A 228,547-nucleotide genomic window follows, 5' to 3' on the forward strand; every position below is an offset into this window, starting at 1 on the left:
CTGAAGCGAGGCCATCAGGCCACGACTCGGTACCCGAATTTCTTGACGACCATAGAGCATTGGAACCACCTGATCCCATCCCGAACTCAGCAGTGAAACGATGCATCGCCGATGGTAGTGTGGGGTTTCCCCATGTGAGAGTAGGTCATCGTCAAGATTAAATTCCGAAACCCCTATCTGCTGATGCAGGTAGGGGTTTTGTTTTGCCTGCGGGAAAGTCCTTTTCTGTTTCTATGCAACTGTCTTGCGCATGGCTATCATGCGGGCCTCATTATCAGGGCGCAGTCCGCATGCTCACGTTGCTAAAACTTCTGAAGGATGGCCGCTTTCATTCGGGGCAGGCGCTGGGTGTTGCACTGGGTATCAGTCGCAGTGCTGTATGGAAGCAGCTGCAGCACTTGGAGGCGGATTTAGGATTGTCTGTGCATAAAGTTCGAGGTAGGGGGTATCAATTGGCGAAGCCCCTGTTGCTTTTGGATGCGGCGGAAATCCGCGCAAAAGGCCTTCCTGAGTGGCCTGTCCATATATTTGACTCTATCGACTCCACTAACGCCGAGGCGCTGCGTTGCATTGAGCGTGGTGGAGCAGCACCGTTCTTGGTTTTGGCCGAGCGACAGATAGCGGGGCGCGGTCGTCGTGGTCGTAAGTGGGTCAGTCCCTTTGCTGAAAATCTCTATCACAGCCTGGTGTTACGCATTGACGGTGGCATGCGACAAATTGAAGGTCTGAGTCTGGTTGTCGGGCTCGCTGTCATGCATGTCTTGCGCGACATGGGCATCGCGGGGGCAGGACTGAAATGGCCCAATGATGTCCTGGTGGGTGAGAAAAAGATTGCCGGCATTCTGCTTGAGTTGGTGGGAGATCCTGCGGATGTTTGCCATGTCGTCCTGGGTGTCGGGGTTAATGTGAACATGCAAGCAACTGATGAGGTCGACCAGCAGTGGACGTCCATGTGCCTTGAGGCGGGCAGGGATTTCGATCGAAATGAGCTGGTGGCGCGATTGGGTGCGAAGCTACAGCAGTATCTGGAGCGTCATCATGCATCAGGGTTTACCGCGATCCAGTCGGAATGGGAGCGGTACCATCTTTGGCAAGGCCGAGCTGTATCTCTGATTGCAGGTGTTAACAAAATTGACGGCATTGTGCTGGGCATTGATCACCAGGGTGCGCTGCGTTTGAAGGTAGATGGCGTGGAAAAGAACTTTAGCGGCGGTGAGCTCAGTTTGAGGTTGCGTGATGATTCTTGAGCTTGACTGCGGCAACAGCTTTATCAAATGGCGTGTTCTTCGTGCTGACGGGATAACGCCGGTCGAGGGGGGCGTGGTCAGCTCTGACGACGATCTGCTGACGAGCCTGAATGACGGAGGGAAGTTCCAGCTCAAAAAATGTCGTCTTGTTAGCGTCAGGACCTTGGCGGAGACGGACTCATTGGTCGCTTCGCTGGTTGACTTATTCGGGGTGTCGGTGGTTCGTGCTGTGCCCGCCCGGGAAATGGCAGGTGTGAAAAACGGCTACGAGGATTACGAGCGGCTAGGCCTCGATCGGTGGCTGGCCTTGCTCGGCGGTTTTCATCTTGCTTCGGGGGCGTGCCTGGTCCTTGATTTTGGTACTGCTGTTACTGCTGATTTCGTGGCGGCGGATGGCGAGCATCTCGGCGGATTCATTTGTCCTGGCATGCCGCTAATGCGTAATCAATTGCGTACCCACACACGAAAAATTCGCTATGACGATATAGCGGCCGAGCGAGCCCATGAAAGTCTCGCTCCAGGTCGCGCGACTGTCGAGGCGGTTGAGCGTGGTTGCATGCTGATGCTCAGGGGATTCGTCCTGACTCAGCTTGAATTGGCGCGGCAATATTGGGGAAAGGAATTCGTGGTGTTTCTTACAGGAGGGGATGCCAATCTGGTTTCCGGGGTTGTTCCAGATGCGAGGGTGGTGCCTGACCTGGTTTTTGTTGGCTTGGCGATGGCCTGCCCTTTGTCTTGAGGTCTCTATGCGGTGGCTGTTTCTGTTATTGCTGGTTTTGAATGTCTTTTATTACATCTGGCATCAGCAGGAGGCTCCGCTTCGCGCCAAGGATGTCACGCCGCTGAGTTTGTATCGCGGTTCGCAACAGGATATCCATCTTTTGAGTGAAACGGCGGATGCCCTTGTCAGGCGCGATTCAGCCAGGTCCGGTGAGGTAGCCCAAACCTGTGTCTACCTGGGTGGTTTTTCCCGTCCGGAGCTGGCCAGGCAGTTGGAGCAGCGTTTGGCGGCTTCGAGTGTCCTGGGTCGTTTCGTGGCGTCGGGCTCACAGGGCGCTCCTGAGGGTGGAGGGTTCTGGGTTCAGGTTTCCCAGGAAAGCGCGGGAAAGGTGAATGAAATGCTGCTTCAAAACCTTTCTAAAGAATTCAATGAGTTAAAACATAAAATAATGCCGTGCGAGGGGGTTGCACCCGCAGGGTAGTTTGCATAGAATGGCGCCCGCTTCGCAGCGAAGACCTTTAAAGGTAAGCGGTACGAAGCGACGTCAACGCAGCTAACCTCAGGTTTTTAATGAGAAAATGCTTGACAGAAGGCTGGCATGATATAGAATGCCGGCTCGCTTAGGAGGGGTTCCCGAGCGGCCAAAGGGATCAGACTGTAAATCTGACGTCTACGACTTCGAAGGTTCGAATCCTTCCCCCTCCACCATTTTTAGCGTGAGCTGCAAGCTCCGCGGGTATAGTTTAGTGGTAGAACCTCAGCCTTCCAAGCTGATGATGCGGGTTCGATTCCCGCTACCCGCTCCAAGTTTGCAGGTTGTGCAAAGTGTTTCGCTCTTGTAGCTCAGTTGGTAGAGCACACCCTTGGTAAGGGTGAGGTCAGCGGTTCAAATCCGCTCAAGAGCTCCATATAACAAGGCAGATATGCAAATATCTGCCTTTGTTTTAATGGCTTGTGTGACTCGCTAAATTCTTCTCCTAGGGGTGATTTCGATGGCTAAGGAAAAGTTCGAACGTAATAAGCCGCACGTCAACGTCGGTACCATTGGTCACGTTGACCACGGTAAAACCACGCTGACCGCTGCTCTGACCCGCGTCTGCTCCGAAGTTTTCGGTTCGGCCAAGGTTGACTTCGACAAGATCGACAGCGCCCCGGAAGAGAAAGCTCGCGGTATCACCATCAACACCGCTCACGTTGAATACGATTCGGCCGTGCGTCACTACGCACACGTTGACTGCCCAGGTCACGCCGACTACGTAAAAAACATGATCACCGGTGCTGCCCAGATGGATGGCGCGATCCTGGTTTGCTCGGCCGCTGATGGTCCGATGCCACAAACCCGCGAACACATCCTGCTGTCCCGTCAGGTAGGCGTTCCGTACATCGTTGTCTTCCTGAACAAGGCTGACATGGTTGACGACGCTGAGCTGCTGGAACTGGTTGAGATGGAAGTGCGCGACCTGCTGAGCACTTACGACTTCCCAGGTGATGACACTCCAATCATCATCGGTTCGGCTCTGATGGCTCTGAACGGCCAAGATGACAACGAAATGGGCACCACTGCTGTCAAGAAGCTGGTGGAAACTCTGGATAGCTACATCCCAGAGCCAGAACGTGCTATCGACAAGCCGTTCCTGATGCCAATCGAAGACGTTTTCTCGATCTCCGGTCGCGGTACTGTTGTGACTGGTCGTGTTGAGCGTGGCATCGTTCGTATCCAGGAAGAAGTTGAGATTGTCGGTCTGCGCGACACTCAGAAAACGACCTGCACTGGCGTTGAAATGTTCCGCAAGCTGCTCGACGAAGGTCGTGCTGGTGAGAACTGCGGCGTACTGCTGCGCGGCACCAAGCGTGACGACGTAGAGCGTGGCCAGGTTCTGGTCAAGCCAGGCACCGTCAAGCCGCACACCAAGTTCACTGCAGAAGTTTACGTTCTGAGCAAGGAAGAAGGCGGTCGTCATACTCCGTTCTTCAAAGGCTACCGTCCACAGTTCTACTTCCGTACAACTGACGTGACTGGTAACTGCGAGCTGCCAGAAGGCGTTGAAATGGTAATGCCAGGTGACAACATTCAGATGACTGTTACCCTGATCAAGACCATCGCGATGGAAGACGGTCTGCGTTTCGCTATCCGTGAAGGCGGTCGTACCGTCGGCGCTGGCGTCGTAGCCAAAGTCATCGAGTAAACAGTTGTAATGTCTTTTTCGGGCCGGCATAATGGTCGGCCTGATTTTGTTTTAGGTCAGTAGCTCAATTGGCAGAGCGACGGTCTCCAAAACCGTAGGTTGGGGGTTCGATTCCCTCCTGACCTGCCAGATTCACTCGGTGTGTCTGGCTTTCTTTTCACAGGATCTTCATAGATGACTCCTAAAGCTGAAGCTCAAGGCTCTCGCTTCGATCTGCTCAAGTGGCTAGTGGTAGTCGCTTTGGTGGTTATTGGCGTTGTTGGCAATCAGTATTATTCTGCTTCGCCGATCCTGTACCGCGTACTTGCATTGCTCGCCATTGCTGCTGTAGCTGCCTTTGTAGGCCTGCAGACAGCCAAGGGCAAGTCTTTCTTTGTACTCGCTAAGGAAGCTCGCACCGAGATTCGTAAAGTCGTATGGCCGACTCGCCAAGAAACCACGCAGACCACGTTGATTGTTGTGGCTGTTGTTCTGGTAATGGCGTTGCTGTTGTGGGGGCTTGATTCCCTGCTCGGCTGGCTTGTTTCCTTGATTGTTGGCTAAGGGTGTCCCGTGGCTAAGCGTTGGTACGTTGTGCATGCTTACTCGGGTTACGAGAAGCATGTCATGCGCTCGCTGGTAGAGCGCGTAAAGCTGGCTGGCATGGAAGATGGCTTCGGCGAGATTCTGGTCCCCACTGAAGAAGTGGTTGAGATGCGCAATGGCCAGAAGCGCAAAAGTGAACGTAAGTTCTTTCCGGGCTACGTGCTGGTACAGATGGACATGAACGAAGGGACTTGGCACTTGGTCAAGGATACCCCTCGGGTGATGGGCTTCATTGGCGGTACCGCCGACAAGCCTGCGCCGATCACGGATAAAGAGGCAGAAGCGATTCTGCGTCGTGTCGCTGATGGTAGCGACAAGCCGAAGCCGAAAACGCTGTTTGAGCCGGGTGAGGTTGTACGTGTCACCGACGGTCCATTCGCTGATTTCAATGGCACGGTTGAAGAAGTTAACTACGAAAAGAGCCGGATCCAAGTGGCAGTGCTCATTTTCGGTCGCTCTACTCCGGTAGAGCTAGAGTTCAGCCAGGTCGAAAAGGTCTGATTGAACAGGCATCCCAACCCCGCAGCCCAAGGCTGTGGGGTTTTGTCGTCACTGGGATAAACGCGCAAGTAACCGGGGAGCCTTTCGAGGCGTTCGAACCCGTAATTGGAGTGCCTCATGGCCAAGAAAATTACCGCTTACATCAAGCTGCAAGTGAAGGCCGCTCAGGCTAACCCAAGCCCACCTGTTGGTCCTGCCCTGGGTCAGCACGGCGTGAACATCATGGAATTCTGCAAGGCCTTCAACGCCCGTACTCAGGGTATTGAACCAGGTCTGCCAACTCCAGTGATCATCACTGTCTACAGCGACCGTAGCTTCACTTTCGAAACAAAAAGCACCCCGGCTTCGGTTCTGCTGAAGAAGGCTGCAGGTTTGACCAGCGGTTCCGCTCGTCCAAACACCGTTAAGGTTGGCACCGTTACCCGTGCTCAGCTGGAAGAAATCGCGAAAACCAAAAACGCGGATCTGACTGCAGCTGATATGGATGCAGCCGTGCGTACTATCGCCGGTTCTGCTCGTAGCATGGGCCTTAACGTGGAGGGTGTGTAATGGCTAAGCTGACCAAGCGTCAAAAGGCTATCGCCGGCAAAATCGAAGCAGGCAAGGCCTACAACTTTGTAGACGCCGCCGCTCTGCTGGCTGAGCTGTCGACTGTCAAGTTCAGCGAGTCGTTCGACGTTGCTGTAAACCTGGGCGTTGACCCACGTAAATCCGACCAGGTCGTTCGTAGCGCTACCGTGCTGCCACACGGCACTGGCAAGACCGTTCGTGTTGCCGTGTTCACCCAGGGCCCAGCAGCTGAAGCTGCTCTGGCCGCTGGCGCTGATCGCGTAGGCATGGACGACCTGGCTGCTGAAATGAAGGGCGGCGACCTGAACTATGACGTAGTGATCGCATCCCCGGATGCCATGCGTGTTGTAGGTCAGTTGGGTCAGATCCTCGGTCCACGTGGTCTGATGCCTAACCCTAAAGTCGGCACCGTAACGCCAGACGTAGCCACCGCGGTTAAAAACGCCAAGGCTGGTCAGGTTCGTTATCGCACCGACAAAAACGGCATCATCCACACTTCCGTTGGCAAGATCGGCTTCGACGCCGTCAAGCTGAAGGAAAACGTTGAAGCCCTGATCGCTGATCTGAAGCGTATCAAGCCAGCTTCTTCGAAAGGTATCTACGTCAAGCGCGTTACCCTGAGCACCACTATGGGCCCAGGTCTGGTCATCGATCAGAGCTCGCTCGACGCGTAAGACTCAGGTTGGCACGAGCAATCGCGCCAACCACAAAATTGGGGTCCCTGCCTGGCGGGGGCTGTCCAAGACCGTAGGCGACGCAAGTCTTAAACCACAAGCCTACGCAGATGGTGCTCCCGGTTCCTTACCGAATCAGACACCAAAACGACATTCGGTTTCGATCGAATGAAACGGTAACAAGCAGGAGTTAAACCCGTGGCAATTAAACTCGAAGACAAGAAGGCCATCGTCGCTGAAGTCAACGAGGCTGCCAAAGCTGCTCTGTCCGCTGTCGTGGCTGATGCCCGTGGCGTAACAGTAGGCGCTATGACCGGACTCCGTAAAGAGGCTCGTGAAGCTGGCGTTTACGTACGTGTTGTACGTAACACCCTGCTCAAGCGCGCTGTTGCTGACACTGAATACAGTGTCCTCAACGACGTGTTCACCGGCCCGACCTTGATCGCGTTCTCCACCCAACATCCTGGCGCTGCTGCCCGTTTGTTCAAGGAGTTCGCCAAAGGTCAGGACAAGTTCGAGATTAAGGCAGCTGCGTTCGAGGGCAAGTTCCTCGCAGCTAACCAGATCGACGTACTGGCAACTCTGCCGACCCGTGACGAAGCAATTTCTCAGCTGATGAGCGTGATTCAAGGCGCAACCAGCAAATTGGCTCGTACTCTGGCGGCACTGCGCGACCAGAAAGAAGCTGCCGCAGCCTAAGGCTCGACACTCCTTTTCGCGTTTTTTGTTTATTTCGATGGTCGCGTAGGCCGTCCCCCAATCCAGGAATTTAGAGTCATGTCTATCTCTCAAAACGATATCCTCGAAGCCGTTGGCAACATGTCCGTAATGGAAGTTGTTGAGCTGATCAAAGCTTTCGAAGAAAAATTCGGTGTTACCGCTGCTGCTGCTTCCGCTGGTCCAGCTGTTGCTGCTGCCGTTGCTGAAGAGCAAACCGAATTCAACGTCATGCTGACCGAAGCTGGCGAGAAGAAAGTAAACGTGATCAAGGCAGTACGTGAACTGACCGGTCTGGGCCTGAAAGAAGCCAAGGCTGTAGTTGACGGCGCTCCTGCCATGGTTCTGGAAGCTGTTGCCAAAGACGCAGCTGACAAGGCCAAAGCAGTTCTGGAAGAAGCAGGCGCTAAAGTCGAGCTGAAGTAAGCATCGACTTTGCGTCTCCAGCCCGAGCGTTAAGCGACAGGCTGATGGCTGGTGGCTCTTGCCACCGGCCTTTTTCCGTTATTGGCAGCCGACTGGGTCGGTGCTGATCGCGAGCTGTAACCACCCGATGTGGTGGCGCAAACCATGGGGTTTGCACGATTTTCTGGCTGCTCCCGTCGGGAGGGGCCAAACAAGCAGGTGACCAAGCTGGGGAACGCTGATGGCTTACTCATATACTGAGAAAAAACGTATCCGCAAGGACTTTAGCAAGTTGCCGGACGTCATGGATGTGCCGTACCTCCTGGCCATCCAGCTGGATTCGTATCGTGAATTCTTGCAAGCGGGAGCGACTAAAGATCAGTTCCGCGACGTGGGCCTGCATGCGGCCTTCAAATCCGTTTTCCCGATCATCAGCTACTCCGGCAATGCTGCGCTGGAGTACGTCGGTTATCGCCTGGGCGAACCGGCATTTGATGTCAAAGAATGCGTATTGCGCGGTGTGACTTACGCCGTACCTTTGCGGGTAAAAGTGCGCCTGATCATTTTCGACAAAGAATCGTCGAACAAAGCGATCAAGGACATCAAAGAGCAAGAAGTCTACATGGGTGAAATCCCCCTGATGACTGAAAACGGTACCTTCGTAATCAACGGTACCGAGCGTGTAATCGTTTCCCAGCTGCACCGTTCTCCGGGCGTGTTCTTCGACCACGACCGTGGCAAGACGCACAGCTCCGGCAAACTGCTTTACTCCGCGCGCATCATTCCTTACCGCGGTTCGTGGTTGGACTTCGAGTTCGACCCGAAAGACTGCGTGTTCGTGCGTATCGACCGTCGTCGCAAGCTGCCTGCATCGGTACTGCTGCGTGCGCTCGGCTATACCACTGAAGAAGTGCTGGACGCGTTCTACACCACCAACGTTTTCCACGTGCAAGGTGAAAACCTCAGCCTGGAACTGGTGCCTCAGCGCCTGCGGGGTGAAATCGCTGTCCTCGATATCCAGGATGACAAAGGCAAGGTTATTGTCGAGCAGGGTCGTCGTATCACCGCTCGCCACATCAACCAGCTGGAAAAAGCCGGGATCAAAGAGCTGCAAGTGCCTCTGGACTACGTCCTGGGTCGCACCACGGCCAAGGTCATCGTGCATCCGGCCACTGGCGAAATCCTGGCAGAGTGCAACACCGAGCTGAACACCGAGATCCTGGCAAAAATCGCCAAGGCCCAGGTCGTTCGCATCGAGACGCTGTACACCAACGACATCGACTGCGGTCCGTTCATCTCCGACACGCTGAAGATCGACTCCACCGGCAACCAACTGGAAGCCCTGGTCGAGATCTATCGCATGATGCGTCCTGGCGAGCCGCCAACCAAGGATGCCGCCGAGACCCTGTTCAACAACCTGTTCTTCAGCCCTGAGCGCTATGACCTGTCTGCGGTCGGCCGGATGAAGTTCAACCGTCGTATCGGTCGTACCGAGATCGAAGGTTCGGGTGTACTGAACAAGGATGACATCGTTGCGGTCCTCAAGACCCTGGTCGACATCCGTAACGGCAAAGGCATCGTCGATGACATCGACCACCTGGGTAACCGTCGTGTTCGCTGCGTAGGCGAAATGGCCGAAAACCAGTTCCGTGTTGGCCTGGTGCGCGTAGAGCGTGCGGTCAAGGAACGCCTGTCGATGGCTGAAAGCGAAGGCCTAATGCCGCAAGACCTGATCAACGCCAAGCCTGTTGCTGCGGCAGTGAAGGAGTTCTTCGGTTCGAGCCAGCTGTCCCAGTTCATGGACCAGAACAACCCGCTGTCCGAGATCACCCACAAGCGTCGTGTCTCCGCACTCGGCCCAGGCGGTCTGACTCGTGAGCGTGCAGGCTTCGAAGTTCGTGACGTACACCCGACGCACTACGGTCGTGTATGCCCGATCGAAACGCCGGAAGGTCCGAACATCGGTCTGATCAACTCCCTGGCTGCCTATGCGCGCACCAACCAGTACGGCTTCCTCGAAAGCCCGTACCGCGTGGTGAAAGATGCCCTGGTCACCGACGAGATCGTGTTCCTGTCCGCCATCGAAGAAGCTGATCACGTGATCGCCCAGGCTTCGGCCACGATGAACGACAAGAAAGTCCTGATCGACGAGCTGGTAGCGGTTCGTCACTTGAACGAGTTCACCGTCAAGGCGCCGGAAGACGTCACCTTGATGGACGTATCGCCGAAGCAGGTAGTGTCGGTTGCAGCGTCGCTGATCCCGTTCCTCGAGCACGACGACGCCAACCGTGCGTTGATGGGTTCGAACATGCAGCGTCAAGCTGTACCCACCCTGCGTGCCGATAAGCCGCTGGTCGGTACTGGCATGGAGCGTAACGTAGCCCGTGACTCCGGCGTTTGCGTCGTGGCTCGTCGTGGCGGCGTGATCGACTCCGTCGACGCCAGCCGTATCGTGGTTCGTGTTGCCGATGATGAAGTTGAAACTGGCGAAGCCGGTGTCGACATCTACAACCTGACCAAATACACCCGCTCCAACCAGAACACCTGCATCAACCAGCGTCCGCTGGTGAGCAAGGGTGATCGGGTTCAGCGCAGCGACATCATGGCCGACGGTCCGTCCACCGATATGGGTGAACTGGCGTTGGGCCAGAACATGCGCATCGCGTTCATGGCATGGAACGGCTTCAACTTCGAAGACTCCATCTGCCTGTCCGAGCGTGTGGTTCAGGAAGACCGCTTCACCACGATCCACATCCAGGAACTGACCTGTGTGGCCCGTGACACCAAGCTTGGCCCGGAAGAAATCACTGCGGACATCCCGAACGTGGGTGAAGCCGCACTGAACAAGCTGGACGAAGCCGGTATCGTTTATGTAGGTGCCGAAGTAGGCGCAGGCGACATCCTGGTGGGCAAGGTCACTCCGAAAGGCGAGACCCAGCTGACTCCGGAAGAAAAACTGCTGCGTGCCATCTTCGGTGAAAAAGCCAGCGACGTTAAGGACACCTCCCTGCGCGTGCCTACCGGCACCAAGGGTACCGTCATCGACGTACAAGTCTTCACCCGCGACGGCGTTGAGCGTGATGCTCGTGCACTGTCCATCGAGAAGACTCAACTCGACGAGATCCGCAAGGACCTGAACGAAGAGTTCCGTATCGTCGAAGGCGCGACTTTCGAACGTCTGCGCTCCGCCCTGGTAGGCCACAAGGCTGAAGGCGGCGCCGGCCTGAAGAAAGGTCAGGAAATCACCGATGAAGTCCTCGACGGTCTTGAGCACGGCCAGTGGTTCAAACTGCGCATGGCTGAAGACGCTCTGAACGAGCAGCTCGAGAAGGCTCAGGCCTATATCGTTGATCGCCGCCGTCTGCTGGACGACAAGTTCGAAGACAAGAAGCGCAAACTGCAGCAGGGCGATGACCTGGCTCCAGGCGTGCTGAAAATCGTCAAGGTTTACCTGGCAATCCGTCGCCGCATCCAGCCGGGCGACAAGATGGCCGGTCGTCACGGTAACAAGGGTGTGGTCTCCGTGATCATGCCGGTTGAAGACATGCCGCACGATGCCAATGGCACCCCGGTCGATGTGGTCCTCAACCCGTTGGGCGTACCTTCGCGTATGAACGTTGGTCAGATCCTTGAAACCCACCTGGGCCTTGCGGCCAAGGGCTTGGGCGAGAAGATCAACCGTATGATCGAAGAGCAGCGCAAGGTCGCGGACCTGCGTAAGTTCCTGCACGAGATCTACAACGAAATCGGCGGCCGCAACGAAGAGCTGGATACCTTCTCCGACCAGGAAATCCTGGATCTGGCGAAGAACCTGCGCGGCGGCGTTCCAATGGCTACTCCGGTGTTCGACGGTGCCAAGGAAAGCGAAATCAAGGCCATGCTGAAGCTGGCAGACCTGCCAGAAAGCGGCCAGATGCAGCTGTTCGACGGCCGTACCGGCAACAAGTTCGAGCGCCCGGTTACCGTTGGCTACATGTACATGCTGAAGCTGAACCACTTGGTAGACGACAAGATGCACGCTCGTTCTACCGGTTCTTACAGCCTGGTTACCCAGCAGCCGCTGGGTGGTAAGGCGCAGTTCGGTGGTCAGCGTTTCGGGGAGATGGAGGTCTGGGCACTGGAAGCGTACGGTGCTGCATACACTCTGCAAGAAATGCTCACAGTGAAGTCGGACGATGTGAACGGCCGGACCAAGATGTACAAAAACATCGTGGACGGCGATCACCGTATGGAGCCGGGCATGCCCGAGTCTTTCAACGTGTTGATCAAGGAAATTCGTTCCCTCGGCATCGATATCGATCTGGAAACCGAATAACACGTGACGCGAATCGAGAGCGGGGCTGTTTTGCCCGCTCTCTGCTCCGCCAGGAGGAAAGGCCTTGAAAGACCTACTGAATTTGCTGAAAAACCAGGGTCAAGTCGAAGAGTTCGACGCCATCCGTATTGGATTGGCCTCGCCTGAGATGATCCGTTCGTGGTCGTTCGGTGAAGTTAAAAAGCCGGAAACCATCAACTACCGTACGTTCAAACCTGAGCGTGACGGCCTGTTCTGCGCCAAAATCTTTGGCCCGGTCAAGGATTACGAGTGCCTGTGCGGTAAGTACAAGCGCTTGAAGCACCGCGGTGTGATCTGCGAGAAGTGCGGCGTTGAAGTCGCGCTGGCAAAAGTTCGTCGTGAGCGCATGGCGCACATCGAGCTGGCCTCGCCGGTTGCCCACATCTGGTTCCTGAAATCGCTGCCGTCCCGTATCGGCTTGCTGATGGACATGACCCTGCGTGATATCGAACGTGTTCTCTACTTCGAGAGCTATGTCGTTATCGATCCAGGCATGACCACTCTTGAAAAAGGTCAGCTGCTCAACGACGAGCAGTACTTCGAAGCGCTGGAAGAGTTCGGCGACGATTTCGATGCCCGCATGGGTGCCGAAGCTGTCCGCGAACTGCTGCACGCTATCGACCTGGAGCACGAGATTGGCCGTCTGCGCGAAGAAATTCCGCAAACCAACTCCGAAACCAAGATCAAGAAGCTGTCCAAGCGTCTGAAGTTGATGGAAGCCTTCCAGGGTTCCGGCAACCTGCCAGAGTGGATGGTGCTGACCGTTCTGCCGGTTCTGCCGCCAGACCTGCGTCCGCTGGTTCCGCTCGATGGCGGTCGTTTCGCGACTTCCGACCTCAACGATCTGTATCGTCGAGTGATCAACCGTAACAACCGCTTGAAGCGCCTGCTCGATCTGTCCGCTCCGGACATCATCGTGCGCAACGAAAAGCGTATGTTGCAGGAAGCGGTCGACGCACTGCTCGACAACGGTCGTCGTGGCCGCGCGATTACCGGTTCCAACAAGCGTCCTCTGAAATCCCTGGCTGACATGATCAAGGGTAAACAGGGTCGTTTCCGTCAGAACTTGCTCGGTAAGCGTGTTGACTACTCCGGTCGTTCGGTAATTACCGTAGGCCCGACCCTGCGTCTGCACCAGTGCGGTCTGCCTAAGAAAATGGCCCTGGAGCTGTTCAAGCCGTTCATTTTCGGCAAGCTGGAAATGCGTGGTCTGGCGACCACCATCAAAGCGGCCAAGAAAATGGTCGAGCGCGAGCTGCCAGAGGTCTGGGACGTTCTCGCTGAAGTGATTCGCGAACACCCAGTGCTGCTCAACCGTGCACCGACCCTTCACCGTCTGGGTATCCAGGCGTTTGAACCGGTACTGATCGAAGGTAAGGCTATCCAGCTGCACCCGCTGGTCTGTGCTGCGTACAACGCCGACTTCGACGGCGACCAAATGGCCGTGCACGTGCCGCTGACGCTGGAAGCCCAGCTGGAAGCGCGCGCGTTGATGATGTCGACCAACAACATCCTGTCGCCAGCCAACGGTGAGCCAATCATCGTTCCGTCGCAGGACGTTGTATTGGGTCTGTACTACATGACGCGTGAAGCGATCAACGCCAAGGGCGAAGGTCGTGTGTTCGCGGATCTGCAAGAAGTTGACCGTGTGTTCCGTGCCGGCGAAGCCGCACTGCATGCCAAGGTCAAGGTGCGGATCAACGAAACCGTGAACGATCGTGACGGCGGCAGCGTGACCAACACTCGTATCGTCGACACTACCGTCGGCCGTGCGCTGTTGTTCCAGGTTGTGCCAAAAGGCTTGTCCTTCGACGTCGTCAACCTGCCGATGAAGAAAAAGGCGATCTCCAAGCTGATCAACCAGTGCTACCGCGTGGTGGGTCTGAAAGAGACCGTGATCTTCGCTGACCAGTTGATGTACACCGGTTTTGCCTATTCGACCATTTCCGGCGTTTCCATCGGCGTTAACGACTTCGTTATCCCGGATGAAAAAGCTCGCATCATCGGTGCTGCCACCGAAGAAGTGAAAGAGATCGAAAGTCAGTACGCCTCCGGCCTGGTAACCCAGGGCGAGAAGTACAACAAGGTGATCGACCTCTGGTCCAAGGCGAACGACGAAGTTTCCAAGGCGATGATGGCCAACCTCTCGAAAGAGAAAGTCATCGACCGTCACGGCAACGAAGTCGACCAGGAATCCTTCAACTCGATGTACATGATGGCCGACTCGGGCGCACGGGGTTCTGCTGCGCAGATCCGTCAGCTCGCCGGTATGCGTGGCCTGATGGCCAAGCCGGACGGTTCCATCATCGAGACCCCGATTACCGCGAACTTCCGTGAAGGCTTGAGCGTACTCCAGTACTTCATCTCTACTCACGGTGCTCGTAAGGGTCTTGCGGATACCGCGTTGAAAACGGCGAACTCCGGTTACCTGACTCGTCGTCTGGTGGACGTTGCCCAGGATCTGGTCGTGACCGAGATCGATTGCGGCACCGAACATGGCCTGGTCATGACGCCGCACATTGAAGGCGGTGACGTAGTAGAGCCATTGGGTGAGCGCGTATTGGGTCGTGTCATCGCCCGTGACGTATTCAAGCCGGGTACCGAGGACGTCATCGTTCCTGCTGGCACCCTGGTTGACGAGAAGTGGGTCGAGTTCATCGAACTCAACAGCATCGACGAAGTGATCGTACGCTCGCCGATCAGCTGCGAAACCCGCTACGGCATCTGCGCCAAGTGCTACGGTCGCGACCTGGCTCGTGGTCACCAGGTGAACATCGGTGAAGCGGTCGGCGTTATCGCTGCCCAGTCCATCGGTGAGCCGGGTACCCAGCTGACGATGCGTACGTTCCACATCGGTGGTGCGGCAAGCCGGACCTCCGCGGCCGACAGCGTCCAGGTTAAGAATGGCGGTACCGTCCGTCTGCACAACCTCAAGCACGTAGAGCGTGTCGACGGTCACCTGGTGGCTGTGTCCCGTTCCGGTGAGCTGGCCATCGCTGATGACTTCGGTCGTGAGCGTGAGCGTTACAAGCTGCCTTACGGTGCTGTGATTTCGGTGAAGGAAGGCGACAAGGTCGACGCTGGTGCCATCGTGGCCAAGTGGGATCCGCACACTCACCCGATCGTCACCGAGATGAAAGGTACCGTGACCTACGTGGGCATGGAAGAAGGCATCACGATCAAGCGTCAGACCGACGAATTGACCGGTATGACCAACATTGAAGTACTCGACGCAAAAGATCGTCCAGCTGCCGGCAAGGACATCCGTCCTGCTGTGAAGATGGTCGACGACAACGGCAAGGATCTGTTGCTGCCAGGCACTGACGTAATCGCTCAGTACTTCCTGCCAGCCAACGCCCTGGTCGGTGTTGCGGACGGTGCGCGGATCGCGATCGGTGACGTAATCGCTCGTATCCCGCAGGAAACTTCGAAAACCCGCGACATCACCGGTGGTCTGCCGCGTGTTGCCGACTTGTTCGAAGCTCGTCGTCCGAAAGAAGCCTCGATTCTGGCTGAAGTCAGCGGCACCATCGCGTTCGGTAAAGAGACCAAGGGCAAGCGCCGTCTGGTCATTACTCCGAACGACGGTAGCGATCCGTACGAAGAGCTGATTCCGAAGTGGCGTCACCTGAACGTCTTCGAAGGCGAACAGGTAAACCGCGGCGAAGTTATCTCGGACGGCCCGAGCGATCCACACGACATCCTGCGTCTGCTGGGTGTGAGTGCGCTGGCCAAGTACATCGTGAACGAGATCCAGGACGTTTACCGTCTGCAAGGCGTGAAGATCAACGACAAGCACATCGAGACCATCCTGCGTCAGATGCTGCGTAAGGTCGAGATCGCTGAATCCGGCGACTCGAGTTTCATCAAGGGCGACCAGATGGAACTGACTCACGTACTGGTGGAAAACGAGCGCCTGGCGACCGAAGACAAGTTCGTCTCCAAGTTCACTCGCGTGCTGCTGGGTATCACCAAGGCGTCGTTGTCCACCGAATCGTTCATCTCGGCGGCTTCCTTCCAGGAAACCACCCGCGTACTGACCGAAGCGGCGGTAACCGGCAAGCGCGATTACCTGCGCGGCCTGAAAGAAAACGTGGTCGTGGGTCGTCTGATCCCGGCCGGTACCGGCTTGGCCTATCACAGCGAGCGCAAGCGTCGCCGTGATGCTGACAAACCGTTGCGCGTAAGCGCCAGTGAAGTGGAAGCTGCACTGACCGAAGCGCTGAACTCGAGTGGTAACTGAGTTCTGCGGTAATTGAGTGCCTGGCCCTGGTCGCCCAGTTCGGCGGATCGAGACAAATTGTCGAGATCCGGCGGGCGGGGAGGTCGGGGCCTTGCCTTGACTGGGGACAAGATCCTCTTTAGACTCTTGATCCCCTAAATTTGGCGGGAATTCGTTCCTGCCATTTTGCTTTTCTTGTAAGACAATAGCGTCGCAAGACAACAGTGGAGCTAGTAGATGGCAACTATCAACCAGCTGGTACGTCAGCCGCGTAAGCGTATCGTCGAGAAATCCGACGTGCCTGCGCTGCAGAACTGCCCGCAACGTCGTGGCGTATGCACCCGTGTGTATACCACCACGCCGAAAAAACCTAACTCGGCACTGCGTAAAGTATGCCGTGTGCGTCTGACCAACGGTTTCGAGGTTTCCTCGTACATCGGCGGTGAAGGCCACAACCTGCAAGAGCACAGCGTGGTCCTGATCCGCGGCGGTCGTGTAAAAGACTTGCCAGGTGTTCGTTACCACACCGTTCGCGGCTCTTTGGATACTTCCGGCGTTAAAGGTCGTAACCAAGGTCGTTCGAAGTACGGTACCAAGCGTCCGAAATAATCGGCCGTTTTGCAGTTTTTAATTTTATTGAGTCGATAAGAGTAAGGTCGGGCACGCATCTGCTGTCCCGGGCTAACCTGAAGACCGTTTGAGGGCTTATCAATGCCAAGACGTCGCGTAGCAGCCAAACGTGAGATTCTGGACGATCCGAAATACGGAAGCCAGATTCTCGCCAAGTTCATGAACCACGTAATGGAAAGCGGCAAGAAAGCCGTGGCCGAGCGTATCGTTTATGGCGCACTGGACAAAGTTAAGGAACGCAAGAACAGCGATCCCCTGGAAATCTTCGAGAAAGCTCTCGACGCCATCGCTCCGCTGGTCGAAGTGAAGTCGCGCCGTGTAGGCGGTGCTACTTACCAGGTTCCGGTCGAAGTTCGTCCGTCCCGTCGTAACGCCCTGGCAATGCGCTGGCTGGTAGACTTCGCTCGCAAGCGCGGTGAGAAGTCCATGGCCCTGCGTTTGGCTGGTGAACTGTTGGACGCTGCTGAAGGTAAAGGTGCTGCAGTTAAGAAGCGTGAAGACGTGCACCGTATGGCTGAAGCCAACAAGGCTTTCTCGCACTACCGCTTCTAATTTTAGCGTCACTCAATTTGCGAGGGCTTTATGGCTCGTACTACACCGATTAACCGCTACCGTAACATCGGTATCGTTGCTCACGTGGATGCTGGTAAAACCACCACCACCGAGCGCGTCCTTTTTTACACCGGCAAAAGTCACAAAATGGGCGAGGTGCATGATGGCGCCGCGACCACAGACTGGATGGTGCAGGAGCAGGAGCGTGGTATTACCATTACTTCTGCTGCTATCACCGCCTTCTGGAAAGGTTCTGAGAAGCAGTACCCGCACGAGCACCGCTTCAACGTTATCGATACCCCAGGCCACGTAGACTTCACCATTGAAGTTGAGCGTTCCCTGCGCGTACTCGACGGCGCTGTCGTTGTGTTCTGTGGTACTTCGGGTGTTGAGCCTCAGTCGGAAACCGTATGGCGTCAGGCCAACAAATACGGCGTTCCACGTCTTGTTTACGTAAACAAGATGGACCGTGCTGGTGCCAACTTCCTGCGCGTGATCGCTCAGATCAAGCAGCGTCTGGGTCACACTCCGGTGCCGATCCAGTTGGCTATCGGTTCCGAAGACAACTTCCAGGGTCAGATCGATCTGATCAACATGCAAGCTGTCTACTGGAACGATTCCGACAAAGGCATGGTTCCTGTTCGCAAGGACATTCCTGCTGAATTGCTGGAAGAAGCCGAGAAGTGGCGCGGCAACATGGTTGAGGCTGCGGCCGAAGCCAATGAAGAGCTGATGAACAAGTACCTTGAGGGTGAAGAGCTCACCAACGAGGAAATCAAGGCCGCTCTGCGTCAGCGTACCATCGCTGGTGAGATCGTTCTGGCTGTTTGCGGTTCTTCCTTCAAGAACAAGGGTGTTCCCCTGGTTCTCGACGCCGTTATCGACTTCCTGCCGGCTCCAACCGACATTCCTGCTATCAAGGGTTCCAACCCGGATAACGAGGAAGAGGAAATGGAGCGTCACGCAAGTGATGACGAGCCTTTCGCGGCGTTGGCGTTCAAGATCGCTACCGACCCATTCGTGGGTACCTTGACCTTTGTTCGAGTTTACTCGGGCGTGTTGGCCTCCGGCGACGGCGTGATCAACTCGGTAAAAGGCAAGAAAGAGCGCGTGGGTCGTATGGTGCAAATGCACGCAAACGCCCGTGAAGAAATCAAGGAAGTACGCGCTGGCGACATCGCGGCCTTGATCGGCATGAAGGACGTCACCACCGGTGAAACCTTGTGCAACGCTGACAAGCCAATCATCCTGGTTCGCATGGACTTCCCGGAGCCGGTTATTTCGGTTGCCGTTGAGCCTAAGACCAAGGACGACCAGGAAAAAATGGGTATCGCTCTGGGCAAGCTCGCTCAGGAAGACCCGTCTTTCCGCGTCAAGACTGATGAAGAGACTGGTCAAACGATCATCTCCGGCATGGGCGAGTTGCACTTGGACATCCTGGTTGACCGGATGCGCCGTGAGTTCAACGTCGAAGCCAACATCGGTAAGCCTCAGGTTTCCTATCGTGAGCGCATCACGAAGAACTGTGAAATCGAAGGCAAGTTCGTTCGCCAGTCCGGCGGTCGTGGCCAGTTCGGTCACTGCTGGATTCGTTTTGCACCGGCTGACGAAGGTCAGGAAGGTCTGCAATTCGTGAACGAAGTCGTAGGTGGTGTGGTTCCTAAGGAATACATCCCGGCGATCCAGAAGGGTATCGAAGAGCAGATGAAGAACGGCGTTGTTGCCGGTTATCCGCTGATCGGCCTGAAGGCAACTGTGTTTGATGGTTCTTACCACGACGTCGACTCCAACGAGATGGCGTTCAAGGTGGCTGCTTCCATGGCAACCAAGCAACTGGCCCAGAAGGGCGGTGGTGAGTTGCTCGAGCCGATCATGGCAGTAGAAGTCGTTACGCCTGAAGACTACATGGGTGATGTCATGGGCGACCTTAACCGTCGTCGTGGCATGATTCTGGGTATGGAAGATACGGTTTCCGGCAAGGTCATTCGTGCCGAGGTTCCGTTGGGTGAAATGTTCGGTTATGCGACCGACGTTCGTTCCATGTCTCAGGGTCGCGCAAGCTACTCTATGGAATTCAAAAAATACAATACAGCTCCGTCGCACATCGTCGAGACTGTTACTAAAAAGCAAGGCTGATTCAGCCCTTTAGGCAAGGAGTTAATTGTCGTGGCTAAAGAAAAATTTGATCGTTCCCTACCGCACGTCAACGTTGGCACCATTGGTCACGTTGACCACGGTAAAACCACTCTGACTGCTGCTCTGACTCGCGTCTGCTCCGAAGTTTTCGGTTCGGCCGTTGTTGCTTTCGACAAAATCGACAGCGCTCCGGAAGAGAAGGCTCGTGGTATCACCATCAACACCGCGCACGTTGAGTACAACTCTTCGATTCGTCACTACGCTCACGTTGACTGCCCAGGTCACGCTGACTACGTGAAGAACATGATCACCGGTGCTGCCCAGATGGACGGCGCGATCCTGGTTTGCTCGGCCGCTGATGGTCCGATGCCGCAAACTCGTGAGCACATCCTGCTGTCCCGTCAGGTAGGCGTTCCGTACATCGTTGTCTTCCTGAACAAGGCTGACATGGTTGACGACGCTGAGCTGCTGGAACTGGTTGAGATGGAAGTGCGCGACCTGCTGAGCACTTACGACTTCCCAGGTGATGACACTCCAATCATCATCGGTTCGGCTCTGATGGCTCTGAACGGCCAAGACGACAACGAAATGGGTACCACCGCTGTCAAGCGTCTGGTAGAAACTCTGGACAGCTACATCCCAGAGCCAGTTCGTGTTATCGACAAGCCGTTCCTGATGCCAATCGAAGACGTATTCTCGATCTCCGGTCGCGGTACTGTTGTGACTGGTCGTATCGAGCGCGGTATCGTCAAGGTTCAGGATCCACTGGAAATCGTAGGTCTGCGTGACACCACCGTCACCACCTGCACCGGTGTTGAAATGTTCCGTAAGCTGCTCGACGAAGGTCGTGCTGGCGAGAACTGCGGCGTTCTGCTGCGTGGTACCAAGCGTGACGACGTTGAGCGTGGCCAGGTTCTGGTTAAGCCGGGTTCGGTCAAGCCGCACACCAAGTTCGAAGCTGAAGTGTACGTTCTGAGCAAAGAAGAAGGCGGTCGTCACACTCCGTTCTTCAAAGGCTACCGTCCACAGTTCTACTTCCGGACCACTGACGTGACCGGTAACTGCGAACTGCCGGAAGGCGTTGAAATGGTAATGCCAGGCGACAACATCAAAATGGTTGTCACCCTGATCAAGACCATCGCAATGGAAGACGGTCTGCGTTTCGCTATCCGTGAAGGCGGTCGTACCGTCGGCGCTGGCGTCGTAGCCAAAATCATCGAGTAAGCTCTTTTTGAGTCAGCTTCGATGAGTTGAGAAAGCCCCCGCCCAGCGGGGGCTTTTTTATTGGGTTGACACCTATATGGGGCGTCTATAGAATTGCGCCTCCTTTTAACGGGCGTATTGCGCTCGGTGGGAATAGCAGCCGGAGTCTGAAATCCAATGCAAAATCAGCAAATCCGTATCAGGTTGAAGGCTTTCGACCATCGCCTGATCGACCAATCCACCCAGGAAATCGTGGAAACCGCGAAACGTACTGGTGCTCAAGTGCGTGGTCCAATTCCACTGCCTACCCGTAAAGAGCGGTTCACCGTTCTGGTCTCCCCGCACGTCAACAAAGACGCGCGTGACCAGTACGAGATCCGTACTCATAAGCGCGTTCTGGACATCGTCCAGCCAACGGATAAAACCGTTGATGCACTTATGAAGCTTGATCTTGCGGCCGGTGTGGAAGTGCAGATCAGCCTCGGCTAAGACTCGGTCTTAGTCGTGTAACGCTCTGAAATGGGCGGCCATAGCGGGTGAAAGCCCCGTACACTCATGAGGTTTACAACATGACTATTGGTGTAGTCGGTCGTAAATGCGGTATGACCCGTATTTTCACCGAAGAAGGTGTCTCCATTCCGGTCACGGTCATTGAGATCGAGCCGAATCGCGTCACCCAGTTCAAAACTGAAGAGACCGATGGCTATCGTGCAGTGCAAGTCACTGTCGGCGAGCGTCGCGCTTCGCGTGTAACAGCAGCTCAGGCTGGCCACTTCGCCAAGGCGAACGTTGCCGCTGGTCGTACCGTAATGGAATTCCGCCTTGAAGAAGGCGAGTACCAGGCCGGCGATCTGATCAACGCTGAAATCTTCGCCGCTGGTCAACTGGTTGATGTAACCGGTCAGTCCAAGGGTAAAGGCTTCCAGGGTACGATCAAGCGTTGGAATTTCCGCGGGCAAGATAACACCCACGGTAACTCCGTATCCCACCGCGTTCCAGGCTCTATCGGCCAGTGCCAGACTCCTGGTCGTGTATTCAAGGGCAAAAAAATGTCCGGTCATATGGGCGCTGAGCGCGTGACCGTGCAGTCCCTCGAAGTAGTGCGCGTGGACGCTGAACGCAATCTGTTGTTGGTCAAGGGCGCTGTTCCTGGCGCTACTGGCGGCAACTTGGTTGTACGTCCAGCAGCCAAGGCTCGCGGTTAAGGGGAAGCTGACATGCAATTAAATGTAAATGACGCTCAAGCGATCGAAGTTTCCGAACTGACATTTGGCGGCGAATTCAACGAGACGCTGGTTCACCAAGCAGTCGTGGCCTACATGGCTGGCGGCCGTCAAGGTAGCAAGCAGCAAAAGACCCGTTCCGACGTTTCTGGTGGCGGTAAGCGCCCATGGCGTCAGAAAGGTACTGGCCGTGCTCGTGCCGGTACTATCCGTAGCCCAATCTGGCGTGGCGGCGGTACCACTTTCGCAGCTCGTCCTCAGGATCACTCCCAAAAGCTGAACAAGAAGATGTATCGCGCAGCAATGCGTTCCATCCTTGCTGAGCTGGTGCGTACTGATCGTCTGGTCGTGGTTCAGGACTTCGCTGTTGAAGCACCGAAAACCAAAGATCTGCTGAACAAGCTGAACGGCATGGGCCTGACTGACGTCCTGATCGTGTCTGACGCTGTTGATCAGAACCTGTACCTGGCTGCTCGCAACCTGCCGCACGTCGATGTTCGTGACGTTCAAGGTTCCGATCCGGTCAGTCTGATCGCATACGACAAGGTGTTGATCACCGTGTCGGCCGTGAAGAAATTCGAGGAGCTGCTGGGATGAACCAGGAACGCGTATTTAAAGTTCTGCTTGGCCCGCACGTTTCCGAGAAGGCTACGGTTCTGGCAGACAAGAAAGGCCAGTTCGTTTTCAAGGTTGCGACTGACGCAACCAAGCTGGAAATCAAGAAGGCCGTCGAAAGCCTGTTCAGCGTGAAAGTAGAGCGCGTGACTACCCTGAACGTACTGGGTAAAAGCAAGCGCACTGCTCGCGGTCTGGGCAAGCGTAATGACTGGAAGAAGGCAGTTATCTCCCTTCAGCCAGGCCAAGATCTCGATTTCAGCAGCAGTGCTGAGTAAGGAAGGGGTGCATCATGGCAATCGTTAAATGCAAACCGACTTCCCCTGGCCGCCGTTTTGTGGTCAAGGTGGTCAACCAGGAGCTGCATAAAGGCGCTCCTCACGCACCGCTGCTCGAGAAAAAATCGAAGTCTGGTGGTCGTAACAACAATGGCCGTATTACCACTCGTCACATCGGTGGTGGTCATAAGCAGCATTATCGTCTGGTCGACTTCCGTCGCAACGACAAGGATGGCATCGCTGCCACCGTCGAGCGTATCGAATACGATCCAAACCGTACTGCTCACATCGCTCTGCTGCTGTACGCAGATGGCGAGCGTCGCTACATCATCGCCCCTAAAGGCGTGAGCGCTGGCGACCAGCTGATCGCAGGTGCCCTGGCACCGATCAAGCCGGGCAACGCTCTGCAACTGCGTAACATTCCAGTTGGTAGCACCGTACACGGCATCGAATTGAAGCCAGGTAAAGGCGCACAGATCGCTCGTTCCGCTGGTGCTTCGGCTCAGCTGATCGCTCGTGAAGGTGTCTACGTGACCCTGCGTCTGCGTTCTGGTGAGATGCGTAAAGTACTGGCTGAGTGCCGTGCGACCCTGGGCGAAGTCTCGAACTCCGAGCACAGCCTGCGTTCGTTGGGTAAAGCTGGTGCCAAGCGCTGGCGTGGCGTTCGCCCAACCGTTCGTGGTGTTGCCATGAACCCGGTTGACCACCCACATGGTGGTGGTGAAGGTCGTACCTCTGGTGGTCGTCATCCGGTATCGCCATGGGGCTTCCCGACTAAGGGCGCGAAGACTCGTGGTAATAAGCGTACCGACAAAATGATCGTCCGTCGTCGCAAGTAAATAGAGGGATACGACAGTGCCACGTTCTCTGAAAAAAGGTCCTTTTATTGATCTTCACCTACTGAAGAAGATCGAAGTGGCGGCGGAAAAGAACGATCGCAAACCAGTTAAGACCTGGTCGCGTCGTTCGATGATCCTGCCACAAATGGTCGGTCTGACCATCGCAGTACACAACGGTCGTCAACACGTCCCAGTTCTCGTTAACGAAGACATGGTCGGCCACAAACTGGGCGAGTTCGCCGGTACCCGCACTTATCGTGGGCACGTGGCAGACAAGAAAGCCAAGCGTTAAGGGGTTAGGAAATGGAAGTAGCCGCTAAGTTGTCGGGCGCTCGAATCTCCGCCCAGAAAGCCCGCTTGGTCGCCGACCAGATCCGCGGGAAGAAGGTGGGCGAAGCGCTCAACCTGTTGGCTTTCAGCAGTAAGAAAGCCGCCGAGATCATGAAGAAAGTGCTGGAGTCGGCCGTAGCCAACGCCGAGCATAACGAAGGCGCAGACGTTGATGACCTGAAGGTCAGCACCGTTTTCGTCAACGAAGGGCGTTCGCTGAAGCGCATCATGCCACGTGCCAAAGGCCGTGCTGATCGCATCGTCAAGCGGTCTTGCCATATCACTGTCAAGGTTGCTGACAAGTAACGGAGTCGAAGAGATGGGTCAGAAAGTACATCCCATTGGCATTCGCCTGGGAATCGTCAAGGAGCACACCTCCGTCTGGTACGCAGACGGTCGGACTTATGCGGACTACTTGTTCGCTGATCTGAAGGTGCGTGAGTATCTCCAAGACAAACTAAAAAGCGCGTCCGTAAGCCGTATCGATATCCATCGTCCGGCGCAGACTGCACGTATCACCATCCACACCGCTCGTCCAGGTATCGTTATCGGGAAGAAAGGTGAAGATGTTGAGAAACTGCGTCAGGACCTGACCAAGCAAATGGGTGTGCCTGTGCACATCAATATCGAAGAGATCCGCAAGCCGGAGCTCGACGGTATGCTGGTTGCGCAGAGCGTAGCTCAGCAGCTGGAGCGTCGCGTCATGTTCCGTCGCGCTATGAAGCGCGCTGTACAGAACGCAATGCGCATTGGTGCCAAAGGCATCAAAATCCAAGTGAGCGGTCGTCTCGGCGGTGCTGAAATCGCACGTACTGAATGGTATCGCGAAGGTCGTGTGCCACTGCACACCCTGCGTGCCGACATCGACTATGCCAACTACGAAGCTCACACCACTTACGGTGTGATCGGTGTAAAGGTTTGGATCTTCAAAGGCGAAGTAATTGGTGGTCGCCAAGAAGAACTGAAACCACAAGCACCAGCGCCTCGTAAAAAAGCTGCTAAGTAAGGGGTACGCCAAATGTTGCAACCAAAGCGTACGAAGTTCCGCAAGCAGATGACCGGTCACAACCGTGGCCTGGCATTGCGCGGTAGCAAAGTCAGCTTCGGCGAGTTCGCGCTGAAGTCTGTTGCTCGTGGTCGTCTCACCGCTCGTCAGATCGAGTCAGCGCGTCGTGCTCTGACCCGTCACGTAAAACGTGGCGGCAAGATCTGGATCCGTGTATTCCCGGACAAGCCTGTCACCAAGAAGCCACTCGAAGTTCGGATGGGTAAAGGTAAGGGTAACGTGGAGTACTGGGTTGCCCAGATTCAGCCAGGCAAAGTCCTGTATGAGATCGAGGGTGTTTCTGAAGAGCTGGCGCGTGAGGCTTTCGCCCTGGCTGCTGCAAAGCTGCCGCTCGCCACCTCCTTTGTTAAACGGACGGTGATGTGATGAAAGCGAATGAACTTCGTGAAAAATCAGCACAGCAGCTGAACGAGCAACTGCTCGGCCTGCTGCGCGACCAGTTCAATCTGCGTATGCAGAAAGCAACTGGCCAGTTGGGGCAGTCTCATCTGCTCTCGCAAGTTAAGCGTGACATCGCTCGCGTGAAAACTGTGCTCAACCAGCAGGCAGGTAAGTAATCATGGCTGAAGCCGAAAAAACTGTCCGTACGCTGACTGGCCGTGTTGTCAGCGACAAGATGGACAAAACCATCACCGTTCTGATCGAGCGTCGCGTTAAGCACCCGATCTACGGTAAATACGTTAAGCGTTCGACTAAGCTGCACGCGCACGACGAAACCAATCAGTGCCACATCGGCGACAAAGTCACTATTCGTGAAACTCGTCCTTTGGCCAAGACCAAGTCTTGGGCGCTGGTTGATGTTCTCGAACGCGCTGTGGAAGTCTAAGGACTAGGGGTCGGAGAAATTATATGATTCAGACTCAATCCATGCTCGATGTGGCCGATAACAGCGGCGCTCGCCGTGTTATGTGCATCAAGGTGCTGGGTGGCTCCCATCGTCGTTACGCTGGTATCGGTGACATCATCAAAGTTACCGTCAAGGAAGCAATTCCTCGCGGTAAGGTGAAAAAAGGCCAAGTGATGACTGCTGTTGTAGTCCGCACTCGCCATGGCGTTCGTCGTGCTGACGGCTCCATCATCCGCTTTGATGGCAACGCTGCTGTTCTGTTGAACAACAAGCAAGAGCCGATCGGCACCCGTATCTTTGGGCCAGTGACCCGTGAACTTCGTACTGAGAAGTTCATGAAGATCGTCTCGCTCGCCCCAGAAGTGCTGTAAGGAGATCCGACATGCAAAAGATTCGTCGTGACGACGAGATCATCGTGATCGCCGGCAAAGACAAAGGTAAGCGCGGTAAGGTGCTGAAGGTTCTTGCTGACAACCGTTTGGTTGTGGGTGGTCTGAACCTGGTCAAGCGTCATACCAAGCCTAACCCGATGTCGGGCGTACAGGGCGGTATCGTCGAGAAAGAAGCGCCACTGCACGCTTCCAACGTCGCCATCTTCAACGGCGAAACCAACAAGGCTGACCGCGTTGGTTTCAAAGTAGAAGACGGTAAGAAAATTCGTGTCTTCAAGTCGACCCAAAAAGCGGTTGATGCTTGAACACTGCTAGGTAGAAGACCATGGCACGACTAAAAGAGATTTACCGGAAGGAAATCGCACCGAAACTTAAGGAAGAACTTAAGCTTTCGAACGTGATGGAAGTTCCGCGCGTTACCAAAATCACCCTGAACATGGGTCTGGGCGAAGCGATCGGCGACAAAAAAGTCATCGAGCACGCTGTTGCTGACCTGGAAAAGATCACCGGTCAGAAAGTCGTCGTGACTTACGCTCGGAAATCCATCGCTGGCTTTAAAGTCCGTGAAGGTTGGCCGATCGGCGTCAAAGTGACCCTGCGCCGTGAGCGTATGTACGAGTTCCTGGATCGTCTGCTGTCGATCTCCCTGCCTCGGGTTCGCGACTTCCGCGGCCTGAATGCCAAGTCCTTCGATGGTCGTGGCAACTACAGCATGGGCGTTAAAGAGCAGATCATTTTCCCGGAAATCGATTACGACAAGATCGACGCTCTCCGCGGTCTGGACATTACCCTGACCACCACTGCTCGGACGGATGATGAAGGTCGCGCACTGCTGCGCGCTTTCAAATTCCCGTTCCGCAACTGATTGGAGTAGGAAAATGGCCAAGAAGAGCATGAAGAACCGTGAGCTGAAGCGTCAGCTCACCGTTGCCAAGTACGCCACCAAGCGTGCAGCGCTGAAAGCTATCATCGTTGATCTGAACGCAAGTCCGGAAGCGCGTTGGGAAGCTACCGTAGCCCTGCAGAAGCAGCCGCGTGACGCAAGCGCCTCGCGCATGCGTAACCGCTGCCGCCTGACTGGTCGTCCGCACGGCGTGTACCGCAAGTTCGGCCTTGGCCGTAACATGTTGCGTCAAGCTGCAATGCGTGGTGACGTTCCAGGTCTGGTTAAAGCCAGCTGGTAAGCACTGTCAAAGTCACGGCGTTCGAGGTCGCAAGATCCTGACCGCCGGTGACCTTGAACTTGAATCAAGCCCCTATTGGGGCTTGATTCATTTGTGGGGTGTGTCTAGAATACCCGGCTCGCCTGAGCCCGTGTTTTTATTGCGCGGATGCGCTCGGCGACACGTACTAGCCGAAAGGCTAATTTTTTGTGTATTAGGAGCGTCTAGCCCATGAGTATGCAGGACCCGTTAGCGGACATGCTAACTCGTATCCGTAATGCCCAGATGGCTGAAAAGTCCGTCGTAAGCATGCCATCTTCCACGTTGAAGGTAGCTGTTGCCAAAGTCCTGAAGGACGAAGGTTACATTGCGGGTTATCAGATCAGCAGCGAAATCAAGCCTCTGCTGTCCATCGAGCTGAAGTACTTCGAAGGCCGTCCGGTCATCGAGGAAGTGAAGCGCGTTAGCCGTCCAGGCCTGCGTCAGTACAAGTCCGTCGATGATCTGCCAAAAGTTCGTGGCGGTCTCGGTGTGTCTATCGTCTCCACCAACAAGGGTGTGATGACGGATCGTGCTGCGCGCGCTGCCGGTGTCGGCGGCGAAGTTCTTTGCACTGTGTTCTAAGGGGGGATAAGCATGTCACGCGTCGCTAAGAACCCCGTTAAGCTGCCAGCCGGTGTCGAAGTCAAATTCGCAGGCCAACAGCTTTCGGTGAAGGGTGCCAAGGGCACTCTGCAACTGAACATCCATTCGTCCGTCGAGATCGTTGAAGAAGCTGGTGAGCTGCGTTTCGCTGCTCGCAATGGCGATCAACAGACTCGCGCAATGGCTGGTACCACTCGTGCGTTGGTAAACAACATGGTCCAAGGCGTAAGCCAAGGCTTCGAGCGCAAGCTCCAGCTGGTCGGTGTTGGTTACAAAGCGCAAGCAAAAGGCACAGTGCTGAACCTGGCTCTTGGCTTCTCGCATCCAGTGGATTATGAACTGCCGGAAGGCATCACCGCTGAGACTCCTAGCCAGACCGATATCCTGATCAAGGGCATCGACAAGCAGCTGGTAGGTCAAGTGGCCGCCGAGATCCGCGACTTCCGTCCACCAGAGCCGTACAAAGGCAAAGGTGTGCGCTACGCGGACGAAGTCGTCCGTCGTAAAGAAGCCAAGAAGAAGTAGGGCATAGCAAATGACCGACAAAAAAGTTACTCGACTGCGTCGCGCTCGCAAAGCACGCCTGAAAATGCACGAACTCGAAGTCGTGCGTCTCTGCGTGTTCCGCTCGTCGCAGCACATCTACGCCCAGGTCATTTCGGCCGACGGCAACAAAGTCCTGGCAAGTGCCTCGACTTTGGATAAAGAACTGCGTGATGGCGCCACTGGCAACATCGACGCGGCCACTAAGGTTGGCCAGCTGGTCGCTACGCGTGCTAAAGCCGCTGGCGTCTCGCAGGTGGCTTTCGACCGCTCTGGCTTCAAGTACCACGGCCGCGTCAAGGCGCTGGCTGATGCTGCTCGTGAAGCTGGGCTGGAGTTCTAAGTTATGTCAAATAACGACCAAAAGCGCGACGAAGGCTACATCGAGAAGCTGGTTCAAGTTAACCGCGTAGCCAAAACCGTTAAAGGCGGCCGTATCTTCACTTTCACTGCGTTGACCGTAGTGGGTGATGGTAAAGGCCGTGTTGGCTTCGGCCGTGGCAAGTCGCGTGAAGTGCCTGCTGCGATCCAGAAGGCAATGGAAGCTGCTCGCCGCAACATGATCCAGGTTGATCTGAACGGCACCACTCTGCAGTACGCAATGAAGTCCGCCCATGGCGCTTCGAAGGTGTACATGCAGCCTGCTTCTGAAGGTACCGGTATCATCGCTGGCGGCGCTATGCGTGCTGTCCTCGAAGTTGCTGGCGTTCAGAACGTTCTGGCCAAGTGCTACGGCTCGACTAACCCTGTAAACGTGGTTCACGCCACTTTCAAGGGTTTGAAAGCAATGCAGTCTCCTGAATCCATTGCCGCCAAGCGTGGCAAAAGCGTCAAGGAGATCTTCTGATCATGGCTACCGTAAAAGTTACGCTGATCAAAAGCATGACCGGCCGCATCCCTAACCACAGACTGTGTGTTAAGGGTTTGGGTCTGCGTCGCATCGGTCACACTGTAGAAGTCCTGGATACTCCCGAGAATCGCGGGATGATCAACAAGGCTTACTACATGCTGCGTGTCGAGGGTTAATCGATGAAACTCAATGATCTGAGTCCAGCGCCGGGTTCCCGTCGCGAAAAGCATCGTCCGGGCCGTGGTATCGGTAGTGGTTTGGGCAAGACCGGTGGCCGTGGCCACAAAGGTCAGACCTCCCGCTCCGGTGGCACCATTGCTCCAGGCTTTGAAGGCGGTCAACAGCCGCTGCATCGTCGTCTGCCGAAGTTCGGTTTCGTTTCCCTGAAAGCCATGGACCGCGCAGAAGTGCGTCTGTCCGAGCTGGCCAAAGTGGACGGCGACATCGTCACCGTGCAGTCCCTGAAGGATGCCAACGTGATCAATCAGAACGTTCAGCGTGTGAAAATCATGCTGTCGGGCGAAGTTGCTCGTGCTGTCACCATCGGAAAGGGAATCGGCGCCACCAAAGGTGCGCGTGCGGCTATCGAAGCAGCTGGCGGCAAGTTCGAGGAATAAATGGCTAAGCAAGGTGCTCTCTCTGCGCTCGGCAAAGGCGGTATGTCTGAACTCTGGGCTCGTCTGCGTTTTCTGTTCCTGGCGATTATCGTCTACCGAATAGGCGCACACATCCCGGTTCCAGGTATCAACCCGGACCGACTCGCGGACCTGTTTCGACAGAATGAGGGGACCATTCTTAGCTTGTTCAACATGTTTTCCGGCGGCGCGCTGGAGCGGATGAGCATCTTTGCACTGGGGATCATGCCGTACATCTCGGCATCGATCATCATGCAGCTGATGTCCGCTGTCAGCCCGCAGCTGGAGCAGTTGAAGAAGGAAGGTGAAGCTGGCCGTCGCAAGATCAGCCAGTACACCCGCTACCTCACTGTCGTCCTCGCTCTCGTCCAGGCCGTTGGCATGTCCATCGGCTTGGCGGGGCAGGGCGTAGCGTTCACTGGTGACTTTGGCTTCCATTTCGTTGCGGTAACCACTTTTGTGGCGGGCGCGATGTTCATGATGTGGCTGGGTGAGCAGATTACTGAGCGTGGTGTTGGCAACGGTATCTCGATGTTGATCTTCGCAGGTATCGTCGCCGGTCTTCCGAGAGCGATTGGGCAGTCTTTCGAGTCTGCGCGTCAGGGTGATATCAACATCTTCGCCCTGGTTGCCATCGGTTTGCTGGCAGTAGCGATTATCGGTTTCGTGGTGTTCATTGAGCGTGGCCAGCGTCGTATTGCTGTTCACTACGCCAAGCGTCAGCAGGGCCGCAAGGTGTTTGCTGCGCAGACCAGCCACTTGCCGTTGAAGGTGAACATGGCCGGCGTTATCCCGGCTATTTTCGCGAGCAGCATCTTGCTGTTCCCGGCTTCGTTGGGTGCCTGGTTCGGCCAGTCTGAAGGTATGGGCTGGTTGCAGGACATCTCGCAGTCGATCGCTCCTGGTCAGCCGTTGAATATTCTGCTGTTTAGTGCAGGGATTATTTTCTTCTGCTTCTTCTATACGGCGTTGATGTTCAATCCGAAAGACGTAGCGGAAAACCTGAAGAAGTCCGGTGCCTTTATTCCGGGCATCCGTCCAGGTGAGCAGTCGGCGCGCTACATTGATGGCGTTCTGACTCGTTTGACCTTGTTCGGTGCTCTTTACATGACGGCCGTCTGCTTGCTTCCCCAGTTCCTGGTGGTTGCGGCAAACGTACCGTTCTACCTTGGCGGGACCTCGTTGCTGATCGTGGTCGTGGTTGTGATGGACTTCATGTCCCAAGTACAATCGCACCTCGTTTCGCACCAGTACGAATCCCTGATGAAGAAAGCCAACCTGAAGGGCTACGGCAGCGGCATGTTGCGCTGAGTAGCGTCCATAAGGTTCGAGGAGTTGGTGATGAAAGTTCGTGCATCGGTGAAAAAGCTGTGCCGTAACTGCAAGATTATTCGCCGCGAAGGTGTTGTTCGGGTAATTTGCAGCGCGGAACCGCGTCACAAACAGCGCCAAGGCTGAGTGTGATTGTGCTTTAAGCCCGGCAGCTAGTGCGCTGCCGGGTTGATTATTTGTTATTACAGCGATATTATCTCGCGCCCTATTTCTTGGCTTCCGGGGCGTAGGTAGCTGTCAATTGGAGTCCCACTGAATGGCCCGTATTGCAGGCGTCAACATTCCAGATAACAAGCATACTGTTATCTCGCTGACCTACATCTATGGTGTTGGTCGCACTACTGCGCAGAAAATTTGTGCAGTGGCTGGGGTCAACCCAGCGGCAAAGATCAAAGATCTGAGCGACGAGCAGATCGAACAGCTGCGTGGCGAAGTGGCGAAGTTCACCACTGAAGGTGACCTGCGTCGCGAAATCAACATGAAAATCAAGCGCTTGATGGACCTCGGTTGCTATCGCGGTCTGCGTCATCGTCGTGGTCTGCCAGTACGCGGTCAGCGTACCAAGACCAACGCGCGTACCCGTAAAGGTCCGCGTAAGCCGATCCGCAAGTAATCGCCCCAGCGAATCGACAGGAATTTAATCATGGCAAAACCTGCTGCTCGTCCTCGTAAAAAAGTTAAAAAGACAGTGGTTGATGGCATCGCCCACATCCATGCTTCTTTTAACAACACCATCGTGACCATTACCGACCGTCAAGGTAACGCTCTTTCCTGGGCTACCTCCGGTGGTTCGGGTTTCCGCGGTTCCCGCAAGTCCACCCCGTTCGCTGCTCAAGTAGCTGCTGAGCGTGCTGGTCAAGCTGCGCTGGAATACGGCCTGAAAAACCTCGACGTCAACGTCAAGGGTCCAGGTCCAGGTCGTGAATCCGCAGTCCGCGCTTTGAACGGCTGTGGCTACAAGATCGCCAGCATCACCGACGTGACGCCAATCCCGCACAACGGGTGCCGTCCGCCGAAGAAGCGCCGCGTGTAATCCAGGAGATTGTAAAGAATGGCTCGTTACATTGGTCCAAAATGCAAACTCGCTCGTCGCGAAGGCACCGATCTTTTTCTGAAGAGCGGCGTGCGCGCGATCGAATCGAAGTGCAACATTGAAGCAGCACCTGGTATCCACGGCCAACGCCGCGGTCGCCAGTCCGACTACGGCACCCAACTGCGTGAAAAGCAGAAGGTCCGTCGTATCTACGGCGTTCTCGAGCGTCAATTCAGCGGCTACTACAAAGAAGCAGCTGGCAAGAAAGGCGCAACCGGCGAAAACCTGTTGCAACTGCTCGAATGCCGTCTGGACAACGTTGTATACCGTATGGGTTTCGGTTCTACTCGTGCCGAATCCCGTCAGCTGGTATCGCACAAGTCGATCAGCGTTAACGGTCAGACCGTAAACGTTCCGTCCTACCAGGTTCGTGCTGGTGACGTGGTTGCTGTTCGCGAGAAAGCAAAGAACCAACTTCGCATTGTCCAAGCTCTCGATCTGTGTGCCCAACGTGGCCGCGTAGAATGGGTAGAAGTAGACACTGAGAAGAAGTCGGGCGTTTTCAAGAACGTTCCTGCTCGCAGTGATCTGTCCGCCGACATCAACGAAAGCCTGATTGTCGAGCTCTACTCCAAGTAAGGGCTAGAAAATAGGTGCATCCATGCAGATTTCGGTAAATGAGTTCCTGACACCCCGCCATATTGATGTGCAGGTTGTCAGTCCAACCCGCGCCAAGATCACGCTCGAGCCTCTCGAGCGTGGTTTCGGCCACACCCTGGGCAACGCGCTGCGCCGCATCCTGTTGTCCTCAATGCCCGGCTGTGCAGTAGTCGAGGCCGAGATTGACGGTGTGCTCCACGAGTACAGCGCCATCGAAGGTGTACAGGAAGACGTAATTGAAATCCTGTTGAACCTTAAAGGTCTGGCTATCAAGCTGCACGGTCGTGACGAAGTTACGCTGACCTTGTCGAAGAAGGGTTCGGGGGTGGTTACCGCTGCCGATATTCAGCTGGATCATGATGTCGAGATCGTTAACCCCGATCACGTAATCGCTAACCTGGCGTCTAACGGCGCCCTGAACATGAAGCTCACCGTAGCTCGTGGTCGTGGTTATGAACCGGCAGACTCGCGTCAGAGCGATGAAGACGAAAGCCGCAGCATCGGTCGCTTGCAGCTTGACTCTTCGTTCAGCCCGGTTCGCCGTATCGCATACGTGGTGGAAAACGCCCGTGTCGAACAGCGTACCAACCTGGACAAGCTGGTTATTGATCTGGAAACCAACGGTACCCTGGATCCTGAAGAGGCTATCCGCCGCGCTGCAACCATCCTGCAACAGCAGTTGGCTGCGTTCGTCGACCTCAAGGGTGACAGTGAGCCAGTGGTTGTCGAGCAGGAAGACGAGATCGATCCGATCCTGCTTCGCCCGGTTGACGATCTGGAACTGACTGTACGTTCGGCTAACTGCCTTAAGGCGGAAAACATCTACTACATCGGCGACCTGATTCAGCGTACCGAAGTAGAGCTGTTGAAGACTCCGAACCTTGGCAAGAAATCCTTGACTGAAATCAAGGACGTTCTGGCCTCCCGCGGTCTGTCCCTCGGCATGCGCCTCGACAACTGGCCGCCTGCAAGTCTTAAGAAGGACGACAAGGCGACTGCCTGATCGTCGTAATCACCGAACGTTGTGTTTGGTAAGGAATGAACCATGCGTCATCGTAAAAGTGGTCGTCACCTGAGCCGCACCAGCTCGCACCGCAAGGCCATGTTCCAAAACATGGCGGTGTCGCTGTTCGAGCACGAGCTGATCAAAACTACACTGCCGAAAGCCAAAGAACTGCGCCGCGTTGCTGAGCCGCTGATCACTCTGGCCAAGACAGATAGCCTGGCTAACCGCCGTCTGGCTTTCGACCGTACTCGCTCGAAAGCTATCGTTGGTAAGCTCTTCAACGACCTGGGCAAGCGTTACGCTACCCGTGAGGGTGGCTACCTGCGCATCCTCAAGTGCGGTTTCCGCGCTGGCGACAACGCGCCTATGGCGTACGTCGAGTTGGTTGATCGTGCTACCAGCGGTGAAGCTGTATCCGCTGAGTAAGTCGGCAACATACAAAAAACCGGGCCTTGTGCCCGGTTTTTTGTTGCTTGAAGAAAAGCCGGTAGGCCGTTTCGCCTGGCTTGGCTATCGGCAAGTGGTCAGTCTTAGATAATGACTATCGATGTCCATGATTTAATGAATTTGGATACTGTCACTAACATGATCGATACTCCTTTCCAGCCGATTAGCCGGCAGTTCGAAGACCGACCTAGGAAGATTGAGCATGAGCCAGATCAAAACGCTTACGACCGCCAGCGGCGCTCCAGTCGCCGATAACCAGAACTCTCGCTCCGCCGGTCCGCGCGGCCCGCTGCTGCTCGACGACTTTCATTTGATCGAGAAGCTTGCTCACTTTAACCGCGAGAACATCCCCGAGCGTCGTGTGCATGCCAAAGGGTCGGGCGCCTACGGCACCTTTACCGTCACCCAGGACATCACCCAATACACCAGCGCCAAGCTGTTCGAGTCGATCGGCAAGCAGACGCCCACCTTCCTGCGGTTTTCCACCGTGGGTGGCGAGCGTGGTTCGGCCGACACTGAACGCGATCCGCGCGGTTTCGCCTTGAAGTTCTATACCGAGGAAGGCAACTGGGACATCGTCGGCAACAACACGCCGGTATTCTTCATCCGTGATCCATTGAAGTTTCCAGATTTCATCCACACCCAGAAGCGTCTGCCGCAAAGCAACCTGAAAAGTGCCCAGGCGATGTGGGATTTCTGGTCGCATTCGCCTGAGGCGCTGCACCAGGTCACCATCCTGTTTTCCGACCGCGGCATTCCGGATGGCTACCGTCACATGCACGGCTTCGGCAGCCATACCTACAGCCTGATCAATGCACAAGGTGAGCGGCACTGGGTGAAGTGGCACTACAAGACCTTGCAAGGCATCAAGAACCTCGCGCCGGCAGAAGCGGCACGCCTGGCGGGCACCGACCCGGATTACGCCCAGCGTGACCTGTTCGAGGCCATCGAGCGCGGTGACTTCCCGAAATGGCGCGTTTGCATCCAGATCATGAGCGAGGGCCAGGCCGCGGCGCATTACGAGAACCCGTTCGACGTGACCAAGACCTGGTCGCAGAAAGAATTCCCGTTGATCGAAGTCGGCGAACTCGAACTCAACCGCAACCCGCTGAACTACTTCGCTGAAGTCGAGCAGGCGGCATTTGGCCCGAGCAACATGGTGCCAGGGGTTGGCCTCTCGCCGGATCGCATGCTGCAGGGCCGTGTCTTCGCCTACGCCGATGCCCACCGCTACCGTGTGGGCACCAATCACCAGCAATTGCCGGTGAATGCGCCACGTAGTCCGGTCAACACCTACCAGCGCGACGGCGCCATGGCGTTTGGCAGCAATGGCGGGGCGGCACCGAACTACGAGCCCAACAGCTATGTAGAGGCGCCGAAGCAGGCCCCGCGTTACGCGGAGCCGGCGCTGGCCCTCAGTGGCGCGGCGGATCGTTATGATCATCGCGAAGACACCGACTACTACAGCCATGCCGGTGCGCTGTTCCGCTTGATGAACGATGAGCAGAAAGCCCTGCTGATCAACAATATCGCTGGCGCGATGGGCGGTGTCTCGGCGGACGTAGTGGACCGTCAACTGCAGCATTTCTACAAAGCAGATACTGCTTATGGAGAAGGCATCGCGAAGGCGTTGGGCGTAGCGCTTAACTAAGTCTAAACGAGAAGCAGAACCGCCCTCATTAGGGCGGTTTTTGCGTTATTTAGCTTGGTTTTCACAGATTTTCTTCGCTTTTATTGCGTTGAGGCAGTGACCTTGCGGTCAGCTTGGTTCAAACTACAACCTTTAAAAGCTTGTGGAGATGTAGGGCGATGCAAGGTCACCCAGACGTAATCGATTACCTCAACACGTTGCTGACCGGCGAGCTGGCAGCCCGTGATCAATATTTCATCCATTCGCGGATGTACGAGGATTGGGGTTTTACCGAGCTCTACGAACGTATCAACCACGAGATGGAAGAAGAGACCCAGCACGCCGATGCACTGATGCGCCGCATCCTGATGCTCGAAGGTACACCGCGCATGCGTGCCGATGACCTGGATGTCGGGACCACCGTACCTGATATGCTCGCCGCCGACCTGCGCCTGGAATACAAAGTCCGCGCTGCGCTGTGCAAAGGCATCGAACTCTGCGAGAAGCACAACGACTATGTGACTCGCGAAATCCTGCGTGTCCAGCTCAACGACACCGAAGAAGACCACACCTACTGGCTGGAAAAGCAGTTGGGGTTGATCAAGCTGATCGGGTTGGAGAACTACCTGCAATCGCAGTTCTGATGGATTCATTGTGGAAGCAAGCTCGCTCCCACAGGAAAAAAAGCCCCTGCCATCGATGAGATGACAGGGGCTTTTTCGTGCCCGGGGTGAAATCAGTCCCGATCACGCTCCAGCAGCGGCTTGAGGTAGTAGCCCGTGTGGGACTGCTTCATCTCGGCCACTTGTTCCGGCGTCCCCACGGCGATGATCTGGCCACCTTTGGAACCGCCTTCCGGCCCCAGGTCCACCAGCCAGTCAGCGGTCTTGATAACGTCCAGGTTGTGTTCGATCACCACCACGGTGTTGCCGTGGTCGCGAAGGCGGTGCAGCACGTCGAGCAATTGCTGGATATCGGCGAAGTGCAGGCCGGTGGTCGGCTCGTCGAGGATATACAGGGTCTTGCCGGTATCGCGCTTGGACAGCTCGCGGGACAACTTGACCCGTTGGGCCTCACCGCCAGACAAGGTCGTCGCCGACTGCCCGAGCTTGATGTACGAAAGCCCTACATCCATCAGGGTCTGGAGCTTGCGCGCCAGGGCCGGTACCGCGTCGAAGAACGCCCGGGCCTCTTCGATGGTCATCTCCAAGGTTTCATGGATGTTCTTGCCCTTGTATTTGATCTCCAGGGTTTCGCGGTTGTAGCGCTTGCTCTTGCACACGTCGCACGGCACGTAGATGTCGGGGAGGAAGTGCATTTCCACCTTGATCAGGCCATCGCCCTGGCAGGCCTCGCAGCGCCCGCCCTTGACGTTGAACGAGAAGCGCCCCGGGCCGTAGCCCCGTGAACGGGACTCCGGCACGCCGGCGAACAGTTCGCGGATCGGGGTGAACAGCCCGGTATAGGTCGCCGGGTTGGAGCGCGGTGTGCGGCCAATCGGGCTTTGGTCGATGTCGACCACCTTGTCCAGGTGTTCCAGGCCCTTGATGCTGTCGTGGGCGGCCGCTTCCAGGGTGGTGGCGCCGTTCAGGGCCGTGGCGCTGAGGGGGAACAGGGTGTTGTTGATCAGTGTCGACTTGCCGGAGCCGGACACGCCGGTGACGCAGGTCAGCAGGCCGATGGGGATTTCCAGGTCGACGTTGCGCAGGTTGTTGCCGCGAGCCCCTTTGAGGGTCAGCGACAGCTTCTTGTTGCGCGGCGTGCGCTTGGCCGGGACCTTGATCTTGACCCGGCCCGACAGGTATTTGCCCGTCAGCGAATCAGGGTGCGCCATGACTTCGGCGGCGGTGCCCTGGGCGACGATGTGCCCGCCATGCACGCCTGCACCCGGGCCGATGTCCACCACGTAGTCGGCCAAACGGATGGCGTCCTCGTCGTGCTCGACCACGATCACCGTGTTGCCGATGTCCCGCAGGTGCTTCAGGGTTCCGAGCAACCGGTCGTTATCTCGCTGGTGCAAGCCGATGGACGGCTCGTCGAGGATGTACATCACCCCCACCAGGCCGGCGCCGATCTGGCTGGCGAGGCGGATACGCTGGGCTTCGCCACCGGACAGGGTGTCGGCACTGCGGTCGAGGGTCAGGTAGTCCAGGCCGACGTTCACCAGGAACTGCAGGCGCTCGCGGATTTCCTTGAGGATCTTGTCGGCGATTTCGCCGCGACGGCCGGTGAGTTTCAGTCCACCGAAATAATCGGTGGCGTCGCCAATGGGCAGGTTGGTCACCGCCGGCAGCGTCTTCTCGCCGACCCACACATGCCGCGCTTCGCGGCGTAGGCGCGTACCACGGCAATCGGGGCAGGGCTGGGTGCTGAGGAACTTGGCCAGTTCTTCGCGCACGCTGGCCGATTCGGTTTCGCGGTAGCGGCGCTCCAGGTTCGGCACGATGCCTTCGAACGGGTGGGAGCGCTTGACGATATCGCCGCGGTCGTTGAGGTATTTGAAATCGACATTCTGCGAGCCGCTGCCGTGCAGGATGAATTTCTGCTGGTCGGCGGGCAATTCGTTGAACGGCTTGTCCAGGCTGAACTTGTAATGGGCCGCCAGCGAACCGAGCATCTGGAAGTAATAGACGTTGCGCCTGTCCCAGCCGCGAATCGCCCCTTCGGCCAGGGTCAGTTCGCCATTGACCAGTCGCTTGGTGTCGAAGAACTGCTTGACCCCCAGGCCGTCGCAGGTCGGGCAGGCGCCGGCCGGGTTGTTGAAGGAGAACAGCTTGGGTTCCAGCTCGCTGATGGCATGGCCGCAGATCGGGCAGGCGAAGCGTGCGGAGAAAATGATCTCTTCGCCGGGTTCGTCGTCCATCGGTGCGACCAGGGCGATGCCGTCGGCCAGTTTCAGCGCGGTCTCGAAGGACTCGGCCAGGCGCTGTTGCAAGTCGGCGCGGACCTTGAAGCGGTCAACCACCACATCGATCGAGTGCTTCTTCTGTTTATCCAGCTTCGGCAATTCGTCCAGTTCGCACAGCTTGCCGTTGACCCGGGCCCGCACGAAGCCCTGGGCGCGCAGCTCTTCGAAAACCATCAGGTGTTCGCCCTTGCGCTCGCGAATCACCGGCGCCAGCAACATCAGCTTGCTGCCTTCCGGCTGGGCCAGCACCAGGTCGACCATCTGGCTGACGGTCTGGGCTTCCAGGGGAATATCGTGATCGGGGCAACGGGGAATACCGACCCGCGCATACAGCAGGCGCAGGTAATCGTAGATCTCGGTGATGGTGCCGACCGTCGACCGTGGGTTATGGGAGGTCGACTTCTGTTCGATGGAAATGGCCGGCGACAGGCCTTCGATGGTGTCGACGTCGGGTTTTTCCATCATCGACAGGAACTGCCGGGCGTAGGCCGACAGCGATTCGACATAGCGGCGCTGGCCTTCAGCGTACAGCGTGTCGAAGGCCAGGGATGACTTGCCGGATCCGGACAGGCCGGTGATGACGATCAGCTTGTCCCGTGGCAGGGTCAGGTCGATGTTCTTCAGGTTGTGGGTACGGGCCCCACGAATCAGGATCTTGTCCAAAGTGGCCTCGCTCGGCGGGCGTCGAAAACGTAGGAGTATACGGGCAAATACTGGATGGATGCACACTATTGAGGACGCGATTGCGGCCATACATGAAGACTGCGCGGCAAACGGTCGCCATATACCCTCTCAATCGATGGGACTGGTAGAATCGCCGCCGGTTCACATGAGGTTTTTCCATGCAAGATCCCCACAGCGAACGCATGAATCGTGGCGAGACCCGCGCAGCGAGCGGCCTGGCCCTGGTGTTCGCCTTTCGTATGCTGGGCATGTTCATGGTGTTGCCGGTGCTGGCGACCTATGGCATGGACCTGGCGGGCGCGACGCCGGCCCTCATCGGCTTGGCGATCGGCGCCTATGGCCTGACCCAGGCGATCTTCCAGATCCCGTTCGGGATCATTTCCGACCGCATCGGCCGGCGCCCGGTCATCTACCTGGGGCTGATCGTCTTCGCCCTCGGCAGCGTGCTGGCGGCCAATGCCGACTCGATCTGGGGCGTGATCGCCGGACGCATCCTACAAGGCGCCGGGGCTATTTCCGCGGCCGTCATGGCGCTGCTGTCAGACTTGACCCGCGAACAACATCGCACCAAGGCCATGGCCATGATCGGCATGACCATTGGTCTGTCGTTCGCCGTGGCCATGGTGGTCGGCCCCTTGCTGACCCGTGCCTTTGGCTTGTCGGGCCTGTTCCTGGCGACCGGCGCCATGGCCCTGGTGGGAATCCTGATCGTGGCGTTCATGGTGCCGCGCGCCACCGGACCGCTGCAGCACCGCGAGTCGGGGGTGGCGCGCCAGGCACTGATCCCGACGCTCAAGCACCCGGACCTGTTGCGCTTGGACCTGGGCATCTTCGTGCTCCACGCCATGCTGATGTCCAGCTTCGTCGCCTTGCCGCTGGCCCTGGTCGAAAAAGCCGGCCTGCCCAAGGAGCAGCACTGGTGGGTCTACCTGACGGCGCTGGTGATTTCGTTCTTCGCCATGATTCCCTTCATCATCTATGGCGAGAAACGACGCAAAATGAAACGAGTTTTGCTCGGCGCCGTCGTGACGCTGATGCTCACTGAGCTATTCTTCTGGCAGTTCGGCGATAGCTTGCGAGCCTTGGTGATCGGCACGGTGGTGTTCTTCACCGCGTTCAATCTGCTGGAAGCATCGCTGCCGTCGCTGATCAGCAAGGTTTCACCGGCGGGCGGCAAGGGCACGGCGATGGGGGTCTACTCCACCAGCCAGTTCCTGGGCTCGGCGTTGGGCGGGATCCTCGGCGGCTGGTTGTTCCAGCATGGCGGTTTGTCGGTTGTGTTCCTGGGATGCGCCGCGCTGGCTGCACTTTGGCTGGCCTTTGCTGTTACCATGCGCGAACCTCCCTATGTGACGAGCCTGCGCTTGCCCTTATCGCCCGAGGCGATTCGTGAGGCTGGCCTGACCGAGCGTCTGAAGGCCGTCGTTGGAGTAACCGATGCAGTGGTGGTCGCCGACGAGGCGGCCGTATACATCAAACTGGACACCGAATTATTGGATCGCGCGACGCTCGAGCGCCTGGTGAACAACCCGGCCCCGACTACGTGCGAAGCCTAGGAGAACGTTATGGCCCGTGGGGTTAACAAAGTCATATTGGTCGGTACTTGCGGCCAGGATCCCGAAGTTCGCTACCTGCCGAACGGCAACGCCGTGACCAACCTGAGTCTGGCGACCAGCGAACAGTGGACCGACAAGCAGACTGGCCAGAAGGTCGAGAAGACCGAATGGCACCGCGTGTCGATGTTCGGCAAGGTGGCCGAGATTGCCGGCGAATACCTGCGCAAGGGTTCGCAGGTATACATTGAAGGCAAGCTGCAGACGCGCGAATGGGAAAAAGACGGCATCAAGCGCTACACCACCGAAATCGTGGTCGACATGCAAGGCACCATGCAGTTGCTCGGTGGCCGTCCGCAGGGCGACCAGCAGCAAGGTGGCAACAACTACCAGCAGTCGGCTCCGGCCCCACGTCAGCAGGCACCTCGTCCGCAGTCGGCGCCACAGCCACAACGCGAACGCCCGGCCCCACAACAGGCCGCGCCGCAGCCGGCTCCGGATTTCGACAGCTTTGATGACGATATTCCGTTCTGATCTGCCTAGGATTCAGTGGTATTGGTCGATGAGGCTCCTCACTCGCTGATACTTCAAGTTCGAAAAAACCCTCTTCGCTGCAAAGCCTGGAGGGTTTTTTTCGTTCTGTGCAAAGCCGCGAATCAATCAGTCATAAATAATTTTCTGATAGACAGGCATTTGCTTGGCGCTGTGCTTGATGCGCCGCACTGAGCTGCCGGTGATGAGTTGCCCACCGAGAAGAAGATTGCCACAAGGCGATCGCGGTTCGAAAAGCTGCTGCCTCAAGACCCTTATCGCTTCTGCGCCCAATTCATCGCGGGGCACGTGAAGCGTGGTGAGCGGTATATCGTTGATGTCCGCCAGGTTGAAACCGTCCATGCTCATCACTGAAACATCCTGGGGAACCCTCAAGCCAGCATTCTGGAGCGCTTTAACGGCCCCGGCTGCCATGAAGTCACCCCCGGCCAGGATGGCAGTCGGTCGGTCGTCAGGTGCGCAGTTTTCCATGAAGGCCGCTACCCGCGCTTCGGATTCAGCACTGCCGAAACCCTCGGCAACCAATAGGTGTTTGGCTTCGATAAAATCGAGATTTTGCTCCTTCCATGCCTCACGAATTCCACGTATCCGCAGATCCATCGTGTACCGCCTGAGGCATTGGAGAGTCAGTACATTTCGGTGCCCCATCTGAAACAGATAATTGATCGAATAATGACCGATCAAAAAGTGGTCGGGCGATATCGAGGGCAGGCGCATGCTGCGATCGATGCAGTTGATCAGCACCGTCGGCTTGCTGAGATCGGCCGCCAGTTGGTGTATGTGGGGATCATCGATGCCAATCAGAATCGCCGCACCGGTGTCCTTCTGATTCATCTTCTCCAAAAACAACAATGCGTCGCTATCGACCTCTTCAAGCTCGCAGTAGCGGACTCGTACATCATGTTGCGCGACCGCCTGTGTAATGCCCTGGATAACTTTGTAGTAAAAAATATCCGAGCGTACGTTGAAGGCCCGCGAGGGCGCGAAGATGGTCAGCCCGTTGAGCAGGAAACGACCATTGGCGAGGCCCTCCATCACGCCCTGTTGACGAGCCGCCGCCAGCACTTTCTCTCTCGTGGCCGGGCGGGTATTTGATTTGCCAGCAAGCACCCGCGACACCGTCGCGATGGACAGGCCCGTCTGTGCCGCTATTTCAGCAATGCGTAGTTTCGCCACCGCGGCTTATCCATTGAGACAATTTATGTAAAAGCTTTCATAGCAGAAAAGGGCCATCAATCCTAGCGTGTTTGGGTTTCTGAGAAGCAGTGCAAGAGCAGAATGTAAATTTATACAGGCTTGCTTCTGTACGAGTCCTGGGCAGTTGCCATAGCGTCAAGCCTCAAATAAAAACAAAACGCCGGAAAATCCGGCGACAGGCGAAGAATTGATGACTATCGATATCGAACGCAACGCTCGACTTTCGGCCAAGCTAAAGTTCATCCCGCATCTGCGTTGGTGGATGCTCTCGCTGTTTTTACTCGGCGTCACCGTCAACTACATAACCCGCAATTCATTAGGCATCCTGGCGCCCGAACTGAAAACCACCTTCAGCATGTCGACTGAACAGTACTCATGGGTGGTCGCCTCGTTTCAACTTGCCTATACCGTTTTCCAACCCATCTGCGGGTGGCTGATCGATGCGATCGGGCTCAAGCTCGGCTTCGTGATATGCGCCATCGTATGGTCAGTGATGTGCCTTCTCCATGCAGGGGCAGCGAGTTGGGTCCATCTGGCGATTCTGCGTTTTTTCATGGGCGCTTCGGAGGCAGCGGCTACGCCTGCCAATGCCAAGGCGATAGGGGACTGGTTTCCAAAAAAGGAACGACCTATCGCCGCGGGTTGGGCGGGGGTTGGTTTTTCCCTGGGGGCGATGCTCGCCCCTCCCATCATCTATCTGGCTCATGTAAGCCTGGGCTGGCAGGGCGCATTTCTGATTTCCGGGGGGATCGGCCTGATATGGGCCGCCGTCTGGGGATGGCTCTACCACGCCCCCAATATCCACCCGCGCTTGTCGCCCAATGAGTTGGAGCACATCCAACAAGACGGCGAAAAAATCGGCCAGCAAATGCCATTTTTCAAAGCGTTGAAAAAGATTGGTCGGGACAAGCGATTTTACGGTATCGCGCTTCCCGCCTTCATGGCGGAACCGGCATGGGCGGTCATGAGTTTTTGGGTGCCGCTGTATCTGGCCAACGAAAGAGGAATGGACCTCAAGCAAATCGTACTGTTTGCCTGGGTTCCGTTTCTGGCGGCGGATCTGGGCAGTATCGCCAGCGGTTATCTCTCACGCGCTTACCATCGGTTTTTCAAGTGCACCCGGGTGAACTCGATCGTCGCCAGTTCAATCACCGGCGCGTTCCTGATGTTTTCGTTAGCCGTGATGACTCAGGTAAAAGACCCCTATGTTGCGATTGCGCTTATTTCCGTCGGCGGTTTTGGCCACCAGATTATTTCCTGCATGTTAAGCGCACTGGTTGTCGAAACGTTTGATCGGGATGAGTTGGCGACGGTGAACGGAATGCGAGGTTCATGCGCCTGGATTGCCAGCTTTATTTTCTCGCTGATCATCGGTGTCAGCGTGGACAAAATAGGATTCAACCCATTGTTCATTGCGATGGGGCTCTTTGACTTTATAGGTGCATTTTTCATGATTTTGTTTATCGCCGACAGAGTGTCCAAACCTAAAGCGGTGCGTGCCCAATGAAGTCACTTAAAGTCTGGACGTTGCAGGCCCAGGAAAAAGGCTACATCGAGCTCCTGGTCGAGGGCCGACATCTCTTCAGAATCTATATCCTCGAAGACGGTTTGGCGCGTGTCCTGCTCATGCGCGCAGGCGCCTTGGCATTGGATCGGACCTGGAGCATTGCGCCCCGGGAGGACGTCGCCTGGGAGGGCCGGCCCCGCGAGTCGGTAGCGGATTTCTCTTTGCCCACGTATCGGGTCGAAGCGTTCCAGGACCGGTTGGTACTGACGACTAAAAAACTGCGTATCACGGTAAATCGTCCGCTGTGGTTGCAGTGGGAATACCACGATGGCCAGTGCTGGAGGCCATTGGTCTCGGATCGGCCCACCGGTGCCTATGCGCTTGACGCTCATGGTGAAGGCCTGGAGCACTACCAGCTGCGCGCGCCTGAACATCGCTACTACGGGCTCGGCGAAAAAACCGGCGATTTGAATCGCGCCGGCAAACGTTTTGAAATGCGTAACCTGGATGCAATGGGGTATGACGCTGCGAGCACCGACCCGCTGTACAAGCATATTCCCTTTGTCATCACGCACCAGGAACACGCCAGCTTCGGGATGTTTTATGACAACCTGAACACCAGCCTGTTTGACCTGGGGAACGAGCTGGATAACTATCACCGACCCTATCGTCGGTACAAGGCGGATGCCGGTGACCTCGACTACTGGGTCCTTGCAGGCCCGCGCATACTGGATGTGACAAAGGCGTTCGTTCGCCTGACCGGCCGCACCTTGTTCCTGCCTAAATGGAGCCTGGGCTACAGCGGCTCGACCATGCATTACACCGATGCTGAAAACGCCCAGGAACAGTTGCTGGAGTTTCTTGACCTGTGCCGTCAGCACGATATTCCCTGTGACTCTTTCCAACTGTCATCCGGGTACACCTCCATTGGCGAAAAACGCTATGTGTTCAACTGGAACCATGAAAAAGTCCCGGACCCCAAGGCGCTTGCCCAGGCCTACCGCGATGCCGGTGTCAGGCTGATTGCCAACATTAAGCCTTGTCTGCTGCAGGACCATCCGCGCTACGCCGAGGTGGCCAGGCAAAAGATGTTCATCCGCGACTCTGAACACGACACGCCGGAGCGGTCGGTGTTCTGGGACGATGAGGGCTCGCATCTGGACTTCACCAACCCGGACGCTGTCAGTTGGTGGCAGTCAAATGTCACCTCACAGCTTCTGGAACTGGGCATCGAATGCACCTGGAACGACAACAATGAATTCGAGGTGTGGGACGGTGAGGCACGTTGCCAAGGCTTCGGGCGCGAGATAGCGATCAAACATATCCGGCCCGTCATGGCATTGCTGATGATGAGAGCGTCTCTAGAGGCACAACAGCGGTTTTCGCCATCGGAACGGCCCTACCTCATCTCACGCTCAGGGTGCGCCGGCATGCAGCGTTATGTTCAGACGTGGAGCGGTGATAACCGAACCAACTGGCAAACACTGCGCTACAACACCCGCATGGGCCTGGGCATGAGCCTGTCGGGGTTGTACAACGTGGGGCACGATGTCGGTGGGTTTTCCGGCAATAAACCGGATCCTGAGCTGTTTGTCCGTTGGGTCCAGAATGGTGTGATGCATCCGCGCTTCACCATTCACTCCTGGAACGATGATGGCACGGTCAATGAGCCCTGGATGCATCCAGCGGTCACCGATGCGGTCCGTGACGCGATCAGGCTCAGATATCGGTTGATGCCTTATTTCTACACCTTGCTGTGGCAAGCCAGTCACGCAGACGAGCCCATTTTGCGGCCTACGTTTCTTGACCACGAGCATGACCCTCAAACGTTCAAGGAAAACGACGAATTCATGCTTGGGCGAGACATCCTCGTCGCCAGCGTTGTGGCGGAAGGCGCACGCGAACGCGAGGTTTGGCTACCCCTGAATGCGACAGGATGGTGCGACTGGCATACCGGTGACTGGTACGAAGGCGGCCAACATGTTGTCCTGGATGCGCCTTTGGAACGGTTGCCCTTGTTGGTGCGAGGGGGCGCTGCGATACCGAGCGGTGAATGCCACAAGCTTAACGACCCCTCGCTTGATCGGCGTCGCGAGCTGGTGGTTTTCCCTGCACCTTCAGGCGCCTCCAGCGGTGTGTTGTTTGAAGACGACGGCATCAGTCATGACTGGAAAAATGGAAACTGCCTCGTTATCAAATGGACCCTTGAATATGGCCCGGACTTCATTGATTTGACGATCGCCAAGACGGGGGATTTTCGTCCGGCGTGGGAGCAGCTTGAGGTGTCCTTGAAGGGCGTGGATGCGAGAGCCTTGAGAATCAATGGCCGTAGCGGCTGCGATTTGAAATTGGCCGATATTCCGGAGCATCGACCACTTCATTGATTCGCTGGTAAGTCTTGCCCTCCCCAGTCCAGGAGGGCAAATCCAGGAGCTCACAAGTCCAGATCCAGGAGCTCACAAGTCCAGATCCAATAGCTCCTGCATCCTCTCGCCAATCGACTGCGTCAGCCACGTGGCATGGAACGCCATTTCCGCCACCGTGATGTCCGTCCGAAACCGAAGCGAAATCGGTTTGCCATCGGCTCCGGTGTAGCCGACATCAAAGTGATTCACGTTGGCAAAAGTGGTCAAGGTGTAGGGCTTGATGTAATGGATATCGCTGTAGGGGACGCTTTCTTCGGTGCTTTGCCGGGCAGGGCGGCGCTGGGTGAAGGTGAGGCGTTGCTGGCGTTCGTCGAAGCAGAACCCAAGGACTTCGGGCCCGGATGCCAGCCATTTGATCACGCAGACGGCCGCGAACGCACTGATGAACATGAGCGCGATAACCAGCGGTTCCATAATGACCTGCTTGTGAATCGGCGACAGGCCTTCGACCTTGAACAGCATCAGGGTAAACACTGCCAGCCAATAGACGGGCAGGGCCAGCAACATCCCCGCAGCGTAAATCATGGTCCCCATGAATCCCGGCCTGGACACGTCGCTTGAGCAATCCCACGTGGGCGGGTGCCGTGGCGCTGAGGTAGCGATCGGGAAGGGCGATTCGACCAGGCGCGGCGGGCGTCTGCGTTTCATGCGGCTGGCTCTTGGGAAAATACCCGGCCATTCTCGTCGTAACGACTCGCACACGCCTAGTCATTTTCGCTTGCTGTTTATGGCTGCGCCTACGCCTGGCTGTCGCTCAGGAATTGCTCGGTACTCACCACACTCGCATAAGCAAACCCCAGCGCCGACATAAACGCCGCGTGCACGTGGGCGGCCGGGACCACAACGCCGTTGAATTCCAGATCAAGGGTCGCGCAGGCATCATGGATCACCGTGACGCCGTAACCCAGGTCCGCCGCCGCCCGCACGATGCCATCGACGCACATGTGGCTCATGCTGCCGACCACCACCAGTTGCTCGACGCCGTGTTGTTCAAGGAGGGCTTGCAGTTCGGTTTCGCGAAACGAATTGACGAAGTGCTTGAGGACCACCGGTTCGTCGGCATGGTTGAGCACCTTGGGGTGCAACTGTGCGCCTTCGGAGCCTGGGGTGAAGAAGGGCGCGTCGTCGGAAGTGAATTCGTGGCGGATGTGCACCACGCTGTTTCCGGCCTGGCGAAAGGCTTCGATCAGCCGCGCGGCGTTATCGGCGGCGGCGTCGGCACCGACCAGTGGCCATTTTCCCTGGGGGAAGTAGTCGTTCTGGATATCGACTACGATGAGCGCTTGCTTGGACATGAGGGCTTCCTCGATCAGGTTGGGTAGGGCGCCAGTATTGGCGTTTACCACCGGGTCGAGGATTGGCCGCAACGACAATAAGCGAGGGAAAACTGACAATGACGCAGCAAAGGGCAGTTGCCGAGCTTGGGGTGCTCATCTACCCCGGCGCGCAAATGGCGGCGGTGCATGGCTTGACCGACCTGTTCGCCGTGGCCCAGCGGATCGCGGCCGAGCAGGCCAGTGCACCATTGCCACGGCTGCGGGTCAGTCACTGGCAGACCGACAATGGCGAGGCGCCGCGGCGGGTCTTCGACAGCGAAACCGGTCCGGTGGGCCCGTTGGTTGCGTTGCTGATCCCGCCATCCATCGCCGGTTTCGATGAAGGCGTGGCGACGCCGGCGCTGATGGATTGGCTGCGTGCACAACATGCGGGTGGCACCGTCCTCGGCGGTGTGTGTGTCGGCTCGATCCTGTTGGCCGAGAGCGGCTTGCTCGACGGGCGCAGCGCCACCACTCATTGGACATCGGCCAAGAATTTCGCTGCCCGTTACCCGAAGATCAAGCTCAACGCCGACAAACCCATCGTCGACGACGGCGATCTGATCACCACCGCCGGGCTGATGGCCTGGTCGGAACTGGGGCTGCGCCTGGTGGACCGCCTGCTCGGGCCCAGCATCGCTACGCGCACGGCACAGTTCCTGGTGATCGAACACAGCGACAGCGCGAGCCAGTGCGGCAGTAACTTCGCGCCCATCCTTGGCCATGGCGACGGGGCGATTCTCAAGGTCCAGCATTGGTTGCAAGGCAACGGCGCGGTGGAGGTTTCCCTCGGGGCGATGGCCGAACGGGCCGGACTGGAAGAGCGCACCTTCCTGCGCCGCTTCCGTGCCGCCACCGGGCTCAAGCCCACCGAATACTGCCAGCACCTGCGGGTTGGCAAGGCCCGGGAAATGCTGGAGTTCACCAACGGCACCATCGACCACATCGCTTGGACCGTCGGCTACCAGGACCCCAGCGCCTTTCGTGCGACGTTCAGGAAAATCACTGGATTGGCGCCGAGCGATTACCGGGCGCGGTTTGGGGTAAATCCGCCGAACGCTCCCAAGGGCTGACACTGAACCCTTTGTGGCGAGGGAGCTTGCTCCCGCTGGGGTGCGAAGCGCCCCCCCAAAGGAACTCACCGCGGTGTGTCAGTTGATATATTGGGGCTGCTGCGCAGCCCAGCGGGAGCAAGCTCCCTCGCCACAGGTTGGAGGCTGTGGCTGCAGGCTGGCATCGTGCAATTTGCGGGATGCCTGCCATGGGTCGTGCAGAATGAAACAGGCCAGGTGCTATCAATTGCGCACAATGCGCCCGCTTGGCTGACACTCATCGCTCATGTCACCGTTGGCCTGATCTCTGCACCTTCCCTTTTCTCAAGCCATCGAGCGCAGGAAAAAGGGCACCGCATGACATCAGTCAATCGCAACAAACGGGTCGTGGCCTATTCGGTCAATCCACAAGCGCCGCGTCATGAAGTCGAGACCAACCGTGCACTGGCCCAGTGGCTGGCACAGATCCTGGGATGGGAATGCGGCGACCGTCATGATTCCCAGGCCGGTCATGATCTATATCTGTTGCCCACACAAACCCTGATCGGCCCTGAAGCCTTGATGCGCCTGGGGATCAAGGGGCCGGAGGATGTGTGGGGAGGGTACGTCGAGCACGATTTTATCTGCACCAAGGCGATTACCCACGGTCTGTTGAATAAGGACGCTGTGGCGCCCAAAGGCTGGTCGCCCCTGTTTGCCAAGCTCACCCGCGGCGCGGTGCTTGATGGTGTGACCGTCTTTTCCCTCAAGGATGCGCGTCCGGCCGCCGAACATTTGCTCTACACCGGGCCGATCCGCCTCAAGCCGATCCACGCCTGTGCCGGGCGTGGCCAACGGCTGATCAAGAGCCTGGCGCAGTTCGATGAAATCGTCGCCGATCCTGACGCCCAGGCGCTGTTTCGCGAAGGGGTGGTGCTGGAACAGCACCTCAACGAGGTCAAGACCCAGAGCGTCGGCCAGAGCTTCATCAACGGCAAGGTCATGAGCTATTGCGGCGTGCAGCACCTGACCCACGACAGCCAAGGGCTGGAGGTTTATGGCGGGTCGGACCTGCTGGTGGTGCAGGGCGGCTATATAGAGTTGCTCAGGCTCGAACTGCCCGACGATGTGCGCGAGGCGGTGCGCCTGGCACAAGTGTTCGATGACGCCGCCAACCAGGCCTACCCGAGCTTTTTTGCGTCGCGGCGCAACTACGACATCGCCCAAGGCCTGGATGCCGCCGGCCAGCCCCGTGGCGGTGTGCTGGAACAATCCTGGCGCATGGGCGGGGCCAGCAGCGCCGAGCTGGCGGCCTTGCAGGTGTTCGTCGAAACGCCTGAAACCAGCGCGGTGCGGGTGTCCTCGGTGGAGACCTACCGCGACCAACCGCTGCCGACCGGTGCCAGGGAGGTGTATCGCGGCGCGGCGGAAAACGGTGATTTCCTACTCAAATACGTAACGGTTCAATCCTATGACGGCTAGAAGCGAAACGATCCAGATTGCAATTGATGACGAGCATATGAACGGGACCTTCCTCAGCCCCAAGTCGAAGGTCCCTGGCGTGTTGTTTGTACACGGTTGGGGCGGCAGCCAGGAACGGGACCTGGAACGGGCCAAAGGCATCGCCGGCCTCGGCTGCGTGTGCCTGACCTTCGACTTGCGCGGGCACACCGGCGGGGCGGGGATTCCCTTGTCCCGAGTCACCCGCGAGGACAACCTGCGGGATCTGTTGGCGGCATACGACCGCTTGCTCGCCCATCCGGGCTTGGACACGTCGGCGATTGCCGTGGTGGGTACCAGTTATGGCGGTTACCTGGCCTCGATCCTGACGTCGCTGCGCCCTGTGCGCTGGCTCGCCCTGCGGGTGCCGGCGCTGTACCGCGACGAGCAGTGGCACACCCCCAAGCGCGACCTGGACAAGACCGACCTGCTGGATTACCGCAGCACCCTGGTGCACGCCAGCACCAATCGCGCCTTGCAGGCGTGTTCGCAGTTCACCGGTGATGTGTTGCTGGTGGAATCCGAGACCGATACCTACGTGCCCCATGCCACGATCATGAGTTATCGAGCGGCGTGCCAGCAGACCCATTCATTGACGCACCGGATCATCGACGGCGCCGACCATGCCTTGAGCGACCCCGTGTCACAACAGGCTTACACCTCGATCCTGGTGGACTGGATCACGGAAATGGTGGTGGGAGAGCGGTTGAGCATTATTCAGGCGCGGTGATCGGGGGGGTGTATCGTCTGTGTGGGCCTCTTCGCGAGCAAGCCCGCTCCCACACTGGATCTACGAGAAACAAAAAATTTGTACCCAGCACAAATCCCTGTGGGAGCGGGCTTGCTCGCGAAGGGGCCCGCACAAGCAACTCATCATTCAGGCGACCCATCACTTGAGCCCAGGCTTGACCCGCAACGCCTTGGCCTTCGCTTCGATCACCAAATACATCACCACCGTAATCAGCAACGGCAGGATGAAGTAGATCGCCCGGTAGGCAATCAACCCCGCCAGCAGGCTGCCCCGCGACACCTCGTGTTGCAGCAGGGCGACGAACACCGCCTCCAACACCCCGAGCCCCGCCGGAATATGAGTGATGACCCCGGCAATGCTGCTGATCAGTAACACCCCGAGTACCACCGGGTAATCCAGTTTGCTGGGCAGCAACGTGAAGATTACCGCCGCCATCAGCGACCAGTTCAGCGCGCCCAAGGCCAGTTGCAGCACCGCCATGCGTGGCGACGGCAGGTTGATTTCCATGCCGCGCACGGTCCAGGCCCGACGCTTGGAAAACCGACAGGCCGCCAGGTACGCGGCACTTGCCAGCAATAACAGCACGCCCACGCCTTGCAGTGCAGTGCTGCTGAGTTTCCAGCCCGGCGGCATCGTCACCAGGCCGCTGCTGAACACCACCCCGGCCAGGGTCATGTAGCCGAACCAATTGGTGGCCAGGCTCAGGCCGAGGATCTTGGCGATGTTCCCGCTACTGACCCCCAGTCGCGAATACAGCCGGTAACGCATGGCGATGCCGCCGACCCAGGCGCTGAGGTTGAGGTTGAAGGCGTAGCTGATCACCCCCACCGGCAGGATCTGCCGCCAACCGAGTTTCTGGCGGATGTAGGTGCGGCCGATCAGGTCGAAGCAGGCATAGGTGATGAAACTGGTGATGGTCAGCGCGGCGGCGATGATCAAGGTGCGCACCTTGAAATCGGCCAGGGTGGCAAACACTTCGGACCAGTCGATGCGCCGGGCCAAGGCTGTGAACAGCACGATCAGCAGCAGGAAGAACGCCAGGGTCAGCGGGCGTTTCCAGCGACTCCAGCGGGATTTGGGCTTGGCCTGCTCCGGCGCATGGGCATCCCTCGGCGCGGTGTGCGCTTCAGAGTGGTTCATGGGGTTCGCTCCGGACCGCCGTTGGCGGTGAAAAAGGTTTCAGACGCGGTTTGTGAGCCGGCAACCAGCCGGCCCAGGCCGGGAAATGACGCAGAAAGTGGAACACCATGAAACCGATGGTCATGCGCCACAGCAGGCCCCGGGGTGCATGGTTTTCGGGCATGGCGGTGCAGTGTTCGCGGCTCAGGTGATCGAGGCGCTCGAACAGCTCGCGGTTGAACGCCCGGTCGCGGATCAGCACGTTGGCTTCCAGGTTCAGCGACAGGCTCAACGGGTCGAGGTTGCTCGAGCCGACGGTGCTCCAGTCCTCATCCACCAGGGCGACCTTGCCGTGCAGCGGCCGCTCGCAATATTCGTAAATTGTCACGCCAGCCTTGAGCAGATAGTCATAAAGCATCCGCGCCGCGAGCTTGGCGATCATCATGTCCGGCTGCCCTTGCAGGATCAGCCGCACCTCCACCCCGCGCCGGGAGGCATTGCGGATCTCGCGCAGCAACCGGTAGCCGGGGAAGAAATAGGCATTGGCGATCACCACCCGCCGTTTGGCGCTGCGCAGCACTTGTTGGTAGACCTCTTCGATGTCGGTCTGGTGCTCGTGGTTGTCCCGGTAGACCAGGCGCACCTGGCCGTCATGGTCGCTGAACGCCAGCTCGTTGCGCCGGCTGCGGCGGCGTTGCCACCAATACTTGGCCCGGGCGGGCCGGCCGCTCTGCAACAGCGCGAAGTGATGGATATCCACCACCGCCGGGCCTTTGACCTCCACGGAATAATCCTGCTTGGCCTCGGGGCCGAAATCCCCCAGGTGGTCGGCGGAAAAATTGATCCCGCCGATGAACGCAATCACCCCGTCCACCACCACGATCTTGCGGTGCAGGCGACGGAACCAGTTGGTGCGGATCCCCAAGTGCCGGGGCGCCGGGTCGAACATCTGCAAGCGCACCCCGGCGTCGCTCAACGACGCCAGGAACTCGGTGGTCAGCTCACCGCAGCCGAAGCCGTCGAGGTTGACGGTGATCCGCACGCCGCGTCGGGCCGCATCCACCAGCAGATCCCGCAGTTCACAGCCGACCTTGTCCTCGAAGAGAATGAAGGTCTCAAGGAGGATTTCTTCCTGGGCACGGCGAATCGCCTCGAACACCCGTGGGAAATATTCCTCGCCATTTTCCAGCAGGATGACGCGGTTGTTGCCGTGCCAGCCGTATTCGATGTCGGCCAGCGCCGGGTTGCGTTCGGTCGGCGGCACCTCGATCTTTTCCATCGTCGCCTTGTTCATCGTCGCGCTCATAATTCGATCTCCACCGACAGCGGTGCGTGGTCGGAAAGGTGCGACCAGGGGCGTACATTCAATACCTTGGCGTGATGGGCCTTGAGGTTGCGCACATAGATGCGGTCCAGGCGCAGGATCGGCAGGCGTGCCGGGAAACTGCGGGCCGGTTTGCCCCACTGTTCGGCGAATACCTCTCGCAGGCCACAGGGTTGGAGCAGGTCGTTGGCCTTGCCGCGCCAGTCGTTGAAGTCGCCGGCGACAATCACCGGCGCGTCGGACGGCAATTCGCTCAGGCGCTGGCAAAGCAGTTTCAATTGCTCGACGCGATGGCCTTCGCGCAACCCCAGGTGCACGCAAATGGCATGCACCTCCTGCCCTTCGCCGCCTGGCAGGCGCAACACGCTGTGGAGCATGCCGCGGCTTTCGTGGCCGCTGATGGACACGTCGAGATTCTCGTGGCGAATGATCTGGAATTTCGACAGCAGCGCATTACCGTGGTCGCCCGCCGGGTATACCGCATTGCGTCCGTAAGCGAACTGCGGCCAGAGGGTGTCGGCGAGGAATTCGTATTGCGGCATGCTCGGCCAGTTGCTGTAACGCTGGGGATGGTGCTCGTGGGTGCCGTGGACTTCCTGCAGGAACACCACGTCGGCGGAGACACTGCGCACCGCTTCGCGCAGCTCCGGCAGGATGAAGCGCCGGTTCAAGGCCGTGAAACCCTTGTGGGTATTGACCGTCAGCACGGTGAAACGGCTGACCGGGTCGAGATCGTGGGGCCGTTGTTGGGTCGGCTCATGGGTCGCTTCGCTGTGTTCTGGACGGTTCATGGCAGCACCCCTTCGGCCGGACGCTCGCCGGGCGCGGTGGCGAGGTCCTTGTCCAGATGGAAGCGCTCCAGCAGATGACGTGCGTCGTAGGGCGCGCGGACTTTGATGTCGTTGTCGAAATAGCAGAACACTTCCCGGCTCTTGCGTGCCCGGGGTTTCTTGTCCGGGTCGATCAGGTGCGCATCGCTCGGCTGCTTGCCGTGGCTCCAGGCCTCGATCCGGTCGCCCCAGCGCTTCAACGCCTCGTCGGTGTAGCCGCTGGCGTACAGCTCCTCGGCGCCGTGCAGGCGCAGGTAGACGAAATCGCTGGTGACGTCTTCGCGATAGGGCCATTTACCGGCGGTGTCGGCGACCACCAGGGCCACGTCGTAGCGCTTGAGCAACGTGACGAAGTGCGGGTCGATAAAGCTTTCGTGGCGGATCTCCACGGCGTGGCGCAGTGGGCGTTTCTTATCCGTCTCGGTGCTGGCGTGGCCGTCCAGGCGCGGCTCGTGCTCTCGGGCCAGGGCGGCGGCGCCTTCGGTGTCGTGGGGCAGTTGCTTGAGAAAGTCCTCGAACAGCCCAGGGTCGAATTTGAAGCTGGGCGGGAACTGCCAGAGGATCGCCCCCAGTTTTTCCTTGAGCTCCAGCACACCGGAGGCGAAGAAGTTGGCCAACGGCTTGCGAATGTCCCGCAGGCGCTTGATGTGGGTGATGAAACGCGGGGCCTTGACGCTGAACACGAAGCCGGGTGGGGTCTCGGCATACCATTGGGCATACCGTTCGGGGCGTTGCAGGGCGTAGAACGATCCATTGATTTCGATACTGTTGACCGCTCGCGAGGCGAATTGCAATTCCCGTTTCTGGGTCAGCCCCTTGGGGTAGAAGTCCCCCCGCCAAGGCGTGTAGCGCCAGCCGGAAATACCAATGTGGATCGCCGTCATGTATCCCTCCCCGTGCCAATGACCTCGTACCGCCTGTGTCTTTTGATGACCGCCGCGCGAGCTGGAAAGTTTCGATGGTCTTACCGACGGAAGAGGGGGGACGCGGATTCTGTGGCGAGGGAGCTTGCTCCCGTTGGGCTGCGCAGCAGCCCCCAAAAAAACAGGGCCGCTACGCGCCCCAGCGGGAGCAAGCTCCCTCGCCACAGTGGTTGTATTGATCTTCCGGGCGAACTTGCCGGCCCAATATTGATCAGTTCCTTACCGCCCCGTGCAAAGGAGCCTCGCGTTTTGTCTCGATTGAGCACTGTATTGCTGCTGTTATTGCTGGCGATGACCGGCACCAGCGCCTACGGGACCGTCGCTGTCCCTGGCACCGCCAAGCCCGACGAACCGCCCGCCGAGCCCGCGCCGTTGGTGCAGGGCGGGTTGTTGGGGGCCATCAGTTCGAGCATCGACGACGTCCAGGACAAACTCGACCTCAACCAGAGCCTGGTGGATGCCTGGCGCCTGCGGGCGGACCGGGCGGCGGACGAGGTGGACCGGCTGGTGGACCAGACGTCCCGGTCGTCCTGGCGCGTGGCGGGGGATTTCCTCTTGCTCTCCGGCGTGTGGCTGGGGACGTTTGCGCTGTTATGGGCTGGCGCGCGATTGCTGGTGCGGCGTCTCGGTCGGCGCCGTTGGTTGCGTACCCGTCAGCGCGTGCACGACCTGCTCGGTTATCTGCTGCCCTATACCTTGCCGGCGGTGGCGTGCCTGCCGCTGACCCTCTATATCAGCCACTTTCTGCAAGTCTCGGTCGGTCGTGCCCTGGCGCTGTGCTTCGCCTACGCCACCAGCAGCGGTATTTTCTCCACCTCGGTGTTGCTCTGCGTGATCGTCATGTTCAACGCCGGGCACAAGCGTCGCGCGGTGGCGATCATTCGGCGCTTCAGCCCGCGGCCGTTGTTTCTGATCGGCTTTCTCGCCGCCCTCAGCGATGCCCTGACCAGCCCGCAGATCGCCCGGCAACTGGGCGGTAACATCACCAGCAGCGTCGCGGTGTTCACCGGGCTGTCGGCGTCGATGATCTTTGGCTGGCTGGTGATTCACATGCGCCGGCCAGTGGCGCACTTGATTCGCAACCGCCCGCTGGCCCAGCGCTTGAAACAGCCGGCCTTGCAGGAGTCGCTGCGGATTTTCTCCGGGCTCTGGTACTGGCCGATCCTGCTGATGGTGCTGGTGTCGGCGGTGAGCCTGATCGGCGTCGGCGAGGACAACCAGAAAGCCCTGCGTTGTGCCTTGTTCACCACCATCCTGCTGATCGCCACGGTGTTTCTCAGCACCGTGTTCCAACATGTCTTCAAGTCGCCCAAGGCCGAAGCCATCCAGCGCAACAGCGCCTACAAGGGCCGTTTGCTGAGTCTGCTGCACGCCTTGCTACGCATCGTCATGGCGGTGGCATTCATTGAAATTCTCGGACGAATCTGGGGGATATCCCTGTTCGAATTCGCCTCGCGCAATGCCATAGGTCGGGCGATCAGTGATTCCTTGAGCCGCATCGGCCTGATCGTCCTGATGACTTGGCTCACCTGGGTGGTGCTCGACACGGCGATCCAGGAAGCCTTGAAGCCGCCGTTGAACAAGCGCGGCGCGCGCCAGCCCAGCACCCGGGTCAAGACCATCCTGCCGCTGTTGCGCAACGCCGCGAAAATCATCCTGGTGGTGATTTGCGCTATCACCACCATGGCCAACCTGGGCATCAACGTCGCACCATTGCTGGCCGGTGCCGGGGTGGTGGGGCTGGCGATCGGTTTCGGGTCCCAGCAACTGGTGCAGGACGTGATCACCGGGTTGTTCATCATCATCGAAGACACGCTGTCCATCGGCGACTGGGTGGTGCTCAGCTCCGGCCACGCCGGCACCGTCGAAGGCCTGACCATCCGCACCCTGCGCCTGCGCGACGGCAAGGGGTTCGTGCATTCGGTGCCGTTCGGCCAGATCAAGGCCGTGACCAACCAGTCCCGGCAATTCGCCTTTGCGTTCTTCTCCGTGCAATTCACCTACGACACCGACGTGGACGAGGCCATCGAGTTGATTCGCGAAGCCGGGCGTTCGATTGCCGAGGACCCGTTCCTCAAGTTCAACCTGCAAGGGCCGCTGGATGTGTTCGGCGTGGACAAGATGGACCTCAACGGCGTGGTACTCACGGCGCAGTTCCGCACCGTGTCGGGTGGGCAGTATGCGGTGAGCCGGGCGTTCAACCAGCGGCTGAAAAAGCTTGTGGATAACCACCCGGCGGTGCATTTTGCGCAGACTTATCCACAGCAGGTGGTGATGCCGAAGCGGTTGATGGATAGGCGGCAGGAGGGAGATGGAGCACTTGATCAACCTCAATAGCTGCTGAATGTTGTAATGGGGCTTATGGCCTCTTCGCGAGCAAGCCCGCTCCCACACTGGATCGAGAGTGAACACAGAGTCTGAGTACACAGGAGGTCCAATGTGGGAGCGGGCTTGCTCGCGAAGGGGACAGCCCAGGCACCCTCAACCTTTCTGAATGAGCTTGTTCCTCAGTTCAGCCATCCCTTGAACATCCAACTCCACCCAAAGCTGCTGCTTGCCGGCAATCAGCGCCGCCACCGGCAACCCATCCCGGTAAACCAGCCGATTACTTGCCAGCGCCGGCACTTTTGCCCCCGGCAGCAAGGTGCCGGCCAGGTTCAGCGGATCGACCCCGCACACCGCCACCAGGCTGCCGTCAGTCGGACGGCGGCGGGTTTCGCGCAGCAGCGGGATGGCTTCGGGCAGGGCGAATTGCTCGCCCGCCAGGCCGCTGACAAAACGCCCGCCGCGAATCTCGCCCCGCGCCTCCAGGCGATGAAAGGTGCGCAGCAGCTCGCGCCAGCTCGGCAGCCAGTCGGCCTCGCGCTCCAGCAGGCGCCAGAACACCACGCCGTAACGGCGCAGCAAAGTCATGGCGATGTGCTCTAACGTCTCTGGTGCGGTGGGCACGGGGCGGTTGCCCTCCACGGGGGCGGGTGGGCTGCGGCGCAACAAGGCCCAGCGTCCGGCGTCGTCCATGCCGCCGACAAACGCGCCGCGCCCGCGCCGGCTGCTACGGGCCTGGCGTTTGCTGGCCGGCGTAATCAGGGCGCGCAAGCCGGCAAAGCTGTCGGCATTCACCAACCCGGCGCCCACCAGCTCCTGCAAGGCGATTTCCAGTTCGCTGCGCAGCAGGTGGGCTTCGTGGACCAGCTCATCGAAAAACAGCGCGCCGTGTTCACTGAGGGCCTGATGGACTTTTTGCGTCTTGGGCGACAGCTCATCCAGGGGCACTTGCCCGGCCAGGCTGCTCCACAACGCCACCTGACCGCGGGGCAGCAACACCACCGGCGTGCTGCGCAGGGCCGTGGCAGACGGTTTCTGGCGCGCGCTCAGGCGCGTCCATACCCATTTGCCACTGCGGCACAGTTCATCGAGCCAACTGGGCGAATAATCCTTGATCCGCCCGGGCAACAGGTCGCTGTCCCAGGCTGACGCGGCGGCCGGGTAGCCTTCGAACTGGCTCAGGATCGACGGCAGCACGGCATTGCCCCGGCCCTGAGTGGACGAGGACAGGTGCTGCCAGTCGAACAGGAACCGCATGAAGTCCTGCAACATCACCGGCTCGATTTCCCGGCGCAGGCGCTTGACCGTGTAGCGATGGATCCGCGCCAGCAGATGCCGCTCGCACCATTCCTCCTGCCCGGTGCCCGGGGTGAACCGCCCGCGCAGCACGTAGCCTTGCTGCTCAAGCTGCGCCAGGGCTTGGGTGGCCTGTGGAGTCGACAACCCCAACGGGTAAGCGATGGCCTTCAACGGCAACGGGCCAAAGGCGCTGAGGCGGGCGCGGAGCACTTCCACCAGGGCTTCGTCGCTGTCCCAGGCCTCATCGAAACCCGCCAATGGGGCAAGCGCCGGTTGCCACCGGGCCTGTGGATAAATGGCTTGCAAGCAGGTCAGGCGTTCCAGCGGCACCCACAAACCACGCTCGGCGCTGATCTGCAGGTGGCTGGCGCGCCCACTCGCCGCCAATGCCTGCAACCAATCCAGCCACGGCACGTGGGCGTCGACTTCGCTGTCGGCGATGCAGGCCAGGCTCATCAAGGCTTCATGCATCTCATCGAGATTGGCCGGCGTCGGCCAGGCCTCATCCCGGACCGATTGGATGGCCTCGGCGTCCAGCGCGCCCAGGTCGTCGGTGGCCTGTGGATCGCTCCAGCGCCGGTTGATCACCGCCTGGGTCCGCCGTTCTTCCAGTGGCGCGTCGTCGAGAAAGGTGTAGGGGCGGGCGCTGAGGATTTCCGCCGCCAGCGGCGAAGGCGCCGGCAGGTCGCGGCTGATCAGGCGCACCTCGCCCGCTTCCATGCGCCGTAACAATGCCAGCCAGCCTTCGCTGTCCATGGCTTCGTGCAGGCAATCGTCGAGGGTCTGCTCCACCAGCGGGTGGTCGGGGATTTCCCGCTCGCCGGCGAGGTTTTCCAGGCAGGCGATCTGGTCCGGAAACACGCTGGCGATCAGGTCTTCGCTTTTCATCCGCTGGATTTGCGGGGCGACTTTGCGCCCGCCGGTGTAGCGCGGCAACGCCAGGGCTACGCCCGCGTTCCAGCGCCAGCGCACGCCGAACAGCGGCGCATCCAGCACTGCCTGGACCAGGATCTGCTCGGCGCTGTGGCTGTTGAGGTAGCGCCAGACCTCGTCCAGTTCGAAGCTGTGGCTGGTGGACAGCGAGAGCACGATGGCGTCTTCGCTGGCGGCGGCCTGCAATTCGAAGTTGAAGGTGCGGCAGAAACGCTTGCGCAAGGCCAGGCCCCAGGCGCGGTTGATGCGGCTGCCAAAGGGTGTGTGGATGATCAGTTGCGTACCGCCGGATTCGTCGAAGAACCGCTCCATCAGCAGCGTGTCCTGGGACGGCAGGGCGCCGAAGGCCAGGCGCGCCGGGGCCAGGTAATCGACCAATTGTTCGGCGCTGGCCAGGTTCAGGCGCAAGGTGCCGGTCAACCAATCGAGGGTCGGTTGCAGGTGGCCCGGCGTGGCGGCCAGCAGGTGGTCGAGCTGGGCTTGCAGGCGTGCCACGGCGAAAGACAATTCGGCGCTGCGCCCCGGGGCCTCGCCGAGCCAGAACGGGATGGTCGGCGGTTGGCCCTGGGCGTCCTCGACCCGCACGCGGCCGGTCTCGACGCGGATGATGCGGTAGGAGGTATTGCCCAGTTGGAATACGTCGCCGGCAATGCTCTCCACTGCGAAGTCTTCGTTGACGCTGCCGATGTTCAAGCCCTGGGGTTCGAGCAGCACGCTGTAGTCGGCATTGTCGGGAATGGTGCCGCCGCTGGTCACCGCCGTCAGCTTGCTGCCCCGGCGCCCGCGCAAGGTCCGGGTCACGGCGTCGCGGTGCAGGTAGGCGCTGCGCACGCCTTGGCGGCCATTGAGGCCTTCGGCGAGCATTTGCAGCAGCGCCTGGTAATGCCCTTCGTCCAACTCGGCGTAAGGCGAGGCGCGGCGGAAGGCTTCCAGCAGCGCCTGTTCCGACCATTCCTGGCAACTGACTTCGGCGACGATCTGCTGGGCCAGCACGTCCAGCGGTGCCTTGGGGATGTGCAGGATGTCCAGTTCGCCTCGGCGCACGCAGTCGAGCAGGGCGGCGCACTCAATCAAGTCGTCGCGGGTGGTGGCGAACAGGCGCCCCTTGGGCGTGCCGCCGACCTGGTGGCCGGAGCGTCCAACCCTTTGCAGGAACGCCGAGATCGAGCGGGGCGAGGCGATCTGGCAGACCAGGTCGACATCGCCGATATCAATGCCCAGCTCCAGGGACGCGGTGGCGATCAGTACCTGCAGTTCACCGCGTTTCAGGCGTTGTTCGGCGTCGAGGCGAAACTCCTTGGCCAGGCTGCCGTGGTGAGCGGCCACGGCGTCCTTGCCCAGGCGTTCGCTCAGGTGTCGGCTGAGGCGTTCGGCCAGGCGCCGGGTGTTGACGAACACCAGGGTGGTGCGATGTTCCCGGGCCAGTTCGGCGAGGCGGTTGTAGACCAGTTCCCACACGTCGTTGGCCATCACCGCCGACAGCGGCACCGGTGGCACCTCGATGTCCAAATCGCGGGGGCGGGCGTGGCCGATGTCGACGATGTCACAGGCGCGTCCTTCGCCGACGAGAAACCGTGATACCGCTTCGATGGGTTTCTGCGTGGCCGACAAACCGATGCGCATCAGCGGTTCGGCGCACAAGGCTTGCAGGCGCTCCAGGCTCAAGGCCAGGTGGCTGCCGCGCTTGCTGGCGGCGATGGCGTGGATTTCGTCGACGATGACCGTGCGGGTGCTGGCGAGCATCTGTCGGCCAGAGTCGGAGCCGAGCAGCACGTAGAGGGATTCAGGCGTGGTCACCAGGATGTGCGGCGCGGTCTTGCGCATCGCCGAGCGGTCTTTTTGCGGCGTGTCGCCGGTGCGCACGGCGGTGGTGATCGGCAAGGGCGGCAAGCCCATTTTCTGCAGTTGTTCAGTGATGCCGGCCAGGGGGTTCTGCAGGTTGATCTGGATGTCGTTGCTCAGGGCCTTGAGCGGCGAGACATAGACCACCAGGGTCTGGTCCGGCAGGCCGCCTTGTTCCAGGCCACGGTGCACCAGGTCATCGAGCACGGCGAGAAACGCCGTCAGGGTCTTGCCCGAGCCGGTGGGCGCCGCGACCAGCACCGAGCGACGCTGGCCGATCAACGGCCACGCCTGGGCCTGGGCGGCCGTGACCGCCGGGAAGGTCTGGCTGAACCAGGCGCGAACGGCGGGGTGAAAGCCTGCCGTGGCGTGGTTGGCTGCAAGGGGCAGATTCATGTGGGCAGTTTAGGCGGGTGGGGTGGGGAAGATGCAAGTACCGTCGGGTATCTCTATCGCCTGCCAGTGCCCCTTCGCGAGCAAGCCCGCTCCCACATTTGGAATGCATTCCCCTGTGGGAGCGGGCTTGCTCGCGAAGAGGCCCTTGAAGTCGGCCAAAACCCAGGATCTGCACATTGCGGATGACGGTTGCGCACTAAACCCGCAAAATGCAACGATTCCGACAACGCCTGCGGCGTTATCGACCAAATTCTTGTGCCAATAGACTGGGCCTGCTGACTTTATGCGAATGCGCCTTATGTTACTGGGCGGCGGAAATGCCCTTGGGCAGGCGCTGATTCGCCTCGGTGCAGAAGAAGACATCGGTTTTCTTGCCCCCCGCCCGCCCGAAGACGGCTGGGATGCCGCGAGCCTGACGCAACTGCTCGACGATACCCGTCCGGACGCCTTGATCAACCTGGCGTACTACTTCGACTGGTTCCAGGCCGAGGCCGTCAGCGAGCAGCGCCTGGCCAGCCAGGAGCGCGCTGTCGAGCGCCTGGCCGAGCTGTGCCAGCACCACAACATCGTCTTGTTGCAACCGTCCAGCTATCGCGTGTTCGATGGCTCCCGCGCCACGGCCTACAGCGAAAAGGACGAGCCGGTGCCCTTGGGCGTGCGTGGCCAGGCGCTCTGGCGGATCGAGCAAAGCGTGCGCGCCACCTGCCCGCAACACGTACTGCTGCGCTTCGGCTGGCTGCTGGATGACAGCGCCGACGGTATCCTCGGCCGTTTCCTGGCCCGGGCCGAACAGCCCGAAGAGCTGTTGCTGGCGGACGACCGTCGCGGCAACCCGACGCCCGTGGACGATGCGGCGCGGGTGATCATTTCGGTGCTCAAGCAGCTCGATTGCGCGGCGCCGCTGTGGGGCACCTATCATTACGCCGGGCACGAGGCGACCACGCCGCTGGCGCTGGGCCAGGCGATCCTCACCGAAGCCCGCGCCCTGCATCCGCTGGCCATCGAGTCGCCCACCCCCCAGGCTCATGCCGCACGGCCGGACGCCGCGGAAGAACCGCAGCACGCGGTGCTGGCCTGCAAGAAAATTCTGCACACTTTCGGGATCAAGCCCCGCGCCTGGCGCGCGGCACTCCCGGGCTTACTGGATAGGTTTTATCGCCATGGCTAAAGGCCCTGTTTTAATCACCGGCGGTGCGGGTTTCATTGGTTCGCACCTGACCGACGCCTTGCTCGCCAAGGGGCATGTGGTGCGGATCCTCGATGATCTGTCCACCGGCAAGCGCAGCAACCTGCCGCTGGACAACCCGGCGGTCGAACTGATCGAAGGCGACGTCGCCGATGCCGCGCTGGTGGCCCGGGCCATGGCCGGTTGCAGCGCCGTGGCGCACCTGGCGGCGGTGGCTTCGGTGCAAGCCTCGGTGGATGACCCGGTGCGCACCCACCAGAGCAATTTCATCGGCACCTTGAATGTCTGCGAAGCCATGCGCCAGAGCGGGGTGAAACGCGTGCTGTTCGCCTCCAGCGCGGCGGTCTATGGCAACAACGGCGAAGGCGAGCCCATCGACGAAGACACCCCCAAGGCCCCGCTCACACCCTATGCCTCGGACAAACTGGCCAGCGAGTTCTACTTCGACTTCTATCGCCGCCAGCATGACCTGGAGCCGGTGGTGTTCCGCTTCTTCAACATCTACGGCCCGCGCCAGGATCCGTCCTCGCCCTATTCGGGCGTCATCAGCATCTTCAGCGAACGGGCGCAGAAAGGCCTGCCCATCACCGTGTTTGGCGACGGCGAGCAGACCCGGGACTTTGTCTATGTGGAAGATCTGGTGGACTTGCTGGTGCAGGCCATCGAGAAGCCCGAGGTGGAAGTGGGCGCGGTGAACGTCGGCTGGAACCAGGCCACGACCCTCAAGCAGATGCTCCAGGCCCTGGCCGCCGTGGTGGGCGACCTGCCGCCGATCAGCTACGGCCCGGCGCGCTCCGGCGACATCCGCCATTCCCGGGCGGACAACCATCGGCTGTTGCAGCGCTTCAACTTCCCACAGCAGACACCGATGAGCGTAGGCCTGGCGCGGTTGTTGGGGCGCTGAGTTTCATGGTCACAAAAAGGCGCCTTCTGGGGCGCCTTTTTTGTGAGTCATGCATCACTGTTGTGGCAAGTGAAACCTGTGGCGAGGGAGCTTGCTCCCGCTCGAGCGCGAAGCGGTCGCACATTCTTTGGGTCTGCTTCGCAGCCCAGCGGGAGCAAGCTCCCTCGCCACAGGGTGTGTAGTCATCTCACCATTGCGTAGGGGCTTAGAACTTGTAGCCCAACCCCACCATGTAGACGAACGGATCCACATCGACGTCCACCTTGGCCCGGGTGCCGCCGGCCACGGCGTTGTTGTCCACATAGGCGGTGGTGTCGATGTCGATGTAGCGGATCTGGCCGTTGATCATGATGTTGTCGGTCAACATGTAGTCGGCACCGACTTGCCACGCCATGCCCCAGCTGTTGCTTGCGCGAAAGTTGCTGAAACCGTTGGCGCTGGCGTCGCTGCCGACGTGTTCGTCATAGATCCAGGTGTAGTTGATGCCCGCGCCGACGTAAGGCTGGAAGGCCGACTTGGCGTCGAGCGGGTAGTAGACCAGGCTCAGGGTCGGCGGCAAGTGCTTGAGAGTGCCGAGCTTGCCATTGGCCGCGCCCAGGGCGGTGCCTTTGAGCTTTACGTCGTGCTCGAACGGCGAGGCCGCCAGCAGTTCGATGCCCAGGTTGTTGGTGATCATGTAGGCGAAGTTCAGGCCCAGTTGCGTGTCGCTGCTCATGGTCGCCTTGCCACCCAGGTCGGCGCCGGCCAGGGGGCCACGGTCGACCTTGACGCTGGAGCTGTCGGCGTCCGGGTTGACGGTGATCGCACCGGCGCGAACGATGATGTCGCCGGCGGTATGGGCCTGGGCGAGCGGGGCCGCGAGGGCGAGGGCAACGAGGGACGCGCTGAGCAAGGACTTGTTCATGGGGGCTCCAAAGGGCATCGAAATTTGATGTCCCATGGTACGAAGCCGTCTGGCCCGGTCTTTTGACACAGCTCAATGAGTCAGGGGGTGTTTAATTGACTCAGCTCAATGAAATGATGATGAGTCAATTTCGAGGGCCCTTTCGCGAGCAAGCCCGCTCCCACAGTTGACCGCATTCCTTCTGAAGAAACCCGATCACCTGTGGGAGCGGGCTTGCTCGCGATAGCTATCTCATCAACAACCCATCACCACCGGATTCAATCCGGCAGCTCATACACATAAATCTTCTCAGCCTCCATCTGATACCCGGCATCGGCCAGTTCACTGGTGGACGGCTTGACCTGCATCGGCCCCTCGACCCAGTACGGTTGATACAGCTCATCAAGCTTGACCCCGACTTCGCTTTTCACATGCACGATCTGGTTCGACGGCGGTGGCGGCACGTGGATGCAGGCACCGAAATACGGCACCAGCAAAAAATCCGTGGTGCGGCCTTCCTCGCTGACTTCCAACGGCACGATGTAGCCCGGCAAGCGAATCTGTTGGCCGTCGAGGGCCTTGACCACCGGGGCGTTGGGCAGGTCCTGCTTGGCCGCGGGCGCGGCTTCGGCGGCCAACGCATCACTCATCTTCGACAAGTCATGCAGCGGCGTCATGTTCGGCACTTCCGGCGGTGCGTCCGGCGGGATCATTTCCGACCAGGCCAGGTCCCTCGGCTCGGCCGCCCACAACGGCAGGGTGACCATCATCAACAGCGCTAGCAGGGCGCGGGGCATTTTCAAGGTCCTCATAGACGGATCGACAGGCCGTCGGCCAACGATTGGCGATAGGCGCGCCAGGCCGGCACGCTGCCCATCAGCAGGGCGGCGACCAGGATGCCAGCCAGCAGCGTCCATTCATATTCGCTCGGCCAGCCCAGCGGCAGGTACAAACCGTAGGCCGACTGCACGTAACCCTGGGCGGCGGCGATGCCGATGTACAGCAGTGCCAGCCCGGCGGTGACCCCGGCCAATGCCAGGGCAAAGGCTTCGAGCACAAGCAGCGTCGCGATGTGCCACGGCCGCGCGCCCACCGAACGCAGGATCGCCATTTCCCGGCGACGTTCGTTGAGGCTGGTGAGGATTGCCGTGAGCATGCCGATCAACCCGGTCAGGACCACGAACAGCGAAATCACGAACAGGGCTTTCTCCGCCGTACCCATCAGGCTCCACAATTCCTGTAGGGCTACGCCGGGCAGGATCGCCAGCAGCGGTTCGCCACGGAACTCGTTGATCTCGCGTTGCAAGGCAAAGGTCGAAATCTTGCTGTTGAGGCCAAGCATGAACGCGGTGATCGCCTGGGGCGTGAGGTCCATGTTGCGGGCCTGGTCGGCGCTGATGCGTCCGTTGCCCTGGGCCGGCACACCGTTCTTCCAATCAACGTGGATCGCTTCCATGCCGCCGAGGCTGATGTGCAGCGTGCGGTCTACCGGGGTGCCGGTGCGCTTGAGAATCCCGACCACAGTGAAGGGCTTGTCGTCATGCTTGACCAGGCTGATCGCCGCCACGCCGTGGGCCAGCACCAGTTTGTCACCGAGCTTGTAATGCAGCGCTTCGGCGACTTCGGCGCCGAGCACCACTTCGAACGGATCGGTGGCGAACGCCCGGCCATCGGCCAGTTCCAGGTGTTGCCGGCGGCCGTACTGGTAATGCTCGAAGTAGGCCTCGGTGGTGCCCATCACCCGGTAGCCGCGATGGGAGTCGCCGAGGGACATGGGGATCGCCCACTTCACTTTCGGGTTGTTGGCGAACTGCTCGAAGCTGTCCCAGCGAATGTTGTTGGTGGCGTTGCCGATGCGAAACACCGAGTACAGCAACAGGTTCACGGAGCCGGAGCGGGCGCCGACGATCAGGTCGGTGCCGCTGATGGTGCTGGCGAAACTGGCCCGCGCCTCGGTGCGCACCCGTTCCACCGCCAGCAGCAGGCACACCGACAGGGCGATGGCGAACGCGGTGAGGATCGCGGTGAAGCGGCGGTTCGCCAGGCTGGCCATGGCTAGACGGAACAAATACATCTCAAACCTCGAGTGGCGTGGCGGCGCGATTGAGATCGGCCAGCGAGAGGTGGCGGTCGAACAGCGGTGCCAGGCTCTGGTCGTGGCTGACGAACAACAGGCTCGAGCCGGCCTCGCGGCATTCAGCGAACAACAGCCGCAGGAAGTTTTCCCGAGCGTCGTAGTCCAAGGCCGAGGTTGGTTCGTCGGCGATCACCAGTTCCGGTTGGCCAATCAGCGCCCGAGCCGCGGCGACCCGTTGTTGCTGGCCGATGGACAGCGAGTCGGCGCGGCGCTCCAACAGCTTCGCATCGGTCAAGCCCAGGTGGGCCAGCAGCGTGGCGGCGGCTTGATCGACACTGCCGTGGCGCTGGATGGCCCGTTGCGCACGCAGCTTGGAGAAATGGCAGGGCAGTTCGACGTTTTCGCGCACCGAGAGAAACGGCAGCAGGTTGAATTGCTGGAAAATGTAGCCGGTGTGGTCCACGCGAAAGCGGTCGCGGCGGCCGGCGCCCAGTTCGCTGAGTTCCTGGCCGAGCAGGCGGATGCTGCCGCGATCCGGCGTCTGCACCCCGCCCAGAAGCCCTAGCAACGTGGTCTTGCCGCTGCCGCTCGGGCCCTTGAGAAACAAGGTTTCGCCGGCTTCCAGGCGAAACGCCGGGATATCCAGCAAAGGCGGATGCCCGGGCCAACTGAAGCCCAGGTCGGACAGTTCGATGAGTGCTTGGGTCATGTTTGTCGCTTCAAAGTGGAACCTGTGGAAGACCTGTGGGAGCCGAGCTTGCTCGCGATGAGGCCATCACATTCAACTGGGTAGCTGACGGTTGGACTGCTATCGCGAGCAAGCTTTGCTCCCACCAGGCTTGCTCCCACATTTGGGTTTTGCGGTGAATCAGAATTTCAGGGCTGGCGCCTTGGCCGTCACTTCCACACCTTTCTGGCCGCTCGGGCTGATCAGTTGTACCTGAATTTTCTGGGTGGCCGGGAAGGTTTTGAACAGTGTGGCCAGGTCCAGGTTCTTCAAGGCGCCAGGGGCAGCACAGGTGAACTGATAGTGGGCATGGATCTCGCTGTGCTCGCCGTGGTGCTCGTCGCCATCGCCGTCTTCGTCATGGCCTTCGTGGTCCGGTTCATCGCCAAACAACGGGCTTTCCAGTTCCTGCTGGGCCACGGTGCACGTGGCGGCGGCCGGCAGGTTGAACAGCGCCAGTGGCTTGTCCAGCTGTGCGCGTACGGCGGCGACCTTGGCTTTGTCGGCATCGCTGGTGGCGGCGTGTTCGAAGCCCACCAGGTTCATCGCCGGGCTTTCCAGCTCCAGTTCCAGGGTCTGGCCATCCAGGGCGGCGTTCAGTCGAGCAACGCCGTGTTCATGGGCGCCGAGGCTGCCATGTTCGTGATCATGATCGTGGTCATGCTCCACCGCCGCGTGAGCGACAGCCAATGGCAGCAGGGCGAACGGCAAAGCGAGAAGCAGACGACGCATGACGAGTCTCCGAAAAGGTTATGTAATCTTATAACGAAAGTGCGCAGAGTTTGACCGGCTGCTTGGCGTCGCGCAAGGGCCATGGGAGCATGCGTACATGAAATATTCAGGAGCACGGTGATGTTGCGGATACGCGGAACCGTCGGCGAATGGCCGGTGGACTTGACGATTGAAATGGATGAAGGCGACTGGGCGCAGCTCGGCGCGCAGTTGCAAGTGGCCAAGTCCGAGAGCGTAGTGGCGCCTGCGGCCAAACCGGCGAATCAAGATGATGCCCAGTGGCAGATCGCCAAGGAGCTGCTGCGCAAGGCCGGATAACTGAGCGGCCCGGACCTGCTGGAACAGCTCGAAGGCCTGACCGGCAGCGCCTCGGCGGGCAAGCGCTTGTTGGTGCGCTTGCGCCATAGCGCCGAGGTCAAGGTGCTGAGCGGTGCGGATACACCGCTCTACAGTTGGGTCGGTCAGTAAAGCGCGGCGAACAGCTTGCGGCGATAGGTCGTCACCAGCGGATGGTCGTTGCCCAGCAGTTCGAACACTTGCAGCAAGGTCTTGTGGGGCAGGCCTTCGCTGTAGCCGCGGTTGCGCACGAACAGCTTGAGCAGCGCATCGAGGGCCGCTTCGTACTGCTGGCGCGCCAGTTGCTGGATCGCCAGTTGGTACACCGCTTCATCGTCCTGCGGGTCTTTCGCCAGGCGGGCCTTGAGGTCGGCGGCGTCCGGCAAGTGCTTGGCCAAGCCGAGGAACTGGATCTGCGCCTTGGCACCGGCGAGGGCGGCCTTGTGCTCGTCGCTTTTCACCGCGTCGAGTACCGTCTGCGCTTCGTCCAGCTCGCCGCGCTCGGTCAGGCAGCGGGCGTACAGGATCAGGGCCTTGGCGTTGGTGTTGTCTTCACCCAGCAATACCGTGAGCACGGCTTCGGCATCGGCGAAACGACCGTCGTCGAACAGCGCCTGGGCCTGTTCGAACGGATCGGCCGCGGCCGGCGGCGGCATTTGCACATGGGGTTCGAGCATCGTCCGCACCGCCGATTCCGGCTGGGCACCGGCAAAGCCGTCAACCGGCTGGCCGTCCTTGAACAACACCACGGTCGGCAGGCTGCGAATGCCGAAACGGGCGACAATGTCCTGCTCGATGTCGCAGTTGACCTTCGCCAGCAGCAGTTCGCCCTGATAGCTCTCGGCAATGCTTTGCAGCATCGGCATCAGCGCCTTGCACGGCGCGCACCACTCGGCCCAGAAGTCCACCAGCACCGGTTTGTGGAAAGAGTTGGCGATCACCGACTGATCGAAATCGGCCGTGGTGGCGTCGAAGATGTAGGGCGTTTCCTGAGTCATGGGCAATCTCGTAGAGCGCTTGAATGGGGCAACTATACGGCTTGGTGGGGGGTGGCTGAAAGCGGCGAGGACTTTCGTCTTGTGGTGTCTGGTAGGACGCCTTCGCGAGCAAGCCCGCTCCTACAATGGATCCCAAGTGTTCATGCGACCCCTGTGGGAGCGAGCCTGCTCGCGAAGCTTTTAGCCGCGCCGCGCGTGGTACAGGCTCACATGCCGAAACTCCTCCGGCTCGGCCAGGTCCGGCAGGGTCATGGCCTGGAGCATTTCGATACGCCGGTACAGCGGATGCTGGAAATCCCGCACCCGGGAATCGGCCACCAACGCCCCGCGGCCACGGCTGAGGAATTGATCGAGCAGCGGCAGGTTGGCCCGGTCGTAGAGCACGTCGGCGACCAGGATCAGGTCGAAGCGATCAGCCTCGGCGAAAAAATCCGTCGAATAACCCAGCGCCACACCGTTGAGCGCGGCATTGGCCTGGCACGCGGCAATCGCCAATGGGTCCAGGTCGCAGGCCACCACTTCCAGGGCCCCGGCCTTGACCGCCGCGATCCCCGCCACGCCGGAGCCGGCGCCAAAATCCAGCACCCGCTTGCCCTCTACCCACCGCGGCTGTTCGGCCAGGTAGCGGGCCATCGCCAGGCCGCTGGCCCAGCAGAAACTCCAATAGGGCGGCTCGTGGAGGATGCGCCGGGTTTCTTCCGGGCTGAAGGCGCGGTCCATGTTGTCGCCGTCGATCAGCCACAACTTCAAATCAGTGCCGGGTAGCGGACAAGCCACCAGGCGCGCGTCGCCCAGCAATTCACTCAACGCCCGTTGCAAGTCTTGCGGTGCACTCATGGGGCTTTGACGAATTGCAGGGTGCCCAACGCCTGGGTGGTCGGTTGACTGATGCGTTGCTCCGGCAAGTGCAGGATCAACTGGCCGGACTGGCTGGCGCGGCCACGCAGTTCCACGCGGGCGCCGACCGGGAAGGCTTGCGGGTTGAAGCGCAGGCGGAAGGGCAGGGCCTGATTGGTGCCGATCAGGCTGGAACTGGCGAGCAATTGCTGAGGACGGTCTTTCTCGTCGATCACCAGCAACGCCAATTCGACCTCGGCACCGGCCGGCACGCCTTGCAAGGTGCCGCTCAACTCACGTTGATGCGCCGGCAGCGGCCCCAGCTCGGTGGCTTGCCGGGCCTTTTCCTGGGCCTGTTTCGGCGCGGGGGCCGGAGCGGGAGCGGCGGGCTTTGGGGCATCGCTGCTGCACGCCATCAGCAGGCTGAAAAAACTGAGCAAAACGAGCGATCGTAGCGGCATGTGTGGCTCCAGCAAGGTGAATTCCATGGATCTGACGGTAAGCCCGTCTGTATACCGTAAACCCTATGGCTTGTCTTGCCAGTGGGATGCGCTACCATGGCCCTCCCTTTTTTTGTTGCCTGCCACCATGCACTGTCCCTTCTGCGGTGCCAACGACACCAAGGTCATCGACTCGCGACTGGTCGCCGAGGGCGAACAAGTCCGCCGCCGCCGCGAATGCCTGGCTTGCGGCGAACGTTTCACGACGTTCGAGACCGCTGAACTGGTGTTGCCGCGCCTGATCAAAACCGACGGCAGCCGCCAGCCGTTCGACGAAGAAAAACTGCGCGCCGGCATGCAGCGCGCCCTGGAAAAACGTCCGGTGAGCGTCGAGCGCCTGGAAGCGGCGCTGGTGCACATCAAGCACAAGCTGCGGGCCACCGGCGAACGCGAGGTCAAGTCCCTGGTGGTCGGAGAGCTGGTGATGGCCGAGCTGCAGAAGCTCGACGAAGTCGCCTACATCCGTTTCGCCTCGGTATACCGACGCTTCCAGGACCTGAACGAGTTCCGCGAAGAAATCGACCGCCTAGCCCGCGAACCGGTGAAACAATGACCGCCTCGGCGCAGCAGGCCGTCCTCGACGCCCATTACATGGCCCGTGCCCTGGAGTTGGCGCGGCGCGGTCACTACACCACCCACCCCAATCCCCGGGTCGGTTGCGTGATCGTGCGGGACGGGCAGGTGGTCGGCGAAGGCTGGCACATCCGCACCGGCGAGCCCCATGCCGAAGTCCATGCCCTGCGTGCCGCCGGCAATAATGCCAGGGGCGCCACGGTCTACGTGACCCTCGAGCCATGCAGCCATCACGGGCGTACGCCGCCGTGTGCCGATGCGTTGGTCAATGCCGGCGTGGCGCGGGTGGTGGCAGCGATGCAGGACCCCAACCCGGAAGTCGCCGGTCGCGGCCTGCAGCGCCTGGCCCAGGCCGGCATCGCCACGCAAAGCGGCGTGCTGGAAGGCGAAGCGCGCACGCTCAATGAAGGTTTCCTCAAGCGCATGGAGCAGGGCCTGCCGTTCGTGCGGGTCAAGCTGGCCATGAGCCTCGATGGCCGCACCGCCATGGAAAGTGGCGAAAGCCAGTGGATCACCGGCCCGGCCGCACGCTCGGCGGTGCAACGCCTGCGTGCCCAGGCCAGCGTGGTGCTGACCGGCGCCGACACGGTGTTGGCGGACAACGCCCGGCTGACCGTGCGCGCCGATGAACTGGGGCTCGATGCCGAGCAGACCGCGTTGGTCATGAGCCGCCCGCCGCTGCGGGTGCTGGTGGACGGGCGCCTGCGGGTGCCGCTGGATGCGGCGTTTTTCAAGGCCGGCCCGGCGCTGGTCGCTACCTGCATGGCGGTGGAAGAACAATACGCCAACGGTCCCGAATGCATGATCGTGGCCGGCGATGACGGCCAGGTCGATCTGCATCGCCTGCTGGTGGAGCTGGCGGGCCGTGGCGTCAATGAGGTGCTGGTGGAGGCCGGTCCGCGCCTGGCGGGGGCTTTCGCCCGGCAGGGGTTGGTGGATGAGTTCCAGATTTTCATCGCCGGCAAATTCCTCGGCTCTTCGGCGCGGCCACTGCTGGACTGGCCGCTGGCGCAGATGAAAGACGCCCCGGCGCTGAAAATCACCGAAATCCGCGCCGTGGGCGATGACTGGCGAGTCATCGCCATTCCCGTTCCACCGGCCAGCGTATAATTCCCGGCTTTCGCTCAAGCGGCGGCCCGTTCTCGAGGAGGACTCCATGTTTACCGGCATCATCGAATCCATCGGCAGCATCCGTGCACTCACCCCCAAGGGCGGCGATGTGCGGGTCCATGTCGAAACCGGCAAGCTCGACCTGAGCGACGTCAAGCTGGGCGACAGCATCGCGGTAAACGGCGTGTGCCTGACCGCTGTCGAATTGCCGGGCAACGGTTTCCTGGCGGACGTCAGCCGCGAAACCCTCGACTGCACGGCCATGAACGACCTCAAGAGCGGCAGCCCGGTCAACCTGGAAAAAGCCTTGACCCCCACCACTCGCCTGGGTGGGCACCTGGTCAGCGGCCACGTGGACGGCGTCGGCGAAGTGGTCTCGCGCACGGATAACGCCCGGGCCGTGGAGTTTCGCATCCGCGCCCCGAAGGAACTGGCCAAGTACATCGCCCATAAAGGCTCGATCACCGTCGACGGCACCAGCCTGACGGTCAACGCGGTGGACGGCGCCGAATTCCTGCTGACGATCATTCCCCACACCCTGAGCGAAACCATCATGGCTTCGTACCGGCCAGGTCGCCGGGTCAACCTGGAAGTCGACTTGCTGGCCCGTTACCTCGAGCGCCTGCTGCTGGGCGACAAGGCCGCAACGCCTGCAGCCGGTAACATCACTGAAAGTTTTCTGGCCGCCAACGGCTACCTCAAATCCTGACCCAAGGGGGTGCCGCGTGGCGCTCAATAGCATCGAAGAACTGGTTGAAGACATCCGCCAAGGCAAGATGGTCATCCTCATGGATGACGAAGACCGCGAGAACGAAGGCGACCTGATCATGGCCGCCGAATGCTGCAAGGCCGAACACATCAACTTCATGGCCAAGCATGCCCGTGGGCTGATCTGCATGCCGATGACCCGCGAGCGCTGCGAGCTGTTGAAGCTGCCGCTGATGGCGCCGCGAAACGGCTCGGGCTTCGGCACTAAGTTCACCGTGTCCATCGAGGCCGCCGAGGGCGTGACCACCGGGATCTCCGCCGCTGACCGCGCGCGCACCGTACAGGCCGCTGCCGCCCGGGACGCCAAGGCCGAAGACATCGTCAGCCCCGGCCATATCTTCCCGCTGATGGCCCAGGCCGGCGGCACCCTGGCCCGCGCCGGCCACACCGAAGCGGCGTGCGACCTGGCGCGCATGGCCGGTTTCGAACCCAGCGGCGTGATCTGCGAAGTGATGAACGACGACGGCACCATGTCCCGTCGCGCGGAACTGGAAACCTTCGCCGCCGAACACAACATCAAGATCGGCACCATCGCCGACCTGATCCACTACCGGATGATCCACGAACGTACCGTTCAGCGGATTGCCGAGCAGCCACTGGACAGCGAACTGGGCCAGTTCAACCTGGTGACCTACCGCGACTCGGTGGAAGGTGACGTGCACATGGCGCTGACCCTGGGCACCGTATGCGCCGAAGAACCGACCCTGGTGCGTGTGCACAACATGGACCCGCTGCGCGACCTGCTGATGGTCAAGCAACCCGGCCGCTGGAGCCTGCGGGCCGCCATGGCCGCCGTGGCCGAGGCCGGCAGCGGCGTGGTGTTGTTGCTCGGTCACCCGCTCGATGGTGACGTGCTGCTGGCGCACATCCGCGAAACCGCCGACCAGGCGGCGCCGAAAAAACCGACCACCTACAGCATCGTCGGTGCCGGTTCGCAGATCCTTCGGGACCTGGGCGTGCGTAAAATGCGCTTGATGAGCGCACCGATGAAATTTAATGCGATATCCGGTTTCGATCTGGAAGTTGTAGAATACGTGCCCTCTGAATAATGGCCCGGGGATTGCGGCATTATCGTTAAGGCTTGTTGGATTCATTGTGGCGAGGGAGCTTGCTCCCGCTTGGGTGCGCAGCGCCCACCAAAAAGGGCCGCTACGCAGCCCAGCGGGAGCAAGCTCCCTCGCCACAGAGGATGTGCAAGTGAACGAGATGGCGGGATCCACAGCCCTGTATTCGTGGCTAATATCACTGAGGAGCGTGTTATAGAACGCGCTCTGGCTCTTTAAGAGATCTGACGAATGACCCTGAAGACCATCGAAGGTACCTTCATCGCCCCCAAAGGCCGCTACGCTCTGGTAGTGGGCCGTTTCAACAGTTTCGTGGTCGAGAGCCTGGTGGGCGGTGCGGTCGATGCCCTGGTTCGCCATGGCGTGAGCGAAAGCGACATCACTATCATCCGCGCCCCTGGCGCCTTCGAAATTCCGCTGGTTGCGCAGAAAGTCGCTCAAAAGGGCGAATATGCGGCGATCATCGCCTTGGGCGCGGTCATTCGTGGCGGTACTCCGCACTTCGAATACGTGGCTGGCGAATGCACCAAGGGCCTGGCCCAGGTGTCCATGGAGTTCGGCGTGCCGGTCGCTTTCGGCGTGCTGACCGTTGATTCCATCGAGCAAGCCATCGAACGTTCCGGCACCAAGGCCGGTAACAAAGGTGCCGAAGCTGCCCTGTCCGCCCTGGAAATGGTCAGTCTGCTGGCGCAGTTGGAGGCCAAGTGATTAGCGACGAAAGCGATCGTTTCAACCCGCGCGATCCAAAGCCTGCGGATGCCGGCAAGCCGTCGAAAAGCGTCAAGCGCCGTGAAGCCCGTCAGCTCGCGACGCAAGCGCTGTACCAATGGCACATGGCCAAGCAATCGCTGAACGAGATCGAGGCGCAATTTCGAGTCGATAACGATTTCAGTGATGTCGACGGTGCTTATTTCCGCGAGATCCTGCATGGCGTGCCGGCTCACAAGACCGAGATCGACATCGCCCTGGCACCTTGCCTGGACCTGACGATCGACGAGCTGGACCCGGTTGAGTTGGCGGTGTTGCGCCTGTCCACCTGGGAACTGATGCAGCGCGTCGACGTGCCGTACCGCGTGGTGATCAACGAAGGGATCGAGCTGGCGAAAGTCTTCGGTTCCACCGATGGTCATAAGTTCGTCAACGGTGTGCTCGACAAGCTCGCCCCACGCCTGCGTGAAGCTGAAGTGAAGGCGTTCAAGCGCTGATTGGTGCTTGCAGCGGTGTCCTGTCTCGCCCATGCGTTCGTTTTTTGTCGAGTGACTGTTGGTGCCAGACAAGGCGCCGCGACGAGTCATAGCCCGCTATGGCGAGGAGCGGCAACGCAGTATGGCGCCAACGGGCGCCGATAAAAGAACAGCATGGGTGAGACAGGACACTTAATGGGTGAGTTCGAGCTGATCCGTAACTACTTCGCCGCCGCGCCTTGTGCGCAGGGCGGCGAGGGCGTTGCGCTGGGGATCGGCGACGACTGCGCCCTGCTGGCCGTTCCTCCCGGGGAACAGCTGGCGGTGTCCACCGACACGCTTGTGGCCGGCGTACACTTTCCAGACCCTTGCGATCCGTTCCTGCTCGGCCAGCGCTCGCTGGCCGTGGCGGTCAGTGACCTGGCCGCCATGGGCGCCAAGCCCTTCGCCTTTACCCTTGCCTTGACCCTGCCGACGGTGACCACCGATTGGCTGCAAGCCTATGCCCGCGGTTTGAACCTGATGGCCCAGGCCTGTGGCGTGGCGCTGGTGGGAGGCGACACCACACGCGGGCCGCTGAGCCTGACCATGACAGTGTTCGGCCATGTGCCTGGCAGCCAGGCCTTGACCCGCGGCGGCGCGCAGCCCGGCGACCTGCTGTGCGTCGGCGGCGAGTTGGGCAATGCCGCCGGCGCATTGCCGTTGGTGCTCGGCCAGCGTCACGCCGAGCCCGCCATCGCCGAGCCGCTGCTGGCTCATTATTGGTCACCGCGACCACAGATCGCCTTGGGCCTGGCGTTGCGGGGCAAGGCCAGCGCGGCGATGGATATTTCCGATGGCTTGCTGGCCGATTGCGGGCATATCGCCCTCGCATCCGGGGTGGCCTTGCAGGTGGAACGGGACCGACTGCCGCTGTCCAACGCTCTGCTAGCGTTTTTTGGCCGGGCGGATGCTGAGCAGGCCGCCCTGAGCGGCGGTGACGATTACGTGCTGTTGTTCGCCGTGCCACCGAGCCGATGGCCGGCGTTGCAGGCCGAAGGCGGGCCGATCCACGTGATCGGCAGCGTACTGGCCGGGCAGGGCGTCACGCTGGTCGACGACGTCGGACACGACATCACCCCGCAAACACGGGGCTATCAACATTTTCGGGAGACACCGTGACAGATCATCCCAACCAGGTCCCGGCAGAGTTCGTTCCGCCTTCGGTCTGGCGCAATCCCTGGCATTTCCTGGCGTTTGGCTTCGGTTCGGGCACTTTACCCAAAGCGCCGGGCACCTGGGGCTCGCTGGTTGCGCTACCCTTCATACCGTTGTGGCAGATGTTGCCGGACTGGGGCTACTGGTTGATGCTGGGCATCACCATGCTGTTTGGCTTCTGGCTGTGTGGCAAAGTGGCGGACGACCTGAGGGTGCACGACCATGAAGGGATCGTCTGGGACGAAATGGTCGGCATGTGGATCACCTTGTGGCTGGTACCGGAAGGCTGGTACTGGTTGCTGACGGGATTTCTGGTGTTCCGTTTCTTCGATATCCTCAAGCCGTGGCCGATCCGCTGGATCGACCGACATGTGCACGGAGGTGTCGGGATCATGCTCGACGATGTACTGGCCGGGGTGTTCGCCTGGCTGGCAATGCAAGGATTGGTGTGGTGTTTCACCTGAAGGAGCCAGGCATGGGCGTAAGCCGCGCACTACTGCTGTTGCTGTGTTTGGGAGCCTGTGTGGGAGCGGGGGCGGCCCAGTCGGCGCCATTGCCCGACAAGATCCGTGCGGCCAGCGAGGAATGGGCCGATTACACCCAGGCCGATGGCCAGGGCATGGGTTGGGACATCTTGCGCGCGGTGTTCGAGCCCGAAGGCGTCAAGCTGGAGATCCGCAGCGTGCCTTACACCCGCTCGATCGGGTTGGTGCAGCGCGGTGAGGTCGAGGTGCAGGTCGGCGCCTATCGGGATGAGTCCGAAGGTGTGCTGTACCCGAAGTGGCACTATGACGTCGATCACATCTATGCCCTGGGGCTCGCCTCCAAGCCGTCCCCCACGCTGGCGACGGTAGGCAATTACCGGCTGGTGTGGATGCGAGGGTACGAATACAACAACTACCTGCCCAATATCCGACGCTTCAATGAAATCCACCGCGCCGTGGGCATCTTGCCGATGCTGGTCCATGATCGTGCCGATTTTTATATCGATGCGTTGATGGAAATCCAGGATGTGCTCGCCAAGGCCGAGAACCCGAAGCAGTTCAAACTCTCGCCGTTGATCAATTTGCCGCTGTATCTGGGCTTTGCCAACAACGCCAAGGGGAAGGCACTGAGCGAACTGTTCGATCGGCGGATGGAAGTGCTGGTGAAAACCGGCCAGTTGAAACCGATTTTCGAACGCTGGAAGCAACCCTATCCTTTTGACGAGCACGGCCAGCCACCGAAGCCTTGATCAAACTTTTCGATAGTGATGGCCGATAATTCAGCCTAAGCGTCTGCCGGATCGTGCTGTTACAATGCCCGCCTCTGCGAATCTCCAGTACTAGATCAGGAGCACACCGGTGCCTGTCGTTTTTGTTGCCGCTTCCAAGCTGCCAACGCCCTTTGCGCAATTCACCATGCATGGTTTTCTCGATGAAGCCACCGGCCGCGAGCACGTTGTGTTGAGCCTGGGTGATTTCGCCGACGGTTCTCCGGTGTTGGGCCGCTTGCATTCCGAATGCCTGACGGGCGATGCATTGTTCAGCCAGCGCTGCGATTGCGGTTCGCAACTCGAGGCCGCGCTGCAGGCCATCGCCCGCGAAGGCCGTGGCGTGTTGCTGTACCTGCGCCAGGAAGGCCGTGGCATTGGCCTGTTGAACAAGATCCGCGCCTATGAGCTGCAAGACGGCGGCGCCGATACCGTGGAAGCCAACGAACGCCTGGGCTTTGCCGCCGACCTGCGTGACTACAGCATTTGCCTGCCAATGCTGGAGCACCTGGGCGTGAAGTCGCTGCGCTTGATGACCAACAACCCGCGCAAGGTCAAGGCGTTGACCGACATGGGCATCGTGGTGGCCGAGCGTGTGCCGCTGCACACCGGTCACAACCCCCACAACAAACTCTACCTGGCGACCAAGGCCAGCAAGCTCGACCACATGATGGGCAACGAGCACCAGGGCGAGGTTGATCGGGCGTGACGCGCGGTCAGGTTCGGCGGCGGCTGTCGGTCAGTTGGTGGCAATACCTGGCCCTGGCCTTGCTGCCCTTGTTTGTGATCAATGCGGTGTTCGGCCAGGGCGAAGCGATTCTGCCGGTGCTGGCGATGCCGCTGTTCATTGCCGGCGTGGCGTCGATGTTTGTCAGCCTGCGCTTCTTCGGGCCGTATAAACAGGCCTTGATCACCACCCAGAAAGCCCTCGACACGCCCGAAGAACCCCAGGCCTGGATTGATTTGGCGGCCCGTCGCCGCGCCGCTTTGCTGGTGGCCGGGTTGCCGGCCTGGGTTGGCGCTCTGGCGGTGTTCGTTGGGCTGGAAGCGGTGCCGTTGATGCTACTGGCCTTGTCGACCGCCGTGTTGTTCTACCTGTACCGCATCCCGCGTCAACTCGGCTGATGAGCCGCTGGCTGGCGGTCTTGCTGCTGGCCGTCAGCGCCTCGACGATGGCGGCCTCGCGGGTCGTCAGTCTCGCGCCGTCGCTGTCGGAAATCGTCGTTGAGCTGGATTCCGCCGACCTGTTGGTAGGCGTGCTGGATGGCGGTGAGCGTCCGCCGGTGCTCAAGGCAGTGCCCTCAGTGGGTCGTTACGGGCAACTGGAGATGGAGCGCTTGCTCAGCCTCAAGCCCGATCTTCTCCTGCTCTGGCCCGGCAGTGTCGGCCCGGCCCAGCGCGAGCAGCTTAAAACGCTGGGCATTCCCATCTATACCGCCGAGCCTCGCAGCCTCGACCAACTCATCACGCAAATCGAGACCATCGCCTTGCAACTCGGTCGGCCGGAGCGCGGCGTGCGGCGGGCGGCGCAGTTGCGCGTGCGTCTTGAGGGGTTACGCCAGCGCTATCGTCGGGACCCGCCGTTGCCGGTGTTCTACCAAGTCTGGGACCGGCCGCTATACACCGTCGGTGGCGGGCAGATCATCAGTGATGCGCTGGCGGTGTGCGGGGCGCGCAACGTCTTCGCCGACCTGAGCGTGCCGGCTCCGCAGGTGAGTGTGGAGGCGGTGCTGCAGCGCAATCCACAGGTCATCCTCGCCACCGAACAGGCGCAGCTCGATGCCTGGAAAACCTGGCCGGTGGCGCAGGGGCGATTGCTGCTGGTCAATGACAAGGGGCTGGAGCGGCCCAGTGGGCAGATGATCGAGGCGACGGCGCGGTTGTGTGAGTTGATTGCGCCGGACAGGTAGACCGCGGCGCCCCCAATCGCGAGCAGGCTCGCTCCCACAGGGGGTATGCATTTCAACTGTGGGAGCGGGCTTGCTCGCGAAGAGGTCCGCTCAAACGCTACAAATCGCGGATCAGAGAGAGGGTGTCCAAGTCACCCCAAACAACCAACTCCGACCTTCCTCCCGATACCCATATTGCCCTCCATCATGGCTATACAGCGCCCGGCTGTACCCTTTGTCCAACAGGTTATCCACCTTCATCTCCAGCTTCACCTCCCGGGTCAACGCCCAAGTGGCGCGCAACCCGAGCAGGGCATAGCCACCCAGGGCGTTGCGGTTGTCTTCGTCGTCGTAACTGCTGCTCACCGCTTGCCAAGTGGCACCCAGGCCCAACCGATCGAATTGCCGATCCAGGTCCAGGCTCAACGTCCGTCGGGCGCGGCGGGCGAGGGTGTGGCCGCTGTCGCGGTCCCGTGGGTCGATGATGGCCAGGGCCAGATTGCCCTGCCAGCCGAACAGATCCTGCAGGTAGGCCATTTCAAAACCGTTGATCCGCGCCGAGGCGACGTTTTGTGGGCGAGAGTCACGGCCAAAGATGATCGCGTCCTCCAGGTCGGTGCGGTACAGCGAGGTTTCCAGGCGGGCGCTGTCGCTCAGTTGGCTGCGCCATTGCAGTTCGTAGCTCTTGGCTGTCTCGGGTTTTAAATCCGGGTTGCTGTAGTCCGGGTAGTACAGGTCGTTGAAGGTCGGCGCGCGGAAGCTTTCGCTGTAGGTCAGCAGCACATTGTTGTCCGGGTTGACCGGCAGGGTCAGGGTGCCGCTCCAACTGTTCTGTCCACCAAATTGCTGGTTCTGGTCGCGGCGCAGGCCCAGCTCTGTCGAAAAATTTTCGGCCTGGAAGCGGTGCTGGATAAACGCTGCGCGGTTCCAACGGCTGTCTTCGTCGAACGGCGTGCTGCTGTTGACCCGGTCCTGATACCAGTCACCGCCGACGATCAGGCTGTTGCGCGCGTTCAGGGTCACATCGTTCTGCCAGGTCACGGAGTCGCGGTAGGTGTTGAAGACTTCGCGGACGTCGCTGAGCTTGTCGAAGGTTTTTTCGCGGTTTTCGCTGTGGCCCAGTTCCAGGCGCGACTTCCAGCTGTCGTTGATTCGGCCGTCCATATAGGTGCTGAAGCTGCTCACCGCAAACTCGCTATAGGGTTGCTGGGGCAGGGATTCGAAGGTGGCCGGGTCGAAGCGGCCGAACGGGTTGTCGTATTCGCTCTTGCCGCGGTTATCCAGCAGGTTCAGGCCAACTTCCAAGTCATCGCTGGCGGCATGGCTCAGGCTCAGGCTGAAGGACTGGTTGCGATTGGCATCGTTGTCGCGGTCGCTGGCGTAGGACTCGTGGGTCCGATTGCTGCCGACGCTGTCGTCGAGGCTGGCGCCGAGGTTGAAGCGGGTCTGCTCATCGCCGCCGGACAGGCCTACACTGCGCTCCCAGGTCTGCTGGCTGCCGGCACCCACATGCAGGCGCGGTTGCAGGCCTTGCTCGTTGCCGCGCCGGGTGAAAATCTGGATCACCCCACCCACCGCATCGGCACCGTAGATCACCGAGCGCGAACCGCGCAGCACTTCCACGCGCTCGATCTGGTTGATGTTCAGGCGTTGCAGGTTGCTGTCGCCGGAGGTGGCGTTGCCGATGCGCTGGCCATCCACCAATACCAGGCTCTGGGCTGATTTGGAGCCGCGAATGTAAATCCCTGGCAGGCTGCCGCGCCCACCCAGGGGCGCCACTTGCACGCCGGGCACACGGCTGAGCAGGTCGGTGACGCTGGCCGGTTGCAGGCGGTTGATGTCGTCGCGGGTGAAGATCGTATTGGCGGCACTGCTGTCATTGCGGGCCTCGACCTGGCGGTTGGCGCTGATGACGATGTCGGGCAGCTTCAGGGCCTGGTCGCGTTCGAAGGTGTCGGCGAGCAGGTTGGGGATGGGGATGGGGAGCAGGGCGAGGGCTAGGGTGAGGCGGCGTTTCATGGGTGTTCCGTGATTTCTTGGTCCACACAAAACCAGTGTGGGAGCGGGCTTGCTCGCGAATGCGGTGCATCAGTCAATATCGATGTCGACTGATACACCGCATTCGCGAGCAAGCCCGCTCCCACAAGGGTTCTGCGTTGTTTGAAAAATTACAAGCCTAACAACTGCAACCGCAGCCGCACCGCGGCTTCGATTCCAACCTCGTCCAAACCGCATTCGGCCAGCATCTGCGCCGGCTTGGCGTGTTCGACGTAGACATCGGGCAGGCCCAGGTGCAGCACCGACTTGAGGATGTTTTCCCGCGCCAGGAACTCGCTGACCGCTGCGCCGGCGCCGCCCATGATGGCGTTCTCCTCGACGGTCACCAGCAGTTCATGGCTGCCGGCCATCTCGCGCACCAGGGTTTCGTCCAGGGGTTTGACGAAACGCATGTCCACCACAGTGGCATCGAGTTTTTCGGCGACTTTCAAGGCCTCGGCCAGTTGCACGCCGAACACCAGCAGGGCGGTTTGCTTGCCCTGGCGGCGAATCACGCCCTTGCCGATCTCGATGGGCTCGAGGTCGGCCGAGATCGTCGCGTTCGGGCCGGTGCCACGCGGGTAGCGCACCGCCGCCGGGCCATTGAACAGGTGGCCGGTGGTGAGCATCTTGCGCAGCTCGTTTTCATCGCTCGGGGTCATCACCAGCATGCCGGGGATGCAGCGCAGGAACGACAGGTCGAAGCTGCCAGCGTGAGTCGGGCCGTCTTCGCCCACTAGGCCGGCGCGGTCGATGGCGAACAACACATCGAGGTTCTGCACCGCCACGTCATGGATCAATTGGTCGTAGGCCCGCTGCAGGAACGTCGAGTAGATCGCCACCACCGGCTTGGCGCCTTCACAGGCCATGCCGGCGGCGAGGGTCACGGCGTGCTGCTCGGCAATCGCCACGTCGAAATAGCGCTGCGGGTAGCGTTCGCTGAAGGCCACCAGGTCCGAGCCTTCCTTCATCGCCGGGGTGATGCCCACCAGGCGCGGGTCGGCGGCGGCCATGTCGCACAGCCATTGGCCAAAGACGCCGGAGTATTTCGGTCCGCCGGCTTTTTTTGGCGCAGCCGCCGGGGCGTCCAGGGGTTCGAGCTTGGTGATGGCGTGGTAGCCAATCGGGTCGACTTCCGCCGGGGCGAAGCCTTTGCCTTTCTTGGTGACCACGTGCAGGAACTGCGGGCCCTTGAGGTCACGCATGTTGCGCAGGGTGGCGATCAGGGTAGGCAGGTCATGGCCGTCGATGGGGCCGATGTAGTTCCAGCCCAGTTCTTCGAACAGCGTGCCGGGGACCAGCATGCCCTTGGCATATTCTTCGGTGCGGCGGGCGATTTCCCAGGCGCCGGGCAGGCGCGACAAGACCTTCTTGCTGCCTTCGCGCATGCTTGCGTAGGTGCGGCTGGAGAGGATCTTCGCCAGGTAGTTGGACAAACCGCCAACGTTGCGCGAGATCGACATGTCGTTGTCGTTGAGGATCACCAGCATGTTGGCGTCGACTTCCGGCGCGTGGTTCAGCGCTTCGAAGGCCATGCCCGCGGTCAGTGCGCCGTCGCCGATCACGGCAATCGCCTTGCGCTCGCTGTTTTGCAGGCGGGCGGCAATCGCCATGCCCAGGGCGGCGCTGATGGACGTACTGGAGTGGCCGACGCCAAAGGTGTCGTATTCGCTCTCGGAGCGACGCGGGAAGGCGGCGATGCCATCCTTCTGGCGCAGCGTGCCCATGCGCTCGCGACGATCGGTGAGGATCTTGTGCGGGTAGGCCTGGTGTCCGACGTCCCACACCAGCCGGTCGTCCGGGGTGTCGAACACGTAATGCAGCGCGATCGTCAGCTCGATGACGCCCAGGCCTGCACCGAAGTGCCCACCGGTCTGGCCGACCGTATAGAGCAATTCCAGGCGCAACTCATCGGCCAGGGTTTCCAGCTCGGCTTCACCCAGGCGACGCAGGCCGTCCGGCGTGTTGGCGCGGTCCAGCAGGGGCGTGGTCGGGCGCTTGCGGGGGATCTCTTGAAACGTCGTGGGCATCAGGCGAATCGTTATAGGTATAGAAAGAGGCGGCAGTTTACCTTATGCATCGCAAGCTGCCCACGCGTAGGCCGGAACTTGGCCGATACGCAATCTTTAGGGTTGACCTTGTATCAGCTGCGTCGTTCGACGATATAACGCGCCAAGTCGCGCAACGGCTCTGCCGCCGCGTCAAAGGGTCGCAGCGCGGCCAGGGCCTGGTCGCGCAACTCCAGGGCATAGGCCTTGGCCGCGTCGAGGCCGAGCAGGGCCGGGTAGGTCGGCTTGTCGCGCGCGATGTCTGCGCCCTGGCGTTTGCCCAGGGTCTGGGTATCGCTTTCGACGTCAAGGATGTCGTCCTGCACCTGGAACGCCAGGCCGATGGCCCGGGCGTAGGTCTGCAAGGCTTGCAGTTGTGCGGGGGTGGCCCGACCGCTGGCCAGGGCGCCGAGTTTGACGCTGGCTTCGATCAAGGCACCGGTCTTGTGCCGGTGCATGTATTCCAGCGCGCCCTGGTCCAGCTTCAGGCCCACCGAGCCCAGGTCGATGGCCTGGCCGCCGACCATTCCGGCAGGGCCTGCCGCCAACGCCAGGGCGCTGACCATGTCCAGGCGAACCTGCGCTGGGCAATCGCTCAGGGCCGGGTCCAGCAGTGCGCTAAAGGCCAGGCTCTGCAAGCCGTCGCCAGCCAGGATCGCGCAGGCTTCGTCGAATTGCTTGTGAGTGGTCGGCTGGCCGCGGCGCAGGTCGTCATCGTCCATGGCCGGCAGATCGTCGTGCACCAGCGAATAGGCATGGATCAGTTCCACCGCGCAGGCGGCGCCGTTGGCCTGTTCGGCCTGGCCGCCCAAGGCTTCGCACGCGGCATAGGCCAGCAGCGGCCGTACACGTTTGCCGCCGTTCATCACGCTGTAGCGCATGGCTTCGTACAGGCGCGCCAGTTCTGGGCTCGGGGCGCTGAACAAAGTATCCAGTGCAGCATTGACCCGGGCCTGGCTGCTGGCCTGATACGCGCCGATCATTCAGGTTGTTCCGCGTCGAAAGGCTCTTCGGTCAGTTCACCGTCGCGTTCGAGCAGCAATTGCACCTTCTGCTCGGCCTGGGCCAGCGCCGCCTGGCAGTCGCGAGTCAAGCCGATACCCTGCTCGAAGGCGGTCAGCGAGTCTTCCAGCGACAATTCGCCGTTCTCCAGGCGTTCGACCAGCGTTTGCAGGTCGGCCAGAGATTGTTCGAAATCCAGTGCAGCTTTTTTGCGGGCCATGGCGGCTATTCCGGTTGACTGTTAAACCGGCGCGACACTAGCAGACATGGGGTGTTCGGGCAAATCAGGGCGGGGTAACGCGGGCTGTGATCCAGTGCTTTTGTGGCGAGGGAGCTTGCTCCCGCTCGAGCGCGCAGCGGTCGCAAACTGGATCGACCCGGCGGGTTTGGGGCTGCTGCGCAGCCCAGCGGGAGCAAGCTCCCTCGCCACAATCGGTATTCAGTTGTCTGGATAGTTGATTCTGTACCGGGTGCTGCGTCCGCCACCGGGCATCCGCTCCAGGCAGCCTTTTTCCAGCAGTTCCGCCAGGTGTCGCGTGGCCGTCGCCTTTGAGACCTTGGCCACGGCCTGGTATTGAGCGGCACTGATCCCCTGTTCGAACCCTTTTTCACCTCCATCGAGTAGCCGGTTAAGCACTTTGGTCTGTTCAGGAGTGAGGGCTGAGGCGCGATGGGCCTGCCAGAACCGTGTCTTGCCCAGCACGCTTTCGATTTGCGCCATCGCGGTGTGCAGGCTGCGCAACAGCGTTTGCAGAAACCAGGTCAACCAAGCGGTGATATCCAGCGTGGCCTTCTGGCTGTTTTCAAGGATTCGGTAATAACCGGCGCGGTCATCCAGGATGCTTGCGGACATGGCGTAGAAGCGGATCGCCTGGGCCTCGCCCTGGGCCAATGCCAGGTCGGTCAGGGTGCGGGTCAGGCGGCCATTGCCATCGTCGAATGGGTGCAGGGTGACAAACCAGAAATGAGCGATGCCGGCTCGCAGCAACGGGTCGAGATCGACCTGATGACGGCTCGCCTCGAACCAGTCGATAAACCGCTGCAACTGCTCTTCAAGACCCTGGCGCGGGGGGGCTTCGAAGTGAACGGTAGGTCGGTCCAGCCTGCCCGAGACCACTTGCATCGGTTCATCGCCGCGTAGCGTGCCGACGCGGATCTGCCGATGAGCCAGATCGTTGGTTTGATCAGGAAACAGCCACTCTTGCCAATCCAGCAAGCGCTCGACAGTCAGCGGCTGGTTGAAATGCCGGGTTGCGTCCAGCAACAGATTCGCCAAGCCCTCGCTGCGTGGGCTGGCGGGATTATCGTCGACGGGCTCCAGGCCCAGTCGGCGAGCCAGGGACGAGCGCACCGAACCCACATTCAATTGTTCTCCTTCGATGGCCGAGGAGGTCACGATGTTTTGCAGCAAGGCATCCAGTTCGTTCTGGGCGCTGAGCGAAGCCGTGACCGCGCCCGTCATGCCAAGCAATTGACCTTGGGCCTGCACGCACTCTCGCAGCAGCGGTGCCAATGCTTCAGCTTGCCAGTGGAAGTCGGGCCAATCGGGCTGTAGCCAGAGCCAATGAGGTGCCATGAGCCTGTCCAGAGATGAATGAGCCGAATAATAGCGCTATTCGGCTCATTTCGTGAGCCGAATAAATCCCCTATTCGGCTCACGCCTCTCCCAGTACGTGATTTCCCACACAGAATCGCGTGTTCCCCGATTGTGAAAAATCCGTCAAATGGCTACTCTTCGCGCCATCTACGGCCCCTTGTAACGGCAATGCCGTTCACTTAAGAAAAATGATGACCCTGTGGCGAGGGAGCTTGCTCCCGCTCGGCTGCGAAGCAGTCGTAAACCGGCGGGTGCGGTGTGTCTGATACGCCGCAATTGGCAGGTTTTGGGGCCGCTTCGCGGCCCAGCGGGAGCAAGCTCCCTCGCCACGGGTTTATCGATTGCCTTAAGTGAACAGCATTGCCTTGTAACGGGGCCCTCAGACGAAACCCGAATAATTACAAGCAGCGCCCTGGAAGGGCGCCGGGTTGCGTCGTGCATGGCAGGAGGCATACGTGCGTTTTCTTTCTTTATTGATCGTGTTGCTCAGTGCGCCGTTGGCGTGGGCCGCGCCTTCGGCTGAAATGTCGGAGCCGGTGGGCGGCTGGCGCTACAGCGGCTTGCTCGATCGTACGGAAAACCCTCAAGTCGCGTATCCCACGCCACCCATCGACCGCGGCATCCAGCGCAACCGCACGATGATCGAGGGCCAGATCAAGGCGATGGGCACGGCGCGCCAGCCCCACAGCCTGGCGGTCAACGGCAATCCACTGAATCTCTATACCGACGACGAAGGACGGTTCGCCCGGCCGTATGCGTTCGGCGCCGGCTCCAACAGCGTCGAGGTGCGCAGCTCCGAAGGCCAGTCCCTCAAGCGCGTGCAATTCTATGAAGCCAACAACCTGCGCACCCCGGCGCAGATCCGCGTGGTGCTGGGCTGGGACGACCCCAAGGCCGAGCTCGACCTGCATATCGTCACACCCGACGGCCAACATGCCTTCTTCGGTCGCCCGGCGCTGACCAACGGCGGCGGCCTCGACCCGGATGGCGTCGATGGCCCCGGCCCGGAAATGTTCACCATGACCGCGCCGATGCACGGCACCTACCTGGTCTACGTGAACTATTGGGGCAACTACGGCAGCGGCGGCTACAACTTCGATGAGACCAGCAACCAGAACGAGGTGATCACCTCGCAGATCAACCTGGTGCTCAACGAAAACACCGTCGATGAAAAACGCGAGACCTTTGTCGTGCCCCTGCGCGCCATTGGCGATCTGTTGCTGGTCAAGACTTTCAACTACTAAATCCGCTCCACGGATGAACAGGCCCTTGTGAATATGAGCGACAACACTGCTTCCCCGACCACGCCGACACCTGTCGCCAAACCTGTGCGCCGCTGGCCGGCGATACTGATCGGGCTGTGCCTGGTCGCCGGTGTGGCCGCCGGGCTGGGCTGGTTCATCAACAAGCCCAAGGCGCCGCCCATGGCGTTGGCATTGGAAAAACTCGGCCTGAGCCGTCCCGACGGCTTGCTCGAGACCCATTCCCTGAGCCAGTTGCCCAAGGATCTGTTGGCGGTGCCGTTCCTCAAGGCCACGCTCACCGAGGATTTCGTCTTCTATTACGAAGCCCACGCCGACCGTCTCGGGCTGATCGGCAGCCTGCGCCGGATCATCTACGAGCATGACCTCAAGCTGCAGGACAGCCTGATCGAAGCGCTTTTCGACCAGCCGGCCGACGTCGCGTTGTGGCGCGGTGCGGACGGTCGCCTCAAGGATTTCCTATTGGTGATGGATCGCGGCGGCCTGGCAAAGGTGCTGGAGCCGTTGGCGAAAGTCGCCTTGGATGACACGCAACTGAGCAAGCTCAGCGACCTCAAGGTCGGCGGTGACGACGTCGCGCTTTACCAGCTCAGCTACAACGCCAGCAAATCCCTGGCCTTCGCCTCCCACGGCGACAAACTGGTCGTGCTGTCCAACCCGACCAAGCTGTACGACCCGGCCAGCGGGTCGGCGGTTGAGCCGGGCAGCGTTTCGACGACCGCCCTGGCGGCCTTGCTCAACGGCGAAAAACTGTTCCCTGAAGCCTTTGGCCTGCCGACCAAGGCGCCGGAGGTCAAGCAACGCATTTCGGTCAACGCCAGCGTGCTCGCCATGGGCTACCAGCGGTTCATCCCGAACTTCGCCGGCTTGCGCTTCGACATGGACGACAAGGGCTGGCACAGCTTCCTGGCCCTGGACGAGCAGGAAAACCAGCCGGACTTCGACTTCAAGCCAATCTGGCAAGCCATGCCCATGGGTGCCAGCGCTTGCGTGGCCTTGCCCCTGGCCGCCGAGCAGCAGAAACCATTGCTGGTGAAACTGGGCGCCGACGAAAAAGCCGCCCAGGCCATGGTCGATCATGTGACCGGTGCCGCCGGCCTGTGCTGGTACGCCGATTCGCGGCTGTACACGCCGCTGTTGGTGGCAAGCCTGAATGACGATGACGGCAAGCTCGACGCCGACCTGGGCAACCTGTTCGGTTCGATGGTCGGCGCCTATGAAAACAACGTCGCCGAACACGCTTTCCCGGTAGTGGAAAAGCAAGCAGGTTCGACTCACCAATGGCAACGCCAGGTCAGCTCCAACTTCGGGCCATATTCGGCCAAGGAAGCCGAGCAACCCGAAGCGATTACCGGCAAGGCGTTCCTGCGGGTCAGCCTGGCCCGTCATGGCTCGACCTTGCTGTTCTCCCTCGACGACAAATTGGTGGACAAGGCCCTCGGCACCCTCGACAAGCGCTTCCCGCCCATGGCCGAGGTGGTGCCCCAAGACCTGCTGATGCCGGTCTACTTCGGCCCGGATTCCATGGCGCAACTGATGCAGCGCGAAACCCTCGACAGCCTGCCCCAGGACATGGAGCCGGTGTTCTACAACGCCGCGCAAACCTACCTGATCCCGAAACTGCGCACCCTCGGCGGCTACGGCAAATACGCCCTGACCTTGCCCGCGGGCAGCGAGCCGGACGGCCATTGGCAGTGGCTGCCGCTGGAATGGAAAGCGCTGTGACCGCACTGATCCGCAACCCTGCGTTGACGCTGCTGCTGGCGCTGCTGCTCGGCGGGCCGGCGCGTGCCGTCGAGGCGCCGGCGTTGGACGTGCAGCAGTCCCAGGTCTTTCGCGCCTGGTTCGTGCGCATTGCCCAGGAACAGCTGACCAAAGGCCCGAGCCCACGCTGGTACCAGCAGGATTGCGCCGGGCTGGTGCGCTTCGCTGCCAACGAAGCCCTGAAGGTCCACGATGAAAAATGGCTGCGCAGCAATGGCCTGTCCAATCGCTACCTGCCCCCGGAACTGCCCCTCAGCGATGCGCAACGGCGCCTCGCCCAGCAGTGGCAGCAGGGCGGCGGCAAGGTCGGGCCCTATGTCAACGCCATCAAGCTGATCCAGTTCAACAGTCGCCTGGTGGGCCGCGATGTCGCCCAGGCCCGCCCCGGCGACCTGATGTTCTTCGATCAGGGCGATGACCAGCACTTGATGATCTGGATGGGCCGCTACATCGCCTATCACACCGGCACCACAACCCCTACCGACAACGGCATGCGCTCCGCAAGCCTGCAACAACTCATGAACTGGAAGGACACCCGATGGATACCCGACGCAGCCAACCCCAACTTCATCGGCGTCTATCGACTCAACTTTCTCTCCCAATGACCGGTGCCCGCATGCTGCGCTTGTGTTCAAAACTGCCCCTGCTGTTCGCCCTGTTGCTGGCACCTCTGGTTAATGCCGAAGACACGGTGGAGCCCAGCGGCTACACGCCGGTGTCCGGCGAAAGCTTTTTCCTGCTGGCCGACAGCAGTTTTGCCAGCGACGAACAGGCCATGGTTCGCCTCGAAGCGCCGGGCCGCGACTACCGTCGGTACCGCATGGAACCCTACGGCGGCGCCGACATCCGCGTCTATCGCATCGAAAAACCGCTGGAGTTCCTCAAGCGCCAGAAAAACCTGCACCGCGTGGTCAGCGACGGCCAGTTCAAGGGCGAAGGCCTGTCGAACACCCTCGCGTACCTGTGGGACAACTGGTACCGCAAGTCCCGTCGAGTGATGCAACGGGCGTTCTCCTACGAATCGCGCCAGCACGTCACCGAGCAAGTGCCGGAACTTAGGATCGGCGACGCCCTGGTCGCGCCGACCCCGTACGAGGCACCGGCGCAATTCGCCTTGATTCCGGGCTTGCCGGTGGTCAGCCAGTTCCGTTATCCGCTGTGGCAGGCCAAGCCGATCCAGCCGCCGGCGGGGGTCAACCTGGCGGGTTCGTCCAGCGAGTTCGTCAGCGTCGCTCCGGGCAACGTCTACGTGCCGCTGGGCCAGTTGAAGCCAGGCCTGTACCTGGTGGAAGCGCTGATCGGCAAATACCGCGCGACCACCATGGTCTTCGTCTCCAACACGGTGGCCGTGAGCAAGATTGCCGGCGATGAATTGCTGGTCTGGGCCGCACGCAAGCATGAAGGGCGTTCGGTGCCCAAGGTCAACGTGCTGTGGACCGACGGCCTGGGCGTGATGAGCAGCGGTGCCACCGATGAGGACGGCCTGCTGCGCCTCAAGCACGTCAGCCCGGAGCGTTCGTTCGTCATTGGTGAGGACGAGGAGGGCGGCGTATTCGTTTCGGAAAACTTCTACTACGACAGCGAAATCTACGACACCAAGCTGTATGCCTTCACCGACCGGCCGCTGTACCGGCCGGGGGATTGGGTGTCGCTGAAAATCGTCGGTCGCGAGTTCAAGAACGCCCGTGACTCGGTGCAACCGACCGCCGCCGACGTCAATGTCAGCGTCCTCGACGCCACCGGCACCGCGCTGCAAACCCTGGCCCTGAAGCTCGACTCCAAGGCCGGCACCCAAGGCCGTTTCCAATTGCCGGAAAACGCCGTGGCCGGTGGTTATGAGCTGCGCTTCAGTTACAAGGACCAGCTCTACAGCAGCGCCTTTCGCGTGGCCGAATACATCAAGCCGCACTTCGAGATCGCCCTGAACCTGGCCAAGCAGGATTACCGCACTGGCGAGCCGGTCAAGGGCAACCTCGTGCTGCTGTACCCGGACGGCAAGCCGGTGGTGAATGCCACGGTGAGCCTGAGCCTGCGGGCCCAGCAACTGTCGATGGTCGATAACGAGCTGCAATACCTGGGGCAATTCCCGGTGGAACTGACCAGCAGCGAAGTGACCACCGATGCCAAGGGCAACGCGACCCTCGACCTGCCGGCCGCCGACAAGCCGAGCCGCTACACGCTCACCGTGTTCGCCAGCGATGGCGCGGCGTATCGGGTCAAGACCACCAAGGAAATCCTCATCGACCGTGGCGCGGCGAATTTCCGCCTGAGCGCTCCCCAGCGGTTCAGCGCCGCCGGCCAGAAGGTGTCGTTCAGCTACGCCAACGAAGGCGGCACCGAACAGGCCAAGGCTGTGACACCCGGCAGCTACGCCTGGGTGCGCCTGGAAGACCAGAGCACCGGCGAAGGCAAGCTGGCGGCCAAGGACAAGGGCTTCAGCCTGACCTTCGAGCGCCCCGGCACCTACAATCTGACGCTCAAGGATGACCACGGTCGGGTCATCGGTGCGGCCGCCCATGCGGTGACCGGTGAAGGCATCAAGGCCGTGCCGGGCACTGTCGAGATTGTCTTCGACAAGCCTGAATACAAGACCGGTGACGAAGCGCTGGCGCTGATCACCTTTCCCGAGCCGGTCAGCGATGCGTTGCTGTCGCTTGAGCGGGACAAGGTCGAGGCCACGGCGCTGCTGTCCAAGGGTGGCGACTGGCTGAAGATGGAAAAGCTCAGCGACACCCAATACCGCGCGCGCATTGCCGTGAAGGATAGCTTTGCGCCCAACCTGACGTTCTCGGTGCTGTACACCAAGGGCGGCCAGTACAGCTTCCAGAACGCCGGCATCAAGGTGATCACGCCGCAGATCGATGTGGCTGTCGTCACCGACAAAGCCACCTATCGTCCGGGCGACACGGTGACCGTGGACCTGAGCACCCAGTTCGCCGGCAAGGCGATCCCGGCGCACCTGACGGTCAGCGTGGTCGATGAGATGGTCTACGCCCTGCAACCGGAAGTGGCGCCGACCATCGACCAGTTCTTCTATCACCCGCGTCGCAACAACGTGCGCACCAGTGCCAGCCTGTCGTTCATCAGCTATGACGTGGCGCTGCCAGGTAGCCCCGGCGCGCCGGGCAAGGCCAACCGTAGCGAGCGTGGGGTCAAGGTGCTGGAGCGGCCACGGCGTGAAGACGTCGACACCGCTGCCTGGCAACCGGAGCTGGTCACCGACGCCAACGGCAAGGCCCGCTTCACCTTCAAGATGCCGGACTCGCTGACCCGCTGGCGCATCACGGCCAAGGCGATCGCTGACGACGGCCAAGTCGGCCAGAAGAAGCAGTTCATTGCGTCGGAAAAACCGCTGTACCTGAAGTGGAGCGGCCCGACCCGCTTCCGCACGGGCGACAAGCCGCAACTGGGCCTGTTCGCCTTCAGCCAATCGGAAAAACCCCTGAAGGCCGAACTGCTGATCCGTTACGCCGGTGCTGAACAGCGCGTGGTGGCGGAGCTGAAAAACGGCATCAACTACGTGGCGCTGCCGGCCCTGGAATTGAGGAGCGGCGACTTGACCGTGCAGTTGCAACTGAACGGCGAAACCCAGGACGCCCTGGCCATGCACCTGAACGCCAGCGGCAACGGCTGGCAGGTGACCCAGAGCCAGCGCCTTGATGTGGCCAGTGGCGACACTCCGCTGACCTTGCCGACCGATGCCAGCGATATTCGCCTGCGCCTGGATGACAGCCCGCAAGCGTTGTTCCGTTCGGCCCTGGATGACCTGCTGAGCTACCCCTACGGTGGCGTCGAGCAGACCGCCAGTCGCCTGTTGCCGTTGAGCATCGCCTATCCGACCCTGGCGTCGAATCCGCAGATCCGCGACCGCTTGCGCTTGATCATGCAGAACAGCCGCTTGCGCCTGGTGCAGATGGCCGGGCCTTCGGCGAGCTTCACCTGGTGGGGCCAGGACGGTGAGCCAGATGCCTTCCTCACTGCCTATGCCTATTACGCCGACTGGCACGCCAGCCAGGCCCTGGACCTGAGCCTGCCGCCGGAACACTGGCAGCGGGTGCTGGAGGTCTACGCCAAGGAGGCCGCTGATACACCGCTGCTGCAACGTGCGTTGATCCTGTCGTTCGCCAAGCAGATGCAACTGCCAGTGAATACCTTGCTCAGTGGCCTGATGGACGACCTGGCGAAAGCCAGTGAAGACAGCACCGAGAGCGTGCTGGACAGCGGCGAAGACAGCCTGGTCATGTATGCGCCGGACTCCGCCCTTGGCCTGGCCAGCGCCCGAGTGCTGACCGCGTCCCTCGCCAAGCAGGCGAAGGTGCCGTTGCCCGCAGCCTTCAGCCGTCAGGCCGACGCCGCGCAACAGCAACTGGAGCTGAGCTCGCAGCCTTTCGTCGAGGCTTTGCTGCTGTCGCTGCAGAGCTTCGATCAAGCCCGCGCCACGGCACTGCTGGAGCGCGTGCTGCCGCAGCAGTCCACCCTGGAACGGGCGCTGGCCCTGACCTGGTTGCAACGCAGCATCGAACAGGCCGCGCCGGCCGTGGCCCTGGCGCCGGGCGAAGGCTGGGTTGCCAAGCAAGGCGCGACCGGTGAAACCTACTGGCAATGGCAGGGCGCGCAGCTTCCAACGATGCTGACCCTGAACGGTGCCGAGGAGCGTCCACTGCAAGCGGCATTGAGCTTCCAGAGCCAGCAAGCGCCGGTGGCACCGATGGCCGTGTCGATCACCCGGCGCCTGTCGCGCCTGGTGCCGGGCGACGAGGCCTTCACCTTCAAGCTCGAAGCCGTGGGCAACAAACCGTTGTCCAGCGACAGCCTCTACCTGGATGAAGTGATCATCAACAGCAAGGCTCCGACGCCACTGCGCTACGGCATGCTCGAAGTACCGTTGCCGCCGGGCGCCGACGTGGAACGCACCACCTGGGGCATCCAGTTGATGGGCAAGGCCGACAGCGAGCCGACATCCCTGGAAAAGGCGCGCTTCGAGCCGGGCCAGATGGCCTATGCGATACCGCTGGACGCCCTCAGTGGCGAGCTGCGCCTGCGGCACTTGGTGCGCTTCTCCCAGAAAGGCCAGTTCACCTTGCCGCCGGTGCGCTTCACCCAAGTCTATGCACCACAGAATCAGGCGCGCGAACAGAAACCGGCGCTCGGTCAGGTGACGGTCAACTGACATGCGCAGGCCTTGGGGTTGGTGGTGGTTGTGCTTGATTCCTGCGCTGGCGACAGCGCAGGACGAGCCGTTGCGCCTGGCCTTCGACGGTCAATTGCTGCGGGTGAATCAAACCCAGGTGCTGGATCGCCAGCCATTGCCCGACACGTTGCAGGCACCGTTGGGCAGCCTGTGGAAACTGTTTGTCTACGCCTGGCTGGTGGACACCAACGCTCGCGAACCGGTGTATGAGTGCCGCGGCGAGTCGAAGGAAGAAGTCTATTGCTGCAATCCCGGGCAGAGCATCGGTCGTGACCAGGCGCTGGTGAAGTCCTGCGGTTTGTATTTCGAGCCGCAGCGGCTCGGGCTATCGGCCTCGAATTGGCGCGATTACTGGCAGACCCGCCAGGCGCCGGCCTGGTTGTTGGACCTGCCAGCGCTGCAACCCCAGACGCAAGTACCGGTCGCGGGATTGCTCAAGGCCCTGGCCATGCTGCCGGCCCAGGACCAGGCCCGTCGGGTGCTGTTGGACGTGGTCCTCGGGGCGGCGGACGGGCGGCTGGTCGGTGAGTTGGGCAGCCGCCTGCGGGTCAAGACCTGGAGCTGGTTGGGCGACCAGGGGCCTTCCTCGCGGCAGGGCGGTTTTGCCGGTTGGCTGTCTGACGGCACGCCGGTGTGGGCCGGTGGCCGTGGCACCAGCCAGCAGGTCCTCAAGGTTTACGGTGAAGGTCTGGCGGCGGCGTTGCCGTCCCGCTGGCCGGCGGACACCGGGCGCTGCGTGGAAGTCGATCTGTTTGCCCGTTATCCGTTGCAACGGGTGATGGCCGGCGAGCGGCCGGCCACACCGGGTCAACTGCGCGGTGACTACCGCGTCGAATTCAGCAACGGCAACCAATTGGACATCCACAGCGATGGCGAGCTGTTCCTGCTGCCCGGCAAGCTGGTGGCGCGCCTGGACCGCGAGGAGTACGTCGCCCGGGTCTTGCAGCGCGAAGCCAAGGCAGAGCCCGCCGAAGCCGCCAAGGCCCTGGCGGTGGCGATTCGCACGTATTTGCTGCAAAACGCCCAACGCAACGGTGATTGCCTGAGCATCGACGACAGCAGCCATCGCCAGCGCGTCGCGCCACGCCCGGCGGCGCCTGGAACCCGGGCCATTGCCGCCTGGACCAGCGACCTGGTCTTGGCCGGCACCGATGTCACCTACCACTCCGACCAGGCGGGCCCGGACAAACTGTCCTGGGCGCAAGCCGTGGAGCAGGCCAACGCTGGCCAACGCTACGACGCCATCCTGCTGCACGCCTACCCGCGCGCCAGCCTCAGCCGTTGGGACAACCCGGTGGCGTCCTGCGAAGCGCTGCCCGCCGCCCAGGACTGGCTGCTGAAGCAGCGCCGGGGCTGGCGCGAGCGGCTGGAAAGTGAAGTCGGCTACAACGAAATCAGCGCTTTCGCCGTCTGCCGCGTCGCCTTCGGCCGGCCGTATGTCGACCGCGAACGCCAGCGCATCTACGTGCGCGGCGTGCTGTCGCTGCAAGATCGTCTCGACCTGACACATGAATATTTGCACCTGGCCTTCGAAGCTCACCCCAACGGCCAGGACGAAACCTATATCGAAGGGCTCGCCCGTCACCTCTTGCTGGAATAGACCATGACACTCCGTTATCCACAGGTCTTGCTGTTGCTCTGCGCCCTGACCGCGTTATCACCGGCCATGGCCGCCGACTCTATAAAGCTCGACACCCCCATTGGCGGCTGGCGCAGCGGTGCGCCGGGGGGGGAAGGCGAAAGCTTCAGCCAAACCGTCAATTACCCAGCCTCGTCGGTCAACACGCCTCCGGGCCAGGCCGACACTGCGCGCATTACCGGGCAGATCAAGGGTGCGCCCAAAGACAGCAACGCGCCGGGCCAGTTGATCGTCAACGGCGTCAGCCTGCCGCTGAAACTGGATGAAGAAGGTCGCTTCGACCGGCCGTTCTCGTTCCCCAACGGCAGCAACAGCGTTGAAGTGCGCAGCGCCGATGGCCAGCAGCGCCACCGCACGCAATTTCTCAACACCAGCGGCGGCGCCACCCCGGCCAAGCTGCGGGTGTTGCTGACGTGGGACAGCGACGGCACCGACCTGGACCTGCACCTGGTCACCCCCGATGGCGCGCACATCTGGTACGGCGACCGCGCCGTCGCCAACGGCGCGGCCCTCGACGTCGACGTCACCACCGGCTACGGCCCGGAAATCTTCGCCATGCCCGCGCCGATCAAGGGCCAGTACCTGGTGTATGTGAATTACTACGGCGGCGGTTATCGCAGTGAAGAGGACGGTGAAGAGGGCGAGTCCGTGGCGCAGGCGCAACAGGCCTTGACCACCGCCCAGGTCACCGTGATCACCGAAGAGGGCACGCCGAACGAGAAAATGGAAACCTTCGTCGTGCCGATGCGGGCGGTGGGGGAGCTGACGTTGGTCAAAAGCTTTAGCTACCCGTAAGCCGCCTATCAGCAGCCAAAGCTGAGGTAGCAGCCTGTGGAGATCTCCTAATGTGGGAGCGGGCTTGCTCGCGAAGACGGCGGCACATTCAACATCAATGCAAGCTGACCCGCCGATTTCGCGAGCAAGCCCGCTCCCACAGAGGAACTGTGGCGAACGTCTGATCTGTGACACTCGAACCCCCCTGTGGGAGCGAGCCTGCTCGCGAAGACGGTGGCACATTCAGCATCTATGCAAGCTGACCCACCGATTTCGCGAGCAGGCTCGCTCCCACAGGGTTGGATGGGCTGCAATAAAAAATCTCACGCGTGAGCTATTGTGGGGTTTGGAAAGTGCCTGTAGTGTTTCTCACGCGTGAGTTTTTCACAGTGGGGTCAGTACCATGCCAACCAGCTCTCCATCAGATCCGCCTGACGGGTCTGTGACCGATCCAGCGAGCCGCACGGGAGAGCGCGCCAAACCCTCGGCGAAAAAACCGTCGAGCTTCTACATGAAGCAGATGCGCGCGGGCTTGAGTGCCGCCGGGTATGTGAAACACGAGACTTGGGTGCTTCCCGAAAACAGAAGCCTGCTCAAGCAAATGGAGAAACAGCTACGCCAACCGATTCTGGCTGGCTCATTCATGTCGGAGGATTACATGAGCGCAGGTAATAACTGGAACATCGATCGCCTCTACAGCGCCCTTCAGGCCCTGGACGAAGTGGTCGCGAACGACATCTCCCTCTCCCTCGTCCAAGGCTCCGAGTCCAGCATCAAGCTGGAAATGAATGACTTCGGTGGCTTGCCGATCTACATCGCCGTGGTCGGCGACCAGATCATCGTCGATACCGTGCTGGTGGACGTGGAGTCGATCAGCGATGTGGCGGCCTTCAACGACGCGGTGTTGCGCAGTCGGGAAATGTTCCCGCTGTCGTCCATCGGCATCGAGACCATGCCCAACGGACAGGTGGTCTACAACATGTTCGGTGCGTTGAGCGCCGACTCCAGCCTGACCAACGTCGTCACCGAGGTCAAAACCCTCGTCGACAATGTCCAGCGCGCCAGCGAAGCCTTCGAACGCTTCTTCATCTAATTCGCCGAATAGGAACCATCCAATGACTCAGTCCATCTGGAGCAAGTTGTTCACCGCACTGCGTGGCGGTGCCAACGAAGTCGGCGAATCGATCGTCGACCAACAGGCCCTGCGCATCCTCGACCAGGAAATCCGCGATGCCGACAGCGCGCTGGCCAACGCCAAGCGTGAGCTGGTCACCATCATGGCCAAGCACAAGCTGGCGACCGATCGCGTCGGCGAATACAACGCCAAGATCAAGGACCTGGAAGCCAAGGCCCTGGCAGCGATCCAGGCCAACCGCGAAGACCTGGCGCTGGAAGTGGCCGAAGCCATTTCGACCCTGACCAACGAACTGGACGCCGAGCAAAAGCACGCGACCGAATTCGGCGGTTACGCGGACAACATGCGCAAGGACATCACCAAGGCCGAAGCCCGCATCAAGAGCCTGCGCCAGCAAGTGGACATGGCCAAGGCCCGTGAAAGCGTGCAGAAGGCCCAGGTCAGCGCCTCGATCGCCAGTGGCGGCGCCAATGGCAAGCTGGAAACCGCCGTCGGTACGCTCAACCGCCTGCAAGCCAAGCAACAGCAACGTGCCGCTGAACTGCAAGCCCAGGACGAACTGGCCGAGGCCTCGACTGGTTCCGATCTGGAACGCAAGCTGCGCGATGCCGGCATCACGCCAAACGAAGGCAGCGCCAATGCGATCCTGGAACGCCTGAAGAAAAAATCGGCTGAGTAAGTCATGCAGGTGCGCTCATCACCCTGAGCGCACTGAACCTGTGGCGAGGGAGCTTGCTCCCGCTGGACTGCGCAGCAGGCCCCTTTTGGAGCCGCTTCGCGCCTCAGCGGGAGCAAGCTCCCTCGCCACAAGGGTGTGGCACGCCACGGATTTAATTGTGCTGCAGGTACTTCTATCCAAGCCGCGCAACAGGTTTAATGCTGTCCGGCCACTACGCTCGTGCCCCCAGGCGCCAGAGCGATGATCCCGCCAGGAACCAAGCCCCACGGAGTCAGGGACGCAATGTCGATTTTCCTTTTGTTGCGCACGTACGCATCGTCCTTCTTCCATCGCTTCGGTTGGGCGGGGCTGGCCATTGTGCTGGGCGTGCACCTGTCCACGGCCTGGATCGGCCTGGTGCTGTTGGGCGAGCAACACCTCATCGCCGCCGCCACGTTTATCTACTTCTATCTCACCACCACGCTCACCGTCGGCTATGGCGATCTGTTGCCACAGACCTCCGCCGGACGGATTTTCGTGGCGACCTGGATCATGCTCGGGGGCATTGCCCTGTTGACGACGGTCATCGGCAAAACCACCAGCAGCGTCATCGATGTATGGAGAAAAGGCATGAAGGGCAAAGGCGATTTCACCGGCAAGGTCGGCCACACGGTGCTCATCGGTTGGGAGGGCGCCACCAGCGAGCGGGTCATCGAACTGCTGCTGCAGGACGAAACGTCCAATGACAACCTGATCGTCATATGCGATTGCGATCTCGAAGAAAACCCCATGCCCGGCAAGGCCACCTACATCAAGGGCGACAGCCTGTCCTCCGTCGCGCTGTTGCAGCGTGCCGGCGTGCCAGGTGCCGAACGCGTGCTGGTGCGCACCCATTCCGACGACCTGACCCTGGCCACCGTGCTGGCGGTCAATCGACTGGGGCCTGTCGGGCATGTGGTCGCCCATTTCAATGACAGCGAAGTGGCCGCCCTCGCCAGCGCCTACGCGCCGAGCCTGGAATGCACCTCCAGCATGGCCATCGAAATGCTGGTGCGTGCCTCCCAGGACCCGGGCTCATCGGTGGTCATCAATGAATTGCTCTGCGTCGGCGAAGGCGCCACGCAATACCTGATGAAGCTGCCCGAAGCGTTTGAAGCGACGTTTGGCGACCTTTATATCCGGATGAAAGAGCAGCACAACGCTACGCTGATCGGTTACCGCGCCCAGGGTGCCCGCCAGCCTTCGATCAACCCGCCCGGTGCCACCCGTGTGGTGGGCGGCGAACTCTTCTATATCGCCTCGGCGCGTCTCAAGGAAATTTCCCATGGGGTGGTTTAAACAGTTGATGGGGCTCGAGGCCCCGAATTCGAGCGCAACAGCCAGCAATAGCGCGCCTGTCGTTGGGCCGCTGGGCCTGGCCTCCGGCAAGCAGGTCATGTTCGATGCCACGCTCAAATTGCTGCTCGACGGCAACACCGCCGTGGTCATCCCAGGCAACCAACAGATCTGGAGCCTGGGCATCGTCGACCTCGGGCAGTCGAACTGGTTGTCGCGCTGCTACATGAACGACGAGGACTACTGGTTGCAAGTGCACACCAGCGGCGACGTCGCCGGGCAGGTCGAGTCGGTGATCCTGTTCAACTACCTCAGCTACGTCACGATCAACAGCGAAGCGGAATTGCGTCGCCTGGCCGGCCCGGAAAGCCTGATCGGCCTGCCGACCTACACCCACGACGGCGTCGAGTACAGCCGCGAATGGGGCACCGAGGCGGGCCAGACCGAGCTGGTGGGATTGAGCGAGCGCGTAAGCAATCCCGAAGAGTCCTACAGCGTCGAGCACCGTTCGATGCTGTATGCCCGCGACACCGGCCTGACGGATCGCCGGGAGTTCCTGTTGTTTTCCGTCGAAGAGGACGCCGAAGGCACTGTCAGCCTGAGCACTTCGCTGGGTATTTCGCTGTACACCACTGACCTGAACACTCTTTGAATAAGGAAGAAGTCCATGCTTGAAGCGCTCTCCATTTCCCTGAACAAAGCCGCCGTGCTTGGCTTTGTCATGTACATCCTCGGCGCCGCCGTGCTGTTCGCGCTGTTCCAGTTCATCTACACCCGCGTCACGCCGCACAAGGAATTCGAACTGATCCGTTCGGGCAACGTGGCTGCAGCCATCGCCCTGGGCGGCGCCGTCATCGGTTTCGCCATTCCGGCCAGCAACGTGATCGCCTACTCGATCAGCATGCTGGACTTCGTCGTCTGGGCAGTGATCGCCGCGGTCGTCCAGTTGCTGGCGTTTCTGGTCACCAGCCTGGTGCTCAAGGGCGCTTCCGCGCGCATCAAGAACGGTGAAATCGCCGCGGGTATCTACATCGCCGCCGTGGCCATCAGCGTCGGCATGTTGAACGCCGCGTGCATGACGCCTTCCACGAACTGATTGCGCCACGGAGATCCCGATGAAACGAAGCAAGTACGTCCAGCTCTCGCTGGCCGCGTCGGTCGCCCTGGCGATATCCGGTTGCGGGCCTGCGGAAAAAACCTACAAGTTGCAGAAGAAGTACAACTTCCAGTCCGTCCAGGAATGTGTCGATGAAAAGCTGCCGGTAGACATTTGCTCCACCGCCTACATGACCGCCATGGGTGAGCATCGTCGCATCGCGCCGGTATACGATAGCAAGGCCGATTGCGATGCCGACTTCGTGCCCGATTGGTGCCAGCAGGACTCGGCCGGCAAGTTCCTGCCCAAGCTGGGTGGTTTCGAGCTGAACGCCGATGGCGAAGTCACGCAGTCCGAGGTCGATGCCGCCCGGGCCCAGTTGCCGGCTTCGGAAGCGAACGTCGGCGGTTCAGGCTTTGGCAACCTGCTGACCGGGCTGCTGATCGGCAACATGTTGAGCGGCAACCGCAGCAGTTATTACTCCGAGCCGGTCTACCGCTACCGCGATGACCGCGGCAACTTTGGGTCCTCGACGCTCAGCCAGCGGGTTTCCAGCGGCTCGACCTTTACCAAGTCCAACCAGGCGCGGTATGGCAGCTACACCGACTCCGTCAAGACCAGCAAGGCGATGTCCGTTGCGTCGTCCACTTCGCGCGGTGGCTTCGGCAGCAAGTCCAGTGCCCGCAGCGGTTGGGGCGGTTCGAGCAGCTCCGGCGGCTAAGGAACGAGGGCCATGAAGAAGATCCATTGCGCAGAACGTCCTGACTGGAAACAGACCGCCGAGCAACTCGGCTTTCTGTTCCACACCATCGACGACGAACCCTATTGGGACGAAAGCGCGTACTACCAGTTCACCCTCAAGCAGATCGAGGACGATCTGGAAGACCCGACCACCGAGCTCCATGACATGTGCATGGACCTGGTGGCCCGGGTGGTCCAGAGCGAAGAATTGCTGGAACGCCTGAGCATTCCCGCGCCGTTCTTCGACCTGGTGCGCACGTCATGGCTGGAAGGCCATCCGCACCTGTATGGGCGCATGGATTTCTCCTACAACGGCACGGGCCCGGCCAAGTTGTTGGAACTCAACTACGACACCCCGACCAGCCTCTACGAGGCGGCGGCGTTCCAGTGGGGGTGGCTGGAGCAATGCATCGAACGCGGCATGCTGCCGGCCCATGCCGACCAGTTCAACAGCATCGACACCAAGCTGCACCAGGCCTTCGCCCAGTTGCAGCTCAAGGAGCCGTTCTATTTCGCCTCGATGAAAGGCTCGGTGGAAGACAAAGGCACCACGGATTACTTGCGCCTGATCGCGGAAAAAGTCGGCATTGAATCGCGGCACATCGATATCGAAGACATCGGCCTCAACAGTGACGGACGTTTCGTCGACCTGGAAGAGCGCTGGATTCCTCACCTGTTCAAGTTGCACGCGTGGGAGTTCATCTTCCACGAGCCGTTTGGTGAAGCGATCGCTCAATGCGATACGCAGTTTTTCGAGCCGGCCTGGAAGTCGATCATCTCCAACAAAGGCATCCTGCCGCTGCTGTGGGAATTCAACAAAGGCCACCCGAACCTGCTTGCCGCCCACCTGGACACCGACACTAGCAAAGCGGTGCCGAAAGGCTGGGTGCGCAAGCCGTTCTTTTCCCGGGAAGGCGCCAACGTCGAGCTGCAGACCGCTGACGGCTTGACCGTCAAGGAAGACGGCCCCTACACCGACGCGCCGTTCATCCTCCAGGAATTCGCGCCACTGCCGAAATTCGACGACAGCTACACCCTGATCGGCTCGTGGGTCATCGGCGACCAGGCCGCCGGCATTGGCGTGCGGGAAGACAACAGCCTGATCACCAAGGATTCCAGCCGGTTTTTGCCGCATTTGATTCTTGATTGATTTTCTGGACTAAGCACTGACCCCCTGTGGGAGCGGGCTTGCTCGCGAAGGCGGCGGCACAGTCACCATTGGTGTCGCTTGATGCACCGTCTTCGCGAGCAAGCCCGCTCCCACAAGGATGTATGTCTCGCCGGGCATACCCACCGCCTGTCGCCTTTGCGGAATTGCGCCTGCCCCCTTCCTGTCGACTTTAAAGAGCCCAAGAAAAACCCGAGCGCGGCACGCCATTCGTGACAGGAGGCCCCCATGCGTATCCATCACCTGAACTGCGGTTGCATGTGCCCCGTGGGTGGGAAGTTGTTCGATGGCTACAGTCGGGGGCTGACGGCGTGTCTGGTGTGTCATTGCCTGTTGATCGAAACCGACAACAATGGCCTGGTCCTGGTGGACACCGGTTTTGGCCAGCGGGATGTCCAGACGCCCGAACGGCTTAGCCGATTCTTCCGGGCGTTCAACAACATCAAGTTCGAGCATCGCCTCACCGCGTTGGAGCAAGTGCGCCGGTTGGGTTTCGACACCGGCGATGTGCGGCATATCCTGCTGACGCACCTGGATTTCGATCACGCCGGCGGGCTCCAGGACTTTCCCCAGGCTCGGGTTCACGTGATGCGCGACGAGATGGCGATGGCGCGTAGCGCCGACACCTGGATCAGTCGACGGCGATTCCAGGCGCGCCAGTGGCAGGGCGTCGACAATTGGGAGTTCTATGCCCCGGACGGTGACACGTGGTTCGGTTTTGATTCGGTGCGCGCGTTGATCGGGGCGGAAGAAGAGGACATTTTCCTGGTCCCGCTCCAAGGCCACACCGCCGGCCACGCCGGGATCGCCCTGAGGACACCGGACGGCTGGATGCTCCATGCCGGCGATGCGTATTTCTTCCACGATGAAGTCCATCAGCCCGAGCGGCGTTGCCCGCCGGGGCTGAAGTTCTATCAGTACATGATGGACACCTATCGCCCGGCACGGCTGCGCAATCAGGATCGCCTGCGGGAACTGGCGGCGGGCCAGAATGGGCATGTCGAGATTTTTTGCAGTCACGATGCCAAGGAATGGGAACGCTCTACAAGCCAGGCGCGTACCGTTCGTGTTGATCCCACGGCCATGCCGTCGACCCACCGCTAAACCACCCGCCCAAGCACACTGTGGGAGCGGGCTTGCTCGCGAAGACGGCTGCACAGTCTACATCAATGCAAGCTGGCCCACCGATTTCGCGAGCAAGCCCGCTCCCACAGGTTAGATATTCACCACAGACCCCCGCAGGTTCAGGGGTTCGCCGCAGGCTTTTTCAAGTCCACCAGTACCGCACCAGGTGGAAGAAGATCGGCGCGGCGAAGCACACCGAGTCCAGCCGGTCGAGCATGCCGCCGTGGCCTTCGATCATGTGGCCCCAGTCCTTGACGCCGCGATCGCGCTTGATCGCTGACATGACAATGCCGCCGGCAAAGCCCAGCAGGTTGATCAGCAAGGCGATGAGGAACGACTGCCAGGGATTGAACGGCGTGATCCACCACAGCGCACCACCGATCAGCGAGGCCAGGAAGATGCCGCCGACAAAACCTTCCACGGTTTTCGAGGGCGACAGGTTCGGCGCGATCTTGTGTTTGCCGAACAGCTTGCCGCAGACGTACTGCAACACATCCGAGAGCTGCACCACGATCACCAGGTAGGCGATCAGCAATAGGTTGCGCCCTTCGAAACCGGCGATGTCCAGGGTCAGCAGGGCGGGCACGAAGGAAATGCAGAACACCGCGATCATCAAGCCCCACTGGACCTTCGAAGCGCGCTCGAGGAAATGCGTGCTGTCGCCGCCCAGGGACGCCAGAATCGGCAGCAGCAGGAATACATACACCGGGATAAAGATCGAAAACAGCCCGTACCAGTCGTAGTAGATCAGCAGGTATTGCAGCGGCAGGGCCAGGTAGAACGCCGCCACCAGGGCCGGGTAGTCACTGCGCCGGGTCGGTGTCAGGGTCAGGAATTCCCGCAGGGCGTAGAACGACACCGCGTAGAACAACAGGATGACCGCCGCGTTACCGAGCCAGAACGCGATGCCGATCACCAGCACCATGATCCACCAGGCGTTGATCCGGGCGTTGAGGTTATCGATGACCGAGTTGGGCGCGCCTTTGGTCCGCAGCCTGAGAATGAAACCAATCAGCGACGCCAGCACCAGAATCGCGCCGATCCCGCCAAACAACATCAGGGTATATCGATCCATGTCAGACGTGCTCCGGGGCCAGTGCCAGCAGCGCGGCGCGGCTGCGTTCAAGGAATTGCTCTTTGCTTTCACCCTCTTCGATGCACAGCGGCGCACCGAAACTGGTGGTGCACAACAACGGCAGCGGCAGCACACGGCCCTTGGGCATGACGCGGTTGAGGTTGGCGATCCACACCGGGATCACCTCGACCTCGGGGTGGTTTTTCATCAAGTGATAGATCCCGCTCTTGAAGGGCAACAGGCCTTCCTCCGGATTGCGCGTGCCTTCCGGGAAGATGATCAGCGAGTCGCCGTTTTCCAGCGCATCGAGCATCGGTTGCAATGGGTTGTACGCAGGGTCCTTGCGCTCGCGGTCCACCAGCACGCCGTTGAACACCCGGTTGATGATGTAGCGGCGCACCGGGCTGGTTTGCCAATAGTCTGAGCCCGCCACCGGGCGGGTGAGCTTGCGCAGCGCCGGCGGCAGCGAGGCCCAGAGCAGCACGAAGTCACCGTGGCTGCTGTGGTTGGCGAAGTAGATCCGCTGCACCGGCGTCGGCGCGCAACCGAGCCACAGGCTGCGAGCGCCCGTGACCATGCGAGCGGCGGAGGTGATGAGGTTGGCGACCACGGGTTCGAACATGAGGATTCCTTGTCCTGAGAAACATAAGCATTACTGTGGCGAGGGAGCTTGCTCCCGCTGGGCTGCGCAGCAGCCCCCAAGAGGCTGAATACAACCAATCTGACACACCGCAGTGCTTGGTTTTGGGACTGCTTCGCAGTCCAGCGGGAGCAAGCTCCCTCGCCACAAAAACTCTTTAGATACCTGAAGCTAACCAGGGACTGGCCAGGATGAAGCCCAGCACCAGGACAACTTGTATCGCCAGCAACCGCGACTGCCGACGCAGCAGCAACAACGCGCCGTGCCGTCGTTCGGTCCACAGGCGCCCGGCCCGTTCGGCGGGTTGCAGGCCCAACGCGGTGAGGGCTTGATCCAATTCATAGGTGCGTTCGGCCAGGGAGTGGGTGCTGTCGGCCATGCGCTGGAACAGATCGGCGTCAAACGCCACGCGCAGCGCCCAGTATTTTTCCACCACTCCGATAACCAGCAGCACAGCACTCAACAGCAGCAACCACGGATCGATCAGGCCCACCAGCCATTGCCCCAACCCCAGCAGCGCCGCCAGCAGCGTCAGTCCCGTGGAAAGCTGGTCCAGCGAATGACCCCGGCGCAACAGGCTCGCCACGGTGTGGAGTTCCATATCACTGATCATGAGCATTCCCCCGTGTTGTGGATAACTGTTCCAGTGCCCGACGGTGCGCCGCGTGCAAGACGATGCGCGGTCGAGCGCGCTGGATCTGCACGATCGCTGCGTCAACGTTCGCTGCCCGGCCAGTGTGCAACAACCAGGCAACCACCGCCGTGGCGCTGCGCGAATAACCCAAGGCGCAGCAGACCAGCACTGGCCCATGTTGGCGCAGGCTTTCGATGGCTTCTGCCGCTTTCAGGCATTGCTCGGCGGTCGGCGCCGTGAGGTCGAGCACCGGTAACGAACGATAGGAGACATTCGAGCTGTCCATGGACAGTTCCGCGCAGAGGTCGAGCACGCCGGTAAACGTGCTGTCCTTCAATTCCATCGGCGTAGGCACTCGCCCCAGCCAGACGTTATCCGCGATCAGGTCTGGCTGCGGGTGCTTGCGCGTCCAGCAGCGGGAATTGATCCACGCCGCCGCCAGGTACGGCGCCAGCAACCAACGCACCGCCGGACTCAAGCGACCATCGGCGCGCTTCTGGAAACCATCAGCTCCGAACATCAAGTAATTCAGCGCCACCATGAGCACCGCGACCGCCGGCCAGATCAGCCAGAGCCACGCGCCGCCCAAGGCAAACGCCGGGATGAACAGCGCCGCCGCGCCCAGGCCATAACGCAAGGCCAGGCGTCGGCGGGCCGGATCGGCGGTCAGGCGCGCACTCGACAGCGGACTCGGTCGATCCAGCGGCCACAACCAGACGCACAGCCAACCGGCCAACGCGCCCGTGGGCAGGTCAATGAAGTGATGTTGATAAGTCGTCAGCACCGACACGCCGATCAACGCGAACCAACCGTGCATCACCCAGCGCCAGAAGCCCTGCAAGTGCCGCTGGTAACAGACCCAGAGCACCACCAGCAGCGCGATGTGCAGCGACGGCGCCTGGTTGAACGGCTTGTCGAAGCCGGCCAGCACGTCGAACATCCAGCCGAACAGCCCATCCATTTCCGGCCGGGGAAAGGTAAACGTCAGCGGCCAGAGCAAAAAGCAACTGACCGCAATCACCTGGGCCGTGAGCAGGCGCAAGGCATGGCGCTTGAGTTCGTCGCGGCTGTTGGGCAACAGCAGGGACAGGCCGTACAGCAGATCGATCGACCAGTACGGCACGATGGTCCAGGCCATGAACGGCATGTGGCTTTCCCAGGCGAACACCAGCGTGCCGACGTCGTCACGCTGGGCGGTGACCCAGGTGGCGAAGCCGTAGGTGGTGAAGAACAGCGGCGCCAGCAACAGCAGCCACAGCACCGCCGGTTTGAGCAGCGCGGGTTCGCGGGCCGGAGCGATGACGGCGCTCATTACTGCACTCGCTGCGCCAGCGAAACGCTGAAAATGCCCCATTCATCGACACGCAGGGTGATCTTGCGGAAGCCCGCCGCCTCGACCAATTGATCCATTTCCGCCTGGGTGCGTCGACGCATCACCCAGGCTTGCCCTGCGCGGTGGCTGGTGAGGGCGCGGGCGATCAGTTCCAGTTGCGGGTGCCACGGCTGGCCGGTGTAGACCAGGAAGCCACCAGGCTCCACGGCTTCGGCCAGGCCGGCGAGGGAACCGCCGACCATCTGGTTATCGGCGAACAGTTCGTACAGGCCCGACACCACGGCGAGGGTTGGTTTTGGCTCCAGGGCTGCCAGATCCTGGCGGTCGAAGGCATCACCTTTGACGAACTGAGCGATGTCGCCCAAGCCTTTTTCCAGGATCAGCGCGCTGCCGTCGCGCACGTTGATGTCGCTGTAGTCGCGCAGCAGGATCGACTCGGGCAACGGGCTGACGCCTTGCAGCGCTTCGAGGATGTAGCGGCCATGGCCGGCGGCGATGTCGACGATGCGCACTTCGCGGTCCTGGGCGCGCAACTCGGCCATCGCCAGGCGCAGCAGTTCTTCGACGTGCACCTTGCGCTGGCGAATGCCGCGCCAGCCGATGGAGTTGAGGTAGTTCTGGTCGATCATCTTGCCCAGCGCCGACGTGCCGGTAGGGCGGTTGCGGTAGACGTAGTCCAGGGTGCTGCCGGAGTCGAAGCCGGTGTCGAAGCCCAGCTTCACCCCGGCGGACAATTTGCTGCCAAAGCGCATGCTGGCGCGGGTCATGCGCCAGTAAAGGTCACGCAACGAGTTGTGGGGCAGCGGGGTGGCCAGGGTTTCGGCTTCGGCGCAGGTCGCGCCCAGGCGATCGGCGTCGAGCAGGGAAGGGCGCTCCAGCGGACGGGCGAAGTTTTGCAGGATGAAGCGGCGGGCGCTGGCCACGGCCGGCGCCCGGTTCTTCTCGCCGAGGGTGTCGTGGAAGAAGCCCGGCAGAATGTGTTTTTCCTTGTGCAGGCTGCCCAGGCGTTCGAAGAACTGCTCCTGGGGTTTGCGGTGCACCACAAAGTCCGAACCGGAGATCAACAACTGCGTCGGCACCTGGATCGCCTGGGCATCGGCCACCACGCGGTCGGCGGCTTCGTACAGGCCCAGCAGCACGTTCACCGAAATGGCCTTGGTGATCAACGGATCGCTGTCGTAGGACGCCACGCGCTCTGGGTCATGGCTGAGGAATTTCGCCTTGACGTAGCTATTGACGAAGAAATTGCCGCGGAACTTGCGCATCAGCGCCAGGGCCGGCCGGGCGAACGGCACGTAGAGCTTGACCTTGAACGCCGGCGAGGCCAGCACCAGCGAGCGAATGCGCGGTGCGTAGTCATGGACCCAGGTGGACACGATCACCGCGCCGACGCTTTGTGCGACCACGGCGATGTTCGCTTCGTCGATCTGATGCGTCGCGCCGATGTGATCGCAGAAGGTCTGCACGTCCCGCGCACTGGTGGCAAAACTCGGGCTGTCGCCCCGTTCGCCCGGCGACTGGCCGTGGCCGCGCGCGTCCCAGGCAAAGAAGTCGAACCCGGGCAAATCCAGCTCATCCACCAGGTGCGCAATGCGCCCGGAGTGTTCATGACCACGATGGAACAACAACACAGCCTGGCGGGGTTCGCCCGCTGCGGCATCGATAGCCGGCCAGTGTTGGTAGAACAGTTCCACGCCATCGTGGGTGGTGAATGTCCGGTTTTGGGCTTCGCGCATTGCAACTTCCTTATGCTGAGGGAGCGTTTTCCGTCACCTGGCCCAGGCCATGACGGACCCGATTGACCAAGGTATAAACCAGCAGGGCGGCAACCACCGCCATCACACCATTTATCCAGAGTGCCCCGAGCCAACCCAGGGCAATGCCGGTCGCCAACACGCCAAACACAAAAGCGCGATCGCTCTTGCCCATCGGCCCGTCATACCGCCGCGAAGCCCCCACCATCGCCCCCAGCACGCCGGCGTATTCACTGAACAACGCCAACAGCGTGACCAACAACACGAGCAGAAGACTGGTATCGGCAAACAAGGCAAAAGGCAGGATCAAGGCAACGTCGGCGATGATATCGCATAGCTCGTTGAGGTAGGCGCCCAGATGCGATTGTTGACCAAACTCCCGCGCCAGCATGCCGTCCACGGCATTCAACGCCATGCGCAGGAACATCCAGATCGGCACCAGGACGAAAATCCACGGATGGCTGGCGAACCAGGCAATGACCGCCCCCACCAACACCGAGACGATGCCCGCGAGCAGAGTGACCTGGTTGGCGGTGACACCGTTGTCGTAGAGGCGTTGGACCATGGGGCGCAGCAGGTTTTGAAAGGCGGGCTTGAGTTGGTAGATGGAGGGCATCGGGGTGAGATCTCGGCCGGTGGCGGGGCTGGGCTTATACAGGTGCGAGATTACGATAGGTTGAGGGGTTGCAGGCGGGTATTTCTTGAGAATGCGTGCGGGTAGGCATCTATTCGCGCGTTTATCTGCGCAAGCCCCCCTGGGAGAATGCAAAAAACGCTAAACCTGTGGCGAGGGAGCTTGCTCCCGCTGGGTTGCGCAGCAGCCCCAAGGCCATTCAACGCGGTGTCCGGGCAGGTTTACGACTGCTGCGCAGCCGAGCGGGAGCAAGCTCCCTCGCCACGATGATTCATGCGCCTTAAGTTAAGGGGAGCCTGTGAGAGCAACTGTTCACACATTCCCAACCTCACTGCAGTTCCCCCAGGTTTTGTGTCTGAAACGAATATGCGCTGTGCATTCGATTCTGTTCCGAGGCTGCATTGGCCGATGTTCCAGCTCTGATTTATACTGAGCAAATCATGAGCGCTGTTTGTATTAAAATTTCCTTATAAAACAATTTGTTACTGGTATTTTAAGGCTAGGTGATGTCCGGGGGGGAAGTCATGATTATCGAAGAGCGGCTTAAAAGATCAATCGCCTTGCGAAAGGACGATGTGTTTCTACGCGCCGAATTTTCCGACTTCGGCAGCCCCGCGCAGGTATCCCGAGCGCTGCGTCATCTGGTGGCTAGCGGTGTATTGGTCAAGCTCGGTGTGGGTGTCTTCGCAAAAGCCAAGGCCAGTGTGCTTACCGGCAAGCCGATACCCATTCGTCCCCTTGAAGTCTTGGCGCCTTTGGTTCTGCAAAAGCTTGGCGTGAAGATCACGGCTGGACGCGCAGCGCGTGAATACAACGCCAGCGATAGCTTGCAGCTACCTGCCGGCATCGTTTTTGACACGGGGTCACGGCGTATTAATCGAAAACTCGGCTTCGGTGGTCGTTACGTCGTTTATGAAAATCATCACGCCTGAACAGGTCGAGTTAATCGATGCGGTGTTGGCAGAGGTCGATGTCGGACTGCTGACGGCCAGCATCCTGGAAAAAGACGTCCATGTGACGGATGCTTTGCAAGCTCTGATGGGCATGCAGTTTCCCGGTGTTCGCCTGGTGTTTTGCGGTGGTACAAGCCTGTCGAAGGCTTACCAACTGATCGAGCGTATGTCTGAGGACGTCGACTTAAAAATCGTTCTGAATGATCTTGATGTGTTGAGTGCCTCGGCTCAGAAGCGGCACCTCAGCAATCTGAAGGCTCAGGTTTGTCATGTCCTCGCCGAGCTCGGTTTTGAGGAGATCGTGGAAGAGCGTGTTGCCCGGAATGAAAACCGCTACTTCGCCAGTCGTTGGCAATATGCCCCGCAATACCCTCATGACAGCAGTTTGCGCCCATACCTAAGTCTTGAGCTGACTGCGCGAACCCCACGGTTTAAAGTGACTCAGCAGCCACTGGAATACCTGGTCAATCGACTCGCCGCAAGGTCTGGGCGATTAGGCAATATTGCCTGCGTAGCGGTAGAGGAAACACTTGCGGAGAAAGTCATTTCGTTTCTTCGCCGTTATGCCCAACACCAAGCCGGAGCCATGCTCCAGCCGTGGGACGATACATTGGTGCGGCATATCTATGATGTTTACTGCATAAGCCACGGCGATCCGGCTGTCGGCGAACGAGCCGCTATCGGATTCAAAAGCCTGGTGGAGTTTGATGCGCTGGAATTTGGTCGGCAGTTTCCTCCATTTGCTGACGATCCGGGAAGTGTCATGCAGAGCGCCCTCCATCAGGCGAGTTCGGATGCGCAGATTCGTCGCCAGTATGACGCGAAGCTCATGCCGCTGATTTTTGGCGATGTCCGCCCGAGCTTTGATGAGGCTTATGTCGTGTTTCGTCAGCACGCCGAAGCGTTGATGCGGACGTTGTAAAACGCTCGGTTAAAGGCCAAGCGTTAAATTTAGCGAATCGCCCTACATCCTTCGTCCTCTTCCACTGACTTAATTCCCCTGTCATCCCCGGCAGAGTCTCGCGTCCGTCCCTGCACCGCGAGATTCCTGCATGTTTGCCCCCGACAAGCTCCTGGCCCCGAACAACACCATTGGCTTGTTGGTGGTGGCTGCCATGGACCCCGAGCGGCCAGATGTCGAAGCGGTTTTCCAGGATTTTCGAAACTGCCTGAACGACTACGACGCCTGGGCTGAAAGCTTCTGGGCCGGCTGGACGCTGGATCTTGAGCAAGTGTTCAAGGTCGGTCACGAGGTGTCCCTCGCGGCACCGAAAAACCAGGACACACCCGTCAGCGCCACGGTGGTGGCCTGTCCGGCGTCTGGGTCGCTGACGCTGGTGCACATGTTCCAGGCGGCGCGCTTCGTGCCGATTGGCGACACACCGGTGATGCTGGAACCGGTCATCGGTGGTGCGCCGGGGCAGGAAATTTTCGGCGAGCCGATCCATCACGTGATCGGCCCAAGCGGCATCCTGGAAGTGCCTGAGTGTTGGCGAGGCCAGCGTTATCGCGTCACCTTTTTCCCCCATGTCACGGCTGATCACGTCAAGGCGTTGTACGCGTCTTACCAAGGCTTGATCGACGAACTCGAGGGCTGGCTGAAAGCGGAGTGGGAGCAGTTTCAACCGCTGTGGACGGAGTTTTCCGAGGCCGGGTTTCTCGAACGCTACGACGTGTTGCAGCAAGCCGATTGGCGCGGTTTCAAGAATGCCCTGCATCAACTGTGGGACGACGTTAAGCAGGTTTTCGGGCTGCTAGCGGATCTGCAGGCCAACAGCGAAAAACTGCTGGAGTACCTGACTCAAGCCGAGCTTGAACAGCTATTGAAGGCATCCTCCGAGGCGATTGCCAAAGGGCTGATGGTGTTGAGTGACGAGCCGTTGCTCTTCGTCCACGTGGCCGCGTTCAACAGTTGGGTGCGGATGTTGCCGCCTCAGTACGCGGCCGAAGTTGTCGGAGAGCTGCGCGCCTCGGTACTGATCAATTTCCTGCTGATGCGTTTGACCGGGGGGCTGGGCCTGGGGCTGCGCATGAGCGGTAATGTATTGGGCCGGGTCCGCTCGGAGCGGGCCCGGGAATGGTTGCTGGCGTCGAGCCTGAGACTGGGCCAACTCGCCCCCGACCGGCTCAATCAGCATGCCGATGTGCTCAAGCCGTTGGTGGTCGGCCAGCGCGGGCCTTTAAAGCCGACGCCTGTCGGACCTTTGCACATCACCCCTGAACACTCTGCCCCCTTGTCCGTCAGCAATCCGGCCGCCGTGGCGCGGGAAAAATCCCGGCCATCTACCCGCCTGAGCCAACACGAACCCCACGACGACGCCCCCGCCCAATCGAAAAACCCCAACGGCGACAGCGCCGACACCGCCGCCCAGACCCAGACCAGCGGCTGCCCGGTGTCAATGGTCACCGGCGAAGAACTACTGACCCTCGACGATGGCACCCTCGACGGCCGTTTGCCGTTCGTTTTCACCCGTTTATACCGCACCAGCGCCGCCGACCTGGACGTCGGCCTCGGGCGCGGCTGGAGCCATGCCCTGGCCCATCGCCTGGAGCTCGACGGCGAGCAGGTCACCTGGGTCGACCAGGAAAACCGTCGCACGCTTTTTCCATTGCCCACCACCCAGCGCCCGGCGATCCACAACAGCCTGGCCCGCGCAGCAATCTACCTGGGGGCCGAGCCGGACGAACTGATCGTCGCACAGCCTGGGGAAAACGCCCCGTTCCTGCATTTTCGCGACGGCCACCTGATCGCCCTCAGCGACCGCTACGACAACCGCCTGACCCTCCAGCGCAACATCCACGGCGACATCTGCCGTTTGGACAACGGCGCCGGGCGTTCCCTGCGCCTGCGCTACGAACAGCGCCACCTGATCGCCGTCGACTACCAGAGCTTCCACCCGGCCATCACCCTCGACGAGGCCTGGCGGACCGAGCAGACGCTGGTGTCCTACCGCTACGACGGACGTTTCCGACTGATCGAAGCGATCAATGCCGCCGGTGAAAGCGAACGCTACGACTACGACGACCAGCACGTCATCCTCCAGCGGCAATTGGCCGGCGGGGCGAGTTTTTATTGGGAGTGGCAAGGCGTCGGGCCGGCGTCCCGTTGCGTACGGCATTGGGCCTCGTTTGCGCAGATGGACAGCCGCTACACCTGGGGCGAGGACGGCAGCGTCACGGTCCGGCACCTGGATGGCAGCCAGGAGGTGTATGTCCACGACGACCGGGCGCGGCTGGTGCGCAAGGTCGAGCCCGACGGCGGCGAACACCTCAAGGCCTATGACGAACAGGGTCGGTTGATCGCCGAACAGGACCCGCTGGGGGCGGTCCGTGAATACCGCTACGACGACGTCGGACGGCTGCTGGCGCTGATTCCTCCAGATGAAGCGCCGACGTCCTACGAATACCGCAACGGTTTCCTGCACACCCGTTCCCGTGGCAAGGCAGTGTGGACTTACCGGCGCAATGACCACGGTGATGTGATCGCCAGCATCGACCCGGACGGCCAGCGTACGGAATATGCCTACGACGCCCATGGGCAACTGCTGGCGAAGTATGACCCGGACGGCGGCGAACATCGCTTCACCTGGAGTCGCCTGGGCCAACTGACTGAAGAAATCCTGCCCGAGGGCGGTCACCGGCATTTTTCCTACGATGCCCTGGGACGTTTGCTCAGCCGCCGGGACGAACACGGCGCCCTCACGCACTACCAATGGGACGCCGTCGGCCGACTGCTGCAAGTGACCCTGCCCACCGGCGCCATCCGGGCCTGGAGCTACAACGCCTACGGCAAGGTCATTGCCGAACGCGACGAGCAGGGCCGCACCACCCGCTACGAATACGCCGATGACCTGCACCTGGTCAGCCGTCGCCTGAACCCCGACGGCAGCGAGCTGAAGTACCGCTACGACTCGGCGCGGCTGTTGCTGACCGAGATCGAGAACGAATCCGGCGAACAATATCAGCTGGACTACACGCCCAACGGCTTGATCCGACAGCAAATCGGCTTCGACGGCCAACGCACCGCCTACGCCTACGACCTCAACGGTCACCTACTGGAGAAAACCGAGCACGGCGAGGACGGTTCGCAATGGGTCACCCGCTACCAGCGCGACGCGGCCGGGCGGCTGCAACTCAAGACCTTGCCCGACGGCCAGGCCATCGAATACCGCTACGACGAACTGGGCCGGCTGGTTTACGTCGATGACGGCAGCGACCATCCGCTGGCCTTCGAATACGACGCTCAAGATCGGCTGATCACTGAGCACCAGGGCTGGGGCACCCTGCGTTATCGCTACGATGCCTGCGGACGCCTCAACCACCTGCGCCTGCCGGACGACAGCCAGCTCGACTACCACCACGCCCCGGGCGGCGCACTGACCGCCATCGACCTCAACGGCGCGCGCCTGACCGAACACCGCTTTGACGGCAGCCGCGAACGGCAACGCCAGCAAGGCCAGTTGCTCAGTGACTACAGGTACGACGAACAGGGCCGCCTCAAGGCCCAGACCGCGTGGCAGAACCCACAGCAGCAACTGCTCTGGCGCGACTATACCTACAGCCCCAAGGGCAACCTGCAAACCCTTTCCGACCACCGAAACCGCCGCAGCTACCAGTACGATTCTCTAGATCGCCTGACCCGCATCGACTTTTCCCACAGCGAACCGCCGGAACACTTCAGCCACGACCCGGCCGGCAACCTGCTGATGCAGGACCGCCCCGGCCCGACCACCCTCAAGGGCAACCGCCTGCTGAAGGAGGGCGACCGCCACTACGACTACGACGCCTTCGGCAACCTGATCCGCGAACGCCGCGGCGAGGCCCTGGTCAGCGCCTACCGCTACGACAGCCAACACCGCCTGATCGGCGTCACCACGGCGGACGGCTGCGAAACGTCCTACCGCTACGACGCCTTCGGCCGACGCATCAGCAAGACCGTGGACGGCCTGACCACGGAGTTTTTCTGGCAGGGCGACCAAGTCGTCGCCGAAAACAGCCCGCGCCATCACCGCAGCTACGTCTATGAACCCGGCACCTTCCGTCCACTGGCGATGCTCAACGGCGAAGGCCCGGAAAACGCCACGCCGTTCTACTACCACCTCGACCACCTGGGCACGCCCCAGGAACTGACCAACCCCGCCGGCCAGATCGTCTGGTCGGCGCGCTACAACGGCTACGGCAAAGTCACCGCACTCAGGCACGGCGACGGCGAGCAGCTTGAACAACCGCTGCGCTTCCAGGGCCAATACTTCGACCCGGAAAGCGGCCTGCACTACAACCGCCACCGCTACTACAATCCCGAGACTGGCCGCTATTTGACGCCTGACCCGAGCAAGTTGGCGGGTGGGCTCAATGGGTATCGGTACACCTTGAACCCGACGGGGTGGGTGGATCCGTTGGGGTTGGAAGGTTGCCCGGGCGACGGATGTAGAAAGCCCGCCGTCGGTAAGCAAGACCCGACGGCCAAGCTTGGGGTGGATGAGGGTGAGCCGGCGCTGCCGATGACGGCGGAGCAGCGGCGGGCGCGGATTGATGAGTTGGCGGAATCGAATGCCTATCGGCGTTTGGATGAGATGGAACGATCGATCCAAGGCGCGCATTTCTTAGAGAAACATGGTGCTCAGACTACGGCGGATGCTCAGCTAGAACGCGTTACGACAGGTCGAAATCCTGGAACTGGGGACATAGAAACTTATACCAAAGGCAATAAACAAGGTCAGCCGAAGATTCCATCAGCAGCGACACGCTTCATAAGTCACAGAGATCAATTAAATGCTATATATAGGGCGAAGTTGGTCTTTAAGCGCAACGGCTCCCTTGAAAAATCTCAATCAATTGACTTTGGGCGAAAGGTCGGCGAAGGATATGAAAAGAAAGATTTGAAGTATGGCGAGCAAAATCATGCAATTGTTATTTTAAACGAAAATGGCGAGCCCATAACAGCCTACACAGGATTTAAGAAATGAAATCAAAGCCAAGCATGGTTCCCCTGATTGGATTGCTTTTTGTATTTAATATCGAAAATGTCGATGACGAACAACGAGAGGAGATAATTGTTTCGAAGAACGTGAATAGCGATGTCGAGCTTTCGGAGCTATTTGAAATATTGCTAAAGCCCGAATTTATGGCTTATTGCTCTAGTGATCAAGAGGCTTATATTGAGCTGATAGAGTTCTTTTTAAAGTCTGGCGATTCTTTTGATGATCTTTTTGAATATATGGATACCTATTTTGATCAGGAGATTGAGGATCAAGGTCATTTTATGGTGATTTTATTAAGGTGCCTTAAGCGCTATTATCTAGAGTGTAATCATGCTAGCAATTCAACAAAAAAATAATGCTGAAGCACCCCTTTTATAAATGACGGGTTTATTCCTGGTTTTATGTGGATCATTGGACGGTTTGATGTGTATGGCCAGAAGCGGAACGCGGAGCGTCCCTGACGACATCCCCAGCAGGGGCGTGGGAACGATCGAATAACTTGCTTACGGGGCATGTTGAAAAAAGTGGAAAATAAATATCCAGAGCTCTTTCAGTTTTTTGGCTGTTACTTTCATCAAGACTGGATGTGCGATTCATCGGACCCTGATGACATCATCAGAGCCTTTATGGCGGACTCGGCGCCTCAAAATATCAAAATTATCAAAGAAGAAATTTCAACTTTGCTTGCAATGAATCTTGACGAAGCAAATCTTAGAGAGTTCATCATGGACAAAATGCCTTGCAACTATTGCTATTGGCTGGACTGGGAATCCGCTGAAGCTTGGTTGAATCATATTCTTGAAATTCTTAGCAGTGGTAATGCCGATCTTGACGAATGCTAGTTTCGCTTGATCGCTCTCACGCTCCCGCGTGGGAACGATCGACAACCTGTGGCGAGGGAGCTTGCTCCCGCTGGGCTGCGCAGCAGCCCCAAAGCCATTCAACGCGGTGACCGGGTAGGTTTACGACTGCTGCGCAGCCGAGCGGGAGCAAGCTCCCTCGCCACGATGATTCACACAGACTTTAAGTCCACGATCGCCTGTAGGACTGGCGCTCACGCATTCCCGAGGCCACCACAATTTCCAGTGTGGGAGCGGGCTTGCTCGCGAAAGCGATTGCACATTCACCCCTTCAGTGACTGACCCACCGCTTTCGCGAGCAAGCCCGCTCCCACAGGTTTTTGTGTTCGCAGATACTCTCAGACCTTCATCCAGCCATTAAAAAAACCACCCCTTTGGCACCGATAACATCGTTTCTCGACCGCCCGGCTTTTCCCTATATTGGCCCTCAGATCCGGTGGATGGCTCAACGTCCACCCCCTCAGTGTGAGTAGCCTCGATGAACAATAAACCTGACAGCACAGGGCTTGATAATGCCGGCGCGGGCACCCGGGCGGTTTGGGGTGGGGAGCAAGTCAGGCATCCCTACAACGCCACGCAAACTCCCATCGTGGCCAGTGCCGCGTACGGCTACGACGACATCGACGTCTGGTACGACGTCGCCCTGGGCAAGGCCCCCGGTTTTATCTACAGCCGCATGAGCAACCCGACCGTCGAGACCCTCGAAGCCAAGATTCGCGAGCTGGAAATGGCTGAGTCCGCAGTGGCCTTCAGCAGTGGCATGGCGGCGATCAGCAGCGTGCTCTACACCTTCCTGGCCCATGGCGATCGGGTGGTGTCGACCAAGGACAGTTACGGCGGCACCAACAAGATTTTCGAAGAGTTCCTGCCGCGCACCGGCGTGGCAGTGACCCTGTGCGAGACCTTCGACCACGACGACCTGGAGCGTGAAATCGCCAAGGGCTGCCAGGTGTTGTATCTGGAAACCCCCACCAACCCGACCCTGAAAATCCTCGACATCCCGCGCCTGGTGGCGGCGGCCAAGCGTGTCGGCGCCGTGGTCGTGGCGGACAACACCTTCGCCACGCCGCTGAACCAGAGCCCGCTGGCCTTGGGCGTGGACGTGGTGATTCACAGCGCGACCAAATTCCTCAGCGGCCATGGCGACGTGCTCGGTGGCCTGGTGTGTGGCAGCGAAGCCTTGATGGCCCAAGTGCGGCACTACCGGGAAATCAATGGCGCGAGCCTCGACCCGTTCTCGGCCTACCTGATCATCCGTGGCATGAAGACCCTGGCATTGCGCATGCGCCAGCAACAACACAGCGCCCGGGCCCTGGCCGAATTCCTCTGCACCGAACCACTGGTGGAAGCCGTGAATTATCCCGGCTTGCCCAGCCACCCGAACCACGCCATCGCCTGTGCACAGATGTCCGGCTTCGGCGCCATCGTCAGTTTTGTCCTGGTCGGCGGCATGGACACGGTCAAGCTGCTGCTGCCACGCCTGCGCTTCGCCCATTGCGCCGGCAACCTGGGCGCGGTGGAAACCATCTACGGCCCGGCCCGCACCACCAGCCATGTCGAGAACACCCTGGAAGAACGTCTGGCCCTGGGCATCTCCGAAGGCTTGGTGCGGGTTTCGGTGGGCATCGAAGACACCGACGATCTGCTGGACGATCTGAAACAGGCCTTCGCCTTCGTCAAAAAGACCCTCAATCCGCAACTCAATGAAGTCCACACCGAGACGGCAAGCTGAAGTTTGATTAGTTGATACCCCGCGACAAGGCTGTCAGCGGGGCGTTCATGAATAGGAATAATAATAAAAGCTCAGCGGCGCTTGTCTGACTCGCGTAGACGTCGATGCGCGCCCTGACATTTCATGAGAACAACCATGTCCATAACAGAACAACAAACGAATACGCGGACCGGCTTCAAGCAGGAAATGCAGACGCGCCATATCGTCATGCTGGCCTTGGGTGGCGTGATCGGCACCGGGCTGTTCCTGACCTCCGGCTACACCGTCAACCAGGCCGGTCCGATGGGGGCGGTGATCGCCTACATCATCGGCGCACTCATGGTGTACATGGTGATGATGTGCCTCGGTGAGCTGGCAGTGCAGATGCCGGTAACCGGTTCCTTCAGCACCTACGCCACGCGCTTCCTCGGCCCCGGCACTGGCTACACCGTGGCCTGGCTGTATTGGCTGACGTGGACGGTGGCCATCGGTTCCGAGTTCACCGCCGCCGGCATCCTCATGACCCGATGGTTTCCCGACACCCCGGTGTGGATCTGGAGCGCGCTGTTTGCCGGCGTGGTGTTCCTCACCAACGTGGTGTCGGTGCGTTTGTTCGCCGAGACCGAGTTCTGGCTGTCGTTGATCAAAGTGCTGACCGTGGTGGTGTTCCTGCTGATCGGTGGTGGTGCGATTCTCGGCCTGTTGAACATCGACCAGGCCCACAGCATCGGGTTAAGTAACTTCACTCGCGAAGGACTTTTTCCTACGGGCTTCATGCCGATTGCGATGACGCTGCTGGCGGTCTCCTTCGCATTTTCCGGCACTGAACTGATCGGCATCGCCGCTGGCGAAACCAAGGATCCGCAACGCAACGTGCCCCGCGCTATCCGCACCACGGTGCTGCGCCTGGCGGTGTTTTTTGTCGGGACCATTTTCGTCCTCGCGACGTTGTTGCCTCGCGAACAGGCCGGTCTGGTGGAGAGTCCGTTCGTCACGGTGTTCACCTACATCGGCATTCCATACTCCGCCGACATCATGAACTTCGTGATCATCACCGCCCTGTTGTCGGCGGCCAACTCCGGCTTGTACGCCGCCTCGCGCATGCTTTGGACCCTCAGCGACCAGGGCCACCTGCCCAAGCAGTTCTCGGCCCTGACCCGCATGGGCACGCCGCTCAACGCGATCATCGTCAGCATGGCCGGCGGCGCCGCGTCGTTGCTCAGCAGCGTGTTTGCCGCCGACACCATTTACCTGGCGCTGGTGTCGATTTCCGGCCTGGCCGTGGTGGTGGTGTGGATGAGCATCGCCGCGAGCCAGATCGGCTTTCGCCGTCACTACGTCGCCAACGGCGGCGATATTCGCGACCTCAAGTTCCGCGTGCGCGGTTATCCATGGGTGCCGTTGGGGGCGCTGGTGTGCTGCAGCCTGGCGTGCATCGGCATCGCCTTCGACCCTGAACAGCGAGTGGCGCTGTACTTCGGCTTGCCATTCATCGCCTGGTGTTACTTCGTGTATTACATTACCCGCAAAAGCCGCGAGCGACGCTTGTCGGTTGCCCTCGTGGCACAACCGTCCGACGCGTTTTAAACCGCATCGACGGGCGGGCAAACGTGCCCGGTGCGTGGGGGTCAGCGAGGTAAGAGCATGAAGCAAAAAACGTTGCCCCCGTTGAACTGGCTGCGGGCGTTCGAAGTGTCGGCCCGCTGCCTGAACTTCACCCACGCCGCCGACGAATTATTCTTGACCCAGGGCGCGGTAAGCCAGCAGATCCGCCAGTTGGAAAGTCACCTGGGGGTGGCGCTGTTCAAGCGCTTGCCCCGTGGCCTCGGTCTGACGGAAGAGGGCCAGGCCTACCTGCCAGTGGTGCAGGACGCGATCACGCGGCTGGCGGTGGGCACCAACGAAATCTTCGGCCAGCACAAGCGTCGGCCGATCAAGGTGCGCGGCAGCCTGGCGTTTTTCGTGCACTGGCTGGCGCCGAAGCTGGTGGATTTTCGCCAGGCGCACCCGCACGTCGACATCCGCTACATCAGCAACATCTGGGTCAAGGAGCTGGACGGCGAGGATGACATGGAGATTCGCTGGGGCCATGGCCAATGGCCCGGCCTGGTGTCGCAGCGGCTGACCTGGGATACCTTGTTCCCGGTGTGCTCGCCCGCCTTGATGGCGACGCTGAAGGTGCCGGCGGACGTGGCCAAGCATCCGTTGCTGCACGTGCTGGGTTACGAAGAAGGCTGGGGTTACTGGCTGAAAATGGTCGGTGCCGACTCGGTGGATTCCTCGACGGGGATGCAATTCGATACATTGGTTTGCACCTTGCGCATGGCCGAGTTGGGGCAGGGCATCGCCCTGGCGCGGTCGTCGATGGTCAGTGAATTGCTGGAAGACGGGCGCCTGGTCGAACCCTTCGCCCAACGCATCGAAGCCAGCGAATCGTTCTACCTGGTGCGCAGTTCCGGGGCCGAGCAACACCCGGACGCGGCACGGTTTTCCACCTGGCTGGTGGAGCAGGCGCATCGTTTCAAATGAGCTGTTTTATCTGAGTTTGCGGAGTTGACCATGCGCTACGTGAGTACCCGAAATTCCACCGTGCAGGTCGATTTCGAAAAAGTCGTGCTGTCGGCCATTGCCGAAGATGGCGGGCTGTTTGTCCCCGTGGAACTGCCGCTGTTCGAACCCCAGGACATCGCTAATTGGTCGACGTTGTCCTACGACGAACTGGCCTACCGAGTGATGCGCCCGTTCGTAGGCGAGGCGATCCCCGAGGCCGACCTCAAGCGCTTGCTCAAGGAGGCCGGCAGCCAGTTCAGCCATCGCTCCCTGGCGCCGCTGCATCAGGTGGATCGCAACGAATGGGTCCTGGAGTTGTTCCATGGCCCGACCCGTTCCTCGAAGGACTTTGCCGCGCAGCTGCAGGCGCGGCTGGTGCAGTACTTCCTGCGCAAACGCGGGCGTCGCGCTGTGGTGATGGGTGTCACCAACGGCGACACCGGCCTGGCCGCCATCGAGGCGTTCAAACACTGCGACGAGACTGACGTGGTGGTGATCTACCCCGAGGCCGGCGTACCGCAAGACCAGCTTCAAGACCTGCAAGCGACGGCGCACCCGCGGGTGCATCAAGTCGCCGTGGAGGGCAGTTTCGATGAGTGCCAGACCCTCGTCACCCAACTGTTCCGCCAGCATGCGGCGATCAGTTTCAACTCCAGCAACTGGGTCAGCGTCATGGCGCAGTTGGTGTTTTATTTTCACGCCGTGCTGCAGTTGGGCGGCGGTCAGCGGCCCATCGGTTTCAGCGTGCCGGCGGCGAGTTTTGCCGAAGTCTATGCCGGTTACATCGCCCAAAAGATGGGCTTGCCGATCACGCAAATGATCGTCGCCACCAACCAGAACGACGCGCTGCATCAGTTCTTTTTGAAGAACCACTATTCGCGGTTACGTGCGAGCAAGACCCTGTCGCCGGCCATGGACTTGTCGATCTTTTCCAACCTGGAACGGTTTCTCTGGGAGCTCTATGGGCATGATGATCAAGCCGTGAGCGCGCTGATGCACACCTTCGAAACCGACGGCGAAATGAGCATTGGCAACGAGTTCTGGCTGCAGGCGCGGATGATCATCGATTCGTACGCTGTGAGTGATGAGCAGACGCTGAACGAGATCACTTCGTTGTACCGCGACACCGGTTATGTCATCGACCCACACACCGCTACCGGCGTGCTCGCGGCGCGCTTGTACCGTCGCAGCCTGGTGGCGCCGATGGTGACCCTGGGCGAGATCTCACCGATTAAATCGGCGGTGTTGCTCGGTGAGCTGGGGATCCCCGTGGCGGCGCAACAACGTCCGATGGCCGAGCAGGGCCCGGCGCAGATCCATCGCATCCAGCCGGACGACCTCGCTGCCCTCCATCAACTGCTCGGCTCGCTATAACCGGAGGCCCCATGAAGCGAATCCTCGATCCCCTCGACGAACGCATCATCGCCGAACTGCGCCTCAACGCCCGCGCCGCCCACGCCGAGCTGGCGGCCAAGGTCAACCTCTCGCGCAACGCCGTGCGCCAACGCATCGAACGCCTCGAACGCGACGGCGTGATCCAGGGCTATACGGTGCGCACGGGGGAGGGCGCGCAAGCGTCGTCGAACATCAACGCGGTGATCTTCGTCTACCGCTACGACCGCATGCGCGGTGCCGAGGTGTTGCAAGCGTTGCAGGGGATGCCGGAAGTGCTGCAGTGCGATGTGATGAGTGGCGAATTTGATTTGATGCTCAGGGTCGGCGCGGCGAACCCGGAGCGGGTGCATAAGGTGTGGAAAGAGATCTCGGCGCTGCCGGGCGTGGAGAACACCGTGACGTCGTTTGTGTTGTCGTCGGTGGTCTAGGCACGCTAGCCGTCACAGCAGTGAACCCCGTGGCGAGGGAGCTTGCTCCCGCTGGGTTGCGAAGCAGCCCCAACCAGGTGATCCCAATCAACCTGACCGACCGCGCTGCATGTTTTGGGGCCGCTGCGCAGCCCAGCGGGAGCAAGCTCCCTCGCCACAAGAGCCGGCGGGTGCATGCTCTGCCACTAATAGACCAAACACTGAAGAAAACTGTGGGAGCGGGCTTGCTCGCGATAGCGGTACACCAGCCACCATCAATGTCGCCTGACCTGGCCCTTTCGCGAGCAAGCCCGCTCCCACAGGGGAAGGTGTTCGGTCAGGCCCCGCCTGCTCGCCGCCGCTTCACAGATAAGCCAGCCACCACAACCCCCGTGGCGAGGGAGCTTGCTCCCGCTGGGTTGCGAAGCAGCCCCAACCAGGTTATCCCCAATCAACCTGACCCACCGCGCCGGCCAATTCCAGGGGCCGCTGCGCAGCCCAGCGGGAGCAAGCTCCCTCGCCACAAGAGCCGGCGGGTGCATGCTCTGCCACTAATAGACCAAACACTGAAGAAAACTGTGGGAGCGGGCTTGCTCGCGATAGCGGTACACCAGCCACCATCAATGTCGCCTGACCTGGCCCCATCCCGAGCAAGCTCGCTCCCACAGTGGTCTGTGTTTGGTCAGTCGATTTTGTTGGCTTTCCTCCACCCACCGCTTTGCCCAACCCCTGGTCAAAACGCCCAAGAAATAGAGCAAATTGGCATATTTCACTGCCCAGCCTCCCGCCCTAACCTAGATCCCAACAACCTCATCACCCGGATCAAGGACATAACAAAAATGACTGAATACAAACTGGCTCTAGTCGGCTTCGGCGGTGTAAACCGGGCATTGGCCCAACTGATTGCCGAGCGCAACCAGCAGTGGAAAACCGAACTCGGCTTCACGCTGAAAATCGTCGGCGTGACCGACCTGTTCCTCGGTTCGGTGATGAACCGCCACGGGCTCGACGCCGCCTCGCTCGCCCGGCTGCCCGCCAGCAAAGGCGCCATGGCCCAACTCCCCGGCGGCACCGTCGACGCCCTCAATGAAGCCGTAATCAAAGACTGCGGCGCCGACATCATCGCCGAAGCCACCTTCACCAACCCGGTGGACGGCGAGCCCGCCACTTCGTTCTGTCGCTGGGCCCTGGAGCGTGGCAAACACGTGGTCACTACCAACAAAGGCCCCATCGCCCTGCACGGCGCCGAACTCAAGGCCCTGGCCCAGCGCAACAACGTCGCCTTCGAATACGAAGGTTCGGTCATGAGCGGCACCCCCGTCATTCGCCTGGCCAAACAAGCCCTGGCCGGCAGCGCCATCACAGGCTTTGAAGGCATCCTCAACGGCACCTCCAACTTCGTCCTCACCTGCATGGAAGGCGGCCTAGGGTTCGCCGAAGCCGTCAGCCAGGCCCAAGCCCTGGGCTACGCCGAAGCCGACCCAACCGCCGACGTCGCAGGCCATGACGTGCGTCTGAAAGTGGTGATCCTCGCCAACGAACTGCTGGACGCCAAACTCACCGTCAACGACGTCACCTGTAACGGCATTGCCTCCCTCACCCTCGACGACATCGAAAAAGCCCGCCGCGACAACGCACGCTGGAAACTCATCGGCGCCGCCACCCGCAACGCCGACGGCGCCATCAGCGCCAGCGTCGAACCGCGCCTGCTGAGCAACGATCATCCACTGGCCAGCATCAGCGGCGCCACCAACGCCGTGTCCTTCACCAGCGAACTGCTCGGCGCCGTCACCGTTTCCGGCCCCGGCGCCGGCCGCACCGAAACCGCCTTCGCGCTGCTGTCCGACATCATCCACATCCACCAATCGGCAACCCGCAAACAGGAGCACACCCTGTGAACGTATCGCGCCTGGCCCTGGCGGTCGTCGAACCGCACATCGAAGTCCTCAACCCGTTTGACGGCAGCATCGTCGGCACCGTCGCCGACCTCAAAGCCTCAGAAGTCCCACACCTGCTCGAAACCGCACGCAGCGGCGCAAAAACCTGCGCCGCACTGCCCCGTCATCGTCGCGCCAGCATCCTCGAACAAGCAGCACTGAACATCGAACGCGACGCCAAAGCCTTCGCCCGACTCATCGTCGATGAAGCCGGCAAGACCCTCAAACAAGCCGAAAAAGAAGTCAAACGCTGCGTCAACACCCTCAAGCTCTCCGCCGAAGAAGCCAAGCGCAACGCCGGCGAAATCGTCCCGTTCGACGCCTACGAAGGCGCCGAATCGCGCCAAGGCTGGTTCACCCGCGAACCCCTGGGCCTGATCGTCGCCATCACCCCCTACAACGACCCGCTCAACCTCGTCGCCCACAAACTCGGCCCAGCCATCGCCGGCGGCAACGCGGTGATCCTCAAGCCGTCCGAACTGGCTCCGTTGTCCGCCCTCAAACTGGTCTCGTACTTGGTCGCCGCCGGCCTCCCCGAAACCGTCGTCACCGTCGCCACCGGCGGCGCGGAACTGGGCAAAGCCCTGGTCGCCGCCCGCGACGTGCGCATGATCTCCTTCACCGGCGGCTTCGTCACCGGCGAACAAATCGCCCGCACCGCCGGCCTGAAAAAACTTGCCATGGACCTCGGCGGCAACGCCCCCGTCATCGTCATGGGCGATTGCAACCTCGACGCCGCCGTCGACAGCTGCGTCTCCGGCGCCTTCTGGGCCGCCGGGCAAAACTGCATCGGCACCCAACGCCTGCTCATCCACGCACCGATCTACGAAGCCTTCCGCAAACGCTTCGTCAACCAGGCCCAAGCCCTCGTCGTCGGCAACCCACTGCTCGCCAACACCGACATCGGCCCGATGATCACCCAGCAAGCCACGCAAAACGCCGAACAAGTGGTCAACGAAGCCCTGCAACAAGGCGCCACCTTGCTCTGCGGCCATCGCCGTCAGGGCAACTGCTACGCCGCCACCGTCCTGGAAAACGTCGATCATTCCAGCCGACTCTGGCGCAATGAAGCCTTTGCGCCTGTGGTGGTGTTGCAGCCGTTCGAGACGTTTGATGAGGCGATTACGTTGGCGAACGAACCTGAGTACGCGCTGCACGCTGGGATTTTTACCAACGACCTCAGCACCGCCATGAGCGCTGCACGACGGATCGAGGCAGGGGGCGTGATGATCAATGATTCGTCGGATTTCCGGTTCGATGCGATGCCGTTTGGCGGGTCGAAGTACGGGAGTTTGGGCAGGGAAGGGGTGCGGTTTGCATACGAGGAAATGACCCAGCCGAAGGTGGTTTGTTTGAATACGTTGGGGTGAGGGGCGAGTCAGTCCGAAGGAATCACTTCACCTTTCATGTCGCTAAAACGCCGTTTTGACGACACGTTCTCTTCTCATGTCGCCGGTAGCGACATGAGAATGGAACGTGTCGCAAAAATCAAAAAACAGCGACACGTTGTGTCGGCCCTCTGTGGAAGCAGGCCTGTTCACGAAAAGGCCAGCAAACCCAACCCCGCAACCAAGTCAAACCCCTGTGGGAGCAAGGCTTGCCCGCGATAGCGCAACACCAGCCACATCAAAACAACTGACCCACCGCCATAACAGCCATACCACGCCCAACTGTGGGAGCGAGCCTGCTCGCGATAGCGCCAAGCGCTCAGAACACCAAGCGTGCAGGCAACATCGGCGATCTCCCAAAAACAAACTTCTTCAAACGCTCAAAGCTGAAACGTATCAGCGACGAGAAAAAACCAAAATATGCACAAATGCATTTTATGCTTGACCTGCATAGGCAAGCCTCTATAAGGTGATTTCACTGTATGTGCATACAGTATTTCTAAATCACTACTTATTTAAATCCATTCATGGACGAGGCTCTAACTCATGAAAACAACCACTGAAAAATTCGGTGCAACCCCCCATCAACCCAGCCTCTGGACCCGCGCCGACGCGCTGAAAGTCCGGGCAGACGACCCCACCACCACCCAGCCGCTGGTCAGCGCGGATTTCCCGGTACTGAACAACGACGTGTTCATCTGGGACACCATGCCCCTGCGCGACCTGGACGGTAACGTGACGTCCGTCGATGGCTGGTCGGTGATCTTCACCCTGACCGCCGATCGTCATCCAAACGACCCGCAGTACCTCGACGAGGACGGCAACTACGACATCCTCCGCGATTGGAACGATCGCCACGGTCGGGCAAAGATGTACTACTGGTTTTCTCGCACCGGCAAGAACTGGGAATTCGGTGGCCGCGTGATGGCCGAAGGCGTTTCGCCGACCGCTCGCGAATGGGCCGGTACGCCGATCCTGTTGAACGACCGAGGCGAAGTGGACCTGTATTACACCGCCGTCACCCCAGGCGCGACCATCGTCAAGGTGCGCGGCCGGGTAGTGACCACTGAACACGGTGTCAGCATGGTCGGCTTCGAGAAGGTCAAGCCGCTGTTCGAGGCCGACGGCAACCTGTACCAGACCGAAGCCCAAAACGCGTTCTGGGGTTTCCGCGACCCATGGCCATTCCGCGACCCGAACGATGGCAAGCTGTACATGCTGTTCGAAGGCAACGTCGCCGGTGAACGCGGCTCCCACAAAGTAGGCGAGGCAGAAATCGGCGACGTGCCACCGGGTTATGAAGACGTCGGCAACTCGCGCTTCCAGACCGCCTGCGTCGGCATCGCCGTGGCCCGTGGCGCCGACGGCGACGACTGGGAAATGCTGCCGCCACTGCTGACCGCCGTCGGGGTAAACGACCAGACCGAGCGCCCGCACTTCGTGTTCCAGGATGGCAAGTACTACCTGTTCACGATCAGCCATACCTTCACCTACGCCGACGGTGTCACCGGCCCGGACGGCGTGTACGGCTTCGTCGCGGACTCGCTGTTCGGCCCTTACGTGCCGCTGAACGGTTCCGGCCTGGTGCTGGGCAACCCGTCCTCGCAGCCATTCCAGACCTACTCGCACTATGTAATGCCAAACGGCCTGGTGACCTCCTTCATCGACAGCGTACCGACCGACGAAACCGGCACGCAGATTCGTGTCGGTGGCACCGAGGCGCCAACGGTGGGCATGAAAATAAAAGGGCTGCAGACGTTCGTGGTGGCCGAGTACGACTACGGTTACATCCCGCCGATGCTTGACGTCACCCTCAAGTAACAGCAACGCAGGGGTTTCAGGCAGCGGGTTTGCGGTCGATGGCAAAACCGTTGTGGATAGGATCGAGATATCCCGCCTGATTCATTGCGACATTGCTCGCAAGCCCCATTGAACAACGCGTCGTAACCCGCTTCGCGACTGGCTGCAAGGATGCAGCCAGTCGCGCATGCATTCCCCTGCGACGTATGTACACAAGCGCCTCTGTGGGAGCGAGCCTGCTCGCGATAGCGGTGTGTCAGCCAGCATTCCGGCCAGCTGTTTATCGTGACCCCACGAGACCAGCCACGACCGACATCGCCTTGCGCCATTGCCTACAACTACGCCAGAATCCGCCGGCTTGTGCGTTTTGGGGCCCGTCGGTAGTTTGAGTCCTGTCACTGAGCATCAGTGATCGGGTTTCGCAGCCCGGACTCTATAGGCGCACAACGTCACCTTCGAAAGCAGATTACCCATGTCTGTGATTTCGTCAGAGGTGGCTGTGCGTGGGAGACCCCTTGGGTCTGCCGGTCCCTAGAGTCCCGGTCTGCGAACCCGCGTACAGCTGCCACCCCAACTTCGTTTCGCAGCGAATGGTGGTAGCTCCAACAGACTCTAGGAGCTTTACCATGGCTAAAATTACACCGAACCCGCCAGCTACAGATGAGCATGTTTCTCGCGCTCAGTCTGCTCGTAACAAGAAGCTCGATGAAGCTGCCGAACGGGCTTTGGATTTTTATCTGAAGCCTACGCCGAAGAAAGAAACGTCTGACAATCCCAACAGCATTTTCCGCATCGCGCCTGATGTTGATTCGGAGTGTCTGCTCGCCAGTCTCAGTGAAAACCTAGCTTCGGCGAATGCCATGATCAGTGATTTGGCGTTTGATCTGGATGGTTCGCGACGGCGTGTTGCGATGGGGATTTTGCAGGTGATTGAGGTGAGTGAACTGTTGGCGAATCGGGCTTTGGATATTGTTGAGGTGAGGTAGCAGGGGCCGCGCTTACCCCGGGTATGAAAAAAAGGTCTTGTTTGGCAAGACCTTTTTTTTCATAGTGGCTTATAGCTTAGCCATCACTGCCGTATAGATCAGCATGGCCAGTCCAACACCCGTCAGTGAAATCCAGAAGCAGTTGGCAGCAGTTATTTTGGAGTTTTGCTGACCTAGCGGATCATTTTCCAGATGGTTAATGGCTGACTGAACCCGAAGTAGGCAGAACAGGTTAAAAAGCAATGTTGCTGCTGGAATGGCTGAATGAGCTCCAGGTGCGCTCGGCCAGAATGCGGCATAATCCCTACAAACTCGGAAACTATAAGTGCAAATGCAAGTAGGCGCGGGTGCCATTTGTAGTGCGTGTGAGAAATATATAGTTGTCGATCAATTTTCATGTGTAATGAATAAGTAAATAGCACGCCCATGATGGTGCGTATCAAGGGCAGCACTCTTGCATTGGTGGCGATCCTGTATGTTTTCCAGTTTTTGTACAGCCAGTAGGTGTAATAGTAGCCAAGGGTTAATAAAAACATAACGATGAATTTGTTTTTCGAAACGATGTAGAACCGAGGGGCGGCTAGCAGGGGCGTCGCTTGGGTTGTGGGTGTCGATTCTTCGGCAGATTTCGTCATGAGTAAACTCTAAAAGGTTTGGCTGTAGTAATTCGATGGGGTGAATATTTTAATGAGCTCGGAATGCTCTGGGCGAATGGTAGCAAGGTCCTAAAACAGAAAGTTGTAGGATGGTTCCCAAGAGGGGATACGTATTGTCTGGAGTTGAAGCGGTACTTGGATGTAGGAAGTATTGCTGTAGGAATGTTCTGAGATATGCGCGGTTTAAGCGATGGGCTCAAATTGTGCAAGAGGCACTTGCACAATTTACCGAGGGTCTCGAAGCGAGGAGCGTGGAGATTGTGCAATAGCCTGCTGCACAATTACCCCGCTGAAATAGGCGTTACCCCTAACAGGTCGCCATCTCTGGTCTGAAACTACTGGAAGTAAGCCGTTTGAGCGCAATCTCAAGAGCCTGATCATCGAACAGCTTGCTTTTACGAGCCGCAGCACCCGCTCCGCCATCCCAATGCTTCAACGCCTCGCGCACGGCAGGAACAGTCGGGGAAATCCCATCCTGGCTCAGCAACCAATCAACCGTCGCCAACAATTCCATGCCGAAAGGCGACTCAAAACCATCGATCAACTCGGCGGTACGCTCCAAGGCTTGGGCGTATTCCTTGGCTTCTGTTTGAAGATAAGTCTGTAGGAACGCTTTGCGCCCTTCGTCAAACCAGATCACATCACTGATACCCGCATCACTGATACGCTTATCGCAATGCAGATAACTGTCATCCAGGTTATTGAGCAGATGCTCCAACCGGTTGGCATACGGCCCGTACTTGTGAGCAACGAACTGAAGATTCAGAGGGTTTTCGGTGTTTGGCAGCTTTTCGATGGCACGTTCGAGGAACCAGGCCAGCTTCTGAATCTCAAGCAAGCTGCATTCCATACCCAGAACCCAGTAGCGACGAACCAGTTCGGCAATCAGTGCACGAGCAGGCGTGAGCTTTTCCACGCCGTTACGCTTAGCAACGTTCAAATACTGGTTGGACGGCTCGAACACCAGCACGTCGACATCCAGATCGCTCAAGACTTCAACAATCTGCTCGCGAACCTCTGGCCATTTCAAACCGCCGTTGCCGGCGCCTAGCGGTGGAACCGCCACGGACTTCACATCGTTTTCGATCAGAAAGCGACGTAGGTCGTGCAAACCTTCGGTTATCCACGTCATCTGCGAAGGTGAGCGCCAGTGACGTTTAGTCGGGAAGTTCACAATCCAGCGTGGCCCCTCCAGTTCACTGACCGCCGTCACGTGAACCTTGCCCGTCTCCACTTCGCCAGCCTTGCAGGCAGCAGCGTACAGTCGGTAATTCTCCGTGAAGCGCTCTTTGAACATCAGCGCGATACCTTTACCCATTACGCCCACGGTATTCACCGTGTTGACGAGGGCTTCGGTTTTGGCTTCTAGGAGGTTGCCTTGGGTAAAACGGATCATTGGAAATACCATCCCGGACGCGCATAGACAGGCAGCACCAAGCCCCTGGCGGTTACGTCCTGCTCTATGCGTTCTTTCATTGCATCGGTGTAGCACATGATGCCAAGGAGTCCTGTAATGGGTAGATGATTGTGGATCAGCGCTTCGGCCTGATACCGCTCCATCTTCTGAGGGTCGTCAGGATCGCGCTTGAAGTCGCGTCGTTGAATGATAGACCAATCGATCTGGCCGAGATTTGCCAAGTCGCTGTAGTAGTCTGTCCAATCGGGGTAGGCATGGGCAGTCGTGTAGACAAACGGAAGGCCCATCTGCTCAATGCGGTACAGGCTAGAGACCAGAATCACGATCTCGTCATTGCTGCGCTGCTGAACACTGCGCCCCGAGTGGATATTTTTCATCATCACAGAGAAGGGCGTGAAATAGAAGGGCACGTAGTCGGCCAATACCCCTCCCGGTGCTATGGGAACGTGGCGGGTTCGGCGCTTGTCGATCAAGTCAGGGTTGCCGATGTTTACGTACTGTGGTGACTGAACGTTCGAATTTGCACAGTGCAGACCGTTGTCCAGAATCCAAGGCAGGTTGTCCCGATGGACGATACGCCAAATCAGAGCCTTCTCTGGATTCAGTCTGCTGTAGATCATTTGCGAAACATTCCGGGATTCACGGTGAGGCGTACATTAACACCGGCCTCCCGCATTTTTTCCGTGCAAAGCGCCTCGACATCAGTATTCGGAACAAAAAGTGTAGAAAAGTCATTCGGAGCGACGATGCCGGGAGAGAGGCATTCAGCCATGCAAATGCTCTTGCAGTCGTGGTCCTGGTAGTCTCGGGTGCTCATGACCTCCCAGTTGATGGCTTCGAAGCCCTGGTCGTACTCAAGTAGCTGAATCTCATCGTTTGCCAGCGGGTGGCGAGGAATGACTTTCCAACCATTTTTTTGGGCATGTGATCGGTAAACCGAGATCAGTACAAATGTTGTTTTCGGTCTGTTGAACTGCACACTTCCGTCAAATGGATTTGCAGCAAACCAGTGGAAGGGCACATAGCGATCAAGCTCAAGGGCTTGGCGTTTTTTCAGAATCTCGCTGTCGGCTACGTCAATAAAGTTGGTGAGAGCAGCTCGAGGTTTCAGGCCTTCCCTGAATATCCCGTCGAGGTTTTCGGCCGAGGTAAGGTGGTACAGAAGCTTTTGATCCTTGATATTTTTGACTTCTGACATGCTGGTCTCCTTGACCTATATATCTAATCTGAGCATCTGAGCAGGCTTCAACCCCCTCATTATTGTTCGATCTAGCAAATGGCGCGTTCCCCTGTAGAAATTAGTAAAGCATTTTTTGTGATTCTGTTGTGCCATTATTCGTGGGCGGCTCGGTCCCTTGTCTTGACCGGTCATCAAGGTAGCAATCACTCTTCATCGCTCGGTTACGCAAATCCTAAAGGACTCAAAACTTGCCTATCAAAACGGACGTATGGACCGTCGGTCTTGTACCGAACAAGCTTCGCCAAAGCCGATTGGCCAGCGAGCAACTGCTTGAGGAAATGATCATCAGCTCGCCCAGCATTCTCTCTGAGGAGTGGATGCTGATAGGCAGACAAGAATCCACCGGAATGGGCGGCCGCATCGACCTACTGGCCATTGCACCTGATGGAAGTCTGGTGCTGATTGAGCTCAAAAGAGATCGCACACCTCGTGAAGTCGTTGCTCAGGCCCTCGACTACGCCGTTTGGGTAGAAAGTTTGCGTGAGAATGAAATTGCGGCGATTTACCAACGGTTCCGACCTGGGAGCAGCTTGTATGCAGATTTTCTCGCGCGCTTCGGTCGTGTGCTCGACGATGATGATCTGAATAAAAGCCATCAACTGATCATCGTCGCCACGGAGTTGGATGCCAGCAGCGAGCGAATTGTTGAATACCTCAGCAAGCGAGATATTCCGATCAATGTGCTTTGCTTCCAAGTTTTCCAGGTAGGTGATCAGCAATTGCTGAGTCGGTCCTGGTTACTCGATCCTGTTCAGACTCAGGTGAACGCCGTATCGACAAGTGAAGGGCATAGCGAGCCTTGGAATGGAGAGTTTTACTGTTCGTTCGGCGATTCCGTCTCGCGCTCATGGGCTGACGCAGTAGAGTTCGGTTTCATTTCTGGTGGCGGAGGTGCGTGGTACAGCAAGACCTTGCAACTCCTCTCTCCAGGAGATCGGATCTGGGTAAATATTCCCCAGCAAGGTTACGTCGGTGTAGGGCGTGTTTTGGGAACGTCCACGCCCGCAAACGAATTCACAGTCATGCAGGATGGTGAAGAGCGGCCGGTGCTGGAGGTTGCGAAACGCGCCACCTATCACGCTGAGTTTGCCGACGATCCGGAGCGCTGCGACTACTTTGTTCCGATTCAATGGCTGCAGAACGTGCCTGTAAGTCAGGCTGTGCGGGAGGTCGGAATGTTTGGTAACCAGAATACGATTTGTCGTCCCACTACGCCCAAATGGCGGTGGACGATTGAACGACTGAAGCAACGATTTCCGCATTACGACGAAGTGGCTGTTGCCGAGGATGTGAGCAAGCAGTAGCGGCGTCTATATTCGCAGGGTGAGGGATGGGGATTGAGCTGAAAATGGGCCGCCTCGCTGTCAAAGCGTAAGCCATTGTGTAGCCTGGGGGAGTGGTGCAGCAGAGCTTTCCTGCACCGTAAATTCCCCCGTCGTTTTAGCAATTCAGTTTTCCCGATGAATAACTCATCAGGCACCGTGCCGTGGATCCTCATCGAAGCCAGCCGTCATCTTCAGCATCTTTAGAATCACCAGCGCAAATGCCCGACTTTTGGTTTCGTTGTCCAAAACTTCCAGCGACAGTTTTTCGTGGTCGGTCATGGCGTCCAGTACGGTGTTCAGCACTCGCTTCGGGAACAGGCCGTGCATCACTTGTTCGATCGAGTGGTTATTTACCTGCGCCATCACATCTTCCTGACGACTGATGCGTTGAGCGATGCCAGCGAGGAATTGCAGCTGGTCGTCGTCACTCACTTCAGCGCCAAATATCTCGTTGAGTGCCTCAATGATTTCCGATAAACGCTTTTTCTCCGGGTCGTGAGGTTTACCGCTGCCCACATCGTTGCCAGGTTTTAACTGGTACTTACCTTGTTCCTCGCTCAGGTGCAGTTGATGCTCGGCACGCTTGCTCAGTCGGTAATGGGTCAGTTGCAGCTCGCCCACGTCCACGTCATCTTGTTGTAGACGATCCAAACGCAACAGCGGGTGCAAGTGTTTGGCATACACACAAAGCTGCTCCAGTTCGTGGTCCTCGTAAGCCACAATCTGCGAGAGGAATTCGTATAGGCGCACGAAGCTCTGTAGATTTTTTCGGAACAGGTCGAGTTGATCTATTTGTTCGCCAGCCTCTTTCAGCGCGAACTCAGCTTTTTTCAGTCCGTTATTATCGCCGTTAGCTTCGGCCGTACGTTTGAAGTCTAGCGCCTGCTGGCGCGACTCCAACGACATGGCGAAACGTTTGGCAAAGCGCTCCTTGGCTGGCGTGCAGTAATAGCTGAGCTTACTGGCCGCAGCCTTGGGGTCGAAGAAGGCCATGGCGAACGCCTCGACCTCCTGCCAGTAGTAGATTCCCTCGGCATCCAGCTTCTTCTGAAGGTCATAGATGATTTGTGGGTCGGTTACATCGCTCAGCTCGGCTTTGGTGTAGTACGGCAAGAAGGCGTCGAGAATATCCTGTGGCTCGTTGAAGAAGTCGAGGATGAAAGTTTCCTTGCTGTCGCCGAAAGTGCGGTTCAGCCGCGACAGGGTCTGCACACAGTCCACGCCTTGTAGCTTCTTGTCCACGTACATGGCACACAGCTTGGGCTGATCGAATCCAGTTTGATACTTGTTGGCCGCGATCATCACATTGAAGTCTGGGGTATCGAACGCCAGTGCCAGGTCGCGGCCATTTAGGCCAGGGTTGAGTAGGCTGCTGTTTTCCGTCACCTCTTCAGGGATCGCCTCATCGGGTAACACGCTGCCAGAGAATGCCACCAGTGGGTGCACATCGTTGTAGCCCATCTGCTTTACATAAGCTCTCACCGCTAACTGGTAACGCACCGCTTCCTGGCGGCTGCTGGTCACCACCATGGCCTTGGCTTGGCCATTGAGCAAATGGCGGATATTGGCGCGGAAGTGCTCGACGATCACTTCAACCTTTTGACTGATGTTGTAAGGATGCAAGCGCACCCAGCGAGCTAACTTGATACGCGCCTTCTTGCTCTCCACCTCGTCGTCTTCGCCATCCGGGTGGGCGATCTTCCAGGCGGTGCTGTAGGTGGTGTAGTTACGCAGCACGTCGAGAATGAAACCTTCCTCGATAGCCTGGCGCATGGAGTAAAGGTGGAAGGGCTCCGGCTTATTGCTGGAACTGGCCGGCAGCGTAGGGTCAGCCGGACGACCGAACAGCTCCAGGGTCTTGGGTTTGGGCGTTGCAGTGAAGGCGTAGTAGCTGATGCGCTCGTTTGGTTGGCGCGCTTGTACGGCGGCGTCCAATAGTTCTTCGGCACTGATTTCCTCGGCGTCTAGTGCATCGCTACCGAGAATCTGCTTCAGCTTGCTAGCCGAGGAGCCGGTCTGCGAAGAGTGCGCCTCGTCAGCGATTACCGCGTAGCGCCCGCTAGCCAGCTTGGGATACTTGTCTAACGCATCGAACAGTGCGGGAAAAGTCTGGATGGTGACGATGATGATGCGCGTCTGCTCAGCCAGCGCCTCGACCAATTGTTCGGATTTGCTCTGGCTGCTGGTTTCACGATTGATCTGCTTGACCACGCCTTGGGCATGCTCGAACTGGTAGATGGTTTCCTGCAGCTGCTTATCCAACACGGTGCGGTCGGTAATCACGATCACCGAGTTGAACAACCGTTGGCCGGCATCGTCGTACAGCGAGGCCAGTTGATGCGCCGTCCAGGCGATGGAGTTGGACTTGCCCGAGCCGGCGCTGTGCTGGATCAAATAGCGCTTGCCCGGCCCTTCGGCGCGGGTGGTGTTGATCAGCGTGTCGACCACTTCCCACTGGTGGTAACGCGGGAAGATCATCGTCTCCTTGGTCACCGGCGTGCCGTCGAAGCCTTCGCTGGTTTTCTTGTCCAGGTGCAGAAAGCGCCCTAGCACCTTGAGCCAGGCATCCGGCTGCATCAGGCGTTGCCACAGGTAGCTGGTGGCGTATTGGCTGTCATCTTCCGGCAGCGGGTTGCCCGCGCCGCCTTCCGCGCTGCCGAGGTTGAACGGCAGGAAGAAGGTGTCCTTGCCCGCCAGCTTGGTGGTCATCGCCACTTCGTTCTGGCCCACGGCAAAGTGCACCAGCGCACCGCGCTTGAAGGTCAGCAGTGGCTCGGGCTTGCGTGTGAGCGGGTCTTTTACCGGACGATCCTGCCGATACTGGCGCTTAGCGTTTTCCACCGACTGCTTGAACTCGCTTTTCAGCTCCAGCGTGGCGGTGGGGATGCCGTTGACGAACAGCACCAGATCCAGCCGTGGGTTATAGGTCTGCCCACCGCTGCCAGCCTCGCGAAAATGCGGCGAGTAGGACACCTCCGGCACCACGCGCAGGCGGTTGCACTGGTAGCGTTTGAGGGTGTCCGGATTCATGCCGTGGTCGGGCTGAAAGCTGCACAGCTCAACCTTCACCGCCGGCAGCTTGAAGCCATGGCGCAGCACATCGAGCGTGCCGCTCTGCTCCAGCTCGCGTACCAGCTTTTGCACCAGCACATCATCCGGGTTGTTCGGGTTGGCCTTGGCGAACTTGTCCCAACGCTCCGGCCAGGCCTCCTTGAAGTAGCCCAGCACATCTTCGGTATACAGCGCCGTGCGCCGGTCGTAGCCGCTGGCTGTACCCACCAGCCAGCCTTGGGTGGCCAGGGCGTCGATAATGTCTTGTTGAAACTGAGCTTCCTTGCTGTCCGCCATTTATACGGCCTCTGCTTCTAATACGGGGGCTTGCGCGCGGGCCGGTGGCTGCCAGCCGCGCACGTCGATTTTGCCAGTGACGGCGGCGGAGATTAGAGCTGAGCGGCGTTCTTGGAGAATGACTATCAGCCGATCTGCTTCACTTTTCAAAGCCTCAGACTCGTTAATCAACGAATCAATGCGCTCCATGATCTGCTGCCTTTCAACCTCTGGCGGGATGACAATGACGATGTTTTTGAATTGATCCCAGTAAAGTCGCAGTCGAAAGTCTGTAATCCCGTAAGAATTTTTACGCATTTCCTCGACAGCACAGCCCGTTCTCAAAAGCTGTTCTACATATCTTGAGATATCTTCGTTTTTAGGGCGGGCCACTACATATGCAGGGCTAACAAGGCCATCTACGAGGACAGCACCAAACCCACCCTGCCACGCTCTCATCATGTTGTAGACAAGGTCCCCGGGGCGAACTCGCTTGTACTTCTCGCGATCGTCTATGCGGGTGATTTTTCTGTCCGACTCCTCCTCTGACAACTCCTTATCAGATACCCCGTGATGAATCGAAACACGTAACACAGGAAGCTCGGCCAGCCCTTTATCCGCAGCTTCCGAGTAAACGGCACCTATTCGCAAAGTCTCCCAATGTGCCGGCACCTCGCCTAGCCATTCCGCGCCGGAGTCTTTCATCGGCACCGTGGGATCGAGGCCTTTGGTGACGGCGTGGGAGATCACGGCCTGGCGCTTTTCCTTGAGCAGTTCGATCAAGCGCTGCTGCTCTTCGATCAGCGCGTCGATGCGGGCGGTTTCGTGGTCGAGGAAACGGGCAATTTGGGTTTGTTCAGCCACTGGTGGCTCGACGAACAGAAGTGTTCGGAAGTCATCTTGACCAAGATTTTGCATACTGGAACTTGTACCCGAGCAAGCATTTTTTACCTGCTCACGATACTCAGGCGCCTTGGTGAAATAGAAAACAAATGACGCTGACTGGTTCTTCTCAAAATAAACTTGCCATAGGCGATCGGGCAGAAATATGCCAGCTGGAGCTTCAGTTACTAAGCCGGTAGCACCTACCAGATCAGGAGTATTCATCCTGCTGACCACAAGCGTATCGATCTTCAGCGGGCAGCTAACTCGATTCAAATCCTCATCATCGACTGTTTTATTTTCTCTCCAATCGAACTGCCCCGTATAAACACAGCTAGTTTTAAGAACTCCGTAAGAGCCCGGTTCAGCAGGGTAGTCTGCCGCATTGACACTTGTGCCAGACTCAATCTTTGCAATGGCTCGTTTAAGTGGCTGCACCGTCCAATGCTCCGGCACTTCCCCGAGCCACTCAACACCCGAAGCCTTATACGCCGGATACTCTGGAAAACTACTCGGGCTTTCCCTGCCCTCGCCCTGCGGGCCAACGGCTGCGCCGTTGTTCAAATTTGCTCCTGCCAAATTTGTCATGCCGACAGCCCCTCAATCATCTGCTTGATGCGGTCGGTACAGGCTTTTAGGTCGCGGTCGATCTCGGCCAGCGGACGCGGTGGCTGGAATACATAGAAGTGGCGGTTAAAGGGAATCTCGAAGCCGACGATGCCGACCTCACCGTCCTGCGCATCGGTTTTGCTTTCGTCGATCCAGGCATCCGGTACATGGGGGATGACTTCGCGCGCAAAGTACTCGTGCACCGATTCGCCCAACGGCACGTTCTCGTTATCGCGCATGCCGGCGTCGGCTTCCGGCTGGCCTTTGGTCATGCAGATATCCGCCTCGGGGTCGCGCTCGCTTAGAGCGCTCATCAGGGCTTTTAGCTCCGGTGTGCTGAGGCTAACGCTGTGCACGGCGAGGGCTTTTTTCAACAGTTTGCTGAACTGCTCGCGGTTGCGGTGCAACACCCTGGCGTCCATCGTTTGCAGGGCGACCATCAGTTGTTGTTGGGCGGCGCTGTCGAGTTTCTGCAGGGCTTTTTCTTCCAGCACTTTAGCGATGCGCTCGGCGCTGGCTTGGAAGTTCAGGCGCAGCGGGCGTTCGACGGTGATGCGGCGGTAGCCGAAGGCGTCGATGGGGAAAATTTTGCTCAGCGTGGTTTGCTCGAAGCTGCCATACAGGCGCACCAGCTCGCTGATTTGATCCTCGGTGATGTACTGGCGCTTGCTGCCCAGCGACTTGCGCATTTTGGCGTGGTGCTGGCTGCCGTCGATCAACTGCACCTTGCCCTGGCGAGCAGCGGTCTTGTGGTTGCTGAGTATCCACACATAGGTGGCGATGCCGGTGTTGTAGAACATGTCCGTCGGCAACGCTAGGATGGCTTCCACCAGATCATTCTGCAGCAGGTAGCGGCGAATCTCCGACTCTCCCGAGCCCGCGCCGCCGGTAAACAGCGGCGAGCCATTGAGGATAATGCCGATGCGAGAGCCACCGTCGCGCGGGTCACGCATCTTGCTGACCAGGTGCAGGAGGAATAGCAGCGAGCCGTCGGACACTCTCGGTAGGCCGGGGCCGAAGCGGCCATCGAAGCCCTTTTCCGTGTGCTCGTTGGTGATCTGCTTCTGCACCTTCTTCCATTCCACGCCGAACGGTGGGTTGCTGAGCATGAAGTCGAAGCGTTTGTTGGCCAGTTGGTCGTTGGACAGAGTGTTGCCTAGCTTGATGCTGGCCACGTCCTGGCCTTTGATCAGCATGTCCGCTTTGCAGATGGCGTAGGACTCGGGGTTGAGCTCCTGGCCGTGCAGCGACACGCTAACCTTTTCGCTGATGGATTGGATGTACTCGTCACCCTCAGACAGAAATCCACCCGTGCCCGCCGTCGGGTCATAGATTGTGACGATGCTGTTGGGCGTAAGTTTGTGATCCTGATTGGTAATCACCAGGGAGGTAGTCAGATGCACAATATCGCGTGGGGTGAAATGCTCCCCGGCAGTTTCGTTGGAGCTTTCCGCAAATTTGCGGATCAGTTCTTCGAAGATGATGCCCATGCCAAAGTTGCTAATGCGCTCGGGGCTCAGGTCGGTAGCAGCAAACCGCTGCACCACTTGATAGAGCAGATTGGCGCTGGATAACTGCTGAACGAAGTCCTCGAAGTGGAAGTGCTCGAAGATTTCGCGGGCATCCTTGCTAAAGGCTTGTACGTAACTCATTAAGTCGGCGGCGGTGTGGGTGTCCGACAGGGTTCCTAGCGTCAACGGCGAAGCATTTAAAAATTGCTGGCCTGCGGAGCGCAGCAGGATCATTTCGCGCACAGTATCTGGACGGCCTTCCTGGGCGAAGGTTTGCCTGATCACCTCGTCTTTCGTCGGTGCCAGCACACATTCCATACGGCGTAATAAAGTGAACGGTAGGATGATGCGGCCATACTGGGATTGCTTGAAATCACCACGCAGCAGGTCGGCAATCGACCATAGAAAGGCGGCCGTCTGGGAATGATTTTCCGTGTTCACGCAGCAACTCCTTGGAGTAGGCAAAAAGCCGAGTTTAACCCGCCGGACTGCCTACATGTCATAGGCGATGCAGGATTGATAGGTTCTTGGGGATATCTGGGCGTTGATAGCTAGGAGACAGGCTGAGTCTGGGGCTGGTGCAAAGACGGGTAAAGTTCAGGCATTAAAAAGCCGGCTTATGGCCGGCTTCTCGTTGACTGATTCAGCTCGTTTTTGACAAACCTTACCAGCCTTCAAAACGTACATCCGGCTCTTGCGGCCGGCTGTGGGACTTGGTCAGAAAGTGATCTGCCTTGTCGGTGCGAGGCGTGGGCTCGCAAATGTGGGGCGGAGGATACGCGGGTTTGCTTTGGAATCCCAGTGGTAAGTGGTGTGGAATCATTGGGTTAGGGGGATTTAGGGGGAAAGCAGGGGGCTGCTGCGCAGCCCAGCGGGAGCAAGCTCCCTCGCCACAAAAGCTCTCTGCCACAAAAGCTCCTGCCACAGCTTCTACTGCAGTTCCTGCCACGGTTTCTGGTCTTGGGTGGGTTAGTCGAACACCGGCGGTCTCTGTTTGTTGAGGGTTGACCACCAGAACACCCAGCCGATCACGTGGATGTGTTGCGCGTCGATCTGCTCGGCGCTGAAGACTTCGTCGGGGTAGGCGGTGCTGTTATGGCTACGCAGGCGCAGTCGGTTGCCGGGGATTCTGTGGAGGTATTTGATGCGCAACATGCCGTCGTGTTCGAGGGCATAGATTTGGCCATCAACGATTTGCGTCAGGCCGCGGTCGATGGCGAGGGTGGAGCCGTCTTCTATACGTTCGGCCATGCTGTCGCCGACCATGGTGATGCAGATGGCGTCGCTGGGGTCGATTTCGAGGGATTCGAGGTGGCTGCGGGGTAGGCGGATGGATTGGTCGGGGATTTCGGTGATGTGGGTTTTGGTTTCGCCGGGGGCGATGGGGACTTCCTTGTAGAAGGGCAGTTCGATGTCCGTGGGTTCCGCCACGCTGTAGACGCCGTCGTTTTCGGCGGCTTCATAGGTGGTGCCGGGGCCGAGGCCCAATGGCGTTTGTGGGCCTTCGCCGCGGGCGAGCCACTCCGGGCTGACGGTCAGCAGGCTAGCGATGGAGTGGATGCGTCCGGGCGGGATGCCACGGTTGAACCAGTTGTTCACGTGTTGGGATTTCACGCCGTACAACTTCGCGAAGTCGGCGGATCGGATGTTCGCTTCTCTGAGGAGGGCTCTGAAGCGGTCGCCACTGGAAAGTATTTTCATAAACGGAAAGTTTAGAGACGACTGTGTTTTGGGCAATAAACATGTCGTGTGAATTTATAAGATGATCTTTCCGTTTGCGGGAATCGAAACTGGCAATGTAAACGTGGCTAAACGCTATTAATACGAAGTTGTATTAAGCAGGATCCAAACATAAAAAACCCCGGTACTAACCGGGGTTCTTTTTAAGTTCGGTCTCAGCCTTTGTAGGCGGCAACCGACTGGGTGATCGCTTCACGGGCGGCATCAGCACCGGCCCAGCCTTCGATCTTGACCCACTTGCCTTTTTCGAGGTCTTTGTAGTTCGCGAAGAAGTGTTCGATCTGCTGGATCAGCAGCGGTGGCAGGTCGGTGTATTCCTTCACGTCGACGTACAGTTGCGACAGTTTGTCGTGTGGCACTGCGATGACTTTGGCATCGCCGCCGCCGTCGTCGGTCATGTTCAGGATGCCGACTGGACGGGCACGGATGACCGAGCCTGGGGCCACTGGGTATGGGGTCACGACCAGCACGTCGAGGGGGTCGCCGTCGTCGGCCAGGGTGTTGGGGATGTAACCGTAGTTGGCCGGGTAGAACATCGGGGTGGCCATGAAACGGTCAACAAACAGGCAGTCGCTGTCTTTGTCGATTTCGTATTTGATCGGGGCGTGGTTGGCCGGGATTTCGATTGCGACGTAGATGTCGTTCGGCAGGTCTTTGCCAGCCGGAATCTTGCTGTAGCTCATTGGGCGGTGCCCCCGTTAGTTGACCAAATGACTGGTCGGATTGACCAAAAAGTGGCGGCGATTATAGGCATATTCGGCCGCTGTTGCCACGTTACCAGGGTCTTAGAGACCTTAGTATGACGCCTGATAGACCGGATCTTCGGCCTGAAGTTGCCGCAGCCGGGCCCACGGATCCTGGCGGTAGAACGCCTTGAGCTGTTCATACACCCGTGGATAGGCCTGGTGCAGCAGGTCTGGGGCGCTGAAGAAGTATTCGCTGGTGACGGCGAAGAACTCGGCGGGGTTTTCCGCGGCGTAGGGATCGATGGCGGTTTGTGCGTCGGGGTTCTGGTCGAGTTGGCGGTCGAGGTCGTCGAAGGCTTGCTGCATGGCCTCGGCCCAGTCGCTGACACGCATGTCGGCGTGCAGCGGTGGCAGGCCGTTGGCGTCGCCGTTGAGCATGTCGAGTTTGTGCGCCAGTTCGTGGATCACCAGGTTGTAGCCGTCCCAGCCGCCACTGGCCACGACGCCGTCCCAGGCCAGGATGATCGGGCCTTGGGGCCAGGCTTCGCCGCTGTGTTCGCCGTCCCACTCGTGTTCGATGCCGCTGGCGTCGCGGTAGCGCTGGGGGCTGAGGAAGTCGTCGGGGTAGAGGACGATTTCGTGGAAGCCTTGGTACCAGTTCAGGTCGCCGAGGTGCATCAGTGGCAATTGGGCTTGGGCGGCGAGGAGCAGGCGTTGTTCCTGGTGCAATTCGACGCCGGGCAGGGCGGTGAGGTGTTTGTCGTGGAGGAACAGCACGCAGGCTTCCCGCAGCCATTGGTCCTCGGCGGGGCTGATGCCGTCGAGGAAGCTCAATTGTTGGCGCACCCGCTGCCAGGTGTCCTCGGCCACGGGGTGTTTGGCGAGGGTGCGTCGGCGGCGCCAGTTGCTCAGGGACCACATGGCGATCAGCGCGGTTGGGCTTTCGAGGCGCGCTGGTTCAGTTTGCTGCGCACCAGGCTGATGATCATCGGCAGCAGCGACAGCAGGATGATGCCGACCACCAGCAGCGACAGGTTCTGCTTGATGAACGGTACGTTGCCGAAGAAGTAGCCGAGGGTCACCAAGCCGCCGACCCAAAGGACGGTGCCGAGGACGCTGAAGCCGAAGAAGCGCAGGTAGTTCATTTTGCCGACGCCGGCGACGAAGGGGGCGAAGGTGCGGATGATTGGCAGGAAACGCGCCAGGGTCACGGTTTTGCCGCCGTGTTTGGCGTAGAAGTCGTGGGTTTGCTGCAGGTAGTCGCGGCGGAAGATTTTCGAGTTGGGGTTGCTGAAGAGTTTTTCCCCGGCGGTGCGGCCGATGAGGTAGTTGGTGCTGTCGCCGAGGATCGCCGCGAGCATCAGCAGGCCGCCCAGCAGGACGGGGTCCATGGCGCCACCGGCGGCGACGGCGCCGGCGATGAACAGCAGGGAATCGCCGGGCAGGAACGGCATGACCACCAGGCCGGTTTCACAGAAGATCACCAGGAACAGGATGGCGTAGACCCACGTCCCGTAGTTGGTCACCAGCATGTCGAGGTAGACGTCGAGATGCAGGATGAGGTCGAGGGGGTTGAAATCCATGTATGGCACCTGTGGTGGCGGCCCGACTCGGCAGGCGGATGGGTCTGGCTTTGAGTATGGCTACAGGGTGTGTAGCTTTTTCTTACAAGCTGGGAAGAGCGGCATTATACGGTGGGGCGGGGGGAGTGCGGGGGGAGTTTGTAGCTGGGGATTTCTGAGGGATTGCCTGGATGAGGCGTGGCTCGGACCGCTTTTGTGGCGAGGGAGCTTGCTCCCGCTGGAGCGCGAAGCGGTCCTAACAGCTGCCACCGCGGTCATCCTGATGTGCCGCGTGCTCAGGGATTGGGGCTGCTGCGCAGCCCAGCGGGAGCAAGCTCCCTCGCCACAAAGGGTTACTCGGCCACGAAGTTTCATTCCGTCACAAGGACGGTGGTGCTAAGGGAGGGCTTTGGTTGTTGGGTCTGTAATGGGTGCTGGCGCAGGCTGTCTTGTGTGGCGAGGGAGCTTGCTCCCGCTGGAGCGCGAAGCGGTCCCAACAGCAGCCACCTCGATCATCCTGATGTACCGCGTGCTCAGGGATTGGGGCTGCTGCGCAGCCCAGCGGGAGCAAGCTCCCTCGCCACAAGGGTTTCACTCGGCCACAGAGGTTTGATCGCTCCCACGCGGAGCGTGGGGACGATCAGTCCGCGGTCATCAGGTCAAATCTTCGCTGATCGGCAACACGTAGTTCTTGAACTCGGTGTCTTCCTTGAACCCGATCGATTCGTAGGTTTTCTGCGCCACTTCGTTGTTGCTGCTGGTGGAGACGCGCATGCGCACGGCGTTGGTTTCCTTGGCCATTTTTTTTGCGGTGCGGATCAGGTTGTCGGCCACCAGTTGGCGGCGGGCGTCTTCGGCGACGTAGATGTCGTTGAGGATCCACACGCGCTTGAGCGACAGCGATGAGTAGCTCGGGTAGAGCTGGCAGAAGCCCAGCAGCCGGTTGTCGTCGTCATCGGGCAGGGCCAGGTAGATCACCGACTCTTTGCGGCGCAGGCGCTTTTCGAGGAAGGCTCGGGACGAATCCGGGTAGGGCAGTGAGCCGTAGAATTCCCGGTATTTGACGAACAATGGGGTCAGCAGGTCCAGGTGTTCCAGGGTTGCTTGGATAATCCGCATGGTAGGTCTCGTCTGCAAAGGTCGACAGATATTCAGACAACACTGTCGCGCTGCCGTGCTTTTGATGCTGCCTGAAAGCGGATCAAAAACGCAATCGGATAAACGGATCAGTCGCGGGGCGGCGCCAGTAGGAAATTACCTTTCATATCGGCAGCGTTTTCCGACTCTAGCGTGTTTACCTGGGCTTCGTCCTTCAGATTTACCCCCGAGAGCTGCCGGCGGCAGGCCTCGCGCATCAGGTAGATCAAGCGATGAGCCGCCATGCCGTAGCTCAGGCCTTCGAGGCGAACGTTGGAGATGCAGTTGCGATAGGCGTCGTTCAGGCCGACCTTGGGGGCGTAGGTGAAATACAGTCCCAGGCTGTCGGGAGAGCTGAGGCCGGGGCGTTCGCCGATCAGGATCACCGACATCTTGGCACCGAGCCGTTCGGCCACCTCATCGGCCACGGCGACGCGGCCTTGCTCCACCAAAACGATGGGCGACACCGACCAGCCTTCAGCAGCGATCTGTTCTTCCAGTCGCGCCAGGAACGGCAAGGTATGGCGATGCACGGCCAGCGCTGACAGGCCGTCAGCGACGACGATGGCCAGGTCCACGCCGCCAGGGTGGGCCGCCGCGTACGCGTCCAGCATTTGCGCGGATGCCTCATCGAGCCGTCGGCCCAGGTCCGGGCGTTGTAGATAACTGTTGCGGTCGCTGGCCGCGCTATGGAGCAACAGGCTCTCACGGCCGCGTTCGTCCAGTTGTGCGCGGATGCCCGGGTGGTCGAACGCCAGGTGCACGGCATCACGGGCCTGGGCGTGGGCGAATTGGAAATCCAGTTGCGCCGACGTCGGCAGGCTGGTGCCGGTGCGGCCCAGGGCGATGCGCGCCGGGGTGAGGTTGCGCAGGTTCAGCCAGGGGTTTTGTGAATCGACAGGTGATTTATCCATGGCAGGTCTCTTATCCCAAGTGCGCTAAGGCATGACGAAACGCCGGTGGCAGGTTGTCGCCGAACCGCACCCGGCCATCGGCCTGGGTGAAGATGCCCATGTTCGCCAGCCAGGTTTCGAATTCCGGCGCCGGTTTCAGGCCCAGGGTCTGGCGGGCGTAGAGGGCGTCGTGGAACGAGGTGGTCTGGTAATTGAGCATGATATCGTCGGAGCCGGGGATGCCCATGATGAAGTTGATCCCGGCCACGCCCAGCAGGGTCAGCAGGGTGTCCATGTCGTCCTGGTCGGCTTCGGCGTGGTTGGTGTAGCAGATGTCGCAGCCCATCGGCACGCCGAGCAACTTGCCGCAGAAGTGGTCTTCGAGGCCGGCGCGGATGATCTGTTTGCCGTTGTACAGGTATTCCGGGCCGATGAAGCCTACAACCGTGTTCACCAAAAACGGGTTGAAATGTCGCGCCACGGCGTAGGCCCGGGTCTCGCAGGTCTGTTGATCGACGCCGTGGTGGGCGTTGGCCGACAGCGCGCTGCCCTGGCCGGTTTCGAAATACATTAGGTTGTTGCCCAACGTGCCGCGATTCAGGCTGAGCCCGGCGTCGTAGCCTTCCTTCAAGATGTTCAGGCTGATGCCGAAACTGGCGTTGGCCGCTTCGGTGCCGGCGATGGACTGGAATACCAGGTCCAGGGGCACGCCGCGGTTGGCCGCCTCGATGGAGGTGGTGACGTGGGTCAGTACGCAGCCCTGGGTGGGGATGTCGTAGCGCTGGATGATGGCGTCGAGCATTTCCAGCATGGCGCAGATCGAGGCGGTGCTGTCGGTGGCCGGGTTGATGCCGATCATGGCGTCGCCGTTGCCGAAGAGCAGGCCGTCGAGGATGCTCGCGGCGATGCCGGCGGGTTCGTCGGTGGGGTGGTTGGGTTGCAGGCGGGTGGACAGGCGCCCGCGCAGGCCGAGGGTGCCGCGGAATTTGGTGACGACGCGGATTTTCTGCGCCACCAGCACCAGGTCCTGCACGCGCATGATCTTCGAGACGGCGGCGACCATTTCCGGCGTCAGGCCCGGGGCCAGGGCGCGCAGGCTCTGTTCATCGGCGGCGTCGCTGAGCAGCCAGTCGCGGAAACCGCCGACGGTGAGGTGGCTGACGGTGGCAAAAGCTTGTTTGTCGTGGGTGTCGACGATCAATCGGGTGACTTCGTCGACCTCGTAAGGAATCAGCATTTCTTGCAGGAAATGGCTGAGGGGCAAGTCAGCCAACGCCATTTGCGCGGCCACGCGTTCGCCATCGTTGAGCGCGGCGATCTCGGCGAGGAAATCCCCGGACCGCGCCGGGCTGGCCTTGGCCATCAGGTCTTTGAGGCTGTCGAAGCGGTAGGTCTGGGCGCCGACCGTGTGTGCAAAGCTGGCCATACAGGTTCTCCGTGACGGCGCCGCTGGGCGGCGCCGTGGTTTTCGGCACGTTACGGCTTAGTGCAAGGCTTCTTCGGCTTTTTGAATGGCAGCGAATTCCTCTTCGGGCGTGCCTGCGACCAAGTGATGCCGACTGTAGAAAGCAAAGTAAGCAATTAACACTCCATAGATGATCGCGGCGCCGATCACTACCCGTGGGTCGACCAGGAAGCCCGCCACCACGGCGATGCACGCCAACACCAGGGCCACGCCCGAGGTGAAGATGCCGCCCGGCGTGCGGTATGGCCGGTCCATTTTGGGGCGACGGATGCGCAGGGTGATGTGCGCGGCCATCATCAACACGTAGGAAATGGTCGCGCCGAACACGGCTACCAGAATCAGCAAGTCGCCTTGGCCGGTCAAGGACAGGCCGAAACCGATGATGCCGGGAATCACCAGTGCCAGGACCGGTGCCTTGCTTTTATTGGTTTCCGAGAGTTTGCGTGGCAGGTAGCCGGCGCGGGACAAGGCAAAGATCTGCCGCGAGTAGGCGTAAATGATCGAGAAGAAACTGGCGATCAAACCGGCCAGGCCGACGAGATTGACGAAGCTGCCCATCCAGGTCGAACCGCCGTAGGCCTTGGCCAGGGCTTCCACCAGCGGGTTGCCCGAGGTCATCAGCGCGTTGGAGCCGGCGCCGCCCGGGCCAATCACCAGGATCAGCAGGGCGAAGGCCACCAGCACCAGCATGGCGCCGATCAGGCCGCGTGGCAGGTCGCGCTTGGGGTTCTTGGTTTCTTCAGCGGCCAGGGGCACGCCTTCCACGGCGAGGAAAAACCAGATGGCATAAGGGATCGCCGCCCAGACGCCGACGTAGCCGAAGGGCAGGAACGGACTGGCGCCCACCGCTTCCTTGACCGGGATGTCCAACAGGTTGGCGACGTTGAAGTGCGGCACCATCGCCACCAGGAAAACCCCCAGCGCCAGGGCGGCGACGGCGGTGATGATGAACATCAGCTTGAGCGCTTCGCCGACGCCAAATATGTGGATGGCGATGAAGATGATGTAGAACGCCAGGTAGATCATCCAGCCGCCAATGCCGAACAGCGACTGGCAATAGGCGCCGATGAACACGGCAATCGCCGCCGGGGCGATGGCGTACTCGATCAAAATCGCCGTGCCCGTCAGAAACCCGCCCCAAGGCCCGAAGGCGCTGCGGGCAAACCCGTAGCCGCCGCCGGCGGTGGGGATCATCGAGGACAGCTCGGCGAGGGAAAAGCACATGCACAGATACATCGCGGCCATCAGCAGCGTGGCGAGGAACATCCCGCCCCAGCCGCCCTGGGCCAGGCCGAAGTTCCAGCCGGCGTAGTCACCGGAAATGACATAGGCCACGCCCAGGCCCACCAGCAGGACCCAGCCCGCCGCGCCTTTTTTCAGTTCGCGTTGTTGGAAATATTCGGAACCGACTTTTTCGAAGTCGACCGAGGACGTTGCCGGTTGCGGGTTTGCATGATCGCTTGGCATAAGGGTTTACCTGTTTTTATTGTTGTTTTATCCAACCTGATCGCCGGAGTGGCGCATTACCCCTGTGGGAGCGGGCTTGCTCCGGGCGGCGATCCGACGAAAGCGGTCCTACCTTCAGCATCTAAGTGACTGACACACCGCTTTCGCGAGCAAGCCCGCTCCCACAATGGATCTGTTTCAACCCTGGAAACGAGTTATCCACAGATCCCTGTGGGAGCGAGCCTGCTCGCGAAGGCGATCTAAGGGGCCAGGTAAGATGACCTGCCTGGCCCCAAGGGGCTTAGAAGAACCCCAACGGATTGATGTCGTAGCTCACCAGCAAATTCTTGGTCTGCTGGTAGTGGTCGAGCATCATCTTGTGCGTCTCACGACCCACGCCGGACTTCTTGTAGCCACCGAACGCGGCATGCGCCGGGTACAGGTGGTAGCAGTTGGTCCATACGCGACCGGCCTTGATCGCCCGGCCCATGCGGTAGGCGCGGTTGATGTCGCGGGTCCAGAGGCCGGCGCCGAGGCCGAACTCGGTGTCGTTGGCGATCGCCAGGGCTTCGGCTTCGTCCTTGAAGGTGGTGATGCTCACCACTGGGCCGAAGATTTCTTCCTGGAACACGCGCATCTTGTTGGTGCCCTTGAGCAGGGTCGGCTGGATGTAATACCCGGTCGCCAGGTTGCCCTCGAGTTTTTCCACCTTGCCGCCGGTCAACAGCTCGGCGCCTTCGCCCTTGGCGATTTCCAGGTACGAAAGAATCTTGTCGAATTGCTGCTCGGACGCCTGGGCGCCGACCATGGTGTCGGTGTCCAGCGGGTCGCCGCGTTTGATCTGCAGGACTTTCTTCATCACTACTTGCATGAATTCGTCGTAGATCGACTCCTGCACCAGGGCGCGGGATGGGCAGGTGCAGACTTCGCCCTGGTTGAAGAACGCCAGCACCAGGCCTTCGGCGGCTTTCTCGATGAAGCTTGGCTCGGCCTGCATGATGTCTTCGAAGAAGATGTTCGGCGACTTGCCGCCCAGCTCCACGGTGGACGGGATGATGTTCTCGGCGGCGCATTTCATGATGTGCGAGCCCACCGGGGTCGAGCCGGTGAAGGCGATCTTGGCGATGCGCTTGCTGGTGGCGAGGGCTTCGCCGGCTTCTTTGCCGAAACCTTGCACCACGTTCAGTACGCCGGGAGGCAGCAGGTCACCGATCAGCTCCATGAGCACGCAGATGCCCAGTGGGGTTTGCTCGGCCGGCTTGAGCACCACGCAGTTACCGGCGGCCAGGGCCGGGGCGAGTTTCCAGGCGGCCATCAGCAGCGGGAAGTTCCACGGGATGATCTGCCCAACCACGCCCAGCGGTTCGTGGATGTGATAGGCCACGGTGTTGCCGTCGATCTCGGCGGCGCTGCCTTCCTGGGCCCGCAGGCAACCGGCGAAGTAGCGGAAGTGGTCGGCGGCCAGGGGGATGTCGGCGTTGAGGGTTTCGCGCACGGCCTTGCCGTTGTCCCAGGATTCGGTGATCGCCAGGGTTTCCAGGTTCGCTTCGATGCGGTCGGCGATTTTCAGCAGGATCAGCGAGCGGGCCTGGACCGAGGTGGCGCCCCAGGCATCGGCGGCGGCGTGGGCGGCGTCCAGGGCTTTGTCGATGTCTTCGGCTGTGGAGCGCGGGAATTCGGCGATGGGCTGGCCATTGACCGGGGATGTGTTGGTGAAGTACTGACCTTTGACAGGCGCGACGAACTCGCCGCCGATGTAGTTACCGTATTTAGCCTTGAACGAAACGATAGCGCCTTCAGTACCGGGGTGAGCGTAACGCATGATGAGTTCTCCTTGGCTTTTGTGCTTATTAGGGAGCCGCGCAAATTCGCGCTGGTACTTAAGCCTAGAGCAAAGGTTGGGCCATTGCCTTGCAGGGCCCGGAAATCAAGACTTTAGGAGGAGTTGGCCGGACAAACGGAGGGGCTGTGTGACGCTTGCGATACAGCGGGTGTGACAGTTTGTGCCAGATGCGAGACAGTCTGTGACCGGCAGGTCGCGCCAGCATTGCAAAGGCGGTTGGGCTGGAGGATGCTGGCTCCGACGGCGAGGCCATGGACGGAGCGCTTTTGTGGCAAGACTGCTTCTCTTGCAGGACTGTTTGGGTGACAAGGCTGCTCTTGCAGAACTGTTTGGGTGACAAGGCTGCTTTTGTGGCGAGGGAGCTTGCTCCCGCTGGACCGCGAAGCGGTCCCAAGGCAGCCAACTCGGTCAGCCTGATACACCGCAAACTCAGGTTTTGGGGCTGCTGCGCAGCCCAGCGGGAGCAAGCTCCCTCGCCACAAGGTTGGGTGTTCACAGTTGGATATTCACCAGTTGCTCCAGTGAGGCAGATCCTTCGGGGAGAACAATAAGAAATGCACAGCAACCATTTGAGTCGCCATGCCCAGCAAGTCCTGACGGTCACCCAGGGCAAGGCCCATTTGCAGGGCCCTGGCAGCGATCCGTCGATTGCCCGTTCCTGGCTGCGTTGCCTCGAGGACTATCACCTCGACCCGGCCCAGAACCTGGCGCCGACGGTGCTCGAGCATGGCCGGGTGCTGGAAAGTCGCGAGCGCTTGCAGCAAGTGCTGCACATCGCCGGCAATGAAATGACCAGCCTGCACCAGCAACTCTCCGGCGCCGGCCACGCGGTGCTGCTCACCGACGCCCGAGGGGTAATCCTCAACTGCGTCACCGCCCCCAGCGAACGGAAGATTTTCGAACGGGCCGGCCTCTGGCTCGGCGCCGACTGGAGCGAAGCCTGCGAAGGCACCAACGGCATCGGCACCTGCCTGGTGGAACGCCAGGCCCTGACCATTCACCAGGAAGAACACTTTCGTGGCCGCCACACCGGCCTGACCTGCTCGGCCAGCCCGGTGTTCGATCCCCACGGTGAATTGCTGGCGGTGCTCGACGTGTCGTCGGCCCGGCCGGACGTGTCGCGCCAGAGCCAGTTCCACACCATGGCCCTGGTCAATCTCTCGGCGAAGATGATCGAGAGCTGCTACTTCCTGCGTTGCTTCGACAATCAATGGCTGCTGCGCTTCCACTTGCAGGCCGAGTCCGTAGGACTGTTCAGCGAAGGCTTGATGGCCTTCGACGGCGAAGGGCGGATCTGCGCGGTCAATCAGAGCGCGCTCAATCTCTTGGGACATATTCGCGGAGGCTTGCTCGGTCAGCGGGTCGAGGACTTTTTCGACTGTTCACTGGACGAGTTGCTGGGCCGGGCCAGCGCCCAAGCCAGCGCCAGTTGGCCGTTGCGCACCCGTGACGGCCGGCATTTGTTCGCCGTGTTGCGTGGCCAGCCCCGCAGCGTGCCGGTGCCGGTCGCGCCGTTGCTCAAGGCCATCGAGCCCGCACGGTTGCCGGGTATCTGCCTGGGGGACGCGGCGCTGCAGGAGCATTTTCGCAAGGCGCTGCGGGTCTACGAGCGCGATGTGCCGCTGCTGATCCAGGGTGAAACCGGCTCCGGCAAGGAGGCGTTCGCCAAGGCCGTGCACCACGCCAGCCAGCGCGCCGGGAAAAACTTCGTCGCCCTCAACTGCGCGGCCATCCCGGAAAGTCTGATCGAGAGCGAGCTGTTCGGTTATCGCGGCGGCAGTTTCACTGGCGCGCGCAAGGAAGGCATGCGCGGAAAGCTGCAACAGGCCGACGGCGGCACGCTGTTCCTCGATGAAATCGGCGACATGCCCCTGGCCTTGCAGACCCGCTTGCTGCGGGTGTTGGAAGATCGCCAGGTGGTGCCCATCGGCGGCGAGCCCGAGCCGGTGAACGTGCGCATCATCAGCGCCACCCACCGGCAGTTGCTCGACCGGGTTCGGGATGGCAGCTTTCGTGAGGATTTGTATTACCGCCTCAATGGTTTGGAAATCCCCCTCCCGGCGTTGCGCGAACGCAGTGACAAGTCGCAGTTGCTGGATTTCCTGTTGGCTGAAGAGAGCGGCGCCGAGACGGTGTTCATCGACGAACCGGCGCGCCAGGCATTGCTGGGCTTCGACTGGCCGGGCAACGTGCGACAACTGCGCAATGTGCTGCGCACCCTTGCCGCGTTGTGTGATGGCGGGCGGATTGGGTTGGAGGATTTGCCGGCGATGATTCGCCAGCGTCCAGTTACGCCGGTTGAGGCCCCGACTGAACACCCGCTGGCAGATGCCGAGCGCATGGCATTGCTCGATGCCTTGGAGCGCCAGCGCTGGCACATGACCCACACGGCGGAGCAACTGGGGATCAGCCGCAATACCCTTTACCGCAAGCTGCGTAAACACGCCATCGCCCGTTAACCGCGGCGCGGCCATTCGCGAGCAAGCCCGCTCCCACAGTTGACCGCATTCTTCCTGAATGGACTCGGTCAAATTGTGGGAGCGGGCTTGCTCGCGAAAGCGGCGGCATCTTCAACATCTATGCAACTGACCCACCGCTATCGCGGGCAAGCCTTGCTCCCACAGGAGGCCGTCTGTGCACGGGGGGCTCAAACACAAGGTGCGATTTTCCCCTCCCTACGCTAACCTGCGGCCATGTTTACGAGGTCGACTATGCACATCCATATTCTCGGTATTTGCGGCACTTTCATGGGTTCGATGGCGGTCCTGGCCAAGGAGCTGGGCCATCACGTGACCGGTTCCGACGCCAACGTCTACCCGCCGATGAGCACGCAGCTGGAGGCCCAGGGCATCGAGCTGACCCAAGGTTATGACCCGGCGCAACTGGAGCCGGCGCCAGACCTGGTGGTCATCGGCAACGCCATGTCCCGTGGCAACCCGGCGGTGGAATACGTGCTCAACAAAGGCCTGCCGTACGTGTCCGGGCCCCAGTGGCTGGCCGATCACGTGTTGCAGGGCCGTTGGGTCCTGGCCGTGGCCGGCACTCATGGCAAGACCACCACCAGCAGCATGCTCGCCTGGGTGTTGGAGCACGCGGGCATGAGCCCGGGCTTCCTGATCGGTGGCGTGCCGCAGAATTTCTCGGTGTCGGCGCGCCTGGGTGGCACGCCGTTCTTCGTGATCGAAGCCGATGAGTACGACAGCGCGTTTTTCGACAAACGCTCGAAATTCGTCCACTACCGTCCACGCACGGCGATCCTCAACAACCTTGAGTTCGATCATGCCGACATCTTCCCCGATCTACCGGCCATCGAGCGGCAGTTCCACCACTTGGTGCGCATCATTCCCAGCGAAGGCCTGGTGATTCACCCGACCACCGAGCCGGCGTTGCAGCGCGTCATCGAGATGGGCTGCTGGACCCCGGTGCAGACCACCGGCGCGGGCGGTCAGTGGCAGGTGAAGTTGCTCAAGGATGACGGTTCGCAGTTCGAAGTCATGTTCGAAGGCCAGTCCCAAGGCGTGGTCGAGTGGGACATGACCGGCCAGCACAACGTTGCCAACGCCTTGGCGACCCTGGCGGCAGCCCGTCATGTCGGCGTGGTGCCGTCCATGGGCATTGCCGCGTTGAGCGCGTTTAAAAGCGTGAAGCGGCGGATGGAGAAGGTCGCCGAGGTCAACGGCATCACCATTTATGACGACTTCGCTCACCATCCGACGGCCATCGCCACCACCCTCGACGGTTTGCGCAAGCGTATCGGTGACGCACCGCTGGTGGCGATCATCGAGCCGCGTTCCAATTCCATGAAGCTCGGCGCCCACCGCGACGGCCTGCCGGAAAGCGTGGTCGATGCCGACCAGGTGATCTGGTACGCACCGGCCAACCTCGGCTGGGACCTCGGTGCCACCGCCGCGCTGTGCACGGTGCCGTCGATTGTCAGCGATTCCCTGGAGGGCATCATTGAGCGCGTGAAGAGCCAGGCCCAGCCCGGCACCCACGTGGTGATCATGAGCAACGGCGGCTTCGGTGGCCTGCACGGCAAACTCGCCGAGGCGCTGAAATGAGCAACGGCCCGGAACGCATCACGCTGGCGATGACTGGTGCGTCCGGCGCCCAGTACGGCTTGCGCCTGCTCGATTGCCTGGTGCGTGAGGACCGCGAGGTGCACTTCCTCATCTCCAAGGCCGCGCAACTGGTGATGGCCACCGAGACCGACGTGACCCTGCCGGCCAAGACCCAGATGATGCAGGCCTTCCTCACCGAATACACCGGTGCGGCGGCGGGGCAGATTCGTGTGTATGGCAAGGAAGACTGGATGTCGCCGGTGGCCTCGGGTTCCGGCGCCCCAGCGGCGATGGTGGTGGTGCCGTGTTCCACCGGGACGCTGTCGGCGATTGCCACCGGGGCCTGCAACAACCTCATCGAACGGGCGGCGGACGTCACGCTCAAGGAGCGCCGCCAGTTGATCCTGGTGCCGCGGGAAGCGCCGTATTCGAGCATTCACCTGGAGCACATGCTCAAGCTGTCGAACCTGGGTGTGACCATCCTGCCGGCGTCGCCGGGGTTTTATCACCAGCCGCAGACCATCGACGACCTGATCGATTTCGTGGTCGCGCGGATCCTCAATCTGCTGAACATTCCCCAGGACATGTTGCCCCGTTGGGGCGAGCATCATTTGAGCAGTGATGAGTAAGCTGCTGATCGTGCTGCTGGCGCTGCAACTGACCGGCTGCGCCACCGCCCGCACCCTCGACGCGGCCAAGCCGGGTGCGCCGGTGGTCTACGCGGGCACGCGCCTGGACTTGTATGCCCTGAAGGGTGGCTGCTGCGCCAAGGACCGCTTTGGTGCCGAGGCGCCGAGTTACCCGGGCGTGGACCTGCCGGGTAGCGCGCTGTTGGATACCTTGCTGTTGCCGTTGTCTTTGTTCACGGCATTAGGCGTAGGGTTCCGGGCGACAGGCGGGTTGTAGCAAACACCACAGTGCTTGATCTGCCTGGAACCTGTGGCGAGGGAGCTTGCTCCCGCTGGGCTGCGAAGCGGCCCCAAGCTTTTTCCCCTGAAATCCAAGGCGACTGCTGCGCAGTCGAGCGGGAGCAAGCTCCCTAGCCACAATGAGTGCTTGGCTTTGGATTTGGTAGCGAGCCCTTCGCGAGCAGGCTCGCTCCCACATTCGACCTCATTCTTCCTGACGGAACTCGGGCAACTGTGGGAGCGAGCCTGCTCGCGAAAGCGTCCGACTAGGCGCCACATGACTATTTGCCAAGCCTGCGCAACTCATCCGACTCCACCACCCGCACCCCATCCTGTTCTTCCAGCGCCAGACGCCACATGGCCCGGGCCAGTTGGCAGGCTTCGATGCCATGGTATTTGCCGGGGATCAGCTTCGACAACGGCCCGGCCAGCTGCTCGGCCAGGCGCGGTTCGACGCGGTCGCCCAGCAGCAGGGAAGGGCGGCAAATGGTCAGTTGTGGCCAGCCCTGGGCCTTGAGGGCCGCCTCCATCTCACCCTTGACCCGGTTGTAGAAGAGCGGTGACTTGGCATCGGCCCCCAACGCGCTGATCACCACCAAATGCCGTGCGCCAAGCTCCCGGGCGCGCTTGGCAAACGCTACGACCAAGTCCAGGTCCACCGCGCGGAAGGCTTGCTCGGAGCCGGCTTTCTTGAGGGTGGTGCCGAGGCAGCAAAAGGCAATGTCGACCTGGCCACTGAGTTGTGGCAGCACCTGGGCCGGCTTCCCTACCGGGTTTTCCAAGTGTGGATGCTCGGCCAGTGGCCGGCGTGAAGGCGCCAATACACGGGTGATGGTCGGCTCGTTGAGCAGCCGGTCCAGTAGGTGTTCCCCGGTCAATCCGGTGGCACCGGCGAGCAAAACATGCTGAGGCGTCAAGTACATAGTGTTTCCCCCTTGATACGGTTCAGCTTAGTTGCTCTTTGTCGCCTCGTCGTTCAATGCCGCACTTTGCAATGCTTTTCGCGCCTGCTGCTTGCGCAGCAATTGCCAGTGGGACAGGACCGTTCTCGGCGCCCAGATCTGCGGTTCCGAGGCTTCGAAGTTGTCTGCCTGCTCGCGCTCGGCAACGATGCCCTTGGCCCGTTTGAAGGCCTGCTCCAGGTCGTCGGTCTGGTTCAGTGCCTGGGCGAACAGCGCATCGCCGAAATAGGTGAAGTTGGCTTCCTCGGAGCAGCCGAAGGACACCCGGTCGGCCCGGGAGGCGGTCATGATCAGCGTGCGTTCGTCCTTGAGCGCCGGGATGAAACCGCCGGAATAACAGGCCGAGATCACCACGATCTTGTCGCGATGCTTCAGCGGTGCGAGGACCACGGCCAGTTCATCGGCGGGCAGGTCGGCCAGCTCCATGCGCGGCTGGTCGAGCACCAGTTCGTGCTCGCTGGTGCCGTGGCTGGTGAGGTAGATGAAAATCAGATCTTCCGGGCCGCTGCGTTCGGCCAGGGTGGCGGCGGCGCGGCGCAGGCTTTCACGGCTGGCCATGGGCCGGTCGCCGAGGTGGTCGCGGTGGTTCACCAGGCGGATCTGCCCGAACGCGCCGAAGCGGCTGGCGAGCATGTTGGCGACATAGTCGGATTCGCGCAGGAACACGCTTTGCTTGCCGTCGCCGCCGAGGGTCAGGCTGTACAGTTCCACCGCCGGGGTCGAGGCCGGGATGTTCGCCAGGGCATCCTCCAGCAGGCGGCCCTGGGCCAGCAGGCCGAGTTCGAGGACATCCGGCAACAACCGGCCGTCAGCGTCGCGCACCCGTTGGCCGTTGGCCCAGGTGCCGCTTTGCACCGTGCCATCGGTGAGCACCAGGGTGCCGCGCCCGTGATAGCTGTCGGCCTCGAACTGGCCGATGTAGAAACTGCCGTCGGGCAGGTTCAGGCGGCCCTCGCCGGTAAAGCGCCAATCATTGAATTGACCGAGGTAGTGGCTACCGTCGGCGCCGATCAGTTCGCCCTTGCCAGTCAGTGCGCCGTCCTTGAACTGGCCGATCCAGACATCGCCGTCGGCATTTTCGTAGCGCCCGCGACCGTTGAGCTGGTTGTTCCGGAAACCGCCAATGTAGACATCGCCTTCGGCGCTGTTGAAGGTGCCCTTGCCCTGCAGTTGCCCATCGACAAAGTGCCCGGTGAATTGGTTGCCGCTGGCGTCGAAGCGCTGGCCTTCACCGTTGGGCTTGCCGTTGACGAACGGGCCCTGGTACTGGCTGCCGTCGTCGAGTTCCAGGCGTCCGAGGCCGGAATAGCGGTCGGCCTTGAACTCGCCCCGGTAGGTCATGCCGTTTTCCTTGAGCGTCCCTTCACCGTCCCGGCGCCCCAGCTTGAAGCCGCCGGTGTAGCTGCTGGTGGGTGTGGTCAGGCTGCCCTGGCCGTGGAACAGGCCTTGGTGGAACTGGCCGCGATAGACCTCGCCGTTGCTGCCATGCCATTCCCCGGTGCCATGCCATTGACCCTTGTCGAACTGCCCGGCGTACCAGCTGCCGTTGGGATAGTCGATGCGCCCTTGGCCTTGCAGCAGGCCGTCCACCAGGTCGCCACGGTAGCGGCCGCCGTCGGGCAGGCGCGCGTCGGGAGGCAGCGGCGATTCGCCGGCGCCACAGGCGGTGAGCAACAGGGTCAGGGTCAGTGGGACGAGTAAGCGCATAACGGGATCCAGGTCATCAGGCCACGAGTATGCCGCAGCTTTGGCTCCTGGATATAGAGAAGCGATGCGAAACTGCCTGGACGGTTTCGCATGTGCGCAGGTTTACACGAAGCAGAGCGACAGCGGCTCGGCGATGTAGGCCGGTTTTTCCGAACCTTCGATTTCCAGGGTGGCGGTGGCCTTGAGCAGCCATTGGCCGGGTTTTTTCTCGGTGACTTCCACCAGGTCGACCTTGAGCCGGACCTTGGAATCGACCTTCACCGGTTGGATGAAACGCACGCTGTCCAGCCCGTAGTTGACGACCATCTTCACGCCCTCGGGCAGGATCAGGATGTCTTCCATCAACTTGGGCATCAGCGACAGCGACAGGAAACCGTGGGCGATGGTGCTGCCGAACGGGGTCTGCGCGGCCTTGACCGGATCGACGTGGATGAACTGAAAGTCGCCAGTGGCTTCGGCGAACAGGTTGATGCGGTCCTGGTCGATGGTAAGCCAATCGGAACGTCCAAGTTCCTTGCCGACATAATCTTTGAGCGCTGCAACGGGGACGTAGGGCATTGAGACTCTCCTTGGGTTCATCGTTTTTACTTTTTCTGAAGCGGGGATTTTGCGTCCCCGGAAAACCACTGTAGATCAACATGGCGCGCCGGGAAGGTCATCGACCATGCTTTTTACGAATGCCGAACCATAGCGCGGGCATGCTTATAATGCCGGCGCATTCTTTGCAATTCGGTTCATTCAACGTGCGTGTTCGATTGTGGCGAGGGAGCTTGCTCCCGCTTGAGTGCGAAGCGCTCATAAAATGGGGCCGCTGCGCAGCCCAGCGGGAGCAAGCTCCCTCGCCACAGAGTCATGTCGTGAACCGAATTGGCGCGTTCATTGGGGCTGTTGCGGGGGGATAGAGCGGATGTTGCTACGGGGCCTGACCTGGCTGGTGCTGTTTCAATTGCTGGGCACTGCGATCAATCATTTGTTCTTGCCGGTACTGCCGGGGCCGATCATTGGCCTGCTGTTGCTGCTGGGGTATCTGGTGATGCGCGGCGAAGTCAGCGAGCCGTTGAACCTGGCCGCCGGCAGTCTGCTGCGTTACCTGCCGTTGCTGCTGGTGCCGCCTGCGGTAGGGGTGATGGTCTACGCCGGGGCGATTGCCGCCGATTTCTGGGCCATCGTTGGCGCGTTGACCTTGTCCCTGGTGCTGTCCGTGGCGCTGACGGGCGTGCTGATGCAGCGCCTGGCCCGTCGCCACGTCGCCGCTCCGGAGGACCGCCAATGATGCTCGATTGGCAGGGCGCCTGGACCTCGGTGATCCATCATCCGCTGTTCGGCATTGGCATCACCCTGGGCGCCTACCAACTGGTGCTGGCGGCGTACGAAAAGACCCGCTGGGTGTTCCTGCAACCGGTGCTGATGTCGATGGTGCTGTTGATCGGCGTGCTGGTGGGCTGCGGCATCGGTTATGCCGAGTACCGCAAGAGCACCGAGATCCTCAGCATCCTGCTGGGCCCGGCCACGGTGGCCCTGGCGGTGCCGCTGTATTTGAACCTGCGACGGATCCGGCAGTTGTTCTGGCCGATTTTTACTACGCTGGTGATAGCCGGGGTGTTTGCCACGGGCTCTGCAGTGGTGTTGGGCTGGGCCTTTGGCGCCGAGCACATGATCCTGATGACCATGGCGCCCAAGTCGGTGACCTCGCCGATCGCCATGCTGGTGGCCGAGCAGATCGGCGGCGTGGCGGCCATGGCGGCGGTGTTCGTGTTGATCACCGGGGTGCTCGGGGCGATTCTCGGCCCGAGTATTCTGACCCGGTTGGGTGTCCATAGCCCTGAGGCCCGAGGCATGGCCCTGGGGTTGGCGGCCCATGCGGTGGGCACGTCGGTGGCGTTGCAGGAAAGCGAGGAGTCGGGTGCCTTCGCGGCGCTGGCGATGAGTCTGATGGGCGTGGCCACGGCGGTGTTGCTGCCGTTGGTGGTGTCGATGACGGTTTAAGGAATTGGTTATGAGCTTGCCGCTTTTCCCGTTGAACACCGTGCTGTTCCCCGGTTGCATCCTCGACTTGCAGATTTTCGAGGCGCGTTACCTCGACATGATCGGGCGCTGCATGAAAAAGGGCGAAGGCTTTGGTGTGGTGTGCATCCTCGATGGCGAGGAAGTCGGCGTCGCGCCTGAAGGTTATGCGCGGGTCGGTTGTGAGGCGCTGATTACCGATTTTTCCCAGCAGGACAATGGCCTGCTGGGGATTCGCGTGCAGGGCGGACGGCGTTTTCTGGTGCACAGCAGCAGCGTCCAGGCCGATCAACTCACGGTGGCCGAGGTCGAGTGGCTGGAAGACGAGCCGGAACAACCGCTGCAAGACGAAGATGCCGACCTGGTGGCGCTGCTCAAGGCCCTGGCCGAGCACCCGATGGTCGAGGCGCTGAACATGGGCACCGAAGCCACCGGCCAGCAATCGCTGGCCAATCAACTGGCCTACCTGTTGCCGTTCAATGAGCTGGACAAGATCGACCTGCTGCAACTCGATGATCCCCAACAGCGGCTGGATGCGATCCAGGCGTTGCTCGATGAGTTGCAGGGTGAACTCTTTGCCTGACACCACTCATATCCACCGAACAACACCGACCCCCCCCTGTGGGAGCGGGCTTGCTCGCGAAGGCGGTGGATCAGTTAACACATGTGTTGGATGACACTCCGCTTTCGCGAGCAAGCCCGCTCCCACAGGGGATCTCCAGTGCCCATAGATAGTGTGTTCAATAGGCATACCGCAACATCGCATGGGGCAAGTGCCGCAGGGCGAAGAAGCTGAACGCCGCCGTCAGCGCCGGCAGGACAAGCCACCAGACTTTCGGTGGCATGGCCGGCAGCAGGGTCTGGCGCTGGCTCAGCCATAGGGCGGCCGCACAGATGCTGGCGGCGAGTATCGCCCCGGCGACGATGTCGCTCGGCCAATGCGCCCCCAGGTAGACCCGCGACAGGGCGATGGCCAAGGCCGGCAAGCAGCCCAGCAACAGCCAGGTCAGGCGCAGGCGTGGCGGTTGGCCGCGGCCGGCCAGCACGGCGAGGGACAGGAACAGCGCAAATGCCCCGGAGGAGTGGCCGCTGGGCATGCTGTAGCTGGTCAGTGGGTCGGTGAGGATTTCCGGGCGCACCCGGGCAAAGAAGTGTTTGCAGCCGGTATTGGCCAGGGCGGTGAACAACATCGTGCCGCCGGCAAAGATCGCCTGGCGCCATTGCCGTGCCAACAGCAGCAGCGCGGTCACCAGGCTGCAGACAATCAACATGTAGCGGAATTCGCCGATCAGCGTGAAGGTCACGGCGATTTCATCCAGCGTCGCGCTGCGATGTTCCTGGACCAGGGCCATCAAGCCCTGGTCGAACGCCGTCAGGTAGCGAAAGCCGATGAACAGGCCGATCAGGATCACCAGGCCGATGCCGGCGATCAGCGCCGTGGCATGGCGATGGCGACGCAGGGTGCTGTTGACGCTCAGCCCGATCATCACCGCGATGCTGCCAATAACCACGCCGGCCTGGGGCCAGAAACCCTCGGGCAGCGGCAGACGAAACGCCGCCCCGGTGGCCCAGCCCGGCAACAGGTACGCCACGGTCCAGCCGGCGGCGGCCAACACGCTGACGGCGGCGAAGCGCGGGAACGGCATGTCGCACATGCCGGCCACCATCGGCAGCATGGGCCGTAGCGGGCCGATGAAGCGGCCCACCAGCAGGCTGGCGATGCCGTAGCGCTGGAAATAGCTTTCCGCCGCGCTCATCCATTCCGGGTGATGCCGCAGCCCCGGCAGGCGCCGGATGTTCTGGTGAAAATGCCGACCGAGGAAATACGACACCAGGTCCCCCAGCAACCCTCCGAGCAAACCCAACAGCAACGTCTCGCCCAAGGACAGCGCGCCGCTGCCGGCCAGCACTGCAATCGCAAACAACAGCACCGTGCCTGGCACGATCAGCCCGGCGATGGCCAGGCATTCCACGCAAGCAACGACAAAAACCGCCACCGCCAGCCATTGCGGGTTGACGGTCAGCCAGGCGGTGATGCTATCGAGCCATGGGCCCATAAGAACAACTCCATTGAATATTGATTGGCATGCAGTTTTTTACTGTGTGAACGAAAACTCAAGATCACTGAAACTTCAAACTGTGGGAGCGGGCTTGCTCGCGAATGCGGTGTGTCAGATAGGTCAATATCAATTGACACACCGCATTCGCGAGCAAGCCCGCTCCCACACGGGGATTTCGGGTGTAGCAAATTTCGTATCCACTGAAGATCAACTGTGGGAGCGAGCCTGCTCGCGATAGCGGTGTGTCAGTCGCCATTTAATTCACAGGCCTGGCGCCATCGCGAGCAGGCTCGCTCCCACAAGGGGCCCCAGGGTCATGCAGTGTTTGTGTTCATGAAAGCAAGAAATAATCCCGCCCTTCGACCTGTCCGCGCCGCAACGGGTTGCGGGTGCACCAAGGGGCGTAGGCAGCGTCGACGAAGCGGTAGGGCAAATGCTCGTCCCGTCCCAGGGGAATGCCCAGGCGGGTGGTCTGGATCGCATTGACCGTTGGCACGCCGACGTCTTCCACCAGCAAGCGCTCGGGGTCGAAGCGCTTGGCGTCCCAGTCCGGCACTTTCAGCCCCAAAGCTTTGCACAACAGGGTCTGGCCGGCACAGAGTTTTTGCGGTGTGCGTGGCCGGCCTTGGGCGTCGGGGTTGTTCAACAGCATCTGCGCCAGGCTCGCCGGCCCCGAAACGGCATCGACCCACGGGTAGGCCGACTTGATCAACACCGCGTTGCCCGGGCCCTGGGCACTGAAGTTCAGCGAATCGCCGCCCCGGGCGTAGTACATATAGATGTGCCCGCCATCCAGAAACAAAGCCTTACGTTTTTCCGTGTAGCCCAGGGAGGCGTGGCTGCCTTTTTCGGCGAAGTAATACGCCTCGGTCTCGATGATCCGCGCGCTGAGCCACAGGTCGCCGACCTTGTGGCGGATGACTTTGCCCAGCAGGTCCTTGGCAAGGACCTGGGCGTCGCGATCGAAAAAGGCGTGGGGCAGGGCGTTGGGCGATGGCAAATCGGTCATGGCGATAGACGAAGTGAGGCCAAAGGAAGCGCGATGATAGCAATGGAAAGCTTAATCACCGCTGAACACTCGTTTCAACCGTAATGCCGTTCACTTAGGAAAAATGATGACCCTGTGGCGAGGGAGCTTGCTCCCGCTCGGCTGCGAAGCAGTCGTAAACCGGCGGGTGCGGTGTGTCTGATACGCCGCAATTGGCAGATTTTGGGGCCGCTTCGCGGCCCAGCGGGAGCAAGCTCCCTCGCCACGGGTTTGTCGATTGCCTTAAGTGAACAGCATTGCGTTTCAACGGGCTGTTTATGGCTGTTTTGCTTCTCCGCCGGTCACCACTGCGAGTCCATGCTGTTAGTCGAGGGTTACGACAGCTATAATCTGCCGCTTTCCCCATCGCCAAGACCACACAGACCATGACTGAGTCCGTTCTTGACTACATGACCCGCCTGGGTCGCGCCGCTCGCGAAGCGTCGCGCATCATCGGCCGGGCCAGCACCGCGCAGAAAAACCGCGCCCTGCAGGCCGCCGCCAATGCGCTGGACGCTGCGCGCGCCGAGTTGTCCGCTGCTAACGAGCTGGACCTGGCAGCCGGCCGGGCTAACGGTCTGGAGCCGGCCATGCTCGAGCGCCTGGCGCTGACTCCGGCCCGCATCGACGGCATGATCGTCGGTCTGCGCCAGGTCGCGGCCCTGCCGGACCCGGTCGGGGCGATCCGCGACATGAGCTACCGCCCGTCGGGCATCCAGGTCGGCAAGATGCGCGTGCCCCTGGGCGTGGTCGGGATCATCTACGAGTCGCGGCCGAACGTAACCATCGACGCCGCGAGCCTGTGCCTGAAGTCCGGTAACGCGACTATCCTGCGTGGCGGCTCCGAGGCCATCCATTCCAACCGCGCCATTGCCGCCTGCATCCAGCGCGGCCTGGCCGAGGCCGATCTGCCGGCCGCCGTGGTGCAAGTGGTGGAAACCACCGACCGCGCCGCGGTTGGCGCGCTGATTACCATGCCCGAGTTTGTCGATGTCATCGTGCCGCGCGGCGGCAAGGGCCTGATCGAACGGGTCAGCCGTGACGCCCGGGTGCCGGTGATCAAGCACCTGGACGGCATCTGCCACGTCTACGTCAGTGCCCACGCCGAATTGCCGAAGGCCCAGCGCATCGCCTTCAACGCCAAGACCTACCGCTACGGTATCTGCGGCGCGATGGAAACCCTGCTGGTGGACCAGGCCGTTGCCCAGGACTTCCTGCCGTCGATGGCTGCCCAGTTCCGCGAAAAAGGCGTCGAACTGCGCGGTTGCGAGCGCACCCGGGCAATCATCGAGGCCGTCGCGGCCACGGCAGAAGACTGGGACACCGAATACCTGGCGCCAATCCTGTCGATCCGCGTGGTCGACGGGCTGGACCAGGCCATCGAACACATCAACCGCCACGGCTCGCACCACACCGATTCCATCGTCAGTGAGCACCAGGGTGAAACCCGGCGTTTTGTGGCCGAAGTGGATTCGGCGTCGGTGATGATCAACACCCCGACCTGCTTCGCCGATGGCTTTGAATACGGATTGGGTGCCGAGATCGGCATTTCTACTGATAAGCTGCATGCCCGTGGCCCGGTGGGCCTGGAAGGCCTGACCTGCGAGAAATACATCGTGGTCGGTGACGGCCAGTTGCGTGGACAGGAGTCGGTCTGACTTGGGCGACCTCGAACCGCCGGCCTCTGTGACGACGACAACCCCGCCCCGGCGCATCGGTATCCTGGGTGGCACGTTCGACCCGGTGCACATCGGCCATTTGCGCGGTGCGCTGGAAGTTGCCGACGCCCTGGCCCTCGATGAGCTACGCCTGACGCCCAGCGCCCGGCCGCCTCACCGGGATACGCCGCAGGTGTCGGCACGGGACCGCCTGGCGATGGTCGAGTGCGCGGTGGCCGGTGTGGCGCCGCTGGTGGTGGACGCCCGCGAATTGCAGCGGGACAAACCGTCCTACACCATTGATACCCTGGAGCTGATGCGCGCCGAACTGGCCGTTGATGCCCAGGTTTTCCTGCTTCTGGGCTGGGACGCATTTTGCGGCCTGCCCACTTGGCATCGCTGGGAAGAGTTGCTCCAGCATTGCCACATCCTGGTGTTGCAACGCCCGGATGCCGACAGCGAGCCGCCGGATGCCTTGCGCAACCTGCTGGCGGCCCGCTCGGTGAGCGACCCGCTGGCCCTGAAAGGGCCGAGCGGACAGATTGCATTCGTCTGGCAGACGCCGCTCGCGGTATCCGCCACCCAGATCCGTCAACTGCTGGCCAGCGGTAAGTCGGTACGTTTCCTGGTGCCCGACGCGGTCCTGGCCTACATCGATGCGCACGGGCTCTACCGTGCGTCGAACTGAAAAAGGCGCGCTTCAAGGCACGTGAATGCGTGTAGCGAAGCGCCCGAACATACGAGCAAAACGAGTTTTATATGACTGACAAAGACGTAAACAAAGTAAAGCGCAAGGGCACGTTCAAGAGCGCCCCGCTGCCTGTAGAAGTCCACACCGGCGTGGCGCTGGTTGGCGAAGAGCTGGTCAAGGTGGCCGTGGCAGCCCTGGAAGACGTCAAGGCCCAGGACATCCAGGTGATCGACGTTCGTGACAAGCAGAGCATCACGGACTACATGATCATCGCCACCGGTACCTCCAACCGCCAGATCGGCGCGATGCTGGACAAGGTCCGCGAAGCGGTCAAGGCCCAGGGCGTCAAGCCATTGGGTGAAGAAGGCAAGGGCGACAGCGACTGGGTGCTGTTGGACATGGACGATGTCATCGTGCACATGATGACCGCCTCGGCGCGCCAGTTCTATGACCTGGAACGCCTGTGGGCCGGTGCCGAGCAGAGCCGTTCGGCCAGCGCCGCGCACCACAGCCCGGAAAACCCCCATGAGCACTTCACCAAGCTCAACAAAGACCAGCAATAAGGGACCGCTGTGCGACTGCGCCTGATCGCCGTCGGTTCTCGCATGCCCAAGTGGGTGGAAGAAGGCTGGCATGAATATGCCAAGCGTCTTCCGTCCGAGCTGGCCCTGGAACTGGTGGAAATTCCGCTCAACACCCGTGGCAAGAACGCCGACGTGGCGCGCTTCATCCGCCAGGAAGGCGAAGCCATGCTGGCCAAGGTCGGGCCGAACGAGCGCATCGTCACCCTCGAAGTCCACGGCAAGCCCTGGAGCACCGAGCAACTGGCGGTGGAGCTCGATCGCTGGCGATTGGACGCGCGCACGGTCAACTTCATGGTCGGTGGCCCGGAAGGGCTGGCGCCGGAAGTCTGTGCCCGGGCCGACCAGCGCTGGTCGTTGTCGCCGTTGACGTTGCCGCACCCGCTGGTGCGGATCCTGATCGGCGAACAGCTGTATCGTGCCTGGACAGTCCTGTCCGGGCACCCTTACCACAAGTAATCCTGCCCTCATGCCCCAGCCGATCCGCATCAAGGACCACGAAAAAGACGCCCGCCTGGTGCGTGGTCGCGTCGTGTTCGGCGCTATTGCGGTGGTGACGCTGATTGGCGTGCTGATCGCGCGGTTGTATTTCCTCCAGGTGATCCAGTACGAGTATCACTCGACCTTGTCGGAGAGCAACCGCGTACACGTACAGCCGATTCCGCCGACCCGCGGGCTGATTTTCGACCGCAATGGCGTGGTGGTGGCGGACAACCGACCCAGCTTCAGCCTGAGCATGACCCGCGAGCGTTCCGGCGACTGGCAGAAAGTCCTCGACGTGATCGTCGAAGTGCTGCAGTTGACGCCCGAGGACCGGGCGATCTTCGAGAAGCGCATGCGCCAGGGCCGGCGTCCCTTCGAGCCGGTGCCGATCATGTTCGAGCTGACCGAAGAACAGATCGCCCTGATCGCCGTGAACCAGTTCCGCCTGCCGGGCGTCGAGGTGGTGGCGCAACTGGTGCGGCATTATCCCCAAGGGCCGCACTTCGCCCATTCGGTCGGCTACATGGGTCGGATCAACGAAAAAGAGCTCAAGACCCTCGACCCGGTCAACTACAGCGGCACCCACCACATCGGCAAGACCGGTATCGAGCGTTTCTACGAGGCCGAGCTGCATGGGCAGGTGGGTTACGAGGAAGTCGAGACCAATGCCCGCGGCCGCGTATTGCGCGTGCTCAAGCGCACCGACCCGATTCCCGGCAAGGACATCGTCCTGAGCCTGGACATCAAGTTGCAGGAAGCCGCCGAGGCGGCGCTGGGCGGCCGGCGCGGCGCGGTGGTGGCGCTGGACCCGAACACCGGCGAAGTGCTGGCGATGGTCAGCCAGCCTAGTTTCGACCCGAACCTGTTCGTCACCGGCATCAGCTTCAAGGCCTATGCCGAGCTGCGGGATTCCATCGACCGGCCGCTGTTCAACCGTGTGCTGCGCGGCCTCTACCCGCCGGGCTCGACCATCAAGCCTGCCGTGGCGATTGCCGGGTTGGATGCGGGCGTGGTCACCGCGTCGAGCCGGGTCTACGACCCGGGGTATTACCAACTGCCGAACTACGACCACAAGTACCGCAACTGGAACCGCACCGGTGACGGCTACGTGGACCTGGAAACGGCGATCATGCGTTCCAACGACACCTACTTCTACGACCTGGCCCACAAGCTGGGGATCGATCGGTTGTCGTCCTACATGAACAAGTTTGGCCTCGGTCAGAAAGTCTCCCTGGACATGTTCGAGGAGTCGCCCGGCCTGATGCCGTCCCGGGAATGGAAACGGGCGACCCGCCGCCAGGCCTGGTTCCCGGGCGAAACCCTGATCCTGGGGATCGGCCAGGGCTACATGCAGGCGACGCCCTTGCAACTGGCCCAGGCCACGGCGCTGGTGGCGAGCAAGGGCAAGTGGTATCGCCCGCACCTGGCCAAGACCATCGAAGGCCAGAAGCCGGTGGACCCGGATCCGATGCCGGACATCATCCTGCGCAATCCGGCGGACTGGCAGAGGGTCAACAACGGTATGCAGGCGGTGATGCACGGCGCCCGAGGCACCGCGCGCAAGGCGGCCCTCGGCGCGCAATACCGGATTGCCGGCAAGAGCGGTACGGCCCAGGTCGTCGCCATCAAGCAGGGCGAGAAGTACGACCGCTCCAAGGTCCAGGAACGCCACCGCGACCACGCCTTGTTCGTCGGTTTTGCGCCAGCCGAGAACCCGAAGATCGTCGTGTCGGTGATGGTCGAGAACGGTGAATCCGGTTCCGGCGTCGCCGCGCCGGTGGTGCGCCAGATCATGGACGCCTGGTTGCTGGATGAGCACGGCCAGCTCAAGCCTGAATACGCAAGCCCCATCACTGCGGAGGCTACGGCCCGTGAAGAATAATTTCGACCGGATCCTGTCCAGCGAAGACGTGATGCGCCGCCGTGCCACCTTGCTGCAGCGCATGCACATCGACGGCCCGTTGCTGATCCTGCTGCTGACCCTGGCCGCCGGCAGCCTGTTCGTGCTGTATTCGGCCAGCGGCAAGAGCTGGGACTTGCTGGCCAAGCAGGCCACCTCGTTCGGCATCGGCCTGGTGTCGATGATCGTCATCGCCCAGCTCGAGCCGCGGTTCATGGCGCGCTGGGTGCCGGTGGCCTACATCGTCGGCGTCGGTTTGCTGGTGGTGGTGGACATCATGGGCCACAACGCCATGGGCGCCACCCGCTGGATCAACATTCCCGGGGTCATCCGCTTCCAGCCTTCGGAATTCCTCAAGATCATCATGCCGGCGACCATTGCCTGGTACCTGTCCAAGCGCTCCTTGCCGCCACAGCTCAAGCATGTATGTGTCAGCCTGTTGCTGATCGGCATCCCGTTCATCCTCATCGTGCGCCAGCCGGACCTCGGCACCTCGCTGCTGATCCTGGCCGGCGGCGCCTTCGTATTGTTCATGGGCGGGTTGCGCTGGCGCTGGATCCTTAGCGTGATCGCCGCCGCCGTGCCGGTGTCGGTGGCCATGTGGTATTTCGTGATGCACGACTACCAGAAGCAGCGTGTCCTGACCTTCCTCGACCCGGAAAGCGATCCGCTGGGCACCGGCTGGAACATCATCCAGTCCAAGGCCGCCATCGGTTCCGGCGGCGTATTTGGCAAGGGCTGGCTGATGGGCACCCAGTCGCACCTGGACTTTTTGCCGGAAAGCCACACCGACTTCATCATCGCCGTGATGGGCGAGGAGTTCGGCCTGGTGGGCATTTGCGTGCTGCTGCTGATCTATTTATTGCTGATCGGCCGGGGGCTGGTGATCACCGCCCAGGCCCAGACATTGTTCGGCAAGTTGCTCGCGGGCAGCCTGACCATGACGTTTTTTGTTTATGTTTTCGTCAACATCGGTATGGTCAGTGGCCTGTTGCCGGTCGTGGGGGTGCCGTTGCCTTTCATTAGCTACGGAGGAACTTCGCTGGTGACACTACTGTCAGCGTTTGGGGTTTTGATGTCGATTCATACGCATCGCAAGTGGATCGCGCAGGTTTGAATAAGGTGAAGAGTTCAATGCAAGCAATGCGTGGCTGGTCGACGCGATATGCGCCGTGGATCGGCCTGGTCGGCTTCCTGGGCAGTGCGTCGCAGGCCTTGGCCGGTGAATACGAAGGCTCGCCACAGGTGGCCGAATTCGTCGGCGAGATGACCCGCGACTACGGTTTCGCCGGTGAACAACTGATGGGGGTGTTTCGCGAGGCCGAGCGCAAGCAGTCGATCCTCGACGCGATCTCCCGGCCCGCCGAGCGGGTCAAGCAGTGGAGCGAGTACCGGCCGATGTTCATCACCGAGGCGCGTGTCGCCCGGGGCGTGGACTTCTGGCGCCAGCACGAGGCGGCCCTGGCCCGTGCCGAGCAGGAATACGGCGTGCCGGCCCAGTTCATTGTGTCGATCATTGGCGTCGAGACCTTCTTTGGCCGCAACACCGGGAATTTCCGGGTGATCGACGCGCTGTCGACCCTGGGCTTCGATTACCCGCCGCGTGCCGAGTTCTTCCGCAAGGAGCTGCGCGAATTCCTGCTGCTGGCCCGTGAAGAACAGGTCGATCCGCTAACCCTCAAGGGTTCCTACGCCGGGGCCATGGGCCTGCCGCAATTCATGCCCAGCAGTTTCCGCGCCTATGCGGTGGACTTCGACGGCGACGGCCACATCAATATCTGGACCAACCCGACCGATGCCATTGGCAGTGTCGCCAGCTATTTCAAGCGGCACGGCTGGGAACCCGGCCAGCCGGTGGTCAGCCGGGCCGATGTGCGCGGCGAGCAAGTGGACCAGGGCCTGACCGAGGGCATCGAGCCGACGAAAACGGTCGGGGAGTTGCGGGCGTTGGGCTGGTCGAGTCATGATGCGCTGCGTGACGACATGCCGGTCACCGCGATGCGCCTGGAAGGCGAACAGGGCCCCGAATACTGGATGGGCCTGAAGAATTTCTACGCGATTACGCGTTATAACCGCAGCGTGATGTACGCCATGGCCGTATATCAACTGTCTGAAGAGCTGGTCAAAGCACGGGGCGTCAAATAATGCGGGCATTGCCTACCTATCAACCCCTGAAAACCAAGCCTTTCAAGCTGGTGGCGCTGGCTGCGCTGTCGCTGCTGGTCGTCAGTTGTTCGACCAGCCGCGCGCCGGTCCAGAAAAATACCACCGCCGTGCGCGCCACGCCGGGCCTGGACATCAACCGGGCACACAAGGACGGCGCGCCGTGGTGGGACGTGGACGTCTCGCGCATTCCCGACGCCACGCCGACCCTGCACACCGGCCCCTACAAGGCCAACCCCTATACGGTGCTGGGCAAGACCTATTTCCCGATGGCCGAGTCCAAGCGCTACGTGGCCTCGGGCACGGCATCCTGGTACGGCACGAAGTTCCACGGCCAGAACACCGCCAACGGCGAAGTGTACGACCTGTACGGCATGAGCGCGGCCCACAAGACCTTGCCGCTGCCCAGCTATGTGCGAGTGACCAACCTGGACAACAACAAGACGGTGATACTGCGGGTCAATGACCGTGGGCCGTTCTATTCCGACCGCATCATCGACCTGTCGTATGCGGCGGCAAAAAAGCTGGGTTACGCTGAAACCGGCACTGCCCGGGTGAAGGTCGAAGGCATCGACCCGCAGGAATGGTGGGCCCAACGTGGCCGTCCGGCGCCTTTGATGCTCAACGAGCCGAAAGTGGCGCAAAATGCCGCGCCCACCGTGACGGCGTCCACCGGCACGGTCGAGCAGTGGACACCGCCGCCGCAGCAACACGCCGCGGCCGTGCTGCCGGTGCAGATCGATGCAAAAAAAAACGCTTCTGCAACAGCGTCTGGCCAGTTTCTGCAAGTGGGCGCGTTCGCCAACCCGGACGCTGCCGAGCTGCTGAGGTCGAAGCTGAGCTCGATGGTGAGCGCCCCGGTGTTCATCAGCTCGATCGTGCGCAACCAGCAGACACTGCATCGGGTGCGCCTGGGGCCGATCGGTTCTCCGGGTGAAGTCCAGAAGGTGCAGGACAGTGTGCGCCTGGCCAATCTCGGTTCGCCGAGCCTGGTCACTGCTGAGTAATTGATTGAGGCCCGCTTGCGGTTGGAGCGGGTCAGGTTGTTGGCTCCATGAATAACAAAAGCCCGGCAAGGGCAGTGAGTGAGCAACTTAAATACGCGGCAGCCCGAGGGTTTGTATGAAAAGTCGCCGAGCGGCGATCAGGCAAGGCGAAAACAGGCGAGGAAGCGGAGTTGACTGGTTGTCAATGAGCATTCCGAGCCTGTTTTCAACGCAGCATGATCGTCGCGCAGGCACTTTTCATACAAAGCCTGAGGTTGCCTGTTTTAGTTCTGCCTTCGGGCAGTCCCATTAGCGATTTCGAGAGACGGATGAACATCACCACCTTTGCCAAACGCCTTTGCCTGCTAGTCCCGCTGCTTCTCTCACCGGCCGCGTTCGCGGTCGAGATGATGCCGGCGCCCCCTCAATTGGCTGCTAAATCCTTTGTGCTGATGGATGCCAGCAGCGGCGAGGTGCTGGTAGAGAACAACGGTGACCAGCGTCTGCCACCGGCCAGCCTGACCAAGCTGATGACGGCCTACATCGCCACGCTGGAAATCCGTCGTGGCCAGATCGGTGAAAACGATCCGGTGACCGTCAGCGAAAACGCCTGGCGCACCGGCGGTTCGCGGATGTTCATCAAGGTCGGTTCGCAAGTGACCGTCAGCGACCTGCTGCACGGCATCATCATCCAGTCCGGCAACGACGCCAGCGTCGCCCTGGCCGAGCACATCGCCGGCAGCGAAGATGCGTTCGCCGACATGATGAACAAAACCGTGGCTGACCTGGGCATGACCAACAGCCACTTCATGAACCCCACCGGCCTGCCGAACCCTGAGCACTATTCGTCGGCTCACGATATGGCGATCCTGGCCCGGGCAATCATTCATGAAGACCCGGCGCACTACGCCATCTACTCCCAGAAGGAATTCTTCTGGAACGGCATCAAGCAGCCTAACCGCAACCTGCTGCTGTGGCGCGACAAGACCGTCGATGGCCTGAAGACCGGCCACACCGACGAAGCCGGCTACTGCATGGTGTCCTCGGCTGTGCGTGACGGCATGCGCCTGATCGCCGTGGTCTTTGGCACCAGCAGCGAAGTGGCCCGTGCCGCCGAGACCCAGAAGCTGTTGACCTACGGCTTCCGTTTCTTCGAAACCCAGACCTTCTACCAGAAGGGCACCGAACTGGCCCAGGCCCAGGTCTGGAAAGGCTCGACCAACCAGGTCAAGGCTGGCCTGGCCCAAGACCTGACCATGACCCTGCCTAAAGGCCAGCTCAAGAAGCTCGCTGCCAGCATGACCATGAACCCGCAACTGACCGCTCCCATCGCCAAGGGCGACGTGATCGGTAAAGTCGAAGTCAAACTGGACGACAAAGTGGTGCACAGCGCTGACCTGATCGCTCTGGACGCGGTCGAGGAAGGTGGTATCTTCCGCCGCATCTGGGATAGCATCCGTCTATTCTTCTACGGCTTGTTCAACTGATTGAAGTGTTGACCTGCATGGCCTCGTTCCCCTCCGGAGCGGGGCCATGTGCGTTACCACGGCTTACGAGGCCGTTACGCCATGACAGACTCCGAAGTAAAGGCGCCAAAAATCGAATTCCCCTGCGCGGATTACCCGATCAAGGTAATCGGCGACACCGGCGTGGGTTTCAAGGACAAGATCATCGCGATCCTTGAAAAACATGCCACCGTTGACCACAAGACCCTGGCCGAGCGCCAGAGTACCAACGGCAAGTACACGACGATCCAGTTGCATATCATTGCCACCGGTCAGGAACAGCTCTACGACATCAACAGCGAGCTGCGCGCCACCGGTTTCGTGCACATGGTGTTGTGATGCCGGGCACGCTGGGCTTTCGCGAGCTGGGCACGATGGCTTACGAGCCGGTCTGGCATGCCATGCAACGCTTCACTAACGAACGCGGCACCAGCGCCGACGATGAAGTCTGGCTGGTGGAACATCCGCCGGTGTTCACCCAGGGCCAGGCCGGCAAGGCCGAGCACCTGTTGCTGCCAGGGGATATCCCGGTGGTGAAGGTCGACCGCGGCGGGCAGGTGACCTACCATGGTCCCGGCCAACTGGTCGCCTACCTGTTGCTGGATGTGCGCAAGCTGGGGTTTGGCGTGCGCGAGCTGGTCACCCGCATGGAGACGTGCCTGATCGAGCTGTTGGCCAGCTATGGGGTGACGGCGGCGGCCAAGCCGGATGCGCCGGGTGTCTACGTCGATGGGGCGAAGATCGCGTCCCTGGGTTTGCGGATCCGCCACGGCTGTTCGTTTCATGGCCTGGCGTTGAACGTGGACATGGACCTGGCGCCATTCCGACGGATTAATCCCTGTGGCTACGCGGGACTGGCGATGACCCAGTTGAGCGAGCACGCAGGATCGATTGAATTTGCCGAGGTAAGTGCCCGGCTGCGCGCGCAGCTCGTCAAACACCTCGACTATGCTGAGCAGACGACCCTCACGGGCGGAATCGACTGATATGACTACTGATGCAGTGCAAACCATGATCCCGACGCTGGACGTCACCGAGCGTCCGGCCCCGCGTGCCAAGGTAGAGGCCGGCGTCAAGCTGCGCGGCGCCGAGAAGGTTGCACGCATCCCGGTCAAGATCATTCCTACCACCGAATTGCCGAAGAAACCCGACTGGATCCGCGTGCGCATCCCGGTTTCCCCGGAAGTCGACCGTATCAAGGCCCTGCTGCGCAAGCACAAGCTGCACAGTGTCTGCGAAGAAGCCTCCTGCCCGAACCTGGGCGAATGCTTCTCCGGCGGCACCGCCACGTTCATGATCATGGGCGACATCTGCACCCGTCGCTGCCCGTTCTGCGACGTCGGCCACGGCCGGCCGAAGCCCTTGGACACCAACGAGCCGGAAAGCCTGGCCATCGCTATCGCCGACCTGAAGCTCAAGTACGTGGTCATCACCTCCGTGGACCGCGACGACCTGCGTGACGGCGGTGCCCAGCACTTTGCCGATTGCATCCGCGAGATTCGCAAACTGTCGCCGAACGTCCAACTGGAAACCCTGGTGCCCGATTACCGTGGCCGCATGGACATCGCCCTGGAAATCACCGCCGCCGAGCCGCCGGATGTGTTCAACCACAACCTGGAAACCGTGCCGCGCCTGTACAAGGCCGCGCGTCCGGGTTCGGATTACCAGTGGTCGCTGACCTTGCTGCAGCGCTTCAAGCAGATGATGCCGCACATTCCGACCAAGTCTGGCTTGATGCTGGGCTTGGGTGAGACGGATGAGGAGGTTATCGAGGTCATGAAGCGGATGCGTGAGCATGACATCGACATGCTGACCTTGGGCCAATATCTGCAGCCTTCCCGTAGCCACTTGCCGGTGCAGCGTTTTGTGCATCCGGATACCTTTGCCTGGTTTGCCGAGGAAGGGTACAAGATGGGGTTCAAGAACGTGGCTTCGGGGCCGTTGGTGCGGTCTTCGTATCATGCGGATGAGCAGGCTAAGTTGGTCAAGGCTGAGTTGCTGGGGTCCTGATTTTTTAGCGTTGATTTTTGGGGTGGTGGGTATATCCGTTTCTTCGGTAACGGCTACTTATGGTTCCGCCCTTACGGCGGGTCACTTTTGGAAAAGCGCCAAAAGTAACCAAAAGCGCTTTGCCCCACCACTCGGTGCCTCGCCTAGGCTCGGCATGCCTGAACGAAGGCATCGCTCCGTGGGCCGCCGCGAAGGGCCATCCATGGCCCAGCGCGGCTAACCCGGCATCCATGCCGGGTTGCCCACTGCGCAATACCTTCGTTCAGCCATCGTGGTTAATGGGGCGCCCCAGATCAAAAGCCAAAGCGAGGCGGCCTTAGAGCCGACCTGGTTCTTGGTGGGACCGCGTTTCTCCTGTGGGAGCGGGCTTGCTCGCGAAAGCGGTGTGTCAGTTTGCGGTGATGTTGGATGTGCCTGCCTCATCGCGAGCAGGCTCGCTCCCACAGGTTTTTGCGGTGTATAGGGGTTTGTGTCTGCTGAAGATCTAATGTGGGAGCGAGCTTGCTCGCGAAGGCGGTGGGTCAGTTTGCGGGGATGTTGGATGTGCCGGCCTCTTCGCGAGCAGGCTCGCTCCCACAGGTTTTTGCGGTGTATAGGGGTTTGTGTCTGCTGAAGATCTAATGTGGGAGCGAGCTTGCTCGCGAAGGCGGTGGGTCAGTTTGCGGGGATGTTGGATGTGCCGGCCTCTTCGCGAGCAAGCCCGCTCCCACAGGTTTTTGCGGTGTATAGGGGTTTGTGTCTGCTGAAGATCTAATGTGGGAGCGAGCTTGCTCGCGAAGGCGGTGGGTCAGTTTGCGGTGATGTTGGATGTGCCGGCCTCTTCGCGAGCAGGCTCGCTCCCACAGGTTTTTGCGGTGTATATGGGTTTTGTGTCCGCTGAAGATCTAATGTGAGAGCGAGCCTGCTCGCGAAGGCGGTGGGTCAGTTTGCGGTGATGTTGGATGTGCCGGCCTCTTCGCGAGCAGGCTCGCTCCCACAGGTTTTTGCGGTGTATATGGGTTTTGTGTCCGCTGAAGATCTAATGTGAGAGCGAGCCTGCTCGCGAAGGCGGTGGGTCAGTTTGCGGTGATGTTGGATGTGCCGGCCTCTTCGCGAGCAAGCCCGCTCCCACAGGTTTTTGCGGTGTATATGGGTTTTGTGTCCGCTGAAGATCTAATGTGAGAGCGAGCCTGCTCGCGAAGGCGGTGGGTCAGTTTGCGGTGATGTTGGATGTGCCGGCCTCTTCGCGAGCAGGCTCGCTCCCACAGGTTTTTGCGGTGTATATGGGTTTTGTGTCTGCTGAAGATCTAATGTGGGAGCGAGCTTGCTCGCGATAGCAGTGGTGCAGCCACATAAATGCCAGCCCCGACTGCTTTTGCTTTTGATCTTGATCTTGATCTTGATCTGGAGACGCCCCGTTAAACCACGCTGGCCGAACGCAGGCATTGCGCAGTGGGCATCCCGGCATGGATGCCGGGATAGCCGCGCTGGGCCATGGATGGCCCTTCGCGGCGGCCCACGGAGCAATGCCGGAGTGAGGGCATGCCGAGCCTAGGCGAGGCACCGAGTGGTGGGGCAGAGCGTTTTTGGTTACTTTTGGCGCTCTTTCCAAAAGTGACCCGCTGTAAGAGCGGAACAGCCAGCCGCCGTTACAAAAAAAACGGATATATACACGATCAAAAAGCCGGGAACCCCATGGCCCTAACCCCACACCACCCCGTCCCAGCACTCCCAAAAGAAGGCCTGATCGGAGTAATCGCCCCGGCCGGCCCCGCCCCCCTGGACACGGAAAAAGCCATCCAATGGATGCGCGCAAGGGGCTATGAGCTGCGAATATTCCCAGGCGTCTACGAAAAGGACACCTACCTGGCCGGCAGCGACGAAACACGCCTGAACGACCTCCACGCCGCCTTCGCCGACCCGGAAATCAAAGCCATCATCTGCCTACGCGGCGGCTACGGCACGCCACGCCTGCTGGACCGCATCGACTTTGACCTCCTGAAACGCAACCCCAAACCATTCGTCGGCTACAGCGACATCACCGCCCTGCACCTGGCCATCAGCCGCTACGCAGGCTTCGTGACCTTCCATGGCCCGCTGCTCAACGCCGACCTCCTGGGCGACAAGGAACCCCCAACCGTCACCTCGTTTTTCAGCCTGCTACGTGGACAGGTGAAAGCCGGCAGCCTGCTGAGCCATCCCGCGGCCTACCCGTTGACCACCGTCGAGCCAGGCATCGCCCACGGACGCCTGCTGGGCGGCAACCTCTCGATGATCGCCGCGACCATGGGCACGCCCTATCAGATCGACGCCGAAGGGGTGATCCTGTTCATCGAAGATGTCAACGAACCGCTGTATCGCATCGATCGCCTGCTGACTCAATTGCGACTGGCGGGCACCCTGGCGAAGTTGCGCGGGGTCCTGGTAGGGGATATAGCGGGGGTAGACCTCGAGGCGTTGAACCGGTTGCTCAAGCAGACCTTCGCACCGTTGCGCATCCCGGTGTTGTCCGGCTGGCGCAGCGGGCACTGCGATCCGAACCTGACCTTGCCCATGGGCGCATTGGTGACGCTGGATGCGGGGGAGAAGAGGTTGGTGTTGGAGCAGGATGTGGTGGTCAGCCGCTAGTCATGTAGCGTCTGCAAGTCAGTCTTCGCGAGCAAGCCCGCTCCCACAGATGATCGCGTTTCTTCATGAGAACACGGTCGAATGTGGGAGCGGGCTTGCTCGCGAAAGCGGTAGTAGCCATACCGCAATTCAGCGGTTGCGCAACGCCTCAAGCAGTTGGTGCGTCGGATACCCATCCGCCGGCCAGCCGAACGACTGCTGGGCGCTGCGGATCGCTTTGCGGGTGTTGGCGCCGATGATGCCGTCGGGGTTGCCCGCGTCGTAGTTATGCTTGCCCAGCAGGGTTTGCAGTTCCACGCGTTCGCTGCGGCTCAGGGGCAGGTCTTCCTTTGGCCATTGGCCATAGACCAACCCCGCACCGCTGAAGCGCTTCGACAACAACCCGACCGCCAAGGCATAGGACGATGAATTGTTGTACTTGAGGATGGCGCGGAAGTTATCGAAGATCAGGAACGCCGGACCGCGATGGCCAGCCGGCAGGAGCAAGGACGCCGAGAGCTGCTTGTCCTCGGGGGCGATCGGCAAGCCGCCATATTCTGCAACGCCTAGCCGCATCCATTCGGAGACAGGCTTGCGGATCGTGCCATCGGCCAGCGTGTAGTCGAAGCCCTCGTTGAGCGAGACCTCGAACCCCCACGGCTGGCCGCGCTGCCAGCCGGAGCTTTGCAAGTAGTGCGCGGTCGAGGCCAGGGCGTCGGTGGAGCTGCCCCAGATGTCGCGGCGCCCGTCGCCGTCGAAATCCACTGCATGGGTGTTATACGTGGTGGGGATGAACTGGGTCTGGCCCATGGCACCGGCCCAGGAGCCGAGCATTTTTTCTGGTGTGATATCGCCCTGTTGCAGGATCTGCAGCGCGGCGATCAATTGCGCATGGGCAAAGCCCGGGCGCCGTCCTTCGTAGGCCAGGGTCGCCAGGGAGTTGATCACCGACTTGCTGCCCTGGAACTGGCCGAAGTTGCTCTCCATGCCCCATACCGCCACCAGCGCCTCGCGATCGACGCCATAACGCTGCTCGATGCTTTGCAGGATCTGGGCGTGCTGTTGGATCAGGCTCTTGCCCTTGTTGACTCGCAGTGGCGACAGCGCACCGTCGAGGTATTCCCAGACGGGACGGGTAAATTCCGGCTGGCTGCGGTCGGCCTTGATCACGCTCATGTCCGGGCTGACGCCGACAAACGCGCGGTCGAACAAATCGGCACGGATCCCGGCGGCCAGCGCTTCCCTGCGAAACCCGGCCTGCCATTCAGCGAAGGTCTGGGTGGGCGCAATCACCAAGTCGTCACCGGTGGGTACCACGGGCGGCACGATGGCAGGCGCGGTCACGACGGGAGCTGTCGGGAGTGGTTGGGCGTCGGCGGCGGTAGGTTTTTCGGCGCAGGCGACAAGCAGGACAACGCTTGCGGCAACAATCATTTGGCGCAGTGGCCAACGATGGGAAAGACAGAAGGGCATGCACGGGTCCAGAAATACAAATCAGGTGCTGACCTTATCATGCGAAAGGGGCGTAGGGCTTGTCCGAGTGTTTCAAGCGGCCAGAAAGCAAGAAGCCTCCCAGTTGTCAGACTGGAAGGCTTCGCGGCGGTAGCTGCCCTTGCCCTTGGCGGGTCGTTCCTGGCGGCTGCGGAACAGGGGCTGGGCGACGATGGACTTGGCCTTGTTGGGGCCATGCCTGGATGGCTTCTTGCTCATGATGGGATCTCTCGTGGGGTGGTTTTTGCGAGGCAAATCATGGGACAGAGTTGGGTGGTTGTCCAGTCCCTGCATTGCGTAGGAAATGTCATCTGAGGTGAAGCGCTTTTGTGGCGAGGGAGCTTGCTCCCGCTGGGCCGGGCTGGCGTTCCAGCGCGCAGCGGCCCTGTTTTTTTGGGTCTGCTGCGCAGCCCAGCGGGAGCAAGCTCCCTCGCCACAACAGCATTCTTGTCACAAAAAAAAATGTTGTCTGGAAAGGACGTTTATTCAGCGGGCAAGGGCAGCCGCTGCCCGGCCATCAACAGCGACAACCGACTGAGGCTCATCCACGGTGAGCCCGCGGCCTGGCCCTTGATCTGCGCGTCGATGCGTTGGGCCTCGAGCAGCAATTGCGCCCAGCGCGACGCGGAATAACGCTGCAGGGCCTTGCTCATCAGCGGTTTGCGCTTGTCCCACACGGGCGGGCGGGCCTGGCTGAAGGCTTTGTCCAGCGGTACGCCCTGGCTGTATTGCAGGGACAGGTTGGCCAGCAGGCGCAGCTCCCGAGCCAGGGCCCAGAGGATGACCGGCGGCTCGACGCCTTCGCCCCGCAGGCCTTCGAGCATGCGCAAGGCGTGGGCGGCTTCGCCGTTGAGGATCGCATCGGTCAGCCCGAAGACATCGAAGCGCGCACTGTCGGCCACGGCGGCCTGCACCGTTTCCACGGTGATCTGCCCGCCCTCGGCCATCAGCTTGAGTTTTTCGATTTCCTGGGCAGCGGCCAGCAGGTTGCCCTCGACCCGGGCGGCAATCAGCTCCACTGCGTCCTGGGTGGCCGAGAGGCCCGCCTGGGACAGGCGCTGACGAATCCAACTGGGCAACTGGCTGACGTCCACCGGCCAGATCTGCACGAACTGGGTCTGCGGGCCTTCCACCAGGGCCTTGCCCCATTTGGTCTTCTGCGCGCTGCCGTCAAGTTTCGGCAAACTGATGAGCAGCACCGTGTCTTCGGCCGGGCGCGAGCAATATTCGATCAGCGCGGCGGCGCCCTTGTCACCGGGCTTGCCAGACGGCAAGCGCAGTTCCAGCAGGCGTTTTTCGGCGAACAACGACATGCTCGCCCCGGCTTGCAGCAGCGTGCCCCAGTCGAAACTGGCATCGGCGGCGAAGACCTGGCGTTCGTCGAAGCCTTGTTGGCGAGCGGCGCAGCGGATGGCGTCGGCGGCTTCCTGGCACAGCAGCGGGTCATCGCCGCTGATGATGTAGACGGGCGCAAGCGCGCCTTGCAGGTGTTTGCCGAGTTGGGCGGGAGCGAGCTTCATAAGAGAAGGCGAGCGGGGCGCCGGAGCGCCCCGCAAGGCTTATTCAGCCGGGATCTGCATTGGCGACTGCTGCGGGGTTTCCGCTTCAGCCTTGCGTGCCGCTTCCAGCGCTTCGGCTTCGGCCTTGGCCTTGGCGTCGGCGGTCTGTTGCAGTTGGTCCAGTTGGGCCGGGCTCAGCTGTTGCAGACGCAGCATCATGCGTTGCACGAGGTCACGACGCATTTCGTCGCGCACTTCGCTCGACTCCTGGTCGGAACCGGTGATGTTGTTGCCGTCGTGCAGGTAGACCTTCTGTACCTCCAGCTTGTCGTCCAGCAGCACCAGATCGTTCTGGCCGCGGATTTCATAGCTCAGCACGTTGTTCAGTTCGTATTCGGCCGAACGACCGGCGCCGGCATAGCTCAGGCTGCGCTGGCTTTGCTGTTCACGGGTCAATACCAGCTTGTACGGCGCTCCGCCGTAGACTTTCACGCCGCTGTTTTCCAGGTTGTCGCGCAGCATCTTGACGGTTTCGCCATAGGCGTCCCGTGCGCTGAGGTCCAGTTCGTTGATCGCCAGCTCGGTGGTGCCGGTGCCGCGCAGTTGGAAGCCGCAGGCGCTCAACAGGACCGCCAGGCCCACTACCAGCAGATTACGTTTGATCATCTTGTTGCTCCCCTTGAACCCTATGGGGGTCGACCAGGCGACCCCGCAGGTTGTATTCGGCGCCAGGCTCAAGCCTGGCGCCCGATCCAATTAGCTTGCGACGATGTTGACCAGCTTGCCGGGCACGACGATCACTTTGCGAATCGTCAGGCCATCGACGAAGCGCAGCACGTTTTCGTTGGCCCGTGCAGCGGCTTCGACTTCTTCGCGAGTGGCGGCGGCCGGCATTTCGATCTGGCCGCGCAACTTGCCGTTGACCTGGATGACCAGGGTCAGGCTGTCCTGCACCAGCGCGGTTTCGTCCACCAGCGGCCAGCGTGCATCGATCACCGGGTCGGCGTGACCCAGTTGATTCCACAGCTCGTGGCTGATGTGCGGCGTGATCGGCGCCAGCAGCAGCGTCACGGCTTCCAGGCCTTCGTGAATCAATGCGCGATCCTGCTCGGTGCCTTGGGCGGCTTTTTCCAGCACGTTCATCAGCGTCATCACCTGGGCGATGGCGGTGTTGAACTTGTGGTTCTGGCCGACGTCATGGCTGGCCTGCTTGATGGCCAGGTGGATCGAGCGGCGAACGGCTTTCTGCTCGTCGTTCAGGCCGGCGACGTCCAGTTTGCCCGGCAGGCCCTGGGTGACATGGGCTTGGGCCAGGCGCCAGACGCGCTTGAGGAAGCGGTGCGAGCCTTCGACGCCGGAGTCGGACCATTCGGCGCTCATGTCAGGTGGCGAGGCGAACATCATGAACAGGCGGCAGGTGTCCGCGCCGAACTGGTCGATCATCGACTGTGGGTCGACGCCGTTGTTCTTCGACTTGGCCATCTTCTCGGTGCCGCCGATTTCCACCGGCAGGCCGTCGGCGATCAGCTTGGCGCTGATGACCTTGGCCTTGCTGTCGCGTTCGAGTTCGACGTCGCTCGGGTTGAACCAGGTGTAGGCACCGTTGGCTTCGCGACGATAGTAAGTCTCGGCGATCACCATGCCTTGGGTCAGCAGGTTCTTGAACGGCTCGTTGGAGCTCACCAGGCCTTCGTCGCGCATCAGCTTGTGGAAGAAGCGCGCATAGAGCAGGTGGAGAATGGCGTGTTCGATGCCGCCGATGTACTGGTCCACTGGCAGCCAATGGTCAGCCGCGGATTTTTCCACCAAGCCACCTTCATAGTGCGGCGAGGCGTAGCGGGCGTAGTACCAGGAGGACTCGACGAAGGTGTCCATGGTGTCGGTTTCGCGCTTGGCTGGCGCGCCGCATTTCGGGCAGCTGCACTCATAGAACTCAGGCATGCGTGCCAGGGGCGAGCCGGCGCCGTCGGGTACGACGTCTTCCGGCAGGACCACAGGCAACTGGTCTTCCGGCACCGGTACGTCACCGCAGGTGTCGCAATGCACGATCGGGATCGGGCAGCCCCAGTAGCGCTGGCGGCTGATGCCCCAGTCACGCAGGCGGAACTGGGTGCGCGAGGCACCGAGGTTCTTCTTGATCAGGGCGACTTCGATGGCGTCGAACGCACCGGCGAAATCCAGGCCGTTGAACTCGCCGGAGTTGATCAGCTCGCCGTGTTCGCCGTAGGCGTCCTGCCAAGGTGCCGGGGTCTGGTCGCCGGCGCTGGTGCGCACCACCGCCTTGACCGGCAGGTTGTACTTGTGGGCGAATTCGAAATCACGCTCGTCGTGGGCCGGCACGGCCATGACCGCGCCGTCGCCGTAGTGCATCAGCACGTAGTTGGCGACCCACACCGGCAGCTTCTCACCGGTGAGCGGGTGCTCGACGAACAGCGACGTCGGTAGGCCTTTCTTCTCCTGGGTGGCGACGTCGGCTTCGGCGACGCTGCCGCCTTTGCATTCGGCGATGAACGCCTGCAGCTCAGGGTTGTTGCGGGCGGCCAGGGTCGCCAGCGGATGCTCGGCGGCCACGGCCACATAGGTGGCGCCCATCAGCGTGTCGGGGCGGGTGGTGAAGACTTTCAGGATGCCGGCTTCGCCGATGGAGGCGACGTCGTACGGGAACTGTACTTCCATGCCCCGGGACTTGCCGATCCAGTTGCGCTGCATGGTCTTGACCTGCTCGGGCCAGCCGGTCAGCTCGTCGAGGCTCTCCAGGAGTTCATCCGCATAGGCGGTGATCTTGAAGTAGTACATCGGGATCTCGCGCTTTTCGATCAGCGCGCCGGAGCGCCAGCCGCGCCCGTCGATCACTTGCTCGTTGGCCAGTACGGTCTGGTCCACCGGGTCCCAGTTCACGGTGCCGTTCTTGCGGTAGATCACGCCTTTTTCGAACAGGCGGGTGAACAGCCATTGTTCCCAGCGGTAGTAGTCGGGCTTGCAGGTGGTCACTTCGCGGGACCAGTCCACCGCCAGGCCCAGGCTGCGCAGCTGGGATTTCATGTAGGCGATGTTTTCGTAGGTCCACTTGGCGGGCGCCACGTTGTTCTTCATCGCGGCGTTTTCCGCCGGCATGCCGAAGGCGTCCCAACCCATGGGTTGCAGGACGTTCTTGCCTTGCATGCGCTGGTAGCGGGAGATCACGTCGCCGATGGTGTAGTTGCGCACGTGCCCCATGTGTAGCTTGCCGCTGGGGTAAGGGAACATCGACAGGCAGTAGTAAGTCTCCTTGCCTGGCTGTTCACTGACTTCAAAGGACTTTTTCTCGTCCCAGAACGACTGGGCGGCGGCTTCGATTTCACGGGGCTGGTAGTGTTCGTGCATGGCTACTTTTGTACTGAATGGGGTGGCCCAATCCTCTTCGTGGCGATGCTGGGCGCAGACGACGCCGAATGTGGCGTTTTCGATGCCCAGCCAAGCTGGAAGTGGAGTTACAGGAAGCGCCGTAGCATACATGACCGCGCTCTACCGAGGGAAACCTTAGATTGCGTGTCGACCATCGACGACCCCAGGCGATGACCCGTGTTCAGGGCCGTTGGTCGCGGCGCCCTGCCGGTTTGCCCAGCGAAGCTAAGCTTCTCAATGGGGAGTGAGTCTTATCTTCAATGAGGTGAGGGATGGTTGAATCACAACGAAAAGTCGCTACACCTGAGTTGTATGAAAAATTGATCGATCGTCTCGGGGTGGCCCTGGACGCTGCAAGAACCGCCGGTCGCTTGCGTGATGAGCGCCCGGCAGAGCTGGAACTGCGTGGCTTGAGCCCCGCAGAGTTCGAACTGGTCAAGGCCTACCTTGAGCAGGTCGGGCACCAGGCCCCTGCGATGGGGGCCCAGGCAAACAAGCGTCTCGATGCGCCCCGTTCGGCCAAAGTCGTGTGGCTCAAGGACCGGACGCCTGACAAGGATGCTGTAAAGGTCCGGTCACTGCAGTTCAAGTAACGCCGGATTCACGCGTGTCGCTTTTTTTGATTCAAGGTTTTTTCGAATCTGTTGTCGCTTTGCGTCAACCCACCTAGGCTTCGGGCATCTATGGAGATGCCCGATGCCGTTTCGCTATTTCATCAAACAACTTTTATTGCCCCCCGGCATTCTTTTGCTGCTGTTGGCGCTTGCCTGGTGGTGGCGCCATTCACGACCGCGCCTGGCCCGCCTGTGTTTCGTCGCGGGCTTGGGCGGCTTCTGGCTGATGAGCCTGCCGGTGGCGGTGCAGTGGAGCGCCAAGGCCTTGGAGCGTGATCCACCGCTGCTGCGCAGTGACTGGGCGACCCTGGCCCAGCGTGCCGACGTCATCGTGGTGCTGGGCTCCGGTCGCGAGCGCGGTGACCCGGCCTGGGGAGCCGACCAGCCCACCGGTGTGGGGCTTGAGCGTCAGCGTTATGCGGCGCGGCTGGCCAAGGCTTCGGGCTTGCCCGTGCTGACAACCGGGGGCTTGCACTACGGCACCCCGCCCAGCGAGGCCAGGCTGATGGCTGACTCGATGCGCGATGATTTCGGCGTGACCGTGCGCTGGCAGGAAGAGCGCAGCCGCACGACCTGGGAAAACGCCCAGATGAGCGCCGAAATCCTGCTGCCCGCCGGCATCAAGCGAGTGGTGGTGGTCACCCAGGCCTGGCACATGCCGCGGGCGGCCTGGAGTTTCGAACGCTCGGGATTTGAAGTGGTGCCGGCACCTGTGGGTTTCCTGGGCCAGGACAACGCCCGGCCACTGGGTGGCTGGATGCCGGAGTTCAAGGCGATCTGGCAGTCCGGGCAACTGATGAACGAGGCGGTGGGGCTGGTGGGGTATTGGTTGTTTTATCGCTGAATAATTGAAATGAACGCTATTGTGGCGAGGGAGCTTGCTCCCGCTGGGTCGCGAAGCGGCCCCAAAAAAAGGGCCTGCTGCGCAGGCCAGCGGGAGCAAGCTCCCTCGCCACAGGGTTTTTCATTCACATGGGGGGAACGAGTTAAACCGTCCTGGCCATCCGGCTCGCCATCAGCGCCCAGCCCAGCAACAACACGCACAAAACGATCAGCGGCCACGAGCGCCATTGCAGGTACGGGGTCAAGCCGTGCATCGGCACTACTTCGCCATACAGGATGCCGCGCTCGAATTGCGGGATCTGTGCGGTGATCTGGCCAAAGGGGTTGATCAGGCCGGTCACGCCGTTGTTGGTGGCGCGGATCATCCAGCGGCCGGCCTCCAGGGCGCGCATCTGGGCCATTTGCAGGTGTTGCAACGGGCCGATCGAGGTGCCGAACCAGGTGTCGTTGCTGATGGTCAGCAGCAGGTCGCTGCGCGCCGACAGGCTGGCGGCGAACTCCGGGTAGACCACTTCATAGCAGATGAACGGCGCGATCTGGTAACCCTTGGCTTGCAGCAACGGCTGGTCGGCCGGGCCCCGGGCGAAGTCCGACATGGGCAGGTCGAAGAAGGCGATCAGGCCCCGCAGGATGTCCTGCAGGGGCACGTATTCGCCGAACGGCACGAGCTTTTGCTTCAAATAAGTACCGTCACCTTCGCCGGTCACGGTGATGCCGTTGTAGTAACGCTTTTCGTGGCGCACCAGTTGCCGGATCGGCACGCCGGTAATCAACGCCGACTGCCGTTCGGCGGCGAAGTTGCCCATCATGTCCAGGTAGCCTTGGGCGGATTCCTTGAGCACCGGCACCGCGGTTTCCGGCCAGATCAGCAGGTCGACGCGCTTGGAGGCGAAGCTCATGTCGCGGTACAGCGCCAGCTGCGCGTTGAGCTGGTCGGGGTCCCACTTCATGCTTTGTTCGATGTTGCCCTGGATCGCCGCGACACTCAGCGGGTTGCCCGAGGGGCTGGTCCAGGCGTGGCCCTTGAGCGCCATGCCGGCCACCCATGGGCCGATCAGCAGCAACACGCCCGCGGCAATAAAGCCTTTGCGGGCGCCGCGGAGCAATCGGGGCGCGTTGTACAGCAGCGCGGCGGTCAGGGCGAGGGTGAAGGAGATCAGCCACATCCCGCCCAATGGCGCGAGGCCGGCCAGGGGGCCGTCGAGCTGGCTATAGCCGGAATACAGCCACGGGAACCCGGTGAGAAACCAGCCACGAAACGCTTCCTGGCCCAGCCACAGCGCGGCGAATGCCAGGGCATCGGCCAGTGGCGCCTCGTTGCGGCGCAACCAGCGCGCCCACAACCAGGCGGGCAGGGCGAAGAACCAGGCGATGGCGGCGATGAACAGCAGCATCAAGAACCCGGCGAGCAGCACCGAGGCGCCACCGAAGTTGTGGATGCTGACGTAGATCCAACTGGTGCCGGCGCCAAACAAACCGAAACCGAAACACCAGCCACGGCCCAAGGCCTGGCGCGGCGAAAGCTCGCGCAGCCCGGCGTAGAACAAACCGACCGCCAGCAATGCCAGCGGCCAGATATCGAACGGCGCCAAGGCCAGGGTGGTGATCGCACCGGCCGCCACGGCCAGCAAGTTACCGGGCCAGCCGGGGCGGGTTGTCCAGCGCATGTGTGTCCTTAGCGGGTCTCGCAGGGGTTATCGGCCAATGGGTGACAGGCGCAGCAAGTGAATCCGACGGCTGTCGGCATTCAGGATACGGAAGCGCCAGGAGCCGATTTCCGTGGTTTCGTTGCGCTTGGGCAGGTGCCCGAAAGCACTCATCACCAGGCCGCCGACGGTGTCGAACTCATCGTCGGAGAACTGGCTGTCGAAGAATTCATTGAAGTTCTCGATTGGCGTCAGGGCCTTGATCAGGAAGTCGCCGCTGGGCAGTGGCTTGATGTAGCTGTCTTCCTCGACGTCGTGCTCGTCCTCGATGTCGCCGACGATCTGCTCGAGCACGTCTTCGATGGTGACCAGGCCAGCCACGCCGCCGTACTCGTCGATGACGATGGCCATGTGGTTGTGGTTGGCGCGGAATTCACGCAGCAGCACGTTCAGGCGCTTGGACTCGGGCACGAAGGTGGCCGGGCGCAGCAGGTCCTTGATGTTGAAGCTGTCGCCGTTCTCCTGGAGGATCAGCGGCAGCAGGTCCTTGGCCAGCAGCACGCCCATGACATCGTCATGGCTCTCGCCGACGACTGGGTAGCGCGAGTGAGCGGAGTCGACCACGGCGGGCAGGAATTCACGCGGGGTCTGGGTCGCCTTGATGCTGACCATCTGCGAGCGCGGGACCATGATGTCCCGCACTTGCAGGTCAGCGACCTGGATGGCGCCTTCGACGATGGCCAGCGCTTCGCTGTCCAGCAGTTTGTTCTGGTGTGCATCGCGCAGCAGCTCCAGCAGCTCCTGGCGGTTTTTCGGCTCATGGGCAAAAGCCTGGGTGAGCTTGCCCAGCCATGACTTCTGCCCGTTGGTCGATCGATCTTCGCTCATAGCGATTACTCTGAATCCTTTGTCGTTACAGGTTGATGTATCAGTGTTCGTCGCCGGCGTAGGGGTCGGGATGACCCAGCTCTGCAAGCAACGTTCGTTCCAGCGCTTCCATTTCTTCGGCTTCGTCATCTTCTATATGGTCGTAACCCAATAGATGCAAGCAGCCGTGAATCACCAGATGGGCCCAATGGGCCTCGGATGTCTTGTCTTGTTCCGCCGCTTCACGTTCCACCACCGGGACGCAGATCACCAGATCGCCCAGCAGCGGGATGTCGAGCAGTTCGTCGGGAACATCGGCGGGGAACGACAGCACGTTGGTGGCGTAGTCTTTTTGTCGCCAGGTGTGGTTCAGTTCACGGCCCTCGGCTTCGTCCACCAGGCGGATCGTCAGCTCGGAATCGGCGCTGCGCTGGCGCAGGGCCAGTTCGCACCATTGGCGGAACTGGGCTTCGCTGGGGGCGGCGTGTTCACAGGCCACTTGCAGGTCGAGTTCAAGCATTGCGGCCATTGCCTTTGCTTTCGGCCAACTCTTCCTCGGCGCGATGCTCGAAACGCTCGTAGGCTTCGACAATGCGCTGCACCAACGGGTGGCGCACGACGTCCTTGGGCATGAAATGCGTGAAGCTGATGCCCGGCACGTCCTTGAGGACCTGGATCACATGGTTCAGCCCGGACTTGGTGCCCTTGGGCAAGTCGACCTGGGTGATGTCCCCGGTGATGACTGCGGTGGAGCCGAAGCCGATCCGGGTCAGGAACATTTTCATCTGCTCGACCGTGGTGTTCTGGCTTTCGTCGAGGATGATGAAGCTGTTGTTCAGGGTCCGACCACGCATGTAGGCCAGCGGCGCGACCTCGATGACCTGGCGCTCGATCAGCTTGGCGACGTATTCGAAGCCGAGCATTTCATACAGCGCGTCATAGAGCGGGCGCAGGTACGGGTCGATCTTCTGGGCCAGGTCGCCGGGCAGGAAGCCGAGTTTTTCACCCGCTTCGACCGCCGGTCGCACCAGCAGGATACGCCGCACCTGTTCGCGTTCCAGCGCATCGACGGCGCAGGCCACGGCCAGGTAGGTCTTGCCGGTACCGGCCGGGCCGATGCCGAAGTTGATGTCGTTGCCGAGGATTTCCTTCACGTAGCGCTGCTGATTCAAGCCGCGCGGGCGAATCATGCCTTTTTTCGTGCGCAGGGCCACGGCAGGTTCCGACGGGGCGGGGTTGTCGAGTTCTTCGACAGCCGACTCCTGGAGGAACAGGTGGACCGTGTCCGGCGACAGCTCGCTCCCCTTGGTTTCCCGGTAGAGACGGCGCAGCAGGTTTTCCGCGGAGGTGGTGTGCTTGGGTTCGCCGATCAGTTCGAACTGGTTTCCGCGGTTGCGGATCTCGATGGCCAGGCGCTGTTCGATCAAGCGCAGATGCTCGTCGAATTGCCCGCACAGATTGGCGAAGCGGCGAGCCTCAAAGGGCTCGAGAATAAAGCGATGTGGTTCGATGGGTGCGTTCAAGGTCGTTTTTAGCCGCCCAGGGGCAATTAAGGTGAAATCAAGGATAACGCCAGTAGGCTGGGTGCGAAAGCTCTTAAACAGGCGAATCTGGTTCCGGCGACCGGCGCGGTCTTTTGTGGGAGCGGGCTTGCTCGCGAAGGCGGTCTTACATTCAGCGCATGTGTTGTCTGATCTACCGCTTTCGCGAGCAAGCCCGCTCCCACAGGGGAATAAGTGCTCACTGAATGAGCGAACCCCGCAGCGAGTGCGGTTGCGCGGCGTCGATGTGCACGTCGGCGAACTGGCCGATCAGGGCCGGGGTGTCGCAGCGGAAGTTGACGATGCGGTTGTTTTCGGTGCGTCCTTGCAGCTCGCCCGGGTCTTTTTTCGAATAATCGGTCACCAGAATCCGCTGGACGGAACCGACCATCTGTCGGCTGATCTCGAAGCCCTGCTGGTTGAGGCGGTGTTGCAAGGCGTTGAGCCGTTCTTTTTTCAGTTCTTCCGGGGTTTCGTCCGCCAAGTCGGCCGCCGGGGTGCCAGGACGCTGGCTATAGACGAAGGAATAGGAGAAGTCGAAGCCCACGTCTTCGATCAGCTTCATGGTCTGCTGGAAGTCTTTCTCGGTTTCGCCTGGGAAACCGACGATAAAGTCCGAACTGATACAGATCCCCGGCACTGCCGCACGCAACTTGCGCAGCTTGGATTTGTATTCCAGCGCCGTGTGGTTGCGTTTCATGGCCGCAAGGATCCGGTCGGAGCCCGATTGCACCGGCAGGTGCAGGTGCTTGACCAGTTCGGGGACTTCGGCGTGGGCCTGGATCAGGCTGTCGGAGAACTCCAGCGGATGAGACGTGGTGTAGCGGATGCGGTCGATGCCATCCACTGCCGCCACGACGCGGATCAGTTCGGCGAGGTCCGCCAGGCGCCCGTCATGGGTCAGGCCGCGATAGCCGTTGACGTTCTGCCCCAGCAGGGTCACTTCGCGTACGCCGTGTTCCGCCAGGTGGATGATTTCGGCGATCACGTCGTCGAACGGTCGGCTGACTTCTTCGCCGCGGGTGTAAGGGACCACGCAGAACGTGCAGTACTTGCTGCAACCTTCCATCACCGACACGTAGGCACTTGGGCCGTCGATGCGCGGTTCGGGCAGGTGGTCGAATTTTTCGATTTCCGGGAACGAGACGTCCACTTGCGGCAGCTTGGTGCTGCGCGCGGCGTCGATCATCTCCGGCAGGCGGTGCAAGGTCTGCGGGCCGAAGACCACGTCCACGTAGGGCGCGCGATCACGAATGGCGGCGCCTTCCTGGCTGGCCACGCAACCGCCCACGGCGATGACCATCTCCGGGTTGGCCAGCTTCAGTTCGCGCCAGCGGCCGAGCTGGGAGTACACCCGGTCTTGGGCGCGTTCGCGGATCGAGCAGGTGTTGAGCAGGATCACGTCCGCGTCTTCAGCGCGGGCGGTGACTTCCAGGGCCTGGTGTTCACCCAGCAGATCGACCATGCGCGAGCTGTCGTACTCGTTCATCTGGCAACCGTGGGTTTCGATGTAAAGCTTCTTGGCCATGGACGGGATCATCACGTGATTCAAAGAACCGCGCATTATAGAGAACAAGTCCCTGGGTTCCCACCGCTGTGCGAGCAGTGGCTATGCTATAGTTCGCGCCCTCATTTTTACCCGCCGATGTGTTTCGCCAGCCATGACCAAACGTGAAGCTCCAATCTACAAGGTGATTTTCCTCAACCAGGGCCAGGTGTTCGAAATGTACGCCAAGCAGATCTATCAAAGTGATCTGTGGGGTTTCCTGGAAGTGGAAGAATTCGTCTTTGGCGAGCGCACGCAAGTGGTCGTCGATCCGAGCGAAGAAAAGCTCAAGGCGCAGTTCGAAGGCGTGGTGCGCAGCTTCGTGCCGATGCACTCGATCGTGCGCATCGACGAAGTCGAACGCTTGGGCACCCCGAAAATCAGCGAAGCCCGCGGCGCGGTCGGCAATGTGATGCCGTTTCCGATGCCGATGCCTGAGAAGTAAGACTTAAAACCGAGTTGCCCTCATTCGCGAGCAAGCCCGCTCCCACACTGGATTGTCTGCGAACACATTATTTGTGAACACCGGAGATCTATGTGGGAGCGGGCTTGCTCGCGAAGGGGCAGGCAAGGGCAAAGCAAAAATCAGGGCAACGGCGAAAAAGGCGTACGCCCATCGGCGTTCTGCAATTCCATCAGGTATTTGCGAAAGATCTGGCCCAGCACCTGGGTCGCCACTTCCAATTCATCGCGAGGCATCTGCTCGGCGACTTCGTCGGCGGTGTCCAGGGCTTCTTCGGCGCCGTTGACCGCGGCCATCTTCAGCACGATGTAGGCCTGGACGTTGTTGGCCGGCACGCCTTCGCCATGGAAGAACATGCCGCCGAGCTTGAATTGCGCCTGGGCATGGCCTTGCAGCGAGGCTTTTTCGAAGTAGTTGAGGGCTTGCTTGAGGTCGCGGGGTGCAGCCTTGCCTTCGTAGTAGAACTCGCCCAACTCGTATTGCGCTTGTGCATCACCTGCGTCCGCCGCTTTTTGACAGGCGTCGAGTGCCGGTGCGAGATCTTGTGGCTGGGTGTTGAGCGTGCAACGGCCCAGCGCCGGGATCAACAACGAGTTGCCGCCTGCCTGTGCATTCGCCAGCAGCGGCTGAAGGAGCAACAGGCAGCCCAAGGCAAGGGTGCGGCCGGTGCGGTTCATGGGAATCGACTTACCTCTGAGGGGCGCGCGGACCCTCCGGGGGATCCAATAAGCGCGCATTATGAAATAAGCGGGGCCATCCTTACAAAGTCTTTACTCGTTTTTCTGCTGCGAGGGAATGCTAATAGCAGCTTCGGGCATAAATACGTAGGAAAAGGGCGGGGGGTTGTCAGCAATCACTGACGCCGGCGTCAGCCAGCGTCAGTTATCCACAGGCTTACTTCAGTGCCGCGAAGGCCCGTTCGGCCGCGTCGAGGGTGATCTTCAGCTCGGTCTCGCCATGGGCGATGGAGGTGAAGCCGGCTTCGAACGCACTCGGGGCCAGGTACACGCCGCCGTCGAGCATCAGGTGGAAGAAACGCTTGAACCGATCGGCATCGCTGGCCATGACGTCTTCGAAAGTGACGATGTCATCGGCGCCGCTGAAATACAGGCCGAACATGCCGCCGGCCTGGGTGGTCACGAAGGGGATGCCGGCCGCATCGGCGCGGATCTGCAAGCCGTCGAGCAGGCGGGTGGTGTAGTCGGTCAGTTCGGCGTGGAAGCCCGGGCGACTGATCAGGCGTAGCGTGGTCAGGCCGGCGGCCATGGCCAACGGGTTGCCCGACAGCGTACCCGCCTGGTAAACCGGGCCCAGCGGGGCGATGCACTCCATGATCTTGCGTTTGCCGCCGAAGCAGCCCACCGGCATGCCGCCGCCGATGATCTTGCCAAAGGTGCTCAGGTCCGGCGTGACGCCGTAATGGGCCTGGGCGCCGCCGAGGGCCACGCGAAAGCCAGTCATCACTTCGTCGAAGATCAACACCACGCCATGCTGGTCGCACAGGCTGCGCAGGCCTTCGAGGAAACCCGGCGCCGGTGGTACGCAGTTCATGTTGCCGGCCACCGGCTCGACGATGATGCACGCCACTTCCTGGCCGACTTCGCCGAGCATCTTCTCGACTTCTTCGAGGTCGTTGAACGGCAGGGTCAGGGTGTGCTTGGCGAAGGCTGCGGGTACGCCGGCCGAACTCGGCACGCCTTGGGTCAGTGCGCCGGAGCCGGCCTTGACCAGCAAGCTGTCGGAGTGGCCGTGGTAGCAGCCTTCGAACTTAATGATGCTGTCGCGACCGGTGTAGCCCCGCGCCAGGCGGATTGCGCTCATGGTCGCCTCGGTGCCGGAGCTGACCATGCGCACCATTTCCATCGACGGCACGATCGAGCAGACCAGGTCGGCCATCTCGGTTTCCATCGCGGTCGGGGCGCCGTAGGACAGGCCGTGGACCAATTGCTTGCGCACCGCATCCAGCACGTCCGGATGGCTGTGGCCGAGGATCATCGGGCCCCAGGAGCCGACGTAGTCGACATAGCGCTTGTCGTCTTCGTCGGTGACGTACGCGCCTTCGGCGTGCTTGAAGAACAGCGGGGTGCCGCCGACGCTCTTGAACGCACGAACAGGCGAGTTCACGCCGCCGGGGATGTGTTTCTGGGCATTGGCAAACAGGGTTTCGGAACGGGACATGGTTGGGCTCTCGAAAACGAAAAATGGACTATTTGATCTGCAGCAGCGCGTTGAAGGCGCGGGCACGGCGCGTCACTTCAGTGGTGCTGTCGGCGCCGAACAGGCCGTGGACCACCGCCAGCAGGTCGACCCCGTGGGCCACCAGCGGGGCGGCGTTCTCCAAGGTGATGCCGCCAATGGCGCAGACCGGGATATGCAGTTTGAGGTGCGCCTGTTCGAGCAGTTCAAGGTTTGCGCTGGGGGCGCCGGGCTTGGTGTTGGAGTTGAAGAAGCGCCCGAACGCGACATAGGTGGCGCCTTCGCTGGCGGCCTGTTCGGCCAGTGCCAGGCTGGCGTGGCAGGTGGCGCCGACGATTGCCTTGTGCCCGAGCAATGCCCGTACCGGCGCCAACGGGCCGTCGGTCTGCCCCAGGTGCACGCCGACGTCCAGGCGTGCGGCCAGCTCGGCGTCGTCGTTGATGATCAACTGGGTCTTGTAGCGTTCGCACAGGTTGCGCAGGGCTTCGGCTTCCCGCAGGCGGCGGGCCTCGTCGCTGCTTTTGTCGCGGTATTGCAGCAGGGTCACGCCACCTTCCAGCGCCGCTTCTACATAAGCAAGGAACTTGCCGGCCAGCAATTGGCTATCGGTGATGGCGTAAAGGCCACGTAATTTCATTCCACAGGCCTCCGGTGCTACGAGCAGAAATCCAGCGGCAGGCGACGCGGGACGAACTGGCCTTTGCCCAGTTGTTCGGCATCGCGCAAGGTGCGCCAGGTGTAGTCCAGCGCTGTCTTGACGGCGCTGGCGAGCTGTTCGCCCTGGGCCAGCCGACCGGCGAGGGCGCTGGCCAGGGTGCAGCCGGAACCGTGGTAGCTGCCAGGCAAGCGCTGGCAGGTAAAGGTTTCGCGGCGGCCATCGCGGCTGTACAGGCGATTATGGACTTCATGTTCGTCGCCGTGGCCACCGGTGATCAACAGGTGTTTGACGAAGGGCAGCAGTTTTTCCGCGCACTCGTCGGCGCTGCCGTCGGGCAGTTCGGCGAGGATGCGTGCTTCAGGCAGGTTGGGGGTGGCGATGATCGCCAGGGGCAACAGGCGTTCGCGCATGGCGTAGCCGACCTCATCCTTGCCCAGGCGCCCACCACCGCCGGCGCGCAGCACCGGGTCGCAGACCATCGGCAGGTGCGGGTGCGCCTGGAGCAGTTCGACCACCGTGTCGACCATTTCCAGTGAGCCGAGCATTCCCAGCTTGACTGCTGCCACTTGGGCATCGTTGAGCACGGCATTGGCTTGCGCCAGCACCCACTCACGGTCGAGCACACGGAAATCGCTGACGTTGACGGTGTCTTGCACGGTCAATGCGGTAACGGCCGGGGCGGCGTGACAACCCTGGGCGAGCAGGGCTTCGATATCTGCCTGCAAGCCGGCGCCACCACTGGGATCATGGCCGGAGAGACAGAGGACAACGGGGCGAGAGCTGTAGATATTCATGGTGCGCGAGCTTACCACCAAACCTGTTTTATCGGTGGTAGGACTCCGAGGGTTTTGTGCTGTGTGTGCTTTTGTGGCGAGGGAGCTTGCTCCCGCTGGACCGGGCTGGCGCTCCAGTGCGCAGCGCTCCCAAAAACCGGGGCCGCTTCGCAGCCCAGCGGGAGCAAGCTCCCTCGCCACATTGATCCGTCAGTTATCGACCTGACCAATGCAACAGCTCTATCTCAATGCTTTGCTCTGAAACGCCCGTTCTAGAGCCCTCTGTCGGAAAAATTTCAATGGTGCAAATTGGCCATCAACGGCTATGCTAGAGATGGATCCAACACATAACAGGTAATGCCGGTTTTACGTCTACTCAGGGAATGGGGGGCTTCCTGACTCAACCGGACAGGCCACACTGGGGCTTAAATGCGCTATTTGCTGATGTTGCTGCTGTGCTTGCCCTCGCTGGCAAGTGCCCTCGAATTCGATGAATTCACCCAAAGCCTGCCCTTGGGCCATGCCCTGCAAGTGTTCGAAGACGCGGCCGGCACGGCCACTATTGACGAGGTCCTGGCCCAATCCGCGGCGGGTGCTTTCAAACCCCACGATAAAACCACGCTGAACGCCGGTTACTCCCGGTCAGCCTTCTGGCTGAAAATCGACCTGCACTATCGCCCCGCCAATCCGGACGCCCAGCGCACCTGGCTGCTGGAACTGGCGTACCCGCCGCTGGACCACCTCGATTTGTACCTGCCCGACGCGGCGGGAGCTTATCGCCTGGTTCGCCAGACCGGTGACGCGTTGCCATTCGCCAATCGCGAAATCCGCCAGAACAATTACTTGTTCAGCCTGGCGTTCAAGCCCGAGCAGCGGCAGACCGTCTACCTGCGCCTGCAAAGCCAGGGTTCGATCCAGGCGCCGTTGACGCTGTGGTCGAGCACCGCGTACCTCGAGCAACAGCCGGTGCGCTTGTATGTGCTGGGCATCATCTATGGCGTGCTGCTGGGGATGCTGGTGTACAACCTGTTCATCTACCTGAGCGTGCGCGATACCAGCTACCTCTATTACATCTTCTATATCGCCTCGTTCGGCCTGTACCAGTTGTCGGTCAACGGCGCCGCCGTCGAATACTTCTGGCCGGACAACCCCTGGTGGGCCAACGCCGCGACACCGTTCTTCATCGGTTGCGCGGGGCTGTTCGGCAGCCAGTTTGCCCGCAGCTTCCTGCAAACCGCCCAGCATGGCCGCTGGATGGATCGCTTGCTGCTCGCATTGATCGCCTACAGCGCCGTGGTGGTCGGCCTGTCGCTGATGACCAGCTATGCCCTGGCGCTGCGCCTGGCCACGGCGTTGGCGCTGGTGTTCACGGTGGCGATCTTCGCCGCCGGGCTGTTCGCCTGGTGGCGTGGCCTGCGGGTGGCGCGTTATTTCATCATTGCCTGGTCGGCGTTTCTGCTGGGAGGCATCATCAATACCTTGATGGTGCTGGGTTACCTGCCGAACGTCTTCCTGACCATGTACGCCAGCCAGATCGGCTCGGCCATCGAAGTGGCGCTGTTGTCCCTGGCCTTGGCCGACCGCATCAATGCCATGCGCGAACAGCAGGCCCAGACCCTGTTGGACGCCGGGCAGAAACTCGAAGTGCTCAACCAGCAACTGGCCCACGGCAACAAGCTCAAGGATGAATTCCTCGCCACCTTGACCCACGAACTGCGCACGCCGATGAATGGCGTGATCGGCTCCCTGGAGTTGATGGAAACCGTCGAGATGGACGAGGAACTGACCCAGTATCAACAGACCGCCGCCGGTTCGGCGCGGGACATGATGCGCATGGTCAACGGCATGCTCACCCTCACCGAGTTGCAGGCCGGCAAGCTCAGGGTCTATCCGGCGCCGTTCAGCCTGCGCGGGGTGGTCGATGCGCTGCAGGTGCAGTTCGGCGCCAATGCCGCGGCCAAGGGCCTGGATTTCAAGGTCGACGTAGCCCCGGGCCTGGCGGACCGCTTGCTCGGCGACAGCGGCAAACTGGCCCAAAGCCTGGAATGCCTGCTGGACAACGCCATCAAGTTCACCCGGGTGGGCGGCCTGGCCCTGCGTGTCAGCGGCCGGCCGACGGAGTTTGGTCGGGTGGTGTTGTCTTTCGCCGTCATCGACACCGGGATCGGTTTTACCGACCTGGGGGAAGCGACCTTGTACCAGCGCTTCTTCCAGCTCGACGGCTCGATGACCCGGGAATACGGCGGTCTCGGCGTTGGCCTGGCGATCTGTCGGCAATTGGTGGAACTGCTGGGCGGACGCCTGACCCACACGTCCGAGCCCGGTCGCGGCAGCCGTTTCCAGCTGGACGTGGAATTTGACGTCGCCCTGCCAGCGGCGGTCCCGACGCCGTTTTCCTTCGGGGCCCGCCAGGGCTCGCGCCAGCCCCAGGATTGCACGGTGCTGCTGGCGGATGACAACAACATCGATCAGTTGGTCATGCGCGGCATGTTGCTCAAGCTGGGTTATCGGGTGCGCACCGCCGACAGCGGCCGCGCCGCGCTGGAGTTGCTGCACGGCGAGCGCTTCGATGCGGTACTGCTCGATTGCCAATTGCCGCCGTTGGACGGTGTGTCGGTTTGCTGCCAGATCCGCGCGTTATCCGGCTGTGAAGAGCTGCCGGTGCTGGTGGTCAGCCCGAACCTGGGCCAGGCGTGCTGCCCGTCGGGCGCGTTGATCGATTACCTGAGCAAACCGGTGAAATTCGAGGCATTGCAGGCGACGCTCCAGCGTCGGGTACTGTGCCCAAGGCAGGGCGAAAGCGCCGATATTTAGGCGTATATGACACTTTGTTCGGCCTGGAGGCGGTGCTTAACTGAATCCCTGCCGATCGAGGAGCCCTGTCATGAACCTGCATCAGTTCGCTGAAACCCACGACGTCACCAATCAGCCGCCGTCCCTGGATGGCGCCAACCTGTACCGCATCGACCTGCCGCTGCAACAGTGGTCGCAGCGCTTTGGTGCCGGCTGGGCGCAGGCGCGGATCGATGCGTATGGGGCGCTGGCCGGTGGGCCGTTGATGGAAGCAGGCTTCCTCGCCAACCAGAACAAGCCGGTGTTCTCCAGCCATGACCGTTATGGCCATCGCATCGACCTGGTGGAATTCCATCCCGCTTATCACCAGTTGATGCGCACCGCCATTGAACATGGCCTGCCCAGTTTGCCCTGGGCCCAGCCACAGCCCGGTGCGCATGTCGCCCGTGCCTCGATGACCTATCTGCACAGCCAGGCCGAAGCCGGCACCGGTTGCCCGCTGACCATGACGTTTGCCAGCGTGCCGGCGCTGCGCTTGCAGCCGGACCTGGCCGAGCGTTGGATGCCGAAGGTGCTGGCCACCGAATACGACCCGCGCAACGTCGGCATGGCCCACAAGGCCGGGGTGACCCTGGGCATGGCGATGACCGAAAAACAAGGCGGCACCGATGTGCGCGCCAACACCACCAAGGCCTATCCGGTGGGCGCCAGCGGCCCGGGCCAGGCCTATGAACTGGTGGGCCACAAATGGTTCTGTTCGGCGCCCATGTGCGACGCCTTCCTCACCTTGGCCCAGACCGACAAGGGCCTGACCTGTTTCCTGCTGCCGCGCCATCGCCCCGACGACACGCGCAATCAGTTCTACATCCAGCGCTTGAAGAACAAGCTGGGCAACTGTTCCAACGCCTCCAGCGAAGTCGAGTTCCGTGGCGCCCTGGCCTGGATGGTCGGTGAGGAGGGCCGAGGCGTGCCGACGATTATCGAGATGGTCGCCATGACCCGCTTCGATTGCATGGTCGGTTCCAGCGCGCTGATGCGCCAGGCGCTGACCCAGGCCAGCCATCACTGCGCGCACCGCAAGGTCGGTGGCAAGCTGTTGAGCGAACAGCCGCTGATGCAAAACGTCCTGGCGGACCTGGCGCTGGAAAGCGAGTCCGCCCTGGCCCTGAGCCTGCGCATGGGCCGGGCGCTGGACCACTTGAACGATGAGCACGAGGCCAAGTTCGCCCGGCTGGTGACGGCGGTGGGCAAGTACTGGATCTGCAAGCGAGCCCCCGCGATGATCAACGAAGCCGCCGAATGCATGGGCGGCGCTGGCTACGTCGAGGACAGCATCCTGCCGCGCCTGTACCGGGAGGCACCGGTCAACTCGACGTGGGAGGGTTCCGGTAATGTGCAGTGCCTCGATGTATTGCGGGCTCTGTCCAAGGAACCGGGCGTGCTCGAGGTGCTGTTCAACGAACTGGGCGACGGCCATGGCGACAAACGCCTGGCTCGTCATGTCGACCAGTTGCACGCCGCATTCAAGGACACCGACGACATCCAGTACCGCGCCCGACAATTGACCGAAGACATCGCCGTGGGCCTGCAAGCCAAGCTGTTGCTCGAAGCGGGCAATAGCGAAGTCAGCGATGCGTTCATCGCCAGCCGCCTGGGTTCGACCGGCCGGGTGTACGGTGCCTTGCCGAGGGGCTTGAATGTCGAGGCCATCGTCGCCCGCTCGACCCCGCACGGCTTTTAAGAAGACTCAGGTCGGCACAGGCCCCTGTGGGAGCGAGCCTGCTCGCGAAAGCGTCGGCCCATTCAGCATCTGTAGTGGCTGATACACCGCTATCGCGAGCAGGCTCGCTCCCACAGTGGACCTGAGTCGTACACAGCATCGGAGTACGCCACCAAACCTTGTGGGAGCGAGCCTGAGTCGTACACAGCATCGGAGTACGCCACCAAACCTTGTGGGAGCGGGCTCGCGAAAGCGTCGGCCCATCCAGCATCTGTAGTGACTGATACACCGCTTTCGCGAGCAAGCCCGCTCCCACAGTGGGACCTGGGTCTTACACAGCATCGGAGTACACCACCGAACCTTGTGGGAGCGGGCTTGCTCGCGAAAGCGTCGGCCCATCCAGCATCTGTAGTGACTGATACACCGCTTTCGCGAGCAAGCCCGCTCCCACAGTGGGACCTGGGTCTTACACAGCATCGGAGTACACCACCGAACCTTGTGGGAGCGGGCTTGCTCGCGAAAGCGTCGGCCCATTCAGCATCTGTAGTGACTGATACACCGCAATCGCGAGCAGGCTCGCTCCCACAGTGGACCTGAGTCGTACACAGCATCTGAGTACGCCACCGAACCTTGTGGGAGCGAGCCTGCTCGCGAAGACGTCGGCCCATTCAGCATCTGTAGTGACGGATACACCGCTTTCGCGAGCAGGCTCGCTCCCACAGTGGCCCTGAGTCGTACGCAACATCTAAGTACGCCACTGTTCCCGTCGGGCGGCGATGCAGGCAAGATGAAGACCTGCAAGTCAGAACACAGGAAGCTGATCGTGACCGAAGCGTTTATTGTCGTTCAAACCGCCGAACAAGCCGTGGATCGTCTGGCGGCCCTGCACGAGCGTGCGACCACCGCGCTGAACCAGGCTCTGATGCGGTATCTCAAGGACCGCGTCGAGCCGGATGCCGAGCAGCGTGCATTGTTTCGTTATCCCGCCCTGCGCCTGACCTATCACTGCCACGGTGAAGTCCCGCAAACCACGCGTGCCTATGCCAAGGTCCAGTTGCCCGGCACCTACAGCGTCACCGTCACTCATCCCGCCGCGTTCCGTAAATATCTGCTGGAACAGCTGGTCCCGCTGATGCACGACTTTACCGTCACCGTGGAAGTGGGGGTCAGCGAGCAGAACATTCCGTACCCGTACGTGGTGGAGCAAGGCGACGAACTGGCCGGCTCCGGCGTGACCGCCGCCGTGCTGGCGCGGGTATTCCCCAGCACCGACCTGTCGGCCGCCACCGATGGCATCGCCGACGGCCTCTATGATTGGGAAAACACCGACCCGCTGCCCCTGGCGCTGTTCGACGCCGCGCGGGTGGATTTTTCCCTGCGCCGGCTGGTGCATTACACCGGCAGCGACTGGCGCCATGTGCAGCCGTGGATCCTGCTGACCAACTACCACCGCTACGTCGACCAGTTCATCGTCCATGGCCTGGAGCAACTGCGCAGCGACCCGCGTTTCGTGCGCATGGTCCTGCCGGGTAACGTGATCATCGACAAGAACATGGAGCACAGCGAAGCGTCGGCCATCGCTGCCGGCGTGGTCTGGCACCGCTACCAGATGCCGGCCTATCACTTGCAGGCCAGCGACGGCCATGGCGTGACGCTGGTGAACATCGGTGTCGGCCCGTCCAACGCCAAGAACATCACCGATCACCTGGCCGTGCTGCGCCCGCATTGCTGGCTGATGATCGGCCATTGCGGCGGGCTGCGGCAGTCCCAGACCATCGGCGACTACGTGCTGGCCCACGCCTACATGCGCCGCGACGGGATCCTCGACCGGGTGGTGCCGCCGAATATTCCGATTCCAGCCCTGGCCGAAGTGCAGATGGCGCTTCAGCAGGCCGCGGCGAACATCACTGGCGAGAAGGGCGACGAGCTGAAAAAACGCCTGCGCACCGGCACCGTGCTGACCTACGACGACCGCAACTGGGAATTGCGCTGGGCCCAGGAACGGCCGCTGATCAACCTGTCCCGCGCCGTGGCGGTGGACATGGAAAGCGGCACCATCGCCGCCCAGGGTTATCGCCTGCGGGTGCCCTATGGCACGTTGCTGTGCGTCTCGGACAAACCGTTGCACAGCGAGATCAAATTGCCGGGCTCGGCCAACGCGTTCTATGAGCGAGCGGTCAACCAGCACCTGAAAATCGGCATCGCGGCGTTGGACCTGCTGCGCACCGAACTCAACTCGTTGCACTCACGCAAGCTGCGCAGCTTCGACGAGCCGCCGTTCCGCTGATGTCCTGTTGAAGGGGGATGGTGGTTATTTAACGGTCGGGCCACTAGCATGGTCGGCCCTGACCGTTAGATGTTGTATTTGCCATGCCCCGTCCTCCACGCCCTGCTTCCCGTCGCCCTGGCACGAAGCCTGCAATCGCCGCACCGCGCCGTGTGGCCAAGGCTCCGCCGGCCGAGCCGAAGCTGATCCTGTTCAACAAACCCTTCGATGTGCTGACGCAATTCAGTGACGGTGAGGGGCGGGCGACGCTCAAGGATTTTATCGACATACCGGGCATCTACCCGGCCGGACGCCTGGACCGGGACAGCGAAGGCTTGCTGTTGCTGACTAACGATGGGCAGTTGCAGGCGCGTATTGCCGACCCCAAGCACAAATTGGCCAAGACCTATTGGGTGCAGGTCGAGGGTGAGCCGAGCGCTGAACAGTTGCAGCGTTTGCGTGATGGCGTGGAGTTGAACGACGGCATGACGTTACCGGCCGAGGCGCGCCCATTGGACGAACCGCAATTGTGGCCACGCAACCCGCCGGTGCGTTTTCGTAAAAGCGTGCCGACGAGTTGGTTGGAATTGGTGATCCGCGAAGGCCGCAATCGCCAAGTGCGGCGGATGACTGCCGCAGTGGGCTTGCCGACACTGCGCCTGGTGCGGGTCAGGATTGGCGACTGGACACTCGAAGGGCTCGACCAGGGCCAGTGGAAAGAAGTCCCGGCGCGCTTATAACGCGCCGGATTCGATCAGGCCGATCACCACGCTCTTGATGATGAACGCCGCCACGCCGAGGCCCAGCACGAAAAACAGGATGAACGAGCCAAAACGCCCGGCCTTGGACTTCTTCGCCAGGTCCCAGACGATGAAACCCATGAAAATGATCAGGATGCTGACCAGGCCGGTCATCATCCACTCTTCGAAGACAGCAGGATCCATCAGGACACTCCGGCGTGGGCAGGATTGAAAAGGCGGGGCGAGTATAAGGCATGGGGGGCGGGTGGAGGATTGGCCTGCGGCGGTGTGTCGCAGCTATTCATCGTGAACCCGGATTCAGCAGTGCCAAATTGACTGTGGGAGCGGGCTTGCTCGCGAAAGCGGTCTGTCAATCAGCAAAAATGTTGAATGTGCTGTCGTCTTCGCGAGCAAGCCCGCTCCCACAGTAAAACTGTGTAGAGCATGAAAGCGGTCAGCTACGCAGATGCGTCAACGGCAGTTCAGTGCTGTTAAGCACCTGGTTCAGCACAAAACTCGAACGCACGCTGGTAACGCCATCGATCCGGGTCAGGTGCCCCAGCAGCAGTTTCTGGTAATGATCCATGTCCGGCACGACGACCTTGAGTTGGTAGTCGGCGTCCATGCCGGTGACCAGGCTGCACTCCAGCACTTGTGGCAGGTTGCGGATGGCGGCTTCGAAGTTCTCGAAACGCTCGGGAGTGTGGCGGTCCATGCCGATCAGCACATAAGCCGTCAGGCTCAGGCCGAGCAGCTTGCGGTCGAGCAGGGCGACCTGGCGGGTGATGTAGCCGTCATCCTCCAACTGCTTGACCCGCCGTGAGCAGGGGGAGGGCGACAGGCCGATGCGTTCGGCCAGTTCCTGGTTGGAGATGCGCGCGTCACGTTGCAGTTCCGCCAGAATGCTCAGGTCGTAACGGTCGAGTTTGCTCATCGGTCGGGCCTTTATCTTGATAATTGCGGCGGATTATCTATCCGGGGTTAAAAATTGCGCAAGTGATGTTTATTTCCGCAATCTTCGCAATCATCTATCGGCGCCCCAGGCTTATGCTTACCACCAAGATCACTGCTCGGACAAACAGTCCAGTGCAGCCCGCCCAATCAGGCCGGCTGCGGCCGCAGTACCCACCGGTACTGGCAGGCCCCCGAGCTGCACACCGTCCAGAAGACGGCGTGAGGTGAGCCGACGTCATAAGCGTCGCGCACGGACGAAATTCTCAAGGGGAGGCCGACGGGCCTCCCTTTTTTAATGCCTGCGAAATAAACCCCGTGGCTGATAATCTGTCGCAGAACCGGCCTGGGCTTTCTCAGTCTTATCATCAGGCCTTGAACCGTTGTGAGGAATTTCATGAAGTCGCGCATCTGGCGTTTGGCAGGTGTTGGTCTGTTGTGGGCAAGTGTCAGTGCGCAGGGAATGGCCGACGATCAGCAAAACCGTGGCGGCCCGGACGGCGGTCGCGGGCAGGACGGTCGTGGCGGCAACGGCCAGGGTTACTCAGGCCAGCCACGGCCGCAGGGCAACGAGATCATTCGGGGCGACAACAGTCGTCAGTTCGAGGTCAAGCCGCATGACCCAGGCGGACAGCACTACGATCGTCCTCCCCAGGACCCTAACGTTCATGGGCGGCCGCCGCAGCCGCAACCTGGCAACCACCTGCCGATCCAGGGTCGGCCCGACAGCGTGACCCAGACCCGTGAACCGCAACCGGGCTACTATCGCGATATCCCACGGCGCAATGATGGTTATCCGAACGCAGGTCCGCGACCCGACCATGACGGCCGTCCCGATCAGCCTTGGCCCGGTCGGCCGGGTGGGCATGGCAACGGTTGGGGCCCTGGGCCGCAGTACCGTCCGGGTTATGTGATCGACCGTTTCCCGGATCGCAACTACCGTGTGCCCTATCGCGGCCAGGATTATTTCTACTCAGGCGGCTACTGGTATCGCCCGCAAGGGCCGCGTTATGTCGTGGTCGCGCCACCGCGTGGCATCCGTACCCGTTACTTGCCCGATTATGCCAGGGAAGTGTGGATCGGCAGCTCGCTGTTCTTCCTCGCTGCCGGCGCTTATTACATCTACGAAGCCAACACCCAGGATTACGTCGTGGTCGATGCGCCGGCCGCCAACCCGCAGCCGCAACCCCAGGGCAACAGTTTCGACGTAGTGGCCTATCCCGCCAACGGCCAGCCGCCCGAACAGGTCAATCAGGATGGCTACGACTGCTATCGCTGGGCAGTGCAGCAGAGTGGTTTCGACCCGCGCAACTACACCTACCCACCGACACCGGAAGTGGTGCAGACCTATCGCCAGGCCCAAGGCAGTTGCTTGAGTAGTCGTGGGTATCAGGTGATGTACTGATTACTCGAAATAGAAAAAACAGCTCCCTGTGGCGAGGGAGCTTGCTCCCGCTGGGCTGCGCAGCGGCCCTAAGATCTTGCGGTCGCTGCGCAACCGAGCGGGAGCAAGCTCCCTCGCCACAGGTTGTGTGTTCAAATCTCGAGCATCAGGCGCTGGCGCGCTTCACCACTTCCGACGGATCGGCGTGCACCAGCACTTCGGCTTTCGGATAAGCGCGGTGGATCGCATCGGCGGCCTGGTCGCTGATGCCGTGGGCCACTGACAGGGTCAGTTCCCCCGGCAGCTCCAGGTGCAACTGCACGAACCAGTGGTTGCCGGAAACCCGCGTGCGCAGGTCATGGGCGCCGAGCACGCCGGGCACCGCGCAGGCCAGTTCCAGCATGCGCTGGCTGACGTCGGGCGGCAGTTCTTCATCCATCAGCACGGCGAAGCTTTCCCGGGCGATCTGGATGGCGCTCCACAGGATGTACGCCGCGATCCCCAGGCCGAACCAGGCGTCGAGTTGATACCAGCCCAACCCTGCCAGTACCAGCGCCACCAGGATGCTGCCGTTGAGCAACAGGTCCGAGCGATAGTGCAGCGAGTCGGCGCGCACGGCGTTGGAGCCGGTGGCGCGGATGACCCGATGCTGCAACGCCAGCAGCGCCAAGGTCAGCACCAGGGAAAACACGATCACACCGACGCTGAGCCAGGGCGCGTCCACCGGCACCGGCTCCTTCAGGCGTTCGAAGGCCTGCAAGGCGATCAGTACCGCACTGCCGCCGATAAACAGCGCCTGGGCCATGCCCGCCAGGGATTCGGCCTTGCCGTGACCGTAGCGATGGTCATCGTCGGCGGGACGCAAGGCGTAATGCACCGCCAGCAGATTGAGCAGCGAGGTGACGCCGTCCAGCGCCGAGTCGGTCAGGCCGGCAAGCATGCTCACCGAACCGCTGAGCCACCAGGCGAAGGCCTTGGCGACAATCAATGTCAGTGCCACGGCCACCGACGCCCGGGTGGCCAGGCGCAACAGGCGAGCGTGTTCGGTGCTGGTGGTCATGGCGCGGTCGTTCCTTCAGTCGCGTCGGTCATGCGGCCGGTTTGAGACCGAGGGCAGCCAGTTGTTGTGCGCTGCCCTTGTGTTGGATCAGGCGCGGATCGTCCAACGGAAAGCTGCGGCCCAGTTCGCGTTCCAGGATCGCCTGCAGTTTTTGGTTATTGACGGTGCCATCGGGGTTGATGGCCGGCTTGAGCTTCTCGGGCTCGATCTGGACGCTGCGGCCCGGTTCGAAATAAATGGCACCGGTGGCAAAGTCCACGGCGAACGCGATCAGGCCAGGGATGATGTAGAACAGCAGGCCGACGGCATCGAGGGCGGCGATGGCCGGGTCGATCTTGCCGTCGATCTGGCCGCGACGGTCCGGGTAGAAGATCGAGCCACAGGCGCTGATCTGGGTCAGCAGGGTGGCGACCAGGACGCCACCGATCACGCGAAAGGGAATACGCATAGCAATCTCCTGAACAGGTAGAGGCGTTGCTGGTTGGAGTCCAGACCACGCTAAACAGTTCGCCGTTATACTCGGCCCTCTGTTTTGGAGCCAGCATGATTTCTTTGCCGATTGATGAAGTTTTACCCGCCCTGCGCCAAGCCTTGGCGTTGCGCCACGAAGCCGTGCTCGAAGCGCCGCCCGGTGCCGGTAAAACCACCCGTGTTCCCCTGGCCTTGCTGAACGAGCCGTGGCTGGCCGGACAGACCATCCTGATGCTCGAACCCCGGCGCCTGGCGGCACGGGCGGCGGCCGAACGGCTGGCCAGCGAGCTGGGGGAAAAGGTCGGCGAGACGGTCGGCTACCGGATTCGCCTCGACAGCAAGGTCGGGCCCAAGACCCGCATCGAAGTGGTCACCGAAGGCATTCTCACCCGCCGCTTGCAGGACGACCCGGCGCTGGAAGGCGTGGGGCTGCTGATTTTCGATGAATTCCATGAACGCAGCCTCGACGCCGACCTGGCCCTGGCCCTGAGCCTCAACGGTCGTGAGTTGTTTCGCGACGACCAGCCGCTGAAGATCCTGTTGATGTCCGCCACCCTGGAAGGCGAGCGCCTGGCCGGGTTGCTGGGCGACGCGCCGATCCTGCGCAGCGAAGGCCGCATGTTTGCGGTGACGGTGCGCTGGGGCCGGCCGTTCCAGCCCGGCGAGTTCATCGAGCCGCGCCTGGTGCAGACCGTGCTCGACGCCCTGCACGATGAAACCGGCAGCGTCCTGGTGTTCTTGCCCGGGCAGGCGGAGATTCGCCGGGTGCATCAGCAACTGGCCGAGGCCTTGGGTGAGGGCGGCAATGTGTTGCTCTGTCCGTTGCACGGCGAACTGGACCTCGCCGCCCAACGCGCCGCCATCGACCCGGCGCCCCCCGGCCAGCGCAAAGTGGTGTTGGCCACCAACATCGCCGAGACCAGCCTGACCATCAACGGCGTGCGGGTGGTGATCGACGCCGGACTGGCCCGGGTGCCGCGTTTCGATCCGGGCAGCGGCATGACCCGTCTCGACACCCAGCGCATTTCCCGGGCCAGCGCCACCCAGCGGGCCGGTCGTGCTGGGCGCCTGGAACCGGGTGTGTGTTACCGGTTGTGGTCCGAAGATCAGCATGAACAATTGGCCGCTTACGGCAGCGCGGAGATTCTGTCGGCGGACCTGGCCGGGTTGGCCCTGCAACTGGGGCGCTGGGGCGTGACGCCGCAGCAACTGGTCTGGCTCGACGTTCCGCCTGCCGCTGCGTATGCCCAGGCCCAAGACCTGCTGCAACGCCTGGGCGCGCTGGAGGGTGAGCAACTGACCCGCCACGGCCAGGCCATGGCCGAACTGCCGGCCCACCCGCGTATCGCCCATCTGCTGTTGCGCGGCCAGGCGCTGGGCCTGGCAGACATGGCCTGCAATGTCGCCGCACTGTTGGGCGAGCGCGACATTCTCCGTGGTGCCGGCGCGGACTTGCACAGTCGCCTGGCCTTGCTGTCGGGCGAAGAACGCGCCGCGCGGGGCGCCCAAGGTGGGGTGCAACGGGCCCGGCAATTGGCTCGGCAGTATCGCGGCTACCTGCGGGGCAAGGCCGAAGAGGCCGTGGCCGATCCCGATCATCCGCGCTGGCTCGGCGCCTTGCTGGCATTGGCCTACCCGGACCGTGTCGCCCAGCAGCGCCGGCCCGGCGGCGCGGAATATCGTTTGGCCAATGGTCGTGCGGCGCTGTTTGCCGAGGCCGACAGCCTGATGAAACAGGCGTGGCTGGTGATCGCCGATTTGGGCAGTCGCCAGGGCCAGCGCGAAGAGCGAATCTATCTGGCGACGGATTTCGACCCGACGCTGTTCGATTCGGTGCTGGCCGAGCAAGTGCGCACCGTGGACCAACTGAATTGGGACGAGCGCGAAGGCGTGCTGCGGGCCGAGCGCCAGCGCAAGGTCGGCGAGCTGGTGCTCAGCCGCGAACCGCTGACCGGCCTGGATGAGTCAGCCCGTAGCCAGGCCTTGGTGAACCTGGTGCGGCGCAAGGGCCTGGAATTATTGCCCTGGACCCCGGAACTGCGGCAATGGCAGGCGCGGGTGGCGCTGCTGCGGCGCATGGACCTGGACGCCAAGGGCGAGAGCGAATGGCCAGACGTCAGCGACGGCGCCTTGCTGGACAGCCTCGAGCATTGGTTGATGCCGTATCTGGGCCGCGTCTCGCGCCTCAGCCATTTCGCCAACCTGGACGTGTCGAGCTTCGTTCACAACCTGTTGCCCTGGCCCCTGCCGCAACGCTTGGATGAACTGGCGCCGCACCATTTGAACGTGCCCTCGGGCTCGTCGATCCGCCTGGACTACAGCGAGCATCCACCGATCCTCGCGGTGCGCCTGCAGGAACTCTTCGGCCTGGCCGACACCCCGCGCATTGCCGGCGGCCGGCAGGTGGTCAAGTTGCACCTGCTGTCGCCAGCGCGGCGGCCGGTGCAGGTGACCCAGGATTTGGCGAACTTCTGGCGCAGCACCTATGCCGAGGTGAAGAAGGACCTCAAGGGGCGTTATCCCAAGCATTACTGGCCGGACGACCCGCTGGTGGCCGAGGCGACGGCGCGGGTCAAGCCGCGTAAGTAATTGGGGCCGAGACAAAACCTTTGTGGGAGCGGGCTTGCTCGCGAATGCGGAGTGTCAGTCAATAATTTATGTAACTGACCCACCGTATTCGCGAGCAAGCCCGCTCCCACAGTTGTTCGGTGATGGGGCTCAAATCACGGCATCGCCGGCAACAGGAACCGCGCGATCACCGGCAAGTGATCGGAGATGCGCAAGGTGTCGTCCTGCCTTACCTGGGCCTGGACCCGTTTGATGTGCGGGCTGTAGAACAGGTAGTCGACGGTGCGGTCGGGGCCGTTGAGGCCGGGGTCGTTCGGGTAGTGGGTCAGCCAATGTTCGCGGTCGATGCCGCTGGCTTCGTTGTTGGTGGGGATCATCGGGTATTTGTCCCACAGCAGGTGCAGCGGGCTGTCGGCGGCGTAGGGCGTGCGTTGCTCGGACGGCAGGCGCCGGTACTGGCCCAGGGGCAGCAGGTTGAAATCGCCACCGATCAGCCAGGGCGTGCCCGCGGATTCGAATTTATCCACTGCCTTGGTGACGGCGGCGATTTGCTTGGGCAGGGTGTCGTCCGGCTCGGTGGCCCGTTCCAGATGGGTGTTGAGCACCGCCAGTTGGCCGCCGTCGCTCAGCGCCAGATAACTCACCAACAAAGCGTTTTTTGGCTGGAACTGACGGCTGATGAAGTTGGCGTCGGCCACCGGCAGTTGCACCCGTTCGGCATGGTCGATGCGGTAGCGACTCAGGGTCGCCAGTTGCCGGCCGACACTGCCGAAGATGCGCGGGTTGGGGATGAAGTCGGCTTTCCAGTCGAAGGCGCTGGTGCCGCACGGATAGAGGTCGGCCAGGCGTTCCTGTAGCAGCTTGAGCTGGTCCTGGTAATCGCTGGCCTTGGCGCCCTTGTCCAGTTCCTGGAGCAAGACGATGTCCGGTTGTTCGTCGCGAATGACCCGGGCCACTTCGTCGAGGCTGAAGGCCATGTCCTCCAAGGTCGGGCTTTCATCGTCGCCCTGGGCCAGGTCGTGCCAGAACACGTAGCGCTTGCCGGCGAGGAACTGGACGTTCCAGGTCATCACCTTCAAGGCCTGGCCGGGCACCAGCGCTGCTGCGTTGGCCGTGCAACTGACGGGCAGTGCTTCCCGGGCCTGGGGGCGCCAGGTCAGGCCATAGGTTGCAAAGGCACCGATGCCGACAATCAACAGCAGGCCCAGCAAGGCGTGGCGCAGTAGACGGGTCATGGCTTGGGTTTTTCTGCAATCAGCATGAACATTCGGAACAACACCACGGTGGTGAACAACTGCAGGAAACTGTGGAGGCTGTCGACCAACAAGCTGATCAACGGATTCTGCGGCGGCGGATACACCGAGACGCTGGCACCCTTGAGCAACCACAGCGGGACCATGACGGCCAGGATGCAGAGCAGGATTCGCCAGAAATGGCCTCGACTCAGGCGCGCGCTTTCCTTCATGGCGGCCAGTGGCGCCAGGCCTTTCAACACCAACAGGTATTCACCGAAGGCCAGGACGACCATCAGCCACAGCCCAGGCAGGAAGTACAAGGAAATGCCGATCAGAATCAGCAACGTGTTGAGAGCGGTCAGCAAGGCAAAGCGCGGCCACTGGAGCAGGGCGGCGGCAAGCAGGTCTCGCGTGCGTGGCGCTTCACCACGGCTGCGGGCATCGAGGAACAGAATCAGCGCCGCGGTGTACAGCGGATAAACCAATAACCCAACGATTACGCTGTAGCCGGAAAAACCGTCGGCCCCCAGGGCGTTGTCCACCCCTTGTTGCAGCACGGCTTCAAGTATCACCAGCGGCAGGCACAACTGGGCGATCCGGCCCAGATGGCGCTTGAAAAAATACAAGGAGTCACGCAGTACTTCTAACGGATTCATGGGTCGGTATCGCAGTTCAAAAAAAGCGGTCCGACACTTTACCCATCAGGTGACCGCAGAAACAAACGTAAACATCAGGTAAAGACCATTGAAAGCTTTTCGACGCGCCCCATTACTGATGGGCACCGGTCTTCGGGATCGGAATGGTTTCTACCCGGCAATCGAATGAGGTCGCCATGAACAGCGAAGAACAAACCCTGATCGATGGACTGTTTTCACGGCTGCAACAGGCCGAAAAGGATTCAGCCCCGCGCGATGCCCAGGCCGAGGCGCGGATCAAGGAGCACCTGGCGAGCCAGCCAGCGGCGGGCTATTTCATGGCCCAGGCGATCCTGGTGCAGGAGGCCGCGATCAAGCGCCTCGATGAGCAGAACAGGCAGCTCTCCCAGCAGGTCGAGCAGTTGCAGGCCGAGCTGCAACAGGCTCGCAGGCAAGTGCCGGCGTCCAGCGGTGGCGGTGGTTTCCTCTCGAGTATTTTCGGCGGTAGCCCACGGGACTCGCGCCCGGCGAGCGCACCGGCCTCCAGCGGTGGTGGTTGGCGCGAACCGGCACCGTCGTCCTTCAATGCCCCGGCGCAACAGGGTTTCGGCGCGCCGTCCGGCAATTATGGCGCGCCGCAGCAGCAGGCGCCGGCAGCGGGCAGCTTCCTCGGCGGCGCGCTGAAAACCGCGGCGGGCGTGGCCGGTGGCGTGATGCTGGCCCAGGGCATCAGCAGCCTGTTCCACAGCAACCAGCAACCGCAGGAAATCGTCGAGATCCTCAAGGAAGAACCGGCGCAACCGGTCAGCGACACCACAGACAGCGGTTGGGGCGATGACCAGCGTATGGCCGATAACGACGCCTACGGTAACGACCCGGGCGGGTTCAGCGACGCGGACTACAGCGACGATTCATCTTCCTTCGGCGACGACGACTCCTTCGTCTGAGCTGCCATTCGTCCGGGGCGCCCAGGCGCCTCGGGCCGATTATTCGCGGAACAATCCCTCTGGCTGGCATACTGGGCGACTTTTCGGCCCTGGTGGTCTGCCTGCGTGTGCATCCAAGAGGAAACGCGGTGAAAAAAATTGCAGTGTTCGCCGATGTCCAGAACCTCTACTACACCGTGCGCCAGGCTTATGGTTGCCATTTCAACTATGCCGCGCTGTGGGCCGATGTCAGCAAACAGGGGCAGATCGTCGAGGCCTACGCCTATGCGATCGATCGCGGTGACAGCAAGCAGCAGCAGTTCCAGCAGATCCTGCGCAACCTGGGTTTCATCGTGAAGCTCAAGCCCTACATCCAGCGCAGCGACGGCTCGGCCAAGGGCGACTGGGACGTGGGCATCACGCTGGACATCATGGACGCCGCCGACCACGTCGATGAAGTGGTGCTGGCCTCCGGCGATGGCGATTTCGACATGCTGCTCGAACGCATCATCAACAAGCACGGCATCCAGGCCGTGGCCTATGGCGTGCCGGGGTTGACCGCCAACTCGCTGATCCGCGCCGCCAGTCGCTATGTGCCCATCGAAGGCGCGTTGTTGCTCAAGAATTGATTTTCACGGAGTTCAAAAGGTTTGGAACGCATCGCAGTCATCGACTTTGAAACCACCGGCATCACCCCGAGCAGCAGCTGCCGGGCCACTGAAATCGCAGTGGTGATGCTCGAACAAGGCCGGATCGTCGACCGCTACCAGAGCCTGATGAATGCCGGTGTACGCGTCCCAGCCTTCATCGAACAACTGACCGGCATCAGCAACGCCATGTTGCGCAGCGCACCGTCGGCGGAACAGGTCATGAACGAGGTCAACGAGTTTGTCGGCACCACGCCGCTGCTGGCCCACAACGCTGCGTTCGACCAGAAGTTCTGGGATTTCGAACTGGGACGCATCAAGCGCACCCGCTTGCAGAATTTTGCCTGCTCACTGTTGCTGGCCCGGCGCTTGATGCCGGCGGCGCCGAACCACAAGCTCGGCACACTCAACGTGTTTGCCGGCTTGCCCCACACCGGCCAGGCTCACCGGGCCATGGCCGACGCCGAAATGGCCGCCAACCTCACCGCGCACCTGGCTTCGGAGCTGCGGCAAAAGCATGGGCTGCGGGCGTTGTCCCATGATCTGCTGTGCAGTTTGCAGAAGGTGCCGGCGGCGAAGATCAGCGAGCACCTCAAGCGGCATCGCGGGTTCTAAGCACACCACAAAACCCTTGTGGGAGCGGGCTTGCTCGCGAATGCGGTGTGTCAGTCGCATGTTTACGTACTGACACACCGCATTCGCGAGCAAGCCCGCTCCCACAGTTTTGATTTGTGTTGGGCCGTCTATTTGCCATTCCCTTCCAACTGCCCCAACGGCACGCGCTTTTCAATGGCGCTGGACAGCACGATCGAGGTCTTGCTGAAGCCGAACTTGGCGATGCGGTTGATCAATTCTTCCAACTCGGGCATCGAGCCGACTGCCGCTTGCATGATCACGCATGGATCCCCGGTGACCCGGTGGCATTCGGTCAGTTGTGGGATCTTGCACAGTTCATCGTAGGTCTTCTGGTTGCCGTGCTGGTTCATGCGCAGTTCGATGACGCATTGCACTGGCAGGCCGATCTTGGCCATGTCGACCTTGGCTTGATAGCCGGTGATGACGCCGCTGGTTTCCAGTTTGCTGACCCGCTCAGCCACGGCCGGGGCTGACAGGTTCACTTTGCGGGCCAGTTCAGCGTAGGACGCACGACCGTTTTCCAACAAGGCACTGAGCAGCATGCGGTCGTATTTATCCACAGGTAGGCTTCCAAATGACGTGACTTTCGAAAGCGCGATTTATAGCGCCGAACGCCGTGTTTTGAAAAGTGTATGGCTTGGATAAACAGGTTTTGTAACTTAAATTCCGTCTGTCGCCTTTCTAGAATAACGTCTCTCATTGTCCTGACTTCGAGTTGAACATGCCTGGCACACGCCGTTTTCCCCTGCCCTTGATCGCTGCCTTCTTTGCCTTGTACATCATCTGGGGTTCGACCTACCTGGTGATTCGTATCGGTGTAGAGCATTGGCCGCCGTTGCTGCTGGCCGGGATTCGTTTTGTGCTGGCCGGTTCGCTGATGTACGGCTTCCTGCGCTGGCGTGGGGCGCCGGCACCGACCTGGGCGCAGTGGAAGGCCGGGGCGATCATTGGCGTGCTGCTGCTCAGTTTTGGCAATGGCGCGGTGAGTGTCGCCGAGCACACGGGCGTGGCGTCCGGGGTCGCGGCATTGGCGGTGGCGACGGTGCCTTTGTTTACCCTGTTGTGCGGCTATTTCTGGGGCGCGCGTAATACGCGTCTGGAATGGGCGGGCATTGTGCTGGGATTGATCGGCATCGCCATGCTCAACCTCGGTTCCAATCTGCAGTCCAGCCCGTTGGGCGCGACCTTACTGGTGTTCGCGGCGGCGTCCTGGGCCTTTGGCTCGGTGCTGAGCAAACATTTGCCGTTACCGGCCGGGGCGATGGCCAGTGCCGTGGAAATGCTGGTGGGCGGTGTGGTGCTGTTGATCGGCAGCTTCGCCAGCGGCGAACACCTGGACAGCATGCCGCCGCTGGAAGGTTGGTTGGCCTTGTTCTACCTGATCGGCTTCGGTTCGATCATCGCCTTCAACGCCTACATGTACCTGCTCAAGCATGTGCGCCCGGCGGCGGCCACCAGTTATGCCTACGTCAACCCGGCCGTGGCGGTGCTGTTGGGCATCGTGTTTGCCGGTGAAACCATCGGCATGGAGGAGGCCCTGGCGATGTTGGTGATCATCAGTGCCGTGGTGTTGATCGGCTTGCCGCAGTGGCGCAAGCCCAAGCCTGCGCCGGCCGCCGCCTGATTTAGGGTAAACTGCCGCGCATTGCACACCTTGCGCTGATTTTTCCTACGGTACTTCCATGACTTTCGCCACCCTTGGCCTGATCGAACCCTTGTTGCGCGCCCTCGAGACGCTCGGCTACCAGACCCCGACCCCGGTTCAGGCCCAAGCCATGCCGGCGGTGCTCGCCGGTCGCGACCTGATGGCCGCGGCCCAGACCGGCACCGGCAAGACCGCCGGTTTTGCGGTGCCGCTGTTGCAGTTGCTGACCACTGAAGGGCCGAAGGTCGCGGCCAACTCGGTGCGGGCGCTGATCCTGGTGCCGACCCGTGAACTGGCTGAGCAGGTCCATGAAAGCGTGCGTCAGTACGCGCAGAACCTGCCGCTGAGCACCTACGCGGTCTACGGCGGCGTCAGCATCAACCCGCAGATGATGAAGTTGCGCAAGGGTGTCGACCTGCTGGTTGCCACGCCGGGTCGCTTGCTCGATCTGTTCCGCCAGAACGCGCTGAAGTTCAACCAGTTGCAGACCCTGGTACTGGACGAAGCCGACCGCATGCTCGACCTGGGCTTCTCCGAGGAACTGGCGAATATCTACAAGGCGCTGCCGAAGAAACGCCAGACTCTGTTGTTCTCGGCGACCTTTTCCGATGCGATCCGCCTGTTGGCCGGGCAGATGCTCAACGATCCGCTGAGCATCGAAGTGAGCCCGCGCAACGTCGCCGCCAACACCGTCAAGCAATGGGTGGTGACGGTGGACAAGAAGCGCAAGGCGGAACTGTTCGTGCACCTGATGCGCAAGAATAAGTGGAAGCAGGTGCTGGTCTTCGCCAAGACCCGCAACGGCGTCGATGCGCTGGTGGAAAAACTCCAAGGCCTGGGCGTCAACGCCGACGGCATCCACGGGGACAAACCCCAGGCCACCCGCCAGCGGGCGCTTGACCGCTTCAAGGCCAGCGAAGTGCAGATCCTGGTCGCCACCGACGTCGCTGCTCGTGGCTTGGACATCGAGGATTTGCCGTTGGTGGTGAACTTCGACCTGCCGATCGTCGCCGAAGATTACATCCACCGTATCGGCCGTACCGGTCGGGCGGGCGCCACCGGGCAGGCGATTTCCCTGGTCTGCGCTGACGAGGTGAATTTGCTGTCGGCCATCGAGATGTTGACCCGCCAGACGCTGGCTCGCCAGATGGAACAGGACTTCGAGCCTGAGCATCGGGTGCCGGACACCGATGCCAGCGGCCAAGTGATCAAGAAGCCGAAAAAGCCGAAGAAACCGAAAACCTCCGGGGGTGGCGGCAAGCGCAACCTGGGTAAGTGGGTGGACAGTGGCGACGCTGCGCCTGTGGAACCTTCGGTCAAGCCTGTGCGAAAAGTGCCGGTGTTCAATACTGGGCCGCGTAAGCGTAAGCCTTGATGGTCTGCTCTATCTGATAAACCGCTATCGCGAGCAGGCTCGCTCCCACAGTTGATAGGTGTACGCCGTCAATGTGGGAACGAGCCTGCTCGCGATGGCCGCGCCTAGGTTTCAATCCAGTCGCTGTAACCACTCCACCATCCCCAACCCCGCCGCCCGGCCGCTGGCAAAGCACGCCGTGAGCAGGTAGCCGCCGGTCGGCGCTTCCCAGTCGAGCATTTCCCCGGCGCAGAACACGCCGGGCAGGTGCTTGAGCATCAGGCGTTCATCCAGGGCCTCGAAGGTCACGCCACCGGCGCTGCTGATGGCTTCGTCCAGGGGGCGAGGCTTCACCAGGGTGACCGGCAGGGCCTTGATCGCCTGGGCCAGTTGCGCCGGGTCAGTGAAACACTCGGCCGGCGTGAGCTCGCGCAGCAGCGCCGCCTTGACGCCGTCGATCCCCAACTGGCTGTGCAAATGCTTGGCCATCGAGCGTGAGCCGCGCGGTTTGTTCAAGGCCTGGAGGATTTTATCCACAGGCCGGCCCGGCAATAGGTCCAGATGAATAGTCGCGTGGCCATGCTGGTTGATGGCTTCACGAATGGGCGCCGACAGGGCATAGACCAGGCTACCTTCGAGGCCGGTGACGGTGATCACGCATTCGCCGAGGCGCGGCACATCGTCGTTCAGGCCCATGGCGATGTTTTTCAGCGGGGCGCCGGCGAATTTGCTGATCATCAAGTCGCTCCAGGCCTCGACCTCGAACCCGCAGTTGCTTGGTTGCAACGGCGCCAGCGCCACGCCGCGTTGTTCCAGCGGTAGCATCCAGGCGCCATCGGAGCCCAGGCGCGACCAACTGCCGCCGCCCAACGCCAGCAAGGTCGCCTGGGGGCGCAAGGTTTTTTCGCCTTCCGGCGAGGCGATGCGCAAGCTGCCGTCGGGGTTCCAGCCGAGCCAGCGATGACGGGTGTGGATCACCACGCCTGCATCGCGCAGGCGCTTGAGCCAGGCGCGCAATAGCGGCGCGGCCTTCATGTCGGTGGGAAATACCCGCCCGGAGCTGCCGACAAAGGTGTCGATGCCCAGCCCGTGGATCCAGGTGCACAACGCGTCCGCCCCGAACGTTCGCAGCAGTGGCGCGAGGTTGGGCGCGCGTTCGGCGTAGCGGGACAGGAAGGCCGGGAAGGCTTCGGAGTGGGTGATGTTCATGCCGCCCACGCCGGCCAGCAGGAATTTGCGGCCTACCGATGGCATGCCGTCGTACAGATCGACCTGCAAGCCGGCCTGGCTCAACACCTCGGCCGCCATCAGGCCGGCGGGGCCGCCGCCGATGATGGCGATGTTTGGGGGGGAGGGCTTGGCGGTCGAGGTCATGATCTGGGCTGCGGGGCTGGAATTGGCGAGGCATTCTACCAGCACACATTCCTGTGGGAGCGGGCTTGCTCGCGAATGCGGTGTGCCAGTGACATAAATATCGACTGGCGCACCGCCTTCGCGAGCAAGCCCGCTCCCACAAGGGAATGCAGGTGTTCTTGAGAACTCTGATCAAAAAACAGCCAAGCCTCTGCAAGCCATAGGCAACATAGCCTGTAGGCCGTTTCGCTCAGGTTATCCACAAGCCGCTCCACAGGCATTGTGGGTAAAGCCCAGGTTTCAGTGACAACCTGATGACGTCCAGACCCTTTGTGCGCTGTGGTGCAGGATCCCGTGGCGGCGGGCCAGGGCCTGGCGATCCTTGCTGTAGCCACCGCCGATCACTCCAACCACCGGGATGTCGCGCCCCAGGCAATGGCGCATGACGCTCTCGTCCCGGGCGGCGAGGCCTTCGTCCGTCAGCTTCAGGTAACCGAGGGCGTCATCCTTGTGCACATCGACGCCGGCGTCATACAGCACCAGGTCCGGTTGATAGAGCGGCAGCAGGTAGTTGAGCGCATCGTCCACCACGTTCAGGTAAGCGGCGTCGCCCATGCCCATCGGCAGCGGGATGTCCCAGTCACTTTGCGCCTTGCGTGCGGGAAAATTCTTTTCGCAGTGCAAGGAAACTGTCACGGCGTCCGGGGTGTCATGGAGTATTCGAGCGGTGCCGTCGCCCTGATGCACATCGCAATCGAAAATCAGCACCCGCGACACCCGGCCGCTGGCCAGGAAATAACGGCTGATCACCGCCAGGTCGTTGAAAATGCAGAACCCGGCCGGGTGGTCGTAGTGGGCGTGGTGGGTACCGCCGGCCAGATGACAGGCCAGGCCGTGTGCGAGGGCTTGCTCGGCGGCCAGGAGCGAACCGCCGACGGCGCGCACCGTCCGGCGGGCCAGGGCCTCGCTCCAGGGCAGGCCCAGTCGCCGTTGGTCTTCACGGGACAGCTCGCCGCCCATGTAGCGCTCGATATACGCTCGGTCGTGAGCCAGGGCGAGAATGTCCGGCGGACACAGTGAGGGGCGCAACAGGTCCGCATCGCGGGTCAGGCCGCTCTCCACCAGGTGGTCGCGCAACAGGCGAAACTTGTCCATGGGGAAGCGGTGTTCCGCCGGGAATTCGGGGCTGTAGTCTTCGTGATAGATCAGCGGTAGCGGCATGGTGTTTTCAGTGGTGATTGAGCCACGAATCCTACCAGCGATGTAGACTCTGAGGGCATGGAGGGGAGTGAAGATGGAGCCGATACTGGAACTGGAAAGCGCACGGCTGATATTGCGGCAGTGGCGCGACGATGATTTGCCGGCGTTTGCGGCCATGTCTGCCGATCCGCAAGTGATGCGTTATTTTCCGGCACCCTTGAGTCGCCTGGAAAGCGCAGCGTTGATCGGCCGTGTGCGCGGGCATTTTGCCGAGCATGGTTTTGGCTTGTGGGCGTTGGAGCGCAAGGACACCGGGGCTTTCATTGGCTTTACCGGGCTGGGCGTGGTCGGGTTCGACGCGCCGTTCACGCCAGCGGTGGAAATCGGCTGGCGCCTGGCGCGCGAGCATTGGGGGCTCGGCTATGCCAGCGAAGCGGCGTGGACCGCGCTGCGCTGTGCCTTCGACCGCCTGGGGCTGGATGAAGTGGTGGCGTTTACCGCTGTGGATAACCTGCCGTCGCAGAAAGTCATGCAGGCCATCGGCATGCGGCATGATCCTACCGACGACTTTGAACACCCAAAACTCGCGGTCGATCATCCATTGCGTCACCATGTGCTTTATCGCATCAATCGTGAGCAATGGTTGCAGACCCTTCACGGTTAGCCGACACGGACGTTTACAATGCCCGCCAGAATGGCCTGGGCCAACAATCGATCCACCGCCGCAGCGTAGACTGCGCGGTTTTTGCGCTGTGTGAGGAAAGTCTGAATGAGCCACGTGTTGGAAGATCTGGTCGACCTGCTGACCCTGGAACCGATCGAAGAGAACCTGTTTCGCGGTCGCAGCCAGGACTTGGGGTTTCGCCAGCTATTCGGCGGCCAGGTACTGGGCCAGTCGTTGTCAGCGGCCAGCCAGACCGTGGAAGAGGCGCGCCATGTGCATTCGATGCACGGTTATTTCCTGCGTCCAGGCGATGCCGCGCTGCCGGTGGTCTACCAGGTGGACCGGGTGCGTGACGGTGGCAGTTTCAGCACCCGCCGAGTGACGGCGATCCAGAAGGGCAACCCGATCTTCACCTGCAGCGCCTCGTTCCAGTATGACGAGCAGGGTTTCGAGCACCAGAGCACCATGCCGCAAGTCGTCGGCCCGGAGAACCTGCCGTCCGAGCTGGAGCTGACCCAGCAGCGCGCGCACCTGCTGCCCGAGCACATGCGTGAAAAACTGCTGTGCCCCAAGCCGATCGAAGTCCGCCCGGTCACCGAAAAAGATCCGTACAACCCGCAACCGGCCGACCCGGTGAAATACGTGTGGTTCCGTGCCGATGGCGCCTTGGCCGACATCCCGGCCCTGCACAAATACCTGCTGGCCTACGCGTCGGACTTCGGCCTGCTGACCACCTCGATGTTGCCCCACGGCAAATCGGTGTGGCAGAAGGACATGCAGGTCGCCAGCCTCGATCACGCGTTGTGGTTCCACGCTGACCTGCGCGCCGATGACTGGTTGCTCTACGCCATGGACAGCCCGTGGGCCGGCAATTCCCGTGGTTTCTCCCGTGGCAGCGTGTTCAATCGCGCTGGGCAACTGGTGGCGTCGGTCACCCAGGAAGGCCTGATTCGCCACCGCAAGGACTGGGCATGAGCCTGGCCGAGGTTCGTCACTGGGTGTTCGACATGGATGGCACGCTGACCATCGCCGTGCATGATTTCGCGGCGATCCGCGTGGCCCTGGCGATTCCGGCCGAAGAAGACATTCTCACTCACCTGGCAGGTTTGCCCGCTGAGGAGGCCGCGGCCAAGCATGCCTGGTTGCTGGAACACGAGCGGGACCTGGCGCTGGGCTCCAAGCCTGCGCCGGGCGCGGTCGAATTGGTGCGCGAGCTGGCCGGGCGCGGCTATCGCCTGGGGATCCTGACCCGCAACGCCCGTGAGCTGGCCCACGTGACCCTGGAGGCCATCGGCCTGGCGGACTGTTTCGCGGTAGACGATGTGCTGGGTCGCGACGAAGCACCGCCCAAGCCGCATCCCGGTGGCCTGTTGAAACTGGCCGAGGCCTGGAACGTGGCGCCCGACACGATGGTGATGGTGGGCGACTACCGCTTCGACCTGGATTGCGGACGTGCGGCGGGGGCACGGACGGTGCTGGTGAATTTGCCGGACAATCCATGGCCGGAGCTGACGGATTGGCATGCGCGGGATTGCCTTGAGTTGCGGCGGATGTTGTCGGCTTGAGATTTGTGTGAACGGGTTAATCGCTTTCGCGAGCAAGCCCGCTCCCACAATGGATCTGCGGTGGATATGGATTTTGTAATCGACAGAGATCCCCTGTGGGAGCGGGCTTGCTCGCGAAAGGGCCTCCCCAGTCGCAACGAGGCTCACTGCCCAAACAACACCCTCAGCCCCTCCGGCGAATTGAACATCCCATCCCCATCGTGCCCGACCCCGGGCACCTCGATCAGCCGCTGGTTCAGCCCCTCGGGATGGCGCCGGGTCAGGTAGTCGAAAAAGAAATGCCCACGCAGTAACCGATACGCCCCCTGGGTCTGTGCTTCACAACCCTTGTCCAACGCCGGATGCTCCGGGTCGATGTCCTGCTGCCCGAGCAGATAAACGATATCGCGCTTGACGTAGTTTTCCTCCAGCTGGGCGGGCGTTCGCCCAGCGGCATAGGCGGGCAGGTCCTGCAGGCCGTATTTCCAGCGGTTGAAGCCCGGGCAACTGGCGGCGTCGAAGGCCATGGGCCGTTGCGCATCGAAATAGGCATAAGACGAGGGGTTGGCGATGACGAAGTGCGGGTTGATCCGGTATTGGCCTTGGGCGAGCAGGGCATAGCGCTGCACGACCTGGGCGCCGCCGGAATGACCGGCGATGACGATGTCCTTTACTTCGGGAAATTGCTGCCGGTCACTGACCCGCGCGACGATGTCGTCGAGGACTTGGAAGGAGCTGACCGGGTTGGGCCCCGTGGACAGGCCTCCGGCCATCCAGTCATTGCCCTGCCAGCGCAGTAGATCATTGGGCAACGTGTGGCGAGCTACGTCCTGCTCGTTGAGGAATTGTGGGGCGATGACCAGCGTCGTGCCCTGTTGCCCGGCCTGTTCGGCCGCCTTTTCGGCGCTGTGCAGGTAGGTGTCGGCGTTGCGCAGCCGACCATGAAGGATGATCAGCACGCGTTGAATGGACGCCGGGGGCGGGCTGACGGCGACGGCCATGGCACCGCCCTTGAGTTGCAGGCGTCCCTGGGCGATCACGTTGACGCCGTGTTCATCGGCCTGGGCAGCGGCGCAGCACAGCACCAGCCCGATCAACGCCCACCCCTTCATCTACAGGGTTTTCGCCGCGAAGGTGTCGCACTGACTGACCTGGCCCTGGGCGAAGCCGGTCTTGAACCAACGCACCCGCTGCGCCGATGTACCGTGGGTGAAGGAGTCCGGCACCACGCGGCCCTGGCCTTGCTGCTGCAAGCGGTCGTCACCGATGGCATTGGCGGCGGTCAAGGCCTCTTCGATGTCGCCCGGCTCCAGCCAGTTCAGGCGTTTCTGCGCATGGTTGGCCCAGACCCCGGCCAGGCAATCGGCCTGCAACTCCTGGCGCACCAACAAGCCACCGTCGCCTTCCATCTGCCGGCCTTGCTGGCGTGCTTCCTGAATTTTCGCCGACACGCCGAGCAGCGTCTGCACATGGTGGCCGACTTCGTGGGCAATGACGTAGGCCTGGGCAAAGTCGCCGGCGGCGGCAAAGCGTTGGGACATTTCCTTGAAGAAACTCATGTCCAGGTAGACCTGCCGGTCCGCCGGGCAATAGAACGGCCCGGTCGCCGAAGAGGCCAGGCCGCAGGCCGAATTGACCCGGCCGCTGAACAACACCAGTTTGGGCTGCTGGTACTGGCGTCCGGCCTGCTGGAAGACTTGGCCCCAGGTGTCTTCGGTATCGCCGAGGATCGAGCGCACGAACTCGGCCTGTTCGTCGTTGGCCGGTGGCGCCTGGCGGGTTTGTGACGTGGCGGGTGCGGACTGGTCCATCTGCCCGGCCAGTTGCCCGAGAATCTGCATCGGGTCCTGGCCGGTGATCCAGCCGATGCCGACGATCAGGAGAATGGCCGTCAGGCTCAATCCCTTGCCGCCGCCAAAACGCATTCCGCCACCGCCCCCACCATCACCACGGGCGTCCACCACGTTGTCACTGCGGCGACCTTTTTTCCATAACATGTGGGAGATCCTCTAAATGACGCTGCGAGAAATGACTGCTGTGGCGGTGAGTCTAGCTTTTAGGCGCCCAAGGTGCGCGCCGCGCTTGTGCTGTCAGGCAACGGACACGGGTTTTGGTTCATCGAAGTGCCGATCCTGCCTGGCGCCGGAATTTTCATTACACTGCCGATTCAGAACTTATCGGCATGCTCGCTGGCCCAACAACTGCATCGTGCGTCACGGCCCTTATATCAAGCAACGCAGGTTTCCCTCATGACCGTCAGCACACCGCTCTCCGGCGTCAATCAGGCTTTCAAGGGCATCGTGCTTATTCTGGTCGCAACGTTCCTGTTCTCCAGTCATGACGCGTTGTCCAAATACCTGTCCGGTTTTTATCCGATCGTCATGGTGGTCTGGGCGCGTTACGTGGTGCACACGTTGTTGATGGCGGGTATTTTCCTTCCACGCTCGGGGCTACGGGTACTGCGTACCAAGCGCCCGTTGTGGCAGTTGGCCCGGGCGTTGTGCCTGCTGGGCACCAGTCTGTTTTTCACCACCGCGTTGATGTTCATACCTCTGGCGGAGGCGACGGCGGTCAACTTCCTCGCGCCCGTGCTGGTGACCGCGCTGTCGGTGCCATTGCTGGGCGAACGGGTGACGCGCGGTCAATGGATCGCGGTGATCTTCGGTTTCATCGGGGTGTTGATCATCGTCCATCCCGGCGGCGATCTGTTCACCCCGGCGGTGCTGTTACCGTTCTGTTCGGCACTGTTTTTCTGCTTCTACCAACTGCTCACGCGCAAGCTCAGCGAGATCGACAGCCCGACCACCAGCAATTTCTTCGCCGGCCTGTGCAACACGTTGGTGATGAGCGCACTGGTGCCGTTCTTCTGGCAAGTGCCGAGCCTGACGCACGGGGCGATGATGTTGGCACTGGGGGCCTGCGGGATGACGGCGCACCTGATGCTGACCCAGGCCTTCCGCTTTGCCGCCCCGGCGCTGCTCGCGCCGTTCGGGTATTGCCAGATCGTGTTTGCCGGCCTGCTGGGCTGGTTGTTGTTCAACCACACGCCGACGCTGACCACCGTGGTGGGCATCGTCTTGATCTGCTTGAGTGGGTTGGCGGCGGCGTGGCAACAGCGGCGGGCGTAACCGCTAACAAACCCTTTTGTGGCTAGCACAGCACTCTCTGGGCTAGCACAGCCCCTGTGGCCAGCACAGTCCTCTGTGGGCTAGTACAGCCCCCAGTGGCGAGGGAGCTTGCTCCCGCTGGGCTGCGAAGCGGCCCTCGCTTTTATGCGATTGCTGCGCAATCGAGCGGGAGCAAGCTCCCTCGCCACAGGTGAATCGCTGCCCGTTAGCGTGTGGACAGTCAGTTTTCCAGCGTAGGCACCTTGCGCGGCGCCATGAAGTACAGCCAGGTCAGGGCAATGAAGTACATCGCCGGAATCAAGGTGAACAGCACCGTGTAATTGTTATTGGTGATCGTGAGAATGTGGCCCACCAGTTGGGTCATGAACATCCCGCCGATGGCCGCGCACATGCCGCCGAAGCCGAACACCGTGCTCATCATGTGCTTGGGCGTGTAGTCCATCACCAGGCTCCAGATGTTGGCGGTCCAGGCCTGGTGCGCGCCGATGGCCAGGGAAATGGCGAACACCGCCATCCACAGGCTGCTGGAACCCGCGGCCATGATCACGCCGATGATGCAGCAGGCGAACAGCAGCATGGACACCAGGCGCGCCTTGATCGGGTCGAGGCCGCGGCCGATCAGGAACGACGACAGGATCCCGCCGCCGACGCTGCCGAAGTCGGCGGTGAGGTAGATGATGATCAGCGGGATGCCCATCTGGGTCACGTTGATGCCCAGGTTGTATTGCTGGTTCAGGAACGGCGGCAACCAATAGAGGTAGAACCAGAACACCGGCGCGGTGATCGAGTAGGCCAGGGCGAACGCCCACGTGCCGCGCATGCGCAGGATGCGCGAGAACGGTATGCGGATCGGGTCCGGTTCGTCCTGGGCCTGGATGTAGTCCAGCTCCGACTGTTTGACGGTGGGATGGTCTTCTGGGTTGAAGTACTTCAGGCCCCAGAACAGCAGCCAGATCCCGCCCAGCGCGGCCATGCACAGGAACGCCGCCTGCCAGCCCCATACGTGCAGGACCAGTGGCAGGAGCATCGGCGTGAACATCGCACCGACGTTGGTTCCGGCGTTGAAAATACCGGTGGCGACCGCCCGTTCGCCCGCCGGAAACCACAGCCGGGTGGTCTTCACGCAGGCCGGGTAGTTGGCGGCTTCGGTAAGGCCGAGAATGAAACGGCAAACCATGAAGCCCACTGCCGACGTGGCCAGACCGTGGGCGCCGGTTGCCAGGCTCCAGAGCAGCACGGCGCAGAAGAACACGCGCTTGACGCCGATCCGGTCGATCAGTCGCCCCTGCAACACGAAGCCGATGGCATACCCGACCTGGAACCAGAAGTTGATGTTGGCGTAATCCATCGCCGTCCAGCTCATTTCCTTGGCCAGGATCGGCTGCATGACGCCCAGGGCGGCGCGGTCGATGTAGTTCAGGGTGGTGGCGAAAAACACCAGGGCGAGCATGCCCCAACGGGTCTTGCCCACGGCCATGGCGCCGCGGATCTTGTCACCGACGCTGCCGGTGGAGGCACCCAGGCCAGGGGCCAGGCGGGAACTTTGGGAGGGAATCATAGCGTGTACCCGTTTTTGAAATTCTTATGGTTGGTCTGGGTCTGTCCATCGAGAT

General features: G+C 60.9%; 211 protein-coding genes, 4 tRNA genes, 1 rRNA gene and 2 pseudogenes. 141 read left to right on the plus strand and 77 right to left on the minus strand.

Translation table 11 applies throughout. The features are described 5' to 3' along the window. Nucleotides 1-41: 41 nt before the first annotated feature. The 51 genes from rrf (at nt 42) to bfr (ending at nt 36,863) form a co-directional block, all read left to right on the plus strand. Nucleotides 42-157: ribosomal RNA gene (gene rrf / locus J3P88_RS03325) — 5S ribosomal RNA — on the plus strand. Between the two features lie 133 nt (nt 158-290). Next, nucleotides 291-1,247: a bifunctional biotin--[acetyl-CoA-carboxylase] ligase/biotin operon repressor BirA gene (gene birA / locus J3P88_RS03330; protein ID WP_434574001.1), complete on the plus strand. Its 957-nt coding sequence runs from the start codon at nt 291-293 to the stop codon at nt 1,245-1,247. Then, a complete protein-coding gene (locus J3P88_RS03335; RefSeq protein ID WP_434574003.1) occupies nt 1,237-1,986 on the plus strand; it encodes a pantothenate kinase in 750 nt (249 codons plus the stop codon). Before birA ends, J3P88_RS03335 begins: the two co-directional genes overlap by 11 nt. Before the next feature lie 7 nt (nt 1,987-1,993). After that, nucleotides 1,994-2,449, plus strand: a complete 456-nt coding sequence (locus J3P88_RS03340) for a hypothetical protein (RefSeq protein ID WP_434574005.1) — start codon at nt 1,994-1,996, stop codon at nt 2,447-2,449. A gap of 142 nt (nt 2,450-2,591) precedes the next feature. Beyond that, nucleotides 2,592-2,676 (plus strand) — tRNA-Tyr (locus J3P88_RS03345). Nucleotides 2,677-2,700: 24 nt separating this feature from the next. After that, nucleotides 2,701-2,774 (plus strand) — tRNA-Gly (locus tag J3P88_RS03350). Between the two features lie 26 nt (nt 2,775-2,800). Then, a tRNA-Thr gene (locus J3P88_RS03355) sits at nt 2,801-2,876 on the plus strand. 84 nt (nt 2,877-2,960) lie between these two features. Next, nucleotides 2,961-4,154 (plus strand): elongation factor Tu, encoded by a 1,194-nt coding sequence (gene tuf, locus J3P88_RS03360; RefSeq protein WP_003186103.1) that lies wholly within the window; start codon nt 2,961-2,963, stop codon nt 4,152-4,154. A gap of 53 nt (nt 4,155-4,207) precedes the next feature. Beyond that, nucleotides 4,208-4,283: transfer RNA gene (locus tag J3P88_RS03365), tRNA-Trp, on the plus strand. A gap of 45 nt (nt 4,284-4,328) precedes the next feature. After that, complete coding sequence (secE, locus tag J3P88_RS03370; RefSeq protein ID WP_003206102.1) at nt 4,329-4,697, plus strand: preprotein translocase subunit SecE; 369 nt, start codon at nt 4,329-4,331, stop codon at nt 4,695-4,697. A gap of 9 nt (nt 4,698-4,706) precedes the next feature. Next, entirely contained in the window at nt 4,707-5,240 is a 534-nt protein-coding gene (nusG, locus tag J3P88_RS03375; RefSeq protein ID WP_003186097.1) for a transcription termination/antitermination protein NusG, read from the plus strand. A gap of 117 nt (nt 5,241-5,357) precedes the next feature. After that, nucleotides 5,358-5,789 (plus strand): 50S ribosomal protein L11, encoded by a 432-nt coding sequence (rplK, locus tag J3P88_RS03380; protein WP_003210097.1) that lies wholly within the window; start codon nt 5,358-5,360, stop codon nt 5,787-5,789. After that, the gene (rplA, locus tag J3P88_RS03385) at nt 5,789-6,484 is read left to right on the plus strand and encodes a 50S ribosomal protein L1 (protein ID WP_003186095.1); all 696 of its coding nucleotides are present in this window, start codon (nt 5,789-5,791) and stop codon (nt 6,482-6,484) included. Before rplK ends, rplA begins: the two co-directional genes overlap by 1 nt. Before the next feature lie 198 nt (nt 6,485-6,682). Then, nucleotides 6,683-7,183 carry a 50S ribosomal protein L10 gene (gene rplJ, locus J3P88_RS03390; protein WP_003206099.1) on the plus strand — a complete coding sequence of 167 codons (501 nt, stop codon included), beginning with the start codon at nt 6,683-6,685 and terminating at the stop codon, nt 7,181-7,183. Nucleotides 7,184-7,261: 78 nt separating this feature from the next. Further along, the gene (rplL, locus tag J3P88_RS03395) at nt 7,262-7,627 is read left to right on the plus strand and encodes a 50S ribosomal protein L7/L12 (RefSeq protein ID WP_003206098.1); all 366 of its coding nucleotides are present in this window, start codon (nt 7,262-7,264) and stop codon (nt 7,625-7,627) included. 220 nt (nt 7,628-7,847) lie between these two features. After that, a complete protein-coding gene (gene rpoB, locus J3P88_RS03400; protein WP_053125867.1) occupies nt 7,848-11,921 on the plus strand; it encodes a DNA-directed RNA polymerase subunit beta in 4,074 nt (1,357 codons plus the stop codon). A gap of 64 nt (nt 11,922-11,985) precedes the next feature. After that, nucleotides 11,986-16,185 (plus strand): DNA-directed RNA polymerase subunit beta', encoded by a 4,200-nt coding sequence (rpoC, locus tag J3P88_RS03405; protein ID WP_047230482.1) that lies wholly within the window; start codon nt 11,986-11,988, stop codon nt 16,183-16,185. A gap of 216 nt (nt 16,186-16,401) precedes the next feature. Next, nucleotides 16,402-16,773, plus strand: coding sequence for a 30S ribosomal protein S12 (rpsL, locus tag J3P88_RS03410; protein ID WP_003186084.1), 372 nt, complete (start codon nt 16,402-16,404; stop codon nt 16,771-16,773). A 102-nt stretch (nt 16,774-16,875) separates the two neighbouring features. Next, nucleotides 16,876-17,346 carry a 30S ribosomal protein S7 gene (rpsG, locus tag J3P88_RS03415; protein ID WP_003186074.1) on the plus strand — a complete coding sequence of 157 codons (471 nt, stop codon included), beginning with the start codon at nt 16,876-16,878 and terminating at the stop codon, nt 17,344-17,346. Between the two features lie 30 nt (nt 17,347-17,376). Then, on the plus strand, nt 17,377-19,482 hold the full coding sequence (fusA, locus tag J3P88_RS03420) for an elongation factor G (protein ID WP_053125865.1): 2,106 nt from the start codon (nt 17,377-17,379) through the stop codon (nt 19,480-19,482). A gap of 30 nt (nt 19,483-19,512) precedes the next feature. After that, nucleotides 19,513-20,706, plus strand: coding sequence for an elongation factor Tu (gene tuf / locus J3P88_RS03425; protein ID WP_003186071.1), 1,194 nt, complete (start codon nt 19,513-19,515; stop codon nt 20,704-20,706). A gap of 156 nt (nt 20,707-20,862) precedes the next feature. After that, nucleotides 20,863-21,174: a 30S ribosomal protein S10 gene (gene rpsJ, locus J3P88_RS03430; RefSeq protein WP_003186070.1), complete on the plus strand. Its 312-nt coding sequence runs from the start codon at nt 20,863-20,865 to the stop codon at nt 21,172-21,174. Between the two features lie 80 nt (nt 21,175-21,254). After that, nucleotides 21,255-21,890, plus strand: coding sequence for a 50S ribosomal protein L3 (gene rplC, locus J3P88_RS03435; protein WP_003186059.1), 636 nt, complete (start codon nt 21,255-21,257; stop codon nt 21,888-21,890). Nucleotides 21,891-21,902: 12 nt separating this feature from the next. Further along, the gene (gene rplD / locus J3P88_RS03440; RefSeq protein WP_003186057.1) at nt 21,903-22,505 is read left to right on the plus strand and encodes a 50S ribosomal protein L4; all 603 of its coding nucleotides are present in this window, start codon (nt 21,903-21,905) and stop codon (nt 22,503-22,505) included. After that, nucleotides 22,502-22,801 carry a 50S ribosomal protein L23 gene (gene rplW, locus J3P88_RS03445; protein WP_002555488.1) on the plus strand — a complete coding sequence of 100 codons (300 nt, stop codon included), beginning with the start codon at nt 22,502-22,504 and terminating at the stop codon, nt 22,799-22,801. The genes rplD and rplW overlap by 4 nt, the downstream gene beginning before the upstream one ends. A gap of 14 nt (nt 22,802-22,815) precedes the next feature. Continuing rightward, nucleotides 22,816-23,640: a 50S ribosomal protein L2 gene (gene rplB, locus J3P88_RS03450; protein ID WP_003186055.1), complete on the plus strand. Its 825-nt coding sequence runs from the start codon at nt 22,816-22,818 to the stop codon at nt 23,638-23,640. Between the two features lie 16 nt (nt 23,641-23,656). Beyond that, entirely contained in the window at nt 23,657-23,932 is a 276-nt protein-coding gene (rpsS, locus tag J3P88_RS03455; protein WP_002555486.1) for a 30S ribosomal protein S19, read from the plus strand. Between the two features lie 11 nt (nt 23,933-23,943). Further along, a complete protein-coding gene (gene rplV, locus J3P88_RS03460) occupies nt 23,944-24,276 on the plus strand; it encodes a 50S ribosomal protein L22 (protein ID WP_003103908.1) in 333 nt (110 codons plus the stop codon). Nucleotides 24,277-24,289: 13 nt separating this feature from the next. Further along, nucleotides 24,290-24,976 carry a 30S ribosomal protein S3 gene (rpsC, locus tag J3P88_RS03465; protein WP_003176422.1) on the plus strand — a complete coding sequence of 229 codons (687 nt, stop codon included), beginning with the start codon at nt 24,290-24,292 and terminating at the stop codon, nt 24,974-24,976. Nucleotides 24,977-24,988: 12 nt separating this feature from the next. Then, nucleotides 24,989-25,402, plus strand: coding sequence for a 50S ribosomal protein L16 (rplP, locus tag J3P88_RS03470; protein ID WP_003186052.1), 414 nt, complete (start codon nt 24,989-24,991; stop codon nt 25,400-25,402). Next, nucleotides 25,402-25,593, plus strand: a complete 192-nt coding sequence (rpmC, locus tag J3P88_RS03475) for a 50S ribosomal protein L29 (protein WP_002555481.1) — start codon at nt 25,402-25,404, stop codon at nt 25,591-25,593. The genes rplP and rpmC overlap by 1 nt, the downstream gene beginning before the upstream one ends. Nucleotides 25,594-25,595: 2 nt before the next feature. Beyond that, complete coding sequence (rpsQ, locus tag J3P88_RS03480; RefSeq protein ID WP_003176419.1) at nt 25,596-25,862, plus strand: 30S ribosomal protein S17; 267 nt, start codon at nt 25,596-25,598, stop codon at nt 25,860-25,862. A gap of 23 nt (nt 25,863-25,885) precedes the next feature. Continuing rightward, nucleotides 25,886-26,254, plus strand: a complete 369-nt coding sequence (gene rplN, locus J3P88_RS03485) for a 50S ribosomal protein L14 (protein WP_002555479.1) — start codon at nt 25,886-25,888, stop codon at nt 26,252-26,254. A gap of 11 nt (nt 26,255-26,265) precedes the next feature. Continuing rightward, nucleotides 26,266-26,580: a 50S ribosomal protein L24 gene (gene rplX, locus J3P88_RS03490; RefSeq protein WP_003186046.1), complete on the plus strand. Its 315-nt coding sequence runs from the start codon at nt 26,266-26,268 to the stop codon at nt 26,578-26,580. Between the two features lie 20 nt (nt 26,581-26,600). After that, nucleotides 26,601-27,140: a 50S ribosomal protein L5 gene (rplE, locus tag J3P88_RS03495; protein ID WP_003186044.1), complete on the plus strand. Its 540-nt coding sequence runs from the start codon at nt 26,601-26,603 to the stop codon at nt 27,138-27,140. Between the two features lie 13 nt (nt 27,141-27,153). After that, entirely contained in the window at nt 27,154-27,459 is a 306-nt protein-coding gene (gene rpsN / locus J3P88_RS03500) for a 30S ribosomal protein S14 (protein WP_003186042.1), read from the plus strand. Nucleotides 27,460-27,669: 210 nt separating this feature from the next. Then, nucleotides 27,670-28,062 carry a 30S ribosomal protein S8 gene (rpsH, locus tag J3P88_RS03505; protein ID WP_003186040.1) on the plus strand — a complete coding sequence of 131 codons (393 nt, stop codon included), beginning with the start codon at nt 27,670-27,672 and terminating at the stop codon, nt 28,060-28,062. 12 nt (nt 28,063-28,074) lie between these two features. Then, nucleotides 28,075-28,608 (plus strand): 50S ribosomal protein L6, encoded by a 534-nt coding sequence (gene rplF, locus J3P88_RS03510; RefSeq protein ID WP_003186039.1) that lies wholly within the window; start codon nt 28,075-28,077, stop codon nt 28,606-28,608. 10 nt (nt 28,609-28,618) lie between these two features. Further along, entirely contained in the window at nt 28,619-28,969 is a 351-nt protein-coding gene (rplR, locus tag J3P88_RS03515) for a 50S ribosomal protein L18 (RefSeq protein ID WP_003186037.1), read from the plus strand. Between the two features lie 3 nt (nt 28,970-28,972). Further along, nucleotides 28,973-29,473 carry a 30S ribosomal protein S5 gene (rpsE, locus tag J3P88_RS03520; RefSeq protein WP_003186035.1) on the plus strand — a complete coding sequence of 167 codons (501 nt, stop codon included), beginning with the start codon at nt 28,973-28,975 and terminating at the stop codon, nt 29,471-29,473. A 2-nt stretch (nt 29,474-29,475) separates the two neighbouring features. After that, nucleotides 29,476-29,652: a 50S ribosomal protein L30 gene (gene rpmD / locus J3P88_RS03525; RefSeq protein WP_010438202.1), complete on the plus strand. Its 177-nt coding sequence runs from the start codon at nt 29,476-29,478 to the stop codon at nt 29,650-29,652. A 3-nt stretch (nt 29,653-29,655) separates the two neighbouring features. Continuing rightward, nucleotides 29,656-30,093 carry a 50S ribosomal protein L15 gene (gene rplO / locus J3P88_RS03530; protein ID WP_003186032.1) on the plus strand — a complete coding sequence of 146 codons (438 nt, stop codon included), beginning with the start codon at nt 29,656-29,658 and terminating at the stop codon, nt 30,091-30,093. Further along, entirely contained in the window at nt 30,094-31,422 is a 1,329-nt protein-coding gene (gene secY, locus J3P88_RS03535; RefSeq protein ID WP_018612224.1) for a preprotein translocase subunit SecY, read from the plus strand. Nucleotides 31,423-31,452: 30 nt separating this feature from the next. Beyond that, nucleotides 31,453-31,569 (plus strand): 50S ribosomal protein L36, encoded by a 117-nt coding sequence (rpmJ, locus tag J3P88_RS03540; protein WP_002555468.1) that lies wholly within the window; start codon nt 31,453-31,455, stop codon nt 31,567-31,569. Nucleotides 31,570-31,699: 130 nt separating this feature from the next. Further along, nucleotides 31,700-32,056, plus strand: coding sequence for a 30S ribosomal protein S13 (gene rpsM / locus J3P88_RS03545; protein WP_003194635.1), 357 nt, complete (start codon nt 31,700-31,702; stop codon nt 32,054-32,056). Between the two features lie 30 nt (nt 32,057-32,086). Next, a complete protein-coding gene (rpsK, locus tag J3P88_RS03550; RefSeq protein ID WP_002555466.1) occupies nt 32,087-32,476 on the plus strand; it encodes a 30S ribosomal protein S11 in 390 nt (129 codons plus the stop codon). 18 nt (nt 32,477-32,494) lie between these two features. Further along, nucleotides 32,495-33,115 (plus strand): 30S ribosomal protein S4, encoded by a 621-nt coding sequence (rpsD, locus tag J3P88_RS03555; protein ID WP_003176404.1) that lies wholly within the window; start codon nt 32,495-32,497, stop codon nt 33,113-33,115. 22 nt (nt 33,116-33,137) lie between these two features. Further along, entirely contained in the window at nt 33,138-34,139 is a 1,002-nt protein-coding gene (locus tag J3P88_RS03560; protein ID WP_003186012.1) for a DNA-directed RNA polymerase subunit alpha, read from the plus strand. A gap of 42 nt (nt 34,140-34,181) precedes the next feature. Next, nucleotides 34,182-34,568, plus strand: a complete 387-nt coding sequence (rplQ, locus tag J3P88_RS03565; RefSeq protein WP_003186009.1) for a 50S ribosomal protein L17 — start codon at nt 34,182-34,184, stop codon at nt 34,566-34,568. Between the two features lie 223 nt (nt 34,569-34,791). After that, nucleotides 34,792-36,240, plus strand: coding sequence for a catalase (locus J3P88_RS03570; protein WP_186707734.1), 1,449 nt, complete (start codon nt 34,792-34,794; stop codon nt 36,238-36,240). Between the two features lie 158 nt (nt 36,241-36,398). Continuing rightward, on the plus strand, nt 36,399-36,863 hold the full coding sequence (bfr, locus tag J3P88_RS03575; protein ID WP_186729628.1) for a bacterioferritin: 465 nt from the start codon (nt 36,399-36,401) through the stop codon (nt 36,861-36,863). A gap of 92 nt (nt 36,864-36,955) precedes the next feature. Here bfr and uvrA read toward each other — a convergent pair whose 3' ends face one another. Then, nucleotides 36,956-39,790 (minus strand): excinuclease ABC subunit UvrA, encoded by a 2,835-nt coding sequence (uvrA, locus tag J3P88_RS03580; RefSeq protein WP_186729629.1) that lies wholly within the window; start codon nt 39,788-39,790, stop codon nt 36,956-36,958. Nucleotides 39,791-39,969: 179 nt separating this feature from the next. Between uvrA and J3P88_RS03585 the strand changes: the two genes are divergently transcribed. Together J3P88_RS03585 and J3P88_RS03590 are read left to right on the plus strand one after the other, a co-directional pair. Next, nucleotides 39,970-41,367 (plus strand): MFS transporter, encoded by a 1,398-nt coding sequence (locus J3P88_RS03585; protein WP_434574016.1) that lies wholly within the window; start codon nt 39,970-39,972, stop codon nt 41,365-41,367. Nucleotides 41,368-41,376: 9 nt separating this feature from the next. Next, nucleotides 41,377-41,898: a single-stranded DNA-binding protein gene (locus tag J3P88_RS03590; RefSeq protein WP_003206078.1), complete on the plus strand. Its 522-nt coding sequence runs from the start codon at nt 41,377-41,379 to the stop codon at nt 41,896-41,898. A gap of 126 nt (nt 41,899-42,024) precedes the next feature. Here J3P88_RS03590 and J3P88_RS03595 read toward each other — a convergent pair whose 3' ends face one another. Further along, complete coding sequence (locus tag J3P88_RS03595; protein ID WP_186707726.1) at nt 42,025-43,092, minus strand: substrate-binding domain-containing protein; 1,068 nt, start codon at nt 43,090-43,092, stop codon at nt 42,025-42,027. Between the two features lie 211 nt (nt 43,093-43,303). On the opposite strand from J3P88_RS03595, the gene J3P88_RS03600 reads away from it, so the two are divergent. Both J3P88_RS03600 and J3P88_RS03605 read left to right on the plus strand, forming a co-directional pair. After that, nucleotides 43,304-44,620: an MFS transporter gene (locus J3P88_RS03600; RefSeq protein ID WP_186707724.1), complete on the plus strand. Its 1,317-nt coding sequence runs from the start codon at nt 43,304-43,306 to the stop codon at nt 44,618-44,620. Next, a complete protein-coding gene (locus J3P88_RS03605; protein ID WP_434574019.1) occupies nt 44,617-47,004 on the plus strand; it encodes a TIM-barrel domain-containing protein in 2,388 nt (795 codons plus the stop codon). Before J3P88_RS03600 ends, J3P88_RS03605 begins: the two co-directional genes overlap by 4 nt. Before the next feature lie 72 nt (nt 47,005-47,076). Here J3P88_RS03605 and J3P88_RS03610 read toward each other — a convergent pair whose 3' ends face one another. Together J3P88_RS03610 and J3P88_RS03615 are read right to left on the minus strand one after the other, a co-directional pair. After that, nucleotides 47,077-47,580: a hypothetical protein gene (locus J3P88_RS03610; RefSeq protein WP_434574021.1), complete on the minus strand. Its 504-nt coding sequence runs from the start codon at nt 47,578-47,580 to the stop codon at nt 47,077-47,079. 203 nt (nt 47,581-47,783) lie between these two features. Next, on the minus strand, nt 47,784-48,341 hold the full coding sequence (locus tag J3P88_RS03615; RefSeq protein WP_434574023.1) for a cysteine hydrolase family protein: 558 nt from the start codon (nt 48,339-48,341) through the stop codon (nt 47,784-47,786). Nucleotides 48,342-48,439: 98 nt separating this feature from the next. Between J3P88_RS03615 and J3P88_RS03620 the strand changes: the two genes are divergently transcribed. From J3P88_RS03620 to J3P88_RS03630, 3 genes are all read left to right on the plus strand, one after another. Next, the gene (locus J3P88_RS03620) at nt 48,440-49,435 is read left to right on the plus strand and encodes a GlxA family transcriptional regulator (protein WP_434574025.1); all 996 of its coding nucleotides are present in this window, start codon (nt 48,440-48,442) and stop codon (nt 49,433-49,435) included. 336 nt (nt 49,436-49,771) lie between these two features. Further along, on the plus strand, nt 49,772-50,875 hold the full coding sequence (locus J3P88_RS03625) for a DUF3182 family protein (protein WP_186707713.1): 1,104 nt from the start codon (nt 49,772-49,774) through the stop codon (nt 50,873-50,875). Continuing rightward, the gene (locus tag J3P88_RS03630) at nt 50,865-51,623 is read left to right on the plus strand and encodes an alpha/beta hydrolase family protein (protein ID WP_186707711.1); all 759 of its coding nucleotides are present in this window, start codon (nt 50,865-50,867) and stop codon (nt 51,621-51,623) included. The genes J3P88_RS03625 and J3P88_RS03630 overlap by 11 nt, the downstream gene beginning before the upstream one ends. Nucleotides 51,624-51,782: 159 nt before the next feature. Here the strand turns inward: J3P88_RS03630 and J3P88_RS03635 are convergent, their stop codons facing one another. Genes J3P88_RS03635 through J3P88_RS03650 form a run of 4 tightly spaced genes read right to left on the minus strand, consistent with a single transcriptional unit; the run spans nt 51,783 to nt 55,801 of the window. Further along, nucleotides 51,783-52,784 carry a lysylphosphatidylglycerol synthase domain-containing protein gene (locus J3P88_RS03635; RefSeq protein WP_434574028.1) on the minus strand — a complete coding sequence of 334 codons (1,002 nt, stop codon included), beginning with the start codon at nt 52,782-52,784 and terminating at the stop codon, nt 51,783-51,785. Continuing rightward, nucleotides 52,771-54,069, minus strand: a complete 1,299-nt coding sequence (clsB, locus tag J3P88_RS03640; RefSeq protein ID WP_434574030.1) for a cardiolipin synthase ClsB — start codon at nt 54,067-54,069, stop codon at nt 52,771-52,773. Before clsB ends, J3P88_RS03635 begins: the two co-directional genes overlap by 14 nt. Further along, nucleotides 54,066-54,878, minus strand: a complete 813-nt coding sequence (locus tag J3P88_RS03645; RefSeq protein WP_434574032.1) for an endonuclease/exonuclease/phosphatase family protein — start codon at nt 54,876-54,878, stop codon at nt 54,066-54,068. Before J3P88_RS03645 ends, clsB begins: the two co-directional genes overlap by 4 nt. Beyond that, nucleotides 54,875-55,801 (minus strand): DUF72 domain-containing protein, encoded by a 927-nt coding sequence (locus tag J3P88_RS03650; protein ID WP_434574034.1) that lies wholly within the window; start codon nt 55,799-55,801, stop codon nt 54,875-54,877. Before J3P88_RS03650 ends, J3P88_RS03645 begins: the two co-directional genes overlap by 4 nt. A gap of 288 nt (nt 55,802-56,089) precedes the next feature. Here J3P88_RS03650 and J3P88_RS03655 point away from each other — a divergent pair, with 288 nt between their 5' ends. Further along, nucleotides 56,090-58,177, plus strand: coding sequence for a mechanosensitive ion channel family protein (locus J3P88_RS03655; protein ID WP_434574036.1), 2,088 nt, complete (start codon nt 56,090-56,092; stop codon nt 58,175-58,177). A gap of 144 nt (nt 58,178-58,321) precedes the next feature. Here the strand turns inward: J3P88_RS03655 and J3P88_RS03660 are convergent, their stop codons facing one another. Next, entirely contained in the window at nt 58,322-62,635 is a 4,314-nt protein-coding gene (locus tag J3P88_RS03660) for a DEAD/DEAH box helicase (protein WP_434574038.1), read from the minus strand. 283 nt (nt 62,636-62,918) lie between these two features. Here J3P88_RS03660 and J3P88_RS03665 point away from each other — a divergent pair, with 283 nt between their 5' ends. Together J3P88_RS03665 and J3P88_RS03670 are read left to right on the plus strand one after the other, a co-directional pair. After that, on the plus strand, nt 62,919-63,803 hold the full coding sequence (locus J3P88_RS03665) for a sugar nucleotide-binding protein (protein ID WP_053188636.1): 885 nt from the start codon (nt 62,919-62,921) through the stop codon (nt 63,801-63,803). Then, nucleotides 63,796-64,725 carry an NAD-dependent epimerase/dehydratase family protein gene (locus J3P88_RS03670; protein WP_434574040.1) on the plus strand — a complete coding sequence of 310 codons (930 nt, stop codon included), beginning with the start codon at nt 63,796-63,798 and terminating at the stop codon, nt 64,723-64,725. Before J3P88_RS03665 ends, J3P88_RS03670 begins: the two co-directional genes overlap by 8 nt. 205 nt (nt 64,726-64,930) lie before the next feature. Here J3P88_RS03670 and J3P88_RS03675 read toward each other — a convergent pair whose 3' ends face one another. From J3P88_RS03675 to J3P88_RS03695, 5 genes are all read right to left on the minus strand, one after another. Further along, a complete protein-coding gene (locus tag J3P88_RS03675) occupies nt 64,931-65,629 on the minus strand; it encodes an OmpW/AlkL family protein (RefSeq protein WP_186707695.1) in 699 nt (232 codons plus the stop codon). A 257-nt stretch (nt 65,630-65,886) separates the two neighbouring features. Beyond that, on the minus strand, nt 65,887-66,405 hold the full coding sequence (locus tag J3P88_RS03680; RefSeq protein ID WP_434574042.1) for a DUF3299 domain-containing protein: 519 nt from the start codon (nt 66,403-66,405) through the stop codon (nt 65,887-65,889). 11 nt (nt 66,406-66,416) lie between these two features. Then, entirely contained in the window at nt 66,417-67,682 is a 1,266-nt protein-coding gene (locus J3P88_RS03685) for an ABC transporter permease (RefSeq protein WP_411385768.1), read from the minus strand. 1 nt (nt 67,683) lies between these two features. Then, nucleotides 67,684-68,394, minus strand: a complete 711-nt coding sequence (locus tag J3P88_RS03690; protein ID WP_186707691.1) for an ABC transporter ATP-binding protein — start codon at nt 68,392-68,394, stop codon at nt 67,684-67,686. 159 nt (nt 68,395-68,553) lie between these two features. After that, complete coding sequence (locus tag J3P88_RS03695) at nt 68,554-69,144, minus strand: DUF2796 domain-containing protein (RefSeq protein WP_434574045.1); 591 nt, start codon at nt 69,142-69,144, stop codon at nt 68,554-68,556. Nucleotides 69,145-69,264: 120 nt separating this feature from the next. Between J3P88_RS03695 and J3P88_RS03700 the strand changes: the two are divergent. Further along, a pseudogene (locus tag J3P88_RS03700) lies at nt 69,265-69,612 on the plus strand (hypothetical protein). Here J3P88_RS03700 and trxA read toward each other — a convergent pair. From trxA to J3P88_RS03715, 3 genes are all read right to left on the minus strand, one after another. After that, nucleotides 69,606-70,478, minus strand: a complete 873-nt coding sequence (gene trxA / locus J3P88_RS03705) for a thioredoxin (protein WP_186707688.1) — start codon at nt 70,476-70,478, stop codon at nt 69,606-69,608. The pseudogene J3P88_RS03700 and the gene trxA sit on opposite strands and share 7 nt — an antisense overlap. A gap of 180 nt (nt 70,479-70,658) precedes the next feature. Then, a complete protein-coding gene (locus J3P88_RS03710; RefSeq protein ID WP_186707687.1) occupies nt 70,659-71,315 on the minus strand; it encodes a 50S ribosomal protein L11 methyltransferase in 657 nt (218 codons plus the stop codon). Beyond that, complete coding sequence (locus J3P88_RS03715; protein ID WP_186707686.1) at nt 71,312-71,776, minus strand: YbaY family lipoprotein; 465 nt, start codon at nt 71,774-71,776, stop codon at nt 71,312-71,314. The genes J3P88_RS03710 and J3P88_RS03715 overlap by 4 nt, the downstream gene beginning before the upstream one ends. A gap of 127 nt (nt 71,777-71,903) precedes the next feature. On the opposite strand from J3P88_RS03715, the gene nrdR reads away from it, so the two are divergent. From nrdR to J3P88_RS03775, 12 genes are all read left to right on the plus strand, one after another. Continuing rightward, nucleotides 71,904-72,368 (plus strand): transcriptional regulator NrdR, encoded by a 465-nt coding sequence (gene nrdR, locus J3P88_RS03720; protein WP_163006734.1) that lies wholly within the window; start codon nt 71,904-71,906, stop codon nt 72,366-72,368. Then, nucleotides 72,365-73,498 (plus strand): bifunctional diaminohydroxyphosphoribosylaminopyrimidine deaminase/5-amino-6-(5-phosphoribosylamino)uracil reductase RibD, encoded by a 1,134-nt coding sequence (ribD, locus tag J3P88_RS03725; RefSeq protein WP_434574048.1) that lies wholly within the window; start codon nt 72,365-72,367, stop codon nt 73,496-73,498. Before nrdR ends, ribD begins: the two co-directional genes overlap by 4 nt. Before the next feature lie 46 nt (nt 73,499-73,544). Then, complete coding sequence (locus J3P88_RS03730) at nt 73,545-74,207, plus strand: riboflavin synthase (RefSeq protein WP_186729645.1); 663 nt, start codon at nt 73,545-73,547, stop codon at nt 74,205-74,207. A 16-nt stretch (nt 74,208-74,223) separates the two neighbouring features. Further along, nucleotides 74,224-75,315 carry a bifunctional 3,4-dihydroxy-2-butanone-4-phosphate synthase/GTP cyclohydrolase II gene (gene ribBA, locus J3P88_RS03735; RefSeq protein ID WP_053125811.1) on the plus strand — a complete coding sequence of 364 codons (1,092 nt, stop codon included), beginning with the start codon at nt 74,224-74,226 and terminating at the stop codon, nt 75,313-75,315. A gap of 246 nt (nt 75,316-75,561) precedes the next feature. Then, nucleotides 75,562-76,038, plus strand: a complete 477-nt coding sequence (ribH, locus tag J3P88_RS03740) for a 6,7-dimethyl-8-ribityllumazine synthase (protein ID WP_003206025.1) — start codon at nt 75,562-75,564, stop codon at nt 76,036-76,038. Continuing rightward, nucleotides 76,035-76,535, plus strand: coding sequence for a transcription antitermination factor NusB (gene nusB / locus J3P88_RS03745; RefSeq protein WP_186707683.1), 501 nt, complete (start codon nt 76,035-76,037; stop codon nt 76,533-76,535). Before ribH ends, nusB begins: the two co-directional genes overlap by 4 nt. A gap of 174 nt (nt 76,536-76,709) precedes the next feature. Further along, on the plus strand, nt 76,710-77,675 hold the full coding sequence (gene thiL, locus J3P88_RS03750; RefSeq protein WP_186729646.1) for a thiamine-phosphate kinase: 966 nt from the start codon (nt 76,710-76,712) through the stop codon (nt 77,673-77,675). Next, complete coding sequence (locus J3P88_RS03755) at nt 77,672-78,175, plus strand: phosphatidylglycerophosphatase A family protein (RefSeq protein ID WP_053125805.1); 504 nt, start codon at nt 77,672-77,674, stop codon at nt 78,173-78,175. Before thiL ends, J3P88_RS03755 begins: the two co-directional genes overlap by 4 nt. Before the next feature lie 11 nt (nt 78,176-78,186). Then, nucleotides 78,187-78,945, plus strand: coding sequence for a substrate-binding periplasmic protein (locus J3P88_RS03760; RefSeq protein ID WP_186707681.1), 759 nt, complete (start codon nt 78,187-78,189; stop codon nt 78,943-78,945). A 109-nt stretch (nt 78,946-79,054) separates the two neighbouring features. Beyond that, nucleotides 79,055-79,672 carry a GTP cyclohydrolase II gene (gene ribA, locus J3P88_RS03765; protein ID WP_014340439.1) on the plus strand — a complete coding sequence of 206 codons (618 nt, stop codon included), beginning with the start codon at nt 79,055-79,057 and terminating at the stop codon, nt 79,670-79,672. After that, nucleotides 79,669-80,088 carry an MFS transporter gene (locus J3P88_RS03770; protein ID WP_411385761.1) on the plus strand — a complete coding sequence of 140 codons (420 nt, stop codon included), beginning with the start codon at nt 79,669-79,671 and terminating at the stop codon, nt 80,086-80,088. The genes ribA and J3P88_RS03770 overlap by 4 nt, the downstream gene beginning before the upstream one ends. Further along, complete coding sequence (locus tag J3P88_RS03775; protein WP_434574053.1) at nt 80,088-80,873, plus strand: cobalamin-binding protein; 786 nt, start codon at nt 80,088-80,090, stop codon at nt 80,871-80,873. Before J3P88_RS03770 ends, J3P88_RS03775 begins: the two co-directional genes overlap by 1 nt. Before the next feature lie 111 nt (nt 80,874-80,984). Here J3P88_RS03775 and J3P88_RS03780 read toward each other — a convergent pair whose 3' ends face one another. The 5 genes from J3P88_RS03780 to J3P88_RS03800 form a co-directional block, all read right to left on the minus strand. Further along, nucleotides 80,985-82,871: a TonB-dependent receptor domain-containing protein gene (locus J3P88_RS03780; protein WP_434574055.1), complete on the minus strand. Its 1,887-nt coding sequence runs from the start codon at nt 82,869-82,871 to the stop codon at nt 80,985-80,987. A 149-nt stretch (nt 82,872-83,020) separates the two neighbouring features. Beyond that, nucleotides 83,021-84,919, minus strand: a complete 1,899-nt coding sequence (dxs, locus tag J3P88_RS03785) for a 1-deoxy-D-xylulose-5-phosphate synthase (protein WP_434574057.1) — start codon at nt 84,917-84,919, stop codon at nt 83,021-83,023. Between the two features lie 113 nt (nt 84,920-85,032). After that, the gene (ispA, locus tag J3P88_RS03790; RefSeq protein ID WP_186707676.1) at nt 85,033-85,920 is read right to left on the minus strand and encodes a (2E,6E)-farnesyl diphosphate synthase; all 888 of its coding nucleotides are present in this window, start codon (nt 85,918-85,920) and stop codon (nt 85,033-85,035) included. Beyond that, nucleotides 85,917-86,159, minus strand: a complete 243-nt coding sequence (locus J3P88_RS03795) for an exodeoxyribonuclease VII small subunit (RefSeq protein ID WP_003185917.1) — start codon at nt 86,157-86,159, stop codon at nt 85,917-85,919. Before J3P88_RS03795 ends, ispA begins: the two co-directional genes overlap by 4 nt. Before the next feature lie 219 nt (nt 86,160-86,378). After that, entirely contained in the window at nt 86,379-87,515 is a 1,137-nt protein-coding gene (locus tag J3P88_RS03800; protein WP_434574060.1) for a Fic family protein, read from the minus strand. 476 nt (nt 87,516-87,991) lie between these two features. On the opposite strand from J3P88_RS03800, the gene J3P88_RS03805 reads away from it, so the two are divergent. Continuing rightward, entirely contained in the window at nt 87,992-88,780 is a 789-nt protein-coding gene (locus J3P88_RS03805) for a YfaP family protein (protein WP_434574061.1), read from the plus strand. Nucleotides 88,781-89,294: 514 nt separating this feature from the next. On the opposite strand, the pseudogene J3P88_RS03810 reads toward J3P88_RS03805, so the two are convergent. Further along, nucleotides 89,295-89,401: pseudogene (locus J3P88_RS03810) on the minus strand. A 42-nt stretch (nt 89,402-89,443) separates the two neighbouring features. Between J3P88_RS03810 and J3P88_RS03815 the strand changes: the two are divergent. The 13 genes from J3P88_RS03815 to J3P88_RS03875 all read left to right on the plus strand — a co-directional run bounded on the left by J3P88_RS03815 (nt 89,444) and on the right by J3P88_RS03875 (nt 105,403). Beyond that, nucleotides 89,444-90,523, plus strand: coding sequence for a DUF2138 family protein (locus J3P88_RS03815; protein ID WP_434574063.1), 1,080 nt, complete (start codon nt 89,444-89,446; stop codon nt 90,521-90,523). Further along, on the plus strand, nt 90,508-91,167 hold the full coding sequence (locus J3P88_RS03820) for a DUF1175 domain-containing protein (protein ID WP_186710539.1): 660 nt from the start codon (nt 90,508-90,510) through the stop codon (nt 91,165-91,167). Before J3P88_RS03815 ends, J3P88_RS03820 begins: the two co-directional genes overlap by 16 nt. After that, on the plus strand, nt 91,164-95,732 hold the full coding sequence (locus J3P88_RS03825) for an alpha-2-macroglobulin family protein (RefSeq protein ID WP_434576347.1): 4,569 nt from the start codon (nt 91,164-91,166) through the stop codon (nt 95,730-95,732). The genes J3P88_RS03820 and J3P88_RS03825 overlap by 4 nt, the downstream gene beginning before the upstream one ends. A 1-nt stretch (nt 95,733) precedes the next feature. Next, entirely contained in the window at nt 95,734-97,353 is a 1,620-nt protein-coding gene (locus J3P88_RS03830) for a DUF2300 domain-containing protein (protein ID WP_434574066.1), read from the plus strand. Nucleotides 97,354-97,356: 3 nt separating this feature from the next. After that, complete coding sequence (locus J3P88_RS03835; RefSeq protein WP_186710535.1) at nt 97,357-98,187, plus strand: YfaP family protein; 831 nt, start codon at nt 97,357-97,359, stop codon at nt 98,185-98,187. Between the two features lie 490 nt (nt 98,188-98,677). After that, a complete protein-coding gene (locus tag J3P88_RS03840) occupies nt 98,678-99,259 on the plus strand; it encodes a YjfI family protein (protein ID WP_434574068.1) in 582 nt (193 codons plus the stop codon). A gap of 22 nt (nt 99,260-99,281) precedes the next feature. Then, nucleotides 99,282-99,980, plus strand: coding sequence for a PspA/IM30 family protein (locus J3P88_RS03845; protein ID WP_186710531.1), 699 nt, complete (start codon nt 99,282-99,284; stop codon nt 99,978-99,980). Between the two features lie 282 nt (nt 99,981-100,262). Then, nucleotides 100,263-101,297 carry an ion channel gene (locus tag J3P88_RS03850; protein ID WP_434574070.1) on the plus strand — a complete coding sequence of 345 codons (1,035 nt, stop codon included), beginning with the start codon at nt 100,263-100,265 and terminating at the stop codon, nt 101,295-101,297. Continuing rightward, on the plus strand, nt 101,284-101,946 hold the full coding sequence (locus J3P88_RS03855; RefSeq protein WP_186710529.1) for a DUF2491 family protein: 663 nt from the start codon (nt 101,284-101,286) through the stop codon (nt 101,944-101,946). The genes J3P88_RS03850 and J3P88_RS03855 overlap by 14 nt, the downstream gene beginning before the upstream one ends. A gap of 15 nt (nt 101,947-101,961) precedes the next feature. Next, on the plus strand, nt 101,962-102,390 hold the full coding sequence (locus tag J3P88_RS03860) for a DUF350 domain-containing protein (protein WP_014340424.1): 429 nt from the start codon (nt 101,962-101,964) through the stop codon (nt 102,388-102,390). Between the two features lie 19 nt (nt 102,391-102,409). Beyond that, nucleotides 102,410-103,111, plus strand: a complete 702-nt coding sequence (locus J3P88_RS03865; RefSeq protein ID WP_186710528.1) for a DUF1190 domain-containing protein — start codon at nt 102,410-102,412, stop codon at nt 103,109-103,111. 12 nt (nt 103,112-103,123) lie between these two features. After that, nucleotides 103,124-104,281, plus strand: a complete 1,158-nt coding sequence (locus tag J3P88_RS03870) for a glutathionylspermidine synthase family protein (RefSeq protein ID WP_434574073.1) — start codon at nt 103,124-103,126, stop codon at nt 104,279-104,281. A gap of 246 nt (nt 104,282-104,527) precedes the next feature. Continuing rightward, complete coding sequence (locus J3P88_RS03875; protein WP_434574075.1) at nt 104,528-105,403, plus strand: MBL fold metallo-hydrolase; 876 nt, start codon at nt 104,528-104,530, stop codon at nt 105,401-105,403. Between the two features lie 163 nt (nt 105,404-105,566). Here J3P88_RS03875 and J3P88_RS03880 read toward each other — a convergent pair whose 3' ends face one another. The 6 genes from J3P88_RS03880 to J3P88_RS03905 all read right to left on the minus strand — a co-directional run bounded on the left by J3P88_RS03880 (nt 105,567) and on the right by J3P88_RS03905 (nt 111,476). Further along, on the minus strand, nt 105,567-106,499 hold the full coding sequence (locus J3P88_RS03880; protein WP_003205974.1) for a phosphatidate cytidylyltransferase: 933 nt from the start codon (nt 106,497-106,499) through the stop codon (nt 105,567-105,569). Nucleotide 106,500: 1 nt separating this feature from the next. After that, nucleotides 106,501-107,121 (minus strand): lysophospholipid acyltransferase family protein, encoded by a 621-nt coding sequence (locus J3P88_RS03885; protein ID WP_186710525.1) that lies wholly within the window; start codon nt 107,119-107,121, stop codon nt 106,501-106,503. A gap of 175 nt (nt 107,122-107,296) precedes the next feature. Continuing rightward, nucleotides 107,297-107,752 carry a hypothetical protein gene (locus J3P88_RS03890; protein WP_434574077.1) on the minus strand — a complete coding sequence of 152 codons (456 nt, stop codon included), beginning with the start codon at nt 107,750-107,752 and terminating at the stop codon, nt 107,297-107,299. Then, a complete protein-coding gene (locus tag J3P88_RS03895) occupies nt 107,742-109,085 on the minus strand; it encodes a phosphatase PAP2/dual specificity phosphatase family protein (RefSeq protein ID WP_434574079.1) in 1,344 nt (447 codons plus the stop codon). Before J3P88_RS03895 ends, J3P88_RS03890 begins: the two co-directional genes overlap by 11 nt. Then, nucleotides 109,085-110,842: a bifunctional alpha/beta hydrolase/class I SAM-dependent methyltransferase gene (locus J3P88_RS03900; RefSeq protein WP_434574081.1), complete on the minus strand. Its 1,758-nt coding sequence runs from the start codon at nt 110,840-110,842 to the stop codon at nt 109,085-109,087. The genes J3P88_RS03895 and J3P88_RS03900 overlap by 1 nt, the downstream gene beginning before the upstream one ends. Before the next feature lie 10 nt (nt 110,843-110,852). Beyond that, the gene (locus J3P88_RS03905) at nt 110,853-111,476 is read right to left on the minus strand and encodes a CDP-alcohol phosphatidyltransferase family protein (RefSeq protein WP_434574083.1); all 624 of its coding nucleotides are present in this window, start codon (nt 111,474-111,476) and stop codon (nt 110,853-110,855) included. A gap of 542 nt (nt 111,477-112,018) precedes the next feature. Between J3P88_RS03905 and J3P88_RS03910 the strand changes: the two genes are divergently transcribed. The 14 genes from J3P88_RS03910 (at nt 112,019) to J3P88_RS03975 (ending at nt 131,462) form a co-directional block, all read left to right on the plus strand. Then, the gene (locus J3P88_RS03910; RefSeq protein ID WP_411385746.1) at nt 112,019-112,426 is read left to right on the plus strand and encodes a DUF6088 family protein; all 408 of its coding nucleotides are present in this window, start codon (nt 112,019-112,021) and stop codon (nt 112,424-112,426) included. Then, the gene (locus J3P88_RS03915; protein WP_434574085.1) at nt 112,407-113,369 is read left to right on the plus strand and encodes a nucleotidyl transferase AbiEii/AbiGii toxin family protein; all 963 of its coding nucleotides are present in this window, start codon (nt 112,407-112,409) and stop codon (nt 113,367-113,369) included. Before J3P88_RS03910 ends, J3P88_RS03915 begins: the two co-directional genes overlap by 20 nt. Before the next feature lie 130 nt (nt 113,370-113,499). Next, a complete protein-coding gene (locus J3P88_RS03920) occupies nt 113,500-118,413 on the plus strand; it encodes an RHS repeat-associated core domain-containing protein (RefSeq protein WP_434574087.1) in 4,914 nt (1,637 codons plus the stop codon). Further along, complete coding sequence (locus J3P88_RS03925) at nt 118,410-118,784, plus strand: hypothetical protein (RefSeq protein WP_434574089.1); 375 nt, start codon at nt 118,410-118,412, stop codon at nt 118,782-118,784. Before J3P88_RS03920 ends, J3P88_RS03925 begins: the two co-directional genes overlap by 4 nt. 156 nt (nt 118,785-118,940) lie before the next feature. Continuing rightward, complete coding sequence (locus J3P88_RS03930; protein WP_434574091.1) at nt 118,941-119,270, plus strand: contact-dependent growth inhibition system immunity protein; 330 nt, start codon at nt 118,941-118,943, stop codon at nt 119,268-119,270. A 496-nt stretch (nt 119,271-119,766) separates the two neighbouring features. Further along, nucleotides 119,767-121,020: a cystathionine gamma-synthase family protein gene (locus tag J3P88_RS03935; RefSeq protein WP_250964866.1), complete on the plus strand. Its 1,254-nt coding sequence runs from the start codon at nt 119,767-119,769 to the stop codon at nt 121,018-121,020. A 135-nt stretch (nt 121,021-121,155) separates the two neighbouring features. Beyond that, nucleotides 121,156-122,586: an amino acid permease gene (locus J3P88_RS03940; RefSeq protein ID WP_186730268.1), complete on the plus strand. Its 1,431-nt coding sequence runs from the start codon at nt 121,156-121,158 to the stop codon at nt 122,584-122,586. A gap of 57 nt (nt 122,587-122,643) precedes the next feature. Beyond that, the gene (locus tag J3P88_RS03945) at nt 122,644-123,528 is read left to right on the plus strand and encodes a LysR substrate-binding domain-containing protein (protein WP_411385742.1); all 885 of its coding nucleotides are present in this window, start codon (nt 122,644-122,646) and stop codon (nt 123,526-123,528) included. 30 nt (nt 123,529-123,558) lie between these two features. After that, complete coding sequence (thrC, locus tag J3P88_RS03950; protein ID WP_434574094.1) at nt 123,559-124,923, plus strand: threonine synthase; 1,365 nt, start codon at nt 123,559-123,561, stop codon at nt 124,921-124,923. Nucleotides 124,924-124,934: 11 nt separating this feature from the next. Beyond that, entirely contained in the window at nt 124,935-125,372 is a 438-nt protein-coding gene (locus J3P88_RS03955; RefSeq protein WP_434574096.1) for an Lrp/AsnC family transcriptional regulator, read from the plus strand. Nucleotides 125,373-126,190: 818 nt separating this feature from the next. Beyond that, nucleotides 126,191-127,249, plus strand: a complete 1,059-nt coding sequence (locus J3P88_RS03960) for a homoserine dehydrogenase (protein WP_434574098.1) — start codon at nt 126,191-126,193, stop codon at nt 127,247-127,249. Further along, the gene (locus tag J3P88_RS03965; protein WP_434574100.1) at nt 127,246-128,658 is read left to right on the plus strand and encodes an aldehyde dehydrogenase family protein; all 1,413 of its coding nucleotides are present in this window, start codon (nt 127,246-127,248) and stop codon (nt 128,656-128,658) included. The genes J3P88_RS03960 and J3P88_RS03965 overlap by 4 nt, the downstream gene beginning before the upstream one ends. A 564-nt stretch (nt 128,659-129,222) precedes the next feature. Further along, a complete protein-coding gene (locus J3P88_RS03970) occupies nt 129,223-130,497 on the plus strand; it encodes a glycoside hydrolase family 68 protein (protein WP_434574102.1) in 1,275 nt (424 codons plus the stop codon). A 605-nt stretch (nt 130,498-131,102) separates the two neighbouring features. Then, a complete protein-coding gene (locus tag J3P88_RS03975; protein ID WP_434574104.1) occupies nt 131,103-131,462 on the plus strand; it encodes a DUF6124 family protein in 360 nt (119 codons plus the stop codon). 173 nt (nt 131,463-131,635) lie between these two features. Here the strand turns inward: J3P88_RS03975 and J3P88_RS03980 are convergent, their stop codons facing one another. From J3P88_RS03980 to J3P88_RS03995, 4 genes are all read right to left on the minus strand, one after another. Continuing rightward, entirely contained in the window at nt 131,636-132,097 is a 462-nt protein-coding gene (locus J3P88_RS03980; RefSeq protein ID WP_434574105.1) for a hypothetical protein, read from the minus strand. 328 nt (nt 132,098-132,425) lie between these two features. Further along, the gene (gene darG / locus J3P88_RS03985; protein WP_434574107.1) at nt 132,426-133,514 is read right to left on the minus strand and encodes a type II toxin-antitoxin system antitoxin DNA ADP-ribosyl glycohydrolase DarG; all 1,089 of its coding nucleotides are present in this window, start codon (nt 133,512-133,514) and stop codon (nt 132,426-132,428) included. Next, nucleotides 133,511-134,155 (minus strand): type II toxin-antitoxin system toxin DNA ADP-ribosyl transferase DarT, encoded by a 645-nt coding sequence (gene darT / locus J3P88_RS03990; protein ID WP_434574109.1) that lies wholly within the window; start codon nt 134,153-134,155, stop codon nt 133,511-133,513. Before darT ends, darG begins: the two co-directional genes overlap by 4 nt. Continuing rightward, entirely contained in the window at nt 134,152-134,733 is a 582-nt protein-coding gene (locus J3P88_RS03995) for a DarT ssDNA thymidine ADP-ribosyltransferase family protein (protein ID WP_434574111.1), read from the minus strand. Before J3P88_RS03995 ends, darT begins: the two co-directional genes overlap by 4 nt. A gap of 230 nt (nt 134,734-134,963) precedes the next feature. On the opposite strand from J3P88_RS03995, the gene J3P88_RS04000 reads away from it, so the two are divergent. After that, entirely contained in the window at nt 134,964-136,079 is a 1,116-nt protein-coding gene (locus J3P88_RS04000) for an endonuclease NucS domain-containing protein (protein WP_434574113.1), read from the plus strand. Nucleotides 136,080-136,247: 168 nt separating this feature from the next. Here J3P88_RS04000 and J3P88_RS04005 read toward each other — a convergent pair whose 3' ends face one another. The 12 genes from J3P88_RS04005 to exaC all read right to left on the minus strand — a co-directional run bounded on the left by J3P88_RS04005 (nt 136,248) and on the right by exaC (nt 153,180). Beyond that, nucleotides 136,248-139,448, minus strand: a complete 3,201-nt coding sequence (locus tag J3P88_RS04005; protein WP_434574115.1) for a type I restriction endonuclease subunit R — start codon at nt 139,446-139,448, stop codon at nt 136,248-136,250. Further along, nucleotides 139,449-140,897: a hypothetical protein gene (locus J3P88_RS04010; RefSeq protein WP_434574117.1), complete on the minus strand. Its 1,449-nt coding sequence runs from the start codon at nt 140,895-140,897 to the stop codon at nt 139,449-139,451. After that, complete coding sequence (locus J3P88_RS04015) at nt 140,894-142,870, minus strand: type I restriction-modification system subunit M (RefSeq protein ID WP_434574119.1); 1,977 nt, start codon at nt 142,868-142,870, stop codon at nt 140,894-140,896. The genes J3P88_RS04010 and J3P88_RS04015 overlap by 4 nt, the downstream gene beginning before the upstream one ends. Before the next feature lie 528 nt (nt 142,871-143,398). Next, the gene (locus J3P88_RS04020; RefSeq protein ID WP_434574121.1) at nt 143,399-144,130 is read right to left on the minus strand and encodes a LexA family transcriptional regulator; all 732 of its coding nucleotides are present in this window, start codon (nt 144,128-144,130) and stop codon (nt 143,399-143,401) included. Between the two features lie 194 nt (nt 144,131-144,324). Further along, nucleotides 144,325-144,852, minus strand: coding sequence for an inorganic diphosphatase (gene ppa / locus J3P88_RS04025; RefSeq protein ID WP_186613746.1), 528 nt, complete (start codon nt 144,850-144,852; stop codon nt 144,325-144,327). Between the two features lie 111 nt (nt 144,853-144,963). Next, nucleotides 144,964-145,776, minus strand: a complete 813-nt coding sequence (locus tag J3P88_RS04030) for a zinc-dependent peptidase (RefSeq protein ID WP_434574124.1) — start codon at nt 145,774-145,776, stop codon at nt 144,964-144,966. 5 nt (nt 145,777-145,781) lie between these two features. After that, nucleotides 145,782-146,438: a DedA family protein gene (locus J3P88_RS04035; protein ID WP_305491160.1), complete on the minus strand. Its 657-nt coding sequence runs from the start codon at nt 146,436-146,438 to the stop codon at nt 145,782-145,784. Between the two features lie 633 nt (nt 146,439-147,071). Then, a complete protein-coding gene (locus tag J3P88_RS04040) occupies nt 147,072-147,536 on the minus strand; it encodes a GNAT family N-acetyltransferase (protein WP_186706590.1) in 465 nt (154 codons plus the stop codon). A 107-nt stretch (nt 147,537-147,643) separates the two neighbouring features. Continuing rightward, the gene (gene eutC / locus J3P88_RS04045) at nt 147,644-148,468 is read right to left on the minus strand and encodes an ethanolamine ammonia-lyase subunit EutC (RefSeq protein WP_434574126.1); all 825 of its coding nucleotides are present in this window, start codon (nt 148,466-148,468) and stop codon (nt 147,644-147,646) included. 10 nt (nt 148,469-148,478) lie between these two features. Further along, nucleotides 148,479-149,873 carry an ethanolamine ammonia-lyase subunit EutB gene (locus J3P88_RS04050; protein WP_434574128.1) on the minus strand — a complete coding sequence of 465 codons (1,395 nt, stop codon included), beginning with the start codon at nt 149,871-149,873 and terminating at the stop codon, nt 148,479-148,481. Between the two features lie 57 nt (nt 149,874-149,930). Continuing rightward, the gene (eat, locus tag J3P88_RS04055; RefSeq protein WP_053125697.1) at nt 149,931-151,379 is read right to left on the minus strand and encodes an ethanolamine permease; all 1,449 of its coding nucleotides are present in this window, start codon (nt 151,377-151,379) and stop codon (nt 149,931-149,933) included. A gap of 280 nt (nt 151,380-151,659) precedes the next feature. Next, on the minus strand, nt 151,660-153,180 hold the full coding sequence (gene exaC / locus J3P88_RS04060; RefSeq protein WP_030140394.1) for an acetaldehyde dehydrogenase ExaC: 1,521 nt from the start codon (nt 153,178-153,180) through the stop codon (nt 151,660-151,662). A 575-nt stretch (nt 153,181-153,755) separates the two neighbouring features. On the opposite strand from exaC, the gene J3P88_RS04065 reads away from it, so the two are divergent. From J3P88_RS04065 to J3P88_RS04080, 4 genes are all read left to right on the plus strand, one after another. Next, a complete protein-coding gene (locus tag J3P88_RS04065) occupies nt 153,756-155,660 on the plus strand; it encodes a sigma-54-dependent Fis family transcriptional regulator (RefSeq protein WP_434574131.1) in 1,905 nt (634 codons plus the stop codon). A gap of 252 nt (nt 155,661-155,912) precedes the next feature. After that, nucleotides 155,913-157,262 carry a UDP-N-acetylmuramate:L-alanyl-gamma-D-glutamyl-meso-diaminopimelate ligase gene (gene mpl / locus J3P88_RS04070; protein WP_186706585.1) on the plus strand — a complete coding sequence of 450 codons (1,350 nt, stop codon included), beginning with the start codon at nt 155,913-155,915 and terminating at the stop codon, nt 157,260-157,262. Beyond that, nucleotides 157,259-157,891 (plus strand): flavin prenyltransferase UbiX, encoded by a 633-nt coding sequence (gene ubiX / locus J3P88_RS04075; RefSeq protein ID WP_053125690.1) that lies wholly within the window; start codon nt 157,259-157,261, stop codon nt 157,889-157,891. Before mpl ends, ubiX begins: the two co-directional genes overlap by 4 nt. Continuing rightward, nucleotides 157,884-158,168 carry a YceK/YidQ family lipoprotein gene (locus J3P88_RS04080; protein ID WP_186706584.1) on the plus strand — a complete coding sequence of 95 codons (285 nt, stop codon included), beginning with the start codon at nt 157,884-157,886 and terminating at the stop codon, nt 158,166-158,168. The genes ubiX and J3P88_RS04080 overlap by 8 nt, the downstream gene beginning before the upstream one ends. A gap of 283 nt (nt 158,169-158,451) precedes the next feature. On the opposite strand, the gene J3P88_RS04085 is transcribed toward J3P88_RS04080, so the two are convergent. The 3 genes from J3P88_RS04085 to J3P88_RS04095 form a co-directional block, all read right to left on the minus strand. Beyond that, the gene (locus J3P88_RS04085; RefSeq protein WP_434574134.1) at nt 158,452-159,093 is read right to left on the minus strand and encodes an oxidoreductase; all 642 of its coding nucleotides are present in this window, start codon (nt 159,091-159,093) and stop codon (nt 158,452-158,454) included. 27 nt (nt 159,094-159,120) lie between these two features. After that, entirely contained in the window at nt 159,121-160,839 is a 1,719-nt protein-coding gene (locus J3P88_RS04090; protein WP_434574136.1) for a C13 family peptidase, read from the minus strand. A gap of 102 nt (nt 160,840-160,941) precedes the next feature. Further along, complete coding sequence (locus J3P88_RS04095) at nt 160,942-161,397, minus strand: MaoC family dehydratase (RefSeq protein ID WP_186730290.1); 456 nt, start codon at nt 161,395-161,397, stop codon at nt 160,942-160,944. Nucleotides 161,398-161,746: 349 nt separating this feature from the next. On the opposite strand from J3P88_RS04095, the gene J3P88_RS04100 reads away from it, so the two are divergent. The 3 genes from J3P88_RS04100 to J3P88_RS04110 are packed head-to-tail and all read left to right on the plus strand — an operon-like array spanning nt 161,747 to nt 163,426. Beyond that, nucleotides 161,747-162,112, plus strand: coding sequence for a CidA/LrgA family protein (locus J3P88_RS04100; protein ID WP_186706580.1), 366 nt, complete (start codon nt 161,747-161,749; stop codon nt 162,110-162,112). After that, nucleotides 162,109-162,825 (plus strand): LrgB family protein, encoded by a 717-nt coding sequence (locus J3P88_RS04105; protein ID WP_053125679.1) that lies wholly within the window; start codon nt 162,109-162,111, stop codon nt 162,823-162,825. The genes J3P88_RS04100 and J3P88_RS04105 overlap by 4 nt, the downstream gene beginning before the upstream one ends. Before the next feature lie 10 nt (nt 162,826-162,835). Then, nucleotides 162,836-163,426 (plus strand): LON peptidase substrate-binding domain-containing protein, encoded by a 591-nt coding sequence (locus J3P88_RS04110; RefSeq protein ID WP_186706578.1) that lies wholly within the window; start codon nt 162,836-162,838, stop codon nt 163,424-163,426. A gap of 157 nt (nt 163,427-163,583) precedes the next feature. Here the strand turns inward: J3P88_RS04110 and J3P88_RS04115 are convergent, their stop codons facing one another. Both J3P88_RS04115 and J3P88_RS04120 read right to left on the minus strand, forming a co-directional pair. After that, nucleotides 163,584-164,900, minus strand: a complete 1,317-nt coding sequence (locus J3P88_RS04115; RefSeq protein ID WP_434574138.1) for a bifunctional DedA family/phosphatase PAP2 family protein — start codon at nt 164,898-164,900, stop codon at nt 163,584-163,586. Between the two features lie 334 nt (nt 164,901-165,234). Beyond that, on the minus strand, nt 165,235-165,912 hold the full coding sequence (locus J3P88_RS04120) for a DNA-3-methyladenine glycosylase (protein ID WP_250965058.1): 678 nt from the start codon (nt 165,910-165,912) through the stop codon (nt 165,235-165,237). Between the two features lie 404 nt (nt 165,913-166,316). Between J3P88_RS04120 and J3P88_RS04125 the strand changes: the two genes are divergently transcribed. The 12 genes from J3P88_RS04125 to lipA all read left to right on the plus strand — a co-directional run bounded on the left by J3P88_RS04125 (nt 166,317) and on the right by lipA (nt 177,907). Continuing rightward, nucleotides 166,317-167,588, plus strand: coding sequence for a glutamate-5-semialdehyde dehydrogenase (locus J3P88_RS04125; protein ID WP_186730293.1), 1,272 nt, complete (start codon nt 166,317-166,319; stop codon nt 167,586-167,588). A gap of 1 nt (nt 167,589) precedes the next feature. After that, the gene (gene nadD, locus J3P88_RS04130) at nt 167,590-168,276 is read left to right on the plus strand and encodes a nicotinate-nucleotide adenylyltransferase (RefSeq protein WP_186706574.1); all 687 of its coding nucleotides are present in this window, start codon (nt 167,590-167,592) and stop codon (nt 168,274-168,276) included. A gap of 71 nt (nt 168,277-168,347) precedes the next feature. After that, nucleotides 168,348-168,842 carry a ribosome silencing factor gene (gene rsfS / locus J3P88_RS04135; RefSeq protein WP_186706573.1) on the plus strand — a complete coding sequence of 165 codons (495 nt, stop codon included), beginning with the start codon at nt 168,348-168,350 and terminating at the stop codon, nt 168,840-168,842. A gap of 9 nt (nt 168,843-168,851) precedes the next feature. Then, complete coding sequence (rlmH, locus tag J3P88_RS04140) at nt 168,852-169,319, plus strand: 23S rRNA (pseudouridine(1915)-N(3))-methyltransferase RlmH (protein WP_047229490.1); 468 nt, start codon at nt 168,852-168,854, stop codon at nt 169,317-169,319. A 10-nt stretch (nt 169,320-169,329) separates the two neighbouring features. Beyond that, the gene (gene mrdA, locus J3P88_RS04145; protein ID WP_186730294.1) at nt 169,330-171,225 is read left to right on the plus strand and encodes a penicillin-binding protein 2; all 1,896 of its coding nucleotides are present in this window, start codon (nt 169,330-169,332) and stop codon (nt 171,223-171,225) included. A gap of 31 nt (nt 171,226-171,256) precedes the next feature. Continuing rightward, entirely contained in the window at nt 171,257-172,360 is a 1,104-nt protein-coding gene (gene rodA, locus J3P88_RS04150; protein WP_186706612.1) for a rod shape-determining protein RodA, read from the plus strand. Nucleotides 172,361-172,377: 17 nt separating this feature from the next. Then, nucleotides 172,378-173,388 (plus strand): lytic murein transglycosylase B, encoded by a 1,011-nt coding sequence (gene mltB / locus J3P88_RS04155; protein WP_434574142.1) that lies wholly within the window; start codon nt 172,378-172,380, stop codon nt 173,386-173,388. Then, nucleotides 173,388-174,413 carry a septal ring lytic transglycosylase RlpA family protein gene (locus J3P88_RS04160; RefSeq protein WP_186706570.1) on the plus strand — a complete coding sequence of 342 codons (1,026 nt, stop codon included), beginning with the start codon at nt 173,388-173,390 and terminating at the stop codon, nt 174,411-174,413. The genes mltB and J3P88_RS04160 overlap by 1 nt, the downstream gene beginning before the upstream one ends. A 308-nt stretch (nt 174,414-174,721) precedes the next feature. Beyond that, nucleotides 174,722-175,879 (plus strand): D-alanyl-D-alanine carboxypeptidase family protein, encoded by a 1,158-nt coding sequence (locus J3P88_RS04165; protein ID WP_186706569.1) that lies wholly within the window; start codon nt 174,722-174,724, stop codon nt 175,877-175,879. Nucleotides 175,880-175,960: 81 nt separating this feature from the next. After that, entirely contained in the window at nt 175,961-176,236 is a 276-nt protein-coding gene (locus J3P88_RS04170; RefSeq protein WP_053125656.1) for a DUF493 domain-containing protein, read from the plus strand. Then, on the plus strand, nt 176,236-176,883 hold the full coding sequence (gene lipB, locus J3P88_RS04175) for a lipoyl(octanoyl) transferase LipB (RefSeq protein ID WP_186730295.1): 648 nt from the start codon (nt 176,236-176,238) through the stop codon (nt 176,881-176,883). Before J3P88_RS04170 ends, lipB begins: the two co-directional genes overlap by 1 nt. Before the next feature lies 1 nt (nt 176,884). Beyond that, entirely contained in the window at nt 176,885-177,907 is a 1,023-nt protein-coding gene (lipA, locus tag J3P88_RS04180; RefSeq protein WP_014340371.1) for a lipoyl synthase, read from the plus strand. A gap of 1,397 nt (nt 177,908-179,304) precedes the next feature. On the opposite strand, the gene J3P88_RS04185 is transcribed toward lipA, so the two are convergent. Continuing rightward, nucleotides 179,305-179,430, minus strand: coding sequence for a hypothetical protein (locus J3P88_RS04185; protein WP_256211728.1), 126 nt, complete (start codon nt 179,428-179,430; stop codon nt 179,305-179,307). A gap of 151 nt (nt 179,431-179,581) precedes the next feature. Here J3P88_RS04185 and J3P88_RS04190 point away from each other — a divergent pair, with 151 nt between their 5' ends. Further along, a complete protein-coding gene (locus tag J3P88_RS04190; protein WP_434574145.1) occupies nt 179,582-180,514 on the plus strand; it encodes a S66 peptidase family protein in 933 nt (310 codons plus the stop codon). A gap of 129 nt (nt 180,515-180,643) precedes the next feature. Here J3P88_RS04190 and J3P88_RS04195 read toward each other — a convergent pair whose 3' ends face one another. From J3P88_RS04195 to leuS, 5 genes are all read right to left on the minus strand, one after another. Continuing rightward, on the minus strand, nt 180,644-181,966 hold the full coding sequence (locus tag J3P88_RS04195; protein WP_434574147.1) for a lytic murein transglycosylase: 1,323 nt from the start codon (nt 181,964-181,966) through the stop codon (nt 180,644-180,646). Nucleotides 181,967-182,038: 72 nt separating this feature from the next. Then, complete coding sequence (arfA, locus tag J3P88_RS04200) at nt 182,039-182,203, minus strand: alternative ribosome rescue factor ArfA (protein WP_030140368.1); 165 nt, start codon at nt 182,201-182,203, stop codon at nt 182,039-182,041. A gap of 263 nt (nt 182,204-182,466) precedes the next feature. After that, nucleotides 182,467-183,504: a DNA polymerase III subunit delta gene (holA, locus tag J3P88_RS04205; protein ID WP_186706565.1), complete on the minus strand. Its 1,038-nt coding sequence runs from the start codon at nt 183,502-183,504 to the stop codon at nt 182,467-182,469. A 39-nt stretch (nt 183,505-183,543) separates the two neighbouring features. After that, entirely contained in the window at nt 183,544-184,149 is a 606-nt protein-coding gene (gene lptE, locus J3P88_RS04210) for an LPS assembly lipoprotein LptE (RefSeq protein ID WP_186706564.1), read from the minus strand. 90 nt (nt 184,150-184,239) lie between these two features. Beyond that, nucleotides 184,240-186,846 carry a leucine--tRNA ligase gene (leuS, locus tag J3P88_RS04215; RefSeq protein ID WP_434574150.1) on the minus strand — a complete coding sequence of 869 codons (2,607 nt, stop codon included), beginning with the start codon at nt 186,844-186,846 and terminating at the stop codon, nt 184,240-184,242. Nucleotides 186,847-187,139: 293 nt separating this feature from the next. On the opposite strand from leuS, the gene J3P88_RS04220 reads away from it, so the two are divergent. Next, nucleotides 187,140-187,460 carry a hypothetical protein gene (locus J3P88_RS04220; protein ID WP_434574152.1) on the plus strand — a complete coding sequence of 107 codons (321 nt, stop codon included), beginning with the start codon at nt 187,140-187,142 and terminating at the stop codon, nt 187,458-187,460. Nucleotides 187,461-187,563: 103 nt separating this feature from the next. After that, the gene (locus J3P88_RS04225) at nt 187,564-188,325 is read left to right on the plus strand and encodes a YdcF family protein (RefSeq protein ID WP_434574154.1); all 762 of its coding nucleotides are present in this window, start codon (nt 187,564-187,566) and stop codon (nt 188,323-188,325) included. Between the two features lie 142 nt (nt 188,326-188,467). On the opposite strand, the gene lnt is transcribed toward J3P88_RS04225, so the two are convergent. The 5 genes from lnt to miaB form a co-directional block, all read right to left on the minus strand. Beyond that, nucleotides 188,468-189,991 (minus strand): apolipoprotein N-acyltransferase, encoded by a 1,524-nt coding sequence (gene lnt, locus J3P88_RS04230; protein ID WP_434574156.1) that lies wholly within the window; start codon nt 189,989-189,991, stop codon nt 188,468-188,470. A gap of 27 nt (nt 189,992-190,018) precedes the next feature. Then, a complete protein-coding gene (locus J3P88_RS04235) occupies nt 190,019-190,858 on the minus strand; it encodes an HlyC/CorC family transporter (protein ID WP_186706560.1) in 840 nt (279 codons plus the stop codon). A 40-nt stretch (nt 190,859-190,898) separates the two neighbouring features. Continuing rightward, entirely contained in the window at nt 190,899-191,357 is a 459-nt protein-coding gene (gene ybeY, locus J3P88_RS04240) for an rRNA maturation RNase YbeY (RefSeq protein WP_186730301.1), read from the minus strand. After that, entirely contained in the window at nt 191,350-192,360 is a 1,011-nt protein-coding gene (locus J3P88_RS04245) for a PhoH family protein (protein ID WP_434574158.1), read from the minus strand. Before J3P88_RS04245 ends, ybeY begins: the two co-directional genes overlap by 8 nt. Before the next feature lie 217 nt (nt 192,361-192,577). Further along, the gene (gene miaB / locus J3P88_RS04250) at nt 192,578-193,906 is read right to left on the minus strand and encodes a tRNA (N6-isopentenyl adenosine(37)-C2)-methylthiotransferase MiaB (RefSeq protein WP_434574160.1); all 1,329 of its coding nucleotides are present in this window, start codon (nt 193,904-193,906) and stop codon (nt 192,578-192,580) included. A 133-nt stretch (nt 193,907-194,039) separates the two neighbouring features. Here miaB and J3P88_RS04255 point away from each other — a divergent pair, with 133 nt between their 5' ends. Next, nucleotides 194,040-194,369 (plus strand): DUF1820 family protein, encoded by a 330-nt coding sequence (locus J3P88_RS04255; protein WP_003185742.1) that lies wholly within the window; start codon nt 194,040-194,042, stop codon nt 194,367-194,369. Nucleotides 194,370-194,509: 140 nt separating this feature from the next. On the opposite strand, the gene J3P88_RS04260 is transcribed toward J3P88_RS04255, so the two are convergent. From J3P88_RS04260 to J3P88_RS04275, 4 genes are all read right to left on the minus strand, one after another. Beyond that, nucleotides 194,510-195,064 carry a tetratricopeptide repeat protein gene (locus J3P88_RS04260; protein ID WP_053188388.1) on the minus strand — a complete coding sequence of 185 codons (555 nt, stop codon included), beginning with the start codon at nt 195,062-195,064 and terminating at the stop codon, nt 194,510-194,512. 217 nt (nt 195,065-195,281) lie between these two features. Further along, on the minus strand, nt 195,282-196,565 hold the full coding sequence (gene hemL / locus J3P88_RS04265; protein WP_186706555.1) for a glutamate-1-semialdehyde 2,1-aminomutase: 1,284 nt from the start codon (nt 196,563-196,565) through the stop codon (nt 195,282-195,284). Nucleotides 196,566-196,593: 28 nt separating this feature from the next. Next, nucleotides 196,594-197,220: a thiamine phosphate synthase gene (gene thiE, locus J3P88_RS04270; protein WP_434574162.1), complete on the minus strand. Its 627-nt coding sequence runs from the start codon at nt 197,218-197,220 to the stop codon at nt 196,594-196,596. Between the two features lie 17 nt (nt 197,221-197,237). Beyond that, nucleotides 197,238-198,035, minus strand: a complete 798-nt coding sequence (locus tag J3P88_RS04275) for a hydroxymethylpyrimidine/phosphomethylpyrimidine kinase (RefSeq protein WP_186706553.1) — start codon at nt 198,033-198,035, stop codon at nt 197,238-197,240. A gap of 408 nt (nt 198,036-198,443) precedes the next feature. Here J3P88_RS04275 and J3P88_RS04280 point away from each other — a divergent pair, with 408 nt between their 5' ends. From J3P88_RS04280 to J3P88_RS04295, 4 genes are all read left to right on the plus strand, one after another. After that, the gene (locus J3P88_RS04280; RefSeq protein ID WP_434574165.1) at nt 198,444-200,828 is read left to right on the plus strand and encodes a 7TM diverse intracellular signaling domain-containing protein; all 2,385 of its coding nucleotides are present in this window, start codon (nt 198,444-198,446) and stop codon (nt 200,826-200,828) included. A gap of 70 nt (nt 200,829-200,898) precedes the next feature. Further along, nucleotides 200,899-202,548: an acyl-CoA dehydrogenase family protein gene (locus J3P88_RS04285; protein ID WP_434574166.1), complete on the plus strand. Its 1,650-nt coding sequence runs from the start codon at nt 200,899-200,901 to the stop codon at nt 202,546-202,548. Between the two features lie 766 nt (nt 202,549-203,314). Then, the gene (amn, locus tag J3P88_RS04290) at nt 203,315-204,814 is read left to right on the plus strand and encodes an AMP nucleosidase (RefSeq protein ID WP_186706611.1); all 1,500 of its coding nucleotides are present in this window, start codon (nt 203,315-203,317) and stop codon (nt 204,812-204,814) included. 152 nt (nt 204,815-204,966) lie between these two features. Beyond that, nucleotides 204,967-205,533, plus strand: coding sequence for a pseudouridine synthase (locus tag J3P88_RS04295; protein ID WP_207967024.1), 567 nt, complete (start codon nt 204,967-204,969; stop codon nt 205,531-205,533). Here the strand turns inward: J3P88_RS04295 and J3P88_RS04300 are convergent. Both J3P88_RS04300 and J3P88_RS04305 read right to left on the minus strand, forming a co-directional pair. Continuing rightward, the gene (locus tag J3P88_RS04300; RefSeq protein ID WP_003228500.1) at nt 205,528-205,737 is read right to left on the minus strand and encodes a DUF2788 domain-containing protein; all 210 of its coding nucleotides are present in this window, start codon (nt 205,735-205,737) and stop codon (nt 205,528-205,530) included. The genes J3P88_RS04295 and J3P88_RS04300 overlap by 6 nt on opposite strands. 250 nt (nt 205,738-205,987) lie before the next feature. Beyond that, complete coding sequence (locus J3P88_RS04305; RefSeq protein WP_003185723.1) at nt 205,988-206,467, minus strand: Lrp/AsnC family transcriptional regulator; 480 nt, start codon at nt 206,465-206,467, stop codon at nt 205,988-205,990. 414 nt (nt 206,468-206,881) lie between these two features. Here J3P88_RS04305 and J3P88_RS04310 point away from each other — a divergent pair, with 414 nt between their 5' ends. Continuing rightward, on the plus strand, nt 206,882-207,889 hold the full coding sequence (locus J3P88_RS04310) for a DUF6515 family protein (RefSeq protein WP_434574168.1): 1,008 nt from the start codon (nt 206,882-206,884) through the stop codon (nt 207,887-207,889). A gap of 145 nt (nt 207,890-208,034) precedes the next feature. Here the strand turns inward: J3P88_RS04310 and J3P88_RS04315 are convergent, their stop codons facing one another. Continuing rightward, on the minus strand, nt 208,035-208,928 hold the full coding sequence (locus tag J3P88_RS04315; RefSeq protein WP_186706549.1) for a cation diffusion facilitator family transporter: 894 nt from the start codon (nt 208,926-208,928) through the stop codon (nt 208,035-208,037). Nucleotides 208,929-208,956: 28 nt separating this feature from the next. Next, entirely contained in the window at nt 208,957-209,376 is a 420-nt protein-coding gene (locus J3P88_RS04320) for a hypothetical protein (protein ID WP_053125612.1), read from the minus strand. 95 nt (nt 209,377-209,471) lie between these two features. On the opposite strand from J3P88_RS04320, the gene hrpB reads away from it, so the two are divergent. Continuing rightward, nucleotides 209,472-211,988, plus strand: coding sequence for an ATP-dependent helicase HrpB (hrpB, locus tag J3P88_RS04325; RefSeq protein WP_434574171.1), 2,517 nt, complete (start codon nt 209,472-209,474; stop codon nt 211,986-211,988). A gap of 134 nt (nt 211,989-212,122) precedes the next feature. Here hrpB and J3P88_RS04330 read toward each other — a convergent pair whose 3' ends face one another. Both J3P88_RS04330 and J3P88_RS04335 read right to left on the minus strand, forming a co-directional pair. Then, nucleotides 212,123-213,202, minus strand: a complete 1,080-nt coding sequence (locus J3P88_RS04330) for an endonuclease/exonuclease/phosphatase family protein (RefSeq protein WP_434574172.1) — start codon at nt 213,200-213,202, stop codon at nt 212,123-212,125. Next, nucleotides 213,199-213,858: a YciC family protein gene (locus J3P88_RS04335; protein ID WP_186706546.1), complete on the minus strand. Its 660-nt coding sequence runs from the start codon at nt 213,856-213,858 to the stop codon at nt 213,199-213,201. Before J3P88_RS04335 ends, J3P88_RS04330 begins: the two co-directional genes overlap by 4 nt. Nucleotides 213,859-214,034: 176 nt before the next feature. Here J3P88_RS04335 and J3P88_RS04340 point away from each other — a divergent pair, with 176 nt between their 5' ends. The 3 genes from J3P88_RS04340 to J3P88_RS04350 all read left to right on the plus strand — a co-directional run bounded on the left by J3P88_RS04340 (nt 214,035) and on the right by J3P88_RS04350 (nt 216,025). Beyond that, nucleotides 214,035-214,784: a DUF2076 domain-containing protein gene (locus tag J3P88_RS04340; protein WP_434574174.1), complete on the plus strand. Its 750-nt coding sequence runs from the start codon at nt 214,035-214,037 to the stop codon at nt 214,782-214,784. 128 nt (nt 214,785-214,912) lie between these two features. After that, nucleotides 214,913-215,392 (plus strand): NYN domain-containing protein, encoded by a 480-nt coding sequence (locus J3P88_RS04345; protein ID WP_053125603.1) that lies wholly within the window; start codon nt 214,913-214,915, stop codon nt 215,390-215,392. Between the two features lie 21 nt (nt 215,393-215,413). Continuing rightward, nucleotides 215,414-216,025, plus strand: a complete 612-nt coding sequence (locus J3P88_RS04350) for a 3'-5' exonuclease (protein ID WP_434574176.1) — start codon at nt 215,414-215,416, stop codon at nt 216,023-216,025. A 128-nt stretch (nt 216,026-216,153) separates the two neighbouring features. Here J3P88_RS04350 and J3P88_RS04355 read toward each other — a convergent pair whose 3' ends face one another. Then, a complete protein-coding gene (locus J3P88_RS04355) occupies nt 216,154-216,606 on the minus strand; it encodes an Lrp/AsnC family transcriptional regulator (RefSeq protein ID WP_053125600.1) in 453 nt (150 codons plus the stop codon). A 161-nt stretch (nt 216,607-216,767) separates the two neighbouring features. Here J3P88_RS04355 and yedA point away from each other — a divergent pair, with 161 nt between their 5' ends. After that, entirely contained in the window at nt 216,768-217,670 is a 903-nt protein-coding gene (yedA, locus tag J3P88_RS04360; protein ID WP_434574179.1) for a drug/metabolite exporter YedA, read from the plus strand. 58 nt (nt 217,671-217,728) lie between these two features. Continuing rightward, nucleotides 217,729-219,066, plus strand: coding sequence for a DEAD/DEAH box helicase (locus J3P88_RS04365; RefSeq protein ID WP_434574181.1), 1,338 nt, complete (start codon nt 217,729-217,731; stop codon nt 219,064-219,066). Between the two features lie 111 nt (nt 219,067-219,177). On the opposite strand, the gene J3P88_RS04370 is transcribed toward J3P88_RS04365, so the two are convergent. Next, on the minus strand, nt 219,178-220,419 hold the full coding sequence (locus J3P88_RS04370; RefSeq protein ID WP_434574183.1) for a TIGR03862 family flavoprotein: 1,242 nt from the start codon (nt 220,417-220,419) through the stop codon (nt 219,178-219,180). A 279-nt stretch (nt 220,420-220,698) separates the two neighbouring features. Next, entirely contained in the window at nt 220,699-221,619 is a 921-nt protein-coding gene (locus tag J3P88_RS04375; protein ID WP_186706540.1) for a histone deacetylase family protein, read from the minus strand. Nucleotides 221,620-221,692: 73 nt separating this feature from the next. On the opposite strand from J3P88_RS04375, the gene J3P88_RS04380 reads away from it, so the two are divergent. The 3 genes from J3P88_RS04380 to J3P88_RS04390 all read left to right on the plus strand — a co-directional run bounded on the left by J3P88_RS04380 (nt 221,693) and on the right by J3P88_RS04390 (nt 223,827). Next, entirely contained in the window at nt 221,693-222,262 is a 570-nt protein-coding gene (locus J3P88_RS04380) for a GNAT family N-acetyltransferase (protein WP_434574185.1), read from the plus strand. A gap of 105 nt (nt 222,263-222,367) precedes the next feature. Next, the gene (gene tesB / locus J3P88_RS04385; protein ID WP_039594097.1) at nt 222,368-223,237 is read left to right on the plus strand and encodes an acyl-CoA thioesterase II; all 870 of its coding nucleotides are present in this window, start codon (nt 222,368-222,370) and stop codon (nt 223,235-223,237) included. Then, nucleotides 223,234-223,827, plus strand: a complete 594-nt coding sequence (locus tag J3P88_RS04390) for an HAD family hydrolase (protein WP_434574188.1) — start codon at nt 223,234-223,236, stop codon at nt 223,825-223,827. Before tesB ends, J3P88_RS04390 begins: the two co-directional genes overlap by 4 nt. A gap of 143 nt (nt 223,828-223,970) precedes the next feature. On the opposite strand, the gene J3P88_RS04395 is transcribed toward J3P88_RS04390, so the two are convergent. Further along, nucleotides 223,971-224,918: an alpha/beta hydrolase gene (locus J3P88_RS04395; RefSeq protein WP_434574190.1), complete on the minus strand. Its 948-nt coding sequence runs from the start codon at nt 224,916-224,918 to the stop codon at nt 223,971-223,973. Then, on the minus strand, nt 224,919-225,803 hold the full coding sequence (ypfJ, locus tag J3P88_RS04400) for a KPN_02809 family neutral zinc metallopeptidase (protein WP_411385696.1): 885 nt from the start codon (nt 225,801-225,803) through the stop codon (nt 224,919-224,921). A 252-nt stretch (nt 225,804-226,055) separates the two neighbouring features. Between ypfJ and J3P88_RS04405 the strand changes: the two genes are divergently transcribed. Continuing rightward, complete coding sequence (locus J3P88_RS04405) at nt 226,056-226,934, plus strand: DMT family transporter (RefSeq protein ID WP_434574192.1); 879 nt, start codon at nt 226,056-226,058, stop codon at nt 226,932-226,934. A 220-nt stretch (nt 226,935-227,154) separates the two neighbouring features. Here the strand turns inward: J3P88_RS04405 and J3P88_RS04410 are convergent, their stop codons facing one another. Continuing rightward, a complete protein-coding gene (locus tag J3P88_RS04410) occupies nt 227,155-228,492 on the minus strand; it encodes an MFS transporter (protein WP_434574194.1) in 1,338 nt (445 codons plus the stop codon). Between the last annotated feature and the right edge of the window lie 55 nt (nt 228,493-228,547).

The organism is Pseudomonas sp. Z3-6 (assembly GCF_051131985.1).
In the GTDB taxonomy this organism is placed as follows: Bacteria; Pseudomonadota; Gammaproteobacteria; order Pseudomonadales; family Pseudomonadaceae; genus Aquipseudomonas; species Aquipseudomonas zanjanensis.

Coding starts and splice junctions, on each gene's coding strand:
- birA (WP_434574001.1), top strand. CDS start 291: ATGCTCACGTTGCTAAAACTTCTGAAGGATGGCCGCTTTCATTCGGGG.
- J3P88_RS03335 (WP_434574003.1), top strand. CDS start 1,237: ATGATTCTTGAGCTTGACTGCGGCAACAGCTTTATCAAATGGCGTGTT.
- J3P88_RS03340 (WP_434574005.1), top strand. CDS start 1,994: ATGCGGTGGCTGTTTCTGTTATTGCTGGTTTTGAATGTCTTTTATTAC.
- tuf (WP_003186103.1), top strand. CDS start 2,961: ATGGCTAAGGAAAAGTTCGAACGTAATAAGCCGCACGTCAACGTCGGT.
- secE (WP_003206102.1), top strand. CDS start 4,329: ATGACTCCTAAAGCTGAAGCTCAAGGCTCTCGCTTCGATCTGCTCAAG.
- rplK (WP_003210097.1), top strand. CDS start 5,358: ATGGCCAAGAAAATTACCGCTTACATCAAGCTGCAAGTGAAGGCCGCT.
- rplA (WP_003186095.1), top strand. CDS start 5,789: ATGGCTAAGCTGACCAAGCGTCAAAAGGCTATCGCCGGCAAAATCGAA.
- rplL (WP_003206098.1), top strand. CDS start 7,262: ATGTCTATCTCTCAAAACGATATCCTCGAAGCCGTTGGCAACATGTCC.
- rpoB (WP_053125867.1), top strand. CDS start 7,848: ATGGCTTACTCATATACTGAGAAAAAACGTATCCGCAAGGACTTTAGC.
- rpsL (WP_003186084.1), top strand. CDS start 16,402: ATGGCAACTATCAACCAGCTGGTACGTCAGCCGCGTAAGCGTATCGTC.
- rpsG (WP_003186074.1), top strand. CDS start 16,876: ATGCCAAGACGTCGCGTAGCAGCCAAACGTGAGATTCTGGACGATCCG.
- fusA (WP_053125865.1), top strand. CDS start 17,377: ATGGCTCGTACTACACCGATTAACCGCTACCGTAACATCGGTATCGTT.
- rpsJ (WP_003186070.1), top strand. CDS start 20,863: ATGCAAAATCAGCAAATCCGTATCAGGTTGAAGGCTTTCGACCATCGC.
- rplC (WP_003186059.1), top strand. CDS start 21,255: ATGACTATTGGTGTAGTCGGTCGTAAATGCGGTATGACCCGTATTTTC.
- rplD (WP_003186057.1), top strand. CDS start 21,903: ATGCAATTAAATGTAAATGACGCTCAAGCGATCGAAGTTTCCGAACTG.
- rplW (WP_002555488.1), top strand. CDS start 22,502: ATGAACCAGGAACGCGTATTTAAAGTTCTGCTTGGCCCGCACGTTTCC.
- rplB (WP_003186055.1), top strand. CDS start 22,816: ATGGCAATCGTTAAATGCAAACCGACTTCCCCTGGCCGCCGTTTTGTG.
- rplV (WP_003103908.1), top strand. CDS start 23,944: ATGGAAGTAGCCGCTAAGTTGTCGGGCGCTCGAATCTCCGCCCAGAAA.
- rpsC (WP_003176422.1), top strand. CDS start 24,290: ATGGGTCAGAAAGTACATCCCATTGGCATTCGCCTGGGAATCGTCAAG.
- rplP (WP_003186052.1), top strand. CDS start 24,989: ATGTTGCAACCAAAGCGTACGAAGTTCCGCAAGCAGATGACCGGTCAC.
- rpmC (WP_002555481.1), top strand. CDS start 25,402: ATGAAAGCGAATGAACTTCGTGAAAAATCAGCACAGCAGCTGAACGAG.
- rpsQ (WP_003176419.1), top strand. CDS start 25,596: ATGGCTGAAGCCGAAAAAACTGTCCGTACGCTGACTGGCCGTGTTGTC.
- rplN (WP_002555479.1), top strand. CDS start 25,886: ATGATTCAGACTCAATCCATGCTCGATGTGGCCGATAACAGCGGCGCT.
- rplX (WP_003186046.1), top strand. CDS start 26,266: ATGCAAAAGATTCGTCGTGACGACGAGATCATCGTGATCGCCGGCAAA.
- rplE (WP_003186044.1), top strand. CDS start 26,601: ATGGCACGACTAAAAGAGATTTACCGGAAGGAAATCGCACCGAAACTT.
- rpsN (WP_003186042.1), top strand. CDS start 27,154: ATGGCCAAGAAGAGCATGAAGAACCGTGAGCTGAAGCGTCAGCTCACC.
- rpsH (WP_003186040.1), top strand. CDS start 27,670: ATGAGTATGCAGGACCCGTTAGCGGACATGCTAACTCGTATCCGTAAT.
- rplF (WP_003186039.1), top strand. CDS start 28,075: ATGTCACGCGTCGCTAAGAACCCCGTTAAGCTGCCAGCCGGTGTCGAA.
- rplR (WP_003186037.1), top strand. CDS start 28,619: ATGACCGACAAAAAAGTTACTCGACTGCGTCGCGCTCGCAAAGCACGC.
- rpsE (WP_003186035.1), top strand. CDS start 28,973: ATGTCAAATAACGACCAAAAGCGCGACGAAGGCTACATCGAGAAGCTG.
- rpmD (WP_010438202.1), top strand. CDS start 29,476: ATGGCTACCGTAAAAGTTACGCTGATCAAAAGCATGACCGGCCGCATC.
- rplO (WP_003186032.1), top strand. CDS start 29,656: ATGAAACTCAATGATCTGAGTCCAGCGCCGGGTTCCCGTCGCGAAAAG.
- secY (WP_018612224.1), top strand. CDS start 30,094: ATGGCTAAGCAAGGTGCTCTCTCTGCGCTCGGCAAAGGCGGTATGTCT.
- rpmJ (WP_002555468.1), top strand. CDS start 31,453: ATGAAAGTTCGTGCATCGGTGAAAAAGCTGTGCCGTAACTGCAAGATT.
- rpsM (WP_003194635.1), top strand. CDS start 31,700: ATGGCCCGTATTGCAGGCGTCAACATTCCAGATAACAAGCATACTGTT.
- rpsK (WP_002555466.1), top strand. CDS start 32,087: ATGGCAAAACCTGCTGCTCGTCCTCGTAAAAAAGTTAAAAAGACAGTG.
- rpsD (WP_003176404.1), top strand. CDS start 32,495: ATGGCTCGTTACATTGGTCCAAAATGCAAACTCGCTCGTCGCGAAGGC.
- J3P88_RS03560 (WP_003186012.1), top strand. CDS start 33,138: ATGCAGATTTCGGTAAATGAGTTCCTGACACCCCGCCATATTGATGTG.
- rplQ (WP_003186009.1), top strand. CDS start 34,182: ATGCGTCATCGTAAAAGTGGTCGTCACCTGAGCCGCACCAGCTCGCAC.
- J3P88_RS03570 (WP_186707734.1), top strand. CDS start 34,792: ATGAGCCAGATCAAAACGCTTACGACCGCCAGCGGCGCTCCAGTCGCC.
- bfr (WP_186729628.1), top strand. CDS start 36,399: ATGCAAGGTCACCCAGACGTAATCGATTACCTCAACACGTTGCTGACC.
- J3P88_RS03585 (WP_434574016.1), top strand. CDS start 39,970: ATGCAAGATCCCCACAGCGAACGCATGAATCGTGGCGAGACCCGCGCA.
- J3P88_RS03590 (WP_003206078.1), top strand. CDS start 41,377: ATGGCCCGTGGGGTTAACAAAGTCATATTGGTCGGTACTTGCGGCCAG.
- J3P88_RS03600 (WP_186707724.1), top strand. CDS start 43,304: ATGACTATCGATATCGAACGCAACGCTCGACTTTCGGCCAAGCTAAAG.
- J3P88_RS03605 (WP_434574019.1), top strand. CDS start 44,617: ATGAAGTCACTTAAAGTCTGGACGTTGCAGGCCCAGGAAAAAGGCTAC.
- J3P88_RS03610 (WP_434574021.1), bottom strand. CDS start 47,580: ATGGGGACCATGATTTACGCTGCGGGGATGTTGCTGGCCCTGCCCGTC.
- J3P88_RS03615 (WP_434574023.1), bottom strand. CDS start 48,341: ATGTCCAAGCAAGCGCTCATCGTAGTCGATATCCAGAACGACTACTTC.
- J3P88_RS03620 (WP_434574025.1), top strand. CDS start 48,440: ATGACGCAGCAAAGGGCAGTTGCCGAGCTTGGGGTGCTCATCTACCCC.
- J3P88_RS03625 (WP_186707713.1), top strand. CDS start 49,772: ATGACATCAGTCAATCGCAACAAACGGGTCGTGGCCTATTCGGTCAAT.
- J3P88_RS03630 (WP_186707711.1), top strand. CDS start 50,865: ATGACGGCTAGAAGCGAAACGATCCAGATTGCAATTGATGACGAGCAT.
- J3P88_RS03635 (WP_434574028.1), bottom strand. CDS start 52,784: ATGAACCACTCTGAAGCGCACACCGCGCCGAGGGATGCCCATGCGCCG.
- clsB (WP_434574030.1), bottom strand. CDS start 54,069: ATGAGCGCGACGATGAACAAGGCGACGATGGAAAAGATCGAGGTGCCG.
- J3P88_RS03645 (WP_434574032.1), bottom strand. CDS start 54,878: ATGAACCGTCCAGAACACAGCGAAGCGACCCATGAGCCGACCCAACAA.
- J3P88_RS03650 (WP_434574034.1), bottom strand. CDS start 55,801: ATGACGGCGATCCACATTGGTATTTCCGGCTGGCGCTACACGCCTTGG.
- J3P88_RS03660 (WP_434574038.1), bottom strand. CDS start 62,635: ATGAATCTGCCCCTTGCAGCCAACCACGCCACGGCAGGCTTTCACCCC.
- J3P88_RS03665 (WP_053188636.1), top strand. CDS start 62,919: ATGCGAATGCGCCTTATGTTACTGGGCGGCGGAAATGCCCTTGGGCAG.
- J3P88_RS03670 (WP_434574040.1), top strand. CDS start 63,796: ATGGCTAAAGGCCCTGTTTTAATCACCGGCGGTGCGGGTTTCATTGGT.
- J3P88_RS03675 (WP_186707695.1), bottom strand. CDS start 65,629: ATGAACAAGTCCTTGCTCAGCGCGTCCCTCGTTGCCCTCGCCCTCGCG.
- J3P88_RS03680 (WP_434574042.1), bottom strand. CDS start 66,405: ATGCCCCGCGCCCTGCTAGCGCTGTTGATGATGGTCACCCTGCCGTTG.
- J3P88_RS03685 (WP_411385768.1), bottom strand. CDS start 67,682: ATGTATTTGTTCCGTCTAGCCATGGCCAGCCTGGCGAACCGCCGCTTC.
- J3P88_RS03690 (WP_186707691.1), bottom strand. CDS start 68,394: ATGACCCAAGCACTCATCGAACTGTCCGACCTGGGCTTCAGTTGGCCC.
- J3P88_RS03695 (WP_434574045.1), bottom strand. CDS start 69,144: ATGCGTCGTCTGCTTCTCGCTTTGCCGTTCGCCCTGCTGCCATTGGCT.
- trxA (WP_186707688.1), bottom strand. CDS start 70,478: ATGACTCAGGAAACGCCCTACATCTTCGACGCCACCACGGCCGATTTC.
- J3P88_RS03710 (WP_186707687.1), bottom strand. CDS start 71,315: ATGAGTGCACCGCAAGACTTGCAACGGGCGTTGAGTGAATTGCTGGGC.
- J3P88_RS03715 (WP_186707686.1), bottom strand. CDS start 71,776: ATGCCGCTACGATCGCTCGTTTTGCTCAGTTTTTTCAGCCTGCTGATG.
- nrdR (WP_163006734.1), top strand. CDS start 71,904: ATGCACTGTCCCTTCTGCGGTGCCAACGACACCAAGGTCATCGACTCG.
- ribD (WP_434574048.1), top strand. CDS start 72,365: ATGACCGCCTCGGCGCAGCAGGCCGTCCTCGACGCCCATTACATGGCC.
- J3P88_RS03730 (WP_186729645.1), top strand. CDS start 73,545: ATGTTTACCGGCATCATCGAATCCATCGGCAGCATCCGTGCACTCACC.
- ribH (WP_003206025.1), top strand. CDS start 75,562: ATGACCCTGAAGACCATCGAAGGTACCTTCATCGCCCCCAAAGGCCGC.
- thiL (WP_186729646.1), top strand. CDS start 76,710: ATGGGTGAGTTCGAGCTGATCCGTAACTACTTCGCCGCCGCGCCTTGT.
- J3P88_RS03760 (WP_186707681.1), top strand. CDS start 78,187: ATGGGCGTAAGCCGCGCACTACTGCTGTTGCTGTGTTTGGGAGCCTGT.
- J3P88_RS03775 (WP_434574053.1), top strand. CDS start 80,088: ATGAGCCGCTGGCTGGCGGTCTTGCTGCTGGCCGTCAGCGCCTCGACG.
- J3P88_RS03780 (WP_434574055.1), bottom strand. CDS start 82,871: ATGAAACGCCGCCTCACCCTAGCCCTCGCCCTGCTCCCCATCCCCATC.
- dxs (WP_434574057.1), bottom strand. CDS start 84,919: ATGCCCACGACGTTTCAAGAGATCCCCCGCAAGCGCCCGACCACGCCC.
- ispA (WP_186707676.1), bottom strand. CDS start 85,920: ATGATCGGCGCGTATCAGGCCAGCAGCCAGGCCCGGGTCAATGCTGCA.
- J3P88_RS03795 (WP_003185917.1), bottom strand. CDS start 86,159: ATGGCCCGCAAAAAAGCTGCACTGGATTTCGAACAATCTCTGGCCGAC.
- J3P88_RS03800 (WP_434574060.1), bottom strand. CDS start 87,515: ATGGCACCTCATTGGCTCTGGCTACAGCCCGATTGGCCCGACTTCCAC.
- J3P88_RS03820 (WP_186710539.1), top strand. CDS start 90,508: ATGGAAAGCGCTGTGACCGCACTGATCCGCAACCCTGCGTTGACGCTG.
- J3P88_RS03825 (WP_434576347.1), top strand. CDS start 91,164: ATGACCGGTGCCCGCATGCTGCGCTTGTGTTCAAAACTGCCCCTGCTG.
- J3P88_RS03830 (WP_434574066.1), top strand. CDS start 95,734: ATGCGCAGGCCTTGGGGTTGGTGGTGGTTGTGCTTGATTCCTGCGCTG.
- J3P88_RS03835 (WP_186710535.1), top strand. CDS start 97,357: ATGACACTCCGTTATCCACAGGTCTTGCTGTTGCTCTGCGCCCTGACC.
- J3P88_RS03840 (WP_434574068.1), top strand. CDS start 98,678: ATGAAGCAGATGCGCGCGGGCTTGAGTGCCGCCGGGTATGTGAAACAC.
- J3P88_RS03845 (WP_186710531.1), top strand. CDS start 99,282: ATGACTCAGTCCATCTGGAGCAAGTTGTTCACCGCACTGCGTGGCGGT.
- J3P88_RS03850 (WP_434574070.1), top strand. CDS start 100,263: ATGTCGATTTTCCTTTTGTTGCGCACGTACGCATCGTCCTTCTTCCAT.
- J3P88_RS03855 (WP_186710529.1), top strand. CDS start 101,284: ATGGGGTGGTTTAAACAGTTGATGGGGCTCGAGGCCCCGAATTCGAGC.
- J3P88_RS03860 (WP_014340424.1), top strand. CDS start 101,962: ATGCTTGAAGCGCTCTCCATTTCCCTGAACAAAGCCGCCGTGCTTGGC.
- J3P88_RS03865 (WP_186710528.1), top strand. CDS start 102,410: ATGAAACGAAGCAAGTACGTCCAGCTCTCGCTGGCCGCGTCGGTCGCC.
- J3P88_RS03870 (WP_434574073.1), top strand. CDS start 103,124: ATGAAGAAGATCCATTGCGCAGAACGTCCTGACTGGAAACAGACCGCC.
- J3P88_RS03875 (WP_434574075.1), top strand. CDS start 104,528: ATGCGTATCCATCACCTGAACTGCGGTTGCATGTGCCCCGTGGGTGGG.
- J3P88_RS03880 (WP_003205974.1), bottom strand. CDS start 106,499: ATGGATCGATATACCCTGATGTTGTTTGGCGGGATCGGCGCGATTCTG.
- J3P88_RS03885 (WP_186710525.1), bottom strand. CDS start 107,121: ATGTTCGAACCCGTGGTCGCCAACCTCATCACCTCCGCCGCTCGCATG.
- J3P88_RS03890 (WP_434574077.1), bottom strand. CDS start 107,752: ATGATCAGTGATATGGAACTCCACACCGTGGCGAGCCTGTTGCGCCGG.
- J3P88_RS03895 (WP_434574079.1), bottom strand. CDS start 109,085: ATGAGCGCCGTCATCGCTCCGGCCCGCGAACCCGCGCTGCTCAAACCG.
- J3P88_RS03900 (WP_434574081.1), bottom strand. CDS start 110,842: ATGCGCGAAGCCCAAAACCGGACATTCACCACCCACGATGGCGTGGAA.
- J3P88_RS03905 (WP_434574083.1), bottom strand. CDS start 111,476: ATGCCCTCCATCTACCAACTCAAGCCCGCCTTTCAAAACCTGCTGCGC.
- J3P88_RS03910 (WP_411385746.1), top strand. CDS start 112,019: ATGATTATCGAAGAGCGGCTTAAAAGATCAATCGCCTTGCGAAAGGAC.
- J3P88_RS03915 (WP_434574085.1), top strand. CDS start 112,407: ATGAAAATCATCACGCCTGAACAGGTCGAGTTAATCGATGCGGTGTTG.
- J3P88_RS03920 (WP_434574087.1), top strand. CDS start 113,500: ATGTTTGCCCCCGACAAGCTCCTGGCCCCGAACAACACCATTGGCTTG.
- J3P88_RS03925 (WP_434574089.1), top strand. CDS start 118,410: ATGAAATCAAAGCCAAGCATGGTTCCCCTGATTGGATTGCTTTTTGTA.
- J3P88_RS03930 (WP_434574091.1), top strand. CDS start 118,941: ATGTTGAAAAAAGTGGAAAATAAATATCCAGAGCTCTTTCAGTTTTTT.
- J3P88_RS03935 (WP_250964866.1), top strand. CDS start 119,767: ATGAACAATAAACCTGACAGCACAGGGCTTGATAATGCCGGCGCGGGC.
- J3P88_RS03940 (WP_186730268.1), top strand. CDS start 121,156: ATGTCCATAACAGAACAACAAACGAATACGCGGACCGGCTTCAAGCAG.
- J3P88_RS03945 (WP_411385742.1), top strand. CDS start 122,644: ATGAAGCAAAAAACGTTGCCCCCGTTGAACTGGCTGCGGGCGTTCGAA.
- thrC (WP_434574094.1), top strand. CDS start 123,559: ATGCGCTACGTGAGTACCCGAAATTCCACCGTGCAGGTCGATTTCGAA.
- J3P88_RS03955 (WP_434574096.1), top strand. CDS start 124,935: ATGAAGCGAATCCTCGATCCCCTCGACGAACGCATCATCGCCGAACTG.
- J3P88_RS03960 (WP_434574098.1), top strand. CDS start 126,191: ATGACTGAATACAAACTGGCTCTAGTCGGCTTCGGCGGTGTAAACCGG.
- J3P88_RS03970 (WP_434574102.1), top strand. CDS start 129,223: ATGAAAACAACCACTGAAAAATTCGGTGCAACCCCCCATCAACCCAGC.
- J3P88_RS03975 (WP_434574104.1), top strand. CDS start 131,103: ATGGCTAAAATTACACCGAACCCGCCAGCTACAGATGAGCATGTTTCT.
- J3P88_RS03980 (WP_434574105.1), bottom strand. CDS start 132,097: ATGACGAAATCTGCCGAAGAATCGACACCCACAACCCAAGCGACGCCC.
- darG (WP_434574107.1), bottom strand. CDS start 133,514: ATGATCCGTTTTACCCAAGGCAACCTCCTAGAAGCCAAAACCGAAGCC.
- darT (WP_434574109.1), bottom strand. CDS start 134,155: ATGATCTACAGCAGACTGAATCCAGAGAAGGCTCTGATTTGGCGTATC.
- J3P88_RS03995 (WP_434574111.1), bottom strand. CDS start 134,733: ATGTCAGAAGTCAAAAATATCAAGGATCAAAAGCTTCTGTACCACCTT.
- J3P88_RS04005 (WP_434574115.1), bottom strand. CDS start 139,448: ATGGCGGACAGCAAGGAAGCTCAGTTTCAACAAGACATTATCGACGCC.
- J3P88_RS04010 (WP_434574117.1), bottom strand. CDS start 140,897: ATGACAAATTTGGCAGGAGCAAATTTGAACAACGGCGCAGCCGTTGGC.
- J3P88_RS04020 (WP_434574121.1), bottom strand. CDS start 144,130: ATGAAAATACTTTCCAGTGGCGACCGCTTCAGAGCCCTCCTCAGAGAA.
- ppa (WP_186613746.1), bottom strand. CDS start 144,852: ATGAGCTACAGCAAGATTCCGGCTGGCAAAGACCTGCCGAACGACATC.
- J3P88_RS04030 (WP_434574124.1), bottom strand. CDS start 145,776: ATGTGGTCCCTGAGCAACTGGCGCCGCCGACGCACCCTCGCCAAACAC.
- J3P88_RS04035 (WP_305491160.1), bottom strand. CDS start 146,438: ATGGATTTCAACCCCCTCGACCTCATCCTGCATCTCGACGTCTACCTC.
- J3P88_RS04040 (WP_186706590.1), bottom strand. CDS start 147,536: ATGCGGATTATCCAAGCAACCCTGGAACACCTGGACCTGCTGACCCCA.
- eutC (WP_434574126.1), bottom strand. CDS start 148,468: ATGGATAAATCACCTGTCGATTCACAAAACCCCTGGCTGAACCTGCGC.
- J3P88_RS04050 (WP_434574128.1), bottom strand. CDS start 149,873: ATGGCCAGCTTTGCACACACGGTCGGCGCCCAGACCTACCGCTTCGAC.
- eat (WP_053125697.1), bottom strand. CDS start 151,379: ATGCCAAGCGATCATGCAAACCCGCAACCGGCAACGTCCTCGGTCGAC.
- exaC (WP_030140394.1), bottom strand. CDS start 153,180: ATGCGTTACGCTCACCCCGGTACTGAAGGCGCTATCGTTTCGTTCAAG.
- J3P88_RS04065 (WP_434574131.1), top strand. CDS start 153,756: ATGCACAGCAACCATTTGAGTCGCCATGCCCAGCAAGTCCTGACGGTC.
- mpl (WP_186706585.1), top strand. CDS start 155,913: ATGCACATCCATATTCTCGGTATTTGCGGCACTTTCATGGGTTCGATG.
- ubiX (WP_053125690.1), top strand. CDS start 157,259: ATGAGCAACGGCCCGGAACGCATCACGCTGGCGATGACTGGTGCGTCC.
- J3P88_RS04080 (WP_186706584.1), top strand. CDS start 157,884: ATGAGTAAGCTGCTGATCGTGCTGCTGGCGCTGCAACTGACCGGCTGC.
- J3P88_RS04085 (WP_434574134.1), bottom strand. CDS start 159,093: ATGTACTTGACGCCTCAGCATGTTTTGCTCGCCGGTGCCACCGGATTG.
- J3P88_RS04090 (WP_434574136.1), bottom strand. CDS start 160,839: ATGCGCTTACTCGTCCCACTGACCCTGACCCTGTTGCTCACCGCCTGT.
- J3P88_RS04095 (WP_186730290.1), bottom strand. CDS start 161,397: ATGCCCTACGTCCCCGTTGCAGCGCTCAAAGATTATGTCGGCAAGGAA.
- J3P88_RS04100 (WP_186706580.1), top strand. CDS start 161,747: ATGTTGCTACGGGGCCTGACCTGGCTGGTGCTGTTTCAATTGCTGGGC.
- J3P88_RS04105 (WP_053125679.1), top strand. CDS start 162,109: ATGATGCTCGATTGGCAGGGCGCCTGGACCTCGGTGATCCATCATCCG.
- J3P88_RS04110 (WP_186706578.1), top strand. CDS start 162,836: ATGAGCTTGCCGCTTTTCCCGTTGAACACCGTGCTGTTCCCCGGTTGC.
- J3P88_RS04115 (WP_434574138.1), bottom strand. CDS start 164,900: ATGGGCCCATGGCTCGATAGCATCACCGCCTGGCTGACCGTCAACCCG.
- J3P88_RS04120 (WP_250965058.1), bottom strand. CDS start 165,912: ATGACCGATTTGCCATCGCCCAACGCCCTGCCCCACGCCTTTTTCGAT.
- J3P88_RS04125 (WP_186730293.1), top strand. CDS start 166,317: ATGACTGAGTCCGTTCTTGACTACATGACCCGCCTGGGTCGCGCCGCT.
- rsfS (WP_186706573.1), top strand. CDS start 168,348: ATGACTGACAAAGACGTAAACAAAGTAAAGCGCAAGGGCACGTTCAAG.
- mrdA (WP_186730294.1), top strand. CDS start 169,330: ATGCCCCAGCCGATCCGCATCAAGGACCACGAAAAAGACGCCCGCCTG.
- rodA (WP_186706612.1), top strand. CDS start 171,257: ATGCGCCGCCGTGCCACCTTGCTGCAGCGCATGCACATCGACGGCCCG.
- mltB (WP_434574142.1), top strand. CDS start 172,378: ATGCAAGCAATGCGTGGCTGGTCGACGCGATATGCGCCGTGGATCGGC.
- J3P88_RS04160 (WP_186706570.1), top strand. CDS start 173,388: ATGCGGGCATTGCCTACCTATCAACCCCTGAAAACCAAGCCTTTCAAG.
- J3P88_RS04165 (WP_186706569.1), top strand. CDS start 174,722: ATGAACATCACCACCTTTGCCAAACGCCTTTGCCTGCTAGTCCCGCTG.
- J3P88_RS04170 (WP_053125656.1), top strand. CDS start 175,961: ATGACAGACTCCGAAGTAAAGGCGCCAAAAATCGAATTCCCCTGCGCG.
- lipB (WP_186730295.1), top strand. CDS start 176,236: ATGCCGGGCACGCTGGGCTTTCGCGAGCTGGGCACGATGGCTTACGAG.
- lipA (WP_014340371.1), top strand. CDS start 176,885: ATGACTACTGATGCAGTGCAAACCATGATCCCGACGCTGGACGTCACC.
- J3P88_RS04185 (WP_256211728.1), bottom strand. CDS start 179,430: ATGCCCTCACTCCGGCATTGCTCCGTGGGCCGCCGCGAAGGGCCATCC.
- J3P88_RS04190 (WP_434574145.1), top strand. CDS start 179,582: ATGGCCCTAACCCCACACCACCCCGTCCCAGCACTCCCAAAAGAAGGC.
- J3P88_RS04195 (WP_434574147.1), bottom strand. CDS start 181,966: ATGCCCTTCTGTCTTTCCCATCGTTGGCCACTGCGCCAAATGATTGTT.
- arfA (WP_030140368.1), bottom strand. CDS start 182,203: ATGAGCAAGAAGCCATCCAGGCATGGCCCCAACAAGGCCAAGTCCATC.
- holA (WP_186706565.1), bottom strand. CDS start 183,504: ATGAAGCTCGCTCCCGCCCAACTCGGCAAACACCTGCAAGGCGCGCTT.
- lptE (WP_186706564.1), bottom strand. CDS start 184,149: ATGATCAAACGTAATCTGCTGGTAGTGGGCCTGGCGGTCCTGTTGAGC.
- leuS (WP_434574150.1), bottom strand. CDS start 186,846: ATGCACGAACACTACCAGCCCCGTGAAATCGAAGCCGCCGCCCAGTCG.
- J3P88_RS04220 (WP_434574152.1), top strand. CDS start 187,140: ATGGTTGAATCACAACGAAAAGTCGCTACACCTGAGTTGTATGAAAAA.
- J3P88_RS04225 (WP_434574154.1), top strand. CDS start 187,564: ATGCCGTTTCGCTATTTCATCAAACAACTTTTATTGCCCCCCGGCATT.
- lnt (WP_434574156.1), bottom strand. CDS start 189,991: ATGCGCTGGACAACCCGCCCCGGCTGGCCCGGTAACTTGCTGGCCGTG.
- J3P88_RS04235 (WP_186706560.1), bottom strand. CDS start 190,858: ATGAGCGAAGATCGATCGACCAACGGGCAGAAGTCATGGCTGGGCAAG.
- ybeY (WP_186730301.1), bottom strand. CDS start 191,357: ATGCTTGAACTCGACCTGCAAGTGGCCTGTGAACACGCCGCCCCCAGC.
- miaB (WP_434574160.1), bottom strand. CDS start 193,906: ATGGCCAAGAAGCTTTACATCGAAACCCACGGTTGCCAGATGAACGAG.
- J3P88_RS04255 (WP_003185742.1), top strand. CDS start 194,040: ATGACCAAACGTGAAGCTCCAATCTACAAGGTGATTTTCCTCAACCAG.
- J3P88_RS04260 (WP_053188388.1), bottom strand. CDS start 195,064: ATGAACCGCACCGGCCGCACCCTTGCCTTGGGCTGCCTGTTGCTCCTT.
- hemL (WP_186706555.1), bottom strand. CDS start 196,565: ATGTCCCGTTCCGAAACCCTGTTTGCCAATGCCCAGAAACACATCCCC.
- thiE (WP_434574162.1), bottom strand. CDS start 197,220: ATGAAATTACGTGGCCTTTACGCCATCACCGATAGCCAATTGCTGGCC.
- J3P88_RS04275 (WP_186706553.1), bottom strand. CDS start 198,035: ATGAATATCTACAGCTCTCGCCCCGTTGTCCTCTGTCTCTCCGGCCAT.
- J3P88_RS04280 (WP_434574165.1), top strand. CDS start 198,444: ATGCGCTATTTGCTGATGTTGCTGCTGTGCTTGCCCTCGCTGGCAAGT.
- J3P88_RS04285 (WP_434574166.1), top strand. CDS start 200,899: ATGAACCTGCATCAGTTCGCTGAAACCCACGACGTCACCAATCAGCCG.
- amn (WP_186706611.1), top strand. CDS start 203,315: ATGAAGACCTGCAAGTCAGAACACAGGAAGCTGATCGTGACCGAAGCG.
- J3P88_RS04300 (WP_003228500.1), bottom strand. CDS start 205,737: ATGGATCCTGCTGTCTTCGAAGAGTGGATGATGACCGGCCTGGTCAGC.
- J3P88_RS04305 (WP_003185723.1), bottom strand. CDS start 206,467: ATGAGCAAACTCGACCGTTACGACCTGAGCATTCTGGCGGAACTGCAA.
- J3P88_RS04310 (WP_434574168.1), top strand. CDS start 206,882: ATGAAGTCGCGCATCTGGCGTTTGGCAGGTGTTGGTCTGTTGTGGGCA.
- J3P88_RS04315 (WP_186706549.1), bottom strand. CDS start 208,928: ATGACCACCAGCACCGAACACGCTCGCCTGTTGCGCCTGGCCACCCGG.
- J3P88_RS04320 (WP_053125612.1), bottom strand. CDS start 209,376: ATGCGTATTCCCTTTCGCGTGATCGGTGGCGTCCTGGTCGCCACCCTG.
- hrpB (WP_434574171.1), top strand. CDS start 209,472: ATGATTTCTTTGCCGATTGATGAAGTTTTACCCGCCCTGCGCCAAGCC.
- J3P88_RS04330 (WP_434574172.1), bottom strand. CDS start 213,202: ATGACCCGTCTACTGCGCCACGCCTTGCTGGGCCTGCTGTTGATTGTC.
- J3P88_RS04335 (WP_186706546.1), bottom strand. CDS start 213,858: ATGAATCCGTTAGAAGTACTGCGTGACTCCTTGTATTTTTTCAAGCGC.
- J3P88_RS04340 (WP_434574174.1), top strand. CDS start 214,035: ATGAACAGCGAAGAACAAACCCTGATCGATGGACTGTTTTCACGGCTG.
- yedA (WP_434574179.1), top strand. CDS start 216,768: ATGCCTGGCACACGCCGTTTTCCCCTGCCCTTGATCGCTGCCTTCTTT.
- J3P88_RS04365 (WP_434574181.1), top strand. CDS start 217,729: ATGACTTTCGCCACCCTTGGCCTGATCGAACCCTTGTTGCGCGCCCTC.
- J3P88_RS04370 (WP_434574183.1), bottom strand. CDS start 220,419: ATGACCTCGACCGCCAAGCCCTCCCCCCCAAACATCGCCATCATCGGC.
- J3P88_RS04375 (WP_186706540.1), bottom strand. CDS start 221,619: ATGCCGCTACCGCTGATCTATCACGAAGACTACAGCCCCGAATTCCCG.
- J3P88_RS04380 (WP_434574185.1), top strand. CDS start 221,693: ATGGAGCCGATACTGGAACTGGAAAGCGCACGGCTGATATTGCGGCAG.
- tesB (WP_039594097.1), top strand. CDS start 222,368: ATGAGCCACGTGTTGGAAGATCTGGTCGACCTGCTGACCCTGGAACCG.
- J3P88_RS04390 (WP_434574188.1), top strand. CDS start 223,234: ATGAGCCTGGCCGAGGTTCGTCACTGGGTGTTCGACATGGATGGCACG.
- J3P88_RS04395 (WP_434574190.1), bottom strand. CDS start 224,918: ATGAAGGGGTGGGCGTTGATCGGGCTGGTGCTGTGCTGCGCCGCTGCC.
- ypfJ (WP_411385696.1), bottom strand. CDS start 225,803: ATGTTATGGAAAAAAGGTCGCCGCAGTGACAACGTGGTGGACGCCCGT.
- J3P88_RS04405 (WP_434574192.1), top strand. CDS start 226,056: ATGACCGTCAGCACACCGCTCTCCGGCGTCAATCAGGCTTTCAAGGGC.
- J3P88_RS04410 (WP_434574194.1), bottom strand. CDS start 228,492: ATGATTCCCTCCCAAAGTTCCCGCCTGGCCCCTGGCCTGGGTGCCTCC.